Source organism: Providencia sp. PROV210, from assembly GCF_028479445.1.
In the GTDB taxonomy this organism is placed as follows: Bacteria; Pseudomonadota; Gammaproteobacteria; order Enterobacterales; family Enterobacteriaceae; genus Providencia; species Providencia rustigianii.
This window is the reverse complement of sequence record NZ_JAMPNQ010000005.1, coordinates 57,672-268,401: the sequence shown is the minus strand read 5'-3', so window position 1 is coordinate 268,401 and position 210,730 is coordinate 57,672. Positions and strand designations below refer to the sequence as shown.

Annotated in this window: 169 protein-coding genes, 1 tRNA gene, 2 pseudogenes and 1 other annotated feature (1 of these 173 running past the window's edge); of the genes and pseudogenes, 82 read left to right on the top strand and 90 right to left on the bottom strand. The window is 40.1% G+C overall.

Annotation, left to right across the window (positions count from 1 at the left end):
* Window positions 1-148 precede the first annotated feature (148 nt).
* The 4 genes from mdtG to PR761_RS05270 all read left to right on the top strand — a co-directional run bounded on the left by mdtG (window position 149) and on the right by PR761_RS05270 (window position 4,757).
* The gene (gene mdtG, locus PR761_RS05285) at window positions 149-1,372 is read left to right on the top strand and encodes a multidrug efflux MFS transporter MdtG (protein ID WP_006813515.1); all 1,224 of its coding nucleotides are present in this window, start codon (window positions 149-151) and stop codon (window positions 1,370-1,372) included.
* A 378-nt stretch (window positions 1,373-1,750) separates the two neighbouring features.
* Window positions 1,751-3,283 (top strand): peptide MFS transporter, encoded by a 1,533-nt coding sequence (locus PR761_RS05280; RefSeq protein ID WP_006813516.1) that lies wholly within the window; start codon window positions 1,751-1,753, stop codon window positions 3,281-3,283.
* Between the two features lie 134 nt (window positions 3,284-3,417).
* Window positions 3,418-4,209 (top strand): PhzF family phenazine biosynthesis protein, encoded by a 792-nt coding sequence (locus PR761_RS05275; protein ID WP_115164145.1) that lies wholly within the window; start codon window positions 3,418-3,420, stop codon window positions 4,207-4,209.
* 140 nt (window positions 4,210-4,349) lie between these two features.
* Window positions 4,350-4,757: an acyl-CoA thioesterase gene (locus PR761_RS05270; RefSeq protein WP_006813518.1), complete on the top strand. Its 408-nt coding sequence runs from the start codon at window positions 4,350-4,352 to the stop codon at window positions 4,755-4,757.
* 104 nt (window positions 4,758-4,861) lie between these two features.
* Here PR761_RS05270 and PR761_RS05265 read toward each other — a convergent pair whose 3' ends face one another.
* On the bottom strand, window positions 4,862-6,190 hold the full coding sequence (locus tag PR761_RS05265; RefSeq protein ID WP_006813519.1) for an amino acid permease: 1,329 nt from the start codon (window positions 6,188-6,190) through the stop codon (window positions 4,862-4,864).
* Window positions 6,191-6,935: 745 nt separating this feature from the next.
* Between PR761_RS05265 and PR761_RS05260 the strand changes: the two genes are divergently transcribed.
* Together PR761_RS05260 and PR761_RS05255 are read left to right on the top strand one after the other, a co-directional pair.
* Window positions 6,936-7,532 (top strand): tetratricopeptide repeat protein, encoded by a 597-nt coding sequence (locus PR761_RS05260; RefSeq protein WP_223844781.1) that lies wholly within the window; start codon window positions 6,936-6,938, stop codon window positions 7,530-7,532.
* A 206-nt stretch (window positions 7,533-7,738) separates the two neighbouring features.
* Window positions 7,739-8,176 carry a universal stress protein gene (locus PR761_RS05255; RefSeq protein WP_006813521.1) on the top strand — a complete coding sequence of 146 codons (438 nt, stop codon included), beginning with the start codon at window positions 7,739-7,741 and terminating at the stop codon, window positions 8,174-8,176.
* 267 nt (window positions 8,177-8,443) lie between these two features.
* Here the strand turns inward: PR761_RS05255 and agp are convergent, their stop codons facing one another.
* Window positions 8,444-9,697: a bifunctional glucose-1-phosphatase/inositol phosphatase gene (gene agp, locus PR761_RS05250; RefSeq protein ID WP_112836525.1), complete on the bottom strand. Its 1,254-nt coding sequence runs from the start codon at window positions 9,695-9,697 to the stop codon at window positions 8,444-8,446.
* A 252-nt stretch (window positions 9,698-9,949) separates the two neighbouring features.
* On the opposite strand from agp, the gene PR761_RS05245 reads away from it, so the two are divergent.
* On the top strand, window positions 9,950-10,390 hold the full coding sequence (locus PR761_RS05245) for an acetyltransferase (protein WP_154611242.1): 441 nt from the start codon (window positions 9,950-9,952) through the stop codon (window positions 10,388-10,390).
* Window positions 10,387-10,932 carry a GNAT family N-acetyltransferase gene (locus tag PR761_RS05240; RefSeq protein ID WP_154611241.1) on the top strand — a complete coding sequence of 182 codons (546 nt, stop codon included), beginning with the start codon at window positions 10,387-10,389 and terminating at the stop codon, window positions 10,930-10,932. Before PR761_RS05245 ends, PR761_RS05240 begins: the two co-directional genes overlap by 4 nt.
* A 45-nt stretch (window positions 10,933-10,977) precedes the next feature.
* Here the strand turns inward: PR761_RS05240 and fdnI are convergent, their stop codons facing one another.
* The 9 genes from fdnI to PR761_RS05195 all read right to left on the bottom strand — a co-directional run bounded on the left by fdnI (window position 10,978) and on the right by PR761_RS05195 (window position 19,370).
* On the bottom strand, window positions 10,978-11,643 hold the full coding sequence (gene fdnI / locus PR761_RS05235) for a formate dehydrogenase-N subunit gamma (protein WP_112837538.1): 666 nt from the start codon (window positions 11,641-11,643) through the stop codon (window positions 10,978-10,980).
* Window positions 11,636-12,523: a formate dehydrogenase subunit beta gene (fdxH, locus tag PR761_RS05230; RefSeq protein WP_164717570.1), complete on the bottom strand. Its 888-nt coding sequence runs from the start codon at window positions 12,521-12,523 to the stop codon at window positions 11,636-11,638. Before fdxH ends, fdnI begins: the two co-directional genes overlap by 8 nt.
* A gap of 11 nt (window positions 12,524-12,534) precedes the next feature.
* Window positions 12,535-15,582, bottom strand: a complete 3,048-nt coding sequence (fdnG, locus tag PR761_RS05225) for a formate dehydrogenase-N subunit alpha (protein WP_146751280.1) — start codon at window positions 15,580-15,582, stop codon at window positions 12,535-12,537.
* A 365-nt stretch (window positions 15,583-15,947) separates the two neighbouring features.
* Complete coding sequence (locus PR761_RS05220; RefSeq protein WP_006813529.1) at window positions 15,948-16,271, bottom strand: YnfA family protein; 324 nt, start codon at window positions 16,269-16,271, stop codon at window positions 15,948-15,950.
* Window positions 16,272-16,333: 62 nt separating this feature from the next.
* Window positions 16,334-16,600 (bottom strand): DUF2798 domain-containing protein, encoded by a 267-nt coding sequence (locus PR761_RS05215; protein ID WP_071599531.1) that lies wholly within the window; start codon window positions 16,598-16,600, stop codon window positions 16,334-16,336.
* Between the two features lie 317 nt (window positions 16,601-16,917).
* On the bottom strand, window positions 16,918-17,346 hold the full coding sequence (locus PR761_RS05210; protein ID WP_006813531.1) for a TOBE domain-containing protein: 429 nt from the start codon (window positions 17,344-17,346) through the stop codon (window positions 16,918-16,920).
* A 105-nt stretch (window positions 17,347-17,451) separates the two neighbouring features.
* Entirely contained in the window at window positions 17,452-18,030 is a 579-nt protein-coding gene (locus PR761_RS05205) for a hypothetical protein (protein ID WP_112836521.1), read from the bottom strand.
* Window positions 18,031-18,052: 22 nt separating this feature from the next.
* A complete protein-coding gene (locus tag PR761_RS05200; protein ID WP_006813533.1) occupies window positions 18,053-18,382 on the bottom strand; it encodes a hypothetical protein in 330 nt (109 codons plus the stop codon).
* A 262-nt stretch (window positions 18,383-18,644) separates the two neighbouring features.
* On the bottom strand, window positions 18,645-19,370 hold the full coding sequence (locus PR761_RS05195; RefSeq protein WP_112836519.1) for a sulfite exporter TauE/SafE family protein: 726 nt from the start codon (window positions 19,368-19,370) through the stop codon (window positions 18,645-18,647).
* 102 nt (window positions 19,371-19,472) lie between these two features.
* On the opposite strand from PR761_RS05195, the gene PR761_RS05190 reads away from it, so the two are divergent.
* Complete coding sequence (locus tag PR761_RS05190; protein WP_006813535.1) at window positions 19,473-20,381, top strand: LysR substrate-binding domain-containing protein; 909 nt, start codon at window positions 19,473-19,475, stop codon at window positions 20,379-20,381.
* Window positions 20,382-20,429: 48 nt separating this feature from the next.
* On the opposite strand, the gene PR761_RS05185 is transcribed toward PR761_RS05190, so the two are convergent.
* The gene (locus PR761_RS05185) at window positions 20,430-21,845 is read right to left on the bottom strand and encodes an NAD(P)/FAD-dependent oxidoreductase (RefSeq protein ID WP_006813536.1); all 1,416 of its coding nucleotides are present in this window, start codon (window positions 21,843-21,845) and stop codon (window positions 20,430-20,432) included.
* Window positions 21,846-22,324: 479 nt separating this feature from the next.
* Window positions 22,325-22,412: transfer RNA gene (locus PR761_RS05180), tRNA-Ser, on the bottom strand.
* Between the two features lie 193 nt (window positions 22,413-22,605).
* Between PR761_RS05180 and PR761_RS05175 the strand changes: the two genes are divergently transcribed.
* Window positions 22,606-22,935 carry a TusE/DsrC/DsvC family sulfur relay protein gene (locus PR761_RS05175; protein ID WP_039854453.1) on the top strand — a complete coding sequence of 110 codons (330 nt, stop codon included), beginning with the start codon at window positions 22,606-22,608 and terminating at the stop codon, window positions 22,933-22,935.
* Between the two features lie 15 nt (window positions 22,936-22,950).
* Here PR761_RS05175 and PR761_RS05170 read toward each other — a convergent pair whose 3' ends face one another.
* On the bottom strand, window positions 22,951-23,229 hold the full coding sequence (locus tag PR761_RS05170; protein ID WP_230083625.1) for an acylphosphatase: 279 nt from the start codon (window positions 23,227-23,229) through the stop codon (window positions 22,951-22,953).
* A 219-nt stretch (window positions 23,230-23,448) separates the two neighbouring features.
* Here PR761_RS05170 and hspQ point away from each other — a divergent pair, with 219 nt between their 5' ends.
* Window positions 23,449-23,769, top strand: coding sequence for a heat shock protein HspQ (hspQ, locus tag PR761_RS05165; protein WP_006813539.1), 321 nt, complete (start codon window positions 23,449-23,451; stop codon window positions 23,767-23,769).
* Window positions 23,770-23,832: 63 nt separating this feature from the next.
* Here the strand turns inward: hspQ and PR761_RS05160 are convergent, their stop codons facing one another.
* Window positions 23,833-24,246 (bottom strand): CoA-binding protein, encoded by a 414-nt coding sequence (locus PR761_RS05160; protein WP_039854456.1) that lies wholly within the window; start codon window positions 24,244-24,246, stop codon window positions 23,833-23,835.
* 114 nt (window positions 24,247-24,360) lie between these two features.
* On the opposite strand from PR761_RS05160, the gene PR761_RS05155 reads away from it, so the two are divergent.
* Complete coding sequence (locus PR761_RS05155) at window positions 24,361-24,819, top strand: methylglyoxal synthase (RefSeq protein ID WP_006813541.1); 459 nt, start codon at window positions 24,361-24,363, stop codon at window positions 24,817-24,819.
* A 59-nt stretch (window positions 24,820-24,878) separates the two neighbouring features.
* On the opposite strand, the gene helD is transcribed toward PR761_RS05155, so the two are convergent.
* Entirely contained in the window at window positions 24,879-26,933 is a 2,055-nt protein-coding gene (gene helD / locus PR761_RS05150) for a DNA helicase IV (protein ID WP_154611240.1), read from the bottom strand.
* A gap of 123 nt (window positions 26,934-27,056) precedes the next feature.
* Here helD and yccS point away from each other — a divergent pair, with 123 nt between their 5' ends.
* The gene (yccS, locus tag PR761_RS05145; RefSeq protein WP_126436604.1) at window positions 27,057-29,207 is read left to right on the top strand and encodes a YccS family putative transporter; all 2,151 of its coding nucleotides are present in this window, start codon (window positions 27,057-27,059) and stop codon (window positions 29,205-29,207) included.
* A gap of 70 nt (window positions 29,208-29,277) precedes the next feature.
* Here the strand turns inward: yccS and PR761_RS05140 are convergent, their stop codons facing one another.
* Window positions 29,278-29,880 carry a TfoX/Sxy family DNA transformation protein gene (locus PR761_RS05140; protein ID WP_006813544.1) on the bottom strand — a complete coding sequence of 201 codons (603 nt, stop codon included), beginning with the start codon at window positions 29,878-29,880 and terminating at the stop codon, window positions 29,278-29,280.
* 234 nt (window positions 29,881-30,114) lie between these two features.
* Between PR761_RS05140 and sulA the strand changes: the two genes are divergently transcribed.
* Entirely contained in the window at window positions 30,115-30,636 is a 522-nt protein-coding gene (sulA, locus tag PR761_RS05135; RefSeq protein ID WP_112836487.1) for an SOS-induced cell division inhibitor SulA, read from the top strand.
* Between the two features lie 354 nt (window positions 30,637-30,990).
* Window positions 30,991-32,052 (top strand): porin OmpA, encoded by a 1,062-nt coding sequence (gene ompA, locus PR761_RS05130; protein WP_112836485.1) that lies wholly within the window; start codon window positions 30,991-30,993, stop codon window positions 32,050-32,052.
* Between the two features lie 140 nt (window positions 32,053-32,192).
* Here ompA and matP read toward each other — a convergent pair whose 3' ends face one another.
* Window positions 32,193-32,654: a macrodomain Ter protein MatP gene (matP, locus tag PR761_RS05125; protein ID WP_112836483.1), complete on the bottom strand. Its 462-nt coding sequence runs from the start codon at window positions 32,652-32,654 to the stop codon at window positions 32,193-32,195.
* A gap of 173 nt (window positions 32,655-32,827) precedes the next feature.
* Between matP and PR761_RS05120 the strand changes: the two genes are divergently transcribed.
* The 3 genes from PR761_RS05120 to fabA all read left to right on the top strand — a co-directional run bounded on the left by PR761_RS05120 (window position 32,828) and on the right by fabA (window position 35,552).
* Complete coding sequence (locus PR761_RS05120) at window positions 32,828-33,004, top strand: GhoT/OrtT family toxin (RefSeq protein WP_071599532.1); 177 nt, start codon at window positions 32,828-32,830, stop codon at window positions 33,002-33,004.
* Between the two features lie 195 nt (window positions 33,005-33,199).
* Window positions 33,200-34,936 (top strand): Lon protease family protein, encoded by a 1,737-nt coding sequence (locus PR761_RS05115; protein WP_272519338.1) that lies wholly within the window; start codon window positions 33,200-33,202, stop codon window positions 34,934-34,936.
* 97 nt (window positions 34,937-35,033) lie between these two features.
* A complete protein-coding gene (fabA, locus tag PR761_RS05110) occupies window positions 35,034-35,552 on the top strand; it encodes a bifunctional 3-hydroxydecanoyl-ACP dehydratase/trans-2-decenoyl-ACP isomerase (RefSeq protein WP_006813549.1) in 519 nt (172 codons plus the stop codon).
* A 126-nt stretch (window positions 35,553-35,678) separates the two neighbouring features.
* Here fabA and rmf read toward each other — a convergent pair whose 3' ends face one another.
* The 6 genes from rmf to rlmKL form a co-directional block, all read right to left on the bottom strand.
* The gene (gene rmf, locus PR761_RS05105) at window positions 35,679-35,849 is read right to left on the bottom strand and encodes a ribosome modulation factor (protein WP_006813550.1); all 171 of its coding nucleotides are present in this window, start codon (window positions 35,847-35,849) and stop codon (window positions 35,679-35,681) included.
* 308 nt (window positions 35,850-36,157) lie between these two features.
* On the bottom strand, window positions 36,158-36,712 hold the full coding sequence (gene pqiC / locus PR761_RS05100) for a membrane integrity-associated transporter subunit PqiC (protein WP_006813551.1): 555 nt from the start codon (window positions 36,710-36,712) through the stop codon (window positions 36,158-36,160).
* A complete protein-coding gene (pqiB, locus tag PR761_RS05095) occupies window positions 36,712-38,361 on the bottom strand; it encodes an intermembrane transport protein PqiB (RefSeq protein ID WP_006813552.1) in 1,650 nt (549 codons plus the stop codon). Before pqiB ends, pqiC begins: the two co-directional genes overlap by 1 nt.
* Complete coding sequence (pqiA, locus tag PR761_RS05090; RefSeq protein ID WP_071599533.1) at window positions 38,358-39,632, bottom strand: membrane integrity-associated transporter subunit PqiA; 1,275 nt, start codon at window positions 39,630-39,632, stop codon at window positions 38,358-38,360. The genes pqiB and pqiA overlap by 4 nt, the downstream gene beginning before the upstream one ends.
* A 34-nt stretch (window positions 39,633-39,666) precedes the next feature.
* Window positions 39,667-41,574 (bottom strand): ABC transporter ATP-binding protein, encoded by a 1,908-nt coding sequence (locus PR761_RS05085; RefSeq protein WP_006813554.1) that lies wholly within the window; start codon window positions 41,572-41,574, stop codon window positions 39,667-39,669.
* A gap of 12 nt (window positions 41,575-41,586) precedes the next feature.
* Entirely contained in the window at window positions 41,587-43,695 is a 2,109-nt protein-coding gene (gene rlmKL, locus PR761_RS05080; RefSeq protein ID WP_115164127.1) for a bifunctional 23S rRNA (guanine(2069)-N(7))-methyltransferase RlmK/23S rRNA (guanine(2445)-N(2))-methyltransferase RlmL, read from the bottom strand.
* Between the two features lie 98 nt (window positions 43,696-43,793).
* Here rlmKL and PR761_RS05075 point away from each other — a divergent pair, with 98 nt between their 5' ends.
* Window positions 43,794-44,918: a YcbX family protein gene (locus tag PR761_RS05075; RefSeq protein WP_039854300.1), complete on the top strand. Its 1,125-nt coding sequence runs from the start codon at window positions 43,794-43,796 to the stop codon at window positions 44,916-44,918.
* A gap of 179 nt (window positions 44,919-45,097) precedes the next feature.
* Here the strand turns inward: PR761_RS05075 and PR761_RS05070 are convergent, their stop codons facing one another.
* The 3 genes from PR761_RS05070 to pepN form a co-directional block, all read right to left on the bottom strand.
* Window positions 45,098-45,643, bottom strand: a complete 546-nt coding sequence (locus PR761_RS05070) for a cell division protein ZapC (protein ID WP_006813557.1) — start codon at window positions 45,641-45,643, stop codon at window positions 45,098-45,100.
* 274 nt (window positions 45,644-45,917) lie between these two features.
* Complete coding sequence (pyrD, locus tag PR761_RS05065; RefSeq protein ID WP_006813558.1) at window positions 45,918-46,928, bottom strand: quinone-dependent dihydroorotate dehydrogenase; 1,011 nt, start codon at window positions 46,926-46,928, stop codon at window positions 45,918-45,920.
* Window positions 46,929-47,221: 293 nt separating this feature from the next.
* Window positions 47,222-49,840: an aminopeptidase N gene (gene pepN / locus PR761_RS05060; protein ID WP_115164126.1), complete on the bottom strand. Its 2,619-nt coding sequence runs from the start codon at window positions 49,838-49,840 to the stop codon at window positions 47,222-47,224.
* Between the two features lie 458 nt (window positions 49,841-50,298).
* Here pepN and pncB point away from each other — a divergent pair, with 458 nt between their 5' ends.
* From pncB to PR761_RS05040, 4 genes are all read left to right on the top strand, one after another.
* Entirely contained in the window at window positions 50,299-51,513 is a 1,215-nt protein-coding gene (gene pncB / locus PR761_RS05055; RefSeq protein ID WP_006813560.1) for a nicotinate phosphoribosyltransferase, read from the top strand.
* A 209-nt stretch (window positions 51,514-51,722) separates the two neighbouring features.
* Entirely contained in the window at window positions 51,723-53,123 is a 1,401-nt protein-coding gene (gene asnS, locus PR761_RS05050) for an asparagine--tRNA ligase (protein ID WP_006813561.1), read from the top strand.
* Window positions 53,124-53,684: 561 nt separating this feature from the next.
* Window positions 53,685-54,824 (top strand): porin, encoded by a 1,140-nt coding sequence (locus tag PR761_RS05045; protein ID WP_272519337.1) that lies wholly within the window; start codon window positions 53,685-53,687, stop codon window positions 54,822-54,824.
* Between the two features lie 305 nt (window positions 54,825-55,129).
* A complete protein-coding gene (locus tag PR761_RS05040) occupies window positions 55,130-56,320 on the top strand; it encodes an amino acid aminotransferase (protein ID WP_039854302.1) in 1,191 nt (396 codons plus the stop codon).
* A 59-nt stretch (window positions 56,321-56,379) separates the two neighbouring features.
* On the opposite strand, the gene PR761_RS05035 is transcribed toward PR761_RS05040, so the two are convergent.
* The 9 genes from PR761_RS05035 to cmoM form a co-directional block, all read right to left on the bottom strand.
* Window positions 56,380-66,627, bottom strand: a complete 10,248-nt coding sequence (locus PR761_RS05035) for an anthrax toxin-like adenylyl cyclase domain-containing protein (RefSeq protein ID WP_154611239.1) — start codon at window positions 66,625-66,627, stop codon at window positions 56,380-56,382.
* A 221-nt stretch (window positions 66,628-66,848) separates the two neighbouring features.
* A complete protein-coding gene (locus PR761_RS05030) occupies window positions 66,849-67,496 on the bottom strand; it encodes an MBL fold metallo-hydrolase (RefSeq protein ID WP_115164123.1) in 648 nt (215 codons plus the stop codon).
* 39 nt (window positions 67,497-67,535) lie between these two features.
* The gene (locus PR761_RS05025) at window positions 67,536-68,084 is read right to left on the bottom strand and encodes a YcbK family protein (RefSeq protein ID WP_006813567.1); all 549 of its coding nucleotides are present in this window, start codon (window positions 68,082-68,084) and stop codon (window positions 67,536-67,538) included.
* A gap of 316 nt (window positions 68,085-68,400) precedes the next feature.
* Window positions 68,401-70,128 (bottom strand): L,D-transpeptidase, encoded by a 1,728-nt coding sequence (gene ldtD / locus PR761_RS05020; protein ID WP_112836473.1) that lies wholly within the window; start codon window positions 70,126-70,128, stop codon window positions 68,401-68,403.
* Between the two features lie 352 nt (window positions 70,129-70,480).
* The gene (aphA, locus tag PR761_RS05015; protein WP_006813569.1) at window positions 70,481-71,194 is read right to left on the bottom strand and encodes an acid phosphatase AphA; all 714 of its coding nucleotides are present in this window, start codon (window positions 71,192-71,194) and stop codon (window positions 70,481-70,483) included.
* A 182-nt stretch (window positions 71,195-71,376) separates the two neighbouring features.
* Entirely contained in the window at window positions 71,377-75,816 is a 4,440-nt protein-coding gene (gene mukB, locus PR761_RS05010) for a chromosome partition protein MukB (protein ID WP_126436584.1), read from the bottom strand.
* A complete protein-coding gene (gene mukE, locus PR761_RS05005; protein ID WP_006813571.1) occupies window positions 75,813-76,541 on the bottom strand; it encodes a chromosome partition protein MukE in 729 nt (242 codons plus the stop codon). The genes mukB and mukE overlap by 4 nt, the downstream gene beginning before the upstream one ends.
* A complete protein-coding gene (mukF, locus tag PR761_RS05000; RefSeq protein WP_006813572.1) occupies window positions 76,522-77,847 on the bottom strand; it encodes a chromosome partition protein MukF in 1,326 nt (441 codons plus the stop codon). The genes mukE and mukF overlap by 20 nt, the downstream gene beginning before the upstream one ends.
* The gene (gene cmoM, locus PR761_RS04995; RefSeq protein WP_006813573.1) at window positions 77,844-78,632 is read right to left on the bottom strand and encodes a tRNA uridine 5-oxyacetic acid(34) methyltransferase CmoM; all 789 of its coding nucleotides are present in this window, start codon (window positions 78,630-78,632) and stop codon (window positions 77,844-77,846) included. Before cmoM ends, mukF begins: the two co-directional genes overlap by 4 nt.
* Before the next feature lie 292 nt (window positions 78,633-78,924).
* Between cmoM and elyC the strand changes: the two genes are divergently transcribed.
* Entirely contained in the window at window positions 78,925-79,731 is an 807-nt protein-coding gene (gene elyC, locus PR761_RS04990) for an envelope biogenesis factor ElyC (RefSeq protein ID WP_006813574.1), read from the top strand.
* 62 nt (window positions 79,732-79,793) lie between these two features.
* On the opposite strand, the gene kdsB is transcribed toward elyC, so the two are convergent.
* The 13 genes from kdsB to seqA all read right to left on the bottom strand — a co-directional run bounded on the left by kdsB (window position 79,794) and on the right by seqA (window position 94,977).
* Window positions 79,794-80,540 (bottom strand): 3-deoxy-manno-octulosonate cytidylyltransferase, encoded by a 747-nt coding sequence (gene kdsB / locus PR761_RS04985; RefSeq protein ID WP_006813575.1) that lies wholly within the window; start codon window positions 80,538-80,540, stop codon window positions 79,794-79,796.
* 4 nt (window positions 80,541-80,544) lie between these two features.
* Window positions 80,545-80,724, bottom strand: a complete 180-nt coding sequence (locus PR761_RS04980; protein WP_006813576.1) for a Trm112 family protein — start codon at window positions 80,722-80,724, stop codon at window positions 80,545-80,547.
* A gap of 145 nt (window positions 80,725-80,869) precedes the next feature.
* The gene (locus PR761_RS04975) at window positions 80,870-81,085 is read right to left on the bottom strand and encodes a cold-shock protein (protein ID WP_006813577.1); all 216 of its coding nucleotides are present in this window, start codon (window positions 81,083-81,085) and stop codon (window positions 80,870-80,872) included.
* Between the two features lie 408 nt (window positions 81,086-81,493).
* Window positions 81,494-82,468: a tetraacyldisaccharide 4'-kinase gene (lpxK, locus tag PR761_RS04970; protein WP_154611238.1), complete on the bottom strand. Its 975-nt coding sequence runs from the start codon at window positions 82,466-82,468 to the stop codon at window positions 81,494-81,496.
* Entirely contained in the window at window positions 82,461-84,209 is a 1,749-nt protein-coding gene (gene msbA, locus PR761_RS04965; RefSeq protein WP_006813580.1) for a lipid A ABC transporter ATP-binding protein/permease MsbA, read from the bottom strand. Before msbA ends, lpxK begins: the two co-directional genes overlap by 8 nt.
* 38 nt (window positions 84,210-84,247) lie before the next feature.
* Window positions 84,248-86,563 carry a DNA internalization-related competence protein ComEC/Rec2 gene (locus tag PR761_RS04960; RefSeq protein ID WP_126437455.1) on the bottom strand — a complete coding sequence of 772 codons (2,316 nt, stop codon included), beginning with the start codon at window positions 86,561-86,563 and terminating at the stop codon, window positions 84,248-84,250.
* 309 nt (window positions 86,564-86,872) lie between these two features.
* The gene (ihfB, locus tag PR761_RS04955; protein ID WP_006813582.1) at window positions 86,873-87,160 is read right to left on the bottom strand and encodes an integration host factor subunit beta; all 288 of its coding nucleotides are present in this window, start codon (window positions 87,158-87,160) and stop codon (window positions 86,873-86,875) included.
* A gap of 54 nt (window positions 87,161-87,214) precedes the next feature.
* A complete protein-coding gene (gene rpsA / locus PR761_RS04950) occupies window positions 87,215-88,888 on the bottom strand; it encodes a 30S ribosomal protein S1 (RefSeq protein WP_006813583.1) in 1,674 nt (557 codons plus the stop codon).
* Between the two features lie 171 nt (window positions 88,889-89,059).
* Window positions 89,060-89,746, bottom strand: coding sequence for a (d)CMP kinase (gene cmk / locus PR761_RS04945; RefSeq protein WP_006813584.1), 687 nt, complete (start codon window positions 89,744-89,746; stop codon window positions 89,060-89,062).
* Window positions 89,747-89,942: 196 nt separating this feature from the next.
* Entirely contained in the window at window positions 89,943-91,217 is a 1,275-nt protein-coding gene (aroA, locus tag PR761_RS04940) for a 3-phosphoshikimate 1-carboxyvinyltransferase (RefSeq protein WP_006813585.1), read from the bottom strand.
* Window positions 91,218-91,356: 139 nt separating this feature from the next.
* Window positions 91,357-92,445 (bottom strand): 3-phosphoserine/phosphohydroxythreonine transaminase, encoded by a 1,089-nt coding sequence (gene serC / locus PR761_RS04935; RefSeq protein WP_006813586.1) that lies wholly within the window; start codon window positions 92,443-92,445, stop codon window positions 91,357-91,359.
* 292 nt (window positions 92,446-92,737) lie between these two features.
* Window positions 92,738-94,372 carry a phosphoglucomutase (alpha-D-glucose-1,6-bisphosphate-dependent) gene (gene pgm, locus PR761_RS04930; protein ID WP_265694295.1) on the bottom strand — a complete coding sequence of 545 codons (1,635 nt, stop codon included), beginning with the start codon at window positions 94,370-94,372 and terminating at the stop codon, window positions 92,738-92,740.
* 56 nt (window positions 94,373-94,428) lie between these two features.
* Window positions 94,429-94,977 carry a replication initiation negative regulator SeqA gene (gene seqA / locus PR761_RS04925; RefSeq protein ID WP_006813588.1) on the bottom strand — a complete coding sequence of 183 codons (549 nt, stop codon included), beginning with the start codon at window positions 94,975-94,977 and terminating at the stop codon, window positions 94,429-94,431.
* Between the two features lie 224 nt (window positions 94,978-95,201).
* On the opposite strand from seqA, the gene PR761_RS04920 reads away from it, so the two are divergent.
* The 8 genes and pseudogenes from PR761_RS04920 (at window position 95,202) to PR761_RS04885 (ending at window position 104,480) form a co-directional block, all read left to right on the top strand.
* On the top strand, window positions 95,202-95,978 hold the full coding sequence (locus PR761_RS04920) for an alpha/beta fold hydrolase (RefSeq protein ID WP_006813589.1): 777 nt from the start codon (window positions 95,202-95,204) through the stop codon (window positions 95,976-95,978).
* A gap of 201 nt (window positions 95,979-96,179) precedes the next feature.
* Window positions 96,180-98,259 (top strand): annotated as a pseudogene (locus PR761_RS04915) (peptidase domain-containing ABC transporter).
* Window positions 98,260-98,276: 17 nt separating this feature from the next.
* On the top strand, window positions 98,277-99,605 hold the full coding sequence (locus tag PR761_RS04910) for an HlyD family type I secretion periplasmic adaptor subunit (RefSeq protein WP_039854306.1): 1,329 nt from the start codon (window positions 98,277-98,279) through the stop codon (window positions 99,603-99,605).
* A 3-nt stretch (window positions 99,606-99,608) separates the two neighbouring features.
* On the top strand, window positions 99,609-101,699 hold the full coding sequence (locus tag PR761_RS04905; RefSeq protein ID WP_006813592.1) for a type I secretion system permease/ATPase: 2,091 nt from the start codon (window positions 99,609-99,611) through the stop codon (window positions 101,697-101,699).
* A 173-nt stretch (window positions 101,700-101,872) separates the two neighbouring features.
* On the top strand, window positions 101,873-102,166 hold the full coding sequence (ybfE, locus tag PR761_RS04900) for a LexA regulated protein (RefSeq protein WP_006813593.1): 294 nt from the start codon (window positions 101,873-101,875) through the stop codon (window positions 102,164-102,166).
* 152 nt (window positions 102,167-102,318) lie between these two features.
* Window positions 102,319-102,846 carry a flavodoxin FldA gene (gene fldA, locus PR761_RS04895; RefSeq protein ID WP_006813594.1) on the top strand — a complete coding sequence of 176 codons (528 nt, stop codon included), beginning with the start codon at window positions 102,319-102,321 and terminating at the stop codon, window positions 102,844-102,846.
* A gap of 229 nt (window positions 102,847-103,075) precedes the next feature.
* Window positions 103,076-103,522: a ferric iron uptake transcriptional regulator gene (fur, locus tag PR761_RS04890; protein WP_006813595.1), complete on the top strand. Its 447-nt coding sequence runs from the start codon at window positions 103,076-103,078 to the stop codon at window positions 103,520-103,522.
* 277 nt (window positions 103,523-103,799) lie between these two features.
* Window positions 103,800-104,480 (top strand): bactofilin family protein, encoded by a 681-nt coding sequence (locus tag PR761_RS04885; protein WP_112836457.1) that lies wholly within the window; start codon window positions 103,800-103,802, stop codon window positions 104,478-104,480.
* Between the two features lie 87 nt (window positions 104,481-104,567).
* Here the strand turns inward: PR761_RS04885 and ansB are convergent, their stop codons facing one another.
* A complete protein-coding gene (gene ansB, locus PR761_RS04880; RefSeq protein WP_006813597.1) occupies window positions 104,568-105,611 on the bottom strand; it encodes an L-asparaginase 2 in 1,044 nt (347 codons plus the stop codon).
* Between the two features lie 216 nt (window positions 105,612-105,827).
* Here ansB and ycaO point away from each other — a divergent pair, with 216 nt between their 5' ends.
* The 5 genes from ycaO (at window position 105,828) to PR761_RS04855 (ending at window position 113,304) form a co-directional block, all read left to right on the top strand.
* Window positions 105,828-107,582, top strand: a complete 1,755-nt coding sequence (ycaO, locus tag PR761_RS04875) for a 30S ribosomal protein S12 methylthiotransferase accessory factor YcaO (protein WP_126436574.1) — start codon at window positions 105,828-105,830, stop codon at window positions 107,580-107,582.
* A 331-nt stretch (window positions 107,583-107,913) separates the two neighbouring features.
* Window positions 107,914-108,771 (top strand): formate transporter FocA, encoded by an 858-nt coding sequence (gene focA, locus PR761_RS04870; RefSeq protein ID WP_006813599.1) that lies wholly within the window; start codon window positions 107,914-107,916, stop codon window positions 108,769-108,771.
* Window positions 108,772-108,860: 89 nt separating this feature from the next.
* Window positions 108,861-111,143, top strand: coding sequence for a formate C-acetyltransferase (pflB, locus tag PR761_RS04865; protein ID WP_006813600.1), 2,283 nt, complete (start codon window positions 108,861-108,863; stop codon window positions 111,141-111,143).
* A 257-nt stretch (window positions 111,144-111,400) separates the two neighbouring features.
* Window positions 111,401-112,168: a pyruvate formate lyase 1-activating protein gene (pflA, locus tag PR761_RS04860; RefSeq protein ID WP_050767605.1), complete on the top strand. Its 768-nt coding sequence runs from the start codon at window positions 111,401-111,403 to the stop codon at window positions 112,166-112,168.
* A gap of 302 nt (window positions 112,169-112,470) precedes the next feature.
* On the top strand, window positions 112,471-113,304 hold the full coding sequence (locus PR761_RS04855; protein WP_006813602.1) for a BPSS1780 family membrane protein: 834 nt from the start codon (window positions 112,471-112,473) through the stop codon (window positions 113,302-113,304).
* A 172-nt stretch (window positions 113,305-113,476) separates the two neighbouring features.
* On the opposite strand, the gene serS is transcribed toward PR761_RS04855, so the two are convergent.
* From serS to lrp, 5 genes are all read right to left on the bottom strand, one after another.
* Window positions 113,477-114,769 (bottom strand): serine--tRNA ligase, encoded by a 1,293-nt coding sequence (gene serS / locus PR761_RS04850; protein ID WP_006813603.1) that lies wholly within the window; start codon window positions 114,767-114,769, stop codon window positions 113,477-113,479.
* A gap of 103 nt (window positions 114,770-114,872) precedes the next feature.
* Window positions 114,873-116,216, bottom strand: coding sequence for a replication-associated recombination protein A (locus PR761_RS04845; RefSeq protein ID WP_006813604.1), 1,344 nt, complete (start codon window positions 116,214-116,216; stop codon window positions 114,873-114,875).
* A 25-nt stretch (window positions 116,217-116,241) separates the two neighbouring features.
* A complete protein-coding gene (gene lolA / locus PR761_RS04840) occupies window positions 116,242-116,862 on the bottom strand; it encodes an outer membrane lipoprotein chaperone LolA (protein WP_006813605.1) in 621 nt (206 codons plus the stop codon).
* 88 nt (window positions 116,863-116,950) lie between these two features.
* Window positions 116,951-120,634: a DNA translocase FtsK 4TM domain-containing protein gene (locus PR761_RS04835; RefSeq protein ID WP_272519336.1), complete on the bottom strand. Its 3,684-nt coding sequence runs from the start codon at window positions 120,632-120,634 to the stop codon at window positions 116,951-116,953.
* Window positions 120,635-121,059: 425 nt separating this feature from the next.
* On the bottom strand, window positions 121,060-121,554 hold the full coding sequence (gene lrp, locus PR761_RS04830) for a leucine-responsive transcriptional regulator Lrp (protein WP_154611022.1): 495 nt from the start codon (window positions 121,552-121,554) through the stop codon (window positions 121,060-121,062).
* A gap of 536 nt (window positions 121,555-122,090) precedes the next feature.
* Between lrp and trxB the strand changes: the two genes are divergently transcribed.
* From trxB to infA, 6 genes are all read left to right on the top strand, one after another.
* On the top strand, window positions 122,091-123,053 hold the full coding sequence (trxB, locus tag PR761_RS04825; protein ID WP_006813609.1) for a thioredoxin-disulfide reductase: 963 nt from the start codon (window positions 122,091-122,093) through the stop codon (window positions 123,051-123,053).
* 142 nt (window positions 123,054-123,195) lie between these two features.
* A complete protein-coding gene (locus PR761_RS04820) occupies window positions 123,196-124,878 on the top strand; it encodes a DUF7057 domain-containing protein (RefSeq protein WP_154611021.1) in 1,683 nt (560 codons plus the stop codon).
* Window positions 124,879-125,211: 333 nt separating this feature from the next.
* The gene (gene cydD / locus PR761_RS04815; RefSeq protein ID WP_154611020.1) at window positions 125,212-126,978 is read left to right on the top strand and encodes a heme ABC transporter permease/ATP-binding protein CydD; all 1,767 of its coding nucleotides are present in this window, start codon (window positions 125,212-125,214) and stop codon (window positions 126,976-126,978) included.
* 2 nt (window positions 126,979-126,980) lie between these two features.
* Window positions 126,981-128,723, top strand: coding sequence for a heme ABC transporter ATP-binding protein/permease CydC (gene cydC / locus PR761_RS04810; protein ID WP_154611019.1), 1,743 nt, complete (start codon window positions 126,981-126,983; stop codon window positions 128,721-128,723).
* 8 nt (window positions 128,724-128,731) lie between these two features.
* Window positions 128,732-129,451 carry a leucyl/phenylalanyl-tRNA--protein transferase gene (gene aat / locus PR761_RS04805; protein WP_006813613.1) on the top strand — a complete coding sequence of 240 codons (720 nt, stop codon included), beginning with the start codon at window positions 128,732-128,734 and terminating at the stop codon, window positions 129,449-129,451.
* A 143-nt stretch (window positions 129,452-129,594) separates the two neighbouring features.
* The gene (gene infA, locus PR761_RS04800; protein WP_006813614.1) at window positions 129,595-129,813 is read left to right on the top strand and encodes a translation initiation factor IF-1; all 219 of its coding nucleotides are present in this window, start codon (window positions 129,595-129,597) and stop codon (window positions 129,811-129,813) included.
* Between the two features lie 64 nt (window positions 129,814-129,877).
* On the opposite strand, the gene clpA is transcribed toward infA, so the two are convergent.
* Complete coding sequence (gene clpA, locus PR761_RS04795; protein WP_006813615.1) at window positions 129,878-132,163, bottom strand: ATP-dependent Clp protease ATP-binding subunit ClpA; 2,286 nt, start codon at window positions 132,161-132,163, stop codon at window positions 129,878-129,880.
* 31 nt (window positions 132,164-132,194) lie between these two features.
* Window positions 132,195-132,515 (bottom strand): ATP-dependent Clp protease adapter ClpS, encoded by a 321-nt coding sequence (gene clpS / locus PR761_RS04790; RefSeq protein ID WP_006813616.1) that lies wholly within the window; start codon window positions 132,513-132,515, stop codon window positions 132,195-132,197.
* A gap of 410 nt (window positions 132,516-132,925) precedes the next feature.
* Here clpS and cspD point away from each other — a divergent pair, with 410 nt between their 5' ends.
* Complete coding sequence (gene cspD, locus PR761_RS04785) at window positions 132,926-133,165, top strand: cold shock domain-containing protein CspD (RefSeq protein WP_006812622.1); 240 nt, start codon at window positions 132,926-132,928, stop codon at window positions 133,163-133,165.
* Between the two features lie 94 nt (window positions 133,166-133,259).
* Here the strand turns inward: cspD and PR761_RS04780 are convergent, their stop codons facing one another.
* The 7 genes from PR761_RS04780 to PR761_RS04750 all read right to left on the bottom strand — a co-directional run bounded on the left by PR761_RS04780 (window position 133,260) and on the right by PR761_RS04750 (window position 142,682).
* The gene (locus tag PR761_RS04780; protein ID WP_039853963.1) at window positions 133,260-134,189 is read right to left on the bottom strand and encodes a DUF1177 domain-containing protein; all 930 of its coding nucleotides are present in this window, start codon (window positions 134,187-134,189) and stop codon (window positions 133,260-133,262) included.
* A gap of 227 nt (window positions 134,190-134,416) precedes the next feature.
* The gene (locus tag PR761_RS04775; protein WP_006812624.1) at window positions 134,417-135,163 is read right to left on the bottom strand and encodes an IclR family transcriptional regulator; all 747 of its coding nucleotides are present in this window, start codon (window positions 135,161-135,163) and stop codon (window positions 134,417-134,419) included.
* Window positions 135,160-135,993, bottom strand: a complete 834-nt coding sequence (locus PR761_RS04770; protein ID WP_154611018.1) for a nitrilase-related carbon-nitrogen hydrolase — start codon at window positions 135,991-135,993, stop codon at window positions 135,160-135,162. The genes PR761_RS04775 and PR761_RS04770 overlap by 4 nt, the downstream gene beginning before the upstream one ends.
* Window positions 135,994-136,003: 10 nt before the next feature.
* Window positions 136,004-137,350 carry a purine-cytosine permease family protein gene (locus PR761_RS04765; RefSeq protein WP_154611017.1) on the bottom strand — a complete coding sequence of 449 codons (1,347 nt, stop codon included), beginning with the start codon at window positions 137,348-137,350 and terminating at the stop codon, window positions 136,004-136,006.
* A 501-nt stretch (window positions 137,351-137,851) separates the two neighbouring features.
* On the bottom strand, window positions 137,852-139,795 hold the full coding sequence (gene macB / locus PR761_RS04760; RefSeq protein ID WP_039854333.1) for a macrolide ABC transporter ATP-binding protein/permease MacB: 1,944 nt from the start codon (window positions 139,793-139,795) through the stop codon (window positions 137,852-137,854).
* Window positions 139,796-139,797: 2 nt separating this feature from the next.
* On the bottom strand, window positions 139,798-140,907 hold the full coding sequence (gene macA, locus PR761_RS04755) for a macrolide transporter subunit MacA (RefSeq protein ID WP_006812629.1): 1,110 nt from the start codon (window positions 140,905-140,907) through the stop codon (window positions 139,798-139,800).
* A 110-nt stretch (window positions 140,908-141,017) separates the two neighbouring features.
* A complete protein-coding gene (locus tag PR761_RS04750) occupies window positions 141,018-142,682 on the bottom strand; it encodes a DUF2813 domain-containing protein (protein WP_006812630.1) in 1,665 nt (554 codons plus the stop codon).
* 457 nt (window positions 142,683-143,139) lie between these two features.
* Between PR761_RS04750 and PR761_RS04745 the strand changes: the two genes are divergently transcribed.
* The 7 genes from PR761_RS04745 to PR761_RS04715 all read left to right on the top strand — a co-directional run bounded on the left by PR761_RS04745 (window position 143,140) and on the right by PR761_RS04715 (window position 150,192).
* Window positions 143,140-144,039, top strand: a complete 900-nt coding sequence (locus PR761_RS04745; RefSeq protein WP_006812632.1) for a lysine exporter LysO family protein — start codon at window positions 143,140-143,142, stop codon at window positions 144,037-144,039.
* A gap of 51 nt (window positions 144,040-144,090) precedes the next feature.
* Entirely contained in the window at window positions 144,091-145,572 is a 1,482-nt protein-coding gene (locus tag PR761_RS04740) for a DUF2867 domain-containing protein (protein WP_112836445.1), read from the top strand.
* A 99-nt stretch (window positions 145,573-145,671) separates the two neighbouring features.
* Window positions 145,672-146,400: an arginine ABC transporter ATP-binding protein ArtP gene (gene artP / locus PR761_RS04735; RefSeq protein ID WP_006812634.1), complete on the top strand. Its 729-nt coding sequence runs from the start codon at window positions 145,672-145,674 to the stop codon at window positions 146,398-146,400.
* 18 nt (window positions 146,401-146,418) lie between these two features.
* On the top strand, window positions 146,419-147,162 hold the full coding sequence (gene artJ, locus PR761_RS04730; protein WP_115164112.1) for an arginine ABC transporter substrate-binding protein: 744 nt from the start codon (window positions 146,419-146,421) through the stop codon (window positions 147,160-147,162).
* Window positions 147,163-147,174: 12 nt separating this feature from the next.
* The gene (gene artQ, locus PR761_RS04725; RefSeq protein WP_006812636.1) at window positions 147,175-147,915 is read left to right on the top strand and encodes an arginine ABC transporter permease ArtQ; all 741 of its coding nucleotides are present in this window, start codon (window positions 147,175-147,177) and stop codon (window positions 147,913-147,915) included.
* Window positions 147,912-148,580: an arginine ABC transporter permease ArtM gene (gene artM, locus PR761_RS04720; RefSeq protein WP_006812637.1), complete on the top strand. Its 669-nt coding sequence runs from the start codon at window positions 147,912-147,914 to the stop codon at window positions 148,578-148,580. Before artQ ends, artM begins: the two co-directional genes overlap by 4 nt.
* Window positions 148,581-148,752: 172 nt before the next feature.
* Window positions 148,753-150,192, top strand: coding sequence for a hypothetical protein (locus tag PR761_RS04715; protein ID WP_112836443.1), 1,440 nt, complete (start codon window positions 148,753-148,755; stop codon window positions 150,190-150,192).
* A gap of 46 nt (window positions 150,193-150,238) precedes the next feature.
* Here the strand turns inward: PR761_RS04715 and rlmC are convergent, their stop codons facing one another.
* The 3 genes from rlmC to PR761_RS04700 all read right to left on the bottom strand — a co-directional run bounded on the left by rlmC (window position 150,239) and on the right by PR761_RS04700 (window position 152,339).
* A complete protein-coding gene (rlmC, locus tag PR761_RS04710) occupies window positions 150,239-151,366 on the bottom strand; it encodes a 23S rRNA (uracil(747)-C(5))-methyltransferase RlmC (RefSeq protein ID WP_154611016.1) in 1,128 nt (375 codons plus the stop codon).
* Between the two features lie 7 nt (window positions 151,367-151,373).
* Complete coding sequence (locus PR761_RS04705) at window positions 151,374-151,880, bottom strand: YbjN domain-containing protein (protein ID WP_006812642.1); 507 nt, start codon at window positions 151,878-151,880, stop codon at window positions 151,374-151,376.
* Window positions 151,881-151,976: 96 nt separating this feature from the next.
* Window positions 151,977-152,339: a YbjC family protein gene (locus PR761_RS04700; RefSeq protein ID WP_006812643.1), complete on the bottom strand. Its 363-nt coding sequence runs from the start codon at window positions 152,337-152,339 to the stop codon at window positions 151,977-151,979.
* A 189-nt stretch (window positions 152,340-152,528) separates the two neighbouring features.
* On the opposite strand from PR761_RS04700, the gene PR761_RS04695 reads away from it, so the two are divergent.
* From PR761_RS04695 to PR761_RS04680, 4 genes are all read left to right on the top strand, one after another.
* Window positions 152,529-152,792 (top strand): GrxA family glutaredoxin, encoded by a 264-nt coding sequence (locus PR761_RS04695; RefSeq protein ID WP_006812644.1) that lies wholly within the window; start codon window positions 152,529-152,531, stop codon window positions 152,790-152,792.
* A gap of 429 nt (window positions 152,793-153,221) precedes the next feature.
* The gene (ybjG, locus tag PR761_RS04690) at window positions 153,222-153,830 is read left to right on the top strand and encodes an undecaprenyl-diphosphate phosphatase (protein WP_006812645.1); all 609 of its coding nucleotides are present in this window, start codon (window positions 153,222-153,224) and stop codon (window positions 153,828-153,830) included.
* Between the two features lie 883 nt (window positions 153,831-154,713).
* The gene (locus PR761_RS04685) at window positions 154,714-156,030 is read left to right on the top strand and encodes a serine/threonine transporter (protein ID WP_006812646.1); all 1,317 of its coding nucleotides are present in this window, start codon (window positions 154,714-154,716) and stop codon (window positions 156,028-156,030) included.
* A gap of 154 nt (window positions 156,031-156,184) precedes the next feature.
* Window positions 156,185-157,552: an L-serine ammonia-lyase gene (locus PR761_RS04680; protein WP_006812647.1), complete on the top strand. Its 1,368-nt coding sequence runs from the start codon at window positions 156,185-156,187 to the stop codon at window positions 157,550-157,552.
* A 54-nt stretch (window positions 157,553-157,606) separates the two neighbouring features.
* On the opposite strand, the gene PR761_RS04675 is transcribed toward PR761_RS04680, so the two are convergent.
* Complete coding sequence (locus PR761_RS04675; protein ID WP_154611015.1) at window positions 157,607-159,196, bottom strand: hypothetical protein; 1,590 nt, start codon at window positions 159,194-159,196, stop codon at window positions 157,607-157,609.
* A 251-nt stretch (window positions 159,197-159,447) separates the two neighbouring features.
* Complete coding sequence (locus PR761_RS04670; RefSeq protein ID WP_154611014.1) at window positions 159,448-160,653, bottom strand: serine hydrolase; 1,206 nt, start codon at window positions 160,651-160,653, stop codon at window positions 159,448-159,450.
* A 243-nt stretch (window positions 160,654-160,896) separates the two neighbouring features.
* On the opposite strand from PR761_RS04670, the gene PR761_RS04665 reads away from it, so the two are divergent.
* The gene (locus PR761_RS04665; RefSeq protein ID WP_006812651.1) at window positions 160,897-161,520 is read left to right on the top strand and encodes a glutathione S-transferase family protein; all 624 of its coding nucleotides are present in this window, start codon (window positions 160,897-160,899) and stop codon (window positions 161,518-161,520) included.
* Window positions 161,521-161,572: 52 nt separating this feature from the next.
* Here PR761_RS04665 and PR761_RS04660 read toward each other — a convergent pair whose 3' ends face one another.
* The gene (locus PR761_RS04660; RefSeq protein ID WP_006812652.1) at window positions 161,573-162,397 is read right to left on the bottom strand and encodes an SDR family oxidoreductase; all 825 of its coding nucleotides are present in this window, start codon (window positions 162,395-162,397) and stop codon (window positions 161,573-161,575) included.
* Between the two features lie 252 nt (window positions 162,398-162,649).
* Window positions 162,650-162,777, top strand: a sequence feature (His leader region).
* A gap of 40 nt (window positions 162,778-162,817) precedes the next feature.
* On the opposite strand from PR761_RS04660, the gene hisG reads away from it, so the two are divergent.
* From hisG to PR761_RS04615, 9 genes are all read left to right on the top strand, one after another.
* The gene (gene hisG, locus PR761_RS04655) at window positions 162,818-163,717 is read left to right on the top strand and encodes an ATP phosphoribosyltransferase (protein ID WP_006812653.1); all 900 of its coding nucleotides are present in this window, start codon (window positions 162,818-162,820) and stop codon (window positions 163,715-163,717) included.
* A gap of 6 nt (window positions 163,718-163,723) precedes the next feature.
* Complete coding sequence (hisD, locus tag PR761_RS04650) at window positions 163,724-165,040, top strand: histidinol dehydrogenase (RefSeq protein WP_154611013.1); 1,317 nt, start codon at window positions 163,724-163,726, stop codon at window positions 165,038-165,040.
* Window positions 165,041-165,043: 3 nt separating this feature from the next.
* A complete protein-coding gene (hisC, locus tag PR761_RS04645) occupies window positions 165,044-166,114 on the top strand; it encodes a histidinol-phosphate transaminase (RefSeq protein WP_006812655.1) in 1,071 nt (356 codons plus the stop codon).
* Window positions 166,115-166,127: 13 nt separating this feature from the next.
* Window positions 166,128-167,195, top strand: coding sequence for a bifunctional histidinol-phosphatase/imidazoleglycerol-phosphate dehydratase HisB (gene hisB, locus PR761_RS04640; protein ID WP_006812656.1), 1,068 nt, complete (start codon window positions 166,128-166,130; stop codon window positions 167,193-167,195).
* Window positions 167,195-167,788, top strand: a complete 594-nt coding sequence (hisH, locus tag PR761_RS04635) for an imidazole glycerol phosphate synthase subunit HisH (RefSeq protein WP_154611012.1) — start codon at window positions 167,195-167,197, stop codon at window positions 167,786-167,788. The genes hisB and hisH overlap by 1 nt, the downstream gene beginning before the upstream one ends.
* Before the next feature lie 4 nt (window positions 167,789-167,792).
* Complete coding sequence (gene hisA, locus PR761_RS04630) at window positions 167,793-168,530, top strand: 1-(5-phosphoribosyl)-5-[(5-phosphoribosylamino)methylideneamino]imidazole-4-carboxamide isomerase (RefSeq protein ID WP_154611011.1); 738 nt, start codon at window positions 167,793-167,795, stop codon at window positions 168,528-168,530.
* On the top strand, window positions 168,512-169,288 hold the full coding sequence (gene hisF, locus PR761_RS04625) for an imidazole glycerol phosphate synthase subunit HisF (RefSeq protein WP_006812659.1): 777 nt from the start codon (window positions 168,512-168,514) through the stop codon (window positions 169,286-169,288). The genes hisA and hisF overlap by 19 nt, the downstream gene beginning before the upstream one ends.
* Window positions 169,282-169,893 carry a bifunctional phosphoribosyl-AMP cyclohydrolase/phosphoribosyl-ATP diphosphatase HisIE gene (hisIE, locus tag PR761_RS04620; protein ID WP_006812660.1) on the top strand — a complete coding sequence of 204 codons (612 nt, stop codon included), beginning with the start codon at window positions 169,282-169,284 and terminating at the stop codon, window positions 169,891-169,893. The genes hisF and hisIE overlap by 7 nt, the downstream gene beginning before the upstream one ends.
* A gap of 116 nt (window positions 169,894-170,009) precedes the next feature.
* The gene (locus PR761_RS04615) at window positions 170,010-170,507 is read left to right on the top strand and encodes a YbaK/prolyl-tRNA synthetase associated domain-containing protein (RefSeq protein ID WP_039853974.1); all 498 of its coding nucleotides are present in this window, start codon (window positions 170,010-170,012) and stop codon (window positions 170,505-170,507) included.
* 51 nt (window positions 170,508-170,558) lie between these two features.
* On the opposite strand, the gene PR761_RS04610 is transcribed toward PR761_RS04615, so the two are convergent.
* The 5 genes from PR761_RS04610 to gndA all read right to left on the bottom strand — a co-directional run bounded on the left by PR761_RS04610 (window position 170,559) and on the right by gndA (window position 176,139).
* Complete coding sequence (locus PR761_RS04610; protein ID WP_006812662.1) at window positions 170,559-170,954, bottom strand: hypothetical protein; 396 nt, start codon at window positions 170,952-170,954, stop codon at window positions 170,559-170,561.
* 171 nt (window positions 170,955-171,125) lie between these two features.
* Window positions 171,126-171,761: a CatB-related O-acetyltransferase gene (locus PR761_RS04605; protein WP_112836430.1), complete on the bottom strand. Its 636-nt coding sequence runs from the start codon at window positions 171,759-171,761 to the stop codon at window positions 171,126-171,128.
* 125 nt (window positions 171,762-171,886) lie between these two features.
* Window positions 171,887-173,080 (bottom strand): multidrug effflux MFS transporter, encoded by a 1,194-nt coding sequence (locus tag PR761_RS04600; RefSeq protein ID WP_006812664.1) that lies wholly within the window; start codon window positions 173,078-173,080, stop codon window positions 171,887-171,889.
* Between the two features lie 88 nt (window positions 173,081-173,168).
* A complete protein-coding gene (locus PR761_RS04595; RefSeq protein WP_006812665.1) occupies window positions 173,169-174,548 on the bottom strand; it encodes a DKNYY domain-containing protein in 1,380 nt (459 codons plus the stop codon).
* A gap of 184 nt (window positions 174,549-174,732) precedes the next feature.
* The gene (gene gndA, locus PR761_RS04590; RefSeq protein WP_006812666.1) at window positions 174,733-176,139 is read right to left on the bottom strand and encodes an NADP-dependent phosphogluconate dehydrogenase; all 1,407 of its coding nucleotides are present in this window, start codon (window positions 176,137-176,139) and stop codon (window positions 174,733-174,735) included.
* Between the two features lie 242 nt (window positions 176,140-176,381).
* Here gndA and PR761_RS04585 point away from each other — a divergent pair, with 242 nt between their 5' ends.
* The gene (locus PR761_RS04585) at window positions 176,382-177,971 is read left to right on the top strand and encodes a TerC family protein (protein ID WP_154611010.1); all 1,590 of its coding nucleotides are present in this window, start codon (window positions 176,382-176,384) and stop codon (window positions 177,969-177,971) included.
* A gap of 180 nt (window positions 177,972-178,151) precedes the next feature.
* Window positions 178,152-178,760: a hypothetical protein gene (locus PR761_RS04580; protein WP_006812668.1), complete on the top strand. Its 609-nt coding sequence runs from the start codon at window positions 178,152-178,154 to the stop codon at window positions 178,758-178,760.
* 52 nt (window positions 178,761-178,812) lie between these two features.
* Here the strand turns inward: PR761_RS04580 and asmA are convergent, their stop codons facing one another.
* From asmA to apbC, 6 genes are all read right to left on the bottom strand, one after another.
* Window positions 178,813-180,675, bottom strand: a complete 1,863-nt coding sequence (gene asmA, locus PR761_RS04575; RefSeq protein WP_126436550.1) for an outer membrane assembly protein AsmA — start codon at window positions 180,673-180,675, stop codon at window positions 178,813-178,815.
* Between the two features lie 117 nt (window positions 180,676-180,792).
* The gene (gene dcd, locus PR761_RS04570) at window positions 180,793-181,374 is read right to left on the bottom strand and encodes a dCTP deaminase (protein WP_006812671.1); all 582 of its coding nucleotides are present in this window, start codon (window positions 181,372-181,374) and stop codon (window positions 180,793-180,795) included.
* A gap of 67 nt (window positions 181,375-181,441) precedes the next feature.
* Window positions 181,442-182,086 carry a uridine kinase gene (gene udk, locus PR761_RS04565; protein WP_006812672.1) on the bottom strand — a complete coding sequence of 215 codons (645 nt, stop codon included), beginning with the start codon at window positions 182,084-182,086 and terminating at the stop codon, window positions 181,442-181,444.
* Between the two features lie 153 nt (window positions 182,087-182,239).
* Window positions 182,240-183,196, bottom strand: coding sequence for a zinc metalloprotease HtpX (gene htpX / locus PR761_RS04560; protein WP_006812673.1), 957 nt, complete (start codon window positions 183,194-183,196; stop codon window positions 182,240-182,242).
* A 44-nt stretch (window positions 183,197-183,240) separates the two neighbouring features.
* On the bottom strand, window positions 183,241-183,801 hold the full coding sequence (locus tag PR761_RS04555) for a LemA family protein (protein WP_006812674.1): 561 nt from the start codon (window positions 183,799-183,801) through the stop codon (window positions 183,241-183,243).
* Window positions 183,802-184,007: 206 nt separating this feature from the next.
* Entirely contained in the window at window positions 184,008-185,120 is a 1,113-nt protein-coding gene (gene apbC / locus PR761_RS04550) for an iron-sulfur cluster carrier protein ApbC (protein ID WP_039854339.1), read from the bottom strand.
* Window positions 185,121-185,356: 236 nt separating this feature from the next.
* On the opposite strand from apbC, the gene metG reads away from it, so the two are divergent.
* The 4 genes from metG to cdd all read left to right on the top strand — a co-directional run bounded on the left by metG (window position 185,357) and on the right by cdd (window position 189,782).
* Window positions 185,357-187,384 (top strand): methionine--tRNA ligase, encoded by a 2,028-nt coding sequence (gene metG, locus PR761_RS04545; protein WP_006812677.1) that lies wholly within the window; start codon window positions 185,357-185,359, stop codon window positions 187,382-187,384.
* Between the two features lie 159 nt (window positions 187,385-187,543).
* Window positions 187,544-188,011, top strand: a complete 468-nt coding sequence (locus PR761_RS04540) for a CidA/LrgA family protein (protein WP_006812678.1) — start codon at window positions 187,544-187,546, stop codon at window positions 188,009-188,011.
* Window positions 188,011-188,706, top strand: coding sequence for a CidB/LrgB family autolysis modulator (locus tag PR761_RS04535; protein ID WP_006812679.1), 696 nt, complete (start codon window positions 188,011-188,013; stop codon window positions 188,704-188,706). Before PR761_RS04540 ends, PR761_RS04535 begins: the two co-directional genes overlap by 1 nt.
* A gap of 179 nt (window positions 188,707-188,885) precedes the next feature.
* Window positions 188,886-189,782, top strand: coding sequence for a cytidine deaminase (gene cdd / locus PR761_RS04530; RefSeq protein ID WP_006812680.1), 897 nt, complete (start codon window positions 188,886-188,888; stop codon window positions 189,780-189,782).
* A gap of 132 nt (window positions 189,783-189,914) precedes the next feature.
* On the opposite strand, the gene PR761_RS04525 is transcribed toward cdd, so the two are convergent.
* Genes PR761_RS04525 through PR761_RS04510 form a run of 4 tightly spaced genes read right to left on the bottom strand, consistent with a single transcriptional unit; the run spans window position 189,915 to window position 193,152 of the window.
* Window positions 189,915-191,168, bottom strand: coding sequence for a serine protease (locus PR761_RS04525; RefSeq protein WP_154611009.1), 1,254 nt, complete (start codon window positions 191,166-191,168; stop codon window positions 189,915-189,917).
* A gap of 9 nt (window positions 191,169-191,177) precedes the next feature.
* On the bottom strand, window positions 191,178-191,870 hold the full coding sequence (locus PR761_RS04520; protein WP_006812682.1) for a hypothetical protein: 693 nt from the start codon (window positions 191,868-191,870) through the stop codon (window positions 191,178-191,180).
* A 26-nt stretch (window positions 191,871-191,896) separates the two neighbouring features.
* A complete protein-coding gene (locus PR761_RS04515; RefSeq protein WP_006812683.1) occupies window positions 191,897-192,508 on the bottom strand; it encodes a hypothetical protein in 612 nt (203 codons plus the stop codon).
* On the bottom strand, window positions 192,508-193,152 hold the full coding sequence (locus PR761_RS04510; protein ID WP_154611008.1) for a hypothetical protein: 645 nt from the start codon (window positions 193,150-193,152) through the stop codon (window positions 192,508-192,510). The genes PR761_RS04515 and PR761_RS04510 overlap by 1 nt, the downstream gene beginning before the upstream one ends.
* 438 nt (window positions 193,153-193,590) lie before the next feature.
* Between PR761_RS04510 and PR761_RS04505 the strand changes: the two genes are divergently transcribed.
* From PR761_RS04505 to sanA, 4 genes and pseudogenes are all read left to right on the top strand, one after another.
* Window positions 193,591-195,288 carry an NAD-dependent malic enzyme gene (locus PR761_RS04505; protein WP_006812685.1) on the top strand — a complete coding sequence of 566 codons (1,698 nt, stop codon included), beginning with the start codon at window positions 193,591-193,593 and terminating at the stop codon, window positions 195,286-195,288.
* A 167-nt stretch (window positions 195,289-195,455) separates the two neighbouring features.
* Window positions 195,456-196,331, top strand: a pseudogene (locus PR761_RS04500) (rhomboid family intramembrane serine protease); the annotation flags it as partial.
* 24 nt (window positions 196,332-196,355) lie between these two features.
* The gene (locus PR761_RS04495) at window positions 196,356-197,474 is read left to right on the top strand and encodes a YncE family protein (RefSeq protein WP_230083586.1); all 1,119 of its coding nucleotides are present in this window, start codon (window positions 196,356-196,358) and stop codon (window positions 197,472-197,474) included.
* Between the two features lie 158 nt (window positions 197,475-197,632).
* Entirely contained in the window at window positions 197,633-198,337 is a 705-nt protein-coding gene (sanA, locus tag PR761_RS04490; protein WP_006812687.1) for an outer membrane permeability protein SanA, read from the top strand.
* An 8-nt stretch (window positions 198,338-198,345) separates the two neighbouring features.
* Here the strand turns inward: sanA and yeiB are convergent, their stop codons facing one another.
* Window positions 198,346-199,515 (bottom strand): DUF418 domain-containing protein YeiB, encoded by a 1,170-nt coding sequence (gene yeiB / locus PR761_RS04485; protein WP_126436540.1) that lies wholly within the window; start codon window positions 199,513-199,515, stop codon window positions 198,346-198,348.
* Between the two features lie 3 nt (window positions 199,516-199,518).
* Entirely contained in the window at window positions 199,519-200,178 is a 660-nt protein-coding gene (gene folE, locus PR761_RS04480) for a GTP cyclohydrolase I FolE (protein WP_006812689.1), read from the bottom strand.
* Window positions 200,179-200,566: 388 nt separating this feature from the next.
* On the opposite strand from folE, the gene moeA reads away from it, so the two are divergent.
* From moeA to PR761_RS04465, 3 genes are all read left to right on the top strand, one after another.
* Window positions 200,567-201,808 carry a molybdopterin molybdotransferase MoeA gene (gene moeA, locus PR761_RS04475; protein WP_115164095.1) on the top strand — a complete coding sequence of 414 codons (1,242 nt, stop codon included), beginning with the start codon at window positions 200,567-200,569 and terminating at the stop codon, window positions 201,806-201,808.
* Between the two features lie 5 nt (window positions 201,809-201,813).
* Window positions 201,814-202,560, top strand: coding sequence for a molybdopterin-synthase adenylyltransferase MoeB (gene moeB / locus PR761_RS04470; RefSeq protein ID WP_071599536.1), 747 nt, complete (start codon window positions 201,814-201,816; stop codon window positions 202,558-202,560).
* Between the two features lie 153 nt (window positions 202,561-202,713).
* Complete coding sequence (locus tag PR761_RS04465; protein ID WP_039853981.1) at window positions 202,714-203,049, top strand: zinc ribbon domain-containing protein YjdM; 336 nt, start codon at window positions 202,714-202,716, stop codon at window positions 203,047-203,049.
* A gap of 86 nt (window positions 203,050-203,135) precedes the next feature.
* Here the strand turns inward: PR761_RS04465 and PR761_RS04460 are convergent, their stop codons facing one another.
* Both PR761_RS04460 and PR761_RS04455 read right to left on the bottom strand, forming a co-directional pair.
* A complete protein-coding gene (locus tag PR761_RS04460) occupies window positions 203,136-204,734 on the bottom strand; it encodes an ABC-F family ATPase (RefSeq protein WP_039853983.1) in 1,599 nt (532 codons plus the stop codon).
* A gap of 204 nt (window positions 204,735-204,938) precedes the next feature.
* Window positions 204,939-205,514, bottom strand: a complete 576-nt coding sequence (locus tag PR761_RS04455) for a TIGR00730 family Rossman fold protein (RefSeq protein ID WP_006812695.1) — start codon at window positions 205,512-205,514, stop codon at window positions 204,939-204,941.
* Window positions 205,515-205,816: 302 nt separating this feature from the next.
* Between PR761_RS04455 and rhtA the strand changes: the two genes are divergently transcribed.
* Together rhtA and dps are read left to right on the top strand one after the other, a co-directional pair.
* Window positions 205,817-206,704, top strand: a complete 888-nt coding sequence (gene rhtA / locus PR761_RS04450; protein ID WP_006812696.1) for a threonine/homoserine exporter RhtA — start codon at window positions 205,817-205,819, stop codon at window positions 206,702-206,704.
* A gap of 268 nt (window positions 206,705-206,972) precedes the next feature.
* Complete coding sequence (gene dps / locus PR761_RS04445) at window positions 206,973-207,476, top strand: DNA starvation/stationary phase protection protein Dps (protein ID WP_006812697.1); 504 nt, start codon at window positions 206,973-206,975, stop codon at window positions 207,474-207,476.
* 55 nt (window positions 207,477-207,531) lie between these two features.
* On the opposite strand, the gene dinG is transcribed toward dps, so the two are convergent.
* On the bottom strand, window positions 207,532-209,643 hold the full coding sequence (gene dinG, locus PR761_RS04440) for an ATP-dependent DNA helicase DinG (RefSeq protein WP_126436533.1): 2,112 nt from the start codon (window positions 209,641-209,643) through the stop codon (window positions 207,532-207,534).
* A gap of 243 nt (window positions 209,644-209,886) precedes the next feature.
* Here dinG and PR761_RS04435 point away from each other — a divergent pair, with 243 nt between their 5' ends.
* Both PR761_RS04435 and sseA read left to right on the top strand, forming a co-directional pair.
* Complete coding sequence (locus tag PR761_RS04435) at window positions 209,887-210,048, top strand: hypothetical protein (RefSeq protein WP_006812700.1); 162 nt, start codon at window positions 209,887-209,889, stop codon at window positions 210,046-210,048.
* A 37-nt stretch (window positions 210,049-210,085) separates the two neighbouring features.
* A protein-coding gene (gene sseA, locus PR761_RS04430; RefSeq protein WP_112836409.1) for a 3-mercaptopyruvate sulfurtransferase crosses the window boundary here: on the top strand, window positions 210,086-210,730 show its 5' portion. It continues 195 nt past the right edge of the window; only the first 645 of its 840 coding nucleotides appear in the window; its start codon is at window positions 210,086-210,088; the stop codon falls past the right edge of the window.

Here is a 210,730-nt window from a genome sequence, read left to right as displayed (position 1 = left end):
GGCGCGAAGTATCAACGGAGCATTCCCAAAATAATTCGTGTTGCAGCTAGGCGGCCAGCAAGATAAGACCTAGGAGCATACAAAAGTATGTGACTAGGATTAGATTGTGCAGCCAACAACGCTGCAGCGCGAAGTATGAAGGGATAGCATGAAAAAAAACACATATTGGATACGCAACCTATATGTCGTCTGGTTCGGCTGCTTTTTAACGGGTGCAGCCTTTAGCCTCATCATGCCGTTCCTTCCCCTTTATATTGAAGAGCTGGGCATTACTGACCACGCATCTCTTAGCCTGTGGACAGGTGCTGTTTTTAGTATCACTTTTTTATTCTCTGCCATTGCGGCACCATTCTGGGGGCGTTTGTCTGACCGTAAAGGTCGTAAGCTCATGCTATTACGCTCTGCACTCGGTATGGCGATTGTGATGGTTTTGATTGGTTTTGCCCAGAATATTTGGCAACTCCTAGCATTGCGCGCTTTGCTGGGTTTATTAGGCGGATTTGTCCCTAATGCCAATGCATTAATCGCCACCCAAGTTCCTGTCAATAAAAGTGGTTGGGCAATGGGGATATTGGCAACAGGTGCGGTAAGTGGTGCTCTTATCGGTCCTTTAATTGGTGGATTACTCGCTGACCAATATGGCTTGCGCCCTGTGTTTTTTATCACCGCCAGCGTATTGTTTATCTGCTTTTTCGTTACCCTATTCTATGTTCGCGAACGCTTTACCCCAGTATCTCGTAAAGATGCATTAACGGGAAAACAAGTATTTGCTTCATTACGTAATAAAAATCTCGTGATCAGCCTCTTTTTTACCACCATGATTATTCAGGCGTCGATTGGTTCAATCAATCCAGTACTCACTCTATACGTTAGAGAGCTTGCCGAATCCCATGATAACCTTGCGCTTATTAGTGGGATCATTGCCTCAGTTCCTGGTGTCGCCGCATTAATTAGCGCGCCATTATTAGGGAAGTTAAGTGACCGAATAGGTCCAGACCGAGTATTACTCGCGGTACTGGCCGCCTCCATTTTTGTCCTATTTCCTATGGGATTGGTCAGTAACTACTGGGAATTAGGGGCATTACGTTTTGTACTCGGCGCTCTTAATGCGGCACTCTTGCCCGCAGTACAAATCTTAATTATTTATAATATATCCCACCAAGTCACTGGGCGGATATTCAGTTATAACCAAGCTCTACGGGATGTAGGAAATGTAACCGGACCATTAATGGGATCATTTGTTGCTGCAACCTATGGATTTAGAGCCGTATTTTTCTTTACGGCAGCCTTAGTTCTTTTCAATTTTATTTACTCTTGGATAGTCATAAAAAGGCAGTCGGATGGGCTTAGAGCAACCCCATCTGAAGAGTAGCGATTAAGTATGATCCCCATGCATAAACATAACTTTTTATTATCTTTTAAACGAAAAGTTTATAACCCACAAAAGACCTTTATAACTCCATGTTTTTAATTAACTTAATCGATTCAGAAAACATTCTTTTAATGTCAATCAAAATCCGTTATTCTTCCCAACCTTATAGTAAGAAATGAGAGTTACATCGAATATTCATCTTAAAAGTAACTTTTTTACAATAAATTCATTCTGCTTATAAGCCATTTTATAATAATGTATGCCGAAAATATGTTTGCAACACTGCATTAACATATCAAAACAATAGTACTTGAGCTTTCTACTCGATGTACACAATCAGGCACAACCTCACAAGACAACATGTATTGGAGTTTACACATGAGTCATTCTGCGACTAAAACTAAAACCTTTTTCGGGCATCCTTACCCGCTAAGTTCGCTTTTCCTCACAGAAATGTGGGAACGTTTCTCTTTCTATGGCGTTCGTCCCCTTCTGATCCTGTTTATGAGCGCAGCCTTATTACAAGGCGGTATGGGGCTTCCGATTGATCAAGCCTCCGCTATTGTCGGTATCTTTGCTGGTGGTGTTTATATCACTTCATTACCGGGTGGCTGGTTAGCCGATAACTGGCTAGGCCAACGCCGCGCAGTTTGGTATGGCTCACTGATCATTGCATTCGGTCATTTATCCATCGCTTTATCTGCCGTATTTACTAATACCTTCTTCTTCGTTGGTTTATTACTAATTGTATTAGGTACAGGTCTGTTTAAAACCTGTATCACCGTGATGGTAGGAACTCTATATAAGAAAGAAGATACTCGTCGTGATGGCGGTTTCTCGCTGTTCTACATGGGTATCAATATGGGCTCATTTATTGCCCCATTAATTATTGGTCCACTCCATGAAAAATACGGCTGGCACTTAGGTTTCGGTTTAGGTGGCCTAGGTATGGTTATCGCCCTACTAATTTTCCGTTTCTATGCCATTCCACAAATGCGTCGTTATGATAAAGAAGTGGGTTTAGACTCCACATGGAATCACCCTACTGTACAGCGTAAAAATGTGGGTAAATGGGTAACACTTGCGTTGGCTGCACTGGCGGTTCTTGTCACGTTAATCACTAACGGAACCATCCCGTTCAACCCAACCGTCATCGCCAAAAGCTCGGCATACATCATTTCAACATGTGTGGGTATCTACTTTATCTTTATGTTCTTCTGCGCAGGTTTAAACAGTAGTGAGCGCTCCCGCTTACTGGCTTGTTTAATTCTGTTAGTAGCAGCTGCTTTCTTCTGGTCCGCATTTGAGCAAAAACCAACCTCATTCAATATCTTTGCCCGTGATTATACTGATCGTCAATGGGGTGATTTTGAAATCCCTACGATTTGGTTCCAGTCAATAAACGCCTTGTTTATCATTCTATTAGCACCAATCTTTAGCTGGTTCTGGCCTTCATTAGCCAAGCGCAATATGAATCCAAGCAGCATGACCAAATTCGTTATTGGTATTCTGTTCGCCGCGGGTGGTTTCGCTATTATGATGGTTGCTGCTAACCAAGTACTGGCAACTCAATCTGGTGTTTCTCCATTCTGGTTAGTGGGCAGTATCTTATTACTGACGTTAGGTGAGCTCTGCTTAAGCCCTATCGGATTGGCAACCATGACTTTACTCGCACCACAGAAAATGCGCGGTCAGGTTATGGGATTATGGTTCTGTGCAAGCGCACTTGGTAACTTAGCCGCGGGGATCATGGGCGGAAATATCCGTAAAGACCAATTAGATTCAATGCCTGATTTATTCTCTCACGTCTCTATTGCTCTTGTTATCTGTGCTATCGTGCTAGCCGCTCTGATTATCCCTGTCAGAAAAATGCTACAGAATGCAGATAAAAACGACGCTAAAGCGAAGTAATTAACGCAAAATTGCTCGGCTCAATAAGTGATTAAAAATTATTGAGCCGACACTCCTCTTGGTTTAAATTCCCGCTATACTCATCCTCAATTTTTATCAAACCTCACTCAAAGACCTAACAAGGATTTCTCGCCATGAAAACGCTTTCTATTCCGATTTATTATGTCGATGCATTTACTGATAGGCTATTTCACGGTAATCCTGCTGCGGTGGTTTTATTGGATGAATGGCTTCCTGATGAAAGGTTAATTGCAATTGCTGCAGAAATTAACTTGCCAGAAACGGCTTTTTTGGTGGACGAGCATATTCGTTGGTTTACACCGGTTGTTGAAGTTAAGTTATGTGGACATGCGACCTTAGCCGCAGCATTTATTTTAAATAAATTCAGAGGGCACCCAACTAACCCCATCATATTTCAATCCCTATCCGGTGAGCTCACTGTTCATAAACATCAAGATAGTTTTACACTCGACTTCCCCATTTTAGAAAGCCAACGTGTTGATTTGGTAGATTATCCACAATTATCGACAATCCTGAATACACCTATTTCTGAATTGTGGATAGCCAAAGATCGCTATCTCTGCTTTGTCGACTCACCCGAACAAGTTCAAGATTGCCAACCTAATATGGCTCAACTTGCACAGCTTCCATTACCCGGCCTGACGATCACTGCCAAAAATCATGATGACCAAGCTGACTTTGTTTCTCGTTATTTTGCCCCCGCAAAAGGGGTGAATGAGGATCCGGTGACAGGGACATCCCACTGTGCTATCGCACCAATTTGGGCTAAACGATTACAAAAAAATGCATTAATTGGTCACCAAATTTCTGCACGAGGTGGAAAAATAGACTGTCTGGTTGACCAAAGTCGCGTCAAATTGACGGGAAAAGCAACACTCTTTTTAGCCGGAACGATTCACGTTTGATTAATTACTGTATTTATTTGTGATCAAGATTACACTTATTCGCAACATTAATAATATGTGCATTAATGTTCCGGTAAGTAATTATTTTTACTGATTCAAGTTTTTAAATAGTGATAATTCAAAGAAAGTAAGGTTTAAATATGAGTTCTGACGTTGATGATGTCATCAAGCAAAAAATTGAACAATCTGTAACCCACGTATCTAAAGTTGTATTTCCAACCACCACAAACCACCACAGCACTTTATTTGGTGGGACTGCATTAGCATGGATGGATGAAGTTTCCTTTATTACTGCGACACGTTTTTGTCGTAAAAGACTCGTGACGGTTTCTACAGAAAAAATCAATTTTACGCATCCGATTCCATCAGGCACCATTGTTGAATTAGTGGGTGAAGTTATTCGAGTAGGCAGAACTAGCCTTACTGTTAATGTTTCTATCTTTTTAGAAGATATGTATGCCGAAGGGCGTGAAGAAGTGATTCACGGACAATTCAATTTTGTCGCTATCGATGATAATGGTAAGCCAACCCCGTTATTTGAGCAGTAAAATTTTTCCCTCCATTTGCCTATAAACTATCTAGTTAGGTAAAATAAAAATATGCGCCCAATTATCCAACATTGAGCGCATATTATCGTTTTATTTCTCACAAATTAGGCAAACGCTAAGAATGGCGAGATGCACAATAAAATTCCAGTGAAAATAATCAAATATAAAGAGATGCCTTTATATTTGTGTAACATTGGCACTTTATACACCAAGTAAGCGGGAATTAAACAACCAACCATACCAAAAATTGGGCTACAAATTGATGTAAAACTGAGAACGGGTGCGTTAAGAATAATCGCCCCCCAAGCCAGTAGCACGGCAAATACCATGATACCGTTTTTTACCCATGTCTCATTAATACGCTCAACTGGCATCATGCGCTGAAGAATGTTCATCACAATCCCTTGAGTAGCTTCACGGAAGCCTAAGTAAACCCCAAAGAATGCCGTCATGACTGCAAAAATATTCAGCATTACGCTAACAACCGTAACCCATCCACCAGGGAAGAATTTTGCAGCGATAGCCAAAGCTGAAATATTCTGCTCATAAGCTTTCACTGCCTCTTCATGCCCCATTGCTAGCGTGAAGGAAACTGCATAGAAAAATACCGTGCAAAATAGAATAACAAACGCAATATTCATTGCTCGCAACGCTTTATAACGCGCAACTTCACGATTCACATTTTGGCTACGAAATGAAATAACCATTGGACTCAAGGTTTGAATAAACAAAATTGAGGTTAATGTAAAAGGCAGTGTAATAATTGCTTCCTTGAACAAACGTCCAACTGGCGGTAACGACCCCGCATTATAAAGATGCCACATTCCGACCATGGAAATCCCCAGAGCCGCGACGACAAATAATTTGGTTAGAACCATAAAACTGGATAGTTTAAATAGTAACTTTTCCCCACGAGAAGAAATGGCAACCAAAATGCAAATTAAAACTAATCCATACCAAGGGCTATCCGATAATAATCCCTCAGTGACACCGAAAGTTTGAAAATAAGAGGCACTATCATTGGTAATTGCAGTGGAATAAACAAACATCCAAATCACTAGCATGACAAAATAAAGAGCCCCTAAAAGCATTCCCCAGTTTTTACCTAAATACCCACTGATCACACTAGGGTAGTCTTTACATTCTGGAGACTCAGCCAACGTATTAATAAATAGTCGCTGAAATAAATACATTGCAGGATAACCGACAACAGAAGAGAGCAAGAAAACCCACAGTCCCATTAGCCCAACCTGTACAGGAAGAAATACAATACCAGCACCAATAGCCATACCGATACTCATGATCACCCAACCTACATCCGTACCATCAAACTTCGTTGCCACACGCCATTGTTCGTCAGTCATTCCTGCTCGTGATGCTGCGGTAGAGCCTTTTTTGTCGTTAAGATTATCTATCGTAGGAATCGTTGCCATAATTACTCACTTAATATTGTTGAACGCCTTAATGATAAAATTTATTGTTTTAGATGCGATTTAAGTGGTTATTTATTTCAATAACCTTAGTTATTTGCAGGCTATTATCATGAAGTCATCATAGAGGAAATACAGGAGAAAGATTATCTCTTTATTAGCCTATAAAACCCCACATTTAGAGAAAGTTTTTCTATTAAAAGAGCATTAAGATGGAAATATCTCTATCCAACGACATAAATAACGCCCAAGAAGAGTTTATCTTAAAAATTAGCGCAACCATTTGATTTATAATATATAAATAATTTAAATCCCTAAAAATCCTTATTAACAATTCCAACAATTGATTATTTATTTCGTGCTAAACATCACAAGAAAGCATAATTTCAAGCACAGTCATTACTAATAATTCTGTATTTTGTTCTAAATTTGTGAATTTTTGAAATTATTCACTACCTGTATTTTATATATAATATTTAATTCCCACGTTTTCATCTCAAGGCAAGTCGAAATCTATCCGATTAATCTAATTTATTAAAATTAAATTTGTTGTTATGTTATGTCGACAAGATTAGTGGTTTTTATAACATCCATAAAATGTGTAACTCACTCAAATGATTTGTATTTTTGGCAAGAGATTGATATTTGCTCGATATGACAGTAGAGTATCTTTATTCTTTAAGGGTTATAAAAAGTCATTACTTTTTCAATAATGCTATTTCTAGCTTATCTTGAAATAGGGATATTCATGGCCAACTTAAGACGAAAAAAAACCATGTTGCGGATAATCACATTTATATTTCTCTTTTTTTTCTCCATTAATTTAACTCTTGCTGCTGTACCACCAGAAACGATTAAACTTGTGGAGCAACAAGCTCAAAAAGGTGATTTAAAAGCTCAAGTCATGTTGGGAATTGGCTATTATTTAGGAAATGAAATTAAGCAAGATTATCCTAAAGCAAAAAAATGGCTAACCATGGCAGCAAACAAAGGTAATGCAGATGCCCAACTATTTTTGGGAGATATGTACCTTAATGGTAACGGGGTTGAAGCCAATTTTGAAACTGCCTATGGATGGATTGAAAAGTCTGCCAGCAAAGGTAATGTTGAAGCCATGAATTATATGGGACAATTCTACTACCAAGGTGTTGGTGTTAAGCAAAACTATATTGTCGCCTTTGAATGGTTCCAAAAAGCCGCTGAAAAAAAATTCCCTCCCGCTCAATATCAAGTTGGGAAAATGCTCCAAAATGGGGAAGGAACAGACTTTAATGAAAAGCTAGGTACTGAGTATATAGAAAAGGCCTGCAAGGGTGGACTAAAAGACGTTTGTTCGAAAAAATAATCCCTTTATTTTATTCTGATAAACGATAACTTCTGAGTATAAAGTTATCGTTTATACTTCACATATTCCCTTTTGAAATCATCAATAGCGTATTCTCGCTCACATTATTTGGCTCAAAAATTCTCTACTATTAATTTATTAACAATCAATTTAAAAACTGATTGAAATGAACTAAACTTATAATATAAAAGAAAAAAGGAGAAATTATGTACAATACAATTTTAGTTCCTATTGATGTTACCGAAGACGCGCTCACTCAAATGTTAGTTCCTCATGTTAACGCGATGCAAAAAATGAATAATGCCACAGTGCATTTTCTTGCCGTTACAGCCCCTATTTCAAATTATCTACGCTATGGCGGCACCATTTTGCCAAGTGATTTTCCGGATGATCAAAAACAGATTGAAATTATCCTTAATGAATTAAACGAGAAAATTAAGTTATTTTCTGTTCCTGCGGATAAAGTGCAAGCAACGGCAACTATCGGCTCCGTTAAAGATGAAATTTTAGCCATGGCAGAAGACATTAAAGCAGATGTGATTCTTCTTGGCTCTCGTCGACCAAGTATGTCGACTTATTTACTTGGATCGAACGCAGCCTCTGTAGTTCGCTATGCTAAAACCAGTGTTTTTGTAGTGCGTTAATTTGTTTTTTAAGTTTTTTACAAAACAAAAACCCTATTTAACATCTACAATGTTTACCTTAAATTTTTGTTACATTAAAAGGTAAAACCATACAATTTATAACCCCTAATCACCAATTTTTAAGGTAAATTAGAGGCTCATAAACATTTTCGTGAATTTTCACACCCTGCTCTTCTGGGCAGGGTTTTTTACCCCTACTCAAACATAAAATAGCCCACATACAGTGAGCTATCTACTTTGAAGTTAAATTTTCAGCCTAAATAACGATTACTGACTCAGTGCTGATTTCATGACTTTTTCAAAATCTTCCCATGCACAATAACCATTTTTATCAATTGGGCAATTTTTCAGCTCGAGTGTGACATGCTTCGGCGGTGTTTCGAGTGATAAATAAGCCGTATCCCTCAACTGGTTTGAAGATTGATAAACATATTCAATTTTCACATAGTCTTTGGCGTCTTGTTTATCCGTCCAGCGTTGGAATACTAACTTTCCGCCAATCGGTGTGTGTTCGTACTGCTCTGGTAACTGATAAGGTTTAAAATCCATCGCTGAAAGTACAGAGGCAATATTAGAATCATGTCCGACTAACAGAATGAATTTAGCTGTCTCACCTTTATTGACTGAAACAAAGCCTTTATTCATATAATTTAATAGAGGATGGGCCACATTTTTAGCAATAATTTTGGGTGAAAATAACGTTTCTTGGTAACCATTTTTCAGGGTATTCAGCTTTTTCCATTTATCATCAGTATTCACTAAGCCCCAAGCAACATCTTGGCTTGGAAAACCTTCATAATATTGTAAGTCAATCGCATCAACCGCTGAATTAGCCATCTTCAATGGACCGCTCACTCCTGGCTCTTTATCTTCTTCAATAATAAAACTATTTTTAGGCGTCGCTAGATTGCACAGTTTCTCTGTAGTACATTTTTTGGAATCTTTAATATTCAGCACGCTATCCAGTTCTTCATAGCCTGATTTTAAATTCAAACCTTTTAAATGTGCTTCCATCGCAGCAATCGCTTGCTTTTTAAATTCTGGAGAACCATTTGTCACAATCGGATTAAATACTGGATCCATCTTACCAATTTCGGGTTTGTGGTGAATATTTACCTTACAACCGGGAAATGCGCCGACGCTAAAAAATTGTGCCGTCGCAATAGTCCGTTGCAGACTATTTGAATAAACATAAATATCATCACTACTGGTAGGACAAAGTTCATCTGCAAACAGTTTTTTACTGTCCAACCACTCCCTAAAATAATGGCCCATATAAACTTCTAACGCACCACCCTTGGTTGTTAAATAGCCACTTTGAGCATCCCATCCCGGCCACTTTTTATTCGTTATCTCACTCAAGATCCCCGTATTCACGATAGGAGTACGTAAATTATGGCGACTCAATACTAAAACTTGGTTTAACTCCATATTTTTAGCATCGTCGGTATTCGCCAATGCAGGGGCCATCGGTGTTAATAATGCCGCCGATAAACAAACTGTTAGCATTTTAAATTTCATCAACCTACTCCTACCATTATTTATAGAGATATCGAATTTATAGAAATATTGAAAGAGTTATGAATAAGCTTCAATGTCCAACAAAGTATAGTGCTTATAAAAAATTCAGAAACATATCTTCTAATAATGAAGAAGTTATCTTTTTTTTCTGAGAGTAATATCCCAAAATTCCGCTAAAGCTAAATAGTCATCAAATATTGACATTATTCACTCATAAATTAAGATATTTCCTTCAAACAAGGATAGAATGTCATGAATATACAACCCGCCAGTGCATCACATTACGATGAGATTATTCACGTGTGGGAAGCCTCCGTTAGAGCGACTCATCATTTTTTACCCGAAGAAAATATAAAAGCGCTGAAAAAACCTATTAGAGAACAATATCTACCTCACCTTTCTATTTTTATCGCTTTAGATAATCAGCAAAAAATAATGGGCTTTTTAGGGACTGGGGAAAACCGCCTTGAAATGCTATTTATTGATCCTCATTACCAAGGGATAGGTATAGGTAAAAAACTTTTGCAATATGCAATTACTCAGCTTGGCATTAATGAACTCGATGTCAATGAACAGAATCCTCAAGCTGTTGGCTTCTATCAACATATGGGGTTTGTTCAATATGCTCGCTCAGAGATTGATGGGGAAGGAAATCCTTTTCCTCTATTACATATGAGACTCAGAAAATCATGAAAATATATAAGCTAGAAACTTCTCGTCTACGACTAAGTGGCTGGGAACAAAATGATATAAATTCGCTATATGAGCTCAATAGCTCTGCCGATGTTATGCGATATTTTCCTTCTATTCTCAATAAAGAACAAAATGCGCAATTCTTAACGACAGTGATGGATAAATTTGCCGAGCAAGGTGGTTGGGGCCTCTGGAAAATTGAATTAAAGGAATCAGGGGAATTTATTGGGTTTGTTGGTTTAAATATTCCAACAGCACAATTGCCTTTTTCACCTTGTGTAGAGCTAGGATGGCGCTTACTTCCTAAATTTTGGCGCTATGGCTATGCCACTGAAGCCGCTAGGGAAGTGATTAAATTTGCATTTGAGCAATTACATCTTGATGAATTAGTGGCTTTTACAACAGTAACCAATACCCCATCAGAAGGTGTGATGAAGAAGCTAGGTATGACGAAAGATACCTCAAACTTTATGCATCCCTTATTACCTCATGACCATCCTCTTGCCGAACACGTACTTTATCGATTAAAAAAGCCACTGTAGGTTCGCCACAGTGGCTTTATCAGCTAATTATCCCGTAGGAAGCTATTAACTTTTTTCTACTTCAGCCTTTGCTTCAGCTTTAGCTTCTTCTGCTTCAACTTCACGATACCAGCGTGGGTGGTGCTTTTTAGCCCAACGACGGCTGACTTTACCTTCAATCATTCCATCAATAGAACCTTTCACCCAAAATGCCATATACATATGAATAAGAATGGCGTGGATCAGAATGATGGCGGCTAATGCATGGACGAGAATACTCCAGCGCACCATCCACATTGGGAATAAATGCGCAAAATAAGGACGCCACATGATGATGCCGGTAATCAAGAGTACAAAAATCATACTCATGATACTCCAGAACATCATTTTTTGACCTGCATTGTACTTACCAACATCAGCGACGTTATGTTCGTTACCTTTGAGAACTTCAACAATATTCAAGATCCATGGAACATCTTTTCTGTCGGGAATATTGTGTTTCACAAAACGGACAAACATAAACATCAGCACCACGAAAATCAGTACACCAAAAAATGGATGCAGAATTCGCCCCATTTGCGGGGTACCAAATGTTTCGGTTAGCCACTTTAAAGTTGGGAAAAACAGTGCGATACCAGACAAAGCAACCAAGAAAAAGCTGATGACAACAGTCCAGTGGCACGCTCGGTCAACAAATTTAGTCCGAACGATCATTTTGCTCTTTTTACTCATGGTCATCTTTCTCCTCTTCATCATCCACTTCTTTGTTCGGCCCGACTCCCACATAATGGAAAATGAGACCGGCAAATGTGGCTATAAAGCCCACAACTGACAGTGGTTTCAACACGCTCTGCCACAAATTAATTGGGGTATCAATTTGAGGGTCTTTTGGCAGTCCATGATAAAGTTGAGGTTTATCAGCATGATGAAGTACATATACCACATGCGTTCCGCCAACACCTTCAGGATCATAAATTCCGGCTTGGGCATAACCACGTTTTTGCAGTTTTCCAACTCGCTCAGCACCGTACTCCAACATCTCTTTTTTGGTACCAAAACGAATTGCACCTGTTGGACAAGTCTTCACACAGGCAGGCTCTTGCCCTACCGCAACGCGGTCAACACACAAAGTACATTTGTACACACGATTATCTTTTGGATTTAATCGAGGAACGTTAAATGGGCATCCCGCAATACAGTAACCACAGCCAATACAGTGTTCAGATTGGAAATCCACGATACCGTTGGCATATTGAATTATCGCGCCCGCAGATGGGCACGATTTCAAACAACCAGGATCAGCACAGTGCATACAGCCATCTTTACGGATTAACCATTCCAGCTTGCCTTGTTCACTCACTTCGCTGAAACGCATCACCGTCCAAGATTTCGCACTTAAATCTGTCGGGTTATCGTAAACACCAACACAGTGCCCTACTTCATCACGAATGTCGTTCCATTCGGAACATGCTACCTGACAAGCTTTACAACCAATACAGGATGACACATCAATGAGCTTACAGACTTCAAATTTATCGTCACGCGCCTGTGGTGGAGGCGTAATGCTGTTGGTCGCGGAACGTTTAATAATGTCTTGAGATTGCATGGACATAGTTCCCTCCCTTACGCCTTCTCAATGTTAACTAAAAACGCTTTATACTCAGGAGTCTGAGAGTTAGCGTCGCCCACGGATGGCGTTAACGTGTTTGTAATGAAGCCTTTTTGAGTGACACCTTCAAAGCCCCAGTGAATAGGTAACCCTACCGTTTCAATAGGTTTACCATCAACCATCAGAGTTTGCAGACGAGGAGTCACCACGGCTACCGCTTTAATGAAACCTCGCTTGCTGCTCACTTTCACTTTGTCACCCAGTGCAATGCCTTTCGCTTTCGCTAAAGTTTCACTGATTTCCACAAACTGTTCTGGCTGAGCAATCGCATTTAAAAGTGCATGTTTAGTCCAAGTATGGAAATGCTCCGTTAAGCGATAAGTTGTTCCCACATAAGGGAACTCTTTATGGTCACCAAGACGCTGCTTGTCTTCCTCAAATATTCTCGCCGCCGGGTTAGAAACCACATTTGGATGTAATGGGTTAGTTCCTAATGGTGTTTCAAATGGCTCATAATGTTCAGGGAATGGACCTTCAGCCATTTTATCAATAGCAAATAGACGACCTAAGCCCTCTGGCTGCATGATAAAAGGACTAGTACCCACTTCTGGCGCAGATGCGTTGAAGTCAGGTACATCATTTCCAACCCATTTTTTACCGTTCCACTCAATCAAGACCAAATCTTTATTCCACGGCTTACCTTTGGTATCGCAAGAAGCACGGTTATAGATCACTCGACGGTTTAATGGCCATGCCCACGCCCAGCCTAATGTATTACCAATCCCCGATGGGTCGCTGTTATCGCGATTTGCCATCTGGTTGCCTTTCTCTGTCCAGCTACCGGTATAGATCCAGCAAGACGATGCGGTTGAACCATCTGCACGCAAGAGAGCAAATGAGTTCAGCAATTCACCTTTCTTCGCTTGTAAGTTGCCATCTGCATCATACAAGTCGACCAGAGCAATCCCGTTATTTTCTTTCGCGACTTCTTCCGATTCCGGATGGAATTGGCGCTTATAATTCCAACGCATTTGCATCAGTGGTTCACTACCTTTACCACCTTCTTGCTCATACATTTCGCGGATTTTATGTAGGATCCCCGTCAGAATTTGTCCATCGTTACGGGCTTCGCCTGGCGCATCTGCCGCTTTCCAGTGCCATTGTAACCAGCGTCCAGAGTTGGCAATTGACCCGTCTTCCTCAGCGAAGCAAGTTGAAGGTAAACGGAAAACTTCGGTTTGAATGGATGCAGGATCCACATCATTCATTTCACCGTGGTTTTGCCAGAAACTCGCTGTTTCGGTGGTCAATGGATCGATGGTGATTAAGTATTTGAGTTTACTTAAGCAGCTAACAACCTTATTTTTGTCTGGGAATGATGCCACTGGGTTAAAGCCTTGGCAGATATAACCGTTGACTTTATTTTTGCTCATCATGTCAAAATACTTCATGACATCATAAGCTTGATCCCATTTCGGTAACCAATCATATCCCCATTGGTTTTCAGCTTGCGCCGCATCCCCATAGAAAGATTTCATCAGACTGACGAAGAATTTCGGGTAATTGCTCCAGTAGTTCACCTGATTGGGTAACGTGGCTTTCGGTGTATTCGCGGCCAAATAGCTCTCGATATCCAACTGTTTTTCAGATGGTAGAGTCAAGTATCCCGGCAAGCTAGTTGATAGCAAACCTAAGTCGGTTAAGCCTTGAATATTTGAGTGTCCACGTAAGGCATTCACCCCACCGCCGCAGATACCCATATTCCCCAACAACAATTGGATCATTGCCATGGTACGAATATTTTGAGCACCAACTGTATGTTGAGTCCAACCTAACGCGTATAGGAAAGTTCCTGCCTTATCTGCTGCGCTGGTGGTCGCAAGAATTTCACACACTTTAAGAAAGTCTGCTTTTGGCGTACCACAAATATTCTCAACAACATCAGGTGTATAACGAGAAACGTGTTTTCTTAAGAGGTTCCAAACACAGCGTGGGTTTTGCAGCGTGTCATCTCTAAGTGCATAACCATTCTCATCAAATTGATAGTTCCACGTAGTTTTGTCATAACGACGTTTTTCAGGGTCATAGCCACTAAATAAGCCATCATTAAATTCAAAATCATCCCTGACAATTAATGCCGCATTGGTATAATTATAAACGTATTCAGCATTTATTTTATTGTTTTCAATAAGATAAAGTAGAACGCCAGATAAGAATGTTATATCTGTTCCTGAGCGAATAGGAACATAGTGGTCAGCAACTGATGCGGTACGCGTAAAACGCGGGTCAACCACAATCAACGTTGCATCATTATTGTTTTTCGCTTCAATAGCCCAACGGAATCCGACAGGGTGAGCTTCAGCAGCATTACCCCCCATCACCATAATCACATTGGCATTTTTAATATCAACCCAGTGGTTGGTCATCGCACCGCGACCAAATGTTGGAGCAAGACTTGCTACCGTTGGTCCGTGTCAGACTCGCGCTTGGTTATCGACCGCTAACATACCGAGCGATCGAGCGAATTTTTGAGTTAACATTCCCGTTTCGTTACTCGCAGCAGATGCACAGAGCATCCCTGTCGACAACCAACGGTTTACCGTCGTGCCTTGCTCATTTTTTTCAATAAAGTTGGCATCACGGTCATCTTTCATGAGTCGAGCAATGCGGGTAAAGGCATCATCCCAACTGATTCGTTCCCATTTATTCGAGCCGGGGGCACGATACTCAGGATAACGCAAACGACTCTCACTGCGAATATAGTCGAGTAATCCAGCACCTTTAGGGCATAAAGCACCTCGGTTCACTGGATGATCTGCATCTCCCTCTACATGGAATATTGCAGATCTGGCGTTCATTGCGCCGTCACCCATACTATAAATTAATAATCCACAACCAACAGAACAGTAGGTACAAGTATTACGGGTCTCTTTAGACCGAAGTAATTTATTTTCACGTACATTAGCCATTGCCATTCCTGGCATAAAACCTAACGCAGCTACAGTTGTACCTGCCATCCCGCCGGCGCAGATTTTAAAAAACTTTCTGCGACTGACGTTCATTATTAGCCTCTTTTTATTGTTTGTATAATCGCGGAAAGAATATCAGTCAGTTGTAATCAGATATTGCCTAAAATCAATGAAAGTGAAGATAAAGGTTAATTAATATTAACTGAGTAGTTAAACATCAATTAAAATTACTACTTTATGGGTAATTATTGTTAAATTGATTCAGATCAAATTAAGGGATATTTAGATTAAGAAAGATAATATTGGATTAATAATCAATATAGGTACACTTTAACAAATTTAAATTAATAAAAATAATATTGTTATATTGTGGTATATACCTATTTCACCATAACAAATAATATAATTTATGTTTTACAGTAGATTTTTAATAGGCTCTTATTGAATAACTATTTATATTATTTCCAGCCACTAATAATAATACCGGCGCCCAGTAAGACAACCAGTGCACCAATCCAATCTGTAGTCGCTAACGTGACACCATCGACGAATCGCAACCAAATTAATGCGGTCACAATATAAATACCACCATAGGTAGCATATACTCGTCCGCTGGCCTCAGGATGTAGCGTCAATAGCCACACAAACAGCATTAAGCTCAGAATAGCCGGTAATAATAACCATGGGCTACCCTGCTTTTTCATCCATAAATAAGGAAAGTAGCAGCCAGCAATTTCAGCAATGGCCGTGATAATAAATAATCCAATAATCTTTATAGGCATAATTTTTATTTTTTAATAGGTCATCATTATATTCGCCACCCTAATTTGGGTGGCATATTCAGTTAGGCTGACTTCACAAGTAACAATGAAATTCGCCGTGCAATAGGTAAAACGAATAAGACTGTTGGAAAAGCAATGAACCACGAAATTCCCCAGGAACTGATCCACGGCGAAAATATCTCAGAAGTAAAACCGAGCGCCCGGATTGTACTGATTAATGAAACAATACCGCTCATTACCAGAGATAAAAAGAAGGGAACAAGAAAAAACATTGCTCTGACAGGAAGTTTAGGAATACCTAAAACATAATTACGATCTTGATACGACATAAAGACTCCATAGATAAACGCATACACAACAGCATATAACTGTTGATGTAACAAAGTTATATGCGTTGATTAACGTAAACGCTTACGAGTCTTTAAGACTAATGAGAATCATTCTAATCTTTATGTTATTTTTGTCAATAGCGATTTAACATTAGTTCCATTTTTTGCATTTTATCTCGGCATCTTATTTTAAAAAATGATTTCTCGTTAAGATGCACGACATAATAAACATAAATAAGACAATGTTCTTTAAACTCACATTAGTATGCGAGAAAAAGAAAGGTCACATAGAACCTTTCTTACCAAACAATAATAATTTATTTCTTGGTTGCTAAAATCACACTAGATGCTTTCACAATGGCAGTAACTTTACTTCCTGCTGATAATTTCATTTCATCCACACTGTTGTTAGTGACAACAGCAGATAACTGAGTGCCCGCATTAGTTTTAATATGAACAACCGCATTGACACTACCTGTTTCGATAGACTCTACTCGCCCATTAAATTGGTTACGCGCAGAAAACAGATATTCATTTTCATCCGAAACTAAAACTACCCATGGTGCTTTAATAATAGCGACTGCGCGTTTGCCTTTTTCTAATCCAAGTAATTGAGTACTATTTTTAGTAATCACCGCTGAAATGGTTTCCCCATTCCCTAGATTTAAAACAACCTCATCATTTACTGCGCCAGCTACTACGGATTCCACAATACCGGCAAGCTGATTACGAGCTGAAATTGACATACGAAACCTCATGTTATGGGAAATTACAATAAGTGATGATAGTAATTCAGATGATGTGATTCAATTGACTGGATCATATTATCGGAATAAATCCGATAATTAATTTTAACAAGGTCCCGTCATACAACCTATCATCATAAAGGGAATTATAATTGGCAATATTAGCCCCACACCAATGCCCTGAAAATCATTATGTTCCTCCCCTTTTTTTACTTGTTTAATTCTAATTTCTATAGGATTTGGCAGTCGATATTGCTCAGGCAAGGTATTTGGTTGTGTTATAAAATGTCCATCCGCATTGAACCCTACTGTTGTAATACCTTCAGATGTATGACTTCGGTCATGATATTTGCTAAACAACTGTTTCTTAGCTTTAATTTTTTCTTCTGGAATATAATTAACATATGTTGCATATACGGTATCATCTATGCTTGATTGAAGAAAAGTAATGCTAACCCCACTAATATCATCCTGAAATTCTGCCAAAAATTCGGCATAAATTTTAAATTGTTTTTTAGCCTTTTCATCTATGAATAAATACGTAGTATCTTGAGATTCTGCAATGATGCCTAACTGACCATCTGACTTTATCTTTATGACCATTTCCTTTTCAGGTAATATTCTTGAAGGCTCAGAGGTACATCCTGAAATAAACGCAATAAGAATGAAAATAAAAAATTTCATAGCTACCAATACCTTATAATAATTAGTATTTAATTAAAGTATCTTCACTCAACTTCATTTTTAACCAAAATTTTTGCTGGCATAGGCTAAAAAATTCTTTTCGTACTGGCAAGATTGGCTCCCCATTTGTTTTAATCACCTCCCATATAATCCAATGTTCTGGGCATTGACTATCACATTCAGCAATATTTAATTCAGTTTCTTCTAGGCATTGTAAAATGACGCCATTTTGAAATTGCCATTTACGAATCCTTTGATTAACTTCAGAAAGTGCATCTTTATTATTTTCATCTAAAATCAGGTGACAAATTTTACTATGGCTGATGGCCTGTAAGATGTATTTTGCTAGCATTTTTGAAACTGCCTACTGAAGCTAAAAATGTTCTCAATGGTAATATTATTGAATGACTCTTACAAATCAGTATTACTCTTAATATGATTAACACCCCAAAATTTAGGTGATTTTTTCATTTTAAAAATTGCAATTAATTTATTTACACAAATGAAATAAGATTCACTTTCTTACAGACTGTTATATTTTTATTCGGTATGATTAACCTGAATAACATATTATGTAGTTTAAGCCCATCGAACGGTGGGCTATTTTTTTATCATTATATCGACTTAATAATAAAAAAACTGCCAGATATAAATAAGATAATGTCAATCAATAATGTAGAGACTTTTTCCGATAACCTGAAGACTAAATGTTTACTCATCACAGTACCAACTGAAATACCTAGCCCTAACAAAACTCCTTTTATCACAATTGTCATTGGTAATGCCCCCTGTGCTGCAAATGTGGTTATCTTACTGGAGTAAAGCAGTAACGCACTCGCCGCTTCAGAACCTAAAAATGCGCCCTTTCTCAGTCCATAAGAAACAAAAACAGGCACACTTAATGGCCCCGTAGACATCACAATCCCAGTCAAAATACCGATAATCCCCCCACAAAACCCAACTTGAGGCAGCGAAATTCTATACTCAAAATGATCCATTAATCGCTTCAATGGGACAACACATAAAAAAAATACCCCCAATAGCAGGTCAATAAGCGTAGACTGGAATATAAGCAATAAATATGCTCCAATCGCCGCACACGGTACGCCCGTCACTGAATAAACAAGCGTGACTTTCCAATCCACTTGTCGCCACCAAACAAAAAATCGCGAAAGATTACCAATAACTGCGGCAAGTGCCATAACCTGTATTGCTGGTTTGGGCCCATAAGCTTGAACTAATAAAGGCAATAACAACAATGATGAGCCTGTCCCAGTCACCCCACTAATCACCCCAGCCACCACCGCGGTTATAATGATAATAATTTCACCTGTTAGCATGCTATATCAACTCTGTTTATTTATGTTTAGAGTGATTTTATTTAGCTAGAAAAAATCATACAATCGATTAAAAATCACGATATATGATAGAAAAACTCACAAATGAAACGAAATAATATTCCACCACTAAATGCCTTGCGTATATTTGATATTGCTGCAAAATCCCACAGCCTTTCAGAAGCAGCTCATGAGCTGGGATTAACCCATGGTGCAGTGAGTCGTCAAATCAAGCTGTTAGAGGATTGGTTGGGGCAAAGTTTATTTATTCGTGATGGGCAACGATTAGTCGCAACAGAGTATGCTAAATATTATGCAGCTGAAATTAGTTCGGCTTTTGATCTTATTGGAGATGCAACAATACGCTTTGGTAAATCTCCCACAGCGAAAGTTATCCGTATCAATGCTCAAACAACGCTTGCCAGCCGATGGTTAATTCCTTTGTTACCTAAATTCTATGAACAATATCCTAAAATTGAAATCGCAATTGAAACCTCAGATACTGATACTCAACTAACTCAATTTGGTTTTGACATCTTAATTCGGCGAGATTCCATGAATAAGCTTCCATGGGCACATTTCAGAAAAATTAGCTTATTCCAAGAAAAATTGACACTGATTGCCTCTCCTGAATTATTAAAATCAACCCCGTTAATCTCATTAAATGACTTAGAGAAACACATTATTATAAGTTCTAAAACGCGTAATGGTGAATGGGAAAATTGGTTAGAAAAGGCAGGCGTTAAGGAATTGACGCCTTTGCATTATCAGCGATTTGATCATTTCCATATTTGTTTACAGGCTGTTATTGATGGATTGGGTGTTTGTATCGGTGGAATGCCAACACTTACCAATGCACTAAACAAGGGATTAATTGATATACCACTGCCCATCAATATCCCCGGCAGTCATTACTCTATGTGGATACCACCAAATGCTGAAAGACCGATAGAACTCGAAATTGTCCTTGATTGGTTACAAGCTGAGGCTCAATCATCAAACCATCTAAAATAAAAAACCCTCCGTGAAGAGGGTTCTATTTCAATTTATTCAGTCAAAAAATTAAAATCTGTACAAACTAAATGGTTTAGCATCGATAACAGGCGCTTTGCCAAGTAACAGATCCGCAGTAATTTCTGCCGATACTGGGCTTTCGGTCATACCCCAACCTGTCGCGGTATTGATAACTAAGCCCGGATATTCTTTCACTTCAGAAATGATAGGGTTTTCATCCGGCGCAATCGCCATTGCACCACTCCACTGATCAATTAACTGAGAATCCTTAAATGCTGGGAATTCAGTTTTTAATTTTTCCAGAGAAGCATTTAACTCTGGAAGATCAGGCAGTGCTGTCATATCACGATTTTTCTCGAATGGTGAAACCTCATCCAGTTTCCAGCTTGTTGGCTGCATGAATGAATCGATCAATTGTTCGTTCAATGAAATATGTACAGGGAAATCAGGCATACCTAACAGTGGCAGATATTTATAACCATAGGTAAAGGATTCTTTCACGACTGGAGCGACAATCACGCGTGGAGAAGTGGCATAGGTTCCATCGGCTTGTTCACGGAAGTAAATATTTCCCGGTAAAGCAACGTTTCCACCCGGTGCATTAGGCGCCGCACCAATTAATTGTTGAGATTGATAAGCGGGTAATGTTGGAACATCCACGCCAAGATTCTGCATAAACAGACGAGACCAAACACCACCAGCAACGACCACTTGAGATGTTTTGATCGCACCTTTTTCTGTTACAACGTCAGAGATGACACCAGCCTGAGTTTCTAGGCCTCTTGCTGCGCAATTAGTATAAATTTTAACGCCAATTTTCTTCGCGTAATCAGCCATAATGAAAGTGGTGATTTCGGCATCTAAGCTACCAGAGTCTTCTTCAAATCCTGCAATTTTCCACTCTGATTTAGCACCGCGTAAGCGCTGATCCAGCTCATTTCCTTCAATGATACGGGTTTTGAATGGAATATCTGAACCAACGTTTTTACTTCTTTCGTCAATCCATTTTCTTGCGTTAACCAAATCTTCTTCATTTTGGGGAACTTCAACGCGACCTTGGGTACGGTAGCTAGTATCAGCGCCAACTTTTGCATTCATTTCACGCCAGCGGTGTTTTCCTAAATGATGCAGCAAGAATGTTTCATCAGGCATTTTATAGGTGATCGCCTGACCATAGAAACGGGAAGACTGTTCACCTGCAATATTGCCTTTTTCAACAATAACAACCGACAATCCTCTTTCAACAAGATTAATGGCCGTCATAATGCCTAAAATACCCGCGCCAATAACCACAACATCTGCTTGCTGTGGTAATAATCCAGCGGTTCCTTCAACAAACCCGACTCTTGGCTTGCCCGGAACAAATCGTCCTTCACGCGTTAACATTGGCGTTAAAATTCCAGCACCAGCCGCTACTGCGACCACAGAGCCACCAATAATAAATTTTCTTCTACTTATTGCCATTTTGAAACCACCCTAATTTACACAAAAAATAATTACATTTTAAATAATCAACTTATTTTATAATGATATGTTAATTATTAGTAAACTATTAGTAAAGTTATTTAATTATATTAGAATGGAATTTAAGACTGAGAAATTCATAGATATAGGATCTATATCTATTTATGGCTTTTTATTGAATAGTTATTCAGTTGATAAGGTTGTTTGACAAAAAACCAATCAATAGCGAAGAGTTTTAAGATAGTGATAGCTTCAGATAGATAAGCAATATCTGATAGGAAATTTGTTATTTATAACAGTGATTTGATATCGGATTTGAATAATTAAGAATGGTAACTATCAAGTTAGTGGAATTGATTATATTGAAGACAGGCCTGTTGAGCAGATGACTATTTAAGCTTCGTGAGATTTAGATTTTGTTAGAATGCTTGATTTAATTAGAATTGGAATACTTGGGAAGATGTTACTAGAAGTGAAGATGGCGGAGGAGGAGAGATTCGAACTCTCGGATGGTTTCCCATCGGCGGTTTTCAAGACCGCTGCCTTCAGCCGCTCGGCCACCCCTCCGCAATGACGTGCACTATAATCATCTGAGCTTTCAATGTAAACCCCTAATTCGGTCGTTCGCTTTAAAAATATACTCAGACGTGTTTAATGGGCGAAATTATCAACATCTATGACTGTTTTCATGCGCGATACTTGGGTTATTGCTTATTTTTTGCTAAATTTACTGCCTACTTTTGTTTGGATTGAAATAAGCATGTTGGTTTTTAATAATCAAGAAATTGAGACAGACCCTCAAGGCTACCTACTTGATAGCCAACAGTGGAGTGAAGCGTTGATTCCTTTACTTGCTGAACAGGAAGAGATCGAAATTACAGATGAGCATTTAGAAATTATTCGCTTTGTTCGGGCATTTTATTTGGAATTTAATACTTCCCCTGCCATCAGAATGTTAGTCAAGGCAGTATCCCAACAGTTTGGGGAAGAAAAAGGGAACAGTCGTTATTTATATCGACTATTCCCTAAAGGACCGGCAAAGCAAGCGACAAAGCTTGCGGGTCTCCCTAAGCCCGTAAAATGCATTTAATTCTTCAGTAATCAGCTAATAGCGGACAGAAAAGTCCGCTATTGGTTCTGTTTGCCAAGTTTCTGCAAAATAGTGATCGATTTTTGCACCCGGAGGCCCACCAGCCTTCAGCCAATCATCTACAAAATCAATATCCTGCTCCGACCCATAAATGGCTAATTGCACACTGCCATCATCACGATTACAAACAAAACCTTTGATGCCGTTTTGATTCGCCCAATGAAAGGTTTGGTAACGGAAGCCAACCCCTTGAACTCGCCCATAAATATAGAAAGAACGACCTGATGCTGCCATGTTAGCCTCCGATGTCATCACTTAATCTATTAAAATCTCTGGTAATAAGTTGTTTTTTCTTCATTCAGCAGATAATCTGATAATTGAGGCACTGCTTTTCGTTATTACCTAAAGACAGTGTATTGCGTTATTGGTAATTGTCCATACATTGGCTTGAAAACGCACAGCACTGCCCATATGTAGTTTACAGTACAAGCAAGGCTTTTTAAGGAGGTCGCTATGATGATCACCAGTAAATATGGAATCGGGCAACAAGTCAGACATAAACTTCTCGGCTACCTAGGGGTAGTTGTTGATGTTGACCCTGAGTACTCCCTCGACCAACCACATGATGATGATATTGCATCTAATAGTACATTACGCGATCTGCCTTGGTATCACGTTGTCATGGAAGATGATAATGGGGAAGCTGTTCATACTTACTTAGCTGAAGCACAAATTACTTATGAGATGACCGATGATCATCCGGAGCAACCCTCCATGGATGAACTGGCTGAATCCATAAGGTCCCAGTTACAAGCTCCGCGTCTACGCAATTAATCATGAACGCAACCAGTAAAGCAGCAAATAAGCTGCTTTATTTTTATAAGCGTGAAAACTCAATTACTTTTCAAGACCTAAAGCAGGGATTTCTTGCTTTGGACACTTGTCCATTACACATTTAAGCCCTGCATCAAGTGCAATCCTCTGAGCTTCTTCACTAATGACGCCTTTTTGTAACCACAAAACTTTCGCTTTAATTGCAGCAGCCTCTTGAGCTACGCCAACTGCGGCTTCAGCATTACGAAAGACATCGACCATATCAATAGGATAAGGAATATCGCTAAGCTGCCCGTAGACTAACTGCCCAAATAATTGCTGTCCGGCTAATTTAGGGCTAACAGGAATAACTTGATAACCTTGATGAATTAAATATTCCATGACTTCATAACTTGGTCGGTCCTTTCGGTCACTCGCGCCAACTAATGCAATGGTCTTTATACTCGTTAGTATTTCAGCAATTTCTTGATCTCTCATCAAAATATCTCCCAAAACCTGTAAACTATTCATATGCATTATGATATATGTTGTATATCAATACTCACTCAATTTTTGCAGATACGTGACACCAATCTTGTTTAAGGGAACACCATGGAATCTACAACTCGTCAAATCGCGGCGTCAAAAAATATTGCCTTAGTGGCTCATGACCATTGCAAATCATCACTCTTGGACTGGGTTCAAAAAAATAAAAACCGGTTGGAATCTCACGAGTTATTTGCAACTGGTACGACAGGCACATTAATTAATAAAAATACTGGGCTCCCTGTCACAGGCATGCTTAGTGGTCCAATGGGGGGCGACCAACAAATTGGTTCTATGATTGCCGAGAAAAAAATTGATTTATTAATTTTCTTTTGGGATCCATTAAATGCTGTTCCACACGATCCTGATGTCAAAGCACTTTTACGCTTAGCTACCGTCTGGAATATTCCTGTGGCAACCAACCCAGCGACCGCTGACTTTCTAATTACGTCACCTTATTTTGATAGTGAAATTGACATTGTCATTCCTGACTATCAACGTTATTTAGACAATCGTACTCGTTAATTTGCAATTCAATATCATGTGCCAAATAAACACCAAATGGCACATGATAATTTCAACCACTATGGTTTCTTCTGTTTTGGTACACCCATTTGCAGAAGTTCATCAATAAATTCGGATGGATTCTCTGGATTATATAATAGCCATGCCTGCTGTTTGGCTCGCGTTAGTGCAACATATAACAGTCGCCGTTCTTCAGCGTGGGCAAAATTTTCGGGTTTCGGCAGTAAAGCCTCTTCGATGATTGACTCCCTTGCTGGGGCTGGAAATCCGTCCTTCCCACTATTTAGTCCACAAATAATGACATAATCCGCTTGTTGCCCTTTGGATGCATGCATAGTCATAAACTGGATATTAAGTTTTGGCCAACGAGTAGCTGCTTTATTAAGGACTTCTGGTTTTAAGTAATGAAAGCGCGCCAAAATTAAAATATTTTCATCTTCAAGCACATAGCCACTCATTTTATCCAGCAAACGCTCCAATGCCTCTTCATACAGCAAAACAACCGATTTTTTATTTCCTTTTGTTAAGCTATTTAACGGTTTATCTAACTGGCTTGGGTTTTGCAACACAAAATGATTGGCAATATCTCCAATACGTTCATTAAAGCGGTATGTTGTATCTAATGCACATATCTCTCCCTCACCAAAATTATTCTGGAATGAGGTCGTTAGATTAAGTTCAGCGCCACTAAATCGATAAATAGCCTGCCAATCATCCCCCACCGCAAATAGTGCAGTTCGTTTATTTTGTTGACGCAATGCTTGTAATAGCTTGGCTCTTAATGGAGAAATATCTTGAAATTCATCGACTAAAATATGCTTCCATGGACTAATAAATCGCCCTTTTTCAATGAGATTGACAGCCTGATGAATTAAACCTGAAAAATCAATCGCACCTTCATCTTTTAATGCACTTTTCCATGCTTTTAATAGAGGCGCCATCAGCCGAATTCGTTTTTGGAATAATTCACGAATGTCTTCAGCCGTATTATCAATCATCTCTTTTTGGCTTCCACCGTGCATCCGCATTAAACTTAACCAACGCTCTATACGTGGTAATACCTTACGGCTAATTTTTTCATCGTGCCAAAATTCACCATCAGGAATAGTCCATTGCAGTTCATCCGATAGCCATTCACGCCAACCTTTCGCCTGTGCTTTCTTGCTTGAACATTGCTCTCGCCATTCCGTTAATAATAAAGATTGGCGTTTTGAAGAGTCCGTTTCCAACTCACTGATCACTGGCGATTTATTGCTTCCTTCGCGAATGATGTGTAATGCTAAAGCATGAAAAGTTTTTGCTTCAATCTCCACTTGCTGTAAACGAGACTGAATTCGCTCATTCATCTCTTCAGCTGCTTTACGCCCAAAAGCTAACAATAATATCTGCTCAGGTTTTGCCAAGCCTCGTAATAAAAGCCAGCCTGCTCTTGCCACTAATACCGAGGTTTTTCCACTTCCCGCTCCAGCTAATACCAAAACGTTATCTTCACCATTAATGACTGATAGCGACTGAGAATTATTAAGCGGAGACGATTCTATATGTTGAAAGAAATCAGAGTAATGAGTTAAAACCGATTCGCACCATTGTTGATTATTTTGGTGGCGACATTGCTCGCTATTATTTAACCATTGGCGACAGAATTGATAATGTTCAGCACAATTGTCAAATTGTGGAATTCGAGCCAAAGGTAGAGGAAGAGATGCAAATTGTTGCGTAATTTTTTCTTTGATTATGTTGAGATCATGCAGACTTAACCATGAATCTTGCTGTGTTTGTTGTAAAATTGATTGCGCTAATGGGGTCAATACTTGCGCACTCACCTCGCTCATTTCGGCACTCCACTGCTGCCATTTTTCATTCAAAAAACGGTAAAAGTGTTGAGTTTGCTTCCATTCAGTGCCATGTAAGCGCACAACTTGTTCATTGATAATCTCAAATTCCAACTCCCCCCAAACGATCCCTCGCTTACAACGAATATCAATTAATTCATTGAATGGGATGAGATATTTGTGGTTATCACCACTAACTTCGATGCCTGCATTCAGTAAGCGAACCCGATTATAGGGATGCTGAGCCAGGCGCTGTCCAATCTGTGTCGATTTCAGTTCCATACGTTCTGCACCTGAGTAAATCATTTGTGAAAATAATCAAAGCATAATTGCTAATAGTTTTTTATTCTACGTAAACACGTTATTCTATGTAGTTAGGGATTTGTTTCACCATTGAGGTATTTTGTGCTAACGCTGCTGACGAGTTATCGCCGTGTGCTATATAACAGCCATATTCTATATTATATCCGAATACTAATAGCTCTGACAGGCACCACCTTGGTTCCATGGCTATTAGGGCTAGAGCCAAAAGTGACCATCCCTTTAACGTTAGGGGTCGTTGCTGCTGCACTCACAGATCTAGATGATAGACTAACAGGTAGAATAAAGAATTTAATTATCACGCTATTTTGTTTTTTTATCGCCTCAGTTTCTATTGAACTGCTCTTTCCTTATCCTCTGTTTTTCTTTTTGGGATTAGCAGTTTCCACCTGTGGATTTATTCTGCTCGGAGCTCTTGGCCAACGATATGCAACTATCGCGTTTGGTGCATTGCTGATCGCTATCTACACCATGTTGGGCGTACCCATATTTGAGACTTGGTATCAACAGCCTATCTTATTGCTGACAGGCGCAATTTGGTTCAACATTTTAACGCTCATTGGTCATATCCTATTTCCAGTTCGTCCACTGCAGGATGCGATAGCACAATGTTACCAACAGTTATCCGCTTATCTTGATGCAAAAGCTAACTTATTTGACCCTGATCTAGAAGATGACTACCAGCAATCTATCTATGATTTAGCGCTCGTGAATAGCACCCTTATCAGCACAATGAATCAAGCTAAAATATCACTATTAAGTCGTTTGAAAGGTGACAGAGGGCAAAAAGGCACCCGTACTACATTACAATATTATTTTGTTGCCCAAGATATTCATGAACGAGCTAGCTCATCCCATATACAGTATCAACAATTAAGTCGACGCTTACGTCACTGCGATATTCTATTTCGATTTCAACGCTTAATGACGATGCAAGCTAGAGCATGCCAGCAAATCGCACAGTCCGTTTTATGGCGCAAACAGTATCAACACAATCCACGTTTTGAACGCACTTTTGCTTATATTGAAAATTCATTACAACTATTACAAAAGCAATCACCTGAATTACATGAAATTAAGGCTCTGCGGAATCTACTCAATAATTTGAAAGGAATTGACGTCCAGCTAAAAGGACTGAGTTTAGGGCAAATTGAATGGCAGCAAAACAGTAAGCAAATTGAGCAACTTTCAGATGAGTCCCTGTCTGGTTTTAGGGATATAGTCACACGGATTAAACATCACCTGACACCAAAATCATCACTATTTCGCCATGCGGTCAGGATGTCAGTATTGCTATGCACAGGCTACGCCATCATTCAGTTATTTAATATTGAAAAAGGATATTGGATATTACTGACTAGCCTGTTTGTTTGTCAGCCAAACTATAGTGCGACTAAACGGCGACTTGCTATGCGGATTGTTGGTACCCTATTAGGTATTCTAATTGGATTACCACTTCTGAATATTGTTCCTTCCATCGAAGGTCAGTTAGCCTTAATCGTGGTCAGCGGTTTGTTATTTTTTATGTTTCGTAGCAGCCAATATGCACAAGCAACCCTATTCATTACCTTGCTGGTTTTATTTTGCTTCAATTTGCTGGGTGAAGGATTTGACGTCGCTCTTCCAAGAGTCATTGATACTCTTATTGGCTGTTTTATTGCATTACTTGCCGTGAGCTTTATCTGGCCCGATTGGAAATTTCGACAATTACCCCAAGTTGTACAAAAAACCATGGACAGTAACTGCCGCTATCTAGATGCCATTTTACAACAATATTACCAAGGAAAAGACAATAGCTTGGAATACCGTGTTGCCAGACGTGATGCTCATAATAACGATGCTGAATTTGCGTCTATTGTGTCTAATATGGCTTCAGATCCTAAGTCATACCAAATCACACAAGAACAAGCATTCCGTTTATTATGCTTAAACCATACCCTATTGAGCTATATCTCTGCACTCGGCGCCCATCGGGAAAAAATGCACAATGAAGATAATTTAGCGTTATTGAATGATGCGATTTGCTATATTGAATCCTCAATCCAAGTGACCTCTCTAGACCCTGCGATTGTGGATGAAAAATCAGAACATTTGAGACAAAGCCTGCTAAATAGGATTGACCATATTTCCAGTGACGATGATGAAAAAACTATACTTATCATGGAACAAACCAAACTACTGGTTGAGCTAATCCCTGAAATAAAATCCATGATTCAACAAATTAGTTTGTCATAAAATAAACTGATGAGCGGGTATTAAAATCCTAATAAGGCGATATACCCGCTCCTTTTGTACCTACTAAGCACTAACTCACGTTATTAAACCATTTGATCAACTCTTGCTTTGCTCGAACAGGTAAAACTTCGCTGTGACATCCCTCTATTGCAGCCGCTAATCCTATTAATAACTTAACACTTAGAGTTTGTTTTCCATGTTGTTTAAGCTTTAAAAAACAGGCTTTTGCCCCTATCATAACGAGCTCTTCAGCACGAAATATTCCTATTTTACCTAATGCACGCTCCATCGACATATTCATATTGGGAAGATCTTTGATACGTACCGTTGCTGATGCTTTCTTTTGCGCTTCTTCATGTGCTGAACGATAAGCCAATTCAATAATATGACTCAATATTTCCACATTTGACCAAGCATTCTCAGGTAATTGATAATAACGTAACTCTAATGGAACCCCTTTTTTGCTGTATATCAGACGGTTTAAGCCTACTGACTCAAAATAACTTCGAGCAAACAAACATCCCCGCACATAAAATTGCCCATCTAATACCAGTCCTACTAAAATATTGTTGATACATAAGCAGTATCCACCAAAATGATTTCTCTTTTTTAACTCACCAAATTGCTTCAGCGTTTCTTGTAAAAGAGAATTTTTTTCCTTCTGTAATGACATATTTCTCAGTTCCTTCTGTTACCAAAATCACCATCTTCCTTGAAAAAATAAACGATAAAACTCTTTGCTTTTACAAACAATTACGACCTCTTAATTTTGAGAGTTTCAGTCATAAATGCCAAGCATAACTCAGATAAAAACCCCAAAGTTGCGAAGCGCTTTGTAAAAATAGCCTTGATATTGGATAAATATACAGTTACTGTATGTTCATACAGCATTGTAACGAGGTGAATTATGAGTATCTATTCTTGGAACAACACTACAGAACATTCTCTTAATAGTTATACGCAAGCGATCCCATCTACGGGTAATGTAAGCGACTCAATGCAACAAGGTATGGTTAGTGAATTGGTGTATGATGAACAGCACCCAATTATGGACTGTATACTGCTGCCAATGCTACGTCAGCTTGGTATTCAATCACGCTGGTTACTGTGGTTAAGCCCCAATAAGAAATTAAGTAAGAATTGGTTAGAACAAGCAGGTCTTCCGGTTAATAAAATCATGCAACTTAATCAAATACACTCAATTAACTCTGTTGATGCCATGGAAAAAGCTTTGAGAAGTGGTAATTACAGCGTCGTATTAGGATGGTTGCCAAAAATAAATGAACAAGATTTTATTCTTTTGCAAGCCGCTGCCAAAGAAGGTCATTCTATCGGATTCATCATGCGCCCAGAAAAAAATTATAATATAGCTACGACGGAGCTAAGACCACAAAATCATTTAAAGATTCATTCTAGAAGCTATCATTAATTCAGAATAAGATTTATCTTACCAAACTTTACCTTTTGTAATATTTAAGTAAAAACAACACTAAAAAGCATTGTAGATCAATTGGATAGAATACATTAGGATTATAGCCAAAATATATATATCTCTATGATTTTTACACTAAAAAAAGACTTTTTTTAACCTTTCTTGCTGGCTCTACTTGTATCTTTTGGAGTTCGTTGTAGACTTTAGCCTGTTAAGCTTATGGCATTATTTTTTTACTTTTCGTAAATTTTTGTGGATAATGCCAGCTGAACCTAGCAATTAAATTAAACCAATGGCAAATAATAAGGCTCACGAGGCCAAGCCAATATTGGATGATAACGAGGCGTAAAAATGAAAAAGACAGCTATCGCGGTAGCAGTAGCGGTTGCAGCGTTTGCAACTGTTGCGCAAGCAGCTCCAAAAGATAACACTTGGTATACTGGTGGTAAATTAGGTTGGTCTCATTATGAGCACGCTAAATTTACTGATGAAGCTGGTGATACTGTTGGTACCGGCAAAAAAACTCGTGACCAATTAGGTGCGGGTCTGTACGCAGGTTACCAATACAACCAGTACATGGGCTTCGAAATGGGCTATGACTGGTTTGGTAAAATGAAGTATAAAGGCGAAAACCCAGGAAGCGTGTCTTCAATGGGTGTGTCTTTAACTACTAAACTGAGCTATCCAATCATGGAAGACTTAGACGTTTATACACGTCTGGGTGGTATGGTTTACCGTACAGAAGCTAAAGTTAACAATTCAGGTAAAGAAACTGACACTGGCGTTTCTCCAGTTTACGCACTGGGTGTTGAGTATGCTATTACTCCAGAATTAGCAACTCGTTTAGACTACCAGTGGGTTAGCGGTATGGGCGACAAAGACAACATCGGTGTTAGCCCAGACAACGGCATGCTGAGCGTTGGTCTTGCTTACCGTTTCGGTCAAGAAGCAACTCCAGTTGTAGCTCCAGCAGTTGTTGCTGAGCCAGCAGCGCCAGTTGTTGAAAACAAACGTTTCACTCTGCGTTCAGACGTTCTGTTTAACTTCAACAAAGCATCTCTGAAACCAGAAGGTCAGCAAGCGCTGAACGAACTGTACAACGAACTGAGCAACATCGATCCAACTCAAGGTCGCGTGTTAGTAGTTGGTTTCACAGACCGTATCGGTTCACAAAACTACAACCTGCCACTGTCACAAAAACGTGCTCAGTCAGTAGTAGATTACTTAGTTGCTAAAGGCGTTCCAGCAAGCGCAATCGCTGCTGAAGGTCGTGGTAAAGAAGATCCAGTAACTGGTAACAAATGTGACGCAGTTAAAGGTCGTGCAGCTCTGATCGAATGTTTAGCACCAGACCGTCGCGTTGAAATCGAAATTCAAGGTACAACTGAAGTTGTAGCTCAACCAGGCGCTTAATTTATAGCCCTAGTTTGAATTTTGAACTGAATATAAAAAACCCCAATTTATTGGGGTTTTTTTTTGATTGAAATTTTTAATTCCAACCTATCTATCGCTCTTTTTATTATTATTTTACTACATGGCTCCTAACATACACATTACTTCTCTTTGGTTTCCCCTAAGATCGCCTGTAGATCGTTCTTCAATAAACTCATTTGGCTTTCATATTTATCTTTATGCTCAGCATCTTCAATTAACTGAATAATCGTCTCTGAAAGCGTTTTATTACGCTTTGAGGCAAGATTTGACAGCCGCTGCCATACCGAATAATTTAAATCGATAGATTTTTTCCGCGTATGTGGATGCTCCGCATTAAAATGACGCTTACGTCTTGCCCTGATACTTTGTTTCATGCGGTTATCAAGCTGAGGATCCATATGATCTGTAATCCACTTCAATACAGACACTGGGCTATTTTCCATTTTCAACAACAGCTCAATAGCTTCTTGCTCCGCACTTCTCTCTATATAGCGGGTGATTGTTTCTCCACCCCTGGATTTTTTTACCAGATATTCCCATTTCCAGCCACATTCAAGATTTTCAAGCTGCTGATATTTCATAATTTTTCCTGAAGAAAATCACACTTACCATTATATTAGCAATATTATAAGAAAAATGCTCAATGTGGATGACATTAAACCTAGCTCCAAAAAGCCAACATAAAGAAAATAACAGTAATTGAAAAAAGTAGTGTACAATTCGGATCCATACGTTAACAAATTACTAAAATCGCATGTCCACTTTTGAACACATACTCCTCATCTATGGGATTGGAGGCGTATGTTCTATGTTATTCACCCTGCTGGTAACCAAAGATCCTAATTTTTATATGAGACTACTGAGTGCCATACTTATTGGCTTAACATGGCCTATGAGCTTACCAGTCGTACTTATGTTTTCTTTATTCTAGTCGATATTTCAACAATTATTGCTGCAAGATTGGCTCCTAAAGGCTAATATAACAATCTTGACTTTAAGGTATCTTAAGGTCACTAATTTGCCTGAAACCGTATATAAAACAGACAAAATCGAAATAAACTCAGGTATACGCGCCCAGCTAATTGGCAGGCATTATTGATAACCATACTAATAGCAGATAATTATAGTGATCAGTCAAGAACTAACATGGCAAGGCCTAACGCCTAACTTATCGTCTTTCCAGACAAAATTTGTCTCTTCAGCGACTTTAACACCTTCAACGCTGTCTGATATCCAGCCAAGATTATTTGATGGAATGCAGCGTTTCGTTCACGAATATGCACAAACACGTTTTATGTTCATCAAGTCTGATGAAAGCGAAGAATACTTAAAATTTTTCGCGGACTCGATCACGCCATTATTAACTGAAACTAAAACGATACACGGAGATTATCAACTCTCTGAGGGCAAGCTGTCATATCAATGGAAAAGTGATATTCAAAGCCGATTCTCTACCCGAGACAAAATAGCCTATCGTGAATGGATAGAACCAGAGCAGCTGTTTGGCTATATCACTCCGACGATGAATTTAGTTCCTGGTTTACTACATCAAATTAATGGGGGCGTACTAGTCATCTCCGCGAGCGCTTTCGTAACTCAACCATTGATGTGGACTCGCTTAAAAAATATGGTGATGCGCCGTCAGCTAGAGTGGCTACCATACAGTGAGAATCAAACCCTACCGATTGATGTTGAGCCTCATCCACTGGAACTGAAAGTTATTATTGTCGGAGATCGGCTGACTCTTGAAGAGTTTGAGCTGGCTGCACCTGAATTATTTGAAAGTGCCATTTATGGTGAATATGAGCCATTAATGTTCTTTGAAGATGAAGATCAATTAAGTCTATGGATGAACTTCGTCAAATTCATTATCAACAAAAATAAATTACCTGAGATTGCTGCAGATGGCTGGCCTTCATTAGTCATACAAGCGGCTCGTAGCTGTGAAGACAAATATAATCTTCCTCTTGATATTCACTGGTTAACACGACGTTTAACAGATGCATCCCATTATTCCACTGAAGACTTATTGACCCGCGATTCATTTGCTCAAGCAGAAGAAAACCGATTATGGCGTCATAGCTTCCTTGTAGAACGGAATCAGGATGACATCCTGCAAGAACAAGTACTCGTTAAAACAGAAGGTGAAATGGTTGGGCAAATTAATGGCTTATCCGTTTTACAATATCCAGGATATCCTGATGCTATTGGTGAACCTTCGCGGATCACTTGTGTGGTTCATCTCGGGGATGGAGAATTTACCGATGTAGAGCGTAAAGCTGAATTGGGTGGAAATATCCACGCGAAAGGCATGATGATCATGCAAGCTTACCTCAACTATGAATTAAAATTGGAGCAACCACAGCCATTCTCCGCATCTATTGTTTTTGAACAGTCATACGGTGAAGTTGATGGCGATAGCGCCTCATTGGCTGAGCTATGCGCATTAATTAGTGCATTATCATTACAACCCATCGACCAACAAATTGCCGTAACAGGCTCCGTTGACCAATTTGGTTATGTCCAGCCAATTGGGGGAGTAAATGAAAAAATCGAAGGATTTTATGATATTTGTGACAAACGTGAATTAACGGGTAATCAAGGCGTCATTATTCCAATGTCTAATGTTCGCCACTTATGCCTAAAAGAAGACGTTATTGATGCAGTGAAAGAAGGCAAATTTCATATTTGGCCTGTGGAACATGTTGCTCAAGCAGTCACCCTTCTCACTAAACAGCCCTATTTTGAGCAGCAAGTTGAAGGTGATAATGTACACCTGTTAGCTTTAATTCAAGAACGCATAAATCAAGCCAACTCGCCTGATAAAGCAAGATTACCTTGGTTTTTAAAATGGCTTGGCTAAGTAAATATTGAGTAAATTTTAGCAGATCGGAGTTGTTCAGCGTACAAGTGTAAGCTATCCTGTTGGCTTACACATAGATAAAGGCTATCTGAAGATCATGGTTGATAAACGCGAATCCTATACAAAAGAAGATTTAGAGGCTTCTGGAAGAGGCGAATTATTTGGGGAAAATGGTCCTCCGCTACCATCAGGTAATATGTTGATGATGGATCGTGTCATCAAAATGACCGAGGATGGTGGTACATTCAACAAAGGCTATGTAGAAGCAGAACTGGATATCAATCCAGACCTTTGGTTCTTTGGCTGTCATTTTACGAATGACCCTGTCATGCCGGGCTGCTTAGGTCTTGATGCAATGTGGCAACTAGTTGGTTTTTACCTTGGCTGGTTAGGCGGAGAAGGTAAAGGTCGCGCTCTCGGCGTTGGTGAAGTTAAATTCATCGGTCAAGTATTACCTACTGCGAAGAAAGTCACTTACCGTATCAATTTTAAACGTGTGATTAACCGTAAATTGATTATGGGATTAGCTGATGGTGAGGTTCTTGTTGACGGTAAACTGATTTATACCGCAAATGACCTGAAAGTCGGTCTATTTAAGGATACGAGCGCGTTTTAATTATCCGCTTATCCCTAAAATGCAAACCTCCGCAAATGCGGAGGTTTATAATTGGATCGATTGTTCTAAATTAACTCCCCGAAACGGTTCAAGTTTTTAATCTAAAAAATCATAATGACTGGTAAGCTAAACGGCAACTGCCGCTCTATCCTCCATCGCTTTTCGCCAGCCACCGAGCCAATGCGAGCGCGCATCAATTGCCTGATATGGGCATAGCTCTTTAGAACGTCCCGTTAAACCTGCTTGATAACCTCGAGATAAAGCTCTTTCTAAACGGTCTCGCTTCTGTCTTTTCATGCCTTACTTCCCTCATCATTAAAATGGAAAAGAAAACAGTATCTATTTTCAGAATAGATACACTATACAAATAACGTTCGTTGATGAGAAAAGCAAGTAAAGAATTTTATATTAATGTCATAAATGCTGTAAATGTGATGTGTGTGGAGTGGTATTTATAACTGGCTGATATTTCAATAAATACTATCTTAATCATTATTTATCATTCAGTTATACTAAATTAAATATTTTATTCTTAACCATTGAAATAAAAATGCACCACGTTTTTAGCGCAGTGCATTTTATTCAAATCGAGTCATCAATAAGAATTATTTCTTACTAATCTCTTTAGCAATATCACTGGCGACTTGTTGCCAACCACTCGCTAAAGTGCGAACTAATTCTGGATACCCATCTTCCGATTGGTCTAATTGGATATCAAAATTACGACGTACAATACTGTCACCTTGGATTAAGGTCCAAAATCCTTGAACTAGTACCTTACCATCATAGCGACCATTAAATGCCGTTAACGTAATATCTAACGTCTCAGGCGAATTTTGTAAGGGTTGCAATGAAATTAATCGGTCAGGTAATGCAGCCGATAATTCACGAACCATTGACTGGCCTAGCTGCTGCTCTAAAGGACTCGCCCATAAATGTGCACTCGCATTGGTATAAGCAACATCCGATGTTTGATATGTAATCCCATTAGAGGTCAATACATCAGATAAAGTCACTCGCTGTAACCAAACCTGACCTTTGCCCATCACCACCGCTTGTTGTGCCTCAGGCGCTTTCATCGGTAGTTGGTAATACATTTTTTCTGGGGTGCTACTGCATGCAGCCAACAGTAAAACAGCGATTGATAATAAATATCTCATTACTTTTTCACTCCTTTAGGCACAACGTCCTTGGTTGGCTCAGCTTCGAAAACTAATGCATTGCTCTTGTTATTTAACGTACGTAATAATGGCTGAACTTCACGTAAAACTTGATCTAAACGTTGCATGTCATCGACCATTTTATTGTAGGCAGGTGAACCCGGTTGGAAACCTTGCATCGTTTTATTCATTTCCTGCAACGATTTTTGCATATCTCTCGGTAAACTTTGGAATTCTTTGCTATTCATCAGTTTATTCAACTGAGTAAACATCTGATTCGCTTCTTGAACCAGTTTTTGACCTTCTGCTAATGTTTGTGTCGTTTGCTTCAGCATTGGCTCAATTGGCATATTGTTGATCTTATCAAGAACCGCAATAACCTTCTGTTGGATTTGCGCTAAGCCACCGCTGTGGGTTGGGATGATTTTATAACCGGCAATCACATATGGTCCTTTATATTCAGGAACATCAGGAATGAAGTCTAGGTCAATATAGAGTGCCCCAGTTAATAAATTGCCTGATTTTAATGACGCTCTCAGCCCATTTTTCATTGCCAGATTCAATTCATTTTTTAGATTGAAATCTTTGCCAACATCTTGAGCAAAACGTTCCGGCTCAATATGAATTAGCACTGGAATTCGGAAATTATTATCCAGTGTTTGATCTAGACCCGGCGTATAGAAAGGCACTTGAGCTACGGTACCTAGGCGAATGCCTCGGAATTCAACGGGTGCCCCCGGCTGTAGTCCACGAACCGAGTCTGAGAAAAACAGGACAAAATCTTGGTATGTCGTGTACAGAGAATCTTGAATACTTGTTTGATTGTCAAATAGCTGGAATTCAGCATTCTCTTTAACAGCGTCACCTGGAATCCAACCTTGTGGAACATCAAAGCTCACGCCGCCAGTCAATAATGTCGCTACAGAACCCATGGAAACATGAACCCCTTGGGATGACATATCGAATGCAATACCGCTATCTTTCCAGAAGCGCACATTGCTACTAATCAATTTGTCATAAGGAGCATTAATAAATAATTGGTAGCGCATATCACGCTTATCCATGTCGAAACTACTGGTTTCAACCGAGCCGACACGATATCCGCGAAATAAAACGGGGTCTCCGGCATTAAGCTGCCCGGCCTTATCACTCGACAAAATGATCCGTTTGCCTTTTGCATCTGGTGAAGCTAACGGAGGTGTATCCAATAGCGTAAATTCGAAATGTTCTTTTGAGGCAAGTCCCGGCTGCAATTCTATATATGCACCGGAGAGCAAGGTTCCAAGACCTGAAACGCCATCACGGCCAATGGTCGGTTTCACAATCCAGAACGCGGAATCTGTACGCAGTAAGTCTTCCATTCCACTGTTTAGTCTTGCCTTAATGATAACGCGACTAAAATTAGAATCTAAGGTAACGCTTTCCACGACCCCGATATCAACACTGCGACTTTTAATTTTTGTTTTACCCGCTTCAACCCCTTCTGCACTGTAAGTGATCAACGTCACTTCAGGACCTTGATGGCTAAAATGGTAAAACAGGATCCAAGCACCAATTAATAAAGTTACAATCGGGATCACCCATACTGGTGACCAACTTTTTAACTTACTCACTTTGGCATTGCCCTGTGGTGTTTCTTGATCTGTCACCCTGTAGCTCCTTCTTGTTCAACAGTCTTAACTGCACTTCTCTTCTCACAACGATCCCATGTTAAGCGAGGATCAAAGGTCATTGCCGAAAACATCGTTAAAATCACGACCACACCGAAGAATATCACTCCCGGTGCAGGGACGATGTTCATAAGTTGCCCCATTTGAACCAATGCAGTCAAAATGGTAATCACAAACACATCAATCATTGACCAGCGGCCGACATATTCCACTAGCTCATAAATAAAATGCATTCGATGAGGATCGCGATTTCCAAAGCCTTTTGAATCAAGGCACAACCACGCAATCCCAATCATTTTTAATGTTGGAACCATAATACTGGCAATAAAGATAATCATCGCAACAGGAAATGAGCCATCTTCCCAAAGCAACAATACGCCATCCATGATAGTAGAGTGGATATCACTCCCCAGCGTATTAGTCGTCATCACTGGCAATACGTTAGCCGGAATATAAAGCAGGATCGAGGTGAATAGCAGCGCTAGCGTCCACTGTATACTTTGGTTTTTACGTACACCACCATGGGAATGGCAACGAGGACACTGAGATTGGTCGGCGGGCAGAATTGCTGTGCATACTAGACATAGCCTTGCATCTTGACTGATCCCAGTCTGCCCGACTTTCAGCGGCTTATGCAGCTTCGGTGCAGCTTCAATGCGATTCCATAACCAGTGACGATCCAAACATTGGAAAGCACGAACTTGCATCATGCAAAATGCACAATACGGTAAAAAGCTCGCCCCAATACCAATATCACCATAGGCGATTAATTTGACAAAACTGACTAATACACCCGCCAAAAAAATCTCGGCCATACACCAAGACTTCATTTGAAATAGAATGCGGGTAATCACTACTTTTACCATTTTGGGCAAGTGAACTTGTAACCCTAAAAGGATAATAGTCACCATGCAAAATGCAGGAATAATTAAGGAAAAAAGGAGAAAAAACAGTGCTAAACCGCTATATCGAGTGCCTAATATAATTTCGACGATTTGAATCATCGAAATTTCATTTTCAATCCCCGCAGCCCCCATTTTTACAAATGGGAAAAAACACGCAACCACCAGCATAATTAATGCACTAAATGCATATGCTGCGGGCTGTTTATAGGGATACCGCCACTTAGATATTAGCGTCGTTTCACAGCGCGGACACGTGGCTTTATTGCCCTGTTCCAATTCAGGAACGGCAACCATCATGTCACACTGAGGACAGAGCACATGTTCATGGGACGCATGGGAACACAAGGTGTTTTTTCTCCTTTATATTTTTTATCGTTTATTAGCTATTTTTCAATAGCTCTAGCTCCTGCCAACGATCAAACGCCTGTTCTAATTCCTGCTCTTTAGCGGCGAGAGTACTTAAGGCCTTCTCAGTCACATCATGAGGCTGATTAAAGAAATCTGCATCCCCAATTTGAGCTTGAAGCGCTTCGATATCCCCTTCAAGTTGCTCTAATTTTGCGGGTAACAGCTCAAGCTCACGCAGTAAGTTATAACTTAATTTATTTGTGCGCTTCGGTGCTTCTTTTGATTTTGTCTCTTTTTCTGACGTCGCTACTTTACTTGTTTGCTCAGATTTCAGACTCACGGTTTGTGCTTTTTGTTTTTGAGCGTCGAAATATCCACCAACAAAACGTTTAATTTCACCGTTACCATCGAAAATCCAGCACTCGGTAACACTGTTATCCACAAACTCTCTATCATGGCTAACAAGCAAAACAGTACCTTGATAACCATCGACTAACTCTTCCAACAATTCTAACGTTTCAACATCGAGGTCATTGGTTGGTTCATCAAGAATCAATAAGTTACTTGGTTTTAAAAATAAACGAGCCAGTAATAGCCGATTACGCTCACCACCGGATAAGGCTCTGACTGGAGTCATCGCCCGTTTTGGTGGGAACATAAAGTCTTGTAGATAACCCAATACATGGCGAGGTTTTCCATTAACCATCACTTCTTGCTTACCTTCAGCAAGGTTATCCATGACAGTTTTGTCTGGGTCTAAAGCTGCGCGATGTTGATCAAAATAAGCAACTTCTAATTTCGTTCCACAATGCACGCGCCCACTATCTGCTTGCAAATCACCCAACATCAAACGTAACAGTGTGGTTTTACCACAACCATTCGGCCCCACCAATGCAATTTTATCACCACGTAATACTTGTGCAGAAAAATCCTTAACTAAAACTTTTCCATCAACTTGATAATTAACATTTTCAAGTTCAAATACAATTTTACCTGAACGAGCCGCTTCGCCCACTTGCATACGAGCAGTCCCCATGACTTCACGGCGTTCTGAACGTTCATTTCGTAATGCTTTTAATGCTCGAACTCGACCTTCGTTGCGGGTACGTCTCGCTTTAATTCCTTGGCGTATCCAAGTTTCTTCTTGGGCCAATTTGCGGTCAAATTCTGCATTTTGCATCTCTTCAACGCGTAAAGCTTCTTCTTTACTAATCAGATAATCGTCATAGTTACCCGGCCAAGAAGCAAGCTGACCACGATCTAAATCGATAATGCGTGTTGCCATGTTGCGGATGAATGAGCGGTCATGGGAAATAAATACAATGCTACCTTGGAAATCTTTCAAAAAGGTTTCCAGCCACAAAATAGTTTCGATATCTAAGTGGTTCGTTGGTTCATCTAAGAATAAGACGCGAGGATTGCTCACTAGCGCTCGTCCTAATGCTGCTTTACGTAACCATCCACCCGATAGAGAGGATAATTCCGCATCCGCAGGTAATCCCAGTTTTTTCAATACATCATTGATGCGAGAATCTAGTAACCATAAATTTAAATTATCTAAAACTTCTTGCAGATCCGATAATTTATTTAAATTCTTTTCGCTTGGGTCTGTTTCCACTAATTTAAGTTGATGATGGTAATCCTTGAGGTATTTCGCCTGCTCAGCAACACCTTCGGCAACAAAATCAAAAATAGTTCCTTCCACATTACGCGGTGGATCTTGCTGTAAACGAGCAACAATCAGATCTTGTTCGTAAATCAATTGACCATCATCTAATGGTTGTTCTTTGGTCAACACGCGCATTAGAGTTGATTTCCCAGCCCCATTACGCCCGACTAAACAAACGCGTTCATTATCTTCAATATGTATTTCAGTATTATCTAACAAGGGCGCATCACTGAATGCCAGATATGCACCAGATAAATTAATTAAAGCCATTAATTCTATTCCTTACTCTGCGTGGCTAATTAACCAGCAGTTATGTATTTGACGGTTACGTGCGAAATCTTCTGAACGTGTTTTAGCCGTGATTTCTTGTGCTTTTAAGCCAAGCTCGTTCAATGCATCCATATCCATTTTGAATCCACGCTTGTTGTTTGAGAACATAACGGTTCCCCCACGACGTAGCATACGTTTTAAATGGGTTATCAGTTGTACATGGTCACGTTGAACGTCAAAAGTTCCATCCATACGTTTTGAGTTAGAGAACGTAGGTGGGTCGATAAAGATCAAGTCGAATTGCTCATCCGAATTCGCTAACCAACTCAAGCAATCCGCTTGCATTAAACGATGCTGGCGACCTGTTAATTGGTTGGCTTGTAAGTTTTTCTCTGCCCACTCTAAATAAGTACGGGACATGTCGACGGATGTCGTACTTTTTGCCCCACCTAAACCAGCATGAACCGTTGCTGTGCCGGTGTAGCAGAATAAATTTAAGAAGTCCTTACCGCGACTCATTTCCCCTAATAGGCGACGAGCAATCCGATGGTCAAGGAATAACCCTGTATCGAGATAGTCAGTTAAGTTAACCAGTAACTTAGCGTTATACTCGTTCACTAAAAAGAAATCGTCTTTCTGTGCTAATTTCTCATATTGCTGCTTACCTTTTTGACGCTGACGCGTTTTTAACACTAATTGATTTGATGTCAGCTCAAGCACATTCATGGTCGCAGTGATCACATCGAATAGACGCTGGCGAGCTTTACGCTCATCCACCGTTTTAGGTGGTGCATATTCTTGGATCACCACTTTGTCACCGTAAATGTCAACCGCGACATTATATTCAGGTAAATCGGCATCATATACACGGTAACAATCAACGCCCTGTTGTTTTGCCCACTTGCTCAATTTTTTGTAATTCTTACGGAGACGGTTCGCAAAATCAGGGGAAATTTCAGCAACTGTTTCTGAAGGAACATCGGCTAATTGGTAATTTTTCTGTACACAATCCAATGGGCCATTTTTCGCTTTAAATTCGCGTTCTGAACGTAGCTGTAAACAGCTTAATAACTCTGGTGATCCACTAAAAATCGACAAACGCCAGCCAGGGAAACGAGCTTTAGCAACCCGACCAAGTTGGCTGTGCAATGCAATTAAGGCAGGCTCACTTTCCAGACGTTCTCCGTATGGAGGGTTGCTGAGAATTGTTCCCTTAATATCGGTTTTTACTGGATTTTCCAGTGCTGCGGCATCACCATGATTAAAGGTAATTAAATCTTGTAAACCTGCACGACGCGCATTAGCACGCGCCATATCTAACACACGCTTATCGATATCAAAGCCATAAAAACGTGAAGTTGTCTCTTTTAAGCCCTGACGAAAACGAACTTGTGCTTCGGTCACTACTTCACGCCATAATTCAGGATTATGTTTTAACCACGCATTGAATCCCCAATGCTGACGATATAAACCGGGCGCTCTATCCGCAGCCATCATCGCCGCTTCAATTAATAACGTTCCTGAGCCGCACATTGGGTCAATCATTGGGGTATCTTTTTGCCAACCAGAACGGTTAACAATCGCCGCCGCTAATGTCTCTTTTAATGGCGCCTGACCTGCAAGATCGCGATACCCACGAATATGCAGTGAGTCACCGCTGAGGTCTAATGCAACACTCGCGCGTTCTTTATTCAAATAAACGTTAACCCGAATATCTGCTTCTTGGCGTGCCACATCAGGACGTTGGTCTAATTTGCGAACAAAGCTATCCACGATGGCATCTTTGACTCTCAATGCACCGTATTGGCTATTGCGGATCTCTTCGTTAGTTCCCGTAAAATGCACCACAAATGTGTCATTCACAGAGAATATTTCTGACCAGTCGATTGCTTGCACACCAAGATATAAATCAAGGTCATTGTAGACATCAAAATCATTCAGAGGTAATAGAATACGGGATGCCAATCTGCTCCACAGCAGACTCTGATACATCACCCGGTCATCAGCCTGAAAATAGACACCCCCTTGTGCAATTTTGCACTGGCTAGCTCCAAGAGCTTCCAATTCCGTTTTCAGTAGTTCTTCCAGGCCTCGAGCTGTGCTGGCAAACAGAGAATTCATAGTATTTATTACCGATTTCGATGAAAAATTGTTGCGCATTATAGCTAATCTCATGCACTTGTCATAAAGTTGCTGAACAACAATTATAGGATTAAAAAATGATCACGCTTTCGCGCCTTTATACACACCCGGTCAAATCAATGAGAGGCATCCGCTTATCCCACGCATTTGCAGATACAAGCGGGCTAACATTCGATCGTAACTTTATGGTCACCACATTAGAGGGTAAGTTTATCACTGCGCGAAAATATCCGCAGATGTTACTATTTACGCCCGCGATGCTCAATAATGGGCTCTATCTCAGAGCACCAAATGGCGAAAGTGCTAGCGTATTGTATCAGGACTTTGGTCAGAAACAGAGTCCCACAGAAGTTTGGGGGAATCATTTTCATGCACTTATTGCCCCTGATGCAATAAATACTTGGTTAAGTACCTTTTTTGATGAGCCAGTACAATTACGTTGGCTAAGTCCTGAGCTATCTCGCCGCGTCAAAAAACACCATGAAGTCCCCCTCTCTTTTGCCGATGGTTACCCTTTCTTATTAATCAATGAAGCCTCAGTGCAAGAGTTACAACGCCGCTGCCCAGCGAGTATTAAACTTGAGCAATTCCGTGGAAACTTAATTATTACGGGTGCTAAACCCTTTGAAGAAGATACATGGCAACGAGTCCAAATCGGCGAAATTATTTTTACATTGGATAAGCCTTGTAGCCGCTGTATTTTAACCACAGTCAGCCCAGAAAAAGGCATCAAACATCCTAATGCAGAACCTTTAGCAACCTTGCAAACATTCCGAATGGATGACAGTGGCGATGTTGATTTTGGTCAAAATTTGCTCATTGAAAATACTGGCGTGATCCGGGTAGGTGATACTCTGACTGTACTCGAAACGAAATCTGCAAAGCAATATCCACTACGAGAAAGAGAGGTTCCAGTTGCGCAGACCACTCAAGTATCGCCGAGTAAAATTAGTTTAATGTTTGAAGAGACTGAATATGAAGGAAATACGGAGCACGTAATTCTTGAACAGCTGGAATACCATGGTTTATCCATTCCTTATTCTTGCCGCGCTGGGATTTGTGGTCGTTGTCGTATCTCGCTCATAGAGGGCGAAGTCACGCCGTTAAAGCAAAGTGCAATAAAGGAAAATGGTGATATTCTCGCCTGCAGTTGTATCCCCAAAAGTGCGATTAAGTTGGCATTTATGAAAAATCAAAACTAGTATCTAATGCCCAATAATCCCATTAAAGAATTTATTTTTCTAATGGGATTAGAAAATGAGATAAATTAAAAATATTACTATTTTCATATCACAGATAAGTAACAATTTTTATAGCTTTATATTATCTACCCATCTCTTTTTCAAATAATCTATTTCTGACCATGATCATTCATGATCTATTAAATAGCATTTACATAAAGCTGACGCTTACTCTTAGATTGATAATGCGCCATTCGATCATTCATGATCTTAATTGGATCGCAAAACCGTAAAGTTCGATCGGGTAATTCAAGTGATGACTCAGCTAATAAACATAAACTTGCAGAAGCACCTGCTTCAGCAATAATAAATGTTGAATAGGTATTCGTATTTTCTAAGCAAACTTGAATTAACTGACCTTGAGTTGGCGCATCAATATAATGAAACGATTTAAAATACCAACTTTTCGGCATCTGAGGTTTTAAAAAACGATAAGCAACAAGACTATTTAAGACTAATTCAGCGCGTTCTTCATGACTAATATTTAGCCTCTTTGCCTGCTCATCAAATAGATAAAATTCCCCAGCATCTTCAATACTAAAAGGCATTTCATTACGTGCAAAAGACGTTAGCATTTTAGCTGGAAAACACGACCGGAATATCATGCCGTTGGCGAGATCTAACATCACTCTGTCATGGTCACGATCAAAATACCAACGCCAATGATCATCAGGTTTAATATTCATAAACGATCCTTTAGCGATTTTATAGGCAAATAAAATTTTAAGTTGATCCTTAATTAGGATCTTACCTAAACATAAACTTAATTATATCCTAGCGCCTAAAAGATTAAGACATACGACAGACTGATTAACATAGGCAAACTACGCAGGTAAATAAATTACTAAATAAAAAATATATGCGTAACCTGTCACTTCATGGATATAAAACTAGGTTTAATATTAATATAGGATAAAAGGGGGAATAAATAAACCCCCTTGTATAATAAATCATCATTTTTTAGATATGATTAACAATATTCTTTATTAATTTTGGTCCATGATAAATAAAACCAGAATAAATTTGGATTAATGAAGCACCCGCTTCCATTTTTTCTCTTGCTGCGGTTAATGAATCAATTCCGCCCACACCAATAATAGGAAGCTTGCCATTTAATTCGCGAGAAATAAGTTTAATCACTTGGGTACTTTTTAATTGTACCGGACGACCACTTAATCCCCCAGCTTCATTACAGTGATTTAAACCTTGAACTAATGAGCGATCTAGCGTGGTATTCGTGGCAATAACGCCATCGATATTATGTCTTACCAAGCTATCTGCCACTTGAATAATTTCTTCTTCTGTTAAATCAGGGGCTATTTTCACTGCAACTGGAACATATTTTTGATGCAATGATTGCAACTCAAGTTGCTTAGCTTTAATACCACTGAGTAAGTCATCCAGTGCTTCGCCATATTGTAATGTACGTAAACCCGGAGTATTCGGTGATGAAATATTAATCGCAATATAACCTGCATGGGTATAAATCTTATCCATACAAATCAAATAATCATCTTTACCCTGCTCAACTGGCGTGTCTTTATTTTTACCGATATTAATCCCGAGAATCCCACCGTAAGTTGATTTTTTGACATTCTCAACGAGGTTATCAACACCTTTATTGTTGAACCCCATTCGGTTAATAATCCCTTCAGCTTCCACCACTCTGAAAAGCCGTGGCTTATCATTACCCACTTGCGGGCGTGGGGTGACCGTGCCTATTTCTATAAAACCAAACCCCATCGCACCAAATGCATCAATGCATTCGCCGTCTTTATCTAAACCTGCGGCTAAACCTAATGGATTTTTAAAGGAAAGTCCCATGCATTGAACGGGTTTGGTAGCAACAGATTGACGGAGAAGAAATTGGAGAGGGGAATTATTTAAACGCTGAAGCTGGCGGAACGTTAACTCATGGGCTTTTTCAGGATCAAACTGAAAGAGTGCCTTTCGGGCAAGATGATATAGCATATCTATTAACCTATTTTCTGTCTAAGTGCGATTGAAGACAAATCTCTCAGTGCGGACCGGACTACTTAAATGCTTGGCGCGCGAAAAAACACTCACTAAACTAAGTTTATGAGCATGAAATGAGAGTGGTTTGATAAAACGCCTGCTAGGGTAACCGATATATAGGGTAATAATCCATGAAAATATCACTAAAAGTGCTATTTGATTGATTTCGATCCAATCTGGGGGATCCCTTATCAATAAAAAGCCCCTAAGTATCACTACCTAAGGGCTGTAACTGCTCAGAAACTTAATTAGCTTTCTAATGCCTTACTAATTTTTTCAAACAAATCACCCGATAAATTTTCTAGGCCTTTTAATTTTTCAAGCACATCACGCATTAAGCCTTGGCGCTTCGCATCATAGCGCTTTAAACGGATTAGTGGCTCAATCAGTCGAGAGGCAACTTGTGGGTTACGTGTATTCAGATCTACTAAAATTTCATACAGGAACTGATAGCCGCTGCTATCTTCTGCATGGAAATTAACAGGATTTCCTGACGTAAATGCCCCCACTAATGCACGAACTCGGTTCGGGTTAGTCATACTAAACGAACGGTGATTTAACAGTTTCCGTACTGTGTTAACCGTATCTTTGGATGGGTTCGTTCCTTGCAACGTAAACCATTTATCCATGACTAAACCATCATGGTGCCAACGATCATCAAAATCTGCCATCAGCGTTGCGAGGCATGGCAAGCCAGCTTCATTCGCTGCAGTTAATGCCGCTAATGAATCAGTCATGTTATCCGCACCACGATACTGTTCTTCAACCAGCTTATTCGCAAATGCATGATCTTCTGCTGCCGCTAAATATTGCAAACACGTATTACGCAATGAACGTAAAGCGATGTCTTTATGCTCAACACGATACTCCGCAATATTAATAGAACGATAGACTGCTAACAGTTCATCGAACATTTCATTCGCTAACGTGCTATGTATAAAATCAATAACGGAGTGGATCGCTACCGGATCAATCACAGTAAATAGCTCTGCAATCTCATTTTCCGATGGTAACGTTAAGATCAATGCCGCTAATGCAGGATCGATTTGTTCATCGAGCAAGATTGCTCGGAATGCATCGACAACATGCTCTGGCAGAATTAATGCTTCACCTTTATGCAATCTTTCTACATTGATTTTAGCGTAGTTATTGATTAATTGTTGCGCCGCATCCCAACGAGAAAATTCATTGCTAGCATGCTGCATTAAGAATGCTAATTGCTCATCGGTATAAGGATAATCCAACTTCACTGGCGCAGAAAACTCACGTAATAAAGAAGGCACCGGATGCGAGGTTACATGATCAAAAACAAAGCTTTGCGATGCTTGAGTCACGTTCAATACGGAGTTTACGGGACTACCTTCACGCATTAATGGGATCACTGAACCGTCTTCGCCATAAAGCTCAACATCTAATGGGATGTGTAATGGCTGTTTATCCGCTTGATCCGCTGTTGGTGGCGTCATTTGGCTGACATGCAATGTATATTGTTGTTTTTCTGGTGAATATTCATCGCGCACTGTTAATACTGGCGTACCCGACTGGCTGTACCAACGACGGAATAGAGAAAGATCTACATTCGATGCATCTTCCATCGCTTGTACAAAATCATCACAGGTTGCTGCACTACCATCATGACGATGAACATATAGCTGAATACCTGCTTGGAACATCTCTTCGCCAAGTAGGGTATGGATCATACGAATGACTTCAGAACCTTTCTCATACACAGTGAGTGTATAGAAGTTATTCATTTCGATAACTTTTTCTGGGCGAATTGGGTGTGCCATTGGGCTAGCATCTTCCGCAAATTGCGCCGCACGCATCACTTTAACATTATTAATACGGTTAACGGATCGAGAGCCTAAATCTGAACTAAATTCTTGATCGCGGAATACGGTCAGCCCTTCTTTTAGACTCAATTGGAACCAATCACGACAAGTAATACGGTTACCCGTCCAGTTATGGAAATATTCATGGCCAATTACTGATTCAATATTCAGATAATCTTTATCCGTAGCCGTTTCGCTCTTCGCTAAGACATATTTAGAGTTAAATACATTGAGACCTTTATTTTCCATTGCGCCCATGTTGAAAAAATCAACTGCTACAATCATATAGATATCAAGGTCATACTCTAATCCAAAACGCTCTTCATCCCATTTCATTGCATTTTGTAGGGATTTCATTGCCCACGGAGCACGGTCTAGATTGCCTTTATCAACAAACAGCTCTAAGGCAACTTCACGTCCTGTACGCGTCACGAAGACATCACGTAGAACATCAAAATCACCCGCAACTAGCGCAAATAAGTAACTTGGTTTTGGGAATGGATCTTCCCATTTAACCCAATGACGCCCATTGTCTAACTCACCTTCAGCAATACGGTTACCATTGGATAATAAATAAGGATAGCGAGCTTTATCTGCCGTAATAGTGGTAGTGTAACGAGCTAAAACATCTGGACGGTCTAAATAGTAAGTAATGTGACGGAAACCTTCAGCTTCACATTGCGTACATAACGCATCACCAGAAACATATAACCCTTCTAAGGCACTATTTTTCTCAGGGCTGATTTCATTCACAATGCGGAGCGTAAATGCTTCCGGTAATGATTCAATAATTAGCTTACCCTGCGCTTCTTTATATTGTGTCCACGGTTGCCCATCTACTTCAAGGCTAAGTAAGCTTAAATCTTCACCCGCTAACTCAAGGGTTGATGACTGAGGATTAAGGCGTTTTACCTCACTCACTGCTGTAACGATGGTTTTGGCGGGATCAAGGTCAAAATCAAGAGAAATTTCTGTAATGGTATAATCAGGCGCTTGATAATCCTGACGATATTTTGCTTGTCTTAACTGAGTCATAGATAACCTTTTTTGGTTCGTTATATCCGTGTCATAGTCTCTTATTGCTATATACAATACTATAAGACGTGGCAATGTGAATGGGTTTGAGAAACATTTGCATCACAAAAATCGATGTTTTTCTATTATGTCCTTCCAAATTTATACCGTGAGTATCCAACTTTGTGGCAAGCGAGTTTGCTTGTTGGTGCTATTGCCCTATCAAATATTAATTTACATGTTAGTATCATTAAGTGATTATTGTTCTTAACATGTTATTCCATTATCAATGGGACGGCCCTTAAACCAATAATCCCATTTATAGCGTTGAACTCAAAAATTAATTGGGTGGGTTAAAGTTGAATAATCCTCATACAACATAGAGATAGAATAACACTTCAATCTTTTGGTAAAGCGGGTATACTTTTTCAACTTTAACGATTTAGCAATTAGTAAGCTCCGCGAGGAACTCTGCGCGCATGAATTTAGACGTAACACCGATTATTACATCACTGCTTGATACTGATGCTTATAAGCTTCACATGCAACAAGCTGTTTTTCACCAATACAACCAAGTCCCTGTTGTTGCTGAATTTCGCTGTCGTAGCAGTGATATTTTAGGTGGTTATGCCAACGAGATTAGACAGCAAGTTCAATTAATGGCTCAGCTTTCTCTCTCGGATGACGAATTTGGCTATTTACGTACTTTGCCATTTTTCACCGATGATTATCTCGCATGGCTAAAAACATTCCGTTTTAATCCCGATCAGGTGGTAATCAGTGTTGCTAATGATGGGCAACTTGCTATCCGCATTCATGGTCCATGGCGTGAAGTGATTATGTGGGAAGTTCCTCTTCTTGCATTGGTCAGTGAAATCGCCCAAAGAGATAGACACCCTACAATTTCCAGCCAAGATGCTGTGAATCAGTTGCGTAAATTACTAGCACTGTTTTATCAGGAAGCTTCAGGGCATCACCTCGATCTTTCAGGCTTTAAGCTAATGGATTTTGGTACGCGTCGCCGTTTCTCTTATGAAGTGCAATCCGCTATTGTTGCCATGCTTAAGCAAGAGTTTCCGTACTTAGTTGGTACCAGCAACTACAAGCTGGCGAGAGAACTTGACTTATCCCCTGTAGGCACGCAAGCCCATGAGTGGTTCCAAGCGCATCAGCAAATCAGCCCAGAACTTGCCAATAGCCAACGTGAAGCGCTACAAAGTTGGTTAGATGAATATCCAAATCATCTTGGCATCGCACTAACCGACTGTATTACGATGGATGCATTCTTACGGGATTTTGATGGCGAATTTGCAAAACGCTATCAAGGACTGCGCCATGATTCTGGGGATCCTATCGAGTGGGGAGAAAAAGCGATTGCTCACTACCAAAAACTCGGCATTGACCCACACACGAAAACATTAGTGTTTTCTGACAATTTGGATCTACAAAAAGCATTAGAATTATATCGCTATTTCCATCAGCAAATTAATCTGGTATTTGGTATTGGCACCAGACTGACCTGCAATATTCCCAATGTGGTCCCGCTTAATATCGTGATTAAGCTGGTGGAGTGTAATGGTAAGCCCGTTGCTAAATTATCGGATAGCCCCGGTAAAACCATCTGTGAAGATGATGAATTTGTTAATCAGCTACGCAAAGCTTTTGACCTTCCTAAAATGGAAAAAGCCTGCTAAAACCAAATTAATAGCCCGATAACGATTTTTTACTTGTTTCCTGTCGAATGGCAAGTAACATAGCAGATTACCCCTGAAATATGGGATTTCGGAACCGATGTCGGGTTTACTGGTTTTATTCCTATAATGGCACGTCACTATTGACGATACTAAAGCAGTAAACCCCGTCATCTCATCTTGTTAACATTATTTAAAAGAGAGTAATTTTTATGATCGTTGCGCCTGTAGTCGATGTACTGCAAGGCCGTGTGGCGGTGGGCACTGAAGTCACCGTTCAAGGCTGGGTACGTACAAGGAGAGATTCAAAAGCTGGTTTTTCTTTCCTCGCCGTTTATGACGGTTCATGCTTTAACCCATTACAGGCTATCATCAATAATAATTTACCTAATTATAATGACGAAGTCCTGCATTTGACCACTGGCTGCTCTGTTGAAGTTACGGGTGTTGTTGCCGAATCTCAAGGTCAAGGTCAATCTTTTGAACTGCAAGCAACAGCGATTAAAGTGGTTGGCTGGGTTGAAGATCCTGATACTTACCCAATGGCACCAAAACGCCATAGCGTTGAGTTCCTACGTGAAGCTGCTCACTTGCGCCCACGCACTAACTTAATCGGTGCTGTTGCCCGTGTACGTCATACCTTGGCACAAGCTCTGCATCGTTTCTTTGACGAACAAGGCTTCTTCTGGGTATCTACCCCTCTGATCACCGCTTCTGATACTGAAGGTGCGGGTGAAATGTTCCGTGTATCCACGCTGGATTACAACAATTTACCGCGTACCGATAAAGGCGAAGTGGATTTCAGCCAAGATTTCTTTGGTCGCGAAGCGTTCTTGACTGTTTCTGGTCAATTGAACGGTGAAGCTTACGCTACCGCATTAAGCAAAGTGTATACTTTCGGTCCAACTTTCCGCGCGGAAAACTCCAACACCAGCCGTCACTTAGCCGAATTCTGGATGTTAGAACCTGAAGTGGCTTTCGCCAACTTAGATGATATCGCGGGTTTGGCAGAAAAAATGCTGAAATATGCATTTAAAGCGGCATTAACTGAGCGCCGTGATGATTTAGAATTCTTTGCTGAACGTGTCGACAAAGATGTCATTGACCGTCTAGAACGTTTCGTAAATTCTGATTTCGCTCAAGTCGACTATACCGACGCGGTTAAAATCTTAGAAACCTGTGGCCAAAAATTCGAAAACCCAGTTTACTGGGGCGTGGATTTATCTTCGGAGCATGAGCGCTACCTTGCAGAGCAGCACTTTAAAGCGCCGGTAGTAGTTAAAAACTATCCGAAAGATATTAAAGCTTTCTATATGCGCCTTAACGAAGACGGTAAAACCGTTGCCGCCATGGATGTATTAGCGCCAGGTATTGGTGAAATCATCGGTGGTTCACAACGTGAAGAACGCTTGGATATGCTGGATGCACGTTTAGAAGAAATGGGCATGAATAAAGAAGACTATTGGTGGTACCGTGATCTGCGTCGTTACGGCACCGTGCCTCATTCAGGCTTCGGTCTTGGGTTTGAGCGTTTAGTTGCTTATGTCACTGGCGTCGGCAACGTGCGTGAAGTGATTGCATTCCCACGAACCCCAAGAAATGCCTCATTCTAATCGGCTGAGTTTATCGCCTTTATAATATGGCAATCCGTATCGGGTCGATGTTACTGGCCCGATATTATTTATAAGCGGTATAATTTTTGAATAAATAATTTATCACCACACTTTATTTGAGATCTAAATCACATTTTTTCGTTTATAGCTTTATATCTTATGCTTTTAACGACAATCTAGATTCCATCTAAGAATAATCTGCTTTTCTAGCTTTACCACGCTTATTTAGCTGCGCACTTTTTACTCATCGGATAATCATTTAGTTCGAAAAAAGTTCAATTTGTCTTTCAAAAAAGTTCCCTCATTTTTGTAAAAAAAATTAAACTGGTACGATGAGTGGTTATTTTTTGCTCTATTTTTTACATTTTGAAACACCTTGTTACCATTTGTTTCAGAATCTTCGTTTTTGTAGCATTTTGGGGGTAGATAAATTTGTCTACCAATGGAACACTGGACGCCGACTAAAGACGACACTAATCTCTCACAAATAGTTCAAAAGAAATTTATGGATTATTTTTGGCAGTGGCAGGTGTCCGAATAACACCAATGAGGGTAATAATAATGATGAAGCGCAATATTCTTGCAATGGTTATTCCAGCTCTGTTAGCTGCAGGCGCAGCAAACGCAGCAGAAGTATATAACAAAGATGGCAACAAATTAGACGTTTACGGTAAAGTTGACGTACGTCACTACTTCGCTAACTCAGAAAGCGGCGAAGACGGCGACGATTCACGCGTTCGTTTAGGTGTTAAAGGTGACACTCAAATCACTGACCAACTGACTGGTTTTGGTCGTTTCGAGTGGGAAACTAAGACTAACAAAACTGAAGGCAACAACGACAACAAAAACCGTTTAGCTTACGCTGGTCTGAAATTCAAAGACTTCGGTTCAGTTGATTACGGCCGTAACTACGGTGTTGTTTACGACACGAACGCATGGACCGACGTATTCCCATTATGGGGTGCGGACACTATGGCTCAGTCAGACACATTCATGACTCAGCGTAACCGTAACCTGTTAACTTACCGTAACAACAATATGTTCGGTTATGTTGATGGCCTGAGCTTTGCCCTGCAATACCAAGGCAAAAACACTGATTCTAACAAATCAGGTACTGCTAAGCAGGACGAAACTACTGGTGACTGGAGCAACGGTTACAAAGACAACGGTGACGGTTACGGTTTCTCTACCGCTTATGACTTAGGCTGGGGCGTAACTCTGGGTGGTGGTTATTCTAACTCTGCTCGTACTGAAGCTCAAAAATACGGTAACTCTGCAGCAGACGGTAAACGTGCTGAAGCATGGAACGTTGGTGCGAAATTTGACGCTAACAACGTTTACTTAGCAGCTATGTATGGTCAAACACTGAACACAACTCACTTTGGTTCAGATCACGACATCGCTAACAAAACTGAAAACGTTGAGTTAGTAGCTCAATACCTGTTTGACTTTGGTCTGAAACCATCTATTGGTTATAACCAATCTAAAGGTAAATCTTTAGGTCAAACTATCAATGGTAAAGACTACGATAACCAAGATTTAGTTAAATATATCTCTGTTGGTTCTTACTACTACTTCAACAAAAACATGTCTGCAGTTGTTGATTACAAAATCAACCTGCTGAAAGACAACGACTTCACCAACGAAAATGGTCTGATGACAGACAACGTAGTTGGTCTGGGTCTGGTTTACCAATTCTAATTATCCGTTAACGGATAATCTGAAAGCAGTAAACAATGTTTTTGAAAGGCAGCGCTTCGGCGCTGCTTTTTTTATTGCTATAAATTATTGTTATAAATCACCTTACTTTCTGAATTTATTGGTCTAAGTTACTGGCTTACCTTCAATTTATGGTTAAATTTAAGGTAATTAGTGCCTAGCTCACAAGATCACACCAATGTTTAGCAAAACGATTGGCAAAAACGCTTTCCCACGTTAATCTGATGACTCGACATTATCCGTTGCACCTCTTTTCAGCTAAACCACAGAGTTTTGGAATCGACAATATGTTTGAGAAAATCATTTCTGCCCCAGCTGACCCTATCCTCGGTCTTGCTGATACTTTCCGTGCTGATCCTCGCGATAACAAAATTAACCTCGGTATCGGTGTCTACAAAGACGAATCGGGTAAAACCCCAGTTCTCGATACGGTCAAAAAAGCCGAAAAATTCCTGCTAGAAAACGAAAATACCAAAAACTACCTGGCGATTAGCGGAATGCCGGAGTTTGGTCGTGTTACTCAAGAACTGCTGTTCGGCGCTAATCATGAAATCGTGACGTCTAAACGCGCGCGTACCGCACAAGCACCCGGTGGTACCGGTGCCCTGCGTATTGCAGCCGACTTTATTGCAAAACAAACTAACGCTAAGCGTGTTTGGATCAGTAACCCAACATGGCCTAACCATAAAAATATTTTTGAAGCTGCTGGTCTAGAAGTTCTGACCTACAACTATTACGATGCTGCAAACCATGACATGGATTTTGATGGCATGCTCAACAGCTTGTCATCTGCGGTTGCAGGGGATGTGATCGTCCTGCATGGCTGCTGCCATAACCCAACCGGTATCGACCCAACACCTGAACAGTGGACTAAGCTGTCCCAACTGTGTGCGGAAAAAGGCTTACTGCCGGTTTTCGATTTTGCCTACCAAGGTTTTGCCAAAGGTTTAGATGAAGATGCTGAAGGCTTACGTATCTTCACCAAAAATAACCCAGAAATGATTGTGGCTAGCTCATTCTCTAAAAACTTCGGTTTATACAATGAGCGCGTCGGCGCTTGTACCATCATTGCTAAAGACAGTGATAATGCAGAGCGTGCATTTAGCCAAGCTAAAGCCGTTATTCGTGCGAACTACTCTAACCCACCAGCACACGGTGCTGCGGTTGTCACAACAATTCTGTCTGATGAAGCGTTGAAAGCTGAGTGGATTCAAGAACTGACTGCAATGCGTGAACGTATTAAACGTATGCGCCAGCTACTCGTTAAAACATTGGAAGAAAAAGGCGCTAAACAGGACTTTGCGTTCATTATTAACCAAAATGGTATGTTCTCCTTCAGTGGACTGACTAAAGAGCAGGTAGAGCGTCTACGTAGCGAATTTGGTATCTATGCGGTTAGCTCCGGACGCATTAACGTAGCGGGCTTGACGCTGGAAAACATGGTTCCATTGTGTGATGCCATCGTAAAAGTGCTATAAACACATAAATTATTTTATACGTATAACTAAAAACACCCCATAAGGGGTGTTTTTTATATCTATAGGCTATTCACGTTATTTAAAAAACGCTGAGCATGAGGAATTGCTCCCCAACAATTTTGTTTATACTCAGACGCAGAGGAAGGGTCATAGCTATTTTCATGTTCAATACGTTGTTCAACTAACAGTTGGACTAATAGGTTAAATGTATTATTTGCCTCAGAGGTGGAAAAAGCAGCATGATTATTGATATGTTTCACATCTAAAAGGCTGGTGACATTCATTGGACTGTCTTTAAACATAATCGATACAGTTCGCCCTTTTTCAGATTTAAAGGTCATTTTAGATAAACCTTCAGATACTTTTTCATACTCCGCATCTTGTTTGAAGTTAATTAATATCACTTGGTTCACACCATAGTAATCCTCAATAGCTACATTCCCCTCGGAGTTTCCATCGATAATGTAAAGGTCATTCCCTATTCCTCCCATTAATCTATCACTGCCATGAGTGGAAATAAGGACATCTTGTCCTTTCCCTCCTTGTACAATATCATTTCCCTGACCACCCCATATAACATTTTCCCCCCCAGACACAAATAGTAAATCATTTCCCCGTCCTCCTTTGATAATACGCCCCTGTTTACTTTGGTCACTGATCCTGTCAGATCCATCTTGCGCATTGATAAACCATTGTCCTCTAGGGGTATTAGTCGTGAGGTTTAAAATATTTGCTCGTGGTGTTACATTTATAGGTTTTAGTATATCTTTCTGCACAATATATAACTCATTAGCGGGCTTCCAATCATCCGCTAAGCCTAATTTTTGTGCAGTAGTGAGTTTATTGGCGAAATGTTGTGCCAATGACTCAAATCCATTATCTAATACAGCTTGAAAGGCTTCCGGAGGTTCATCGAGTAAATGAACTTTCACCGAACTATCACGGCCCTCTTTAGGTTGCTTAATCTGTACAAAATGTCCACTATTCGACAAATAAATATGGTAAGTATGCCCATCATCATCGGTTTTAATTAGAAAATGCGCATCAAAATTAAGCAAAAATATTTGATTATTCCCCTGGGTATCATCGATGTAAGTCACGCCTTCTTTATTTCCATCAATGAGATAGTCATCATCGCCAGCGCCACCCATCAAGACATCAGTTCCCTGGTCCGATAGCAATAAATCCCGGCCCTCCCCTCCAGTCAAGAAATCATCCCCCACTCCCCCATAAAGCACATTATGACCTTTTTCTGCTCTAAGGGTATCATCGCCATCGCCACCCAGCAGGACATGGCTCATTGCGCTATTGTCAATAATGGCATCATTCCCGGCTAGACCATCTATCACTCTTTGCTTAGAAATATAGCCATGAGGAATAATAATCTTGTCATTATCGCCGGTAGCTTCATTGACTGTTATTAATGGCGTAATGGTTCCCTGCTCATCATTCCAGTTTATGGTAAATAAATGGCCATGTTTATCTTGGATCAGAACTGCATTACGTGTTTTTTCATTAACCTGATTAAATCGAATAGCTAACTGTGTCTGTAAAAATCGATCTTTTAATATCAGCCGAGAACCTTTCATTTTTAATTGATAACCATTCACCACCGGCAACAATAAAATGACTTTATCTTGATCGGTGTATTGGTGATGAACTTCTGAGAAATCAAAAATAATATCTCCATGCTCATAATCTAATTCACTAATTTGATAGGCATCTTGTCCTAAACTCACCTTTATTTGGCTACCCGACTTAACATGAGAAACAATGTTATTTTTTTCATTACCTCTATAGGTTAAATTCGTTGCTGCCCCCATGGGCAATAACGTTCCCCATGACGGAGAAACATAGATTTGTTTTCCATCAATGATTAATTCTCCTTTGGCCTCATCAATCAAAAGAGTTTTGTTATCTGAACTATGGAGCTGATCATTAACTTGCAAATAATGAATATTGAATAACTTATCACGATAAACAGACGGAGTTTCTATCGCTAAATGGCTCAATTCGCTCGTTAAAATAAACCCATCATGTGTACGTAAGTGATAGTGATGCCGAGCTTCTCGACCTTTTGACGTTGAGCGGTAAATATTTTTTAATTCCAGCGTAACTTGGCTATGAATATTAGTGAAAACGTATCCATCGATTTTTTCTGCCGGTAACTGGATTTTTATATATAAGTGGTTTCCCTCAACATACACATCATGTATTTCTTTTAACGAGTAATTTAGGCTCACAATGCTGGATGAATCTGTCGTTTCATCAATCGTGATCATTGCGTTATAATGCTTCTCATTTTTTAAATACTTAGATTTAACCGCGTTTTTCCTATCAATAGCTTTTGTCTGACGATTAAACTTATATCTTGTATAATATAAGTCATCAACATTCTGAGCCCAGACAAAACGTCTAATCTGATAACTGTCGCTACCATTTCCTCCATTAGCATAGCCTTGGGTCAAAATAAGCTTATCGTCACCGTCGTGACCATATAGAGTATCTATCCCTAACCCACCATCTAAAATATTATGATTTTCATCGCCTTGTACTTCATCATTAGTGTTTCCACGAACGACTATATGCTCAATACTATTTAAGTGTGCAACATAAATAGTCTCCTGATGATCCTCTCGTTGATAACTTATCTGGTTCTCATTTAAATTAACTTTGGCACGATATTCATCAGGTAAGTTATCAATAATTAACGTATCATTGCCTTGCTGACCATCCAAAAACTTTGTGGGTTCATTTCCTCGATAACGTAAAGATGCAAGACTGTTATCCCGCAAATAAAAATAATCATCATGCTCACCACCCGCAAAATACTTTTCTCCTGACAAAATTAGGAATGCATTTTTACGATTCTGGAAACCAATAATCAGATCATTTCCAGTGGCGCTATTAAAACTGCTCCCGCGGCTATCCCTATCATTCAAATACCAACTAATTTTTCTTTTATCATCAACTAAATGCTTGCTATCACGCTGATAACTACCCGAAAAAATTGTTTGCCCTAAAGGTCCAAATTTAGTTTTTTTAGAAAAAAAACTCAATTGCTCAGGATTGGAGCGTCCTAATTGCTCTTCAATAGGCAACTTTAAATCTGTATCTTGAATCTGATGCCTATTTTTAAATTGTGCCAACAATGGGTTTGAATAGCCGGGATTAAACGAATATCGTTCATCCGATGATTCGCTACCAACACGTTTTAGCTCAAAAGTTTCTTTCAATTCTTTTTTATATGGCGATACATATCCATGACTACCTTGACCTTTACGCCCCGCTTTTCCATCATAAGTTAATATATAGGAATTCAATAATAAGTTAGCATCTTGTAATGTATATGATGGAGCCCCTCGTTTGGTAAGGCGCATCTCTCCAGTGTATAGTCCAGTTTTTACATAACCAAGTGTTCCACCAAAATAATCACCTTGATTATCCACTAAATAATAACGATCGATTTCCTGATAAGTAGGCTTGTCAATAACACTGAGATGATGGTCAAAACCTACATGACGTAATGATTGTTCAAAATGATGAAGGTCAATATCCCAATCAGAATGCTTGAATGAATCAATGTATCGCTTAATAATGATTTCTTGTTGAGTTCGTTGAGTCGGATCTAAACCTAATGCTCCGCGGATACCTTCTTCTAGCTCACGGTCCCAACTAATATCAATATCTGCCTTAATATTTTCAACTGCACGCCGTCCGTTATAAATCCAGCCACCCACAATTAAAAGACCACCTACAACCAAACCGACAACAGGAATAGTAGATGAAGAGACCAAAACACCAACAACAGTCACCCCATTGATAACAAAACTCGCAATAGAGAAAGAGGCATTCACAATCAAATCTTGGCGCTGCTTTGGATCGGTCACACTATCTAGCTTAGATAAATTATCATATGCTTGATAGGCATCAATACCCATACCAACTAGGTTAAATACAACAACGACCCCTGAAGCAATTCGACTTTTGGTTAATGAAGAGGCACTATTATTGCTAGCTATTTTCAACAAAATGGGCTGCAAAATCATATCGCCGTAATTGAAAAATGCGGAGCCACAGGAGATATAAAGCTGTTTTTCTAATTCAGCATACTCTTCTGCCGTTAAATCAGGGTTGTTGAGTTTATTCAAGAGGCTGGAAATACTGATTAATGCTTGAGTCATTCCAGCCCCCCCCATCGTTTGACCTGCACGAGATCCAATACGCTGAAATAACGATAATTTTTTCCCTGTTGTATTTAAGTCAACTACTAATGCAGGTAACCGTTGTGTATCATTAATATCCGGAGCTGCTTCAATTATTTTAATTTGTTTTTTGTAAACAGCGCTCGTCGTAAAATCTATCTCATTATCAATAATCGGATTATTATCATGCTTGGCACGATAAATTATTTTTAATAACGCATGGTCTGACTGACTGCCCTCAAGCATCGCCAATTCAAGTGATAATTTATTGCCATTAATACGAGCATTTGCATCCCAGCCTATTTGTTTCGTATGTGCTAAAGTAATCGCTTCTCCATCAACGGTTACCCCTAAATTTTGTAATCTTGCTAATGCAATTTTTTCACCATAGAATGTCACCCAGCAGTTGGCTGGTGACGTGGTTTCTATTTGCTGAGCAATAATATTTCGTTGAGACGCTAAATCACCGAATAGTTTTCTATCACGAATATCGACATATTCTAGGTCGGCTCTAAAATGGCCTTTTTCATCTTTATTCAACCCCGCATGCTGCCCACGAATTATTTTCTTACCGTCGTCTAGCATGATCTCTTCATTGAAATAATCTCGTATTAACTGAAAGAAACTTTTTTTAGCCATGTAATGGTCACTAAGTGACACACTAACCTGCAGGCCATTAGGATCAAATAAACTGTATTGTTTAAGTCCATTTTTTGTAATTTGACTAATCGTGAAAGTGGTATTTTTCCCTTTGATAAACAATAGGCTATCGTTATCATTATGATAATAGGTATTACTTGTCGATAGCGTATCTAAAATAGATTGATCCGCCGATAAAATTCCTTTCTTTGAATAGCGATTTTCCACTTCAGAGATGTAATGCTGAATTTGATGTAATGCTTCAGCTTCCGTGGTAGAAAGTGTTCCTTGCTGCTGTTTTTGTAAGAACTCAGCACGTAGTTCAACTAAATCACGAGCTTGATCAACACCAAATAACTGGTGTTCTATACTTAGAATCAATCCTATATTTTGATCAAATGTCGAGGAATAACCACTATTCCTTATCCAGCCATGATGAAATAGGCTGATTTGTCTACCATCAGGTTGATTATTTTGCTGATTGAGCAGCTGTCTAAATTGTTGATGTTTTTGCCGTTGACCATCACGATATATCTGCAATACCTGCGCTAAAGTTAAGTTTTTTAAACCGCTTTCCTCAATGTTGTCTATATGAAGGCTGCTAAGCATTAATAGTTCATCATTAAGCCGTGTATACGCATTAGCATTTGTCACTAATGCGATAATTTCGCTACGATTAACCCCATATATTGAAGGATATAACACTTTTAATTGCGCAATAGAGCGCTCACTTAAATGATTTATCATCGTTGGGTCATGATGTAAGCCTTGCAAAATTATTCTGAGATCCGCAGCTTGTCCTTGTAGTGAAGCTGCTCGTGGTAATTCAAACAACGCATCAAAATGTGCTTTATTTTCTGTTAGTTCATAGGAAAGATAACGATTTATTTCCATATTGAGCAATGGATCATTAACTACAATTTTTATTTTATTAACATCTATCTCCCCAGTATCATCCATAAAATATGTCTCCATATAAGGATGCTCAGTGAGCTGAATTCTATTCACATCAATTTCTTTTAACGCAATGCGCTCGAGTAAAGATTGCACCTTTTGATGATTAGTTTGGCTAAGCACTGAGCTATCTGAATTGATAAAGGGCCTATTATTAGTGGGTACAACGGTTTCACGGGTAAACTGGGTTATGACCGAAGCATTCACGCCATGCTGCTTTAAATGAGCAGATAAATCTGCTGCAAACTGATGGTGTTCAGCACTTGTTGTGAGCATGTGAGGGCCAATAGAATGGAAGAAAATACTCTCAGGTGATATCACAGGGTATTTTTGTTTTACCGCAACCAACCCTGCTAATAAATTTTGTGTTGGCTTTCTAATAACCTCAGAATCCCCAATAACCGTCCATTTTACGGGCTTTTGGCTTTCAATTAACGAAGGTATCTCTGACTCACCATATTCAATAGTCCACTTTTTATTATCGATATCCATCTGGAAAATAATGGTGTTTTTTGCATTCTTTGCGGCTATCTGTTCTGCAACTTGCCTCCCTTTAGGACTACCAACCACTCGAATAACAACAGATACCGAATTATCCTCTGGCATGACATTAGCTGCTGCAATCTGCTGGATATTAGTGCTGTTCACCATTTTCCATATTGGAATAGATTTCATACCAAGTTCATTGAGTCTCGTAGAAAAATCTCGATGAAAACTATTAGGCAAAATACCTTGATATCGTTTTAATTCACTGACGAATAACTCATACGCCTTCGGGTTATAAGCCACTTTCTTGATCAAATCAAAATCGAGCTGTCGTGTACCTAAATCTCTAAATGCTCCTAGCGGGTCAAGCTCAAGGCTATTATTTAACTGTGATAATGTAATTTCACCACGGCGTAGTTCATTGATGAAATATAATGTCGATGAACTTTTATTAATTCTAACTTGCTGGGTATCAACATTAAATTGATAGATAAATTTATAACCTTTAGTACCTACAGAATCATTGCTACTTCCATCAGCCTTAACAAATTTATTTCCTAAATAAATATTTTTAAGTAGGCGATTATAAGCTGTAATCGGCATATTCAAGTTATGCTCAGATAATGCTGCGGTTGCTCTCAGAGCAAAATTTTCATTGATTCCACCACGCCCTAAATTACATCCCATTAATACCAATTTTGATGGTTGATTATTATTTAAGACTTTCTTTTGTAAATAACGAATCGAATCAGAAAATTGTCTAGCATTCACATCAGCATATAATGTAGGCTGATTACTCCCTAGATAACTCCCATGACCAACCGTTATCCACCTTACTTTCCCTGAATCTAATCTGGAAATATCTCCGTGCAAAATTTTATATTGTTTCGTTTTCAAATTGAACTGAATGACCATCGAGTCATCTGGGTGCTTCGAAAATGCATTTGCCGCCGCATTTGTTGATGCATTATCCCCTTCAAGTTGAATGATCACATTGTAACCATATTCTGTAGGCTTTATAGTTCTTGATATTTCAGCATCCAGCTCCTTAGCAAGACGATATTTCAACATTGGGTCTAACCAGGTATCAATAGAGTCGGTTGCTATGGATGATTCCCCTGACAATAAAAACACATTATGTTGTTTTATTTCATCCAAATAGACATCATCAAATCCCTCGTCTAATTGAGATATTGGTTTACCGAGAATATTTTCCATTTCGTTATCATAAGCTCGGTTACTTTTCCTAATTCCTTCATATCCAAAACCATCATTCAACTCATTAGCAAGACTTTTCTTTCTTGCTATTTCAATACGCCCCTCAATAAAGCTTTCTGATATTTTTCTTTTAGGATCAAAATACTGTCCATTATCACCTTCATTCCATATTTTATTTAAGGGAGCCCGATAGCCTTGATTAATTAACAACTGTTGAAAATTAGATAGTTGCTCTGCATTATTGATAATAATAGCGCCTTGCGCGTTCATCTGAAAATAAGTGGAAATAGATTCAGATGCCCCTGTCAATGCATTTCTACCTTTCAATTTTTCAGGAAGGAAAAAAGTAATAGGAAAATTGTCGTGCATCACACTCGCAGGGTTCGCATCGTCTGCACCATGATGAATTAATTCCATACCATCTGTCCGACCAAGCCTTCGATTTAGCTTATTTTTTATTTCTTTAATTTTGCTATTTGTAATGCCATTATCTCGCCCCTCTTGTTTATTATATTCCGCTTCATTTTCATATAACGCTTTCTGATATACCGTTAATTCATCATAATTAATACCACTCTTCCATTCTGCCCAGCTTGGCATTTCCGTCACTTTGGCATAGTGTTCTAATTCCGAAATCGGAAAAATAATACTAAAAAGATCATAATCAGCCGTCATCGATTTTCCTGTTTTAGGATCACCAATAACATAGAATGGCTTTATTTCTCCCTCTTCCTGATGATAAAGTTGCCAAAAATCACCCTCACCATGAGACGATTTTTTTAGATAAAAAACAATCTCTTTCCCATCAAGTAATGATATTACTTCACTATAACCAAGCTCATTCATACCTCTTGAAGGCAAAATAGCTTTATGCTGTAAAAGCTCATTTACTCGTTCTGAAGAAATTTCAAGCACAACGGAAATAGCACTTCCTTCGTTAAGAGATTTTTGGATATATTGGTTGTACTTATCAACATCTTCCCTAGCTGATTTCTTAGCAAACTTTTGAGAAATAGGAATAAAGCCTGCATGAGGCCCCCAATCAGAACTTTTTCCTTTGATAGCTAAACCTTTGCTACTGTAATATCCTGACTCTATTAAATTTCTAGACTTCAGGTCAACAGGACGAATACCAATAATAATATTTTCGTCATTGGCAACCTGATTGATGGAATGTTGATGAGATACGGGAATCCCAGAAATAATCGAAGGTTTCGTGTCTGTTAGTGGCTTTAAATGTAAATTAACACTATCATAATCCTTGCTAACTAAATCTATATTATTTTCCTTTCGTGAAACATTATTTAATGTGCTAACATCAAAGTTTTTACCAACAGAATAAACTTTACTACCACTTTGTGAAATCACAATATCACCTGATAACGTTGATAGTGAATCTAAATTTGCATTGATGGTTGAAGTTAATTCTGTTATATCAAGTATATCAGTATAAATATATTTAGAGTTATTTTTTAAACTCAGTTTAACCTTAACAAATTCACTATCGAAAAATAATTCTTTATATTTTAATTTATTCTCCCTATTTTCATCCAAATAAATATTTTTTCCTTCTTCAGTAAACAGTAACGTTTCTGTCATATGAAGATCATTAACATTAATATCTTTTAATGGTTTCTTTGTAGACTCTAAGAGATCAAATTGGGTAAAATTAATCAAGAAATCATTATCTTTCTTTTTAAAAAGATAGAATTTCGATTGCTGGCTAACATATTTATGAAGAAATTCACTAAAATCGTTTTTTTTATGATTTTTTATTATACCTATATTAGGATCGAAAAATAGATAATCCCATGACTTAGTATCCGTGTTATATTTTACAGATATTGCCATTGCGTGATTAGGACTTGAAAATTCAAACAATAACTGTTCACGACTTGTTTTGATGTGGTTATTTATCTTATCAATAAATTTATTTACTGTTATTTCTGTTCTAGCACTTGTTCTATCAAGATAGCTATGATAATAATCATTAAGTTTAACTCCATTATTTGAATTAAATTTTTCTTGCTGATGATAATTATCCCATTGAATACTTTTAGATATCATTTCTCTGAAAAAATTTGCATCATCGAGAGTAAAGTCATTATTTTGTAAGTTATCTCTATTATTAAATTTTTTATAGAATGAAATAAACCAAGGATCTGATAATAATTCAGCACCTTTTCCACTCTCAAAAAAAACAGAGTCTTTACTAAGTGCACTATAAAAATCATTAATTTTTATTCTTTGTAACTCGTACATATAATCGACATATTTCTTAGCGATCTGATTTTTTCGATAATAAATTTTATATGCTACTTTATTCTTATCTATTGATTTACTCATATAATTTATTAATGAATCCCCTTCAATGGGATAATCAAAACCTTTACTTAATAAGTCTCCTTCAATTCCTGAATTAATTTCAATACCTTGAGTAAATATTACATCTCTCATTGATTCATTAAGTAATAAAGAAGCATGTATTTTTAAGGCTTTATTTTTTACTTTACTAATGTGACTTTCATTTTCAGAATCACTATTAATTATTGACAGAAAATCATTCATTTTATGAAAATATTTTTCATTTTGATCTATCGTACTGTAGGCTAAAAAAGCATAAGAAAATCCATAACAATAACCGCCTGAATTTGAATAATTTATACCATTTACTGTTGTCATTTTATTTAAAATTTTCACATTGTTTTTTTTAAAAAAAAATTTTATCCATTTATTTCTATAATCATTAGAATAATCAATAAATTCTTTCTGAATAAATTTTACGGCGAGATGATTCTTTTTCATAAATATCCTTATTAAAATGAAAATAATGATTCATTACATGATTTGATTACAATTAAAATTTAAATCATATTTAAAATATCAAACGTATCAAATTTTGTCAGATAAATAGTATAAAATTAAGACGGACTTTAGCGTCAATTCTGATTAGTTTTTTTGATAACTATAAAAAAACCCCTAGTTGGGGTTTTAATTGAAATAAAATGTCAACATCGATGGGATAATCACCAAACTGGCAATTCATCCTGCAAGAAAGGATTACTAATGCGTTCATGCCCTAATGTAGACATGGGACCATGACCCGGAATGAATTGATATTCGTCGCCGAGTGGCAATAGTTTATTTTTGATGGAGGAAATTAAATCCTGATGGTTTCCACGCGGAAAATCACTACGACCAACCCCACCTTTGAAGAGCACATCCCCCATAGAGATCAATTTATCCCCATGGTTCACAAAGACAATGTGACCAGGCGTATGGCCAGGGCAATGGAGAACATCAAATTTAATGTTGCCACAAGAAACACTATCCCCTTCTTCCAACCAATGGTCGGGCGTGAAGTCTGGGCAGTCTCCAATATTAAACATCGCATTTTGCTGAGCAAGATTTTCAATCCAGAAAGCATCTTCTTTTTGTGGACCATAAATAGGCACACCGAAATGCTTCGCGAGAGGTGCTGAGGCACCAATATGGTCAGAATGACCATGGGTAAGTAGAATTTTAGTTAACGTTAATCCGAGGGATTCAATCGCGTTAATGAGCTTTTCAGCTTCACCGCCGGGATCAACGATAACCGCTTCCATTGAATTGTCATCCCAAATAATATGGCAGTTTTGCATAAATGGCGTTACTGGGATAATAGTGTATTTCATCGAACAATTACTCCGTAATCTGTGTCACCTATACACAGATTACCATGTTCTGACGGGTCCTGTATCAATATGAATAAAATTGCTCTTCGGATAATAACCGACACCGCCTGCACTCATTTTTAGCGCAGCCTTACGTACATTACTGAGTTGTAAACCTTCGATATGGAAATCCATCGCTTGACCACGAGTATGGTAGCTTTGTTTTGCCACACCAGAACTCTTACGGCGAAGTTCATTATTGGTTTCTAATGAGCGATAACCTGAAATCAATTGAACAGGTTTATTGATGCCCATCATCATCTGTAATATATAGATTTGGTCAAACAATTTAGGATCGATGGTTTTTACTTTATCGCTACGATGATCACGGAAAAGGTGATTCAAGCGAGCCAGCTCCGATTTGTTATAACGGCGACCATCAAAAAATTCAGTCTTTAAAAATTCTCCAGTATGAATATTCTGGAAACGTAAAATTCTTGGTCGTGGGGTACTCATTGCAGCAAGTACATGATTTGGTAATAGGCTTAAGCCGATAGCAGCAGCACCAATTCCCAACCATTTTCTGCGGTTTTGGTCAATCATATCCATAGGTGATAACTCAGGTGTTAATCAATTCGACAAAAATACATTTCAACCTGATCAGTCTAGCAAATGATATTTGGCTTAAACGTATAATTATGTAAAGAATTGCGTAAATTAAGGAAAATTCATCACATTTATGCAAAAAGGTGAGTGAAATCACTTAAATCAATCTCAATGAGAATAATACAACAATTCGATTACATATATATAAAAGCACAAATTATTCATTTGAAAAATATAATTTATAAGAATTATTTGGAATACTTGTGAAATACAATCTTTATGAGTTCAGGGAACCGAAGTTCCCTGACGAATTAAATCATTAACGTAAAATAGTCTTGATTGCTGGAAGATACTTATCTACATTATCAATGCTACCATCGTATTGATAAATATCTGCACGATATTGCGGCTGCTGATCCTTATCTACCCATGCGGTTTGGTAATAGAGGTAGACTGGGATTCTGTCAGGAATATTCACATAACGTGTTGAACCGTCTTTTAATGCACCATCAATTCGCGTTTGAGCCCAACCTGCATCCCCTAACAAAATAGTGGCTAATTCGCTCGCTTTATTTACACGAACACATCCAGAACTGATTGCTCTAGCATTCTTGTTAAACAAGCTGTGGTTAGGCGTGTCATGCAAATAGATAGCATCCGAACTCGGCATGTTAAATTTATAACGCCCTAAAGAGTTCGTTGGCCCTGGTGCTTGTCTAATTCGGTATGGGAAATTAGCTGGGCTCATATTTTCCCAATCTATGGAATAAGGATCCACTTCATAGGCATCCTGTCCCCATCCAGAATAAACTGTATACCCCTTGCGGCTAAAATAACTCGGATCGACCTTACCTTTTGGCGCGATATCTTTACGCGCTAAACTTGTTGGGACACTCCAAGGTGGGTTAATCACCACATTATTCAGTGCACTGCTCATTATAGGCGTTTTACGATCAGCTCGACCTACAATCACTTTAGAATCTAAAATGATTTCATTATTAAGATAAAAATCTAACGTATAAGCGGGAATATTAACCAAAATACCCGTTCCACTACTTTCAGGAACAATCCGTAATCGTTGAATATTTAATGCCATTAGTCCCGCTTTTTGTTTAGGCTGCATATTCAGCCAAACCCGCGTTCCACGCCCTACAACGCCATCAGCTTCTAAACCATATTGAAGCTGGAATTTTTTTACTGCTTCCACTAACTCGTCGTTATAAACACGAGCATTAGCTGTCACTTTCGCTATTTCTTCTGGTGGTGCAGATGCATCAATGGCTTCACCGATAACGGAAGCATCAAGTAGCCCATCACGCACTAAGATTTCACGCAATGTGATAACATCATCACTTGCCTGCCCCGGTTTTAGGGCTTTCGTGCTCGTGATTTCTAGTGTGTCTTCAGGCAATGTAAGCTGCTTCAGCATTTCTTTACGCATTGGCTGATACATTGTATGTTTCGGAGCTTGCGCTTTAACCCACTCAGCTAATCGATGTTCAGATATTGCATCGAGCCAAGGTTTCATTTGAGATGTTGTCGGTGCAATGATCTTATAAGGGCGGCTGGTATATAGCCAATACTGACCATTAGTATCAATAGCCGCCAGATACTGTAAATAACCCAGCATAGCGTCAGACAAAATTGCATCACGCCCCAGCTCACTCAATTGACTATTTTCTAATAACAGCAACCATTCACTAAACTGCGGCTGAAACCCCGCGAGAGCGAGTTCTGCTAATTGTTGTTGGAATTGACTAATTGCCGTTTCATCTTGCCACAGCAATTTCATCTGATTATCGGCATACACCTTGGCCAGTTGTTCAGAAAATACCAACTTGGTATCAGCAGGTAATGATTCAGTGATTTTTGCCAAGCTGTCTTTTGGCATTACCGTTTTTACCTCATCTGCAATAACTGCTTGAGGTTGTTGAATTTCAATATTGCTTTGCTGCGCATTTTCTTGTTCAGAAAAAGCAGGAAATTGTAGTGCCATCAGCCCACATATTACTGAGACCTGCAGAGCTTTCACTCTTCTCTTTGCCATACATCCACCTTAAGTTACTACAGGAATAACATTATTTTTTATTATAGTGACTATTTGATTATATTTAATTTTGACGAGAATGTTATAGGAATAGACTAATTTTGTCTTTATCGGGAGTGAAGAGCGATTGATTCCGAAATATTCATAAACCGAGGTGAGAAATAGAATTATTCTTATTTCCGGTGAGTTACGTAATAACAAACCGATTAAATCATGACAATTGAAAATTTAACGAAATAAACAATGTTAAATAAGTTAAATTTAACGAATTAGTGACCATTAAATTGATTAATGGATAAGTTAAAATAATTAAAGGTGAACATGCACCTTTAACTATTAAAAATTCAAAATATTAATATTCTGAGTTGATCACAACTTCCTCACCAAAACGACCTGCTTTTGGTAATGGTTGATAAGAGGAGTTGGCCGCTCGAAGAATTCGGATACCGCGAATATTGAGCTCATTAGCTGCAGCAATGTCCGCATCTGCATCACCATAATAGATAGTTAGTTTATGATCACGCATCCAGCTTACTTTATTATTTTTACCTGGCTCATCCCCTGCAAAAATAACTGAATTCATTTTATCAGCAGGAATATGTAACCCTTCTTGTACATATTTGGTCACTGTTTCAGTTTTAGTCTGAGTACGACCGGTAATGAAATAAACTGCATCGCCACGCTCTAAGTGCATCTTGACTAAATCAACACCTACTTGTTTTGGCATGCTGAATTTATCCCACTCGTTATTCATTTTTTCCCAAAACTGAGGATTTTTCAGATAGCTAAAATCATTTGGTGAAAATTCAATTTTACCTCTGTAAAAACCTGGGCTAGAGAATAAAACCGTATCATCAATATCAAAACCGACTGCCATAGGTGCCTTACCCTCTAAGCTTTTTTTAATTTGCTCAATAGACACCCAATGCACTGGCTGTTGCGCGGCTAATTCAGCAACAGTCACCCCTGTACTGACTGTTTCTGGCATTGGTAGCTTAGCTTGAGAAGTTGCTGTAAAGCTCAGCGCCAATGCAATTGCGCTTAATGTCAGTGTTATTTTCTTCATAGTTGATCCTTATAATAATGTATTTTCGTGATTAACTACTCACGGAGTGTAATCATAGAGTTTTTCATTACATAAAAATGAGATTTGAATCTCATTGCAGGTCATCAACTATTGATGATACAAAAACAAAAAACCGACACAGTTTCCCATGTCGGTTTTTGTTATTTAAAGTATAAAGGGCGTTATTGAGGCAAAGCCTGTGCTACTGGCACATCTTGACCAAAACCTTTTAAACCCACTACGTGAACATGCTCCGTATTACCTGTCACCTTACGTACCAGTTTATAGGTTGTTCCTTTCTCTGGACTGATATTTTCTGGTGCTGCAATAATTAATTGCATTTCCAATCGGTCACACAGTTCGAATAACGTCGCAATAGATTTTGCATCTAAACGCGCCGCTTCATCCAAGAACAGTAAACGACATGGCGTAATATCTTTCGCACGTAATCGGCGGGATTCTTCTTCCCAGCTTTGAACAACCATCACCAAGATGGACATCCCCGTACCAATCGCTTCCCCCGTAGAGAGTGCGCCACTTTCTGCTTTCAGCCAACCATCTGAACCCCGGTTGACTTCAACATCTAACTCTAAGTAGTTACGATAATCTAACAGCTCCTCACCAATGGTCTGTGGCAAACGTTGCCCCATATCCATTTGAGGATTCAAACGCTGATACAATTTCGCCATCGCTTCAGAGAAGGTTAAACGCTGACTGGTGAACAGGTCTTGGTGCATATCGCTTTCTTCCGATAGCACACTGAGCAGCAATGCATGGCTTTCGCGAATATTGACATTCAGACGAACCCCTTTCACCTGACCAAAGGATACCGCTTGCAGACCTTGGTTTAGCATCCGAATACGGTTTTGTTCTCGCTGAATTGTTTTACGAATAATGTTCGCAACACTCTTCGAGCTAATAGCCAGTTTTTGTTCACGGGCAGTTAGCTCTTCCGTCAAGCGTGCCAACTCGATTTCCATCTGTTCGATTGCATCAATTGGGTCATCAGTACGAATAATATCTTGGCGAATACGTTCACGCAGGTGCTGATATACCGCGATAAAGAACTGAATTTTACGCTCTGGATGTTTTGGATCTTCAGATAAACGCAGTACATCGCGTAAATGTTCATTATCAGCGACCGCTAAACGTAATGCTCCGAGCGCCTTATCCGACATAGAACGTAAGCTATCACCGTCCGTATACGCTAGCTCACGACGATGTAAACGACGCTCAACACCGTTATCTTTCACTAATCGCATTACGGCACACCAACCCGCTTTAGCAGAAACAACTTGTTCGCGGATTAGGTAATAATCTTTTTCTAACTTACGTAGGCGTTTTTGTAAATTATCCATTTCAGCTTCACATAATGTCAGCTGTTTTTCTAATTGGTTAATTCGGGTACGGTTCGCCATCACTGATTGATGCAGTTCATCACGACGAATACTTGCTCGCTCTTGTGCATCAGGATCAGCTTTGACGCCAATTTCCTGCATTTCTGCTTCAAGCTCTTTAAGCATCTCTTGTTTTGTCTCAAATGAGCTACGCAGAGAAGCAAAAACTTGATGATATTGGGTACTTTGAGCTTGATGTTGACGCAACTGTTCACGCGCACGTGTACGTTCAGCTTCGGCATGTTCTAAACGTTGACGCAGTTTTTCGTTGAGATCAGCATTTTCATTCACCATCCCCGTAGAGTCACTGTAACTATAGTGAGCTCGACGCTGAACGACTTCAACTAAAGCAAAGGCTTGCTGTTTGGCTTGCTGCTGAGTATGTTTTGCTAACTCGTAATCTTTACGTAGTTGGTCATGTTGCTCAGGGTCGCTCAATAACACAGTGACTATTGGCTCTAATTTTGCCAGATTATTACCGTATTTATTGAGGAAATGAGCCGCCTCTTCGGCTTCAGAAAGCTCTTCGCGGATCTCTTCGACTCTATCCGCCAGCGTTTCATCCATCAGTAAATTAACTTGAGGTAGTAAGCGATTGAGCGTCAATAAGCTCTCTTTACCTTGGGTAAATTGCTGACGTTGCTGTTGAGTTTGTTCTTCAAACTGAGTTAATGCACGCTCTAACTCAGTACGTCTTTGATTTAATGTGCGAATTTCTGCTTCAGGATCAGCTTCAAACGCAACAGAGATATGCTGACCAATAAAGCGGCTAAAGGCTTGGTGAGCACGCTGAATTTTTTGTACATCAAACGATAATGTCGCATAACGTTCAGATAACTCATCACGTTCTGCACTTAATGATTCCAAATGACTTTCACGTGCTGCACGGCCAAATAATGGCAGCTCAGGGTAGCGAGAATAACGCCATTGACGCTCTGATGAACGAACGAGTACCGCATTTTCAAACTCTTGAGCATCAAAAACGCTGTCATCAAAGGATTGAGGATCCCCCTCGATAAAATACACGTCATCAGGGCAATCTTGTAAGCTTTCTAGTTGGCTACGTACCACGGAAAGATCTTGCACCACGATACCATGACGAGCTGGACCATACAGTGCCGAAAAATAGGCGGCATCTTCGATGGTAATATCATCATAGATTTCAGATAGCAGCATTCCATTAAAACGCTCAGCTAATGCCAGCATTCGGCTATCTTCCGCACCACTCGGCTGGCTTAAACGTTCAATTTGCTTTTCCAGTTCGCGGCGTTGTGCAGAAACTTCATCACGTTCAACGGTGATCTCCCTTTCTTGCTCCAGAAGCTGCTGCATATACTCAGTCACTTCTGTGCTATTTTCAAAGGTTTCACCCGATTGTTCATTCAGTTGTGTGAGCGCTTCTTGCGCCATAATCCACGCTGGTGCTTTAGCGGATAACTGACTAATTCTTTGGCGAATTTGCTCTAATTCTTGACGCATTTCCATACGTCTTTCGCCACTTTCACTGACGCCAAGACTCAATTCTTCTTGTAATGCTTCTAACTCAGCCATCAGCCCGTCTAATTCATCCGGCTCATAACTTTGTCCATGACGCTTACAGAATTCATTGAGTACTTTTTCAGCATTTTTTTGGCTATCTAAACGCTGTTGTAGTTCAGAAAGCTGCATGCGTAATGGCTGAACACGCTCAGCTAAGTGCTGTTGTGAAGACCAATCACGCAGCAAAGTGCGTGCTTGCTGATAAGCCTCTGAACGGCTAACGTCACCTACCATGGTTTTCACCAACTGATAAGCTTGTTCAAATTGACTATGAGCGGCATCAGCCACGCTCATTTTTTGTTCTAAGGCTAATAAACTTTCCGTCGCTTGCTGCTCTTTGGCTTCAAACGTTTCTAGCCATTCGTCTGCATTTTCAATTGTTAAATCAGGTAACTGACATAATTCTCGAGCACGATTTAGCGCATGTAGAGCTTGCTGATATTGAATCGCTCGGGTTTGTTGAACGTCGAGGGCTTGCTGATAATCGGCTAACTGGTTTTTCAGTTCGTCCACTTCGATTTCAGCCGCTTGAGCTCGGGTATCTAATTCTTCTTGCTTCTCAGTGGCTTCAGCTACCACTTCACTTTGTTCTTCAAGACGATATGTGAGTTCTTCAATATCAGCTTGATAACGATCGATTTTTTCTTGTTGGCGTAATGCCGCCTGCACCAGATTTAAATGGTCGCTAGCTGCCTGATAATCTGCTTCGATCTCTGTCGATGCTTCAGTCTGTTCATTAAGCTCACGCGCCATTTCAATGCTACGCACTTGCTCAATACGCAATTGTTTTCGGCTGCTATACAGCTCACTACGGGCGGCCAATGCACTATCTAAATGAATACGACGCTCATTAGAGTGACGCATATAGTCAGCAGAAACGTAGTCTGTGGCTTCATGAATCAAGTGCTTAAATAAATCACGATCTGATTGGGTGACGCGAATGGCTTCCAGCGTTAAACGGTTTTCACGTAATGCCGCTTCCATATCTTGGAAAGCCTTACGGACCCCGCTATTTTCAGGCAATAAATAGTCACGTAATGAACGAGTTATCGCACTCGAAATACCACCGTACAGTGACGCTTCAATGAGACGATAATATTTACTACGATCTCCTGCAGAGCGTAGGCGTTTAGGCAATACACCCAGTTCAAATAATACAGAGTGATAATCTGTAATTGAGTGAAACTGTTTAAACAGGATTCCCTCTTGTTTTTCTAAGCGATCTTTTAAGTCATTCAGTGGGATGACTTTTGCCTGACGCCCTTCAAAGACTTCCGTTAAAATCTCAGTTGGAACAGTTGCTAACGGTACCCCTTGGATCATAAATGGCTTGATATCGACTTTTTTGTCACGCCCAGCAACTTGCTGTAAGCGAACTCCAACCATAACTCGCTGATGTTTAGAGTTTAGAACATCCAATACTGCATAACAGACACCCGGACGTAGTTTTCCGTGTAAGCCTTTATCTCGAGAACCTGATGTTGCCCCAGCCTCAGTGGTATTACGGAAGTGCAACAAGGTTAAGTCAGGGATCATCGCGGTGATAAATGCCGCCATGGTGGTAGATTTTCCCGCACCGTTCCCGCCTGATAGCGTGGTCACTAATTCATCAAGGTCAAAGGTTCGAGCAAAGAAACCGTTCCAATTCACTAGCGTCAATGAGCGAAATTTTCCGCGTTCAATCATTCTTGTTCATCCTCATCACTTTCAGCCAGATCTTGACTCTCTTCGGTATCTTCATCATCGCTATCACGCAGAGATAATTCTCCTTCAAGGGATACCGCTTCACCGTCACGGATCATGCGCAATTGCGCTTCCTGCGGACTGTCGCCACTGCGCACATCTGCACCAAAACGGAATACAGATTCATTAATAATAAATTTACCTGAATCATTTTGTAGGAAATAGACCATTCCCAAACGGCGTAACCGGTTTAAGGACGTTTTGAGTTTTTCCTGTAATTTTTGCTTATCAAGGTCAGAACCCGTAGAACGCTGATTCACAAATTTCAATAATTTGTTTTCATCCGCCAGTGATAAGAGCTCTTCGAAAAGCTCTTGTGACGTAAAAATACCTTGGTTGGTTAAACGTTCAGGGCTGAGATAGAGGTAGCACAGAATTTTACCCACCATCATATCCAGTTCAGAAAGTACAGAACGTGGAATCAGTGTGGTTGAGCGCGGACGTAAGTAGAAGAAACCTTCTGGAGCACGGATCAATTCAACATTATAACGTGAATAAAATTGCTCTAAGGCTTCCTGAAAATCCATTAAATATGCGTGATTATCAAGGTCATCAATACTAATGTGACGACCCGAACGCAATTGGCTATCTAGCTCGGGGAAAATAGGATTAGCTAGTGCTTGAGCCAGCTTAACTGGCATATATTGTTCAATATTTGTCGATGACATGTGCCTGTACCTTGGCTCCGTGCTCATTAATAGCTCGCCATTCTGCCGGTAATCCCGCCAGATCAGCCTCTGCGATACCTAATTTTACAGCTTGATCGATAATAATACGCGCAACATCGAAGTGACGTTTATACGGGTATTGCTTCAAGTAACTCTGTAATACGTTGCCAATGTCCAACGGTTTTTTGTCGGTTTTATAGAACGCGAGTTGCGCTTCAATTAACGCCGCCAGTTGGTCATTGAGTTCGCTAAACTCTTCAAACTCCAGATCAGGTGGAAGTTCCCCCATCACCTCTTCATCATGCAGAGACAACTCTTCATCACGCATATCAAATAACCGATCCGCATTGGTATAGGTGAGCGCCCAAGGGCTATCGAGATATTGCTGCACTGACTGACGTAAGCGTTGAGAAAATATACGGTTTTTATCCATATCAATTGCGGTACGGATAAATTTATGTACGTGGCGGTCATAACCAATCCATAAATCTATAGATTGCTGTCCCCAGCTCACGATACGGTCTAATTTATTTTGTAAATCAAAGATTAATCTATCAACCATTTCAGAGAATTGTGGCGCATTCATATTCGCCTCTTGGATACGCAGCAAGTTAGCTTGTAGCTTGTCTCCTGCTGCTTCCAAGGTATCTTGTAGCTCTCTTAACGTACCAGATGTTTCTGACAATAACTGTTCACAGTTCGCAATAGCTGCCTGCCAATCCTGATTCAATAGGGATGCAATATCTTCTTTGACGCTGTTTTGCTGCTCATCCATGATGCGCTGTGAAAGGTCAATACTGTCAAAAATTTCAGCCACTGAATATTTCAATGGTGCGAAAACATGGCGATGCCAATAGAATTCATCGCCACCTTCTTCTGCTGATTCTGCTGCTCGTTGTAGCTCTCCCGCCACAATTGATAGCTGCATAGACAGTCTTAAGGTTGAAAATTCACGCTGACGAATATAATAATCGCTGATCCCGATACCAAGGGGAGTTAGTCGATAAATCGCATTGCCTTCAACAATGTCGCTGGCAAAACGGTTGAATATTTTCTGGCGAACCATGTCATTGATGGCGTTATTCGCTCTGACAGCCAGTGATTCTGTGGTCTGCTCGAAACCTTTACAGACTTCACGAAATGCATCCACCAGCTCCCCTTCACTCATTTCACCATTGACCCGCTCACTGTTAAGAACAGCAACCGCTAGCAAAAAAGCTAAGCGTTCTGCAGGTAGGGAAATCGCAAAATCATTTTTTCGTGCCCAAGACACGAGTTCAGGGACGGTCTGGGAAAAATCACTCATAAATCGTCCTTTTGTGTTTGTTTGCGTGCCATGACATGAATATATCGTCCCATGCTGATATAGGGTTCTTCACGACAATATTGTTGTTCTAGCGCTAATAACGCTGGAAAATCTTTTTGTTGTAATTGTCTACTTTGCAAATAGTCATGAAACACTCGAACACCACTTTTGCCTAAAATGTCCATACCACAGCCGATTAGCCACTCATCAACCTGCACAGGGAAAAGTGGGTTTTGTGGCGACAACGAGCGTTTGCGGCGACGTTGAATATGGGGAGTTGCAAGATGGAAATTACCTAAAATTGCATTGCGCATCACCAAGCCATTTGCATTATAGAACATGACAGAAAATATGCCCTCTGGTCTGATTATATCTGCCAGTTGCTCTAATGCATATTTTTGATCGCTAATCCATTCAAGAACCGCGTGAAAAAGTACAAAATCGACGGGTTTATCGAGATGTTGAGCAATATCTTGTACGGCACAATGAATGAAGCTGATATTCTCGCTAATTCCTTGCTCATCAGCAAGTACCGATGCCCGTTCCAGCATTTCTTCGGATAAATCGCAAAGAATAACTTGATGGCCCATTGCAGCAAGTTTTCGAGAAAAATGCCCTTCACCACCACCCGCATCTAATATACGTAAGCGTTGCCCTTGAAAATGAGTTTCAAGTAACTGGCTAATATCTTGCCAAACCACCGCTTCACGGATTTTCCCTTTTGTCGTTCCATAAATATTTTTTGCAAATTTATCGACAATATCATCAAAGTTGCGGTCTGCCATGGGCTATCCAATTACCTATAATTTGTTATCTACATCTCATCAGCCGATTAATCATCCTACATTATCAAAAATCAATTCCTTCTCATCATGATGACGATGAAAATAGTTCAAACTGGGAATTGGTCCACAAAATGAATAATGTTTATTCCGAAGAAAATCAGATGATCAAGGCGGCGATTATAACAGATAATCGCCCTGTTTTTGCATAGTACTTTATTTTGCATAGCATTTTATTACTGATGCGACTACATTTTACCAAACGACTTTCAATACCTTTGATACGGGTACTTTTATGCTATTTCTACTCAAAAAATATATTGGCTCCCTCTTGATGCCATTGCCGTTACTTTTAATCATCGGGATAATTGGGTTAATTTTACTGTGGCTTACCCGTTGGCAAAAAAGTGGCAAAACCTTGGTCACCGCCAGCTTATTGATGATTGCGTTACTCGGCTTGCAACCTATTTCTGACCGATTACTTGCCCCCGTTGAAAGTCAGTATAATAAACGTTATGAGCTAATCACCGATAACCCACCCTCTGATGTTAAATACATTGTCGTTCTCGGGGGCGGTTTTACTTATAATCCTGATTGGAGCCCAAGCTCTAACTTACTCAGTAATAGCCTGCCACGCGTGACTGAAGGTGTTCGTTTATATTTACAGCATCCAGGAAGTAAGTTGATCTTTACTGGTGGGAAAGCCAGTAGCTCAAAAAGTAGTGCAGAAGTCGCCGCGATGGTTGCACAATCATTGGGGGTCCCAGCACAAGATACCCTTCCATTGACCGAGCCAAAAGATACCCAAGAAGAAGCTTTTGAGGTGGAAAAAATTATTGGTAAACAGCCATTCTTATTGGTAACGTCAGCAAACCACTTGCCTAGGGCATTAAAAATGTTTACTAGCCGAGGAATGCAACCTTACCCAGCTCCCGCCAACCAATTGGTCATCACTAGTGAGATCAATCCTTGGGAACGCTATATTCCTTCTTCTTTCTATTTTAGTCACAGTGAACGCGCATGGTACGAACTACTCGGTTCAATTTGGTGGCATATCAAACCCGACAATATTCAACCTCTTGATGAAGATACCGCTGAATAAAAAGCAAAAAAGGTGTAGCTCATTGAGTTACACCTTTATTTTAATTTTACTGAAGCAGAATATTATGCCTGAAATTGCTGTCTGACTATTTCTAAGTCCTCAGGGGTATCAACTCCCGCACCTGGTGCTTTTTCAGCAACTGCAACATGGATTTTCTCCCCATACCACAGTACTCGCAACTGTTCTAACATCTCTATTTTTTCTAATGGGCTAGCTTCCCACCCAATATAGCGACGAATAAAACCTGCACGATATGCATAAATACCAATATGACGTAAGAAAGTATCGCCAATGGTCTCTTTACTCACGGCAAATTGGTCTCTATTCCAAGGAATAGTTGCGCGAGAAAAATACAGGGCATAGCCGTCTTTATCCATCACAACTTTCACCGCATTCGGGTTAAAAGCTTCTTTGGCGTCATGAATTGGTACCGCAAGTGTACCCATATTGGCTTTGCTACCCTGAAGATTTTGTGCAACTTGGCGAATTATTTCTGGCGGAATCAATGGCTCATCACCTTGGACGTTAACAATAATTTCATCGTCAGCAAAACCATAGGTATCGATAACTTCCGCTAGTCGCTCAGTTCCAGATTGGTGATCGGGATTCGTCATACAAGCTTCACCACCCGCTTTAATGACAGCTTTAGCAACATCAGGATGGTCTGTCGCAATGATCACTCGACTTGCTCCTGATTTAATCGCTTGCTCCATCACTCGCACAACCATCGGTTTACCATGAATATCCGCTAGAGGTTTACCGGGTAGGCGTGTTGAAGAGTAACGAGCAGGAATTATGACGGTAAACATGTTATTACTGTCCTTCGTCTAGAGCGATTTTACGAGCTTCATTCTCTAATAAGACAGGGATCCCATCGCGAATTGGGTAGGCGAGATGATCAAATTTGCAGATTAGTTCGAGATTTTCTTTGTTGTAACTTAGCTTGCCATGGCATGCAGGACAGGCAACGATTTCAAGTAAACGGTGATCCATGCTTTCTCCCAAATGGATTTAAACTCACTTGGCGTCAGGATATCACATGCAGATATCACCGTTAACTCTAATCTTGCACTATTAAGATCTCCTGCGGAAGATGAGAGGATAAGGTGCAGGAGAAATAGTTCTGTTAATTATTTAATTAGAAAGTAATAACGTCTCTTGCCGTTATACCATCTGAATTACGAGTAACAGAGAACTCGACGTTTTGGCCTTCGGATAGTGATTTGATTTTTTTGTTCGCAAGTGATTTAGTTGTCACGAAAATATCATCGCCACCATTGCATGGTGAAATAAAACCGTAACCTTCTTTTGCGTCAAACCATTTAACTCGACCCATATGTAATTGAAAATTCATGTTGAAACTCCTTCTCGTTCCGAGAACAATATTTTTATATTTGTATCATTACTCTCTACTTGTTACCCCATTTAATATTGCCGATCTATTAACACAATTAAGAGTAATTAACTTAACCAATCTATGCATGAAATAATTATGCATATTATATAACGACCCAAGTATGGATTTTAGACACCACACAACAACCGTAAACTTAACAGTCTATTTTGACATTATGATGACAATACAATAGTAGTATAAGTAGGTATTGCGAGGATAAGTGACTAACTCAAGAACGGGTCGTAAAAGTACAGTTAGTAATAATCCATTTATTAATGTATTGCAACTTGATACATAATAAGTGGATCAGCATCACATTACGGGTATTATTATCTGAAATAAATCTGGAAAGCAAGCGTTTTTATTTCAGATAAGTGATTTTATTTCACTTAATATTTTTTTTTCGCCAAATTGTTCCAATTTTGCATCCACTGGAAGATACCACCAATTACTTTGGGCAAAAGATTGGCATTTCACTGCATCCTTTTCCGTCATAAGTAAATTATGGGAGTCGTCAGCTAAACTTATCAATTGCTGTTGACTATAAGGTTGATGGTCAGAAAAAGCATAGGTACGAACTAAAGAAATACCTTTGTCAGCCAAAGAGGTAAAAAAACGAGGTGGATGTCCAATACCAGCCATGGCGATAACTGAATGCAACTCCTGAACCGAACGCTTCTCTCCAGTGAGTAAATTGACCGCGACATTTCCGTGAAGAGACATTAAGATTTCATTTTCTTGTGGAACCCCACCATTGACGATTAAAGCATCAACAGTTTCTAATCGACCCGCTCTTTCACGCATCGGACCCGCGGGTAGCCACCATCCATTTCCAAAGCGACGTTGCCCATCAATAACCACAATTTCATAATCACGCTGCAAGGCGTAATGTTGAAGACCATCATCAGTGATGATGATATCTAACTGAAAATTACTGATTAGTGCTTTGATAGCATCACTACGCTTAGGTGCAACGGCGACAGGAACTTTCGTGCGATGATAAATCAATACGGGCTCATCACCTGCAGCTTCAGTTGTTGTATCATGCTTAAGGATCAGAGGATAATTTTCTGATTTTCCGCCATACCCGCGAGATACTACACCAACGCGAATACCCTGCTGAGTTAATGACTCTACAAGCCAAATCACCACAGGGGTTTTACCATTTCCCCCTGCAGTTAAGTTGCCTACCACAACGACTGGGATAGGCGCTTTCCATGAACGAAATAATCCAGTTTTATAGCCAACATGCCTTATTTTCGTGATCAATCCATATAGGAAAGATAACGGCAGAAGCAAGATATATAGCCATGATTTACCGGACCAAATTCGTTCAATCATTCTTAAATTGGATCCTATGTAACTGAGCGTAAGCACCATTTTCCGCTAATAGCATTGCATGGGTGCCTCGTTCAATAATATGACCATCTTGAACTACAAGAATTTCATCCGCATTCTCAATCGTTGATAAACGGTGAGCAATGACCAGTGAGGTTCTATTTTTCTGCAATTCATTCAATGCAGCTTGAATAGCACGTTCAGATTCGGTATCCAATGCTGAGGTTGCTTCATCCAAAATTAGAATTGGAGCATCACGTAATAATGCGCGAGCAATCGCAATACGCTGGCGCTGACCACCAGATAGCATCACACCGTTTTCACCAATAACCGTATCTAGCCCATTGTCTAATTTGCTAATAAAGTCCATGGCATACGCCATTTCAGCCGCTTTTTCAATTTCTTCTCGGCTATAGCGTCCACCCGTTGCATAAGCAATATTATTTGCGATGGTGTCATTAAATAAGTAAACGTGCTGTGAAACGAGAGCGACTTGGCTACGCAGAGATTCTAACGTGTAATCGCGAATATCATGACCATCAATACGGATACTGCCTTTATCGATATCATAGAAACGCGTAATTAGATTCGCAATTGTTGATTTACCTGAGCCAGAGCGCCCTACTAAAGCGACTGATTTTCCTGCCGGTAAAGTGAATGACACATTTTCTAATGCAGGGTGTTCCTTAGTTGCATAAGTGAAGGTCACAGAATCAAATTCAATATCGCCTTTAACATCACTCAGTACTTTAGTGCCCTCATCTTTCTCTTTTTCGGTATCTAAAATAGCAAACAAGGTTTGGCAAGCGGCCATGCCACGCTGGAATTGAGCATTCACGTTAGTCAGTGACTTTAATGGACGCATCAAAGCAAACATAGAAGAGAAAACCACACCGATAGTACCCGGAGTCAACGTATCCATAATTTCAGGAAAACTTGCGGCATATAACACAAAAGCTAAAGCCAATGAGGCAATCATTTGAACAATAGGATCAGAGATAGCAGATGCGCTGACCATTTTCATATTTTGGCGACGCATATGATTACTGACTTTATCAAAGCGTTCAGTTTCTACTTTCTGGCCACCAAAAATTAAGACTTCTTTGTGGCCTTTTAGCATCTGCTCTGCACTCGTCGTTACCTGTCCCATGCCTGTTTGCATGTTTTTACTGATTCGACGAAAACGCTTAGATACTATTCTGATCGCAATTGATACCACTGGAGCAATCACAATTAAAATAAGCGACAGTTGCCAGCTATAGTAAAACATCAAACTAAATAAACCGATGATATAGGCACCTTCACGGATAATTGTGATCAACGCACCCGATGCAGAAGAAGCAACTTGTTCTGAGTCATAGGTAATACGAGACAATAGAGTCCCTGTAGACTGCTGGTCAAAATAACTCACCGGCATTCCCATCATATGACCAAACAATTTACGGCGCATGCTCATAACCACTTTCCCGGAAACCCAAGAAACACAATAGGTTGAGACAAAGCTTGAAGCACCACGGACCACCATCAAGCCTAAGATTGCAATTGGTAGCCATTTTAACGTGTCATTATCTGCTTTACCAAAGCCTTCATCTAATAATGGTTTCAATAAGGAAATCATAAACGCATCACCAGCAGCGTTAATGATAAGAGCGATTGCAGCGACAATTAATCCCGCTTTAAAAGGGGCTATGGTTGGCCATAAGCGGCTAAATGTTTGTTTTGTAGAAAGGTCTTTATCATTCATTCTTTTATTACCAGACTTAATGTAAGCGCACTATTCTACTAGGGAAATGGCCGATCGCCAAACCACAGATGATACCAACGGGGATGTATTTCCTGCCTATATCGTAGAATTTCCATTTTTTCTTTTTTAAAACAAATTGTTATCTGACCAACTTCTGCTGTATTTAACCATTTAATATTGTCATTAGTATAGCGGAAGTAAACTTTGTCTGAGGGTATTTTCCATGGGCTATACCGCGCAGAGGAGACTAACGCTATCCGTGGTTTTACTGTTCTAAGTAATAATGCGGTTGAAGATGTATTACTACCATGATGAGGTGCAAGCAATATATCAGAAGCTAATTGATGTTGATATTGCGCGACAAGGGCTTTTTCCCCTTCTTTCTCTATATCTCCTGTTAGCAATATCCGTTGATATCCATCATCAAGTTGAATCACGCAAGAATCATTATTATGGGACTCAATTGATAATTTTTCTGGCCACAGGACATCAAATTTCAGTTTTCCCCATTTCCAGCTCTGCCCTTGATAGCAAGGTAAATGCTGATTCTCACCAAAACTACTTCGAATATTTACCCATGGATATTGCTGAGTAAGATCAGCCACTCCCCCAGTATGATCTAAATGGTTATGACTTAATATTATTCCTACAGGGGTAATTTGGTGATATTTAACATAGGGGATAATCTGTCGTTTTCCATTGCTTCCCCCTTGCCAACGATTTCCTGTGTCATACAGTATTGCTAATTCCCCTTGTCGAATAACAACAGCTAAACCATGCCCCACATCAAGTAACGTCAAACACCAATCATGAGATTCATGTTTACTCGCCGTTTTATTCGTAAATAACAAAGCCACGATGCAGCTTAACAGCCCAATGTAATTTTTATGCCAATGAAATAAAATCGCGAATAGTAATCCCCAAAATAAAAAAATCACATACCAAGAAATCGAATTAATCTCTAGCCAGTACCCTTCCAAGAATATTAATGGTCGTAAACTAAACACAAGAACTTCATCAATGAGTTGAAAAGCCAACTCTTGCCAATAATTTATTGGCAAGAGAAATAAGCTAAAAATTGTCGGGACAACAATCCATGTCACAATAGGAACAAACCATAAATTGGCAAATAGGCTCATCAAATTAATACCGCCAAACAATAAAACCTGGATAGGTATCAATAAAATCAATAAGCCAACTTGTAAATGCAATAAAGGTGCAATTTTGCCAATGAATGGGCGATAACGAATATTATCAGATAGTGGGAAAATTTTAATCCAGTATAAAATGGCTAATACAGCAAAACTCGATAACCAAAAACTATCCGAAAGAATGGCTAGTGGGTCAATCAACAAAATAAAAGCAACACTCCATAATGCCCATTGCCATGGGAAGCAATAAAATGGCTGCTGCCGAATGTACGCCCATAGCAATAATGCAAGAAAAGCCCGAGTCGCTGGAATAGCAAAGTCAGAAATCCACGCATACAAAAATGCAAAGAGTAGTCCAGAGATCATCGGGATATTTTCATTAATCCATTTTGCCGGAAAAAAATATTGTGCCAACCAAATAAATCGATATCCGATCAGATACGCAATACCAATATGTAAACCAGATATTGCAATCAAATGAGTTAGCCCCGTATTCTGTAATAACTGAGAATGCCCTTCCGTCAATAATCCCCTTTCACCAAACATCAATGCATAAATAATGCCCGCATTAGCGAGAAAATGTAATTTATCACTAAAATGATTTATTACATTTTGTCGTAAAGAACATTGAGGATTTACTAGCTCTAATTGTTGACCTTTTAATGAGCCAATTATCCTCTGAGATAGCAGGTAACGCTGCTGATTAAAACCTCCCTCATTAAGAGAAGAGTGCAGTGGATTCAATTTTCCATTAATTAGCCAGCGCTGACCTGCACATACTGATATAGAAGAGTTTCCCTTCCATTTCCACGTTGCATACAACGGTGGAAAGACCCTTTTACCTTCAATTTTATCAATACTAACTGTGAATTTTTTTTCTGACGTATTGACAGGAATACTGACAATAGTAATTTGTAATAGATGTGAAGTTCCAGAAAGAGATTCTATTTTTCTCCTTATGTCTTCACCATGCCAGCATCCCCACGAAAAGCTAATAACCACGACTACACACAAGCGAATAAATTTGTTTCCCCGGATAAATAGCACAATCATAAATAGCATAATGATTACGGCAATATTGTTTGTAATATGGGGTAGTTGAGGAATAAACAATAATGGTAATACTCCCCCAATAATTGCCAGTGCCACCTCTGAGTAAGACAGTATTATTTGATTCTTTCGCGTTAACCAACCTTTATTCATTGTCGACTCGTTCCCTTCGTGCTCTATTTTTATAGGGTAACGACAGCATTGATGTTTATACATTCTGAACAAAAGCTACTGTGTAGTTGTTTCCAAAGTCAGTGAGTGTTTTGCTGTTTAGCAAAAATAGATTGTGAAGCTGCTCGTAAAACAGACTATTTGTTGGCAAATGACGAGAGGAAAAGTGGTTGGGATGAGTGATAAAAGAGTCAGTAAAGGGATCAAAGTAAGCGTAAGATTGACATAAAAAAACAGCGCTATATGAAACATAAGCGCTGTTTTGTCGTAATAATTAAGATTTACAGTCGATTATTGACCGTAAATATTTACACGGTCACGTAATTCTTTACCCGGTTTGAAGTGGGGAACGTATTTACCTTCCAGTTCCACTTTATCACCAGTTTTTGGATTACGGCCAACACGCGGAGCACGGTAGTGAAGAGAAAAACTGCCGAATCCACGGACTTCAATACGCTCGCCACTAGCCAGCGTATCAGCCATATGCTCAAGTATTTCCTTTACAGCTTCCTCAACGGTTTTCGCTGAAAGATGAGACTGCTGGCTAGCCAGTCTTTCAATTAACTCAGACTTGGTCATAGTACCTCCCTAAACTACCGTCACAAAGGGGTAACCGAAGTTACCCCCACTTAATTATTCGCCTTTAGCTGCTTTGAAAGCTTCAGCCATTGCATTGTTACCAAATGCAGTATCTTCTTGTTTGTTCACAGCTGCGACAGCATCTTTTTCATCAGATTCATCTTTAGCACGAACAGACAGGTTGATTACACGGTTTTTACGATCAACACCTGTGTATTTAGCTTCAACATCATCACCAACGTTCAGAACCAGAGTTGCATCTTCAACACGGTCACGTGAAGCTTCTGATGCACGCAGGTAACCTTCAACGCCCAGAGTCAGCTCTACAGTTGCACCTTTAGCATCAACTGCGATTACTTTACCAGTAACGATTGCACCTTTCTTGGTTGCTGCCAGGTAGTTGTTGAATGGATCTTCAGCTAACTGTTTAACGCCCAGAGAAATACGCTCACGCTCTGCGTCGACTTGCAGAACAACAGCTGCGATTTCGTCGCCTTTCTTGTATTCACGAACTGCTTCTTCGCCTGTAACGTTCCAGGAGATGTCAGATAAGTGAACCAGGCCATCGATGCCGCCGTCCAGACCAATGAAGATACCGAAGTCAGTGATTGACTTGATTTTACCTTCAACGCGGTCACCTTTGTTGTGAGTCTCAGCGAATTGCTGCCATGGGTTAGATTTGCATTGTTTCAGGCCTAAAGAGATACGACGACGTTCTTCATCGATATCCAGAACCATAACTTCTACAACATCACCAACGTTAACAACTTTAGATGGGTGGATGTTTTTGTTAGTCCAATCCATTTCTGAAACGTGTACCAGACCTTCAACGCCTTCTTCGATTTCCACGAAGCAGCCGTAATCAGTCAGGTTAGTAACGCGACCAGTCAGTTTAGTACCTTCTGGATAACGTTTAGCGATTGCGACCCAAGGATCTTCGCCCAGTTGTTTCAGACCCAGAGAAACACGAGTGCGTTCACGGTCGAATTTCAGAACTTTAACATTGATTTCATCACCAACGTTGACGATTTCGCTTGGGTGTTTAACACGTTTCCAAGCCATGTCAGTGATGTGCAGCAGGCCGTCAACACCGCCCAGATCAACGAATGCACCGTAGTCAGTAAGGTTCTTAACGATACCTTTAACTTCCATGCCTTCTTGCAGGTTTTCCAGCAGTTGATCGCGCTCAGCGCTGCTTTCAGATTCAATTACAGCACGACGAGAAACAACAACGTTGTTGCGTTTCTGATCCAGCTTGATTACTTTGAACTCAAGCTCTTTGCCTTCCAAGTGAGTAGTATCACGAACTGGGCGTACATCTACCAGTGAACCTGGTAAGAACGCACGAATGCCGTTCAGTTCTACAGTGAAACCACCTTTAACTTTACCGTTGATAACACCAGTAACAGTTTCAGCTTCTTCGTAAGCTTTTTCCAGCATCAGCCATGCTTCATGACGTTTAGCTTTCTCACGAGACAGAATAGTTTCACCGAAACCATCTTCTACTGCATCCAGCGCTACATCGATTTCGTCGCCAACTTGGATTTCTAGCTCACCCTGAGCATTTTTGAACTGTTCTACTGGGATAGCAGATTCTGATTTAAGACCTGCGTCTACCAGTACTACGTCTTTATCGATAGCAACTACTGTACCGCGTACAATAGAACCAGGACGAGTTTCAATATTCTGCAGGGATTCTTCAAAGAGTTGAGCAAAAGATTCAGTCATATTAATGATCTTCAAGTGTTTTTAATTAACGTCCACATAGCTTCCCGCCAAATGGGGTTGTTTCACATACCCAACAACATTCCATGTCATAAGGTTTTAGCCATGCTAGAAAAATAACCAGCATGGAGGTAATTGCGTATATTATCTAATTATAAGCCAAAATACAGCCTATTATTGCGATAATTGTAGAATTTTTTTAGCGTAGGTGCGTGCTTTTTCAATAACTTCCTCAATAGACATACTTGTCGAGTCCAGCACTAACGCGTCTTTCGCAGCAACTAAGGGGGCCACTGAACGGTTACGATCTCGATAGTCACGTTCTTGTATTTCAGCTAAAAGTCGCTCGAAATTAACATCAAATCCTTTTTCTTGTAGCTGCTTCATCCTGCGATGAGCGCGCTCTTCAGCCGAAGCATCCAGAAAAATTTTCACTGGTGCGTCAGGAAAAACGACTGTTCCCATATCACGACCATCGGCAATCAATCCTGGAAGAGTTCTAAATGCGCGCTGACGTCTTAATAACGCTTCTCTCACTCGAGGGAAAGTGGCAGTTTGTGAGGCTGTATTTCCGACTGTTTCGGTTCTAATTTCGTTAGAAACATCTTCCCCTTCAAGAATGACTTTTAAACTATTTTCTTCAGGGACAAAGCGCACGTCCAAATTTGCAGCTAAAGGTACTAATGCATCTTCGGATTGGATATCAACATGATGATGCAAAGCCGCTAATGCTAAAACGCGATAAATTGCACCAGAGTCTAATAATTGCCATCCAAATTCATTTGCTAATGCTTGGCAAAGTGTACCTTTGCCTGCTCCGCTAGGTCCATCAACGGTAATTACAGGGGCGATTGCCACCATAAAAAAGTCTCCTTTTCTGCAAATAGCCTTAGCTACCCGCAATTAAAATCTGTGGGGACATTATACCTACTCATCGATTTTGTGAAATAAGCAGGTTGATATGTTAGAAATAAAAATAGTAGAGATTGAGAGAAAATACAGAAAGGATTTCGATGGTTAATATATGCCTGTCGTACACCAACCATCGAATAACAAATTAACTTAAACGCGCTAATTGCTGAAAATAGTCAGGGAATGTCTTAGCCGTACAACCCGGATCAAGGATTGTTACTGGAGTATCTGACAATGCAACTAATGAAAAACACATCGCAATCCGGTGATCATTATAGGTTTCGATGTCTGCATGCTTAAGATGTTTAGGTGGAACAATGCGAATAAAATCATAACCCTCTTCAACTTCAGCACCTACTTTACGTAGTTCAGTTGCCATGGCATAGAGCCTGTCAGTTTCTTTCACACGCCAGTTGTATATATTGCGGATCACCGTTTCGCCTTTCGCAAATAAAGCCACAGTCCCAATAGTCATCGCTGCATCAGGAATAGTATTCATATCCATGTCGATACCGTGAAGCGTATCGCGCTCACATTCAACATAGTCATCCCCCCAGCGAATTATTGCGCCCATTTTTTCTAGAACATTAGCGAATTTGGTATCACCTTGTAAGCTGTTACGGCCAATACCCGTGACGCGAACCACACCACCTTTAATTGCAGCGGCAGCTAAAAAATAAGATGCTGAAGAGGCATCCCCCTCAACAAGGTATTCCCCTGGAGATTGATACTGTTGCTGACCTTTAATAATAAATTTCTGATATTGTTGATTATCGACGTCTACACCAAATGTTTTCATCAGTGCTAACGTGATGTCGATATAAGGCTTCGAGACTAAATCACCCACAATAGTAATGACCGTATCTTGTTGCGCTAATGGCGCAGCCATGAGCAACGCCGTTAAAAACTGGCTAGAGACAGAGCCGTCTACCGAAATTTCGCCCCCCATAAAACCGCCTCTTAAACGCATTGGCGGATAATTTTCTTGCTCAAGGTATTCAATATGAGCACCGCCTTCTCTTAAAGCATCAACGAGATGCCCAATGGGGCGCTCTTTCATTCGGGGTTCACCCGTTAAGATAATATTATTGTTACTCAACGACAGTGCAGCTGTTAATGGGCGCATCGCCGTTCCTGCATTACCTAAAAAAATTTCAAGTTCGCCTTGATGAAATAAACAGCCATTAATCCCTTCCACACGACAGCGGGTTTTATCATCCGATAACTGAAAACTAACACCCAACTGGCTTAATGCATTCAGCATATGGCGAATATCATCACTGTCTAACAAGTTAGTGAGTACCGTCGTTCCTTTAGCCATAGCTGCTAATAAAAGTGCGCGGTTGGATACACTTTTTGACCCTGGCAGGTTAATCGTGCCATTAATTGAAGAAATTGGTTGTAATGTCAGGGATTGCATAAAAAGTGTTTTCTCCGATGTGATTTCCGACTGTTCTCATTATTTAATTCGTTTTGATTGGAACTAGGGGAACCGATCAGCCCATCCTGAGCTGATCGGTTTTTGGTACTTGGTACTTAATAATTGGTACTTAATATTTTTATGCGTGATGACGCTCAAACTCAGCCATAAAATCGACCAATGCCTGAACACCCGCTAGTGGCATCGCATTATAAATGGATGCACGCATCCCACCAGATACTTTGTGGCCTTTTAATGATAAAAGACCTTGATTCTTAGCATCCTCGATAAACGTCGCATCCAATTCAGGATTTTGCATTTGGAACGGAACGTTCATCCAAGAGCGATTTTCTACCGCTACACGGTTAATATAAAATTCGCTATCATCAATTGCGCTATATAGTAATTGAGATTTTTCATAATTGCGTTTTGCCATCTCTTGCAACCCGCCCTGCTCTTTAAGCCATTTGAAAACCATACCCGCTAAATACCACGCAAATGTCGGTGGTGTATTAAACATAGACTCATATTGAGCTAATACTGTGTAATCAAATACTGATGGTGTTTGAGTCCATGCTTTGCCCAATAGGTCTTCACGGATGATCACTATCGTTAAGCCCGCAGGACCAATGTTTTTCTGTGCGCCCGCATAGATAACACCATAACGGCTAACATCAATAGGCTTTGATAAGATTGATGAAGAATAGTCTGCGACGACAATTTTATCTGCGGGGAAATTTGGCTCTTCATGAATAGCCAAGCCACCAATGGTTTCATTTGGGCAGTAGTGAATATAGGCTGCATCTTTACTTAATGGCCATTCACTCATTGGCTTAATACTTAAAACACCGTTATCATCTTGAATCACATCAATAATATTTGGAGTACAGTATTTTTGAGCCTCTTTCGCCGCTGATTCTGACCAATAGCCACTAACAACATAGTCCGCTGTTGTTTTATCGCCTAATAGATTCATGGGTAAAGTCGCAAAGTGAGCTCGTGCACCACCATGACAGAATAAAACCTTATAGTTATCTGGAATATTCAATAAGTCGCGTAAATCTTGTTCTGCTTCTTTCGCTACTGCAATGAAATCTTTTCCACGATGGCTCACTTCCATCACAGAAACACCCAGACCTTTCCAATTACATAATTCTTGTTCTGCACGACGCATGACTTCAACAGGTAGCATTGCTGGACCTGCGCTGAAATTATAGACCTGACTCATTGACCTTACCTACCTTAAATTTTGTTAGTTAACATCACTCAGATACTTAAAGTTGTATCATCACGAGTCCTCAGCTGCAATGGTTATTACGTATAGGTAAAAAAAAAGAAAAGGTCATTTTTGATGAGCGAAAAAGAGAACAATTTTGTTAATAGCGTCACATAAACCACTATCATAATTTTATGAGGAAAATAATAATAAAAAAGACAGAAAATCCCGAAACACCTATTTTAGGCACTTCGGGATTAATCAGTAAATTATGGGCAGATTATTTTCTACATCGAGAAAATAATTAGCTGATAACCTTATTAACAATTTCAATAGCTTCTTTTTCAATCAAGTGAAGATGTTCTTCACCACGAAAACTTTCGCAATAGATTTTATAGGCTTCTTCTGTGCCTGATGGCCTAGCCGCAAACCAACCATGATCTGTCATGATTTTTAGCCCGCCGATCGGTGCACCATTACCCGGAGCTGTCGTTAAGCGCTGAGTAATTTTATCTCCAGCCAAGGTATCTGCCGCTACCATTTCTGGGGAAAGTTTACTGAGTTTAGCTTTCTGCTCATGGGTCGCTTTGGCTTGAATACGGCTATAAATTGGAGCACCAAATTTTTCAGCTAATTTATTATAACGCTGTTGAGGATTTTCCCCTGTTATCGCAGTAATTTCCGCAGCTAATAGGCATAAAATAATGCCATCTTTGTCTGTAGACCATGGGGTTCCATCAAACTTGAGGAATGAAGCTCCTGCACTCTCTTCGCCACCAAATCCTAAGCTACCGTTAAAAAGCCCTTCGACAAACCATTTAAAACCGACTGGCACTTCAATTAATTCCCGTCCGATATCATTAACCACTCGATCAATCATCGCGCTAGAAACTAATGTTTTACCAACAGCAACATCTTTGCCCCACTGAGGACGGTGTTGGAACAGGTAGTCAATAGCAACCGCTAAGTAATGATTTGGATTCATTAAACCATTCTGTGTGACAATACCATGACGATCATAATCAGGGTCATTAGCAAAGGCTAAATCAAACTTCTCTTTCATTCCGAGTAAACCAGCCATCGCCCAACGGGATGAACAGTCCATGCGGATCACTCCATCATGGTCAAGAGGCATAAAACGGAAAGTTTGATCCAATTGGTCATTCACTATTTCTATATCAAGCTGGTAATATTCAGCAATTTTTTTCCAATACTCGATACCAGAGCCACCTAGCGGATCAACGCCAATTTTTAACCCTGACTTTTGAATTGCCTGCATATCCACAACATCACCTAATGCACGAACATAAGGCATGACTAAATCTTGTTCGGTAATATAACCACTCGCCATCGCATCAGAAAAACGTAAATGCTTCACGCCTTCTAAGCTATTTTCTAATAACTGATTTGCGTGCTTTTCAATCACCGATGTTAGATCTGTATCCGCTGGACCGCCATTTGCAGGATTATATTTAATCCCGCCATCTTCAGGTGGGTTATGAGATGGGGTAATTACAATTCCATCAGCAATATTTTGATGAGCTTGGTTATAACTTAAAATGGCATGGGAGACCGCAGGTGTTGGTGTAAAACCATTTTCTTCTTGTACTACAACATGAACCTGATTAGCAGCTAATACCTCAATCACTGTAATGAATGCAGCTTCCGATAGCGCATGAGTATCTTTAGCTACATAGCATGGTCCCGTTACACCTTGCTGCTTACGTAGATCAGCGATAGCTTGCGCGATAGCTAATATATGGTTTTCATTAAAGTTTTTACGTAGAGCACTTCCACGATGTCCAGAAGTCCCAAATTTGACGGCCTGAGAGGCGTCACTTGGTGTTGGCTGCTGCGTATAGTATTGAGCTGTCAGTTGTGCAACATTAATCAAATCACTTTGAAGTGGAAGCTGCCCTGCACGTTCATGAATTGCCACTTGTTATCTCCCAAAGCACTGATGCTCAGCGTCAAACACCAGTGACTTCTCAATGTTTAGATAGTATTACTCACTTTTTCGATGACATTCGCTGGGAATTTCATCTCTTGCATAATCGCATCGACCATACTGCGCTTACGATTTGTATTCGTATTGGTAATCACCCAATATGGCGTACCTGGGATATGGCGAGGCTTAGATTGCTTACCTGCCGCCAGTAGAGTTTGCTCATCCCCTGCAAAATATACGCGAGTACGCCCATGCATTGACTCTGTTGCACTTTCAAAACTCTTAGCATCTAAGCTATATAGTGTTGACAGAATAAGCATAAAACGATCAATCGCTTTATTTTTTTCCGCGTATGCGTCAGAAAGTAATAACTCCCTGATCACTCTCACTGGATTCTGCTCAACAATTTTTGGATTCAAAACCGGTGCAGCCTGTGGCGCTGACGCCTCTAGATTAATTTCTTTTGCGGGTACTGGCTGCTGCGCGGATTTGAAATTCAACATACGGCGCAAAATATCCGATGCACTTTCACCGATATGCATTGTATGGCTTGCAATATAGCGGTAAAGCTCTTCATCAACTTCTATCGTTTTCATTTTTTCCCAGTACTTTTTTAAACTAAAATTCGCGCCAGATTATAAGCCAGATTTGAAAAAAACAAAACAATTAAAATTTCAATAACTTAAAACGAACAGCTGGTTAAGTTTTATGAAATTTCAGTAAGTTATACCCTATTGAAGTGAGTGAAATTTGGTTTTTAGATACAACCATGCCATGATAAGGCTTCCCATCTGACAGATAAGTTTATCGTAGTCCAAATATGACCGAGTTACTAAATTACACAATCCATAAACCTAATGAACCAATCACTTCAACCCCAGTGGTGCTGATCCATGGGCTATTTGGTGATCTGAATAATTTAGGTGTTTTAGGCCGTGATCTACAGAATTACTTCGATACAATTCAAGTGGATGTACGAAATCATGGTGATTCATTCCGTTCCTCGGACATGGAATACCAGCAAATGGCAGAAGATATTATCCGATTAGTTAAATCTCTTGGTTACCACAATGCTATTTTGATCGGTCATTCGATGGGTGGAAAAATAGCCATGGCAGCTAGCGAAATTGCACCTGATTTTATTGAAAAAATCGTCGCCATTGATATTGCTCCTGTTGCTTATCAAGTACGCCGTCACGATGAAATCATCGCAGCACTAGAAGCCGTAACACAAGGTCAAGCTAAAACCCGCCAAGAGGCCAGTATCATTATGCGGGAATTTATACCAGAAGATGGAGTGATTCAATTTCTATTAAAATCATTCCGACAAGGTGAATGGAAATTTAACCTGCCATCTTTAAAAGCGAATTATGAAAAAATTATTGGCTGGAAGACTGTGCCTGCATGGAATAAACCCGTACTATTAATTCCTGGTGGTAACTCGCCTTATGTTCAAGCTGAACATCGTGAGTTAATTGCAACACAATTCCCTCAAGCCAAAGCATGGGTTGTGGCTGATGCTGGGCACTGGGTACATGCAGAAAAGCCTGAGCATGTCTTACGCGCAATTCACCGTTTCTTAGCGATTCCCAAATAAATTCCCATCTGATATTGTGGTGTTTTTTCATCCAATATCAGATGATATTTCCTTTCTTTATTGAAAATCCCCTCAACAATAAGACTAACTTCAATACACTTGTAATTATGATAATTGTATTATCGTTCTTGAATAAATATTTATTTTTAAGCCCATAAATACATCGGTACAATCAAATATCAAGGATGACTACTAAGCACAATGGACAGTGTTAAAGCACAATCAACAACATATTTTATTGGGATCATAGCTAAACTTTCTAACGAAATAGACTATGATGAATTTAAACAAACCACAGCTAATATTTCAAATTATCATGATTATATTAAATTAATTAAAAATAAATATTCAATTAAATGTATCAATAAACACCAAGCTAATAAGCTAATCAATAAAATATCTACTCCTGCAATTTTATACGATACATATGGACAAGCATTTCTTCTTGCCAATCATAATCAAGATCAAGTCCTCATACAGCGATTTGGACAGTGTCCTCCAGAAATTTTAACCTATAAAGAATTAGAAGAAATATGGAATGGTGATTGGTTAAAAGTTAAAATTAAACAAGGAAAATTTGATATTTCATGGTTTCAAATTGAATTCATGAAGTACCGTAAAATAATTATTTTGGTCTTGGTTTTTTCATTTATCTTGCAAATACTCGCCTTAGCATCTCCTATTGTTATGCAAGTTATTATGGATAAAGTACTCATTCATAGTAATTTGATGACTCTCGACTTATTAATTTTAGGTTTGATTATTGCCGCGATAATTGAAGTTATATTAAAAGGATTACGAGAGTATATTTATAATCACACAGTTAATCGGATTGATATTACATTAGGATTAAAGCTAGTTAATCATTTATTACATCTACCTATTCCATTTTTTAAAAATCGTCAAATTGGCGCTATCGTTACTCGAGTTAAAGAACTCGAAACTATTCGAGAATTTTTGACTAGTAGCTTTTTTACTTTATGTGTTGATGTCTTGTTTTTATTTGTTTTTGTCTATGTGATGAGCCTACTGTCTAGTTCCCTCACTTGGCTATTTTTATGCTCAATTCCCTGCTATTTAATTGTCGCTTGGTGGCTAACACCCAAGATTGAAGCTGCGGCTCAGCAGCAATTTGCAAACATTGCTATAAATACATCATTTTTAACCGAAAGCATTAATGGAATTGAAACAGCGAAGAGCCTCTCTATTGAGCCAAACTTCACTCGTCGTTGGGATCAGCAAACAGCCGATATGAGCCAAACTAATTTTGTCTCAGGGCAAATATCTTCACGCTCAGAGCATATTGTGATGGTCATTGAAAAAGTCACCAGCGCAATTATTTTATGGGTTGGGGCCGCTGAGGTTCTCGCTTTACAGCTGACTATAGGGCAATTTATTGCTTTTCATATGATGGTCAGCCATGCCAATCAACCATTAGTTAAGTTGGTAAAATTATGGGGAGATTATATTCGAACTAAAGTTGCCATCGAAAAACTATCCCAAATAATTAATTTACCTATAGAACAGAGTAAACAAGAAAAATACCTTCAGCTCACTGGCGATATCCAATTACATAATCTTAATTTTCGTTATCAACCCAATATGCCGTATATCCTGAATGACTTTAGCTTATCGATCAAAGCCGGGGAAACATTGGGAATAGTCGGGACATCTGGCTCAGGGAAAAGTACATTAGCACGCTTAATTTTACGTCTCTATACGCCAGAAAAAGGCGCAATTTACTTGAATGGAGTGCCCATATCATCGATAAGTTTGAAAATATTAAGAAAACAAGTAGGCATCGTTCTGCAGGAAAACTTTCTATTTAATCAATCTGTTTTCCATAATATTGCACAAACTTCACCAAACGCATCAAGTCGTCCATGCAGCAAAAATGGCAGGGGCTCATGATTTTATTCTTAAACTTCCCATGGGTTATGACACTCTATTGGCTGAAGGAGGTTCTTCGCTATCAGGAGGACAACGTCAACGTATCGCTATAGCCAGAACATTATTATCTGACCCCAAAATCATTATTTTTGATGAAGCCACCAGCGCCCTTGATGATGAATCGCAAGCCGTAATTCAAGAAAATATGCAAGAAATAGCAAAAGGCCGAACTGTTATCACGATTGCCCATCGCTTATCAACTATTCGTAACCACCAACGAATTATCGTCATGCAGCAAGGTAAAATTACCGAGCAAGGTAGCCATCAACAATTAATTGATAACGATAAATTTTATAAGCATTTATGGACATTACAACAGTCCCTAAAATAATCACATGGATGTGAAATATGAAACCAAAATCATCAAAAACTTGTTATAACAGTTTTTTACCCTCCCATTTGGCAATTTTAAAAACGCCTCCCTCTTATTTAGCTTTTACCCTAGCGGTTACTATCAGTATGGGCGTATTCATTGCATTAGCTTGGTCTTATTTTGGAAAGCTGGATATTCAAGCGACAACACAAGGAAAGTTAATTGTCTCAGGAAGAACCCAAACTATCCAAGCTTTTGAACTAAGCCGCTTACAACAAATTCATGTAGAAGATGGTCAACTTGTTCAACAAGGTGACCCATTGCTGAGCGTCAAAGTACTCGGTGTTGATCAAGATATTTTAAGTTTACATTACCAAAAGAATTTTCATGCTAGTGAACAATTAATTCATCATGCGCTGATTCACCAGCAACATATTGAAGATACGCCACAATATATGCAGCTATCACTAACAGAACAGAAGAGAACTCAACTCAGTTATCAAACAATAAAAAAAGAATATGAAACCTTATTAAATGAAATTACCAATGAACTCCAACTTAACCGTGTTAATTATCACGCTAGAGAACGAGAACTCAAAGATATCAACACGTTAATGGGGAATATTAGGAAAAGGTTGAATGCTCATAATTCCCTTAGCCAAAAACAGCTGATTAGCCAAAAAGAGTTCTTAGAACAAGAGCGCGAGTTATTAATCGCTAAGAAAGAAAAAACCACCAAACAATCTGAGCTATCTATATTAGATAGTCAGCATCATTCTTTACAAGAAAAACTGGAGCGGATTAAAGCACAAAAATACCAAGAATGGCATGAAAAAGCACAGCAAGCTGAATTTAAATTCGTCTCACTGGAACAAGAATTGATTAAAAATCAAGAACGGAATCAATTAGAAGTGATCCGAGCGCCTGTTGATGGAACAGTCCAACAAATAACAACATATACCCTTGGGGCTGTATTACAACCCGCCCAACAATTAATGGTAATAGTCCCAAATAACCATGTTCAATTAGCTGAAGTAAAAATACTTAACAAAGATATTGGCTTTATTCAAGAAGGGCTAAAAGCTGACGTTAAAATCGATGCATTTCCATATACTCGTTATGGCACGATTGAGGGTGAGCTACTTTCTATCTCTAGAGACAGCACGTTGGATGAGAACTTAGGCTTAGTTTATTTAGCACAAATTGGTTTAACTAAAAAACAATTATTGGTGGAAGGAAAGCAAATTGAGTTAACCCCCGGTTTATCGATTGTTGCAGAAATTAAAACCGATAAACGTCGAATCATTGATTACTTACTCAGTCCAATTAATGAATATACATCCACTGCGATGAGAGAGAAATAATCGATGGAAGCGATAAATAATCACGGCTTGGAAGCCTTAGTGTGGATAGCTAATCATTATCAAAAAAACGTGACTAAAGAACAACTAATGCATGCCATTGGTATGCAAACTATTTCACCGACTGATTTAGAGCTCAGAGAATGTGCTCAAGTCATTGGCTATGAAACTCAGCAAGTTTCCCTAACCTACCAGCAATTGGCTCAAATCCCACTGCCGGCACTGATTTTTATCGATCAGCAATGGCATATTTTAACTCAAAACCAGCCATTGACCGTGATGTCAGCGCAAGGAAGTGAAATAGTCCAATGGCAGGATAATAATCAATTAGAATACCCCGTACTGCTCATTAAAGAGCAACTTGAGCCGGAACAAAAAAGAGCTTTTGGAATCGGTTGGTTTATCCCATCAATTATTCGTCAACGCTTTAAACTGAAAAATATTTTCATATTAGCTGCAATTGTACAGTTATTTGCCTTAATCAGCCCTTTATTATTTCAAAATCTTATTGATAAAGTTTTAGTCGGGCGCAGCTTACCAAATCTGCATATACTCGCTCTAGGAATATTGGCTATTGCTATTGCAGAACCCATCTACAGCTTTATTCGAAATAAAATATTTAGTCATACTAGTTCCCAAATTAGTGCAGAACTATCAGGTAAGATTTATCGCCATCTGATGGCATTACCACTAAATTATTTTACATTAAGACCTACGGGAAAAATTATTGCACGAGTTCGAGAGCTAGCCCATATCCGCCAATTTTTAACAGGCTCAACTCTCATGCTGTTTATTGATTTTATCTTTGTCATTTTATTTATTGCCGTGCTCTTTTCTTATAGCAGCATAATGACATGGCTATTAGTTGGCTCGATGGGTGTCTTTTTTATTCTTTGGATGATTTTAGGCCCCGTCATTCGCCAACAAACCGAGAAATCTTATCAAGCTGATGAAAACGGACTAACTTTTCTAACGGAATCCATTAGCGGTATTGAGACGATTAAAACCACCGCAACTGAGAAATATTTTTATCAACGCTGGCAAAAAATACTCAGTAAACAATTAACCCAAAACTTCAAAGTATCCATACGCAGCGTAATTGCCACTCAGTTGATGACATTGGTCAGTAAAATCACAACGGCTCTGTTACTGTGGATTGGTGTTAAAGAAGTGCTCAACGGTAACATCACGCCAGGTGAACTCGTCGCCTACAATATGCTGAGCGCTCATGTGACTCAACCTGTATTACGCTTCGCACAAATTTGGCAGGATTTTCAACACACCATTATTTCACTACGCCGAGTTGGCGACATTTTAGATAAACCCATTGAGAACGAGCGAAAAGGTATTGCCAGCTCAGCTACCATCCAAGGCCAAATTGAGTTTCAAAATATTCGCTTTCGTTATCAGCCAGAAACCCCTGAAGTATTAAATAATCTTAGCTTATCAATTAAAGCAGGAGAATTTATTGGGATAACAGGGCCTTCTGGTTCGGGGAAAAGCACCCTAACCAAACTATTACAGCGGTTATACATTCCACAGCATGGGCAAGTTATTGTCGATGGTATGGATTTAGCCGTCGCAGATACCGTCGCACTACGTCGACGAATGAGCGTGGTATTACAGGAAAGTACTTTGTTTGTCGGAACAATTGCAGAAAATATTCGATTAAGCCTACCCCAAGCCAGTGATGAGCAAATTATTCGAGCGGCAAAATTAGCTGGAGCTTACGATTTTATTATGTCTTTACCTGACAATTTTAATTACCCTTTATCAGAAAAAGGACTCAATTTATCTGGGGGGCAGCGACAACGGATTGCTTTAGCTCGCGCCCTACTCACTGAACCCGATATATTGATCCTCGATGAAGCGACATCAGCCTTAGATTATGAATCAGAGTCTGCCATCATGGCAAATATGCCAATGATAACTGAAGGGCGAACAGTCATTAGTATTGCACATCGGCTCAATACTATTATGGGGGCTGATAAAATTTATGTCATTCGCGATGGCGAAGTTGCAGAAGCAGATACTCACCAAAACCTGCTAAAACGAAATGGAATTTATGCCAGTTTATGGCGGCAGCAAACCCACTAATCAGATTAAAAAAGCATCACAGTCGATATTCGTGATGCTTTTTTCATAAAAGAGTTCTTTTTTTAATCTATTAAATAGCTTAGCTAAGCATACACCTATAGCACTAGGGATTCAGCTAGGGTATCATTGCGCGCTGAATTACTGGCACACCCCTTCCTTTAGCAATAGTAGATATGGCAAAAGAACAAACTGATCGCACCACACTGGATTTGTTTGCTGAAGAACGCAGGCCTGGGCGACCAAAAACTAGTCCGTTATCGCGGGATGAGCAATTACGAATCAACAAGCGAAATCAACTAAGACGAGATAAAGTCAAAGGATTACGTCGCGTTGAGTTAAAATTAAATGAAGAAGCTGTCGCGGTCTTAAATCAGTTAGCTGAAGAGAAAAACATAAGCCGTAGTGAGTTAATTGAAGAAATTTTAATGGCTCAACTTGAGCAGGTTAGTGAAATAGTTAACCGCTAGCTTCATCTGAATAAATCACACAAATTTGACAGACTTACACCGGGTTTTTCGCCAAAATAAGGCGTAAATTGTACCTATTTTCGTTCTATTTTAGTTTTAGCGATAACAGAAAATTTTTCCGTCCGCTAGAAAAACAAGAGGTTAATCACTTTATGGCAGTTATAGGCATTTTCTTCGGAAGTGACACAGGTAACACAGAAAATATTGCCAAAATGATCCAAGAAAGATTAGGCAAAGACGTAGCAGAAGTCCACGATATCGCTAAATGCACAAAAGAAGATATTGAAGCTTTTGACATTCTACTGCTTGGCATCCCAACTTGGTACTATGGTGAAGCACAATGTGACTGGGATGATTTCTTCCCAACTCTGGAAGAAATTGACTTTAATGGCAAGCTAGTTGCATTGTTTGGTTGTGGAGATCAAGAAGACTACGCTGAATATTTCTGCGATGCGATGGGCACTATCCGTGACATTATCGAACCTCGCGGTGCCGTGATCGTTGGCCATTGGTCAACGGAAGGTTACCATTTTGAGGCTTCTAAAGGAATGGCAGACGACAATCACTTTATTGGTTTAGCCATTGATGAAGACCGTCAACCTGAGTTAACGGAAGAACGTGTAGACGCGTGGGTAAAACAAATCTCTGAAGAAATGTCTCTGGCTGAAATTCTTGGTTAAGAATGACATTAGTTGCCAATTAAAAGCGTGATCCAGCAGATAAGATGTCGATTAGATATCCTATTATGGACACGCTTTTTGAACATCATCAAAATAATGAGACAATGCATGGTTTCTATTTTTATTTTCCATGCCTATAATTGTAAATCAGTTTAGAAGACAACTGGATTTTTGTTAAAAATGTCTCATTATTGTTAAATTTATGATTTAAGATACAGGACAAACCCGCATGACAGATAATAATAAAGCATTGAAAAATGCAGGACTCAAAGTCACTCTTCCGAGATTGAAGATTTTGGAAGTACTTCAGGAGCCTGAGTGCCATCACGTCAGCGCGGAAGATCTCTATAAAAAGCTGATCGATATCGGTGAAGAAATTGGTTTAGCGACGGTATACCGCGTATTAAATCAGTTTGATGATGCAGGCATTGTAACTCGTCATAACTTCGAAGGTGGCAAATCTGTATTCGAATTGACCCAACAACATCACCATGACCATTTAATCTGCTTAGATTGTGGTAAAGTGATTGAGTTTACAGATGAGTCGATTGAGTCACGCCAAAGAGACATTGCAACACGTCACGGAATCAAACTGTCTAATCACAGTTTATATCTATACGGTCACTGCGCTGAAGGTGACTGCCGTGATAATGCGGATGCTCACGAAGAAAAATAGTCACTTCGTGATTAATAATTTCTAATAAAGCTGCTCATTACTGCAATAAGCACTTTAATATTAAAATACCCATCTAATGTTTATTAATGGGTATTTTCACTTATATCTGCCAATAAACTTCTCCTTTTCATTCTAAATTTGTGTATCTGCGGCTATTTATAAAAAATAAACAACTTAATTTCCTCAGATAAAACTGAAATTATCTTCTATTCTTTAAATTGTTCTGTACTATTTTAATTTAAACTTATTATCAAATTAATGTGTAAGAGATTATGGAATGAAAAAAACATATCTATTTCTTAATACTGGTTTTTTCTTCTGGCTTCTTACTTTGATAGCGTGGTTTTTTAGATATTCAACGGTTGCCATCATTGCGTTCATATCTTCAATCATCTGTTTAGCTTTATATTTCAATCATAAAAAGGTTAGCCACATGTTCAACAAAAAGCAAAGTAAGTCAGAACCCACCCCTACTATCAATAGAGAAGAAATCACATCCCAAGTAATAGAGGAAAAATCATTAGCATCAACGCCAGTGATTAGTGAAGACAAAACCAATACCGTTATTGCTCGCGATGTTATTTTTGAAGGAAATATTACCTCCAATGAACAAGTCCATATTTATGGAAAAGTAATTGGCAATATCGTAGGTAAAAATAACACAGTTAAAATTATGCAAAACGGCCATGTTACCGGCAATATAACTAGCAGTGAATTATTAGTTAATGGCAAAGTTGAAGGTGAGTGCCTGTCCGAAACCATTAATATAGATACTAATGGTGAAATATACGGAACCATCCGTTATTCGAGTCTATCGATTAAAAAAGGGGGAGTATTCTCCGGTCATGCAGAAGTAAAATCAGCCACCAAAACTAACGATAATATCACCGTATTTAAAGAAAAATTAAAATTGGATGAACACCTTCAAAACCTAACGCCAGATGTTGGTTCACTCTAATTTCGATAAAATATGCTTACTTAATAGAAACGCATTCATATTAATGAAGTAAAGGCGACATTGATGTCGCCTTTACTTTAAGACAAATTAGTATTGCTCAAACATTTCCTGGATTTTTTTCGGATCTTTAGTTTGAGTTAAGGCTAACTGAAGTAAAACTCGTGCTTTTTGTGGACTTAATCTTTCTGATGCGACAAAACCATATAAATTATCATCAACTTCTGCATTACGCGTTGTATAGCCAGTTGGTACTCGGCTTGAGCGCACCACAACAATATCGTCTTTAGCAGCATTGGCTAAAGAATCGAAAATAGTTTTATACATATTTCCGTTACCTACACCAGCACTCACGATCCCCTGCACACCTTCTTCACGTAATGCTTTAACTGGAGCAGCTGAAGCATTGGCATAATTATAAACAATACCGACCGCAGGCAATTTCTCTAACTTACTCACATCAAAAGCGGCTTTATCACTACGAGGTTGAGCCGCTTGATAGTAGGTTACTTTTCCATCATGAATAAACCCTTCCGCACCACCATTGACTGCATCGAACGCTTGAACTTCCGTGGTGCTCATTTTCATGACATTGCGACCTTGGATCACTTTGTCGTTCATTGCCATCAATACGCCACGATCTCCAGCTGACTTGTCTGATGCTAAAATAACCGCGTTATACAGGTTAAGAGGGCCATCAGCCCCTAATGCAGTAGAAGGTCGCATTGCCCCCACCATCACAATCGGTTTTTTACAGGATGTAGTTAAGTCAAGGAAAAATGCAGTTTCTTCCATGGTATCAGTACCATGAGTGATCACAAATCCATCAGTTTTATTACAATCTTGGTTAATTTTTTTAGCTAAGGTCAACCAAACTTGGTCATTCATGTCTTGAGAGCCAATATTAACTAACTGCTCACCACTCAGATTTGCAATTTTTTTGGTCTCAGGAACTGCGTTTAACAACGAATCAATCCCAACTTTACCCGCTTGGTAGCTTGACCCCGTCGCCGATTCTCCACCACCAGCAATTGTTCCTCCCGTTGCCAATACAGTGATATTAGGCTGTGCAAATGCAGATACGGCAAACAGTGAAACCAGTGTCGCTAGTAGAGCTTTATTTCTGTTTTTCATCCTATTTTCCTTTAACTCAATAAATAGCCATTTTCTAATTTAAATAAACTCACGTTATTATGTGGATTTAATCTCAGAGTGTTGTGACCTACTTTGTCATTTTAATAAATTTTAATTTTCCACTATGACATTGTCTTGAATAAAAAGCGTGAGCAGTAAAGGAAAAGCCCGTATCATAGTCAATATCTGAAACATGCCATTTACAAGTGACTGACAATGAGCCAAACATTTATTCCCGGCAAAGATGCCGCTCTCGAAGACTCCATTAATGCATTCCAAACTAAGCTACAAAAATTAGGTTTTGATATAGAAGAAGCCTCTTGGCTAAATCCTGTGCCAAATGTTTGGTCGGTTCATATTCGAGATAAAGAGTGTGCGCTATGTTTCACCAACGGTAAAGGTGCTAGCAAAAAAGCGGCATTAGCCTCAGCATTAGGTGAATATTTTGAGCGTTTATCCACAAACTATTTCTTTGCAGATTTTTATTTAGGTAAATCCATTGCTGAAGGTGATTTTGTTCATTACCCTGATGAGAAATGGTTCCCACTGCCTGAAGATGACAGCCTACCACAAGGCCTGTTAGATGAACGTCTAGTCAAATTTTACGATCCCGATAACGAGCTCGCTGCAAGTCAATTAATAGACTTACAATCGGGTAATGAAGAGCGCGGCATCTGCGCTTTACCATTTACTCGTCAATCTGATAATAGCACTGTGTATATACCAATGAATATTGTCGGTAATCTGTATGTTTCTAATGGTATGTCTGCGGGAAACACGGCGAATGAAGCTCGTGTTCAAGGGCTATCTGAAGTCTTTGAACGTTTCGTAAAAAACAAAATAATTGCTGAAAGTATTAGCCTACCAACTATTCCTGATGACGTAATGTCTCGTTATCCTGGCGTTGTTGAAGCTATCAATACACTGGAAAAAGAAGGCTTCCCAATTTTTTGTTACGATGCCTCTCTGGGTGGGCAATTTCCAGTAATTTGTGTGGTTCTATTTAACCCACAAAACGGAACCTGCTTCGCTTCCTTTGGCGCTCACCCTGACTTTGGTGTGGCATTAGAACGAACAGTCACTGAATTACTGCAAGGTCGTGGCCTGAAAGATTTAGATGTCTTCAACGCACCGACTTTCGATGATGAAGAAGTGGCAGAACATACTAACTTAGAAACTCACTTCATTGATTCAAGCGGTTTAGTTAGCTGGGATCTATTCAAAGATGATGCTGATTATCCATTCGTGGACTGGAGTTTTAAAGGCTCTACAACTGAAGAGTTTGCAACTCTGATTAGTATTTTCAATAAGCTAGATGCTGAAGTATATATTGCTGACTACAATCATCTGGGTGTCTATGCTTGTCGTATTTTAGTGCCGGGAATGTCTGATATTTATCCTGTTGAAGACCTGCACATTGCCAACAATGCCATGGGGGCTTATTTACGCGACACCATCATGAGCTTACCTGATAGCACATGGGAAAAAGCCGATTATCTGGCCCTGATTGAGCAATTAGATGATGATGGATTAGATGACTTCACCCGTGTACGCGAATTGCTAGGTTTGGCTGTAGGTAAAGATAATGGCTGGAGCAATCTGCGCATTGGTGAATTAAAATCGATGTTAGCACTAGCTGGTGGTGATCTTGAGCAAGCTCTTGCGTGGGTTGAGTGGACTCAAGACTTTAATGGTTCGGCATTTACACCTGAACGAGCCAACTATTACCGTTGCCTACAAACACTACTGCAACTTTCCCTAGAAGAAGATAGAGATCCTGCGCAATATTACAATGCTTTTGTTCGCATGTATGGCCAAGAAGCGGTCGATGCGGCATCAGCAGCGATTGCAGGTGAATCTTGTTTTTACGGCCTATGGTCAATTGATGAAAATTTAAAAGCTTTACCGGCTCATCAAGGGCTATTAGCTGCTTATGAAAAGCTGCAAAAAGCAAAACGAGCTAACGCATAAATATCTAAATACGATATTGGCCTTCGGGCCTTTATCTTTACTTAAGTAATATTTGATTTCAATCACATAATAATTATCGAAATTAATTAACATTCCTCTGTATAAATTTACTTATTAAACGTGTTTAGCCGCTCCCTATAAAAAAATTTTATAAAACTTAAAAAATATTTTTATCATTAAAATCAATCGGTTAAATCGATTTTTGACGTTTTTTGAGCTATTCAAACCCCATTCTCTTAACACTTCATGATCCACATCAAATTTATCAGAACGCCCGTTTGTTACTATAATTGCGTGCTATAATTAATCAACTTTGTAAGAGAGTGTTAGTATGAAAGCTGACAACCCTTTTAATTTATTATCTCCTGCTGTCATGGCGCAAGTTGCTGATGATGTAGGTGTTTATAAAACGAACAAACACCCAGCTATTACCTACTTGTCAGCATTCACTGCTGGTATCTTTATCTCTATCGCTTTCGTTTTCTATATCACTGCAACAACAGGTGCAGCAAGTGCTCCTTACGGTTTCACTAAACTGATTGGCGGTATCTGCTTCTCCCTTGGATTAATGTTAGTTGTTGTATGCGGTGCTGACTTATTTACATCCACTGTTCTTACCATCGTATCTAAAGCAACGGGCAAAATCACTTGGGGAAAAATGTTCCTAAACTGGTTTAACGTCTATATAGGTAACTTAATCGGTGCGTTATTTTTTGTTTTCATTATTTGGTTTGCTGGACAATACGCTGCTGCAAACGGTCAGTGGGGTCTAAATGTTCTACAAACAGCTAACTATAAATTGCACCATACCTTTGTTGAGGCTGTGTTTTTAGGTATCTTAGCTAACCTGATGGTATGCCTAGCCGTTTGGATGAGTTATGCAGGTCGTAGCTTAACTGACAAACTGGTAGTATTGATTCTGCCAATCGCAATGTTTGTCGCTAGCGGCTTTGAACATAGCATTGCAAATATGTTTATGATCCCTCTAGCTATCATGATTAAAGAATTCGCCCCTGTTGAATTTTGGTCAAATATCAACATGGCACCAGAACAATTTTCTAACTTAACTGTTGGGAACTTTATTACCGAAAATTTAATACCAGTAACTATCGGAAATATTATTGGCGGCGCAGTGTTAGTCGGCCTGATTTACTGGTTAATGCATCTACGTAGTAGTGATCAGCATTAATCTCTCTTGATTAATGGCTATCGCGATTACAAGTACACAAAGATTTATTAAGATCCCTCAAAGATCCATTGTTAAAAGGTAAAAGTATCATGTCCGAATTAAATGAAAAATTCGCTTTAGCATGGCAAGGTTTTAACCACGGTGACTGGCAGAATAACGTCAACGTCCGTGACTTTATCCAAAAAAACTACACTCCATATGAAGGTGATGAATCTTTCTTAGCAGGCTCTACTCCAGCGACTGATAAGCTGTGGGAAAAAGTCATGGAAGGGATCAAAATCGAAAACCGCACTCATGCGCCTGTTGATTTTGACACAGATGTGGCTTCTACCATCACTTCCCATGATGCTGGTTACATTAGCAAAGAATTAGAAACGGTTGTTGGTTTACAAACTGATGCGCCTCTGAAACGTGGTCTTATCCCGTTCGGTGGTATCAAAATGGTTGAAAGTTCATGTAAAGCTTACGATCGTGCTTTAGATCCAAGTCTGAAAAAAATCTTCACAGACTACCGTAAAACCCATAACCAAGGTGTTTTTGATGTTTATACTCCAGACATCTTAAAATGCCGTAAATCAGGTATCTTAACGGGTTTACCGGATGCCTATGGCCGTGGTCGTATCATCGGTGACTACCGTCGTGTTGCACTGTACGGTATTGATTTCCTGATGAAAGACAAATTCAACCAATTCACTTCTCTGCAAGAAAGATTAGAGAAAGGTGAAGACCTGCAAATGACCATCCAACTGCGCGAAGAGATTGCTGAACAGCACCGCGCTCTGGGTCAAATTAAAGAGATGGCTGCTAAATACGGCTACGATATCTCTGGTCCTGCAACCAACGCTCAAGAAGCCGTTCAGTGGACTTACTTCGGTTATTTAGCTGCTGTTAAATCTCAAAACGGTGCTGCAATGTCATTTGGTCGTGTATCTACGTTCTTAGACGTATACATCCAACGTGATATGGAAGAAGGCAAACTGACTGAAGAACAAGCGCAAGAGCTGATTGACCACTTAGTCATGAAACTGCGTATGGTACGTTTCTTACGTACTCCAGAATACGATGAGCTGTTCTCTGGCGACCCAATTTGGGCAACTGAATCACTGGCAGGTATGGGTCTTGATGGCCGTACTCTGGTAACTAAAAATACGTTCCGTTTCCTGAACACACTGTATACCATGGGCCCATCTCCAGAGCCTAACATGACTATCCTGTGGTCAGAAAAACTGCCAATGAACTTTAAAAAGTTCGCAGCAAAAGTTTCTATCGATACGTCTTCTGTGCAGTATGAAAATGATGACTTAATGCGTCCAGACTTCAACAACGATGACTATGCTATCGCTTGTTGTGTAAGCCCAATGATTGTTGGTAAACAAATGCAGTTCTTCGGTGCTCGCGCTAACTTAGCGAAAACCATGCTGTATACCATCAATGGTGGTATTGATGAAAAACTGAAAATGCAAGTTGGTCCTAAACATGCACCAATCCTGGACGAAGTTCTCGACTTCGATACAGTGATGAATCGTATGGACCAATTCATGGACTGGTTAGCGACTCAGTATGTCACGGCACTGAACTGCATCCACTTCATGCATGACAAATACAGCTATGAAGCTGCATTGATGGCTCTGCATGACCGTGATGTTTATCGTACAATGGCATGTGGTATCGCGGGTCTATCTGTTGCTGCTGACTCACTGTCTGCAATCAAATACGCGAAAGTTAAACCTATTCGTGACGAAGATGGTATCGCTATCGACTTCGAAATCGAAGGTGAATACCCACAATTCGGTAACAACGACCCACGCGTTGATGATATCGCTTGTGACTTAGTAGAACGTTTCATGAAGAAAATTCAGAAACTGCCTACTTACCGTAACGCGGTTCCGACTCAGTCAGTTCTGACCATCACTTCTAACGTTGTGTATGGTAAGAAAACAGGTAACACTCCAGATGGTCGTCGTGCAGGCGCACCATTCGGACCAGGTGCAAACCCAATGCACGGTCGTGACCAGAAAGGTGCTGTTGCATCACTAACTTCAGTCGCTAAACTGCCATTTGCTTACGCGAAAGATGGTATTTCTTATACCTTCTCTATCGTGCCAAATGCATTAGGTAAAGATGATGAAGTTCGTAAAACTAACTTAGCAGGTCTGATGGATGGTTACTTCCACCACGAGTCTTCTATCGAAGGCGGTCAGCACCTGAACGTGAACGTTATGAACCGTGAAATGCTGCTAGATGCAATGGAAAACCCAGAGAAATATCCACAGCTGACCATCCGTGTATCTGGTTATGCAGTGCGCTTTAACTCTCTGACTAAAGAACAGCAACAAGACGTTATTACTCGTACTTTCACTAGTACTCTGTAATAATTAGCTAAGACTATAAAGTAAAATAAATTAGAGGCCCCTCCATTTGGGGCCTTTCTAGCTTAGTTAATAAGAAACTATAGCCCAGCAATTAATGGGTTATATCCTAAATAACGTAAGTCGTAGATAATCGGCAAGTGAAGATATCGGGGGTTAATATACTGAAGTATATACCCAAGTAACTCAATGTCTCCTACAGCTGAAAGTATGATGGATATTTTGGAGTACCTGCTATGTCAACCGAACAAATCATACCAATGACTGAAATTTCAACAACTTCGCCACCGGCAACATTTGGGCGAATTCACTCTTTTGAATCCTGTGGTACCGTCGATGGCCCGGGAATTCGCTTTATTGTCTTTTTTCAAGGCTGCTTAATGCGTTGCTTGTATTGCCATAATCGCGATACTTGGGATACTCATACCGGTAAGATGGTCACCGTTGATGAATTAATGAAGGAAGCGGTCACTTATCGCCATTTTATGAATGCAACTGGTGGCGGTGTTACTGCATCTGGTGGTGAAGCCATTTTACAGGCAGAATTTGTGCGTGATTGGTTCCGTGCTTGCCAGAAAGAGAATATCCATACCTGTTTAGATACTAACGGATTTGTACGTCGTTATGATCCCGTGATTGATGAATTGATGGAAGTCACCGATTTAGTCATGTTAGATCTGAAACAGCTGGATGACGAAATTCACCAAAAACTGGTTGGTGTTTCTAATCATCGTACCTTAGAATTTGCACGTTACCTTGCCAAACGTAACCAAAAAACGTGGATCCGTTATGTGGTTGTTCCAGGCTGGAGCGATGATGACCACTCTGTTCATATGCTAGGTGAATTCGTTAAAGATATGAATAATATTGAAAAAATTGAGCTTCTACCTTACCATGAGCTGGGTAAGCATAAATGGGAAACCATGGGTGAAGAATATAAACTTGATGGTGTAAAGCCACCGTCAAAAGACGTCATGGAACGTGTGAAAAATATTCTAGAAAGCTACGGTAAAAAAGTTATTTATTGATGATAAAAAGGCCCTATTTAAAATAGGGCCTTTTATTACCCGCAATATATTGCACCTATTCTAAAAAATAGAAATTTATTCAATGCTAATCCTATTTAGCTTTATAAATTCCCTCACAGTTTTGATTATCTTAAAATTGAATCAAATAACTTAATGATACTTAACCAGAATAGTCTGCTTTAATATAAATATGTTTCTATGCATAATGCAGGGTATAAGGTTGGTTACTACAAACATAATTCCAATACTTATCTATAATAAAATATTGCTAACTCATCACTACAAATAGGTTTATTTCTACCATGAATAATGAAAACTTTAGTGCGGAAAATAACACTACCCCGCCAATGAATGCACAAACTCCTTCTGATAACCTCATATTTAACCCAGAACCTCGTTCGGTAGATGCAGGTGATGGTGTTAATTGGATCAGTCAAGCATGGTCTCTGATTAAAGAAAAATTAGGTATGTGGATCCTGATTAATATTGTGCTATTTGCCATTATTATTGTTATTTCAATGATCCCATTCGTGAATTTACTGCTCACGTTTATTACTCCAATCTTCGTTGGCGGAATTATTGCTATCTGTGAAAACCAACGTAAAACCGGACAAGCTGAGCTAGGTCTGCTATTTGCAGGCTTTCAGCAGAAATTCGGCGCTCTATTCGCAGTAGGTGCGGTTAACTTTGCTGCTAATCTAGTGGGTATGATACTGGCATTCTTAGTCGCAGGCTCTGCGCTATTTAATTTAGCAATGCAAGCTAATCAATACGGTGGCGCATCTGATGCCGCAATTTTAGCCTCTAGTGGCTCTATTATGTTCGCAACAATTATCATGGCAATTGCGGGTTTGGTCGGTACGGCATTAACCTGGTTTGCTCCTGCATTGGTCATGAACCATGACTTTAAAGTGGGGGCTGCTATTTCTGCTAGCCTGCAAGCGGTGAAGAAAAACCTGTTACCGGGAATTTTATTCTTTATCATCATGGCAATTTTAATCATTGTCTCAGTGATCCCATTCGGCTTAGGCTTATTAATCTCAATGCCAATTATGTACGCAACTTACTACAGCTCGTATCGTAGTCTGTTCTTCTCTGAAGCAAAACAGTCTCAAACAAACTCGCTGATCCAGTAAGATATAATCTGATACCTAGATACATTCAAAGTATTGGCTCCACAATCGAGAATCATGTACGATGAGCGGGAAATTAACTTTCCCGCTTTTTTATTGCTATTTTTCAGTAGCTTTAATACAAAAAAGCCGCCACTGCGAACAGGGACGGCTTTCAATAAAGAGCTTATATCGGTTAACCGATATACTCTAATCCATTCATATATGGACGTAATACTTCTGGCACTTGAATACGACCATCTGCTTGCTGGTAGTTTTCCAGCACCGCGACTAAAGTACGGCCTACCGCTAAACCAGAACCATTCAATGTATGAACCAGTTGGGTTTTCTTGTCACTCTTACCACGGAAACGCGCTTGCATACGGCGAGCTTGGAAGTCCCACATATTTGAGCAAGAAGAGATTTCACGGTATGTATTTTGTGCAGGTAACCAAACTTCTAAATCATAGGTTTTGCGTGAACCAAACCCGATGTCACCGGTGCACAGGATCACTTTACGGTATGGTAGTTCCAGTAATTGCAGAACTTTTTCTGCATGACCCGTTAATTCTTCCAGTGCTTCCATTGATTTTTCTGGGTGCACAATCTGCACTAATTCGACTTTATCAAATTGGTGCATACGGATCAGACCACGAGTATCACGACCGTAAGAACCGGCTTCAGAACGGAAACATGGTGTATGTGCCGTCATTTTCAGTGGAAGAGCATCTTCATCTAAAATTTCGTCACGAACCAAGTTAGTCACTGGAACTTCTGCCGTTGGGATCAGCGCATAAGTGCTACTATCCGCTTCTTCTTCCAATGGTTTAGTGTGGAATAAGTCTTCACCAAATTTAGGTAATTGGCCTGTCCCATATAGTGTATCGTGGTTCACTAAATAAGGAACATACAGCTCTTGGTAACCATGCTTTTCAGTGTGTAAATCCAGCATAAATTGAGCCAATGCACGATGCATACGCGCAATTTGACCTTTCATTACAACAAAGCGAGCACCTGTTAGTTTCACCGCCGCAGGGAAGTCTAAACCACCTGCTAATTCACCTAAACTAACGTGATCTTTTACTTCGAAATCGTATTGACGAGGCTCACCCCAACGCGCAACTTCTACGTTGTCAGAATCGTCTTTACCGTCTGGAACCTGATCATCAGGAATATTCGGGATACTCAATGCAATATCACGGATTTCTTGTTGAAGCTTCTCTAACTCTGCTTTAGCAGTATCCAATTTTTCGCCTAATTGGTTCACTTCCAAGCGTAATGGCTCAATATCTTCACCACGCGCTTTGGCAGCACCAATCGTTTTCGATCGCGAGTTACGGTCTGCTTGCAGGGTTTCAGTTTCAACTTGTAAAACTTTGCGGCGCTCTTCTAATTCACGCAGCTTTTCCACATCAAGGGTAAAACCCCTGCGAGCCAGTTTTGTAGCAACCGCGTCTAGCTCCGTACGCAGTAAATTTGGATCGAGCATGCTTATCCTGTGATTTTGTTAGTAAATAATGGGACCTGATATAATGCGCTCCGGCATTATATATAAATTATTTTTGCTTTATAACCTTACCCCATTGCCCAGTTTAGCGATAGCGTTTTGTTACGCTAATTTGATCCTGTTGGGCTAACCAGTCGAGTTTTTCGGCAATTTTAGTTTCTAATCCGCGAGAAGTCGGATAGTAATAGCGGGTCGTCTTCATCGGCTCTGGGAAATAGTTTTCACCGGCAGCATAAGCATTAGCTTCATCGTGAGCATAGCGATACTCTTTCCCCACACCTAATTCTTTCATCAGTTTTGTTGGCGCATTTCTTAAATGTTCAGGGACATCATAATCAGGTTGCATCTGAGCATCTTTGATTGCCGCTTTATACGCGGTATAGACGGCATTACTTTTCGGTGCACAAGCTAAATAGACTATTGCTTGAGCAATCGCCCTCTCACCTTCTGCAGGACCTACTCGAGTAAAACAGTCCCATGCGGAAATCGCGACCTGCATGGCTCGCGGATCTGCATTACCAACATCTTCAGAGGCAATGGCTAATAAACGACGCGCCACATACAAAGGATCACCACCTGCGGTAATAATTCTTGCATACCAATACAGCGCAGCATCTGGGGCAGAGCCTCGCACCGATTTATGAAGCGCCGATATTAAATCGTAATAGCGATCGCCTTTATTATCGAAACGTACTGCCCGCTCACCGCTAACCTCTTTGAGTAAATCAGAGGTTAAAACTCGCTGACCTTGGCTATCAGCTTCAGCCATGTCCGCCATCATTTCCAGCAGATTTAACGAGCGCCGAGCATCACCATTGACTAACTGAGCAATCATTTTTCGGGTGCTATCAGGTAGGATAATGTTTTGCCCACCTAATCCACGGGTGCTATCACTCAATGCTTGAAGTAAAACATCTTCAATTTCACTCTCATCCAATGATTTCAATAAATAAACTCGCGCACGCGATAGCAATGCTGAATTGAGTTCAAAAGAGGGGTTTTCTGTCGTCGCACCGATAAAGGTAATCGTGCCATCTTCAATATGTGGTAAAAATGCATCTTGCTGGCTTTTATTAAAGCGGTGAACCTCATCCACAAACAAAATAGTTCTGCGCCCTGCACTGAGATTTTGGCGTGCTTTCTCAATGGACTCTCGGATCTCTTTTATGCCTGACGTGACCGCTGAAAGGCGTTCAATATCAGCTTGTGCATAGTGCCCAATAATTTCAGCTAACGTCGTTTTACCGGTTCCCGGTGGTCCCCATAGGATCATTGAGTGTAAATGACCGGCCTTAATTGCTCGAGGCAAAGGTTTACCCTGAGCAAGTAAATGCTTTTGACCGATATATTGCTCAAGAGACTCTGGCCGCATACGCGCGGCCAGAGGTTGGAATTCATTTTGTGAAAAATCGAGAGAGAGGTTTCCCACTATGTCCCCTTTTACCGCCTATTCATTAGTGAGCCTTAGAACGCTGGTCATCTAATGTGACACCTTTCGGTACCGTAAATTTAAATTTGCTTGGATCAACAGCACCATTTTTTTGCTGTTTTAATTGATAAGCGCTGGTTTGCCCATCTTGCTCAACTGCCGCAAACTTCTCAATGGTACCTTGTGGGTTAACTGTAATAGAGAAGCTTTTCAGCGTGCCATTAGTCTGTTTTGGTTTTAAATCAAAATTATTACCCTGCTGGATAATAGAATACTGTTTCCAATCTTGCGGATTGTTACGTGTAATCAGTAAAAATGGCGTATCTTGGGTCGCATCCGACAAATTAGTGACCGTCACTTGCTCAACAAATGGGTTATAAAACCATAAGTTTTTACCATCTGATACTAAGACACTTTCATCTGGCGATGTCATATTCCAGTTAAATAAATTAGGTCGCTCTATCCACAAGTCACCAACACCTTCTTGGATCAAGTCGCCTTCAGGACTGGTGACTTTCTGTGTAAAACTGGCTTGGAAACTATTGACCTTACTCAGTCGATCCTGAAGGTCTTGACTCGCATCCGCCAATACTTGGCCTACGTTTAAACTTAGGGCTAACGCACCTAATAACATCATTTTTTTCATCGAACAGAGACCTTTAAATTAATACCTCAAGAAGCGTTGTATCTTTATACACCCCTTGAATTAAACCAGCAATTGGGAGATTTCTTTATTAATGTCCCATCGATGGAGGAGCTAATACTTCACGGTTACCATTATGTCCAGGCTCACTGACAATTCCTTGGTTTTCCATTTGCTCCACAATACGAGCAGCACGGTTATAACCAATACGGAACTGACGCTGTACACCAGAGATTGATACCCGTTGCTTCTCAACAACAAACTCAACAGCTTGGTCAAACAGTGGATCAAGCTCTTCATCACCACTGTCATAACCGCCAGCACCATCACTGTCGTCACTGCATGAAGTGATGCTATCAATATACTGAGGTTTACCACGAGCTTTCCAATCATTCACAACAGCATGAACTTCTTGGTCACGAACAAACGCACCGTGTACGCGCATTGGAATTGATGAGTTCGGTGGAAGATAAAGCATATCCCCCATTCCTAGCAGAGATTCCGCGCCACCTTGGTCAAGTATGGTTCGTGAGTCAATTTTGCTGGATACGGTGAATGCAATACGCGTTGGAATATTTGCTTTAATTAACCCCGTAATAATGTCCACTGAAGGGCGCTGAGTGGCCAAAACAAGGTGAATTCCCGCAGCACGTGCTTTTTGTGCTAAACGCGCAATCAGCTCTTCCACTTTTTTCCCTGCGGTCATCATCAAGTCGGCAAATTCATCCACCATCACCACGATGTAAGGCTCTTTTTTCAATGTTGGATGTTCAATATCCATGCTATCGCCCGGCTTCCAGAATGGATCAGGGATTGGTCGATTCATCTCTGCCGCTGCTTTGATTTTATCGTTATAACCAGCAAGGTTACGAACGCCTAGTGCGGACATCAGTTTATAGCGTCGTTCCATTTCGTTGACACACCAACGCAGGGCATTGGCAGCATCTTTCATGTCGGTTACGACCTCAGTGAGCAGATGAGGAATACCTTCATAGATGGATAATTCCAACATTTTAGGGTCGATCATAATAAAGCGCACATCTTCAGGTTTCGCTTTATACAAAATACTGAGGATCATGGCGTTGACCCCAACAGATTTACCTGAGCCCGTTGTACCCGCGACAAGTAAGTGAGGCATTTTAGCTAAATCGGCAACGACTGGGTCGCCTTCAATATCTTTACCTAACACGATAGTCAGCGGCGATGGATTCTTTCTAAAATCATCGCAATCTAAGACTTCGCGTAAATAAACAGTTTGGCGTTTTTCATTAGGGAGTTCTAAACCAACATACGGCTTGCCCGGAATCACTTCAACAACACGCACAGCGGTGGTTGATAACGAACGAGCAAGATCTCGCGATAATGTTGAGATGCGCGCCGCTTTTACGCCCGGTGCTAAATCTAACTCAAAACGGGTAATCACTGGACCAGGAGAGAAGCCAACGACTTCCGCTTTCACGCGATAGTCATTTAAGCGTGCTTCAATCAATCTTCCCGTTTGCTCCAACTTGAACATATCCACCGGCTCTTCTTGCTCTGGCGGACTCGCTAGCAAGTCGAGGGAAGGCATAGGTGTCGTTGGCTTTGGCAACGGTTGGTCGTTACGGACTAAAAATGGATGGAATAAACTATCCTGCTGTGGCTGTTGCGGCTGTTGCGGCTGTTGCGGCTGTTGCGGCTGTTGCGGCTGTTGCGGCTGTTGCGGCTGTTGCGGCTGTTGCGGCTGTTGCGGCTGCGCAAAAGTTTGAGCCGGTTCAGAAGTATTTGCAACATTAAAATTATTTACAGGTGCTTCTGGTGGGATAGACACAGGAGGTGCAGTAAATGATGGCATAAATATCGGTGTGGTAGGCTCATCATCGATGAGATCATCCACAGGAGAAAAATCTTCTAAAACTGAAAATGATGAGCTTAAATCAATTTTTGGCTCTAAATCATCGTATTCACTTTCTAATGTCGGTTCATCATCTACATGAGCAGTAAAGTGATGAATATTTGATGGCTGGCTATATGCTGCTGGCGCTACAGTGATCTCATCCGATTCAGATGCAGATGGCCAACGATGCTCAATGTTAGGTTGAGTATATGAAGACGTATATACCTGGGGTATTTCCGGCTGTGGCTCAGCCTGTACTGAATGAGGCGGTGTCTCTAAGCTATGGTCATCAGAATCAATTTCACCATAACGCTGACGTTGTTGCTCCATAAATTGAAGACTTAGTAATCGTTCTTGATCTAACTCTTCGTCCGTTTTTACCTCTTCATTCCCAGGCTCTTCAGCTGAAGTCTGTTGCTGATAGGTTTGTTCACGCTGAGATGCTTCTTCTTGGCGGCGCTGCAATTCAGCATCACGCAGAGAAGGAATACGAATACCATATAATTCGCGACGAGTTGGCAAGCGTACCGGATTTGGACGCGGTAACTCTGGCTCCATATTTTTCTTAACTTGCGCATGACGATCCATTGCTGCAATCGAGATACCTGCCGCTGCCAACGCCGCTGAGTTAGCAACTCGGTCGGAGACTTCGGATACTAAAGGTTTGCCCAGATCTGAAACCTCCATTCCAACTGCCGGCGTAGATGGTGTCGCAGGCGATGTAAACGAAGGAGTGAACGTTTGTGAGGCCTCAGGCTTCGCGATAACAGGTGCTGTCGGAGTCACTTGTGGCTGTTGATTATATGGTTGTGAATTGAAATGAGTGAGCTCATCCTGCGGCGTAAATACAGAAGGCTCTTTTATCTCATTATAAGCCGCTCGTTCTTCATATTGATTCTGGCTTACCGCAGGTTGCTGATATTGATTATCGACCTGTGATTGTTCATCTTCAGGCGCATTAAAATGATAGGTTTGTGGCTCATCCGTTGCAGAGAAAGTCGGTAACGGTTCATCATCCATCGGCTGTACAACAAATGATGTAGGCTGGGATTGATGGATGCTTGGAGTCACTGCTTGTACATCTTGAGCTAATGGCTGCTTTTCAACTTGTGGTTCGATATCGTCATGAACCAATTCAGCAACAGTCGGTGCTGAAAATAGGACATCATCCATATCAATACTTTGAGCATCATGATTTGCTTGATGTTCGGCCTGCTGAGCACGTTGTAATGCGTCCTCTGTTTCTTCTACATCATAATCATACTCATCCAAATCATCCCCACGAGCACGATTCGTGAGTAATGTAATTGGTAGTAATATTCCAGCGCCCAATTTTTCAGCGATGGTCAACCATGACCATCCCGTAAATAAAGTAAAGCTAATCGCCCATAAAAATAGTAATGCTAGCGTTGCCCCCAAGGAATTAAACCACGGCATGATTGCATTACTAAATACACTACCTATCACTCCGCCTGATGCAAAATTAGGTAAATCATCGAAATTGAGTGCAGCTAAACCGCAAGATGACAGGATTAGGGCTAATCCACCAATAAGGCGTAAAGATAATGAGAAGAAATCAATATAACGGCGCTGGCTCTCATAATGATAAATGGCCCAACAGCCTAATAGCAAAATCGGCGGAATAGCAAAGGCAAGTATGCCAAAAGCAGAAAATAAAATATCGGCGCTCCACGAGCCGATACTGCCCCCTAAATTTTTAACAGGGGCATCCCATGTTGTTTGGGACCAGCTAGGGTCAGAAGGACTAAAGCTCAATAACGCCACCATTAAAAAGATAGCGCTAAGACAGATAGCCAGCAAAATGACCTCTAATAGCCGTCTGCCGCTACTGAGCTTTTTAAATTTGATATATTTATCTTCGGTATATTCTTGGCTCATTATTGTTTCTTTACTGACTGATGTTCTTACAGGCTAATGTTGTTACTGAGTAAGGGGTTACTCTATGATTATTCTACCACTAATCCTCTTAATGTGCCTGCTTTAAGCAGATTAAGGCAAATTAACACATCATAGATCCCATAAGATTCAGTATTTCATCTTACGAATGAGGATTCAAACTCTATTTAAGGTCAAAATTCTTAATTGTTTATAGCTTTAAAATCAATAAATTGAAATGAAAATTTCTGACTATTTTTGAGTATAAGACGATAAATGACTAGATAGTGTTCGAAAGAGAGATCCGCAGGATAACTCATCAGAAATGAATAGCCTAAAACGGAACAACGCTGAGTAAACTCAGCGTTGAAACTGCAGTGTGACAACAATAGGGATTGCTGTGCAGGAATAGGTGGAACAAAGTGAGATTAGCGAGTTTTAATCACTAAACGGTTACTTTGTTTAACTTCTTCCATAACTACATAGGTGCGAGTGTCGTTTACGCCAGGAAGACGTAGCAGGGTTTCACCTAGTAATTTACGATATGCGGACATATCAGGCACACGCGTTTTCAACAGATAGTCAAAATCACCTGATACAAGGTGACACTCTTGAATTTCTTCAAGTTTTTGAACTGCCGTATTGAATTGTTCAAAGACATCTGGCGCACCACGGTTAAGCGTAATTTCCACAAAAACCAGTAATGATGCATCTAAGTAATGAGGGTTTAGTAATGCTGTGTAACCAGAAATAAAACCCTGTCTTTCAAGACGACGGACACACTCTAAACAGGGTGTTGGAGATAAACCAACACGCTTAGATAGTTCTACGTTAGAGATACGCCCATCTTTCTGTAATTCGTTCAGTATGTTCCTGTCAATACGGTCTAGGTCTTTGCCAGGACGCTTTTTATTGTCAATCATCTCTTATCTCTCTTTCTCTAATTGTTATTTTGTACATCTATAAAACCGCACCATCTGATCGCCTACTAATTTACGTTAGTATTCATCTGTGGGCCTATTTTATTCGTAATACTGAAGTTCCCGTGAACTGAAGCCTTGTTCACAATCATCACCATTATTTAGGTTAATGAATGACGTAAAGTTAATTTTCCAGTAAGAACAAAAATGCGCCATTTCCATTGACCTGCTAGATAATTAACTCTTAGATAGATGTTTTCGCAAATGCGCAGCCGATTGTCAAAGTAAATGAATAAAAATCAGTACAAGATTTCGGTTTTTTTTCCAGTAAAACGTTTCGCGGACACAATTCAGGATAATTCCTAAAAATATCACTTCGTGATTAGAGCACTTTCCCTTTCATTTTTTAACTCTTAATTGGTATTGCCTATCAGAAAAATTTGCACTACTCCAATGAATGGTTGGTTAAATCACTTTTGTTAACCCCCTATTTCTCCTACAATCGTGAATATGCTTTTTTGAGACTAAACGAGGAATTCATGAGCACAACCACACATCGCAAGTTAATCATTTTAGGTTCAGGTCCTGCTGGTTATACCGCGGCGGTTTACGCCGCTCGCGCAAATTTACACCCTGCACTGATTACTGGGGTGGAAAAAGGCGGTCAATTAACTACAACCACTGAAGTTGAAAACTGGCCGGGTGATCCTGAGGGCTTAACTGGCCCAGGACTCATGGAACGCATGCAGGCTCATGCTGAAAAATTCGAAACTGAAATCATCAATGACCATATTACTAAAGTTGATTTTCAGCAACGCCCTTTCCGTCTTTTTGGCGATGACACCGAATACACTTGTGACGCATTGATTATCGCGACAGGCGCATCAGCCCGTTACATCGGTTTACCTTCCGAAGAAGCCTTTAAAGGTCGTGGGGTTTCAGCTTGTGCAACTTGTGATGGATTCTTCTATCGCAATCAAAAAGTTGCTGTTGTTGGTGGAGGGAATACGGCGGTTGAAGAAGCATTATACCTGTCCAACATTGCCTCAGAAGTTCATCTCATTCACCGCCGTGATAGCTTTAGAGCTGAAAAAATCCTAATCAATCGCCTAATGGATAAAGTCGAAAACGGTAATATTGTTCTGCACACTGACAATACCTTAGATGAAGTTCTTGGTGACGATATGGGCGTAACTGGCGTTCGTTTACGTTGCACAAAAACAGGTAAAACTGAAGATGTCGCTGTAATGGGCGCATTTATTGCTATTGGTCATAGCCCTAACACGGGGATTTTTGAAGGTCAATTAGTATTAAATAATGGCTACATCAAAGTGCAATCCGGCACTAATGGTAATGCAACTCAAACCTCTGTTGAAGGTATTTTTGCCGCAGGTGATGTAATGGATCATATTTATCGTCAGGCAATTACTTCCGCTGGAACTGGCTGTATGGCGGCATTAGATGCAGAACGTTATCTTGATGGATTAGCAGACAATAAATAATTATTGCCTCTAGAATACTCAAGCGCCTTAATTCCACTAAGGCGCTTTTTTTATTCCCTAATTAGGAGCAAGTTTATATTACGCCTTAAATCCACTCCCTATACTCAATCCGATAACGATACTAATTAAATAAGGGAATTGCATGGATCCACAAACACAAAAAGAGCCGATTAGTCGGCTTGCTTACGTCATTATTTCGATCTTAGCCATCATTCAAGGCATCATCATTACAGCCAATTTGGATTATTCCACGCGTACCAGCATCGAATTAAGCCCAACATTGGCTTACCTACCTCTGATCTTGGCTATCTTTGTACCCTCAGTAATCAGTTTCCTGATTACCAATGCTAAACAATCCGCTTTCTATCTAAACATCATTCTCGTGATTGTTCTGGCTTGTTGGATTAATACTTGGCAAAGCGTAGATTTGGAATATTCCAGCAGTAGGGACCCCTTTTTAGTCGGTGTCACGCTAACTGTGCTAATTTTTTTCTTGTTACCCTGGATGCAGAACTACCAAGCAACAGGGACATGGAAAGCGAATTATGGTTGTTTAGTGGGTTACTATTTTCGTAATACCTTATTCGGTATTACGTCATGTGCCATTGGGGGATTATTAGCGCTTATTGTGAAGCAAGCCAGCTTCTTATTTTCCATTGTAAATCTGTCTGCTCTCAGCCATCTTCTTGACAGCGAATATACACTTTGGGTGGCATTTTTATTGGGATTTAACATCAGCTTGCTATTTCTTCGTGCCAAGCTCGTAATGCAGTTGAATAATATAGTCCGATACTTCTCTCTATTTTTCTTACCACTACTCAGCGTTGTTGCCATTATTTTCTTAATTGGCTTCGTTATATCGCTAGCAACAAATGTGCGTTTTACCTCTTCTGAATTAGGTTCAGGCACAATGCTTGGCTTTATCATTTTAAATGTCATTTTTATTAATGCCGTCTATGGTGATGGAACCCATCGTCAGCAATTTGGTGTCATTTTTAATAGTTTTGTACTGACTAGCATTGTGTTATTAAACGCATTTTCAGCCCTTTCGCTATATGGCATTTTAGTTCGTGTGAATCAATACAGTTGGAGTGTGAGCCGCCTGTATGCATTTACCATCGCGATATTCCTAGCATTAATCATCCTCTCCTACAGTATTGCCATCCTTCTCAAAAGACAGAGTTGGTCACTTTCCTTAGGTTCTATCAACAAAGTGGCAATAAGCAGCTTGATTGGCATTATCCTCATCATTAATAGTCCAATTGCGAATTTCGAAAAGATCACAGTCAACAGCATGATGTCTGCAATTGAGCAAGGAAAAATTAAGATTAACCGTACCTTGGGTTACGACCTAGAAAACCTCGGTAAACGAGGCCAAGACGCGCTCGCAAAACTGAACCAAAATCCTGAATATCAAATGCTATTGAAAACCAGTGACTATTCACCAGAAAATCAAAAGTTGCTGAAAGATGTTTTAGTGATGGCGAAAAATAGTAAACCCATCCCTCAAAGTTGGTTTTCCATGGGAGACGATATTAGTGGCAGCTGGTATTGCACCAATTATTATATCCCTCAGAGTTGTCTTGGATTTATGGCAGATGTCAATCAAGATGGTCACGATGACATTGTGATGTGCCATAGTGAAGCTGAGATATCTAACTATGAGTGCATTATTTGGCAATCCACGGCAGACACTTGGAACGTTATCGAAGAGCAGATAACACATTTTGATGATATTCCGAGCAAAAAGGCTGCATGGGACAAACTGCTTAACGGTCAATACCAGTTAAAAACCAAAGCGTGGTTAGAAATTACAACTGAATAAATTAATAGAAATACTTTCTACCTATTCAGAGTTATTTCTTCAATAAAATGTCGGTGGCTTAACAAATCTAAATTAAGCCACCTTATTTTTCATCGATAATAACGGTAACATCCCCCGCTAACTCAAAACCTTTCATATTTAGCTTCATTATAATTTACCTTTATAAAACATATCGATAACAAAAATTGTTCTATTTAAATAACCCGTTTTTATTATGCAACATATCCCTTAGAAGCTGTTATGATAAGGAAAAATGTCGTTAGATTAGGCTTTTTTTTGCCTCGTCTAACAGTACTCAATAACATTAAAACTACACCTGCTAACTAAATCATTATGGATAAATCAAGACAGACTGAATTGGTGCGTTGGTTAAAACAACATAGCGCTCCGGCTAAACGTTGGCTCCGAATTTCTATGCTATTAGGCATTGTAAGTGGTTTACTGATTATTGCTCAAGCTTGGTTCTTGGCTGTAATCTTACAAGCCCTAATGATGGACCATATCCCCCGAGAACAATTACTCACGGACTTCGCTCTATTGATTAGCGTATTCGCCCTACGAGCTATTGTTCACTATATCCGAGAGCGTGTTGGCTTTCACTGTGGTCAAATTATCAGACAACAGGTTCGAGGGATGGTGTTAGATAAACTCCAAGAATTAGGTCCAGTTTGGGTGAAAGGTAAGCCGGCGGGCAGCTGGGCAACCATCATTTTGGAACAGATTGAAGATATGCAAGATTATTATTCTCGCTATCTACCCCAAATGTATTTAGCAGGGATCATCCCAATCATGATCCTCATTGCCATTTTCCCGTTTAACTGGGTTGCCGGATTAATTCTCTTCGTTACAGCTCCGCTGATCCCCATTTTTATGGCGCTGGTTGGATTAGGTGCCGCGGATGCTAACCGCCGAAACTTCTTAGCATTGAGCCGCTTAAGTGGTAGTTTCCTCGATAGATTACGAGGCTTAGATACCCTACGACTGTTTTTCCGTGGGAAGGCAGAAGTAAACCAAATTCGTGAATCCACTGAAGATTTTCGTTCTAGAACAATGGAAGTTTTGCGCATGGCGTTTTTATCTTCCGCTGTTTTAGAATTTTTTGCGTCTATATCGATCGCCGTCGTGGCTGTTTATTTTGGTTTCTCCTATCTAGGAGAAATCAATTTCGGTAGTTATGGGTTAGGTGTGAGTTTATTTGCCGGTTTCCTTGCGCTCATTTTATCTCCTGAATTTTTCCAACCATTACGTGATTTAGGCACTTACTATCACGCGAAAGCACAAGCCGTAGGCGCAGCCGAATCATTGGTTACTTTACTTGAGAGCCATGGTGAGGAAAAACAGCAACAGGGAAGTTTGGTTCTGGATGACCAACCCATTCGTATTGAAGCCAAACAATTAGAAGTCTTATCCCATGATGGTGTATGCCTTGCTGGTCCCCTCGATTTTACTATCGAACCACAGCAACGTATTGCTTTAGTAGGGCAAAGTGGTGCTGGTAAAAGCTCCCTACTCAACTTATTACTTGGCTTCTTACCTTATCGTGGCTCCATTACCATTAATGGTCACGAGCTAAGCCAACTGCAACCTGAACAATGGCGAGCACTGGTAGGCTGGGTAGGTCAAAATCCACATTTACCCGAACAAACTTTGGTTGAGAATATCTGTTTAGGCAAGCCGGAGGCTTCTGACAAGGAAATTCAATCTGCGATTGAAAAAGCCTACGTAGCTGAATTTGTACCCAATCTACCGGATGGTTTAAATACCCGCCTTGGTGACTATGCCGCTCGATTATCGGTCGGGCAAGCTCAACGTGTCGCTGTAGCCCGTGTATTATTAAAACCTTCTCGTCTACTCTTATTAGATGAGCCGGCGGCAAGTTTAGATGCCCACAGCGAACAACGCGTTATGGAGACTCTGAATCAGTTATCTGCTCAGCAAACTACTTTGTTAGTCACGCATCTATTGGAAGAAACCGTCGGCTATGACCAAATTTGGGTGATGGCAAATGGGCAAATAATTCAACGTGGCAATTATCAACAACTGAGTCAATCTGAAGGGCCTTTTGCCCAACTACTTGCTCACCGTCATGAGGAGCTCTAAAAATGAAAGTATTATTACCTTTTTTAGCGCTTTATCGCCGCCATTGGTTCTTAATTTCATTAGGGATTATTCTGGCTATTGTCACGTTACTCGCCAGTATTGGGCTTCTCACGCTATCGGGTTGGTTTTTAGCAGGTACAGCGATTGTCGGTTTCCCCGGAATTTATTTCTTTAACTACATGCTCCCCGCCGCGGGTGTTCGTGGAGCCGCCATATTCCGTACAGCGGGACGCTACGCTGAACGTTTAGTGAGCCATGACGCAACGTTTAAAGTTTTAGCTCATTTACGTGTTTTCGCCTTCAGTAAAGTTCTACCGTTATCTCCCGGCGGGATCAGCCGTTTTCGCCAAGGAGATCTACTCAATAGATTAGTGGCGGATGTCGAAACCCTCGACCATCTCTATTTACGCGTATTATCACCAATCATTACCGCGTTCTTCGTCACCTTTGTCCTGATTTTTGGATTAAGTTTCCTCGATCCTCGTCTTGCATGGGTGCTCGGTGGTGTCATGCTATTTTTACTGTTCACCATGCCATGGGTATTTTATCGTGCAGGAAAACCAATTGGACGTGAGCTAACTGAATTGCGTAGCAATTATCGCACCGTCTTAACATCCGCATTGCAAGGGCAAGCTGAATTGGCGCTCTTTGGTGCAACCGAACGCTTCCGCCAGCATTTATTCGCCATTGAAAGCACTTGGCAAGCTCGTCAGCAGCAGCAAGCAGCGCTGACAGGGTTATCACAGGCAATTATTTTGGCAGCCTCTGGGTTCACTGTAACCCTCTTAATGTGGATGGCTGCGGAACATGTGGGTGGAAATACTCAACCTGGAGCCTTAATCGCCCTCTTCGTCTTCTGTGCCCTTGCCGCATTTGAAGCATTAGGTCCGGTTGCCGTTGCTTTCCAACATATGGGGCAAGTTATTGCCTCTGCTACTCGCGTTTCCCAGTTGATGCATGCAAAACCTGAAGTAACCTTCAAGCCTGACGGTAAAAATCTCGATAATTTAGAAAGCTTAGTTATCGACAATGTGAGTTTTACCTACCCAGAGCAACCTTTTGCTGTTTTAAAAAACGTGTCACTGTCATTAAATAAAGGTCAACATCTCGCTTTATTAGGGAAAACGGGTTGTGGTAAATCAACCTTACTTCAACTGCTGACTCGTGCATGGGATGTGGATAGCGGAACAATTTCAATTAATGGGCAATCTATCCAAGAATACAGTGAGCTAACGCTGCGTAGCATCATGTCGGTGGTTCCACAACGTGTCCATGTATTCAGCGATACACTGCGTAATAACTTGCTAATCGCAAATGAACGCGCGACTGATGAGCAACTCATTGATGTGTTAACTCAGGTTGGCTTAGATAATTTATTGGATAATCAGCTGAAACTAAACGCTTGGATGGGTGAAGGTGGTCGTCAACTGTCTGGTGGCGAACAACGCCGCTTAGGTATCGCTCGGGCACTGCTGCATGATACCCCACTAATCTTAATGGATGAGCCAACTGAGGGCTTAGATGCACAAACAGAGCAACAAATACTCAGCTTATTGAAACAAAAATGTGCGGATAAAACGCTGATCGTGATCACCCATCGTATGCAAGGTTTAGAGCTGATGGATACTATCTGTGTGATGGATAATGGCGAAATCATTGAACAAGGTTCTCACCAACAACTGTTAACTGCACAAGGTCGTTATTATCAGTTCCGTCAGCGTCATTTGGTTCAACAGACCCACTAAGGTGAGCCATGTACCAACTCGATGATGATTCTTATCTGTTTCCTCCCGTATCCGAAGCGATGCGGGAACCTAATGGTTTACTGGCCATTGGTGGCGACCTTTCGTCTAGAAGACTACAATCTGCATACTATGATGGAATTTTTCCGTGGTTTAACCCCGGTGAAGTTCCTCTCTGGTGGTCCCCCGATCCGCGAGCAGTTTTAAAAGTTGGTGACTTACATATTAGTCGCTCAATGAAAAAAACCTTAAAAAAGTCGCCGTATCGGATTACGATTAACCACGCTTTTCAGCAAGTCATTGAAGCTTGTGCAATTAGAGCAGAAGGAACATGGATTTTACCTTCCGTTAGAGCAGGTTACATTGCATTACATGAAGAAGGTATCGCTCACTCCATTGAAGCTTGGCATGGCGATAAGTTAGTCGGTGGGCTGTATGGCGTTAACGTAGGACACCTATTTTGTGGTGAATCGATGTTCAGTAGAATGAATGATGCATCCAAATGTGCTTTTATTACATTCTATTTTCATTTTTTGCGCTATAATGGGCAACTTTTTGATTGTCAGGTACTTAACCACCACACCGCCTCACTCGGCGCAAAAGAAATATCCCGTAGGGATTTTTTGCATATTCTTTATCGGTGGCGCGACCAACGGATCAACCCAGCTTGCTGGTTACCGCAGTCAATAGATTTGCCGAAATCATTTGAAATATCACCACTTTATAAGTGAAACTTGATGATATTTCAGTAACTTTATTCCCATTATCACTAAAGAAAGATCGCTTTAAAATGCGACACTTCTTTACTTAGTGTGGGTTTTTGGGCATTATCTTGCCCGTAAAAAACCACGGTTATTAGACTTTAGAGGATTAGATGGCCAAAGAAGACAATATTGAAATGCAGGGAACTGTTTTGGATACCCTGCCAAATACAATGTTCCGCGTTGAACTGGAAAATGGTCACGTTGTGACTGCTCATATCTCAGGTAAAATGCGTAAAAACTACATCCGCATTCTGACAGGCGACAAGGTCACTGTTGAATTAACACCTTATGACCTGACCAAAGGCCGCATTATTTTCCGTAGCCGCTGATTTCTCTCTTCAGGCAAGGCCTGACATGACCACAGGTGCATAAGACACCTGTGGTATTATTTTGTCAGATTACCGCATCCTCCGGAGAGGCCTTGTGCACGCTATTGAAGCTGTATGTCAGTGTGTTACTTGTTTCATCAAGCCCGATACTCACCGAGCCACCATTCGTTAACGAGCCAAATAATAGTTCGTTTGCCAACGGTTTTTTCAGGTTATCCTGAATAATGCGAGCCATAGGTCGGGCACCCATTGCCTTGTCATAACCTTTTTCACACAACCAACGACGAGCGCTTTGGCTCACTTCAATCGATACCCCTTTATCATCCAACTGAGCTTGAAGTTCAACAATAAACTTATCAACTACTTGGGTAATAATTTCAGGTGACAGCGAGTTAAACCAAATTATACCGTCTAAACGGTTACGGAATTCCGGTGAAAATGTCTTTTTGATTTCAGACATGGCATCGGTGCTGTTATCTTGATCCGCAAAACCAATAGAACGGCGCTGGGTTTCTTGCACACCAGCATTCGTCGTCATCACCACAATCACATTACGGAAGTCAGCCTTGCGACCGTTATTATCCGTTAACGTACCGTGATCCATCACCTGCAACAGGATATTAAACACGTCAGGATGCGCTTTTTCGATCTCATCTAACAGTACCACAGAGTGTGGGTGTTTGATGACCGCATCAGTGAGTAAGCCACCTTGATCAAATCCGACATATCCCGGAGGTGCACCAATTAATCGGCTAACCGTATGGCGCTCCATATATTCAGACATATCAAAGCGCAGCAACTTCACATCCAGTGCTTTCGCTAGCTGTACCGTAACTTCAGTTTTACCAACTCCCGTTGGTCCTGCGAATAAGAATGAGCCAACAGGCTTGTGATCTAAGCCAAGACCCGCACGATTCATTTTGATCGCTTCGGTCAATGCTTCAATCGCCTTATCTTGTCCAAAGACCAGCATCTTCAATCGAGAATCTAAAGTTCTCAAACGATCTTTATCGCTAGAAGAGACTGTTTTTTCAGGGATACGAGCAATACGAGCCACGACCGTTTCGATTTCAGGAACGCCGATGGTTTTCTTGCGTTTACTTGGCGCCACTAAACGCGTTCTCGCTCCTGCTTCATCAATAACATCAATTGCCTTATCAGGCAGATGCCGGTCTGTAATGTATTTAACCGATAAATCGACAGCCGCCTGAATAGCTTTCGCGGTGTAACGAACATCATGGTGAGCTTCATATTTAGGTTTCAAACCATTAATAATCCTCACCGTCTCTTCCGGCGATGGCTCCACAATATCAATTTTTTGGAAGCGACGAGCTAATGCGCGGTCTTTCTCAAAAATATTGCTGAACTCTTGATAAGTGGTGGAACCCATAACACGAATACGACCACTCGAGAGTAATGGCTTGATTAAGTTCGCTGCATCAACCTGACCACCCGAAGCTGCGCCAGCACCGATAATAGTGTGGATTTCATCAATAAACAGAATGCTTTTGGGATCTTTTTCTAACATTTTCAGTAGCGCTTTAAATCGTTTTTCAAAGTCACCACGGTATTTTGTTCCCGCCAACAATGAGCCTATATCTAAGGAATAGATCGTACACTCCTTCATAACATCAGGAACATCATTCTGCTCAATGCGCCATGCCAGACCTTCAGCAATAGCTGTTTTACCAACCCCTGATTCTCCGACTAACAACGGATTATTTTTGCGACGGCGACACAGTACTTGAATAGTACGCTCTAATTCAGCCTGTCGTCCTACCAGCGGGTCGATATTACCTTTCTTAGCTTGCTGGTTAAGGTTGGTCGTGAAGTTGTCCATATGGTCTTCTGAGACTGGCTGTTCTTCACTTGGTGGCATATTATTAGATGCATCAGATTCTGAAGATGACGAATCCTCACCTTTAATCGTGCCATGGGAAATATAATTAACGATATCGAGGCGGCTAACATCATGTTTACGTAATAAGTAGGCCGCTTGAGACTCTTGTTCACTAAAAATAGCCACCAGCACATTAGCGCCAGTTACTTCATTGCGTCCAGAGGATTGAACGTGAAAAACAGCACGTTGCAATACTCGCTGGAAACTAAGCGTTGGCTGAGTATCTCGAGTATCATTTTCAGGTAATAGAGGTGTAGTTTGAGCAATAAAATGCTCGAGTTCTTGCCTCAAAGCAACAAGGTCAACTTTACATGCCTCTAAGGCTTCCCGTGCAGAAATATTGCTTAATAATGCTAGCAATAGGTGCTCCACAGTCATAAATTCATGCCGACTGTCTTTCGCCCGAGTAAAAGCGACATTTAGACTAAGCTCCAGTTCTTGATTGAGCATAAGCACCTCCCCAAATTGATATTAAGACTATTCAGACTTTCTCTATAGTACACAATAAAGGATATTCATGTTCCCTTGCAAAGGCATTAACTTGAGCTGCTTTTGTCTCTGCAACTTCCGCCGTATAAACACCACAGCTGCCCTTGCCTTGAAAATGCACATCTAACATTATTTGTGTAGCGCGTTCTTCATCAAAAGAAAAGAATTTTTGTAACACTTCCACAACAAAATCCATCGGCGTGTAATCATCATTATTTAACAGTACTTTATACATCGATGGAGGCTGGAGTGTTTGTTCGACCTCATTTTTAAAAATCGTGTCAGTTTTAAATGTGCCCAGAAAATCGCTCATTACTTTAATTGCTCAGTATTCTTGCTCAGTGTGGAAATACAATTTAAGCATAGTCTTTATTATCAATGGTATCCATTAGTCAAATGGACGATCAATAAAGCTAGACTCCCAACGAGTTTTTATCTGCTATTTGTAAGCTAACTCTCAGTTTATGACAGTGTACCATGTAAAGTGCGATAACTTACATGACCAATATTCTGTGATCCACTTCAAATATTACACAAATTAACTTAAAACGCTCATCGGATTATTTTCAGTTTAGCTGAAATGCCAAAATCCGACTCTTGACCAAGTAAAGCTATTTACTACAGTATGAATTGCGAGCGATAAATCTCGTACTTATACCTAGTTTGCATGTGTATTTTATGCATGTATATAAAACAGTGATTGGCAAACTTAAAGGATAAAATATGGATACAGGCACCGTTAAGTGGTTTAACAATGCGAAAGGCTTTGGCTTTATTTGCCCATCAGATGGCGGAGAAGATATTTTTGCTCATTACTCCTGCATTCAAATGGAGGGGTACCGCACACTCAAGGCAGGGCAAAAAGTCAATTTCAGTGTAATCATCGGTCCTAAAGGAAACCATGCTAACGTCATTATTCCCGTTGTGGAAAGTAATGAAGCAATCAAACAACTCGTTGAATAATGATTGAGTAATAGAGCACAGTTAATTATTTTTAAGGGGTAAATAATTAACTGTGGCTATTAGGTATTAAGATAAGTTGCAAAATAAACGATTATTAGTCTGCATCCTGTAAATGCTTCATATCCCCATAAAGTTGGGTCAATAATTGGTACTGTTCCAAATCATAGAAAGAGCATTTACCTTCGCCAAATTCTTTTGCTACCTCAATGATAAACTTCACTGAAGCTGCAATATCAACCTCGTGACTGGATCCGGTAGAACATCCAGGAACAACCGTTTCAGTACAAATCGCAACACCCACTACTGGTGCAAGTGTCGAAACTGCAGGCTGCATGATGCTATTAATATGATGAAGTCCATTACCATAAGGCGTAATATCTTGAATTGACAATGGAAAAGTCACCGCATTTTGCCCACTGCTCCACTCCATTAAGCGTAATAAATCTTCAGATACAGGCAAGATATAACCCGCTTTAACGGTGGGCGAAAGCGCATAGCCTTTATGATTTAACAGTCGATTGCCTTTGGTGGTATCGACTGACAAAATCGCATCCGCTTCAGGGATCCCTTCATATTGATTCATGGTCTGATCTTCAAGAGGAGAATCCATAAAATCAACTGGCGTATGTGGGCGGGTCGGTGCATTTGGACAAATATGCGTGGTGATAATCACATCGCCCAGTAATTTATCGCCTCGTTGCTGCATCTGTGCAAGCTTCAATCCTGCGGTGATCGCGGCAATTGCACCATCAGCATCTGAGACGACACCAACACGAGAAGGTCGTGCACCAATTCCCCCTAAGCGCCCAATAATACCTAATGTTGGTGCTTGATAACCTTTGGATTTACCTTGAGTTCCGGGGATGGTAATGCGGATAAAGTCACTTTGACCTTTACTGTCTGTCACTGTTGTTGAGGTGACTTGTACGGCGGGAAAATCTTGGAACAATTTAACAACATCATTCCCACTAACATTTGCACAATCGAGCAGCTCATAAACACACAGAGTTTGCTTTAGAGTCATTGTACTTCCTTTAATTCTAATTATTTTTTTAGATAGTTTTAGGGCTACTAAGATACCAAAGGGGTATCCGTTCGCCCTGAAAGATTTTAACAAGCGTTAAAACCTTATTTCCTGGTGAAGGCGTATTCACGCACTTTGAATGATATTTAATTATTATTTACTGCGGGTACTCACTACATACTTATGGTGTCTTTACTACTTTTCTTACAAGTATTACCAGTCTTTCACTACTTGGCACTACGTTCTAGCCAATAAGGGTCTCCAACCATACATCCTAGGTAAGAAGCCTTACGGCAAAGATCTTGAGATAGCTGCTCAATAACCTCTTCGGTCATTTGAGATGCTGGAAGACTTAAGCACAAAGCATATAATGTACTTTGTGATGGGTCATAAACTGTACTGGAAACTGAAGCAACTCCAGCAACTGACTCATTGACCGAAAATTCCCAGCCACGCGCTAAAATAATATTCATGCGCTCATCGAGGCTAGCTTGTTGTTCTTCCGACTCTAACTTAATTAATTCTGCGCGTTCATGTACAGGCAATCTCGCCAATAAAGCGCGTCCTGTTGAGGTTCCAGCGATCGGTAAACGAGTACCAGGCTGAGTAATTACCTGTAACATGCTATTGCCGATTCTGGCATGAACCACACGAACTTTGTCTTCATCTAACGCCGAAACATAGCTAGTAAATCCGGAATCTTTCGTCAGGCTATCAAGAGCTTCAAGTGCCATATCAATCAGATGATTCATGCCTCTGGCTCGATGCGCAATCTCCATAACCAATAAACCGGGACGATAAATCGGCGCATTACTCTTTTTTTCTAACAGCCCTAGCTCCGCCATTTGCTTTAATAAGCGAGATGCAGAGCTTTTTGGCATCCCCAACTCATTCACTAATGTTGTCACCGTTAGCTCATTACCTGAGCGTAAAAATAGGCGATAAACATCAACGACGCTAGATAAAATACTCATACCTGAGTTTCCTGAATCAGTAAGCCATAACGTTGTGGCTTTCTATCCCTTAAATAAGGCACACTCAATCGAGTATGTGCCTGAAGACGAAAATCAACTTCACCTATTAATAGCGCTTCGCCATCACAGGTCGCTTCGCATAGAACTTGTCCACGTGGACCCAGTACTTTGCTGCCACCAAATAGATGTAAATCTTCTTCACTCCCCCAGCGATTTACCGCAAGGAGGTGAGTTCCATTTTCCAATGCTCGACATGCCGTATTGATATCCCACATATCCCGATCCTGAACACACCATGCAGATGGTGCAATGAGTAACTCAGCACCTTGCAGGGTAAGAATACGAGCAACTTCAGGGAAACCCATGTCATAACAAATCATGATACCGACTTTGCCTATTGGGGTATCAAATACAGGGAAACTATCCCCGTTTTTAAACCACTGCTTTTCGATACCAAAGGCATGAACTTTACGGAATACGCCGCTAATCGTTTTACAACCGGGATTCCATAGCCCAACAGAGTTATAAACTTCGCCGAGGTAACTTCCTCGTTCTGCAAACCCAGCAACAATAGAGAGATTTAAGCGGGAAGCTAACTCACTGAATAAACAATAAGTTTCGCTTCCTTCGGAATCACTGAAATCCCATAACTTATTGGATAACAAATCGCCGCGATAACCCGTTGTTGCCAATTCAGGAAAGCAAATTAATTTAGCCCCCTGAGCTGCCGCTTGCTCACATAATTGAGCCATGCGTTGCAAATTACGTTGTTTGTTACCCAGCTCAGAATCAAACTGGGCTAATGCCACTTTAACTCTGTTATCTGTCATCCTGTGTTCCTTAATCTAAGTGAGATACTTGGCGAAAATGGACGTTATCTTGTTTACGAGCCTTCGCGAACCAACTCATCGCAACCCAGTAAACAATGGCACCGGTTAACAATGAATTAAGTGCTGGAACACCAATATCTGCACCAAATGGGCCTAATGCCGAGGTTCCCCATCCGACAAGCACAGCCAAACACCATGCAATTAAGGTAATTGGGTTATAAGCTTCACAACGAGTTGGTAAAATCCCCTGTTCACGGGTGATATCCAACTCTTTTCTCTCGCGTTTTAATATGTAGTAATCAACCACCATAATGCCGGCAACCGGTGGGATTGAAATGCCGAGATAAATTAAGAAACTGATAAAGTTATCCAAGATACCTAGCATTGATGCGATGGTACCGAAAATACCAATTACCCATGTTAAATAACGGCGGTCAAAACGTTTATTAAAAATAGCGTTAAGTAATGTTGTAAAACCAAGGGATGAAGAATAGAGATTGATATCGTTCATTTTAATTGTTGAGAAGATAACAATCGATGCACCAAGCAACCCTGTTAACGCCATCATCAAATCAAATACTTGACTAGTGCGTAGTGCAAGAGCCATCAATACCGCAATCATGTTGACGAACAGTTCGCCACAGAAAGTGCCGATCAAAGTCATCCAGAAAACATCTTTAGGCTTATGCATAAAGCGGCTGATGTCTGGTGTCGTGACGGCTGAAATAATAAACCCACCAGCAACCATGGTGATTGCAGCTGGCATAGTCATTAACGGCCCGGCGGGTTCAGTGGCATTAATCAGTGCGCTAATGTCCTGACCTGATAATAAATTATAAGTTGCCCAGCCTAATGCGAATAAAAATAGCGGTGTTGAGATATTCGCGGTAATAGATAAAAATCGATACCCATATACCGTAATAACTGTCACCGCAATACCTGTAATAAGCGACCAGGTCCCTGGTGTTAGCACGTTAGTCGCTTTATACATTCCATCTGCGAAGAAACCATTTTGGACGCCGAACCCCCCCATTAAGGAGATAGCAATCGCTCCCCCAATTAATGCTGAGCCCAACTTTCCAAAACCAGCCCACCGAGACAGTAGACTGATTGACATTCCTTCGCGACAAGCAGCCGCCCCTAAACCCCAACTTACAACTTGTAAAATTACGGAGCCTAGCATGGTCGCCCAAAACGCCTGCCAAAACGTTAATCCATATCCAAGAGCTGCACCTAACATCACTTGCGAAACGCAAGCCAGTGAGCCAATTCTAAGAATTAATACTTCATAAAACGGTCGACGAGCACTTTGGGGTACTCGAGCCAGAGAATAATCTTCACCTGCTTTATTTGCCATGTTCAACGCCTGCTGTGTAAGAGTCTTTGCTTATATTTTATTGGCTTTCTGCAAAGTTCCATTTAATGGAACTAGGTTTCATTTATTCTGTAGTGCGAATGATATCCACGATCGGTACCCAATCGCAAGAAGAATTTATCTTTTTCAGAGCCTTTTTTATTATCGGTTATTTAATTCAGGGGCGATATAGTGGGAATAAAAACAAAATAAGCTATAAATTAATGGCTTAAAAACTCTATTTTAGATTAGAGATATTTCACAAAAAGTGCCATCTTCAAAAGATAAATCTGTTTTTCACGGATTAATCCGAAACGAATAAGCTCTTCATTGCAGTTAATCTCATTAAAAATCTGTTACAAAATCCCATTTATCCCATTTATTTCTAGTCCAAAATAAAATTCTATTTATAAAGATAATTTTAAGAATGAAAAAATTTTTTAGATTGGTGATGAGTGAAGCTCTCCTCAACCGAATGTCGAGGAGATGGTGATCATTGAAAGACTATTCTCGCGCTAAGGCATCAATAGGATTTAGTCGAGCAGCGCTTCTTGCAGGGAGGAAACCAAAAATAATACCAATTGCTGTCGAGCACGCAAAAGCGCTCACTAATGCAATGGGATCAAACGTGAATGTCCATCCTGGTAATGCAATTTGAGCAATCAAACTAATCCCATAAGACAAACCAATCCCCATTAATCCACCGATTAAACAGACCAGAACCGCCTCAATAAGGAATTGCTGCATAACATCACTCGTACGCGCCCCTACAGCCATACGAATACCAATTTCACGAGTTCTCTCTGTCACGGAAACCAGCATGATATTCATCACCCCGATACCACCGACAACGAGAGAAATAACAGCAACTAACGTCAAGAATAACTGCATTGTACGTGTCGTTTTTTCCGCCGTTTTAACAAACGTATCCATGTTATAGGTAAAAATATCTTTTTTTCCATGCCTCAGTGTCAATAAACGGACTAACTGCTGCTCTGCTACCTGTGCATCGGTGCCATCTTTTACCCGAACCACAATCGTGTCGTAATAAGGTCGGTTTAATAATTTTCCGTTAACCGTCGTATCAGGTAAAAAAACTTGAAGATTTTTACCCGCACTGAATATGGATTTTTGCTCCCCAAGTACACCAATCACAGTGGCTGGAACATTATTAATTAATAATATTTCCCCCACAACATTCAGTTTGTTTGGAAAAAAACGCCGCTTAGTATTGCTATCAATCACCACGACTTGAGCACGTCTACTTTGCATTTCAGGCGTGAATCCCATTCCCTCGGCAAATTTTTCGGCGTAGACATTAAAATAGTCTGTACCCACACCAGAAACTCGTGCGGTTGCATCAATATTGCCGTTACGTAATCGAGCTGAAGATTCAATGGAACCAGTCACTGACTGCACATACGGTTGTTGGGCTATCGCAGTGATATCCGAATCTTTTAGTGCTTGCCGATTCTCTGGATCATCGCTACCAAAATCGGTTCCGGGATAAATTGAAATCGTATTTGTTCCAATTGATTTTATATCATTCAGCACCATTCCTTTTGCAGCGTCACCTATCACCATGATGGATACCACTGAAGCAATCCCTATCACAATACCTAGCATAGTGAGCAATGTTCGCATTTTATTGACAACCATCGCACGCCATGCCATCAGTAAAGCTTCACTAAAACGCCCATAAATTTGAGGAATCGATGATTTTCTAACCGTAGATTTTACTGGTAATAAGGTGGCTGCTACAGATTTAGCCCCCGAATCATTAATGATTTCGCCATCTTTGATTTCGATGATTCTTTCTGCTTGCTGGGCAACTTTAGGGTCATGGGTCACAATAATCACCGTATGGCCTTGAGCACAGAGATCTTTTAAGATCTTCATCACCTCTTCCCCTGAGTGACTGTCCAAGGCTCCCGTTGGTTCATCTGCCAGAATAACATGACCGCCATTCATCAAGGCGCGAGCAATACTGACACGTTGCTGCTGCCCACCAGAAAGCTGACTAGGACGATAATTGACTCGTTCCCCTAGCCCTAAACGTTGTAATAATTGCTCGGCTCGCTCATGTCGAGAAGACTTACCAACTCCTGCATAAATAGCTGGAATTTCTACGTTTTGCTCAGCACTTAAATGACTTAAAAGATGATAACGTTGAAAAATAAAACCAAAATGTTCACGTCGTAACTGAGCAAGTTGGTCATTATCAAGTTCAGCAATATTTTGTCCTGCGACATAATATTGCCCAGCAGAAGGCTTATCCAAGCATCCCAAAATATTCATTAAGGTGGATTTGCCTGAACCAGAAGCACCAATAATTGCGACCATCTCTCCTGAATTAATTTTCAAGGAGACATCTTTTAAGACCGTAATTTCTTGCTCACCTGCGGGATAGCGTCGAGTAATTTTATTCAGTTCGAGTAATGTCGCCATCATCAAGACTCCATATCACTGTTACGTCCGATAATGACTTTATCCCCCTCACTCAAGCCTTTTAGCACTTCAACAGACACATCATTGCGCCCACCAATCTCGATGGTTGTTTTTTGTGGAACGCCATCTTTAAGAATTTCCACTTCATAAGTTTGCGGCGAAACTTCATTCCCTAACGCTAAAAGTGGCAGTAATAAGATATTGTTACGTGATTCGAGATCGATAGTCACTTGAGCAGTCATTTGTAGCTTTAACAGATGCTGGGGATTGGGTACTTCAAAACGTGCATAATAGAAAATAGCATCATTAATTTTTTCAGGGGTTGGTAAAATATCTTTCAACTTTCCTGCAAATTTTTTATCTGGGGCACCTAGAACGGTAAATGATACATTTTGCCCCGGTTCCAAGTAGATAACATCGGCTTCGGAGACTTCAGCTTTAACCAGCATAGTATCCATATCTGCCAAGGTTAAAATCGTTGGAGCCTCTTGAGCTGCGATTACCGTTTGCCCTTGTAACGTTTTGATAAATGTGACGATACCGTCCATTGGTGCGGTAATTTGAGTATATTTAAGATTTGTTTTAGCAGTATCTAAAGATGCTTGGTTACGCTTAATTTGAGACTGATAAGTCGCCACTTGCGCCTTTTTAACTTCAACGTCCGTTCTGGCTTTATCCAGATCTTGTTGGGATACGGCTTGAACTTTTGACAGGCTTAAATGCCGCTGATACGTAATTTCAGCGAGTCTTAACTCAGCCTTGGCTAAAGCTAGATTAGATTCTAATTCATGAATTGTTTCTTGGGATTCGGTGACTTCGTTTTGGGCTTTTTGTGGGTCAATGACTGCCAGTAAGTCACCTTTTTTAACCACATCCCCTTCTTTGACATACAGAGTCTGTAATTGACCACTTACCTGAGCTCCAACATCAACTTTGCGCACAGCATCAAGCTTACCGGTTGCAAGTACCTGCTTATTGAGGTCGCCTCGCGTAACATCCACTGTTTGGAAGGTCTCAGACTGTGGATTACCAAGAAAAAACCATCCTGCTCCAATAGCGGCCATTAGGGCAAGTAAAGATAAAATCCATTTTTTCCTTGATTTAATCGGCATCAATGATGTTCCTATTTTCAATAGGAGGGAACTCCCCTCCCTTGAAAATAAGATAGCTGAATAATCATCTCACTTCACTAAACAAGCTTCAGATTAACTGCAAAATATACTCAGTACGCCTTACCACGAGCCAGCCATGCCACCCGAGAAAACATATTTCTCAATGCTAATGGCACCGAATCTGGACCCAATTCTGCGGCTCGGTTAACTGTCGCTAGTGCCAAGTCAGGTTTTGACGTGCGCGAAATGGCTTTTAAAATCACTCGCCGAGTAGAAACTCGCGCATTCTCAGGAATCTCCGCAATTTCATGGTATAAGCTTTTGAAGCCTTCACGATAAAGAAAATGCTCCATATCCGGTGCCGATAGCATGGTAAGTCGGTCTCTGTCTGGTGAATTTATTTTATTCGCATAATGCGTCGCTGTTGCCGCATACTTTCGTCCAGCTTCATCCCCATCAGTTAATACATGCCATTCTATTCCCATTTTATTCGCATATTTTAACAATGGTTTTAGGCCACTTTGAGCAAATGCAATGACTTTAATGCCTTCAGTTTCAAAGAAATAATTACATTGTCTTGCAAATTCGCTCATTAACCAAATTTCGGTTTCCCCCTCAACTAATAGCCAACAACGGGCAAATAGTGCAGAAGGACGGTTAAAGCGAATATGAAATGATATCTTACGTAACTCTTCGGGACTTAAATCATTCGGCGCTATCCGGAATGTTGAAACTTTATTGGTATCACGAACCAACCGACATACGCTATCTATCGGCGCTTGGGATAATAAGTCTCCCGAATTTGTTGTGGTGATCCGCTGTAAAGAGAACAGACTAAATAATCCCCACGCAATAGATAACATGATTGGATGTAGCCGGGTTTCAGGGTCTTCCACAATAATGATTGGGCGGGCATGTTTATCCAGCTCAATATTTCCTTTCGCCTGCAATAATGAAGAAAACACCCCTAAAATAATTAGGCGAATATTACGCTGATTTGGTTTGGCAATGAGTCGATTGATATTATCTAATGCCTGCCAGCCTCGCTTGCGCGGTTCAATACTGGAGTACGAATGCCCCAACTTAGTCATATGACCACTTTTTCCAGAAAAATAGTGGCTTAATAGTTGCTGCATGGCATCGATCCCATCTTTGAGATCTTCATTACTTAGACGTTCAGGATTATTCACTAAGGCACGCGTTAACTCTTTAATTTGCTGATTCAGCGTATCACGGAAATTTGAACTTCCCCCCGTCACCGTAATTGGATTTAGATCATTAATAAAACGCGCATCACGTAAACGAATAACGGGATATAAACGTACGATTTCTTTGATGTATTTTCCTACATTATCAAGGGAAAGCTTATTTCCCCCTGAATTAAGGAAGCACTTATCAACCGTTACTGTATTGTCATCTTTTAATTCAGCGCTCACACGATAAAATATATGTTTTAGCCCATCACCATTATCAACCCAAACAGATGCTAAGTTTTGAAAGCGATAAGATTGATGGCGTCCAGGTGCTGATTCGCAGAACTTTAAGACTATCTGTAAAGAACGATTTAATGCCTCGTTGTCCCCTGTAGGATGGTGAAAATCAGAAGCTGTAATTTGGTACTCACGATTTTCAGGAGAAAGTATGATATCAAGGGCATCCAGTAAACTCGATTTACCCCATGAGTTTTCACCGATTAAGACGGTATTATTATTAAGCTGTAGAGAGAGCCGGTTAATCCCCCTAAATCCATATATTTCCACTCGTTCCAGATACATATCTCTCTCCTTGCAGTATTGTATTATCGACTTATTGTCATGCCAATTGCAGTGGATAGCTGATTGCCATTGTAACAGTATGATACTAATAGGATCCGTGAATTCACTTAAACTATCACCAATAAAAGCTTACTCATTTGCTCAGATGATTACTATACGAATGAGATCTGAGCAAAAAAAGAACACATCCGTATAAATCACCAAATTTACTTATTAACCTTAGTTAAATGGATAGGATTATCTTTATTTTTTGGATTTTTTCTCCTATTTTTAAGCTAATAACCAATAAAAAATATTTATGGTATATTCGATATTTAGCATCACAGGCTAAATTTATTTGTGTTTAAATAGCGGTGTTCACAAGAATTCAAATATAATCCTTTGTTTGCGTTAATATAAATTGTTTAGATTGGTGTAATCCGTGTAGTTCATGGGATAAAACAAAAAGGGCACTAACATGTATTCTGGTTTGCTGATTATTCTTCTGCCGTTAGTTCTCGGTTACTTGATACCTATCAAAAATAAAAATGTGCTTCATCGTGTCCACCAAACTTTAAACTCGATGGTGTATGTGATTCTATTTTTAATGGGTATTACCCTAGCTTTACTAGAAAATTTAAGTGTTCACCTTGTTTCAATCTTAATTTATGCACTGACATTCTTTGGTTGTATCTTTGGAATGAACATTATTTCCCTCGTGATTCTCGATAAACTCGATCCTTGGAAAGTCCCTCAACACAAGCAAGAAAAACCACCTTCACGCATCAAAATGGTATTCGAATCCCTACAATTGTGTGGTGTTTTATTGATTGGTTTTGTCGTGGGGCTAACTGGATTTGAATTTTTACATTATGCGGATAAAGGCAGTCAAATTGCCCTAATGCTACTGCTATTATTAGTCGGTGTTCAATTACGTAACAGCGGAATGCACATCAAACAAATTTTAATTAATCGCCGGGGAACGACCATTGCCCTCGTTATGGGAGTGAGTGCGCTAATTGGCGGTGCTATTGCTGCATTTGTCCTTGGCTTACCGGTAAAAATGGGGCTAGCACTAGCTTCTGGATTCGGTTGGTACTCACTAACCGGTATCTTGCTCACGGATGCTTATGGGCCGGTTATGGGCAGTGCCGCTTTCTTTAATGACCTAATGAGGGAGCTCGCTGCCATTATGCTCATCCCATTGATAATTAATCGATATCGTTCTACCGCATTGGGGATCTGTGGCTCAACATCAATGGACTTTACTCTGCCCGTTTTGCAACGTAGTGGTGGGGTAGCCATTGTTCCGGCCGCCATTGTACATGGGTTCGTGCTCAGTCTAATTACGCCAATTCTAATGGCCTTCTTTACATAGGTAAAATTTCAGTCACAATAGCCGTTAATCTGCATATCACAGGAAATTAACATGACGGTTAAACAGCGAGTTTTAGTGTTAGGCGCCAGCGGCTATATTGGGCAAAATTTGATCCCAAAGTTATTACAAGAAGGTCATGAAGTTACTGCCGCTGCACGCCGTGTGGACTGGATGCTCTCCCAAGGCTGGTCTGATACCCGTTGTGTTTATGTCGATTTACACCAACCTGAGACGCTAATCGATATTATGCAGGAAATAGACATTGTCTATTTCCTTGTCCACAGTATGGCCGATCAAGCCAATCTCATTGAACGTGAACGAGAAGCCGCACGTAACGTTCAGCAAGCTCTACAAAATTCCAATGTTAAACAGGTTATTTACCTGAGCGCCTTACAACATGGGCACACCTATTCTCCCCATTTGATTGCTAGACGGTTAACGGGAGAAATTTTACGTGAAAGTGGTATTCCTGTGACGGAAATACGCGCTTCAATTATTGTAGGTTCAGGCTCCGCAGCTTTCGAAATCATGCGTGATATGGTTTATAACCTTGCCATCTTAACGCCCCCGCGCTGGGTGCGTTCTAAATCGTCCCCTATCGCCCTCGAAAATATTCTGTACTATTTGACTCAATTGGCTCAGTTACCTATCACCGAAAGCCAGATCTTGGATGCCGGTGGACCTGAGTATATTAGCTACCAAGAGCTCTTTAAGCGCTTTATCAAAGTCTCGGGAAAACGCCGATTACTGATCCCTATTCCCATTCCAGTTAGTATGATATCGGTTCACTTTATTAGCTTGATAACCTCGGTACCACCGTCTATCGCTAAAGAGTTAATTCAAGGATTACAACATGACCTACCTGCCGATGATAAAGCGATTCGTGAGCTAATCCCACAAACACTTATCTCATTCGATGATGCAGTTCGCAGCACTTTAGCAGAAGAAGCGAATGCAATAGATAATGCCGATTGGGGTTATGACCCTGAAGTCAGAAAACGCTGGAAACCTGGTTATGGGTTTTATCCAAAACAAGCTGGCTCAACGCTAGGAACCAGCGCATCAGCGGAATCGTTATGGCATGTAGTTCAGCAAATTGGTGGTAAAGACGGTTATTTTTACGCCAATGGTCTATGGAAAACTCGCGCCATTATGGATGACATGATGTTCAATAAAGTAAAATATGGCAGACCCGATCGTGAGGAACTCCAGCTTGGAGATGAAGTCGATGGTTGGCGAGTGATCAATATTGAGCCTAATAAACAACTCAGTCTGCTATTCGGCATGAAAGCACCAGGGCTTGGTCGATTAACCTTTACGATTCATGATAGCGGCAATTTACGGTCTATTGATGTTCGTGCTTGGTGGCATCCGGCTGGTTTCTGTGGGCTACTCTATTGGTTTGCAATGATGCCAGCTCACCTGTTTATCTTTAAAGGAATGGCTAAGCGAATTAGTGAACTGGCTATCGAGCGAGATAAACAACTCGCTGTCCAGCAACATACAGAGCATACCACCGCTAAGTCTGAATAATTTCAGCGTAAAAAACCAAATTTTTATGCATAAAATATTGCATAAATATGCTTACGGGATTAATATCGCAGGTAGTTAATTTAGATATTATTGGTAAGCATGAGCATTCAATTAAAAAACATAAACTGTTTCTACGGCAACCATCAGGCACTGTTTGATATCAATCTAGAGTGCTCTGCTGGTGAGACCATGGTATTACTCGGACCAAGCGGCGCGGGAAAAAGTTCTTTATTGCGCGTGCTAAATCTGCTGGAAATGCCACGTTCAGGTCAGCTAAACATTGCAGGTCATCAGTTCAATTTTGCTTCAGCTCCAGAAACCAAAGCAATCCGTGACCTGCGCCAAAATGTTGGTATGGTTTTTCAGCAATACAACCTGTGGCCCCATTTAAGCGTGATGGACAACTTAATTGAAGCCCCCTGTCGAGTACTGAAATTATCCAAACAACAAGCTCAAGAAAAAGCGTCTAAACTACTAGAGCGTCTGCGTTTATCTCCTTTCGCAGACCGCTATCCGTTGCATCTATCTGGTGGTCAACAGCAACGTGTTGCAATTGCTCGGGCCCTGATGATGGAACCACAAGTTTTATTGTTTGATGAACCAACGGCAGCGCTAGATCCAGAAATCACTGCCCAAGTCGTCGATATTATTCGTGAATTATCAGCTACAGGGATCACCCAAGTTATTGTGACCCATGAAGTTGAAATTGCACGTAAAACCGCTAGCCGTGTCGTGTATATGGAAAACGGCCATATTGTTGAGCAAGGGGATGCAAGCCATTTCTCTGCTCCGCAAACTGAAGCATTTGCAAATTATCTGTCCCACTAATAGATATAGGATTAAGCAATGAAAAAACTATTATTAGCTGCATTATTAGGCGCTGTAACCCTATCTGCGACTGCTGCGGAAAAAGACACTATCCGTTTTGCAACCGAAGCGACTTATGCTCCGTTTGAAATGTTTGATAAAAACAACCAAATCGTAGGCTTTGACGTGGATCTCGCCAATGCGATGTGCGAAAAAATGAATGCAACCTGTACATTCACGCACCAATCCTTTGATAGCTTAATCCCAAGCCTGAAATTCCGTCGTTTTGAAGCGTTAATGGCTGGTATTGACATCACGCCTGAGCGCCAGCAACAAGTTGACTTCACCGAAACATATTATCCAAATTCAGCGGAATTTATTGCGGTAAAAGATAAAATTACTGGAATTGACCAATTAAAAGGTAAAAAAATCGGTGTACAAAACGGCACCACTCACCAGAAATACATCATGGAACAACACAAAGATATGACCGTCGTTCCATACGATAACTACCAATCTGCAATTTTAGACCTACAAAATGGTCGTATTAATGCCGTATTTGGTGATACTGCTGTCGCTGATGAATGGTTAAAAACAAAAGGTAACGAAAATTTAGCTGCGGTTGGTGATAAAGTCACTGATCCACAATATTTCGGTATTGGTTTAGGTATCGCTGTACGTAAAGGCAATAAAGAATTACTGGATAAGATGAACAAAGCCTTATCTGAAGTAAAAGCTGACGGCACTTACGATGCTATACATAAAAAATGGTTCCAACAGTAGTCGATATAATTAATGAATGACTTTCTATTTTTAATCAGTGCCGCCGGGATCACCGTCGGCCTTGCTATTTCTGCACTGATCCTTGGATTAATCCTCGCCATGTTGTTTATGGCGTGGGAATCCGTTCGATTTAAACCTATCGCCTTTCTCGGTACTTGCTGGGTCACACTGATCCGTGGTTTACCTGAGCTGCTGGTAGTGCTGTTTGTTTACTTCGGTACATTACAGCTTATCAACCTACTTGGTGACGGGATCGCAATCAATCTTGGTTTTTGGCAAGGGACATTGCAAGTCGACCCAAGTATTTTCTTCGCTGATAGCGGTCAATTCGATTATACCCCGTTTGTTTGTGGTGTTATTGCACTTGCACTCTTGTATGCGTCCTATGCCTCACAGACTTTACGGGGTGCTTTAAAAGCGGTTCCTTATGGCCAATGGGAAGCCGGCTTAGCGTTAGGTTTAACAAAACGTACGATTTTCTTCCGGTTTATCATGCCGCAAATGTGGCGTCATGCTCTACCCGGCTTAGGTAATCAGTGGTTAGTCTTACTAAAAGATACTGCGCTCGTTTCCTTAATCAGCGTAAATGACTTAATGCTGCAAACCAAAACAATCGTGAACCGCACCCATGAGCCGTTCACTTGGTATGCCATCGTAGGTCTTATCTATCTTGCTATCACCTTATTAAGCCAGTTAGTGTTAAAACGTATTGAACTACGCACAACTCGTTTTGAGCGGAGTGAATCAAAATGATCGATTTAATTATTAAAATTTTGCCCGGATTACCAACCAGTTTATCTCTGACTTTTAGTGCATTATTGGTGGCATTTATCCTCGCGATATTATTTACCTTGATTCTATCTCTCAAAACTCCCGTTGTTTCACAGGCTGTTAAGGTTTATATCACCCTGTTTACCGGAACACCGTTACTGGTACAGTTTTTCTTGATTTATAATGGCCCTAGCCAATTTAAATCTTTACAGGATTACCCTGCACTATGGGAGTTTATTTCAACACCGTGGGTATGTGCGATGGTTGCACTCGCATTAAACAGTGCGGCATATTCTACGTTATTATTCCATGGCGCGGTGAAAGCAATTCCATCAGGTCAATGGCAATCTTGCCAAGCATTAGGAATGAGTAAACTGCAAACCATGCGGATTATTCTACCCTATGCATTTAAACGCTCACTTTCATCTTACTCCAACGAAGTGGTATTGATCTTCAAAAGTACCTCTCTTGCAAGTACCATCACCATGCTGGATATTATGGGCTACAGTAGCCAAGTATTTGGTCAAACTTGGGATGTTATGGCGTTTGTTGCAGCAGGAATTATCTACCTTGTTGTCAATGCGATACTTACCATCGTTATGCGTCTGATTGAGCGTAAAGCGCTGGCATTTGAACAACGTAGCTAGTCTCCCCTATTTAGTTTGCTATTTTTATGAAAAGCTTGGTTTAATCGCCAAGTTTTTTGTATATGAAAAATATATAGCTAATTAATTACAAGCTAATTGATTTTTGAAAGAAAGTTTTTAGTTCGTCAGTAACATATAAAGTCAAAAACGATATCAATAAGGTTGATTTTTTATGGCTACACAAATTGAATATTCTATTCCTTTCAAACAAAAACCTATGCTGACTTATATTACCGAAAAAAAACCTGATAGATTTGAGAATAAACTTATAAAAACATCCAATATTTCCCCTATTAAGCTGGGTATCTGTCATGGAATATCCAATAGTTTCTTAATGTATGAAAATAGTAATCTTGGATCAGAGTATATTAAAAAAATCAGTGATTCTTTCAGTGCTATATCTTGCGATAAAATAAAAGATAATATCTTAGACAAATACATTAGAAACTCAATTATCAAATTTAATTTACCTATCTTTGAATCATTAATTTCTCAAGGTATTAACAATCAAATTAGTTATGGGAATTCATTTGATTTTGATAGAATGAGCTCAAAGATTAGAGAGTTGATTTTTGATAGAAAAAAACAAAATGAATCAAATATTGAATATATAAAAAGAATAGTTTCAGGCAATAAAATAACGGATATATTCAATGACCCTTCTGTACTAATCGATGAATATGATACTATCCATAGCTTAGATATTTTTATAAAAAAAATAGACTCATTAAAAAATGAGTTTAATATTAGTGATAAATTACTTTTTAAAATAAAAATGGAAATCCCTTTAAACAACAAAGATATCTCTAATTTTTTAATTTGCTTTTTTTCTTATAAATTAAAAGAAAGTAACTTACAATTAACTGAAAGAAAGCTTAATTCAGGACTCATCAATGATAATACTCATACCATAGATAACAATGTAAATATGTCTACATTTGGCCAATTAAAAACTAAAAATGAGATCAAAAACTGTATCGAAATGGCACTAGATAGAAAAGGCTATTATTATTGTCTTATATCGATAAAAGGTCATTGCATGGCAATATCTGCAAAGAAAAATAAAAGTGCAGATATCACTATTTATAAATTTTTTGATGCTGAAAAAGGGTTATTAATCACCGAGGATAAGAATAAATTTCATAAAAATATTTCAGCAATATTAGATAATTTCAATGCGTTGGGGAAAACCCATCAAACAAAATCCGGTCAAGTATTAGCTAGTATTTTTTCAATTGATAAAAAAATAGGTAGTAAGATAAAATTAAAAATACCTGAATTTAATTTTATAGACATTCAAAATCATATAAAAAACTCACTCATAAAAGATAAAGTAAAAATAGATTTATTGAATAATTATAAAATAAAATTAAAACAGCATGACACAATAAAAAACATAACCAAAGCTACAGTTTATGGTCATTATAAACAGTGGGATATCTATTCGAATGAAACTGATGTAAAAAAAATGGTGAATTCTATTTCTGAAAAATTACCAATAATAAAACATAAAAAAGGCAGTTTATATATCAACCAATCTGGAGATATTCATTCTTATAATCTTAAATTTAATTTGAGCCGTGTTATAAAAAATATGTTTAATTTTTATTAATGACTATTGAGTGACAGATAAAATATCTCCATCTGTCATTCTTAAATTATTTTCGCTTCAACAAGCACAACACTTCATAATGTGCAGTATGTGGGAACATATCAAACAGCTGCACTTTACAGACTTGATAGCCTGACAATTGTTGTAAATCTTCTGCCATAGTTTGCGCATTACAGCTGGAATACAGAATATACTCTGGATGCATATCCGATAAATAATTGCACAGATTCTTACCAATACCCCGTCTTGGTGGATTCACTAACACTAAATCTGGAATATCTTGTCGGCTAGTTGCAAAATTTGTGGAATCTAACGCTTGAAACTCCACTTTTTGTAATCCCAACTCTTGGGCTGATTGGCGGGCACATTCAATCGCAGGCGCGCAAATTTCAATACCTGTTAATTTGATATTCTGATCAGCGCAATGTAAACCAAAACCCCCGACACCACAGAATAGATCCCAAAGACTTGAGATAGTTAATTCTTGAACCCATTCTCTCGCAATTTGATATAGTTTCGCTGCCACTATGGGGTTAGTTTGAAAAAAACTTTGAGGGCGAATAAACAGGGGAACTTGGTTAAATACTTCACGTAGAGCATGTTGCTCCGTTAGCATAATTTCCTGCTCCCCTTCCAGAATTGCCATGTGAACAGGTTGAATATTCGCAGTGATCACCGAGAGTTCTGGCAGTTTTTCTTGTAACCAAGGTAATGCGTTTATTAACTGCTCAATCTTTTTCTCAGAACGTAAAACAAAACGCAGCATAAACTGCCCAGTCTGTCTGCTTTGCGTTAGCAAAATGTATTTTAACTCCCCTCGTTTACGCTCAATATTATAGGGGGTAAGCCCCGCTCTCGCGATAAACGGAGTCAATTGTTCAAATACAGGGGAAAATTCTGCTGGATATAATGGGCAATCAGTTAAACTAACCGCAATTCCATCTCGATTAATTATACCAAAAATTGGTTTTTCAACGCTCCCACTAACCACCATTTTAGCCTTATTGCGAAAACCTTCAGAAGGCCCCGTCGCTGGCGTCAAGAATAATGATGACTCAAGGGATGGCAATAAAGATTGCAGATTATCTTGTTTGCGGGAAAGTTGCTGTTCTGGCGATAGCTCAAGCCACTGGCAAGAGTGACATTCTCCCGCCAAATATTTTTCACAATGCATACGATATTTAGTGAATAATTACAGAGGGTTTATCATCAGGGTCAGATTCAAACTCTTCTTCGTCTGATTCTTCGCTCTCATCTTGGTTTGTATACAGCAAATCATTGCTGAAAATCTCATAGACAATCCCTGATATTTGCTCGTCAGCCTGCTCCATAAAGAGTTTAAACTGCTCATAGCTCATCCCGGCTTTTGCAGGAAAAGATTGACTAACAACTAATTTAGGTAAATTTTCATTGTTGATTTCGAGGAAAACTTTAGCCGTCAGTGAACTGGCGTTAATTTGGCTAATATTTGCGACCAATGTAATAATTGCGGTTGGTTTTAACTCCGCGAGTGCCGATAACACCAAAACATCATTAACAATGTCTAATTTTGCATCAAAAATACCCTCAATATTTTGCAGATGAGGTAGGTGCAATGCGGAACAAGAGTCACACTCGAAATAGGACGTTTTGAGTTGGTCAAGCCATTCACGTAATTGTGGGATATTTAGGGAACAAATGGAGTCCATGATCAATAACCTTCTTCAACTCAAAATAACAAAATAACTAATAGAAAAGCGGATAATCTTCACACATTTGATAGTTAAACACCAGTAAAACCATGCTTAATCCTGCTTTTCGTCTGCTTTGTCACCGGTGTTTGTCGATTTTTTCTGGTGATTTTTTCGCTCACGGTCAGAACCCGTAGATTTATTATCCATTCCCAAAAAAGTTAACCCATGAACCGCTCGCCAAATAATATTAATCATGGCGGGCACTAAGCATCCCACTCCCACCAATATCATGGTAATTATCGCGCTCGAGCTGGCTAATATTTCTGGTAGAGTGATATACCCATTGGTTGCCAATAATACGGTCATTAATAAAATAATACCAATTCCCTCCAAAACCAACACGGGTTTTGGCATATCCGCTAATGAACGCATGGTTCCTTTTGTATTTTTAGTAGGTTGATCCTGCTTATTCATCTTTTATTCCTTGTAATTCAAGTCTGCACTAAGACATCTGTAGCACTGCTACGAATTATATATGCTACCTATAGCTATGAAAGGAAAATTCAACTTTTATTTCTAAGCTGATGTTGGCATAGTATTGGGCATTGTTTTTAATATTTGAGTCACTATTAGAATCTGAGTTCTAAAATTTAAGGAGATATTATGTACACTGTTATATTTGGTCGCCCTGGTTGCCCATACTGTGTTCGTGCGAAAGAACTTGCAGAAAAACTGAAAAATGAACGTGACGATTTTGATTATCGCTATGTCGACATTCAAGCGGAAGGTATTAGTAAAGAAGACCTGTCTAAAACCGTTGGTAAAACGGTAGAAACTGTTCCACAAATCTTTATTGATGAAAAACATATCGGTGGTTGCACTGATTTCGAAGCTTATGCAAAAGAAAATCTGAATCTATATAAATAAATTTATCTCAATTTTCTTTTCAAGAAGCCCCTTATACGATTTCTGTCGTTTTGGGGCTTTTTTTTGTTCATTTTGTGCTATTTAAAATTTATCATACCCAAAAATGACTTTTTTCTAATCGCCTTAAGAACTTTCTTCATTTATTAGAGTCCTAAGTTATGCCACTGCTTTTCTTTGATGTCCCCATATTGAGGAGCCCGATAGCCATTTGATTACTTCATGCTATCGGGTTTTTTATTTCTATCGTTTACCCATGACGCTGATAAATCTATCCTATTTAATAAATATTGATTGAGTAAATGATTAACAAAAAGTAAATTTGTCACCTTGAGTAGCAAAGGCTCAATAATGACGTTTTACTCCGCCTCCCTATTGCCATTGCTATGTTTTTAATACCCATGAGTTACTAATGTCCGAGGTACTTAAATCGTGCTGGAACAATTGAATCTGGACCTGTTCAACCTGATCACTGCGACATCTGAATCTGCAAGTGGAATAATTGCCTTAGCAACTGTTGTTGCCAAGCGCATGATCCTCATATTTCCACTATTTACTGTCGCTTGCTGGTTCTGGGGAGCCCCCCAAAATATGATGCGGCAAAGAGCGTTTGCCTGTAAGACAGCTTATGCCTTAGTCATTGGTCTGACTATTTCTTGGCTGATTGGCTACCTCGCCCCACATGATCGCCCATTTGTCATGGGAGTCGGTCAAGCGTTATTGGATCATGAACCTACCCCATCATTCCCAAGTAACCATGGCACGATTGTCTTTACCTTTGTATTTGCCTTCTTATTCTGGCTAAGAACATGGGTTGGTATGGTATTTATGATCCCAGCCATCGCTATCGCTTGGTCACGAATCTATCTTGGCGTTCACTGGCCACTGGATATGGTTGGTGCTTTCATCCTTGCCGCTATTGCCTGTGGTATATCTCAACTCATTTGGAGTCTTGGTGGCCACAAAATCCAGCAACCTATTACTCAATTGTATGAACGCATCTTTGGTTCACTAATTCGTAAAGGCTGGATGCAGCCATAATCTTATTTAACGTGCTGGCACTTGTTATTGCCAGCACTTCCTTCCCTCATTTCTCCCACATAAAAATATTGCGCTAAATCAAAGTTTGTTTTTATTTCTTTTTTATCGATTTAAATTTATTTGAATTTTTCAACTAAATATTGACACAAATAATTAACAAATATTCTGTAACGCTTTTTCATTATTTTTCGCGAAGAAAAATAAGTATTACTTATCCAATCTCAAATACTAAAATTTAATTAACATATTTTTTATAGGCATCGATTCAGCCATAAAATTAATTGCGTTATTAACTAATTACCAAAATAATAACAATTACATGAAAAACAATTAGTTACATAAAACTTACTACTAGTGAAAATAGTCAATTTCAAGAATTTTAAAATTAAATAAGTGCATATGGTTATAGTTCAATCAATGATAAAAAAATCGTTAATATAATAATATTATTCATCTTTTGTGTTTTTATATTAATAAAAATGTCAGTTAATCGTTTTCAAGGTATTAAGAATATCCCCCGCCAACCAAACCTAACTCAAATTCAGTTAACATTTTTATAAAATTCACCACAAACCGGTAAACGCAGGGGATATTTCTCTTTTGAGATAATGATCACGGCATTTTGTTCTGTTAAAATGTAGATTCTCACACTCAAAAACCATCTTTAAAAATTACTTATAAAATTACAAAACTGATTGAAAATGAATTTCATATTCATCTTAGTTTTATTTCCAATCAGATTGTTACGTATAAAGCCATTGTTATTGAACGATTGATTAATCGTACAAAAAGATTAAGAGCCTACTTATTTAGGCACTACAACGTTTAGACGAATTATTCGTCACCTAGTTTTTATTTTTGACTTTTATTTTTGGAGACTATTATGGATGCAACAAAAGTTGGTTCCATCAACACAACAGCCTCGCAAACAGGGAAATCGACCGCTTGGCGTAAAACTGACACCGTGTGGATGCTTGGACTTTATGGTACAGCGATCGGTGCTGGTGTCTTATTTTTACCTATCAACGCAGGTATGAGCGGACTGTTACCCGTACTTCTGATGTTGGTATTAGCCTTCCCAATGACCTTTTTTGCTCACCGTGGCTTAACTCGTTTTGTCCTTTCTGGTTCAAAGAAAGATGGCGATATTACTGAAGTAGTGGAAGAGCATTTTGGTCGTACCGCAGGTAACTGGATCACCCTGCTCTATTTCTTTGCTATTTATCCTATTCTATTAGTTTATGGTGTTTCCATTACTAATAACGTCAACAAATTCCTGACTGAACTTATCGGCGTTGCTGCACCACCTCGTTGGTTGCTAGCTTTGATCCTTGTCGGTGGTGTTATGGCAATTGTGGCTTTTGGTGAGAAATATATTGTTAAAGTGATGAGCTTCCTAGTATTCCCATTCATTGCGGTACTGGTTGCATTCTCTATCTATATGATCCCTCACTGGAGTGCTGATGCACTGGACACGCTGTCTTTAGCAAACGTAGCAGAAACAGCAAAAAATACCGGTGGACAAAGTATTTGGATTACTATCTGGCTAACAATTCCAGTGATGGTGTTTGCTTTTAACCACTCACCGATTATCTCTGCATTCTCCGTTGCAAAACGTGAAGAGTATGATGAAGCAGCAGAAAAGAAATGTTCACGCATTCTTGCCTCAGCGCACATTCTGATGGTATTTACTGTTATGTTCTTCGTCATCAGCTGCGTATTCACGCTATCTTCAGCTGACCTTGCTGCGGCGAAAGCACAAAACATCAGTATCCTTGACTACCTGTCTGGCTACTTTGATCAGCCATTCATTAAATATACCGCAGCAATCATTGCATTCATCGCTATCATTAAATCATTCTTGGGTCACTATTTAGGTGCTCGTGAAGGTTTTAATGGCTTAGTTGAGCGAGCATACCGCGCGAAAGGTAAAACGGTTAATATCAAAAAATTAAACCGTGGTACTGCTATCTTCATGTTGATAACAACTTGGTTAGTGGCAACTTGGAACCCAGGTGTTCTTGAAATCATTGAAAGCCTTGGTGGTCCAGTCATCGCTATCTTACTGTTCTTAATGCCGATGTATGCCATCAGCAAAGTTCCTGCAATGCGTAAATACTCAGGTAAACTCAGCAATATTTTTGTGGTTATCATGGGTCTAGTCGCAATCTCAGCAGCAACTTACAAGTTATTCTTCTAATTAAAGAATTAATGCGTAATTAATTGAAATCATGCCCCCAATTAACCTATATCAATCTGGCTAATTGGGGGATGTTATATCATCACCATACTGACAACAGAGGCCCTGTAAATGACAGTATGATGGGGATTCTTTAATATAGGAATTACAGAATATGATCAGCGTATTCGACATTTTCAAAATCGGTATCGGACCCTCCAGCTCGCACACTGTCGGCCCAATGAAAGCCGGTAAACAGTTTGTCGATGACCTCATCCACCAGAATTTACTCACTTCTACAACACGAATTTCTGTTGATGTTTATGGTTCTCTGTCTCTGACAGGTAAAGGCCATGCAACCGATATGGCAATCATCATGGGCCTAGCAGGTAACTTACCTGACACCATCGATATTGATGCTATCCCAGCCTTTATGCAAAATGTTGCGCAAACCGGTAAATTACTACTGGCTCAAGGGCAGCATGAAGTAGATTTCCCAACTGAAGGGGGCATGAATTTCCATTCAACCAACCTTCCATTACATGAAAATGGTATGACAATCACTGCATTTGCAGGCGATAAAGTCATCTATACCAAAAATTATTATTCTATCGGCGGTGGATTTATTGTCGATGAAGAGCATTTCGGTCAAGAAACTGAAAATGCGGTACAAGTTCCTTATCCCTACAAATATGCAGCAGATTTACAGAAACACTGTAAAGAGACTGGATTATCTTTATCTGCTTTAGTCATGCAGAATGAATTAGCGCTACACAGTAAAGAAGAAATTTCTGCTTATCTCTCATCGGTGTGGGAGGTTATGAAAGCAGGTATTGAGCGTGGTGTCACAACTGAAGGATTATTACCGGGCCCACTTCGTGTACCACGCCGCGCTGCGGCATTACGTCGCCAATTGGTCACTTCAGATGTCAATAATACCGACCCAATGGCGGTGATTGATTGGATTAACATGTACGCGTTAGCCGTGAACGAAGAGAATGCGGCCGGTGGTCGTGTTGTTACTGCGCCAACTAACGGAGCATGTGGAATTATCCCAGCGGTACTGGCTTACTACGATAAATTTATTCGTCCAGTCAACGAAAACTCCTATACCCGTTACTTCTTAGTCTCCGGAGTGATTGGTACTCTGTACAAAATGAATGCATCAATTTCAGGTGCCGAAGTAGGCTGCCAAGGGGAAGTGGGTGTAGCTTGTTCTATGGCCGCAGCGGGTCTAGCTGAGTTGATGGGCGGAAGCCCTGAGCAAGTCTGTATTGCCGCAGAAATCGCTATGGAGCATAACTTGGGATTAACTTGTGACCCTGTCGGTGGGCAAGTTCAAGTTCCTTGTATCGAGCGCAATGCAATCGCGGCGGTCAAAGCCGTCAATGCGGCTCGAATGGCTCTACGCCGTGTCAGCGCACCGAGTGTTTGCCTCGATAAAGTGATTGAAACCATGTATGAAACTGGCAAAGATATCAATGCAAAATATCGTGAAACCTCCCAAGGTGGCTTAGCGATTAAATTAGGGCGCTGTGAATAATTTATTCTAATTCTTTTCAGTAAAAATGCCTGCATATTTGCAGGCATTTTTTTATTAATAAACTTGATATGGTGTTTGTGTTTGAACAAAAACACCCACGGCTCCAGCCGTCCCCTGTATCGAATCAGATGCTTCTTTCGCTATCATTTCAGCACTTTGAGCTAAACTACTCATACTTTCTGCTAATTTATCGGCAACCTGCTCATTTTCAATAACCATACCATTCACTACGATTGAGTTGCTAACACTATCACCGCCACGGATGGTGCCAGAGTTATCCCCATGATTTTGAGCATAACCGGCAGAGATTTTATCGGTCATTGGAGGCTCATTCGCATCTAACGATGAGACTGAGGCCGATAATGTTATCGTCGTCGCTGATTTTTCTGGCTGGTTTAAGATATCTTTCCCTTCTGTTGCCAAACGATTAATTTGATCTAGCATAGGTCTAAGCTCCCTAAACGTTTCACGATCAGTTTTCACTGACAACTTAAACTCACGATACTGTCTTTCTAAATCTCGATATGATTCAAGTTCACGTTGTAATAAATCAGCTAACCCTTGTTTTTCAGCCTCTAACTTGCCTATTTTATCCTGCAGATTAACAACTCGTTGACTGCATTCAGTCTCTTTGGTCACTTTCTTATCCAAAACGCCTTTTAAATTAGCAATATCATTATTTAGCCTATTAATTTTTGCATTCATTCCTTGACTGTTTTTATCTTCATCTTGTAATTTGCTATTTAATGACGCTATTTCTTTGGTTTTATCATCAATTTTACATTCAATCTGTGCGATTTTTTCTTCGTGTTTTTTATTTCTTTCTTGCTGAATTTTCAGGCGTTCTTCTAGTTTATCTTTATCGCCATTCGCTTGTTCCAATTTAAACTCTAAATCACCAATTTCCTGTTTCCCTTCATCAACGGCTTTTTTTAACGCTTCAATTTCTGTGCGTTGTGCCTTCATATCGGAACGCAGCTGTGTCACATCCTCTTTAGTTTTTGCTAAATCAGAATGTAGTTGTTGTTTCTCTTGTTCATTGGTTGCTAGCAGTTGCTGAGCCTCATTTAATCTACGCTGAGTTTCCTGAGAGTGTTGACTTTGATCCGCCAGCAGTTGTTGCTGTTCTTTCAATTCCACTTGTTGTAATTGAATTCTGTCTTGAAGTGCCAATAATTCTTTATTTTTACGAATAATTTCCTGATTAGCTTCAGATAGTTGCTTCTGCATACCTTGATATTTTTCAATACCACTTTGTAATTCTCTGACTGCATTACCCCCTTTAATAAACGAATTTTCATGGTTTGTTGAACCCAGTTCATTATTTGCCGCTCCCCCATTCAATTCATTATTATTTAAACCAAAGTTAGTACTATGCCCCCCTTCAATTCCTCCCTCATTTATCCCATCATTACGTGCAATTCCTCCCTGCATAACATGATTATTAGTATGCAAGTTTAAGGTGTTCCCCCCGATGACAGTCCCCCCTCCTTTACCGGAATCTATTGCATCACCTGACTTCATGACCCCACTATTTTCACCACGGTTATCTGCGCGGCCCCCCTGCACACTGTTTTCACCAATCCCTTTGGTATTCGGTTGATTTTGTAACTGTTGCATTCTGTCTTCCATGGAAATGTGCATAGATAAATCCCTTATCTTGATAGATAAAAATAAATAATTTAATTGATACAAAAATAAAATAGTCATCGATTGATAAATCAATTATTAATTAACATTAAATAATTAATAGTCAAAGGATTAGGATGATTATTAAATCGATTTTGAAATATTTCAATTGAAGTTTATCTGTAAATTTCTCTAATGTTATACAGTGCAAATAAAAAAGGTCTCATTCGAGACCTTTAGATAAAATTTAAATTATTCGAGGTGACTTATCCAAAAATGGCATTCCACCAGCCTGTGATAGTTTTCATCACATAATCCCAAACTCGGCCAAAGAAACCCGCCTCTTCCAAGGCTTGTTTAGCCACTAATGGGTGCTGTTCAACCACTTCACCATTCAAGATAAAGTTTATCGTTCCTACTTTTTGATTCAGTGCTAATGGCGCTTCAAGGGAGTTACTATCTAATTTGATATCTACTTTCATGTTCTGTAGCTGACCTTTAGGGATTGTCACTGCAACATCCTTTTCGACCCCCAAGGGAACTTCAGAAATATCGCCAAACCATACACGCTGTTTCTGTAATACCGCATCCCCTTTAATCGGTGTCACGGTTTCAAAGAAACGGAATCCCCACGTCAATAATTTTTCACTTTCTGAAAAACGAACTTTGTCGCTTGGAGCACCCAAAACAACTGAAATCAAACGCATTGGACCATCCGTTGCTGAAGCCACTAAATTATGACCTGCACCACTGGTATGTCCCGTTTTGACACCATCAACTTTTAGATTTTGGCTCCACAATAGGCGATTTCGGTTAGGTTGACGGATATTATTGAAGGTAAATTCTTTCTCTTTGTGCAAAATATATTCATCTGGCACATCGCGAATCAATGCTTGTGCTAGCACCGCCATATCACGCGCGGTACTGTATTGCCCTTCAGAATCCAAACCATGAACGGTTTTAAAGTGTGTATTCGTCAATCCTATTTTCTGTACATAGCTATTCATCAAATCAACAAACGATTCTTGGCTTCCCGCTACATACTCTGCCAACGCAATACTGGCATCATTACCTGATTGAATAACGATCCCTTTGTTTAAATCCAATACTGAAACTTGGTCTTTTGGTTTTAAAAACATCAATGAAGAACCTTTTAACACTGGGTTTCCTGTTGCCCATGCGGCTTCACTGACAGTCACCATATCTTGTGGCGTAATTTTTCCGGCTTTGACCGCTTGCCCAACCACATAACTCGTCATAATTTTGGTTAAACTTGCGGGATCTAAACGCTCATCAGGATGGCTTGACGCAAGAATTTTACCGCTGTCATAATCCATCAACACAAATGCCTTAGCATCAATTTGTGGAGCAACCGGAGTCTGAGCCGCATACGCGCTACTGCTCATGACAACTAACATACTCAACCCAATTCCCGCACTTCGAGTTTTTAACGACAACATATTCTTACTCATCGGTCACTCCTTGCAATTCATAACCATTAAAACATTTCATAACACTCAAACATTCTTCCACTAGAAACCATAAAAAATAAATTAAAATTCACTCAGATACAGCAAAATATCGACAATGTTGAACGCATCCCTATACCCTAAACAAAATAGTTTGATATGACTACCAACAATCAACAAACAGGTTTCTCTCTCCGGTAATTTCATCTATCTTTACTGGGTCAAACACAATCATGGGAGATTCCAATGTTAACTGTCTGGGGACGCACTAACTCTTCAAACGTCAAAAAAGTACTCTGGTGCTTGAAAGAGCTGAATATTCCTTATAATCAAAAAGATGTTGGTGGTCCATTTGGTGGACTTGATACACCAGAATATAAAAAAATGAACCCAAACAGCACCATCCCAACTCTACAGGATGATCAGTTTGCGCTGTGGGAATCGAATGCAATTTTACGTTACCTTACGGAAAAATATGATCATTCTCACCTATTGTTAGCCCGTGATTTACAAGAAAAAGCAGCGGCTGATAAATGGATGGATTGGAGCAGTGCCAATTTGTTTGACCACATCAAACAGATGATGAATAAAATCGTGCGTGTACCCGAAGCTGACAGAGATCCCGCGCAAGCCAAAGTGATTTATCAGAATATCGAGAAGTTACTGAAAATTGCCGATGATGCCCTTGCAACACAAGATTATTTTAGTGGAAATGCATTTGGTATCGCCGATATCGCCATTGCACCATTATTCTATCCATGGCATGAAATTGTGACTGAGCGTCCTGAATTTCCTCACTTAGAACGTTGGTATCAAGCGTTAACTAAACGCCCTGCATTCCAAGAAATAGTGATGCTGCCAATTAAGTAATATTTAATCGTGGCACTAGCTATTTAGCGCCACGATAATATTTCTCTATCAATTAACTCATCGGCATCTGAAGGGGGTTAATAAATTGGTATTCGAATCCTAAATCTGCACTGATACACCCACCATCAATCGTTTTTCCGGTATCTTCATGTTCGTCAACAATAAATTCTGGTGGCACTAAACCGATAGACTGCGCCATATGAGTATAAAACTGTTTTCTTGTTGGGTGTTCTGGCGCACATAAATTATACGTATTCCCCCCCTCCGATTGTTGGATCAGCAAGATAATCGCCGAAATCACATCATCTTGATGCACCATATTGACCGGCTGGTTGCCACCTTTGACTTGCTGTTTTCCTGCCAAAAAACGTCCGGCATGGCGTTTTTCCCCAACCAATCCCGCCAAGCGTAAGACATCTACGCGAATATTGGGTAGGCCATGCATCCAATGTTCAACAGCAATTAACGCTCTCGCCGATGCCGTTTCCCCCAATAAAGGCGATTCTTCATCAATCACGCCATTAACATCCCCATAAACTGAGGTGGAAGAGGTAAAAATAATTCTCGGAATTTTATAAGCAATAGCGCTATCCACTAATTGTTCAATCGCCAACACATATTCAGATAGCGTGACTTTGGACGGTGGTAGCAAGATAACCATCACATCCGAATCCTTCATTAATTGATTGAGATCCTCTGAATTACACTGAATATTTGGCGTTAGCTGTAATTTATAACAATCAATTCCTACCGCCCTTGCGGCTTCAACGCCATCAGCGTGAGTTTTGGTTCCGGTAACGCGCATCCCTTGCGCCATTAGTGCATTTGCTAACGGCAGTCCTAACCAACCAAGACCAATAATAGTAATTTTTTTCATGTTGCTATCCTAGAGGCTAAATAAATCATCCAATCACTAACTCTTAGATTAGCTGAAAATCATTTAACTTCCGAAGCTATTTTATAAGGAATTTATCACTATAAAAAACCGCGAACTAATTATTATTAGTTATTTTAAAAAAAAGGGTTGCATTCATAGTATGAAATCGGATAGGTTGATAAGTATTGAATGTTTAAGCAATTATCTAAATAACTAAACGGAAGCTATTATGACTCGTATTTCACGCAACCATCATCATCACCATCATCCTGATTAGTCTTTTGGGCGATGTGTGCTGGAAGACGATCAACGACTCTTCCGGTGGCTGAAATGCAAATAAAGAGAACCCTCGGAAGATAATCTTCCGAGGGTTTTTTTATTATTAATCAAAAAGATATTTTTAGGGTGTGGGGTAATATTATGTTGGACAAATCACGTTTACGTATCGCAATACAGAAATCTGGACGCTTGAGCGATGAATCAAGAGAGCTACTGGCTCGCTGTGGTATAAAAATCAACTTACAACAACAGCGATTGATTGCTTATGCAGAAAATATGCCTATTGATTTACTTCGCGTTCGCGATGACGATATCCCCGGACTGGTTATTGATGGTGTTGTAGACCTCGGAATCATTGGTGAAAACGTATTAGAGGAAGAGTTACTTAGCCGTCAAGCTCGTGGCGAGAATCCACAATTTAAAACTTTACGCCGTCTCGACTTTGGTGGCTGCCGCTTATCGTTAGCGGCACCATTAGATTTTAACTACACCGGTGCTGAATGCCTAAATGGCTCTCGCGTCGCAACATCTTATCCGTACCTACTGAAGCGCTACTTTGATGAAAAAGGCGTGAAGTTTAAATCTTGCTTACTCAATGGCTCAGTCGAAGTTGCGCCACGCGCTGGTTTAGCCGATGCGATTTGTGATTTAGTCTCCACCGGTGCCACCCTCGAAGCTAACGGATTGAAAGAAGTGGAAGTCATTTACCGTTCAAAAGCTTGCTTAATTCAGCGTGATGGAGAAATGTCATCCGATAAACAGCAACTTATTGACCGCATGATGACCCGTATTCAAGGCGTAATCCAAGCACGTGAATCAAAATACATTATGTTGCATGCACCGGGAGAAAGACTGGAAGAGATCATATCTCTGCTTCCGGGAGCTGAACGTCCAACCATCCTGCCATTAGCGGGTGATAAGAACCGAGTTGCAATGCACATGGTAAGCTCCGAAACCCTATTCTGGGAAACCATGGAAAAACTAAAATCACTGGGTGCTAGCTCAATTCTCGTATTACCTATTGAAAAAATGATGGAGTAAGTCACCATGGAACTGGGATTCAATCAACCAATTCGCTGGTCAACTTGCAGCGAAGAACAGCAAAATACCCTGCTGATGCGCCCTGCTATCGCCGCATCAGGCAATATTAGCGCTGCTGTTAGTCAAATCATTGATCACGTTCGCCAAGAGGGTGACATTGCCCTCAAAGTACTCAGTCAACGTTTTGACAAAACAGCGATTTCGTCTGTTCGTATTTCACCGAATGCTGTTGAAGAAGCCCAAGCTCGCCTTGGTGATGACATCAAAACAGCGATGAAAACGGCCATTGCAAATATCCGTCGTTTTCACGAAACGCAAAAACCTGAACCCATTACTGTAGAGACTCAAGCAGGAGTCGTATGCCAGCAAGTGACTCGTCCAATTGATTCTGTTGGCTTGTACATTCCCGGTGGCTCAGCCCCATTACTTTCTACCGTAATGATGTTGGGTACTCCCGCTAATATTGCAGGTTGCCGTAAAATTATTCTCTGCTCCCCCCCACCGATTGCAGATGAAATCTTATATGCCGCTAAGCTGTGTGGTATCACCGATATTTTCCAAGTCGGCGGAGCCCAAGCCATTGCAGCAATGGCATTTGGTACAGAAAGTATTCCTAGTGTTGACAAAATTTTTGGTCCGGGAAATGCCTATGTAACAGAAGCTAAACGCCAAGTGAGCCAAAGCTACGACGGTGCAGCAATTGATATGCCAGCGGGACCTTCTGAAGTTTTAGTGATTGCAGACCGCCAAGCAAATCCTGCATTTACTGCTTCTGATTTATTATCTCAAGCTGAACACGGTCCAGATTCACAAGTTATTTTACTGACTGATGATGAAGATTTTGCTCAGCGAGTTATCGTAGAAACTGAAAAACAGTTAGCGACGCTGTCTCGTGCGTCAATAGCACGTGAAGCCCTGAGTGCCAGCCGAGTGATTATTGCCGATTCCATTGACCAATGTGTGGAAATCAGTAACAGCTACGGACCTGAACACTTAATACTACAAACTCGCAATGCAGATGATCTCGTAGAATTAATCACCAACGCAGGATCTGTTTTTGTCGGCGATTGGTCACCAGAATCTGCGGGAGATTATGCATCAGGAACCAATCACGTATTACCGACTTATGGCTATACCGCCACCTATTCGAGCCTAGGCTTAGCTGACTTTATGAAGAGAATGACCGTGCAAAAACTCTCTGCTCAGGGACTATTAGGATTGGCTAAAACCATTGAAACACTGGCACAAGCTGAGCAACTCACTGCCCACAAAAACGCCGTTACCCTACGAGTCTCCGAACTAAAAAAACAAAATCAGGAGTGAATCATGAGCCAGACGTTTAATGCCGCCAGCCTAGCACGCGAAAATGTAAAAATTATGACCCCCTATATGTCGGCACGCCGCCTTGGGGGCAACGGGGATGTATGGCTTAACGCCAATGAATACCCGACCGCACCGGATTACCAATTTAACGAACGTAATTTGAACCGCTACCCTGAAGCACAGCCTGCTGAAGTGATTCAAAATTATGCCGCTTATGCAGGGATTTCTCCGGAGCAAGTTCTTGTTTGTCGCGGAGCCGATGAATCCATCGAATTGTTAATCCGCGCATTTTGTGAGCCGGGAAAAGATGCCGTGATGTTTTGTCCACCAACTTATGGCATGTACAGTGTTAGCGCAGAAACCTTTGGTGTTGAACAGAAAAAAATCCTATCGCTACCAGATTGGTCACTCAATATCCCGTCGATCCGTGAAAACCTGTCCAACACGAAACTGATTTATATTTGTAGCCCAAATAATCCGACCGGCAATATCATCGACAATAAAGCACTGCTAGAAGTTTTAGACATGGCGGCTGGACGTGCATTAGTGGTGGTGGATGAAGCTTATATTGAATTTTGCCCTGAATTTAGTGTCGCGAGTTGGCTAGAAAAATATCCTAACTTAGTCATTTTAAGAACACTGTCCAAAGCTTTCGCACTGGCAGGATTACGCTGTGGATTTACCTTAGCGTCCCCTGAAGTGATCGAAGTTTTACTGAAAGTGATCGCGCCTTACCCACTCTCAACACCTGTTGCGGTTATCGCAGCGCAAGCACTGAATAATGATGGTGTCACCACCATGAAAAAACGTGTCGAAGGGATTAGAAAAAATCGCATCGCACTTTCTGAAGCACTGCGTGAGTTATCCGTCGTTGAAACGGTTTATCCCAGCGAAACCAACTACATTTTGGTGCGTTTTAAAGATGGTGCCCGTGTTTTCAAAGCACTTTGGGATCAAGGCATTATTTTAAGAGACCAAAGCAAACAGCCGGGGTTGGTTGACTGCCTGCGGATCACCATTGGGACAGAAATTGAAAATGTCCGTGTCATTGAAGCTATTAAAGCACTTTGCTGATTAGGGAATAGTTATGAGCCAGAAAATTCTTTTTATCGACCGTGATGGAACCTTAATTTCTGAGCCACCTACTGATTTTCAAGTAGATAGCTTAAGCAAGTTAGCGTTTGAAAATAATGTGATCCCAAGCCTATTGGCATTACAAAAAGCCAACTACCGCTTAGTGATGATCACCAATCAAGACGGTCTAGGCACAGCCAGTTTCCCAACAGAGGATTTTGAGCCACCTCATAATCTGATGATGCAGGTGTTTGAATCTCAAGGTATCCGCTTTGATGAAGTACTCATTTGCCCGCATATGCCAGCAGATAATTGTGACTGTCGTAAGCCAAAAACGAAATTGGTGGAAAGCTACCTTAACGAAGGTGTACTCGATACTGAAAATAGCTATGTGATTGGCGATCGCGAAACGGATATTCAGCTGGCTCAAAATATGGGGATCAAGGGATTACGTTACAACGCTAATGAACTCGATTGGGATGCCATCACCAGCCAGCTGACAAAACGTAATCGTCATGCTCTCGTTCAACGCACGACCAAAGAAACCAATATTCAAGTTGAAGTGTGGTTAGACCAAGAAGGTGGCAGCAAAATCAGTACTGGTGTGGGTTTCTTTGACCACATGCTTGACCAAATCGCGACTCATGGCGGTTTCCGCCTAAACGTTGAAGTTAATGGTGACCTGTTTATAGATGATCACCATTCCGTGGAGGATACCGGCTTAGCGCTAGGTGAAGCATTACGCGTCGCTCTTGGGGATAAGCGTGGCATTGCCCGTTTCGGTTTTGTTCTACCCATGGATGAATGCCAAGCACGTTGTGCACTGGATATTTCCGGTCGCCCACACCTCGAATATAAAGCTGAATTCAAGTATCAACGCGTTGGTGATTTAAGCACAGAGATGATTGAACACTTTTTCAGTTCGTTATCCTATGCGATGGGCTGCACTCTGCACCTGAAAACCAAAGGGAAAAACGATCACCACAAAGCAGAAAGCCTGTTTAAAGTGTTCGGTCGTACCCTACGCCAAGCTATCCGCGTTGAAGGGGATACTTTACCAAGCTCCAAAGGGGTGCTGTGATGACCGTGGTTATTCTGGATACTGGCTGTGCAAACTTAGCGTCTGTTGCTTATGCCGTCAAAAGGTTAGGCTACGACCCCATTATCAGCCGTGATACCAACACCATTCTACAAGCTGATAAAGTCTTTTTACCCGGAGTCGGTACGGCTAGCGCCGCGATGGAAAAACTCGAAGAGCGCGAATTAACTCCATTGATTAAAGCATTAACTCAGCCTGTGTTGGGCATTTGTTTGGGAATGCAATTACTCGGTAGCTTAAGTGAAGAAGGTCAAACAGAAGTGCCACTGTTAGGATTAATCGATAGCCCAGTGCGTAAAATGGATGCTAATGGGTTACCCGTTCCCCACAGTGGATGGAATCAAGTGAAAGCACTCGCGGGCAATTCCTTATTTAAAGGGATCAGCGACGATGCCTATTTTTATTTCGTACACAGCTATTCAATGCCTATTTCCGCCAACACCATCGCGCAAACACAATATGGCAATTGGTTTAGCAGTGCCGTGAATAAAGATAATTTCTATGGCGTGCAATTCCACCCAGAACGTTCGGGTGCCGCGGGTGCTCGCTTGATCCAAAACTTTTTGGAGATGTAAAACCATGATCATTCCAGCTTTAGACTTAATCGATGGTACCGTTGTTCGGCTACATCAAGGGGATTACGCCAAACAGACAGATTACGGTAATGACCCGTTACCGCGCTTACAAGATTATGAAAAACAAGGGGCTAAACTCCTGCATTTAGTCGACTTAACGGGAGCGAAAGATCCACAAAAGCGCCAAATCCCACTACTGAAAAAGCTACTTGCAGGGGTCTCAGTTCCGGTACAGGTCGGCGGTGGTATTCGTACAGAAGAAGATGTAAAAGCGTTATTAGACGCAGGTGCAACCCGTGTGGTGATTGGTTCAACTGCCGTCACCAAACCAGAACTGGTAAAAACATGGTTCCAACGTTATGGCGGAGAAGCCATTGTTTTAGCATTAGATGTACGTATTAATGCTGACGGTGTGAAAGAAATTGCGATCAGTGGTTGGCAAGAAAATTCGAATTTAACCCTTGAGCAATCCATTGAAATATATCGTCCTTATGGACTAAAACATGTCCTTTGTACCGATATCTCGAAAGATGGCACGTTGTCAGGTTCAAATGTCAGTTTATACCGTGAAATAAGTCAAAAATTTCCTGATATTGAAATTCAAGCTTCTGGTGGAATTGGTAATCTAAATGATATCGCCGCTATTCCTGCTTCAGGTGCTGCTGGCGTGATCGTTGGGCGCGCCTTATTGGAAGGTAAATTTACCGTTGCGGAGGCAATCAAATGTTGGCAAAACGCATAATTCCTTGTTTGGATGTACGTGACGGGCAAGTCGTCAAAGGTGTCCAATTTCGTAACCACGAAATTATCGGTGATATCGTTCCATTAGCACAGCGCTATGCTCAAGAAGGTGCGGATGAACTGGTTTTCTACGATATTACCGCATCCTCTGATGGCCGTGTCGTCGATAAAAGTTGGGTCGCTAAAGTTGCAGAAGTGATCGATATTCCTTTTTGCGTGGCGGGTGGTATTAAAAGTGTTGATGATGCGGCGCAAATTCTCTCTTTCGGCGCTGATAAAATTTCTATTAACTCCCCTGCACTTTCTGATCCAACTCTGATTAGCCGCCTTGCAGATCGCTTTGGGGTACAATGTATTGTCGTGGGAATTGATACTTGGTTTGATGCAGAAACCAATGAGTATCTGGTTTACCAGTTCACTGGGGATGAAAAACGCACCACACAAACTCGCTGGAAAACCCTTGATTGGGTGAAAGAAGCCCAGCAACGCGGTGCAGGTGAAATCGTGTTGAATATGATGAACCAAGATGGTGTACGTCAAGGTTACGATCTGGTACAACTGAAAAAAGTTCGTGAGGTTTGTCAAGTTCCACTCATCGCCTCTGGCGGTGCAGGCGAAAAAGTTCACTTCCTCGATGCTTTTAGTGAAGCGGGAGTCGATGGCGCTTTAGCCGCTTCAGTGTTCCATAAGCAAATCATCAACATCGGTGACTTAAAGCAATTCCTAGCAGAAAATGGAGTTCAAATTAGAGTATGTTAACTACAGAACAATGTAACCAGCTTGCATGGCAGAAAGTCGATAATTTAATGCCTGTGGTTGTCCAACACGCAATTTCTGGCGAAGTGCTGATGCTGGGTTATATGAATCAACAAGCGCTACAAGTAACGCTAGATAGCCGTAAAGTCACGTTTTTCTCCAGAACTAAACAGCGTCTATGGACCAAGGGGGAAACCTCTAACAACTTCCTTAATTTAGTGGATATTGTTGCCGACTGCGATAATGACACACTACTTGCTATGGCGCTGCCTGATGGTCCAACGTGCCATAATGGCACCACTAGCTGCTTTGCACCAGCCCAGAGCGATTGGGGTTTTCTCTATGAGTTAGAAACCCTATTGAAAGAACGCAAGAACGCCTCGCCTGAAAGCTCCTATACCGCACGTCTATACGCTAGCGGCACTAAGCGTATCGCACAGAAAGTAGGTGAAGAAGGTGTTGAGACCGCACTTGCCGCTACAGTCAATGATCGTGAAGAGTTAACCAATGAAGCGGCCGATTTGATGTACCACTTAATGGTATTATTGCAAGATCAGGACTTAGATTTAAGTGCAATAATAAAACGCTTGAAAGAACGTCATCAATAATTTCTATCCGGTGCCTAATCCTATAGGCACCTTTTTTCTTCGCAAACTGCCATTGTTTCTCCTCTTGAACTTGCTATCATTCCCCTCATTCGATGTGAATTTAAAAGGTGAATGTTGTGTCTGATAATGGAATTTTTACGCAATTAACTCAGTTACTTGATAATCATCATGCAAAGTATCGTGTGATTGAGCACCCAACGGCGGGTAAATCTGAAGAAGTTGCTAAAATACGGGGAACTCAGTTAGGGCAAGGGGCTAAAGGACTCGTTTGCCATGTGAAAGGAAACGGTCTTCGCCAGCATGTATTAGCGATTCTTCCAGCAGATCAGCAAGCAGATTTAAGCAAGATAGCAAAGGCTATTGGTGGAACGCGAGCCTCACTCGCCAGCCCTAAAGAGGTCGATGAGCTAACCCACTGTGTCTTTGGTGCAATTCCTCCTTTCAGTTTTCATCCTTCATTAACACTGATTGCAGACCCTTATCTCTTTACTCGATTTGAAGAATTAGCCTTCAATGCGGGCAGCCTTGAACGATCAATTATTCTTAATACCCATGATTATCAAAGAATTGCAAAGCCTACTCTAGTGGAATTTATTCGTACTGAAGTCGAGTGAGTTTGTCATGTTGGATGCCAACAGTCTAACTGTTGGCATCCCTACCAATTATCAATGTTGATAGTCTAAGTAATAGGTTGCTAATGTCTCGTTAATGCTAAATCCATTTGGGGTAATTTCCATTGGAGGAAGTGTTCGGATAAAAAAAACCTTCTGATTAGGCTTGATAGATTTTTGAATCTTATAGTTAATTTCACCGACCCACATATCATCTTTGAGTAAGTCAAAGCCAATATAGGTTTGATATAGAACAACATTCGAAATATTGGTGACAACGCCAGTTAGCTCAAACTCATCAAGCTCATCATTATATTTAACTTCAACATTAAAAATACTGACTGGTGCAGGGCTAGCAATGGAGACTTCAGATGATGCATAGAGATTGGATGATAGTAAATAACCGATAAAAACCAAGGTACTCAGAGATCTGCTTATCAATTTTCTCATAGTGGCCTACTCGAATTGATACTGCATTGATGGTAACGGCTATTTTTACTCAATACCAATTTACTCTTTTTACGACTATAAATACACCCTTATAACCATAGTATTCATGGGGATTATTCCGAAAAAAGGGCTATCGATTGATAGCCCACATAGTCAGTAATTCATGAAGAATTAGTTTTCCTTATCATATTCTTCACTGGCATTTTTCAATGCGAGAAAATCCGTTTGGCAAATAAATGCTCTCAGTGCTGAAAACTTCGTTTCACTCCAATCATAAATTTTCAATGCAAGAAGCTGTTCAATAATATCTGGCGAAAATCGAGTGCCGATCGGTTTTGCTGGGTTGCCACCAACAATCGTGTAAGGTGGCACGTCTTTAGTGACCATGCTATTCGCCGCAATGACCGCACCTTCACCAAGATTAATGCCCGGCATAATAAATGCACGCATCCCAATCCATACGCCATCAGCAATCACGGTATCCCCTTTACCGACATACGCGTCTTCAATATGCTCAATAAAAGGATATACACAAAACCAGTCCATTCGATGGGTATGATTTCCACCCATCAAAATAACGGCTTCACTGCCAATACACACATAATCGCCAATATAGAGTTGGTCTACATTCCAGGCTAATTGCCAATCTCGGCTCTGCTCGTCACCTTGCAAATAGCGAACAACGGATTGCTCAAACCCATTATCCCAGCAGTCACTGTAATAGCTGTGACAGCCTTTAATATGAATATTCGGATTTTGCACAACTTCATGCAGTAATTGATATTTAGACCAATGTTTCTTTTTCATGGTAAGTCACCTTGTAATCTGTTTCGTTACCATAGAACGCTGTCTATGGTGATGTAATCGCGTTCACTTACATCACCCTTAGCCTATCCTCGGCTGTTTTAATCTAGGGTTACTTATCATCATTACTATGCAACCTTTTCAATAATAGTGGCTCGTTTGATGCTGGTTTTTCTGGCGATAATGCCAAAAATACATCCTGCTAGCATCACTAAAGCCAGTGACAGTTTCGGTTCCATCGGCAATGCAATCGCACATAAACCAAGCGCAGCACCTCCCGCCATTTGAACGAAGCCCACCAGCGCCGAAGCGGCTCCCGCTTCATTACCAAAAGGCTCTAAGGCATAGCTGGTTGCAGTTCCCATCATGAACGCTAATCCTGTACAAGCGCAAGCAACTGGGAGCATATACACCAACCAATGGGTTTGTGTTTGCGGAGATAGCAAGGTCAAGCCTAACAATAGTCCCGCACAACCTAATGCCATCATCACACTACCGATAGAGAGGCAAGCCGGACGTCCCATTTTACGAATACAGTAATTGGCAAAGTAGCTTGCTAGCATGATCCAAAAACCATTAACACCAAATACAATCGAAAATTCTAATGGGCTGAGCTGTGCATCCCCCATTAATACGCTAGGAGCGAGAGAGACATAGGTGAGCGCCATTCCCATGGCCCCCGCATTGACCAACGAAAAAATAAAGAAATGTTCACTCGTCAAAATTCGGAAATAATTTTTAAACTGAAGTTTTTTAATTTGCTGCAAACTTGCAGGTCGAGTTTCGGGCAAGAACATAATAATTAAAATAAAGATAACCACCGCATAAAGTGCGAGGAACCAAAATGGGGCTCGCCATCCCCATGCCTCGGCTAATAGCCCACCTAATAAAGGTGCAAGTGCAGGAACGATATTCAATGTGCCATTTAAAAAACCAAAAGCACGAGCTGCGTCAGTACCATTCATTCGGTCACGAACACAGCTAAATGCCACGACTGATGTACAACATACCGCAGCTCCTTGCAGTAATCGCGAGGCAATAAACATTCCAGCGGTCGTTGAAAATGCAGCGACGATTGCGCCGATTAAATAGACAACTAAACCAATAATTGCGACTGGTTTTCGCCCATATCGGTCAACCAACGGTCCTGATATAAGTTGCCCAATCCCAAGTATGAGGATAAATAACCCAATGGTAGATTGAATGACAGATTCACTACTCTTTAAGTCTTCAGCAATTTTAGGAATAGTAGGTAAATATAAATCTATTCCCAAAGGGCCTAATAAAACTAATAAAAGCAGGAGCGTGAGAAATTTATGCATATGACCGATTCTAAGCAGATGAATATTATTTATTCAATTTTTAAAATAGCTAACGATAATATCAGAATGTCTGCCTATAAATCGAATCTTATCGATACTTAGTGATCGCTTGAACAAGCTCAGTACCTTGTACTGGCACAAGTTTCTCATCATCAATTAATTTACGAAGATCTCGAGGTAGAAACCGTTCATTCACTAAGCGTATCGCCATGTTTTGATCAATAATTCGATAAATAGTACGCCGAATACCTTGAGTTGAGCCTAGATTATCAAAATAGTAATACTCATTTCCCTTTCGCCAAACCTCACCGAAATAATGATTATCTAGGCTACCAACCTTTTCCCAAGGCGATACATTACTTTCATTAAGTCGATAAATTTTCGTGCTACGGGAAATCAACCCTGGGCTTCTATTGGTTCCCCATAGCTCCGAGTCTTGCAAATAATAGGTTTGATTATGGTGAGTAAACACAGAGGGGGCTATTTCTTTCAACTCCCCAGAGACAAACGGATTATCACCTGCACGAACAATAATTTCTTTTTCTCGATGATAAAAAAATACGCCATTTTTTGATAAAAATAGGGCTTGATTTACATGACTACCATGCCGACTGATTAAATGATACGGCGCATTTATCTCAGGAAAAACAAGATCATTCATCGACACTATTCCGGACTCAGGATCGATTAAATATCCCTCTTGGTGCAAACCATCTAATGTTAACGTGTATAGGCCAGAATGACTTTTGATTGGCAATAGATATTGTTGAAAATACACATTCAGATTATCACGATAAAATTGATGACTATCCCGTACTGAATCATCGTATTGTAATGACCCAATATCCTGTAACTGTTGTGGATCAGCATTCGGCATATACTCGCCTTTATAAAATACTCGCTGACCATCAGTCACGAGATATAATTTGAGTAATGGCCGATAAAGCGTCGGAGAAACAGGTAACGGTATCATAGGATAAATATAGGTTTGGGGCTTTTTTCCTAAACCCCAACCATGTAGCCATGTTTGAGTCAGTTCATCAAGCGTTGAAAGGTCGTCATTTATCACCGACCCCATTGCGCAATACACCGTTTGATTTCCATCCGTAAAATAACTGTTTCCTATCGATTTCGCCGTTTTAGGATTAAAGCTAGAAATAATCAAGTTGCCACAATAAGCGTGATTCTTATCGATACCAAACTGCCGTTCATAGTAAGACTCTTCAGAGAGTAACTGAAAACTAACCGGGTCCGCTTCATCAATTACATATTTACCGTTGCTGGGAACACTGGCATAAACCTTACCGTGATAAATGGTATAGATGCTGTGCCCTACTTTTTCGCCATTCTGATCAATTTCATAGGAAGATTCGCCGTTATTCATAGATAACAGCATGCCCGAGATAAATAGAATCAAGACTAAAAAGATAAAGCCAATCACCATTAAGCTTATTGTTTTGATTTTCATTATTTTTCTACGGAGTCTTGTCGTTATTGGGAATTGAGTTATATGGCGATATTTAATGTGAAAGCGGGGAAAATAGAAACGCGACCAATCTGAAAGTGGCTAAATAATAAAAGAAAAACAAAAAAGGTGCCCAATGAGGCACCTTTTTTTTAACGTTATGGAATCAACCCCGAGGGGCTATAACTTATTCCATCCACTCAGTGTGGAAAACACCGTCTTTATCAGTACGTTTATAGGTATGAGCACCGAAATAATCGCGCTGAGCTTGGATCAGATTCGCTGGCAGTACCGCTGAACGGTAGCTATCGTAATATGAGATAGCCGCAGAGAACGTTGGTGTTGGGATACCATTTTGCACGCCGTAGCACACCACATCACGCAGAGCTTGTTGATATTCATCAGCAATTTGCTTGAAGTATGGTGCTAACAGTAAGTTGGCAATTTTTGCATTGTCATTGTATGCATCAGTGATTTTTTGCAGGAATTGCGCACGAATAATACAACCCGCACGGAAGATTTTTGCAATTTCACCGTAGTTCAGATCCCAATTATACTCATCTGAAGCCGCTTTTAATTGCTGGAAGCCTTGTGCATAAGAGACGATTTTACCTAAGTAAAGTGCACGGCGAACTTTCTCAATAAAGACTTTTTTATCGCCTTCAACTGATTTCGCTACAGGACCCGTTAATACTTTGGATGCAGCAACACGTTGGTCTTTTAAGAAAGAAAGATAACGAGCAAAAACAGACTCAGTGATCAGCGTCAATGGAATACCTAAGTCTAGCGCACTTTGGCTAGTCCATTTTCCCGTACCTTTGTTAGCGGCTTCATCTAAAATTACATCAACCAGATAAGTGCCTTCTTCGTCTTTCTTCTTAAAGATATCGGCTGTAATTTCGATCAAGTAGCTGCTCAGCTCCCCTTGGTTCCACTCACCAAAGATTTCAGCCAGCTCTTCATTATTTAAGTTCAAAGAACCTTTTAATAGAGAGTACGCTTCGGCGATTAGCTGCATATCGCCATATTCGATACCGTTGTGAACCATTTTCACATAGTGACCTGCGCCATCTGGACCGATGTAAGTCACGCAAGGTTCACCTTCTGCTTTAGCTGCGATTTCTTTTAAGATTGGAGCAACTAATTCGTAAGCTTCTTTTTGACCGCCAGGCATGATTGAAGGACCTTTCAATGCGCCTTCTTCACCACCAGAAACACCTGTCCCGATGAAGTTAAAGCCTTGCTCTGACAGTTCACGATTGCGGCGGATAGTATCTTTATACAGTGTGTTACCACCATCGATTAAGATATCGCCTTTGTCTAAATGTGGTGTTAATGCAGCAATAGTTTTATCTGTTGCTTCGCCCGCTTTAACCATCAACAGGATACGGCGTGGTTTCTCCAGAGAGTCGACAAACTCTTCAATCGTATAGTTGGGAACTAATTTTTTCCCTGGATTTTCGGCAATGACTTCGTCTGTTTTATCTTGTGAACGGTTATAGATAGAGACTGAATAACCGCGACTTTCAATGTTCAGGGCTAAATTACGACCCATGACAGCCATTCCGACAACACCAATCTGCTGCTTTGACATGAAAAACTCCTGTCTGATTAGGACCAAGTCAGCATCGATTGTGCTGACATTCTGTTAACGGGATCACATGTTAACTCAGGATGGTTCTCCATGGTAGTTATTGATGCAATCGATAACGCAATAGAATCATTTTTTGCCAATTATTACTTAAGTTAGGTGATTTTTTATTGATATTTATGCCAATAAACCTCATTATTCATCGGTCGGTATAAGCCGTCATATCAGAAGGTAAAACAAACTGTATGGAATGGATCGCAGATCCTTCGATTTGGGCTGGTCTCGCTACCCTTATCGTTCTAGAAATCGTTCTTGGTATTGATAACCTTGTTTTTATCGCCATTCTGGCAGATAAACTTCCACCTAAGCTGCGTGATAAAGCTCGTATCACAGGGTTAATGTGTGCCCTTGTTATGCGTGTTATTTTACTATTCAGCCTATCGTGGTTAATCACGCTGACCAAGCCTATCCTAACCCTCTTTGAGCACCCGTTTAGTGCCCGCGATCTTATCATGTTGCTCGGGGGAATATTCCTCTTGTTTAAAGCAACAATGGAGCTAAACGAACGGTTAGAAGGTAAAGACGAGCATACAAATAATCAACGCAAAACCTCCAATTTCTGGGCGGTTGTAGCGCAAATCATCGTACTTGATGCGGTATTTTCTCTTGACTCCGTTATCACCGCAGTCGGTATGGTTGACCATATCGGAGTGATGATTGCTGCGGTCACTATCGCCATGATGTTAATGATCTGGGCAAGTAAACCACTGACCAGCTTTGTTAACGCGCATCCAACCATCGTCATCCTATGTTTAAGCTTCTTATTGATGATTGGTTTCAGCTTGGTTGCAGAAGGTTTTGGTTACGCCATTCCGAAAGGTTACCTGTATGCCGCGATTGGTTTCTCTATCATGATAGAGGTACTCAACCAATTTGCTCAGTTTAACCGACGTAAATTCCTAACCGGTACCCGCCCATTACGTGAGCGTACAGCTGAAGCGGTATTACGTATTTTAAATGGCAAAACAGAACACGGTGAGTTAGACCCTCGAACTTCTGATTTAATCTCGGACAATCAGTCTGTTTTTGATCCTCAAGAACGCTTAATGATTGCCCGTGTATTAGGCATGGCACAGCGTAACGTGGAAAGTATTATGACTTCCCGTCATGACGTGGATTATTTAGATATTAATAAATCATCCAGCGACTTACTCCAAATGATGCAGAAGAACCCTCACTCTCGTTTTGTGATGGTCGATGAAACCATTAGCGATGAGCCTATCGGTGTTGTCCATGTCCTTGATTTAGTGAAACAGCAACTCAGTGGCGCGCCGTTAGATTTACGTGCTTTAGTCACTCAACCGCTGATCTTCCCTGAAGGTTTGTCATTGTTAAAAGCATTAGAACAGTTCCGTCAGGCTCATACTCACTTTGCCTTTGTCGTTGATGAGTTTGGCTCAATTGAAGGTATTGTGACGCTAACTGACGTAATGGAAACTATCGCAGGCAACTTGCCCGTGGGTGATGAAGAAAATGACTCACGACATGATATTCAAAAGCTAGAAGATGGCACTTGGATTGCCAATGGCTTTATGCCGCTAGAAGATTTGATTATGTATGTTCCAATGCCTTTAGATGATAAACGTGAATATGAAACTATCGCGGGTCTATTGATGGAACATTTACAGCGTGTCCCTGAAGTTGGTGAGCAAGTTCTGATTAACGGCTGTACTTTCCAGCCTCTTGAGGTAATAAGCCACCGTATCAATAAAGTCTTAATCACTCCACCAGCACCTGAAGGTGATGGTTATGATTATGATTATGTCGATGACTAATCGCGATTAATATAAGATTAAATACCAGCCTTTATCCTATATTGAGCTGGTATTTTTTTTGCTTTAAATCTGAGCAGATTTTTTTATTTCAAATCAGTAGCGTTTTTTAAAAGAAAAAATTATTTACGCATTGAATAATTCAATTCATTTGATAATTTTACTTTTACTGAGACTCTACTGATGAAAGCTATAAATACCTCACCGCAAGTTCAGATTCGCCGTATGAGCGTGACAGATCAACAAGGCAAAACGACAGAATTTACTCGTACAGCAAAGAGTGTGAAGAATGATTCGCAGCAACATCCACAAGTTACAACGGATAAAAAAACAGTTCATTTGAAAGATATAAAGCAACTTCATAATGAAGTGAATACTCTCATTTCTTCTATAAAAGACATCCTCTTTATTGGCGAAAACATTCCTACAAAACATTTAATCACAAATGATTTACCTATTTTCAAAAATATAAATAATAAAATAAACGAGTTGGGAAAAAAAATCACAGAACTTAAAGATAAGCTGGATAGCTCAAGCTATAAGCACCATAAATCTAAAAAAATAGATCTGGAATCATTGGAGAAAGAATATAAATCAGAAAATAGTCAAATAAATCGACTAAAAAATGAAATGACGAAACTCCAAGAAACTAGCCCTAGCTCTAAAGAGCTGTTAGAGGAAGAACAGCAGGATAAAAAAATAGAGCCACAGAGAGGTTATTATGACCTTTCTGACAAAATTGCAGAAAGATCACAAAGAAAGCGTGATTATGCTGAGAATGGTTATAAATAACTAAACTTCATAATATTATAAACCGCCCATTAAGGGCGGCTCTATACCTAAATTACAAGGCATTTAGTAAATCATCAAACCCTTTAACTTCTTCTTTTTTCAAAAAATTACCTATTGCTTCTTTCGCTTGGGTTCGAATTTCATTTCGTAGTAATTTCTCTACATCTAGTTGATATTGAAGGTTGTTCCAGCTGCCATAAATACGCAGTGGTATAATTACGCCACTGAGTTGTTTGATTAGGCGAGAATCCCCAGCCCAGCCACCTAGAATGTTAACCCCCAAATTCACATCAATCGTTTCTTTTGGAATATTCACTCGCCCTTGCCCCGTAATTCCTAACAATGGAGACGTAGCGCGTAGCGAGGCAATATTCATATTGCCTTTATTTAAATATCCAGACACCGTAAATAAATCAACTTCAGTGAAGTTATTCATATTGGTTGGTGCATTAATTTTATTGGTCACCCGAGAAATTGACTGTTGGATTAATTGAGGAATATTTAAATCTGCTAGTTTGGCATCACGTAACTCGAAGTTAAGAGGCCCCTGCCATTGATTTTTTACTGCATAATCATCATAGCCAGAACCAGATAACTCAGCATTTAGCGAGATAATTCCACTGAGCTTTTCAGGCATATGGAAAGCTTTCAATAATGGAGTTAAATCAATATTTTTAAAGTTCGGCTTTGCAGAAACTTGTGCAGGAATTCCGCTGTAATTAACCGTAACAGGAAGAGAGAATTGCCCACCAAAGGCTTGTCCCTCTAACTGAGAAACAGTTAAACGAGGATATTGGTTTTGTGCATTAAAATGTACCATCGTGACGGTCATTCCACGATAAATTAAACTATCCACTGCCACATTAATATTTGCAGTAAACGATTTCAGCCCAGTGAGATCGTATTTATCCATATTAGAACCAGAAATAACCGGTTTAACACCAATACGCTCATTATTATTGACCACATCTTCCGATGCATTATTAAGTGTTGTGCTATTTCCAGATGCTGGGGCTTGCCCTAATAGGCTATCGAGATTTAGCGAAGTCGATGATAAATTGACGACGATATCAGGAATATCAGTTAAACCAACATGAATATTCCCCTTCAACTCACTGTCATTCGCTTGGATAATTAAATTATTGAGATTTACCGCGCTGGTATCAGCCTTTGTATATAGAAAATCTGTTGTGACTTTTCCTGTAATCCCATTTTCAGGTAGGTCAACCCCTTTTAGCTGATAGTCAAACTGAGTAACCTGACCACTAACTTGCTGAGATAATTTAGATAAATCCACATCAGAATTAAGATCAAAATTCAGTTCTTGTTGATTTTTATTGAGATTACCGCTGAATTTTACCGAAACTTGCTTGTCATTATTTTTCTTCAACGACAAATTAATATTACGTAGATTGTATTCATCTTTCGCAGTTTGCCAGATAACTAAACTATTAGTGATATCGATTTTACTGATATCCAATAACCATTGATTTTTATCTGATGGCTCTGCAGGAACTTGACTACCGCCAGGGGCAATAGGCACTTTACGCTGGATGACAGCTTCACTTTCTGGCGTTTTTCTGATGACGGCACCGTCAATAACTACCTGTTCTACAGACAATCGATGAGAGATAAGCGGCCATAATTCAACGTCTAAGCGCATATTTTCTGCACTTAGTACTGGTTGAGTAGCATTAGGCGCAGTAACAGAGATTGGACCGGTAATAATGCTTAATGTCGGCCATACATGCCAACGCAAATCACCGTTGAAGGCAAATTGATAACCACTTTTTTTCTCAACTTGTTCGACTATGTAGCCCCTAAAATCATTCGGGTTAACCAACATCACTAAAGCTGCGAGTCCTGCCACTAATACAACAAGTAAAATAATCAGTGTCGTCAAAAAACGTTTCATTCTTCCCTCTCTTTCACTCTGTTTGTCACACCCTGAGCTACCTGTCCCTGAAGCTTACGCAAGTTTTCCCCTTCAACTCCATTAAGAAGGGGAGCGCTTGTCGCTTTACCGTAACAATTAATCTTCGCTGATACGGCTACCAACTGCACCTTGTTGGTTTTTATATTTGGCATCCTGCCGACTATTATAAGGACGATCGGCGCTGCCTGACAGTGGTTCAAAGCTCAGTGCTCCAATCACCATACCCGGACGCAGGGCTAAAGGCAATTTACCTGAATTGTAAAATTCTAATACAATCTGGCCACACCAACCTGGATCAATACGGTGGGCGGTCACGTGAACCATTAAACCAAGTCTAGCCAAAGATGAACGACCATCCAACCAACCAACAAGGTTATCAGGAAGTGTTACAGACTCAAGGGTCACTGCTAAGGCTAGCTCCCCTGGATGGAGGAAGAAAGGCTCATCGTCTTTAAGGATAATTTCATCGCTCATGACTCGATTTAAAGCCGCAGTAACCTCATCTTTGGGTCCACTAAGGTCAATAAATGCCGCTGTATGGCCTTGAAAAACACGGAATTGATTTCCAAGCCGCACATCGGCAGTCGCACCATTGATTCGTTCAATTGGTGGGCGCGGGTTAATAACTAATCGACCTTCATCCATCCACTGAATTATATCGCGGTCACAAAGACGCATGATCACTTTCCCCCTTCATTATTTTATGTATCCATAACAGTATTATCGTTGGTTATGTGTGGCACAATTACTCTTGACAGAATTCACCAATTTTAGCTTTCAAAATATCAATCGCCACACGATTTTTACCACCACGAGGGACGATAATATCGGCATATTGCTTTGACGGCTCAATAAATTGTAAAAACATTGGACGTACCGTTTTATTGTACTGGTCAATCACTGAATCTAAGGTTCTGCCCCTTTCATTAACATCACGTTTAATACGACGCATTAAGCAGATATCCAATGGCGTATCCACAAAAATAGAGAAATCCATCTCTTCACGTAAACGCTTATCCGTTAATAATAGAATACCTTCAATAATAATGACTTTTTTTGGTTTAAAACTAATAGTTTGTTCTTTACGGGTATGAGCAACATAGTCGTACTGAGGAATCTCTACGGATTGGCCACTTTTTAGTGCCTTAAGGTGTTCATAGAGTAAGCTGTGATCCATGGAGTTCGGATGGTCATAATTAACCTTAAGTCGTTCTTCCATTGGAATATTTGTTTGATCTTTATAGTAGCAGTCTTCTGGAATAACACCGATATTATGATCACCGACCTTTTCTCTTAATTCCCGATATAAGGTACTCGCAATTAGGCTTTTGCCAGATGCAGAGGCTCCCGATATACCTACAATGGTACAGTGATGCGATGTGTCAGTCATAAAATGGTAACCTGGTTGAAAAATTTTGATATGAAATGCATAACAGCAAAATGTTATGGTTGGCGGGAATTATAGGGGGTAATGACACGCGGCACCAGCCTCAGTCATCAAACTCTGATAAAAAAACATCGTCAGTTTTGTATTACAGCATAATTAAAACTGTTTACGCCCTTCTAAAGCTGCAATACGATTTTCTATAGATGGGTGCGTTGAAAATACCGAATCACCTTTATTGAAAATATAGGCCGCCTTACGGTACGCCTGACCAGTGCTTTGATCATCATAATCATGCTGCTGATGATTACCTGAAATTTTCTTCAATGCGCTGATCATCGCTTGGTTATCTGACGTCAAATCCACTGCCGCAGCATCCGCCATATATTCACGGGTTCGAGATAAATAGAAATAGAGAACTTGGGTAATAATCGGTAATAGGATATTCAGTAATAATAAAATTGTTTGTGCTTTATTAGCAGAATTATTACGGCTACGTCCCGCTGAGCGAATAAAGATTTGGGCAAATAAATTGGTCACGGTCAGAATAACGTTGGCAAGGATCCCAACATACAGCGTCAACTTTGAATCCCCGTGAATAATATGCCCGACTTCGTGAGCCAGCACCGCTTGTACTTCTTGGCGGTTTAAGGTTTGCAACAATCCTCGGGTCACGCCAACTAAGGCATTTCGAGAATTCCAACCGGCAGCAAAAGCATTAGGTTCATCACTTTCGAGAATATATAGACGCGGAATATAGCCTAATGTGGCACTTAAACTTAACTCTTCGAGAATATTGAATAATTGTCGTTCTTCTGGAGTTGATGCGCCTTCTTGAGTAATTTCTCGGGCATTCATTCCCGCAAGCATCAATTTATGCCCGAAGAAATGAATATATAGCAACCCAAGAAATGTCAGTCCTAAGATAATCAATGTCGCTACAGGTAACTGTTGAAACGTCATAAAGCTAATCAGATTAGAGGTAAAATCAATTCTCTCATCAGGATGAGTTGCAGTATCAGCAAGTAATCCGATAACCAGCATCAAAAAAATATAACTCATCACAACTAACCGAGTACGAAAGTTATTTTTGCGAATGACGTTTCTAAAATCCATAATAAAAACCTGCCAGTAGCGACACTAACTTAGTCGACATAAATTTAGTCGAAATTAATTCGGCGAGATTCTTCAGCTTTAATTTCAGCTTCATCTAAACGCCAATATTCTTTAGAAATTTTCAAACTTGGAATAATGCCGACAATCAGAGCTGCTGGCATCGATGCAATATAGGCATTATAAGTTTCTAGAGAGCGATTATAGCCACGTTTAGCGAAAGACAGCTTGTTTTCTGAAGAAACAATTTCTTCCTGTAAATTTGCCATAATGGCATCAGATTTTAGCTCTGGATAAGCCTCAACGGCGACATTAATTGCCCCGCTGCTAACCATTTTAGATAGTGCATCTTCCGCTTCACGAGCTTGGTTACCCGATGCATTTTGCGATTGCGCTCTTAATTCTGTAATTTTGCTAAAAACTTCCGACTCATGACTTAAATATTTTTTGACCGTTGCCAGTAAGCTATCAAATACTTTTCCGCGACGATCCAATTGAACTGAAATTTCGGTTTCACTGGAGATTACTGCTTCACGTAGTGCCACGATACGGTTATAAAAATAGATAACGATCAGTACCAGCACGACAATAAAAATTAAAAATTTCATAATCACCTTTTAGGCGGTTTGCCATCGGAATAAACACAGTCATTTATTAGGATTAAATACACTTATTACCTGACATTCTACGCAGCATCTAATGATAAAGAAACTGTTTCGAGATAAATCAGAACAATCGAAAAATAAGATTTTTTGCAACAAAAAAGGCTACTTAGTCATTAACAACTAAATAGCCCTTTATCAGTTCAGATTAATTATACCGCGCGGAAAGAAATCTCTGTTGGGATCTTATCCCCTTCCCAGTACATTAATGCTGAAATATTTGAGGCAATTTCACGGTAAATATCCGCAAACTCGCCTTCAGGGTCACGCATCACAGTCGGTTGACCACGGTCAAGGTCTTCACGTAATGAGATATGTAACGGTACCTGACCTAACAGTTTTGTATTGTATTTTTCAGCCAATTTCTCTGCACCACCGGTACCAAAGATAGGCTCAATATGGCCACAGTTACTACAAATATGTGCGCTCATATTTTCAACAACACCCAGTACAGGCACGTTGACTTTCTTAAACATCACAATACCTTTCATCGCATCCACTAATGCGATGTCTTGCGGTGTGGTTACAACCACTGCGCCAGTCACAGGAATATTTTGTGATAGAGTCAATTGGATGTCACCTGTTCCCGGTGGCATATCGATGACCAAGTAATCCAGATCTGGCCACAATGTATCTTGCAGCATCTGCATTAAGGCTTTACTTGCCATTGGGCCACGCCATACCATCGCGTTGTCATCGGTGACTAAGTAACCAATTGAGTTGGTCGCTAAACCATAGGCCATGATAGGAGCCATGTGTTGACCATCAGGGGATGTTGGTCGTTCTAGCGTAGTTCCTAACATGTTTGGGATGGATGGACCATAAATGTCCGCATCCAAGATCCCAACTTTGGCACCTTCTTGCGCTAATGCTAAAGCCAAGTTAACGGAAGTACTGGATTTACCCACCCCACCTTTACCTGAGCTCACCGCAAGAATATTACGAACGCCATTGATGCCAGGCAAATCATTGGCACGTTTAAGCGTCGTGATATCGTGGCGAAGTTTCCATTCAATGGCGTGAGCACCCGTCAATTGCTTTAATTCAGCGGTTTTTTCGCTAATCAGCGTTTGAAATGGTCCTTTCCAGACAAATGGCATAACTAATTCGACATGCAACACATTGTCCAACAACGCACAATGATGCAATGCTTTGATTGATATCAAATTGCGCTGGAGTGTTGGGTGTGTAAATGAAGCCAAAACAGTGGAGACTTGTTCAGTCAGCAGTTCTGGTTTGTTCTGCTCGGGGGATTTATCGTTCATCCCGGCTCCTTTATTTTCTTTTTTAACTACAGATTTTTGACTACGATGCATGATAGCAGAGAACGAAAAAAATAGTGACCGCCTAGCGAATGAAAAACCACAAACAGTAAAAATTTGTTTCCACCCTCAATTTTTTCCTGCTAAACGCCGATTAATATTTTATTGCCCTAGCGACATCTTTATTGATCGGTTAACATCAAAGACCCTTTATTAATAATGGAAGTAAGAAAGTTACTATGTCTCAAGTCGCGAATAAATTACTGGTAACCTGTGCGTTACCATATGCTAACGGTTCAATCCATCTCGGTCATATTCTGGAGCACATTCAGGCTGATATTTGGGTCCGTTATCAGCGAATGCGCGGCAAAGAAGTTCATTTTATCTGTGCTGACGATGCGCACGGAACCCCGATCATGCTGAAAGCTCAGCAGCTAGGCATTTCTCCAGAAGAGATGATCGCGGCAATGAACCAAGAGCATCAGAACGATTTTGCTGGCTTCCAAATTAGCTACGATAACTATCACTCAACCCATAGTGAAGAAAACAAACAGTTATCTGAAATGATTTATGGCAAGTTAAAGAATAATGGTTTTATCAAGAGTAAAACCATTTCTCAGCTTTACGATCCGGAAAAAGGCATGTTCTTGCCAGACCGTTTCGTCAAAGGAACTTGTCCAAAATGTAAAGCGGAAGACCAATACGGCGATAACTGTGAAGTTTGTAGCGCAACGTATAGCCCAACAGAACTGATTAATCCTCGTTCTGTTGTCTCTGGTGCCACACCAGTTATGCGTGAAACTGAACACTTTTTCTTTGACCTTCCTGCATTTAGCGACATGCTCCAAGCATGGACTCGCTCAGGCGCACTGCAAGAGCAAGTTGCGAACAAAATGCAAGAGTGGTTTGAATCTGGTTTACATCAGTGGGATATCACTCGAGATTCTCCTTATTTTGGTTTCGAAATCCCAGATGCTCCCGGTAAATATTTCTATGTCTGGTTGGATGCTCCAATTGGTTATATGGGGTCATTTAAAAACCTCTGTGACAAGCGTGGAGACCTAAACTTTGATGAATTCTGGAATAAAGATTCTAAAACCGACCTATATCACTTCATCGGTAAAGATATCGTTTATTTCCACAGCCTGTTCTGGCCAGCAATGTTAGAAGGCAGTAACTACCGTAAGCCAACTAATCTATTTGTTCACGGTTATGTGACAGTCAACGGTGCCAAAATGTCTAAATCTCGCGGAACATTTATTACCGCGCGTTCTTATTTAGATAACCTTGATGCTGATTGTCTACGTTATTACTATGCCGCTAAACTTTCTTCAAGAATCGATGATATCGATTTGAATTTAGAAGATTTTGTTCAACGCGTGAATAGCGATATCGTCAATAAAGTGGTCAACCTTGCTTCACGTAATGCGGGCTTTATTGCTAAGCGGTTTAGCGGAAAATTATCTGCAAATCTGGCTGAACCTGAGCTATACCAACAGTTTGTTGATGCCGCACAAGTGATTGGCGACGCTTATACTAATCGTGAATATGGTAAAGCAGTTCGTGAAATCATGGCTCTGGCTGATATTGCAAACCGCTACGTTGATGAAAAAGCCCCTTGGGTTGTCGCGAAACAAGAAGGCAAAGATCAAGAATTGCAAGATATCTGTTCAATGGGTATCAACCTGTTCCGTGTATTAATGACTTACCTAAAACCTGTTCTTCCAAGCTTAACTCAGCGCGCTGAAGATTTCTTAAATGTGAAATTAGAGTGGGATGCAATCAACAAACCGTTACTTAATCATGATGTTGCTCCATTCAAGGCATTATTCAACCGCATTGAGATGGCTAAAGTTGAAGCAATGGTAGAAGCCTCTAAACAGACTATCCAGCCGGTAAAACAGCTAACAGGACCTCTGGCAGATGATCCAATTCAAGAGACAATTAATTTTGATGATTTCGCAAAAATTGACCTGCGTATTGCCTTAATTAAGCAAGCTGAGTTTGTTGAAGGTTCTGATAAGTTACTAAAATTACAGTTAGATATTGGTGGTGAAAATCGCCAAGTCTTCTCTGGCATTCGCTCTGCATATCCAGACCCTAAAGTGCTGGAAGGCCGCTTAACCGTTATGGTTGCTAACCTTGCTCCACGTAAAATGCGCTTTGGTATCTCTGAAGGCATGGTGATGGCAGCGGGTCCCGGCGGTAAAGATATTTACTTACTGAGCCCTGATAATGGCGCACAACCAGGAATGCAAGTTAAGTAAGCCATTCTTGTTGTTGCTAATACGGCATTAAATACTGTAAGCAAATAACGGAGCCACTCTTGTGCGCTCCGTTTTTTTATGAATTTTTATTTGTGATCTATGGCACATTTTGCAAGTTAATTGTATGATGAATGCCTGTCGAGCTATAGGACAAGTCCCATGTCACTTAAACAAGTATTGATAACCGGATGGCAATATTTGCGAGCCTTCGCAATACTTTATCTCTGCCTCATTATCGGAAATCTAATTTCCAAACTACTTCCTTTCTCCATTCCCGGTAGCATCGTGGGAATGTTATTACTGTTTGTGCTACTCGCCTTACAAGTCATTCCTGCACATTGGGCAAAACCAGGTTGTAGCATCTTACTGAAAAACATGACGATACTGTTTGTACCGATTGGTGTAGGGATCATGAATTACTATGATTTACTCAGCCAACAAATGATCCCGATCGTTGTGTCCTGTATAGCAAGTACGGTGATCGTCATGATTGTGGTCGCGGTCAGCTCTAACTATATCCATAAAGAACGTCCCATTGTTGGTGCTAAGCCAGATGAAGTTCCACTTCCCCCTGAAGATGCTATCTCTTCAGTTACTACCGATAATAAACCAAAGGGGAATGAATAATGTTTGAGCATATTTGGTGGTCACTACCACTCACCATCATTGTCTTTTATTTGGCAAGAGCACTGTCGATTAAGTGCAAACTACCTATTTTAAACCCATTATTATTAACAATTGCGGTGATTATCCCACTGTTGATTTTCACTAGCACCCCCTATGAGCACTATTTCGCAGGCAGTAAGCTCCTTAATGATTTACTGCAACCTGCGGTTGTTGCGCTAGCATTTCCACTCTATGAGCAAATGCACCAAATTAGAGCGCAATGGAAATCACTCTTTAGTATTTGCTTTGCGGGCAGCTTAGTTGCCATGTTTACAGGTGCTGCCATTGCGCTGTGGTTAGGCGCAACGCCAGATATTGCTGGCTCTATTTTGCCAAAATCAGTCACTACGCCGATTGCCATGGCTGTCGCCGATTCTGTTGGTGGCATTCCTGCCATTAGTGCAGCTTGCGTGCTGTTTGTTGGGATCTTAGGAGCAATGTTTGGTCACAGTTTATTTGATGTACTACGCATTCGTACTCACGCATCAAGGGGTTTAGCCATGGGAACCGCCTCCCACGCATTAGGAACTGCCCGCTGCGCCGAAATTAACTATATTGAAGGCGCCTATAGTTCACTCGCATTAATGACATGCGGTGTCATTACTTCACTCCTCGCTCCATTCCTATTTCCTATCATTCTGCATTTATTTGGCTAAACTGAATCAATAAGAGAGGTAATTAACCTCTCTTATGCCAATTAGACACCAAAAACTTGAGATACATCTCTCATTTACTGAATTTGTTTCATCGCTTTCATTCACGGAGTGATAATGATCACATTAACACCCCTGATTTATTGAATAGAATGAAAGCAATTAAATAGGGAGAGTAACTCATGCATTCAAGATTTAAGTCCGCTTGGTCCGAACTTCCAGAAAAGTTACAGTCTGTACTTAAACCTATCATGGATAAGCCAGACTTTTCAGCCATGCTAACTGCTGAGCAAGTCAAACATATCAAAGCTGAAAGTGGATTCACTGACAGTGAGCTTGCATTTTTATTGCTACCATTTGCAGCGGCTTATGCTGTCACACCGATTTCTCACTTTAATGTGGGCGCAATCGCTTGCGGGGTTAGCGGTAATTTATACTTCGGCGCTAACATGGAATTTAGCCATGTTTCTATTGGTCAAACCATTCACGCTGAACAATGTTCAATTACCCATGCATGGTTAAAAGGCGAAAAACAGCTGACATCTATTACAGTTAACTACACGCCTTGTGGTCACTGCCGACAATTTATGAATGAGCTTCGTGAAGGCGGTAAAATCATGGTGCATTTACCACAGCGCCAAGCCGCAACATTACATGATTATTTACCAGATTCATTTGGTCCATCGGATCTGAATATCACCACCTTACTGCTTGATACTGTTGACCATGGCTATGCGAATCAAAGTCGTGATCGCTTATTATCTGCTGCAATTGATGCCGCAAATCAATCCCATGCACCGTACAGTAATTCTCATTCAGGTATTGCAGTGCAATTAAAAGATGGCTCTTTATTTACCGGGCGCTACGCAGAAAATGCTGCATTTAACCCAAGCTTGCCGCCACTACAAGCCGCTCTGATTATGGTGAATTTAGCAGGTAAAGATATTACATCGATTGATCAAGCGACTCTGGTTGAGAGGCAAGATGCGATTGTGCAACAGTGGTGTACAACAGAAAATACATTGCGCGCTTTAGGTTGCCAAAAAGTGGAACGTATTTATTTGGATGGGTCCATTTAACCGTTATTTAATTTAAACCATATTTAATTGAAAACAAATTAAATATTCAAAATTAAGACGGCGGTTATTGTAAGTTTATCAACTTCAATAACCGCCGTTTTTTATTAAAATATTATTGAGTGTGGATACAGACTAGAATGAAAATCTGGATGAAGGGCTGCTATAACCGCCACTATAGTTAAATTCAGGCATGCTGGGTACTTGTGGCACGCTAAAATCACGACTGAAAGAGCTTGATGAGTGGTTCATGGACGACATGTGGTCTCTTAAGTTATCAACGGTTCGATCCATCTGGCTCTCACCTATTTGAAAATCATTCGGCCTATATACACTCACAGGAAATCCTCGGTGTCCTGAAGATATTATTTCAATTGGTGCATGATTATTAGAATAACCAGCAGAAGGATTCCTGCTAATTACATCATCAACCATAGAGTTATATTTATCGATATTGGGTTTATAATTAACTGATGGGGAATTAAACAATCCGGTTTCTGGCAATATATAGGCGGGACGTTCAAGGTAATACTCAGTAAGTCGATTTTTATGCTCAAATTCTGTTTGTCCAACCCAATCCGTTTGTGTTGAATATTTGTCACTATTTTCGGATGGATGATCCCAAAAAGATAATCGGTTGGTTCCCCGATCAATTAATGGATTTCCCGTTTCATACACTAATGCTCTAGCTTCATTAAGACCGATTTCTAGGGAAGGTGATTCAAAAAAACCATATGTCTTTTTTAAAGTTATTGTCACACTATCTACTGCATTATCTATGTCTATCACTCTTCTCATCCAGCGATGAGTTTGTAATTGTTTATTTGCAGGTGCGTCATATAAACTTTCAAACATAATATTCATAGTGCTTAAACTTAATTCAGCCTCCTTTTCAGTATCACCTACTGCATCTAGCGCTTTTTGCCAGTACACCTCTCTATCTTTTTCATCAGGGATGACATTAAAAACAGGTTGTAAAGTCCACGCTTCCGCGGGTAATTTGTATCTCTCAAAAACACGCTCATGAAATGCCATTGCTTCTTTATAATTAATATCTCCTATTATTTCTGTAACACTATTTTGAAGTCTATTCCTTAGCGTATGTATATAAGCATAAGCCATATCAAAACGTATTTTTTCAAGCTTAACCTCATTATATATATGACCATTCTCAATTATAACTTCTTCTAAATAGTTTAGTGCAAATCTTCCTGAAAACGAATCTCCTTTAACGACACTATTTGCTAGTGGTGCATATCTGTCACCTTTACTAGCTAAATATTCATACATTAATTCAGGTTTTTTAGTCAATACTAATATTTTTAGAGCTTTTGATGTATCAGTCCACGTTAATTTTACACTTCCTTTTCTGTTTATTTCATTCCGCATATGTAACCTCTACTTTTTTATATGTTCATAAATGAAGTGAATAACATCACCCTTTACTTTATCCCAAATAGCTAAATCTTCAGATTTTATAATTACTTCAATTTTTATACCAATTTTAGGAATTAAAAAAAAACCATCACATCGGCTATAGATACCATCAGAAGGTACCCATAAACACTCAAATAAATCACTTACTCCATCATTATTTACCCTCCAATAATAACCATACCTATCATTTTCAGGATCAATATACTTGTTCATTTTCTTTAGTTTTACTTCATTAAAATATAAATTCAATTTTTCATTATATGAAACATCTCCTTTAACTTTCTCCTCTCCTCTATCAAGATAAATATATCGTTTATATTCAAGATAACCTTTAGGATCACCATCGAGTGGTTCAATAGAAAATCTAAGTTTTTGATTTTCCCCGTTTTCATTTATATCTAAAGGCTTCATGGCAGGCCAACTCATCACTAATGGTAAAACTCGAAAGTTTGCATCACAACCTTTTTTATTTTCTAAAAATCTTGAATCGAAATAACTATAACCTTCATATTCTGCAAAGGTGTAGACATAGTTGCTAGGTACTTCAATGATTGTATCGTTGAACCTCCCACAAACAAAACCTGGCCGATTATCTGCCATTGATATACTTGAAATTAATAAGATAAACATAGAAAAAATAAATTTTATTTTCATATTATGCACCTAAATTTTTCAGGGATTTATTTTTTATAAATAAAGCTCTCTTCAACCATCGTCATGGTTTTTTCCATTTCAATAACTAGGGGTATTTTTCTCATTCTATTTAACCAGCGTTGGCTTTTTTCCCGCTTTTCAATGGATGAACTTTCTGCCTCAGTCTTCATTTTAAACCACAAATCAACAAATATTTTCTCTGCCGATTTTCTTTCAGGATTAGAAATTATGTCTTTCCAAAATTCATCCCGTTCACTTTCATTAAAAACACCATAAATATCAGCAAAAAACCATGCATCATAAGGTAACCCTGATGCTTTAAATCCATTCTTATTAATAACAACTGCCTCATGAAAACTAATGCTTTCAGTTCTAACTTCTTGACCTTTATTCAGTTCAAGCCAATTTTTTAAATATGTTGCATAAGCTAATGCAGATTCAAAATGAAATTTTTCCATTGTTTCTTTTGATAATGGTTGATTATGTTCTTCCATAGTCACCTTCATATACTCAAGTATTATTATCGTAAAAATAGATATTTCATCTTTTTTTAGATTATTCGCTACAGACTGAAATGAGAAAAATAAAAAAGTGAAAATAAAAATAAATTTTTTATATTTATGAAATATTGCAGTCATTATTTACCGCTCTCAAATTTGGCTATAACATTTTCATTCCACATAAAATTAATTTTGTTATCAAGATAATTTATTGCTGGAATTTTTCTAACAATTGATAACCACCTCATACTTTTCTCTTGTTTTACTGATGGCAACTTTGTCGCTTCACTCATCATGGAATACCATATTTTCATTAACACGGTTATTTCTTCTTTTTTTCCACCTTTATTTATTGCATAGAGATAGCCTTTCCATATTAGCTCACTATCTTCTTCATCTAACGCCTCGAAAATAAAATGAAAAAACCATGCATCATGAGGTATATTCGCATCATCCAATGAATTATAATAAAGTTTCATCGCTTCTTTATAACCAATCTCTTCATTAAAGCATTTTTTATTTAGTTCAATTAAATCAAAGATAACCTCACTAAATTTATATTTACTGTAATCACTCTTTTTGATTACGTTTGATTTTATTTTTGATTCATATAAATACTTAAACTGTAATACAAAAAAAAGCCTAACCCCTCCTGTAACTTTATTTTTATCTTTAGTATAAAATTCATTCTGCTTAATGGATGTAACTTTATTTGATGACTTAAAATCCTGACAAGAGCATAAAAATAGCATTGATAAGATAACGATATATTTCCATTTCATAAGCACCACCAATTAATAATCATTTAAATCAGAAAAAAAACCTAAATGAATTAAAAACATGCCGCAATATATGATATATAAAAATATATTTAGTATGCTCAACATAAGAATACTTATCTCTAAATAATGACTAATACCTCACCAAACAGTTAAATAAATTTAATCCATATCAAAGTGATACCGAGCCTTGAAAAACTTGATATTGTTCTGGAGATAGAAATAACTTTGAATAAGCGTGATCCACTCGCTGTCATTTTGATGGGATTCCGTAGTAAAATCTTCACCTTGTTATAATTTTGTTAGCATATAGATAATAATACTCATCAAAACTTTTAACTGTTTTGTATCATTATTTACTGTACATATTTTTTGTTTAGCTTAGGATCTAACCTAATTTTCCTGACTGTTGTTTTTTAATCGTTCGAAGAGTGATATTTCATGGAACATGAACACGAAACAAAACGCCCTCTCTACATCCCCTATGCTGGTCCAATTTTACTCGAATTTCCTTTACTGAATAAAGGAAGCGCGTTTACAGAAGAAGAACGCGCAAACTTCAACCTGTACGGTCTTTTGCCCGAGCAAGTTGAGACTATAGAAGAACAAGTTGAACGTGCATATCGTCAATTGATTGATTTTAAAACAGATATTGATAAGCACATTTACCTGCGTAATATTCAAGACACCAATGAGACCCTATTTTATCGCCTGATTGATGCACATCTTACTGAAGTGATGCCATTAATTTATACCCCGACAGTGGGTGAGGCTTGTGAACATTTCTCTGATATCTATCGCCGCGCGCGTGGTTTATTTATTTCTTACCCAAATCGCGAATACATCGATGACATGCTGCAAAATGCAACCAAACAAAATGTAAAAGTCATCGTTGTCACTGATGGTGAGCGTATCCTCGGTCTTGGTGACCAAGGTATCGGCGGCATGGGTATTCCTATTGGAAAATTATCCCTGTACACCGCTTGTGGTGGAATTAGCCCTGCATACACCCTGCCAGTTGTTATTGATGTAGGTACCAATAACCCGCAGCGTTTAAATGATCCTCTTTATATGGGCTGGCGCCATCCTCGTATTACTGGTGAAGAATACGATGAATTCCTTGAGGAATTTATCCAAGCTGTAAAACGTCGCTGGCCAAATGTATTACTTCAATTTGAAGATTTTGCCCAGAAAAACGCCATGCCATTATTGAACCGTTACCGCGACGAGCTGTGCTGTTTCAATGATGATATCCAAGGAACTGCCTCCGTCACTTTAGGGAGCTTAATTGCCGCAAGTCATGCAGCTGGTAGTAAACTCAGTGACCAGCGGGTAACATTCTTAGGTGCGGGCTCTGCAGGTTGTGGTATTGCTGAACAAATTATTGCTCAGATGAAATCTGAAGGTCTAAGTGATGAAGAAGCACGCTCCCGTATTTATATGGTCGACCGTTTCGGATTACTGACTGATAAATTACCAAACCTATTAGATTTCCAAAGCAAACTGACGCAAAACAGCGCCAATCTACAAGATTGGGATGTAAACAGTGACGCAATTTCTTTATTAGATGTGGTGCGTAATGCGAAGCCAACCGTCTTAATCGGCGTGTCAGGTCAAGCGGGTCTATTCACAGAAGAGATCATCAAAGAGATGCACAGGCATTGTCCTCGTCCGATTGTCATGCCATTGTCTAACCCGACATCACGCGTTGAAGCTCGTCCGGAAGACATTATTAACTGGACTGAAGGCCAAGCATTAGTTGCAACGGGTAGCCCATTCCCACCAGTTTCTTATAAAGACCAAATTTTCCCAATTGCCCAGTGTAATAACTCCTATATTTTCCCGGGGATTGGTCTGGGGGTGATTGCATCTGGTGCAAAACGTGTGACGGATGCAATGTTGATGGCCGCGAGCCGAGCATTAGCAAGCTGCTCACCGCTAGCACAGCATGGAGAAGGTCCATTATTGCCATTGCTATCGGAAATCCAAGACGTTTCTCGGATTATTGCCAAGCAGGTGGCAAAAGAAGCGCAAGTTCAGGGTGTTGCTACGATGACATCTGACAGTGCATTAGATGAGGCTATTGAGCATAACTTCTGGCAACCAGAATACCGCACATACAAACGTACCTCATTCTAATCAGTTGTTTTGTCCCGTTAAAGAGCACTTCGGTGCTCTTTTTTATTTTCTAGTATTTTCTTTATTTCAATATTGTCTGAAAGTATCGCGTTTCTATAACTTGCAATTGAGATAGCAGACAGAGTTCTTTAAGATGCAAATATACCTTATTTGTATAGGATCCGCTCATGTCAGAGCCAACTGATTCAGTACCTACAATACCAACATCACCTCATAAATTTTCTCTTTGGGCTATCACTCTCACTCTGCTGATTGTGACTCTCAATATTGCTATCTATTTTTACCAGCTCAATTTTGCGGCTCCATTAGAATCCCAGGAATATAATTTATTGTTATTCGGGGCGAATGTTTATCAGTTATCCCTTACTGGGGATTGGTGGCGTTACCCTATTAGCATGGTATTGCACTCAGGCTGGGTTCACTTAGGGTTAAATACCCTTGCTCTACTCGTCATTGGTATTGAATGTGAACGCGCCTTTGGTAAATTTCGCTACCTTGCCATCTATCTATTTGCAGGGATTGTTGGTGCATTTGTTAGTGCAGCCTGGCAATACCAAGAGGCTCTTAATAGCGCCATGCGCCGCTTTGATATGATGTCATGGGGAAGCCTGCTTCAAAATGATAATACTGTCTATATTACGGTGAGCTTAGGGGCTTCTGGGGCAATCATGGGTTTAGCCGCAGCCTCTGTTATTGAACTTTTAAAGCGACTCAGCAAACCTGAACTCACTAAAGAAGCTCGCGATGCCCTTAAACGCCCGTTGTATAATATTATCGCCATGATAGCGTTAACCTTGATTAATGGGTTGCAATCTGGAGTGGATAACGCAGCGCATATTGGTGGCGCAGTGGCTGGTGCAGTGATTGGTTTTACTTTCGTTCTTATTCCCGCGAAAAAGTACCTATTAGATTTCATTTTAACTGTGATTATTGGTGGGGTTTTAGCCTTAGTTATCCATCAGCAATCATTTTCGATCGATGAAAGTCTTGTTGCTGAACGAGAATTTATCTACCAAGAACTGGATAAAGAGCTTAATTCAGCTAAGGCAGAGCAAGCTAAGCTAGTAATGGAAAAAGCTGCCGAAGAGGAGCTTGCATCACTCCCTACCGCTCAATCTGAAGAGCAAATTGCTGGTATTCGAGTTCAAGCTCCTGAATTCATTGAGCCCCGCTTTATTCTCAGTGATGATACCCACCAGCGGATCTTTATCACTGATGAGGAGGCTAATCTTGTTAGCGCATACTCTTCTGCTGATGGAAATTGGAAACTGCTGTTTACCATCAAACTCGTCCTGCCCAAAAATGATAATGGATGCAGCTCTAATCGCTGCCGAGGTATGGGGGCTTCTGGTGCTGCACTCAGTGCGGATGGGAAAAAACTGTATGTTGCCTCACTGTATCCAAACAGCGTCAGTATCATTGATATTGATACCCAAAAAGTAGAAACCAACATTGAAACGAGCTTTTTCCCACGCCAAATTTATGTGATGAAAAATAGTCAGCGTGCATTTGTAACCAGTGGCGTAGAAAACAGTATTGTGGTTATTAACCTCACAAGTAATACCGTTGAGAAAAAATTAACCTTCCCAAATAGCGAAGAGTACCAAGGCGCTTTTGGTGTTCAAATGCCAGCAGCATTATCTCCTGATGAAAAGCAGCTAGCGCTGTATGATAACGTTACTCAAGCGGCTTATCTTTTAGATACCCAAACCATGGCGTTTAGTGAAAAACCTTGGTTTACAGTAGAGGATTACCAAAATGCCGTTAGAGAGTTCTATTTTACACCTGATGGCCAATCGATTTGGATGGTCACGGACAGCCGTTTTGTTTTAGCCAATATTGATATGCCAACAAACCCGGTCACTGCATATCATTGGTGTGGCAATAACAGCGAAATTCAATATGGACAATACGGTATTAATACGGGTTTAAACCAAGCTTACTACTTGCCACAATATCCCAGTGAAGCTCAAGTTCCATTAGTTACCACGAGCCTAAAAACATTAAATATCCAGAATGTTCTACCTATCCCAACCAATGGTGAATATATTCAAGGATTAGCAGAAACGAAAAATGCTTGGGTAGTTACCTATCCAAAATCATTTTATGTGGTTGATAAACATAAATCTGTCGATAGGAACTCAATCAGCCCATTACTCTGTTTTGGGGCTATGCCGAGTGAGTAACTAAAAATGGCATCTCCAATATTATGCCGTCAACCGAAACAATATAAGCCATATTGACATGATTTTACGTTACGCGGCTTGCGTCACGAAATTAAGTCAAGTAGCCTATTAATTGTTATCAGTAATTATTATGGGCATTAATTATTCAAGGCGAGGACATGAGGAAACGTCTGCTTTATGGTCTACTAATATTGGCAGGGATAGCTTTCGCCACTGTTATTTTACTTGACCGTTGGATCAGTTGGGATACTGCGCCCTATATCTATGAAGATGTAGAGCAACTCCCTGCGCGGGATGTGGGGATGGTACTTGGTACCTCCAAATATTACGCATCAGGAGCAACCAATCTCTATTATACCAATCGAATCAAAGGTGCCGCTGATGCTTATCACAGTGGAAAAGTAAAATATTTGCTTCTCAGTGGAGATAACGGTGCTCATAACTATAATGAGCCGATCGCTATGCGCAAAGACCTGATTAAAGCAGGAGTTCCCGCTTCAAAAATTGTGCTCGACTTCGCAGGCTTTAGAACTCTAGACTCTGTTGTGCGTACCAAAAAAGTCTTCGATACCGATAACTTCACCATTATCACCCAGCGTTTTCATTGTGAGCGAGCGCTATTTATCGCTAAACATAAAGGAATTGATGCCCAATGTTTAGCCGTTCCAACGCCTGATGGTATGTTTAAGGTACGAATTCGCGAAGTTTTTGCCCGCCTTGGTGCCCTTGCAGACTTATATATTTTACAGCGCGAACCAAAATTTTTAGGGGAACAAGAATCCATTCCTGCGCCAATAAAAATGCCTGATGGAACTAAAGGTTATCCCGCAGTCTCTCCAGATGAGATCAGTAAGCTGAATTAAATTCTTGCTTACACAGCCTTCCCCAGTAATGCCGCCAATTTATTTGATAATTGGCGCCAACACCACTCAACAGGACCTTGCTTGAACCAAAACAACCAACAGTAAGAAAACAGTAAGTTAGCCATCCAAATGGGCAAGATAAACGCCAATAATTCCACTCGAGTAAAATGATAAAAATATCCTAAATAGTAAAAAATCGTGGTACAAATCAGCGTCTGAAGTAAATAATTACTCAACGCCATTCGCCCCACATTTTGAACTAATTTTGCGATCAAGCTGAGACTTAGAATATTCCAAAACCCATATATTAGGGCTATATAGCCTAAAGATTGTAGCGGAACCATCAATTCATTCACAATATACCCCAAAATTGAAGTCGAAAAATAACTCCAGCCCACAAGGCTTTGTAGATATAAAGAGATGATTTGTACCAATAACGAAGGAATAATTAGCATCCATGCCATCCGGCGATAATGTTGTTGGCTAAAGTCACCTTTTAACCAACCATTTTTGATCAATAGTGCACCGATAATCATCATGCTCAGTAATTGCCAACCGTATTGGATAACCAGCAATTCAACCATGGTTGCCATCTCATTTGCACGATAAGCAAACCCAGCCATCCCGCCAACTCGATGTTGCCACATTTCAATTAATGCTTGAGGCTCAGTGATCTGCCAGAAGCTGGTATCTGCTACCATGCTACCAATAATCAACAAAATCACGAGTCCAATCAAATAGAATGCAATCGCAATTTTTAATAATTTGTATTCATCATATAGGGATAAAAATGCAACTGCGATAAACCCCGTTAATGCATAAACCAATAAAATATCACCATCCCATAAACCGACACCATGAACCAGTCCAATGAATGCGAGTACAGTGAGACGGCAGCGATTCCACTTTATTGAGCGATATTGTAATAACCCAAGCGTCGCGCCAAAAAGTATCGAGAAGATACCGAGGAATTTTCCTTGAAAGAATAAATTGAAAAAGACCCAGACAGCAGCATCTGATTGTTCAACTTCAGGTGTGTAATAAGGATTGAGATAGGCCGCTTGTGGCAATGCAAAACCAAAGATATTCATGAGTAAAATACCGAGAATTGCAATGCCACGCACTGTATCAAGTTGCCCTATACGGCTTTTAGGGGCAACCGGAACTGTATTTATCATGGATTATAGATGGCGAACCGCACGTAAGAATTCTTGGCGTGTATTTTGACTTGATTTAAATAACCCGCCCAAAGATGTCGTTGTCGTTGCACTGGTTGCATCACGAACACCGCGGGCTTTTACGCAATAATGTACGGCATCGATTGAAACAGCAACGTTAGTTGTTCCCAGTAACGTTTGCAATGCGACTAAAATTTGCTGAGTTAAACGCTCTTGAACCTGTGGGCGCTGGGAAAAAAACTGAACAATACGGTTGATTTTGGATAAGCCAATCACGGTATCTTTTGGAATATATGCCACCGTTGCCTTACCGTCGATAGTCACAAAATGGTGTTCGCAAGTACTGGTTAACGTAATATCACGCACCGTCACCATTTCATCCACTTTCATCTTATTTTCAATGACAGTAATTTTTGGAAAATTCGCGTAATCTAATCCCGAGAAAATTTCATCGACATACATTTTAGCGATGCGGCGCGGAGTATCCGCTAAGCTATCATCGCTTAAATCCAAGTTCAGCAACTTCATGATCTCTGTCATATGCCCTTCAATCAGTTGCTTACGATCTTCACCTGATTTTGGTTGAATACGCAACGGTGTTTCAAGTCCTCGTGCTTCCAAAGCAGCATGAACTAATTCGGCCTCTTTACTCAGAGATGACATGTGATCCTCCACAGATGGTATATCTATTTATTATAAAAATGCAGGTGTGCGCGGTACTCTAAAACAGCAGATGCAGATAATCCAGCAATACATCAATAAGTCGTGTGAAATATTTGCAGGTTACCGCACGGATTGATTAAGAATACTAATCTAAGTTTAAATTACTATTTCATTATTTAAATGCATTTAATAACACACTTTATTTTAGCTTTTTTATCTAAAACCCTGTACCCACGAATGAAAGAATCTAAATCGCCAAACAATCTGCCCAAAAGCTATCTGCAATCAATTTCTATTCATTCACCCAATGCCCGATATCTGCCATAATACCGCCAACGAATCTATTCTCAGCCTCAAGGCCAATAACTATAGTGAGGGGTAACTATTTATGGACCAGTGCCATACTAACGATTTGATTTCTCTAGAGCTTGCACTAGAAAAACTTCTTTCTCAAACCACCACAGTGACTAGCACAGAAATCATTCCACTTACTGAGTCTGCCCAACGAATTATTGCTGAAGACCTGATTTCTCCCATCAATGTTCCTCCTTTTGATAACTCAGCGATGGATGGCTATGGCCTACGCTTTGCGGATTGGGATGGAAAAACGCCGATGCCTGTTGCCGGTAAATCCTTTGCAGGAAATCCAATGGTTGGAGAGTTACCAGCAGGATGCTGCGTGCGGATCATGACAGGCGCGCCGATCCCTAAGGGTGTCGATACCGTCGTCATGCAAGAGTCGGCAGAACAGACTGAACAAGGTATTATTTTTACGGAGAGTTTTAAGCTAGGCAATAATATTCGTAAAGCTGGAGAAGATATTACTGAAGGCAGCGCAGTGTTCCCTTCAGGTACTCTACTGTCTACCGCTCAATTACCGTTAATTGCCTCTTTGGGCATCGCTAATGTGAAAGTTCAACGCCGCTTGAAAGTCGCTGTATTTTCAACTGGTGATGAGCTACAAGCCGTGGGACAGCCCCTTGCCGAAGGGCAAATTTATGATACTAACCGTTTTGCTGTACGCCTAATGTTAGAAAAGTTAAATTGCGAAGTTTTAGATTTTGGCGTGATCCCTGATTCACCGGAGAGATTAAAACAAACCTTTATTGAAGCTAATCAGCAAGCTGATTTAGTCATCAGCAGTGGCGGTGTTTCTGTTGGCGAAGCCGACTATACCAAACAAATTCTTGACGAACTGGGGCAAATTGGCTTCTGGAAACTAGCCATTAAACCGGGTAAACCATTCGCATTCGGCAAACTAAGTTCCGCATGGTTTTGCGGCTTACCAGGCAACCCCGTTTCCGCAGCACTCACTTTCTACCAATTAGTACAGCCATTAATTGCGCGACTGTCAGGCCATAGTCAATGGAAAGCCCCTGTACGCTTTAAAGTCCCAGTCACTACCCCACTAAAAAAATCACCGGGTCGACTTGATTTCCAACGCGGTATTTTAAGCACCAATGAACAAGGTCAACTTCAGGTCTCTACGACAGGTCACCAAGGCTCGCATATCTTCAGCTCATTCAGCCAAGCTAATTGTTTTATTGTATTAGAACGTGAGCGTGAGAAAGTCACTGCGGGTGAAATGGTGGATGTCGAAATGTTCAATTACTTATTAAAAAGTGAGTGAGCGCCGTGCAAGAACTTAGTGATCAGGAAATGCTACGCTATAACCGCCAAATCATCCTGCGAGGGTTTGATTTTGATGGGCAGGAAAAGCTAAAGGCAAGTAAAGTTCTGGTTATCGGATTGGGCGGTCTTGGCTGTGCAGCGACTCAATATCTTGCTGCTGCTGGTGTTGGACACTTATCATTAGTGGATTTTGATACGGTATCCCTATCCAATTTACAACGCCAAATCCTGCATCGTGACGCCACGATAGGCGAGCCAAAAGTGGATTCTGCAAAAGCACAACTTGCTGCTATCAACCCGCATATTAAGATCGAGACATTCAATGCTCAACTCGACGAGCAACAACTTGATACATTAGTCAGTCAACATCAGGTCGTACTGGATTGTACCGATAATGTGGCTATTCGCGAGCAACTCAACCGCCTCTGTTTAGCCCATAAAATACCGTTGGTTTCTGGCGCAGCAATTCGCATGGAAGGTCAATTGTCCGTGTTCACCTATGAAGATGGAATGCCTTGTTATCACTGTCTTAGCCGGCTTTTCGGTGAAAATAGCTTAACCTGTGTTGAAGCTGGCGTTATGGCGCCATTAGTCGGTACGATCGGTACATTAGAAGCGATGGAAGCCATCAAATTACTCACCCAATATGGGAAAGTAAATACTGGTAAAGTGCTGTTATTTGATGCAATGACACTAGATTTTCGCCAATTTAAACTGAGTAAAGATCCTCATTGTGAGGTCTGCAAGTAACTTTTTATGGCGAGGGCTTTCCTCGCCATTGATTAAATCAAAATTAGGAATATTCCTAAAAATTCATTTTTCTCTTCTTTCATCTTATACTATCCCCCTTTCGGGAAGCCTTGGTTGTCCCTATCTATTTGAACTATTACTGAGAGCATGAATATGTCACTCCCTCCTTGCCCAAAATGTCAGTCTGAATACACCTATACTGACAACGATATGTATATCTGCCCTGAGTGTGCTCATGAATGGAATGATGCAGAGCCTGCCACAGAAATTGATGAACTGATTGTAAAAGATGCGAATGGCAATTTATTAGTCGATGGCGATACCGTCACTGTCATCAAAGATCTGAAGGTGAAAGGAAGTTCATCTATGCTGAAAATCGGAACTCGCGTAAAAGGGATCCGTTTAGTCGAAGGTGACCACAATATCGATTGTAAAATCGAAGGTTTCGGTCAAATGAAGCTGAAATCTGAGTTTGTGAAGAAAAACTAGTTTTACCTAAAAGTTAAAAAGCCCCATTGATTGGCTATTTTTAAGGAATAGTCTTTATCAACGGGGCTTTTTTAATGACTTAAATATTAGAGAGTGACGCCTTGGCTTTTCAGATACTCATCATAAGTACCTTTGAAATCAATAATTTTATCTTCTCTAATTTCAAGGATGCGTGTTGCCAATGAACTGACGAACTCACGGTCATGGGATACAAAGATCAACGTCCCTTGGTAGAGTTCCAACGCTAAGTTCAATGATTCAATAGATTCCATATCTAAGTGGTTAGTTGGCTCATCCATAAGTAGAATATTTGGTTGTTGCATCATTAACTTACCAAATAACATGCGCCCTTGTTCACCACCGGATAAAACAGATACTTTTTTCTTGATATCATCTTGAGAGAACAGTAAGCGACCTAAAATACTGCGTACTGCTTGCTCATCATCGCCTTCACTTTTCCACTGGCTCATCCAATCAAAAACATTCAGGTCAGTTTCAAATTCATCTGCATGATCTTGCGCATAGTAACCAATGCTGCTGTTTTCCGACCATTTGACCATACCGCTCGTTGGGGCTTTTTCCCCCATAAGGGTTTTCAAAAATGTTGTTTTACCGATACCGTTGGCACCGATGACAGCCATTTTTTCGCCAACTTCCAATAATAAATTCACATTTTTAAACAGAGGTCCTTGGTCATAACCATTTGTTACCGCTTCTAATTCTAAGGCGTTACGGAACAGTTTTTTCTCTTGTTCAAAACGAATGAATGGGTTTTGACGGCTGGAAGCTTTTACATCATCCAGTTGAATTTTATCAATTTGACGAGCACGAGAAGTCGCCTGTTTTGATTTTGATGCGTTAGCACTAAAGCGGCTAACAAAAGATTGAAGCTCGGCAATTTGCGCTTTTTTCTTCGCGTTATCCGATAATAAACGCTCTCTTGCTTGAGTTGCTGCAATCATATATTCATCATAGTTACCGGTGAACAGACGTAATTCACCGTAATCTAAATCTGCCATATGCGTACAAACAGTATTTAAGAAGTGTCTATCATGGGAAATAATGATCATGGTGCAGTTACGATCATTAAGAACTTGCTCTAACCAGCGAATCGTATCGATATCCAAGTTGTTGGTTGGCTCATCCAGCAATAAAATATCAGGATTAGAAAACAGCGCTTGAGCCAAAAGTACACGTAGTTTCCAACCGGGTGCAACCTCACTCATCGGGCCATAATGCTGCTCAACGGGAATGCCAACGCCTAATAATAACTCGCCTGCACGAGATTCAGCACTGTAACCATCCATCTCACCGTAAGCAACTTCCAGATCAGCAACACGATAGCCATCTTCTTCGCTCATTTCTGGCATCGCATAAATTCTGTCGCGTTCTTGCTTAACGCTCCACAACTCGCCATGCCCCATGATGACAGTGTCTAAGACAGTGAACTCTTCAAATGCAAATTGGTCTTGGCGTAATTTACCAATACGTTCGTTAGGATCTGTGGTGCTCACGTTACCTGCGGTTGGTGTTAAATCCCCGCCTAAAATCTTCATGAAGGTTGATTTACCCGCGCCATTCGCGCCGATTAAACCGTAACGATTGCCCGTTCCAAATTTAACTGAGATATTTTCAAACAGTGGCTTACTGCCAAACTGCATAGTGATATTGTTGGTTGTTAACACTGCGATGCCTTAAATTAATCTTTGTAGCGTCATTGATGAGCTCAGCTGATGACTGACCTTCAGTGACTTGAAGTACGATAGGGATAAATAGCCGCGCATTATGCCATAATTGAACGCTTAGATCTTGTTCTGTTTTTGTTAATGCGCGAGCTAAAAATAGGGGACTGATGAAGATAGGAATTTACACCACAGCCATAAACTCAATTAATCATAAGTTTTCACTGGTGGAGCAACATAAGTCTCAAATTGGTCTAACAGGCTAGCAGGAGTGGACTCAACGATTGCCATATGACGATATTTTTCATGTAAAAAGCCTTCATCTGCCATTTTATTGGTCATATCAATCAATGGTTGCCAAAAATTGTTAATATTAAATAGCCCACACGGTTTAGTATGTAAGCCAATCTGGCTCCATGTAAACACTTCACTGTATTCTTCTAATGTCCCGTATCCACCGGGCATAGCAACAAATGCATCCGCTAACTCAATCATTTTGCTTTTACGTTCGTGCATAGTTTCTACGCGATACAGCTCAGACAAATTTTTATGGGAAATTTCACGCTGCTCAAGTAACGATGGGATCACCCCTATCGCTTTACCACCTAAAGATAAAACGGTATCCGCAACAATACCCATGATGCCCACGCTAGCGCCACCGTACACTAACGTAATATCACGTTTAACCATTTCTTTCGCAAACTCAATGGCTTGGTTTTTATAAATTTCGTTAGAACCCAAGCTTGAACCACAATAAACCGCCACACTTTTAATTTTTTGCATCTTATTCTCTTTCTTCCTATTCTCATTTTTCTACTGAGCGAACTTACAAGGTTCCCACAAGAAAGCTTAACTCTCAATCTTTAGCATCATATTATTAACTGATTATCTTAAATGAAATAATAAATCGCAATTAAACACCTCTTGAATAAAGCAATATAAACTACTTACGTTCTATGAGATAATTGCCCACATTATGCTTGCTTAGGGTAAATAGACTCGCAAGTGGTACTTTATTTATAGATTTACCCACTTTGACTGTAAAAAACTGCTGGGTTTTATCGTTTTTTGAGGTTTATTTATTCATGTCTGCCGATACTAAAAAGAGTGCATTTCCATTATTGCCAATAGGGTTACTATTACTTGCAATGGCCTCTATTCAAAGTGGCGCCTCTTTGGCTAAAACATTATTTCCACTTATCGGCGCTCCAGGGGTGACAGGCTTACGTCTATTATTAGCCACAATTATCCTATGTGTGATTTTTAAACCTTGGCGCTTAAATTTCAGAAAAAGCTCTTTAGTCCCTCTACTCGCTTATGGTTTGTCCCTCGGAACCATGAACTACCTATTTTATTTGGCACTAGAACGAATTCCTTTAGGCATTGCCGTCGCCCTAGAGTTTACAGGCCCCTTAGCTGTTGCGATGTTTTCATCGCGCCGTCCTATCGATTTTTTATGGATTGGACTTGTCATTACTGGGCTACTCTTCTTATTGCCTATTGGTGATGAAATTAACGCTATTGATCCTTTAGGTGCAGCATATGCTTTAGGTGCGGGTGTATGCTGGGGGACTTATATTATTTTCGGAAAACGTGCAGGAGCCGGTTATGGTGCAGCAACCGTTGCGGTTGGCTCACTCATTTCCGCATTAATTTTCTTCCCGATCGGCTTAATGCAGACTGGGGTAGAAGCCATGTTTGACCCAGCTATTTTACCCATTGCACTTGCCGTCGCTATTTTGTCTACGGCATTTCCTTATACATTGGAAATGATCGCATTAACTAAACTTCCTGCGCGAACTTTTGGCACATTAATGAGCCTAGAGCCTTGTATGGGTGCATTTTTAGGTATCGTATTCTTACAAGAACACTTAACCATGACCCAATGGCTAGCTCTGCTCTGTATTGTATGCGCCTCTATTGGTTCCACCTCTACTGCGGTACCAAAATCTAAAATAAAAGAAGTCTCATAGCGTCCTATAAAATATAGATTATTTATTTTAAATAAGGTTAGTAAGAAATTACTAACCTTATTTCTCATCATGAATAATTAAATATTCATTCATCAAACTGACATATAAATTAATTATTTTATCCTCATCCCAACATCCTCAAAAATCATCTATCGAGCGCACCTATTAAAGTAATCGATTATTACTTTATGACAAACTCAATTTAATCTTTTATATTTATCTACAGACAAAATAATTGAATGAATTTATATTTAAGAGAGGAAACATTATGAATACTGCAAAATTATTTAAAACCTCTTCAAGCGAACTTTTATATAGCCGTAATGATATTGAAGACAGCGTAAAACTTGAAACTATCAATATATTGAACATGATGGTCGTCCATTTTACCGATCTTTCTCTGATCACAAAGCAAGCACATTGGAACCTGCGTGGTCGTAACTTTATTGCCATACATGAAATGTTAGATAGTTTCAGAACTACGATTGTTGAACATCTTGATGAGTTTGCAGAGCGTGTTGTACAACTTGGAGGCATCGCAACAGGAACTGTCCAGCAAGTGAATAAATTTACTGCTTTGGAAGCTTATCCTCTTGATATTCATTCAGTTCAGGATCATTTAAAAGCCTTAGCCGATCGTTATGCAGTAGTCGCTAATGATATCCGCAAGGCGATTGATGACGTTGAAGATGAAAATACAGCAGATATGTTTACTGCCGCATCCCGTGATTTGGATAAATTCCTGTGGATGTTAGAAGCCAATATAGAGTAGTGTCGTAAAATAGAGTCATATAAATTGACCATGAGACCACTTCGGTGGTCTCTTTTTATTTATCTATTTTCGGCATTTCGGGTTGCTCTATGGGAAAAATAGGTAATGAATTTAATAAGCGTTTACCATAATTCTTTGTTATTAAGCGCTTATCATAAATAATAATTTCACCATAGCATTCATGACTGCGAATTAAACGCCCTGCTTGCTGAATCAAATTAAATGAAGCACTGGGTAAACTCTGTACCTCAAATGGATAACGTTTTAGTGATTTTAACCAATCCCCTTCAGTGATAATGACAGGATTAGTCACTGGTGGAAAAGCTATCTTATGGATATGCACCTGAGTTAAGTACTCACCTTTCAGATCTAACCCCTCAGAGAATGACTGTAGACCAATCAAAGCACTTGTTTGCCCTTGCTTAATACGTTCACAATGGGTCTCAACCAGACGATATCGAGGCTGGTCACCTTGAACTAAAAGTTGTAGACGTAAATCTTTTACATGTTCTAAAAAGCCGTCCATTGCTCGTTGGCTACTGAATAAAACCAGCACACCTCGATGATTTCCCTGCGTAAATTGATGGCGAAAAAATGCGGCCATTTCTTCTAAATGCTGAGCTTCAGTTACCATTGTTGGCTCATATTGCATTTTAGGGATAATAATTTTGCCTTGCTCTACATGATTAAAAGGTGAAGAAAGCGTAACAAAACGGTCATCACTTTTTTCAGATAACCCCGTTAATTCCATAAAACGAGAATAACTATTTAATGAACGCAATGTCGCGGAAGTAATAACAATATGAGGTACATTTCGCCACAGCAGATGCTGTAATTGTTCACTAACACGGATCCCAGCACAGTGCAGAAATATCCGTGACTGATTTTTTTCATAACGTCGGCTGAGCCATTTTGAAATAGGCGCCCCAGAACTTTGATCTAGGGAAGCTAAGCGCCATAACTTTGCCATATTTTCAAAGTAACCCATGGCGCGGCTAGTCACTAAGATTGAACGGTGTAAACGGACAATATCCTGCTTGGCGGTTTGCTCAGTTAAATCATTTAAAATAGATTCGGATAAACCACGTAATGCATCGGTTAACTTAAAAAGCTCCTGACAGCATAATTGCATCGCTTCAGGTAACACGCCCATTGGAAATAAATACTCAGGGTCTTTTGCAGTTTCCGGCAATAACCCATTCGCTAATAACGAAAAATCACGAAAACATTCTCTCAGTTTTTCAGCATGTAATTGTAATTTTTCTGGATTAGCTAATTTAGGGGGCTTCGCTGGACGAAATTGAGCCATATATTGCCCCACATGATGGAGAAAATTATCCACCTGTGCCGTAATTTGAACTAACGTAATTTCCCCTTCAACTTCTAGCGAGTCCCTTGCTACATCTGGGATATGATGCCCCTCATCAAGCACTAATAGCAATTTTTTAGGATCAGGTAAAACAGATTCGGTTTCCATTGCAGCCATCACCAAAGCATGGTTTGCAACAACCACATCGGCATCTTCAATTTCACGGCGAGCAATAAAGAACGGACAACGCTGATAGAACTGGCAGTTACGTCCAAGGCAGTTCATTTTATCTGTACTTACCTTGCGCCAGAGACTATCGCTAAATGCCCGTTTGTGATGATCCCTTAACCCATCCCAAGTAAAACTGTGAAAATCATTACGCAGTTGCTGACACATAGCCCGCTCTTCACTACTGGCGATTTCCGTTTTGTCCTCTACCAATAACATTAAGTCTATTTGCTCCCCTTCCGCAGCACAGATGGCTTCTAAATTGCGAGGGCAGACATAACGAGCACGTCCGAAAGCGCCTGTAAATTTAAGGTCGGGAATGATTTTACTCAACAAGGGTAAATCTTTACTAAAAATTTGATCTTGCAGCGCGACGTTAGCCGTACTCACGACTAACGTTTTTCCTTCTTCTCGCCCAACAGCAATACCCGGAATTAAGTAAGATAATGTTTTTCCTACCCCCGTCGGTGCTTCAATGACTAAATGCCGCCCATCTTCATCAGCTAAATTTTTAGCGACTTCAGCAATCATTTGACGCTGAGGAGCCCGAGGTATAAAACCATCTATTTGTTCTGATAGCCCTTTATACCATTGGGTTATTTGCTGTTTTACTGTATTTGATAGGGACATAAATTACGCAGGCGACCAAGTTAGGGAGATAACATAACTAATTAGGATCAGGAAGAAAAAAGCCTAATCCACTTTTTGCGAAACCGTTCGCAAAACTACTGTATTAATACCCATTATACACAAATTTTGGAAAGCCTTTCGCAAAACCCCAATTTCATCGTAAGAAAAAAGCCCGTTTAACTTGTTTGCAAGAACCATCCAGTTATACTTTGGTTTCTTAAATTATGACTTAGGCAATAAAAAATGAAAAAGTTTGTCATCGCATTTTGCGCTCTGTGCGCGTTGAGTTCAGTTGGCGGAATTGTGTTAGCTGGCATGAATATCTATACACGCTCCACCACGCCTTTAGAGCAAAATCAAACTCAATCATCATCTATATTACCTGCGCCTAATCAAATCAATTAATAGCGAGTTAATTATCAATCTGGGATGGAGAACGCTTATGTACAACGATTATTTTGTTACGCCACAATGGTTAAATACACACCTTTCAGATAGCAATATTGTGGTACTTGACGTTTCAACTCCACCGCCAACTGCACCTTATGACTGTTACCAACATTATCTAGACGAACATATTCCGAATGCCCAATTTTTTAATCAAGATGAGGTTGCTGACAAGACAATTGATCTTCCTCATATGTTGCCAGATGAGAAAACCTTCAGCCAAGCTGTTAGCTTGATGGGTATTGGTAATGATACCCAAGTTATTATTTATGCTCAGAATAATTTATTTTCTTCTCCTCGAGCATGGTGGACATTCACAACGCTAGGCTGTAAACAGGTCAAAATACTTGCTGGCGGCATAACGGCATGGAAAGAGGCTGGTTTCGCGACTCAATCAGGTAAAGTCACACCTCCACCAGCACAACAGTTTATTGCAAGCCGCCAAGATGCGAATGCATTAAGCCAGCAACAAATGCTTGATATCGTTAACCAAGGTCAAGCGCAAATTATCGATGCCCGTGCAGCGGCTCGTTTTTTAGCTCAAGCACCAGAGCCTCGCCCCGGCTTAAGAATGGGGCATATTCCAGGCAGTAAAAACGTACCTTGGGATTTACTTGTCGATAATGGCGAATACCGAAAT

Coding starts and splice junctions, on each gene's coding strand:
- mdtG (WP_006813515.1), top strand. CDS start 149: ATGAAAAAAAACACATATTGGATACGCAACCTATATGTCGTCTGGTTC.
- PR761_RS05280 (WP_006813516.1), top strand. CDS start 1,751: ATGAGTCATTCTGCGACTAAAACTAAAACCTTTTTCGGGCATCCTTAC.
- PR761_RS05275 (WP_115164145.1), top strand. CDS start 3,418: ATGAAAACGCTTTCTATTCCGATTTATTATGTCGATGCATTTACTGAT.
- PR761_RS05270 (WP_006813518.1), top strand. CDS start 4,350: ATGAGTTCTGACGTTGATGATGTCATCAAGCAAAAAATTGAACAATCT.
- PR761_RS05265 (WP_006813519.1), bottom strand. CDS start 6,190: ATGGCAACGATTCCTACGATAGATAATCTTAACGACAAAAAAGGCTCT.
- PR761_RS05260 (WP_223844781.1), top strand. CDS start 6,936: ATGGCCAACTTAAGACGAAAAAAAACCATGTTGCGGATAATCACATTT.
- PR761_RS05255 (WP_006813521.1), top strand. CDS start 7,739: ATGTACAATACAATTTTAGTTCCTATTGATGTTACCGAAGACGCGCTC.
- agp (WP_112836525.1), bottom strand. CDS start 9,697: ATGAAATTTAAAATGCTAACAGTTTGTTTATCGGCGGCATTATTAACA.
- PR761_RS05245 (WP_154611242.1), top strand. CDS start 9,950: ATGAATATACAACCCGCCAGTGCATCACATTACGATGAGATTATTCAC.
- PR761_RS05240 (WP_154611241.1), top strand. CDS start 10,387: ATGAAAATATATAAGCTAGAAACTTCTCGTCTACGACTAAGTGGCTGG.
- fdnI (WP_112837538.1), bottom strand. CDS start 11,643: ATGAGTAAAAAGAGCAAAATGATCGTTCGGACTAAATTTGTTGACCGA.
- fdxH (WP_164717570.1), bottom strand. CDS start 12,523: ATGTCCATGCAATCTCAAGACATTATTAAACGTTCCGCGACCAACAGC.
- PR761_RS05220 (WP_006813529.1), bottom strand. CDS start 16,271: ATGCCTATAAAGATTATTGGATTATTTATTATCACGGCCATTGCTGAA.
- PR761_RS05215 (WP_071599531.1), bottom strand. CDS start 16,600: ATGTCGTATCAAGATCGTAATTATGTTTTAGGTATTCCTAAACTTCCT.
- PR761_RS05210 (WP_006813531.1), bottom strand. CDS start 17,346: ATGTCAATTTCAGCTCGTAATCAGCTTGCCGGTATTGTGGAATCCGTA.
- PR761_RS05205 (WP_112836521.1), bottom strand. CDS start 18,030: ATGAAATTTTTTATTTTCATTCTTATTGCGTTTATTTCAGGATGTACC.
- PR761_RS05200 (WP_006813533.1), bottom strand. CDS start 18,382: ATGCTAGCAAAATACATCTTACAGGCCATCAGCCATAGTAAAATTTGT.
- PR761_RS05195 (WP_112836519.1), bottom strand. CDS start 19,370: ATGCTAACAGGTGAAATTATTATCATTATAACCGCGGTGGTGGCTGGG.
- PR761_RS05190 (WP_006813535.1), top strand. CDS start 19,473: ATGAAACGAAATAATATTCCACCACTAAATGCCTTGCGTATATTTGAT.
- PR761_RS05185 (WP_006813536.1), bottom strand. CDS start 21,845: ATGGCAATAAGTAGAAGAAAATTTATTATTGGTGGCTCTGTGGTCGCA.
- PR761_RS05175 (WP_039854453.1), top strand. CDS start 22,606: ATGTTGGTTTTTAATAATCAAGAAATTGAGACAGACCCTCAAGGCTAC.
- PR761_RS05170 (WP_230083625.1), bottom strand. CDS start 23,229: ATGGCAGCATCAGGTCGTTCTTTCTATATTTATGGGCGAGTTCAAGGG.
- hspQ (WP_006813539.1), top strand. CDS start 23,449: ATGATGATCACCAGTAAATATGGAATCGGGCAACAAGTCAGACATAAA.
- PR761_RS05160 (WP_039854456.1), bottom strand. CDS start 24,246: ATGAGAGATCAAGAAATTGCTGAAATACTAACGAGTATAAAGACCATT.
- PR761_RS05155 (WP_006813541.1), top strand. CDS start 24,361: ATGGAATCTACAACTCGTCAAATCGCGGCGTCAAAAAATATTGCCTTA.
- helD (WP_154611240.1), bottom strand. CDS start 26,933: ATGGAACTGAAATCGACACAGATTGGACAGCGCCTGGCTCAGCATCCC.
- PR761_RS05140 (WP_006813544.1), bottom strand. CDS start 29,880: ATGTCATTACAGAAGGAAAAAAATTCTCTTTTACAAGAAACGCTGAAG.
- sulA (WP_112836487.1), top strand. CDS start 30,115: ATGAGTATCTATTCTTGGAACAACACTACAGAACATTCTCTTAATAGT.
- ompA (WP_112836485.1), top strand. CDS start 30,991: ATGAAAAAGACAGCTATCGCGGTAGCAGTAGCGGTTGCAGCGTTTGCA.
- matP (WP_112836483.1), bottom strand. CDS start 32,654: ATGAAATATCAGCAGCTTGAAAATCTTGAATGTGGCTGGAAATGGGAA.
- PR761_RS05120 (WP_071599532.1), top strand. CDS start 32,828: ATGTCCACTTTTGAACACATACTCCTCATCTATGGGATTGGAGGCGTA.
- fabA (WP_006813549.1), top strand. CDS start 35,034: ATGGTTGATAAACGCGAATCCTATACAAAAGAAGATTTAGAGGCTTCT.
- rmf (WP_006813550.1), bottom strand. CDS start 35,849: ATGAAAAGACAGAAGCGAGACCGTTTAGAAAGAGCTTTATCTCGAGGT.
- pqiC (WP_006813551.1), bottom strand. CDS start 36,712: ATGAGATATTTATTATCAATCGCTGTTTTACTGTTGGCTGCATGCAGT.
- PR761_RS05085 (WP_006813554.1), bottom strand. CDS start 41,574: ATGGCTTTAATTAATTTATCTGGTGCATATCTGGCATTCAGTGATGCG.
- rlmKL (WP_115164127.1), bottom strand. CDS start 43,695: ATGAATTCTCTGTTTGCCAGCACAGCTCGAGGCCTGGAAGAACTACTG.
- PR761_RS05075 (WP_039854300.1), top strand. CDS start 43,794: ATGATCACGCTTTCGCGCCTTTATACACACCCGGTCAAATCAATGAGA.
- PR761_RS05070 (WP_006813557.1), bottom strand. CDS start 45,643: ATGAATATTAAACCTGATGATCATTGGCGTTGGTATTTTGATCGTGAC.
- pyrD (WP_006813558.1), bottom strand. CDS start 46,928: ATGCTATATCATCTTGCCCGAAAGGCACTCTTTCAGTTTGATCCTGAA.
- pepN (WP_115164126.1), bottom strand. CDS start 49,840: ATGACTCAGTTAAGACAAGCAAAATATCGTCAGGATTATCAAGCGCCT.
- pncB (WP_006813560.1), top strand. CDS start 50,299: ATGAATTTAGACGTAACACCGATTATTACATCACTGCTTGATACTGAT.
- asnS (WP_006813561.1), top strand. CDS start 51,723: ATGATCGTTGCGCCTGTAGTCGATGTACTGCAAGGCCGTGTGGCGGTG.
- PR761_RS05045 (WP_272519337.1), top strand. CDS start 53,685: ATGATGAAGCGCAATATTCTTGCAATGGTTATTCCAGCTCTGTTAGCT.
- PR761_RS05040 (WP_039854302.1), top strand. CDS start 55,130: ATGTTTGAGAAAATCATTTCTGCCCCAGCTGACCCTATCCTCGGTCTT.
- PR761_RS05035 (WP_154611239.1), bottom strand. CDS start 66,627: ATGAAAAAGAATCATCTCGCCGTAAAATTTATTCAGAAAGAATTTATT.
- PR761_RS05030 (WP_115164123.1), bottom strand. CDS start 67,496: ATGAAATACACTATTATCCCAGTAACGCCATTTATGCAAAACTGCCAT.
- PR761_RS05025 (WP_006813567.1), bottom strand. CDS start 68,084: ATGGATATGATTGACCAAAACCGCAGAAAATGGTTGGGAATTGGTGCT.
- ldtD (WP_112836473.1), bottom strand. CDS start 70,128: ATGGCAAAGAGAAGAGTGAAAGCTCTGCAGGTCTCAGTAATATGTGGG.
- aphA (WP_006813569.1), bottom strand. CDS start 71,194: ATGAAGAAAATAACACTGACATTAAGCGCAATTGCATTGGCGCTGAGC.
- mukB (WP_126436584.1), bottom strand. CDS start 75,816: ATGATTGAACGCGGAAAATTTCGCTCATTGACGCTAGTGAATTGGAAC.
- mukE (WP_006813571.1), bottom strand. CDS start 76,541: ATGTCATCGACAAATATTGAACAATATATGCCAGTTAAGCTGGCTCAA.
- mukF (WP_006813572.1), bottom strand. CDS start 77,847: ATGAGTGATTTTTCCCAGACCGTCCCTGAACTCGTGTCTTGGGCACGA.
- cmoM (WP_006813573.1), bottom strand. CDS start 78,632: ATGGCAGACCGCAACTTTGATGATATTGTCGATAAATTTGCAAAAAAT.
- elyC (WP_006813574.1), top strand. CDS start 78,925: ATGCTATTTCTACTCAAAAAATATATTGGCTCCCTCTTGATGCCATTG.
- kdsB (WP_006813575.1), bottom strand. CDS start 80,540: ATGTTTACCGTCATAATTCCTGCTCGTTACTCTTCAACACGCCTACCC.
- PR761_RS04980 (WP_006813576.1), bottom strand. CDS start 80,724: ATGGATCACCGTTTACTTGAAATCGTTGCCTGTCCTGCATGCCATGGC.
- PR761_RS04975 (WP_006813577.1), bottom strand. CDS start 81,085: ATGAATTTTCAATTACATATGGGTCGAGTTAAATGGTTTGACGCAAAA.
- lpxK (WP_154611238.1), bottom strand. CDS start 82,468: ATGATTGAACGAATTTGGTCCGGTAAATCATGGCTATATATCTTGCTT.
- msbA (WP_006813580.1), bottom strand. CDS start 84,209: ATGAATGATAAAGACCTTTCTACAAAACAAACATTTAGCCGCTTATGG.
- PR761_RS04960 (WP_126437455.1), bottom strand. CDS start 86,563: ATGAATAAAGGTTGGTTAACGCGAAAGAATCAAATAATACTGTCTTAC.
- ihfB (WP_006813582.1), bottom strand. CDS start 87,160: ATGACCAAGTCTGAGTTAATTGAAAGACTGGCTAGCCAGCAGTCTCAT.
- rpsA (WP_006813583.1), bottom strand. CDS start 88,888: ATGACTGAATCTTTTGCTCAACTCTTTGAAGAATCCCTGCAGAATATT.
- cmk (WP_006813584.1), bottom strand. CDS start 89,746: ATGGTGGCAATCGCCCCTGTAATTACCGTTGATGGACCTAGCGGAGCA.
- aroA (WP_006813585.1), bottom strand. CDS start 91,217: ATGCAATCCCTGACATTACAACCAATTTCTTCAATTAATGGCACGATT.
- serC (WP_006813586.1), bottom strand. CDS start 92,445: ATGAGTCAGGTCTATAATTTCAGCGCAGGTCCAGCAATGCTACCTGTT.
- seqA (WP_006813588.1), bottom strand. CDS start 94,977: ATGAAAACGATAGAAGTTGATGAAGAGCTTTACCGCTATATTGCAAGC.
- PR761_RS04920 (WP_006813589.1), top strand. CDS start 95,202: ATGACCGAGTTACTAAATTACACAATCCATAAACCTAATGAACCAATC.
- PR761_RS04910 (WP_039854306.1), top strand. CDS start 98,277: ATGAAACCAAAATCATCAAAAACTTGTTATAACAGTTTTTTACCCTCC.
- PR761_RS04905 (WP_006813592.1), top strand. CDS start 99,609: ATGGAAGCGATAAATAATCACGGCTTGGAAGCCTTAGTGTGGATAGCT.
- ybfE (WP_006813593.1), top strand. CDS start 101,873: ATGGCAAAAGAACAAACTGATCGCACCACACTGGATTTGTTTGCTGAA.
- fldA (WP_006813594.1), top strand. CDS start 102,319: ATGGCAGTTATAGGCATTTTCTTCGGAAGTGACACAGGTAACACAGAA.
- fur (WP_006813595.1), top strand. CDS start 103,076: ATGACAGATAATAATAAAGCATTGAAAAATGCAGGACTCAAAGTCACT.
- PR761_RS04885 (WP_112836457.1), top strand. CDS start 103,800: ATGAAAAAAACATATCTATTTCTTAATACTGGTTTTTTCTTCTGGCTT.
- ansB (WP_006813597.1), bottom strand. CDS start 105,611: ATGAAAAACAGAAATAAAGCTCTACTAGCGACACTGGTTTCACTGTTT.
- ycaO (WP_126436574.1), top strand. CDS start 105,828: ATGAGCCAAACATTTATTCCCGGCAAAGATGCCGCTCTCGAAGACTCC.
- focA (WP_006813599.1), top strand. CDS start 107,914: ATGAAAGCTGACAACCCTTTTAATTTATTATCTCCTGCTGTCATGGCG.
- pflB (WP_006813600.1), top strand. CDS start 108,861: ATGTCCGAATTAAATGAAAAATTCGCTTTAGCATGGCAAGGTTTTAAC.
- pflA (WP_050767605.1), top strand. CDS start 111,401: ATGACTGAAATTTCAACAACTTCGCCACCGGCAACATTTGGGCGAATT.
- PR761_RS04855 (WP_006813602.1), top strand. CDS start 112,471: ATGAATAATGAAAACTTTAGTGCGGAAAATAACACTACCCCGCCAATG.
- serS (WP_006813603.1), bottom strand. CDS start 114,769: ATGCTCGATCCAAATTTACTGCGTACGGAGCTAGACGCGGTTGCTACA.
- lolA (WP_006813605.1), bottom strand. CDS start 116,862: ATGAAAAAAATGATGTTATTAGGTGCGTTAGCCCTAAGTTTAAACGTA.
- PR761_RS04835 (WP_272519336.1), bottom strand. CDS start 120,634: ATGAGCCAAGAATATACCGAAGATAAATATATCAAATTTAAAAAGCTC.
- lrp (WP_154611022.1), bottom strand. CDS start 121,554: ATGATTGACAATAAAAAGCGTCCTGGCAAAGACCTAGACCGTATTGAC.
- trxB (WP_006813609.1), top strand. CDS start 122,091: ATGAGCACAACCACACATCGCAAGTTAATCATTTTAGGTTCAGGTCCT.
- PR761_RS04820 (WP_154611021.1), top strand. CDS start 123,196: ATGGATCCACAAACACAAAAAGAGCCGATTAGTCGGCTTGCTTACGTC.
- cydD (WP_154611020.1), top strand. CDS start 125,212: ATGGATAAATCAAGACAGACTGAATTGGTGCGTTGGTTAAAACAACAT.
- cydC (WP_154611019.1), top strand. CDS start 126,981: ATGAAAGTATTATTACCTTTTTTAGCGCTTTATCGCCGCCATTGGTTC.
- aat (WP_006813613.1), top strand. CDS start 128,732: ATGTACCAACTCGATGATGATTCTTATCTGTTTCCTCCCGTATCCGAA.
- infA (WP_006813614.1), top strand. CDS start 129,595: ATGGCCAAAGAAGACAATATTGAAATGCAGGGAACTGTTTTGGATACC.
- clpA (WP_006813615.1), bottom strand. CDS start 132,163: ATGCTCAATCAAGAACTGGAGCTTAGTCTAAATGTCGCTTTTACTCGG.
- clpS (WP_006813616.1), bottom strand. CDS start 132,515: ATGAGCGATTTTCTGGGCACATTTAAAACTGACACGATTTTTAAAAAT.
- cspD (WP_006812622.1), top strand. CDS start 132,926: ATGGATACAGGCACCGTTAAGTGGTTTAACAATGCGAAAGGCTTTGGC.
- PR761_RS04780 (WP_039853963.1), bottom strand. CDS start 134,189: ATGACTCTAAAGCAAACTCTGTGTGTTTATGAGCTGCTCGATTGTGCA.
- PR761_RS04775 (WP_006812624.1), bottom strand. CDS start 135,163: ATGAGTATTTTATCTAGCGTCGTTGATGTTTATCGCCTATTTTTACGC.
- PR761_RS04770 (WP_154611018.1), bottom strand. CDS start 135,993: ATGACAGATAACAGAGTTAAAGTGGCATTAGCCCAGTTTGATTCTGAG.
- PR761_RS04765 (WP_154611017.1), bottom strand. CDS start 137,350: ATGGCAAATAAAGCAGGTGAAGATTATTCTCTGGCTCGAGTACCCCAA.
- macB (WP_039854333.1), bottom strand. CDS start 139,795: ATGGCGACATTACTCGAACTGAATAAAATTACTCGACGCTATCCCGCA.
- macA (WP_006812629.1), bottom strand. CDS start 140,907: ATGCCGATTAAATCAAGGAAAAAATGGATTTTATCTTTACTTGCCCTA.
- PR761_RS04750 (WP_006812630.1), bottom strand. CDS start 142,682: ATGTATCTGGAACGAGTGGAAATATATGGATTTAGGGGGATTAACCGG.
- PR761_RS04745 (WP_006812632.1), top strand. CDS start 143,140: ATGTATTCTGGTTTGCTGATTATTCTTCTGCCGTTAGTTCTCGGTTAC.
- PR761_RS04740 (WP_112836445.1), top strand. CDS start 144,091: ATGACGGTTAAACAGCGAGTTTTAGTGTTAGGCGCCAGCGGCTATATT.
- artP (WP_006812634.1), top strand. CDS start 145,672: ATGAGCATTCAATTAAAAAACATAAACTGTTTCTACGGCAACCATCAG.
- artJ (WP_115164112.1), top strand. CDS start 146,419: ATGAAAAAACTATTATTAGCTGCATTATTAGGCGCTGTAACCCTATCT.
- artQ (WP_006812636.1), top strand. CDS start 147,175: ATGAATGACTTTCTATTTTTAATCAGTGCCGCCGGGATCACCGTCGGC.
- artM (WP_006812637.1), top strand. CDS start 147,912: ATGATCGATTTAATTATTAAAATTTTGCCCGGATTACCAACCAGTTTA.
- PR761_RS04715 (WP_112836443.1), top strand. CDS start 148,753: ATGGCTACACAAATTGAATATTCTATTCCTTTCAAACAAAAACCTATG.
- rlmC (WP_154611016.1), bottom strand. CDS start 151,366: ATGCATTGTGAAAAATATTTGGCGGGAGAATGTCACTCTTGCCAGTGG.
- PR761_RS04705 (WP_006812642.1), bottom strand. CDS start 151,880: ATGGACTCCATTTGTTCCCTAAATATCCCACAATTACGTGAATGGCTT.
- PR761_RS04700 (WP_006812643.1), bottom strand. CDS start 152,339: ATGAATAAGCAGGATCAACCTACTAAAAATACAAAAGGAACCATGCGT.
- PR761_RS04695 (WP_006812644.1), top strand. CDS start 152,529: ATGTACACTGTTATATTTGGTCGCCCTGGTTGCCCATACTGTGTTCGT.
- PR761_RS04685 (WP_006812646.1), top strand. CDS start 154,714: ATGGATGCAACAAAAGTTGGTTCCATCAACACAACAGCCTCGCAAACA.
- PR761_RS04680 (WP_006812647.1), top strand. CDS start 156,185: ATGATCAGCGTATTCGACATTTTCAAAATCGGTATCGGACCCTCCAGC.
- PR761_RS04675 (WP_154611015.1), bottom strand. CDS start 159,196: ATGCACATTTCCATGGAAGACAGAATGCAACAGTTACAAAATCAACCG.
- PR761_RS04670 (WP_154611014.1), bottom strand. CDS start 160,653: ATGAGTAAGAATATGTTGTCGTTAAAAACTCGAAGTGCGGGAATTGGG.
- PR761_RS04665 (WP_006812651.1), top strand. CDS start 160,897: ATGTTAACTGTCTGGGGACGCACTAACTCTTCAAACGTCAAAAAAGTA.
- PR761_RS04660 (WP_006812652.1), bottom strand. CDS start 162,397: ATGAAAAAAATTACTATTATTGGTCTTGGTTGGTTAGGACTGCCGTTA.
- hisG (WP_006812653.1), top strand. CDS start 162,818: ATGTTGGACAAATCACGTTTACGTATCGCAATACAGAAATCTGGACGC.
- hisD (WP_154611013.1), top strand. CDS start 163,724: ATGGAACTGGGATTCAATCAACCAATTCGCTGGTCAACTTGCAGCGAA.
- hisC (WP_006812655.1), top strand. CDS start 165,044: ATGAGCCAGACGTTTAATGCCGCCAGCCTAGCACGCGAAAATGTAAAA.
- hisB (WP_006812656.1), top strand. CDS start 166,128: ATGAGCCAGAAAATTCTTTTTATCGACCGTGATGGAACCTTAATTTCT.
- hisH (WP_154611012.1), top strand. CDS start 167,195: ATGACCGTGGTTATTCTGGATACTGGCTGTGCAAACTTAGCGTCTGTT.
- hisA (WP_154611011.1), top strand. CDS start 167,793: ATGATCATTCCAGCTTTAGACTTAATCGATGGTACCGTTGTTCGGCTA.
- hisF (WP_006812659.1), top strand. CDS start 168,512: ATGTTGGCAAAACGCATAATTCCTTGTTTGGATGTACGTGACGGGCAA.
- hisIE (WP_006812660.1), top strand. CDS start 169,282: ATGTTAACTACAGAACAATGTAACCAGCTTGCATGGCAGAAAGTCGAT.
- PR761_RS04610 (WP_006812662.1), bottom strand. CDS start 170,954: ATGAGAAAATTGATAAGCAGATCTCTGAGTACCTTGGTTTTTATCGGT.
- PR761_RS04605 (WP_112836430.1), bottom strand. CDS start 171,761: ATGAAAAAGAAACATTGGTCTAAATATCAATTACTGCATGAAGTTGTG.
- PR761_RS04600 (WP_006812664.1), bottom strand. CDS start 173,080: ATGCATAAATTTCTCACGCTCCTGCTTTTATTAGTTTTATTAGGCCCT.
- PR761_RS04595 (WP_006812665.1), bottom strand. CDS start 174,548: ATGAAAATCAAAACAATAAGCTTAATGGTGATTGGCTTTATCTTTTTA.
- gndA (WP_006812666.1), bottom strand. CDS start 176,139: ATGTCAAAGCAGCAGATTGGTGTTGTCGGAATGGCTGTCATGGGTCGT.
- PR761_RS04585 (WP_154611010.1), top strand. CDS start 176,382: ATGGAATGGATCGCAGATCCTTCGATTTGGGCTGGTCTCGCTACCCTT.
- PR761_RS04580 (WP_006812668.1), top strand. CDS start 178,152: ATGAAAGCTATAAATACCTCACCGCAAGTTCAGATTCGCCGTATGAGC.
- asmA (WP_126436550.1), bottom strand. CDS start 180,675: ATGAAACGTTTTTTGACGACACTGATTATTTTACTTGTTGTATTAGTG.
- dcd (WP_006812671.1), bottom strand. CDS start 181,374: ATGCGTCTTTGTGACCGCGATATAATTCAGTGGATGGATGAAGGTCGA.
- udk (WP_006812672.1), bottom strand. CDS start 182,086: ATGACTGACACATCGCATCACTGTACCATTGTAGGTATATCGGGAGCC.
- htpX (WP_006812673.1), bottom strand. CDS start 183,196: ATGGATTTTAGAAACGTCATTCGCAAAAATAACTTTCGTACTCGGTTA.
- PR761_RS04555 (WP_006812674.1), bottom strand. CDS start 183,801: ATGAAATTTTTAATTTTTATTGTCGTGCTGGTACTGATCGTTATCTAT.
- apbC (WP_039854339.1), bottom strand. CDS start 185,120: ATGAACGATAAATCCCCCGAGCAGAACAAACCAGAACTGCTGACTGAA.
- metG (WP_006812677.1), top strand. CDS start 185,357: ATGTCTCAAGTCGCGAATAAATTACTGGTAACCTGTGCGTTACCATAT.
- PR761_RS04540 (WP_006812678.1), top strand. CDS start 187,544: ATGTCACTTAAACAAGTATTGATAACCGGATGGCAATATTTGCGAGCC.
- PR761_RS04535 (WP_006812679.1), top strand. CDS start 188,011: ATGTTTGAGCATATTTGGTGGTCACTACCACTCACCATCATTGTCTTT.
- cdd (WP_006812680.1), top strand. CDS start 188,886: ATGCATTCAAGATTTAAGTCCGCTTGGTCCGAACTTCCAGAAAAGTTA.
- PR761_RS04525 (WP_154611009.1), bottom strand. CDS start 191,168: ATGCGGAATGAAATAAACAGAAAAGGAAGTGTAAAATTAACGTGGACT.
- PR761_RS04520 (WP_006812682.1), bottom strand. CDS start 191,870: ATGAAAATAAAATTTATTTTTTCTATGTTTATCTTATTAATTTCAAGT.
- PR761_RS04515 (WP_006812683.1), bottom strand. CDS start 192,508: ATGACTGCAATATTTCATAAATATAAAAAATTTATTTTTATTTTCACT.
- PR761_RS04510 (WP_154611008.1), bottom strand. CDS start 193,152: ATGAAATGGAAATATATCGTTATCTTATCAATGCTATTTTTATGCTCT.
- PR761_RS04505 (WP_006812685.1), top strand. CDS start 193,591: ATGGAACATGAACACGAAACAAAACGCCCTCTCTACATCCCCTATGCT.
- PR761_RS04495 (WP_230083586.1), top strand. CDS start 196,356: ATGGAAAAAGCTGCCGAAGAGGAGCTTGCATCACTCCCTACCGCTCAA.
- sanA (WP_006812687.1), top strand. CDS start 197,633: ATGAGGAAACGTCTGCTTTATGGTCTACTAATATTGGCAGGGATAGCT.
- yeiB (WP_126436540.1), bottom strand. CDS start 199,515: ATGATAAATACAGTTCCGGTTGCCCCTAAAAGCCGTATAGGGCAACTT.
- folE (WP_006812689.1), bottom strand. CDS start 200,178: ATGTCATCTCTGAGTAAAGAGGCCGAATTAGTTCATGCTGCTTTGGAA.
- moeA (WP_115164095.1), top strand. CDS start 200,567: ATGGACCAGTGCCATACTAACGATTTGATTTCTCTAGAGCTTGCACTA.
- PR761_RS04465 (WP_039853981.1), top strand. CDS start 202,714: ATGTCACTCCCTCCTTGCCCAAAATGTCAGTCTGAATACACCTATACT.
- PR761_RS04455 (WP_006812695.1), bottom strand. CDS start 205,514: ATGCAAAAAATTAAAAGTGTGGCGGTTTATTGTGGTTCAAGCTTGGGT.
- rhtA (WP_006812696.1), top strand. CDS start 205,817: ATGTCTGCCGATACTAAAAAGAGTGCATTTCCATTATTGCCAATAGGG.
- dps (WP_006812697.1), top strand. CDS start 206,973: ATGAATACTGCAAAATTATTTAAAACCTCTTCAAGCGAACTTTTATAT.
- dinG (WP_126436533.1), bottom strand. CDS start 209,643: ATGTCCCTATCAAATACAGTAAAACAGCAAATAACCCAATGGTATAAA.
- PR761_RS04435 (WP_006812700.1), top strand. CDS start 209,887: ATGAAAAAGTTTGTCATCGCATTTTGCGCTCTGTGCGCGTTGAGTTCA.